This is a genomic window from Paenirhodobacter huangdaonensis, from assembly GCF_004022465.1.
In the GTDB taxonomy this organism is placed as follows: Bacteria; Pseudomonadota; Alphaproteobacteria; order Rhodobacterales; family Rhodobacteraceae; genus Rhodobacter; species Rhodobacter huangdaonensis.
Genome location: NZ_SAVA01000005.1, coordinates 1 through 222,717, shown reverse-complemented (window position 1 = coordinate 222,717; position 222,717 = coordinate 1). Strand labels below are relative to the sequence as shown.

Annotated in this window: 214 protein-coding genes, 3 tRNA genes, 1 pseudogene and 1 riboswitch (1 of these 219 only partly in view); of the genes and pseudogenes, 119 read left to right on the top strand and 99 right to left on the bottom strand. The window is 69.6% G+C overall.

Going from position 1 to position 222,717, the window contains the following annotated elements; genetic code table 11:
* Positions 1 to 515, top strand: partial view of an agmatinase gene (gene speB / locus EOW66_RS10535; RefSeq protein WP_128156323.1) — the 3' portion only. It extends 430 nt beyond the left edge of the window; only the last 515 of its 945 coding nucleotides appear in the window; its start codon lies off the left edge, out of view; the stop codon is at positions 513 to 515.
* 16 nt (positions 516 to 531) lie between these two features.
* Here the strand turns inward: speB (EOW66_RS10535) and atzF are convergent, their stop codons facing one another.
* From atzF to cyoA, 15 genes are all read right to left on the bottom strand, one after another.
* Positions 532 to 2,325 carry an allophanate hydrolase gene (atzF, locus tag EOW66_RS10530; protein ID WP_128156322.1) on the bottom strand — a complete coding sequence of 598 codons (1,794 nt, stop codon included), beginning with the start codon at positions 2,323 to 2,325 and terminating at the stop codon, positions 532 to 534.
* Positions 2,325 to 5,825: a 5-oxoprolinase/urea amidolyase family protein gene (locus EOW66_RS10525; RefSeq protein WP_128156321.1), complete on the bottom strand. Its 3,501-nt coding sequence runs from the start codon at positions 5,823 to 5,825 to the stop codon at positions 2,325 to 2,327. The genes atzF and EOW66_RS10525 overlap by 1 nt, the downstream gene beginning before the upstream one ends.
* 4 nt (positions 5,826 to 5,829) lie before the next feature.
* Positions 5,830 to 6,426 (bottom strand): urea amidolyase associated protein UAAP2, encoded by a 597-nt coding sequence (locus EOW66_RS10520; RefSeq protein ID WP_128156320.1) that lies wholly within the window; start codon positions 6,424 to 6,426, stop codon positions 5,830 to 5,832.
* A 10-nt stretch (positions 6,427 to 6,436) separates the two neighbouring features.
* Entirely contained in the window at positions 6,437 to 7,243 is an 807-nt protein-coding gene (locus EOW66_RS10515) for an urea amidolyase associated protein UAAP1 (protein WP_206363687.1), read from the bottom strand.
* Positions 7,215 to 8,072, bottom strand: a complete 858-nt coding sequence (locus EOW66_RS10510) for an ABC transporter ATP-binding protein (RefSeq protein ID WP_128156319.1) — start codon at positions 8,070 to 8,072, stop codon at positions 7,215 to 7,217. Before EOW66_RS10510 ends, EOW66_RS10515 begins: the two co-directional genes overlap by 29 nt.
* Entirely contained in the window at positions 8,069 to 8,887 is an 819-nt protein-coding gene (locus EOW66_RS10505) for an ABC transporter permease (protein ID WP_128156318.1), read from the bottom strand. The genes EOW66_RS10510 and EOW66_RS10505 overlap by 4 nt, the downstream gene beginning before the upstream one ends.
* Positions 8,888 to 8,899: 12 nt before the next feature.
* Positions 8,900 to 9,967: a putative urea ABC transporter substrate-binding protein gene (locus EOW66_RS10500; protein ID WP_128156317.1), complete on the bottom strand. Its 1,068-nt coding sequence runs from the start codon at positions 9,965 to 9,967 to the stop codon at positions 8,900 to 8,902.
* 80 nt (positions 9,968 to 10,047) lie between these two features.
* A riboswitch (guanidine-I (ykkC/yxkD leader) is annotated at positions 10,048 to 10,153 on the bottom strand.
* A 167-nt stretch (positions 10,154 to 10,320) separates the two neighbouring features.
* On the bottom strand, positions 10,321 to 13,860 hold the full coding sequence (locus EOW66_RS10495; RefSeq protein WP_239017555.1) for an error-prone DNA polymerase: 3,540 nt from the start codon (positions 13,858 to 13,860) through the stop codon (positions 10,321 to 10,323).
* Entirely contained in the window at positions 13,857 to 15,338 is a 1,482-nt protein-coding gene (locus EOW66_RS10490; RefSeq protein WP_128156316.1) for a Y-family DNA polymerase, read from the bottom strand. The genes EOW66_RS10495 and EOW66_RS10490 overlap by 4 nt, the downstream gene beginning before the upstream one ends.
* Positions 15,280 to 15,843 (bottom strand): hypothetical protein, encoded by a 564-nt coding sequence (locus EOW66_RS10485; RefSeq protein WP_128156315.1) that lies wholly within the window; start codon positions 15,841 to 15,843, stop codon positions 15,280 to 15,282. The genes EOW66_RS10490 and EOW66_RS10485 overlap by 59 nt, the downstream gene beginning before the upstream one ends.
* A 39-nt stretch (positions 15,844 to 15,882) precedes the next feature.
* Positions 15,883 to 16,605 carry an SURF1 family protein gene (locus tag EOW66_RS10480; protein ID WP_128156314.1) on the bottom strand — a complete coding sequence of 241 codons (723 nt, stop codon included), beginning with the start codon at positions 16,603 to 16,605 and terminating at the stop codon, positions 15,883 to 15,885.
* Between the two features lie 67 nt (positions 16,606 to 16,672).
* Positions 16,673 to 17,041 (bottom strand): cytochrome o ubiquinol oxidase subunit IV, encoded by a 369-nt coding sequence (gene cyoD / locus EOW66_RS10475; protein WP_128156313.1) that lies wholly within the window; start codon positions 17,039 to 17,041, stop codon positions 16,673 to 16,675.
* The gene (gene cyoC / locus EOW66_RS10470; protein WP_128156312.1) at positions 17,041 to 17,679 is read right to left on the bottom strand and encodes a cytochrome o ubiquinol oxidase subunit III; all 639 of its coding nucleotides are present in this window, start codon (positions 17,677 to 17,679) and stop codon (positions 17,041 to 17,043) included. The genes cyoD and cyoC overlap by 1 nt, the downstream gene beginning before the upstream one ends.
* Positions 17,676 to 19,670: a cytochrome o ubiquinol oxidase subunit I gene (cyoB, locus tag EOW66_RS10465; RefSeq protein ID WP_128156311.1), complete on the bottom strand. Its 1,995-nt coding sequence runs from the start codon at positions 19,668 to 19,670 to the stop codon at positions 17,676 to 17,678. Before cyoB ends, cyoC begins: the two co-directional genes overlap by 4 nt.
* Positions 19,660 to 20,733 (bottom strand): ubiquinol oxidase subunit II, encoded by a 1,074-nt coding sequence (gene cyoA, locus EOW66_RS10460; RefSeq protein WP_128156310.1) that lies wholly within the window; start codon positions 20,731 to 20,733, stop codon positions 19,660 to 19,662. Before cyoA ends, cyoB begins: the two co-directional genes overlap by 11 nt.
* Positions 20,734 to 21,115: 382 nt before the next feature.
* Between cyoA and cyoE the strand changes: the two genes are divergently transcribed.
* Positions 21,116 to 22,066, top strand: a complete 951-nt coding sequence (gene cyoE / locus EOW66_RS10455; RefSeq protein ID WP_128156404.1) for a heme o synthase — start codon at positions 21,116 to 21,118, stop codon at positions 22,064 to 22,066.
* 78 nt (positions 22,067 to 22,144) lie between these two features.
* Positions 22,145 to 22,753 carry a GntR family transcriptional regulator gene (locus EOW66_RS10450; RefSeq protein WP_128156309.1) on the top strand — a complete coding sequence of 203 codons (609 nt, stop codon included), beginning with the start codon at positions 22,145 to 22,147 and terminating at the stop codon, positions 22,751 to 22,753.
* On the opposite strand, the gene EOW66_RS10445 is transcribed toward EOW66_RS10450, so the two are convergent.
* The 6 genes from EOW66_RS10445 to bioB are packed head-to-tail and all read right to left on the bottom strand — an operon-like array spanning position 22,750 to position 28,144.
* Positions 22,750 to 23,493: a methyltransferase domain-containing protein gene (locus tag EOW66_RS10445; protein WP_128156308.1), complete on the bottom strand. Its 744-nt coding sequence runs from the start codon at positions 23,491 to 23,493 to the stop codon at positions 22,750 to 22,752. The genes EOW66_RS10450 and EOW66_RS10445 overlap by 4 nt on opposite strands.
* Entirely contained in the window at positions 23,490 to 24,104 is a 615-nt protein-coding gene (locus EOW66_RS10440) for a pimeloyl-ACP methyl esterase BioG family protein (protein ID WP_128156307.1), read from the bottom strand. The genes EOW66_RS10445 and EOW66_RS10440 overlap by 4 nt, the downstream gene beginning before the upstream one ends.
* A complete protein-coding gene (gene bioA, locus EOW66_RS10435; RefSeq protein WP_128156306.1) occupies positions 24,101 to 25,387 on the bottom strand; it encodes an adenosylmethionine--8-amino-7-oxononanoate transaminase in 1,287 nt (428 codons plus the stop codon). The genes EOW66_RS10440 and bioA overlap by 4 nt, the downstream gene beginning before the upstream one ends.
* A complete protein-coding gene (gene bioD / locus EOW66_RS10430; RefSeq protein ID WP_128156305.1) occupies positions 25,387 to 26,016 on the bottom strand; it encodes a dethiobiotin synthase in 630 nt (209 codons plus the stop codon). Before bioD ends, bioA begins: the two co-directional genes overlap by 1 nt.
* Entirely contained in the window at positions 26,013 to 27,143 is a 1,131-nt protein-coding gene (locus EOW66_RS10425; RefSeq protein WP_380710537.1) for an aminotransferase class I/II-fold pyridoxal phosphate-dependent enzyme, read from the bottom strand. The genes bioD and EOW66_RS10425 overlap by 4 nt, the downstream gene beginning before the upstream one ends.
* Positions 27,140 to 28,144, bottom strand: a complete 1,005-nt coding sequence (gene bioB, locus EOW66_RS10420; RefSeq protein WP_128156303.1) for a biotin synthase BioB — start codon at positions 28,142 to 28,144, stop codon at positions 27,140 to 27,142. The genes EOW66_RS10425 and bioB overlap by 4 nt, the downstream gene beginning before the upstream one ends.
* Before the next feature lie 315 nt (positions 28,145 to 28,459).
* Here bioB and EOW66_RS10415 point away from each other — a divergent pair, with 315 nt between their 5' ends.
* The 5 genes from EOW66_RS10415 (at position 28,460) to EOW66_RS10395 (ending at position 35,287) form a co-directional block, all read left to right on the top strand.
* Positions 28,460 to 30,244, top strand: a complete 1,785-nt coding sequence (locus EOW66_RS10415) for an ATP-binding protein (protein WP_128156302.1) — start codon at positions 28,460 to 28,462, stop codon at positions 30,242 to 30,244.
* Positions 30,241 to 31,560, top strand: coding sequence for a sigma-54-dependent transcriptional regulator (locus EOW66_RS10410; protein WP_128156301.1), 1,320 nt, complete (start codon positions 30,241 to 30,243; stop codon positions 31,558 to 31,560). The genes EOW66_RS10415 and EOW66_RS10410 overlap by 4 nt, the downstream gene beginning before the upstream one ends.
* 212 nt (positions 31,561 to 31,772) lie before the next feature.
* Entirely contained in the window at positions 31,773 to 32,723 is a 951-nt protein-coding gene (locus tag EOW66_RS10405; RefSeq protein WP_128156300.1) for a TAXI family TRAP transporter solute-binding subunit, read from the top strand.
* A gap of 93 nt (positions 32,724 to 32,816) precedes the next feature.
* The gene (locus EOW66_RS10400) at positions 32,817 to 34,919 is read left to right on the top strand and encodes a TRAP transporter permease (RefSeq protein WP_128156299.1); all 2,103 of its coding nucleotides are present in this window, start codon (positions 32,817 to 32,819) and stop codon (positions 34,917 to 34,919) included.
* The gene (locus tag EOW66_RS10395; RefSeq protein ID WP_128156298.1) at positions 34,916 to 35,287 is read left to right on the top strand and encodes a DUF1850 domain-containing protein; all 372 of its coding nucleotides are present in this window, start codon (positions 34,916 to 34,918) and stop codon (positions 35,285 to 35,287) included. The genes EOW66_RS10400 and EOW66_RS10395 overlap by 4 nt, the downstream gene beginning before the upstream one ends.
* A 3-nt stretch (positions 35,288 to 35,290) precedes the next feature.
* Here the strand turns inward: EOW66_RS10395 and EOW66_RS10390 are convergent, their stop codons facing one another.
* From EOW66_RS10390 to EOW66_RS10350, 9 genes are all read right to left on the bottom strand, one after another.
* Complete coding sequence (locus EOW66_RS10390) at positions 35,291 to 37,138, bottom strand: FUSC family protein (protein ID WP_128156297.1); 1,848 nt, start codon at positions 37,136 to 37,138, stop codon at positions 35,291 to 35,293.
* Entirely contained in the window at positions 37,135 to 37,599 is a 465-nt protein-coding gene (locus EOW66_RS10385) for a MarR family winged helix-turn-helix transcriptional regulator (protein ID WP_128156296.1), read from the bottom strand. Before EOW66_RS10385 ends, EOW66_RS10390 begins: the two co-directional genes overlap by 4 nt.
* A 132-nt stretch (positions 37,600 to 37,731) precedes the next feature.
* Positions 37,732 to 38,574, bottom strand: a complete 843-nt coding sequence (locus EOW66_RS10380) for a dipeptide ABC transporter ATP-binding protein (protein WP_128156295.1) — start codon at positions 38,572 to 38,574, stop codon at positions 37,732 to 37,734.
* Positions 38,571 to 39,410, bottom strand: coding sequence for an ABC transporter ATP-binding protein (locus EOW66_RS10375; RefSeq protein ID WP_128156294.1), 840 nt, complete (start codon positions 39,408 to 39,410; stop codon positions 38,571 to 38,573). Before EOW66_RS10375 ends, EOW66_RS10380 begins: the two co-directional genes overlap by 4 nt.
* A 7-nt stretch (positions 39,411 to 39,417) precedes the next feature.
* Positions 39,418 to 40,272 (bottom strand): ABC transporter permease subunit, encoded by an 855-nt coding sequence (locus EOW66_RS10370; RefSeq protein ID WP_380710605.1) that lies wholly within the window; start codon positions 40,270 to 40,272, stop codon positions 39,418 to 39,420.
* Between the two features lie 59 nt (positions 40,273 to 40,331).
* A complete protein-coding gene (locus tag EOW66_RS10365; RefSeq protein ID WP_128156292.1) occupies positions 40,332 to 41,339 on the bottom strand; it encodes an ABC transporter permease subunit in 1,008 nt (335 codons plus the stop codon).
* A 69-nt stretch (positions 41,340 to 41,408) separates the two neighbouring features.
* Entirely contained in the window at positions 41,409 to 43,013 is a 1,605-nt protein-coding gene (locus EOW66_RS10360; RefSeq protein ID WP_128156291.1) for an ABC transporter substrate-binding protein, read from the bottom strand.
* Positions 43,014 to 43,184: 171 nt separating this feature from the next.
* Positions 43,185 to 44,357, bottom strand: coding sequence for a M24 family metallopeptidase (locus EOW66_RS10355; RefSeq protein ID WP_128156290.1), 1,173 nt, complete (start codon positions 44,355 to 44,357; stop codon positions 43,185 to 43,187).
* Between the two features lie 115 nt (positions 44,358 to 44,472).
* Positions 44,473 to 44,937 carry an SAM-dependent methyltransferase gene (locus tag EOW66_RS10350; protein ID WP_128156289.1) on the bottom strand — a complete coding sequence of 155 codons (465 nt, stop codon included), beginning with the start codon at positions 44,935 to 44,937 and terminating at the stop codon, positions 44,473 to 44,475.
* Positions 44,938 to 45,140: 203 nt separating this feature from the next.
* On the opposite strand from EOW66_RS10350, the gene EOW66_RS10345 reads away from it, so the two are divergent.
* From EOW66_RS10345 to EOW66_RS10315, 7 genes are all read left to right on the top strand, one after another.
* On the top strand, positions 45,141 to 46,289 hold the full coding sequence (locus EOW66_RS10345) for a CaiB/BaiF CoA transferase family protein (RefSeq protein ID WP_128156403.1): 1,149 nt from the start codon (positions 45,141 to 45,143) through the stop codon (positions 46,287 to 46,289).
* A 60-nt stretch (positions 46,290 to 46,349) separates the two neighbouring features.
* Positions 46,350 to 47,477 (top strand): aminodeoxychorismate synthase component I, encoded by a 1,128-nt coding sequence (locus EOW66_RS10340; protein ID WP_239017554.1) that lies wholly within the window; start codon positions 46,350 to 46,352, stop codon positions 47,475 to 47,477.
* Positions 47,438 to 48,070, top strand: a complete 633-nt coding sequence (locus EOW66_RS10335) for an aminotransferase class IV (protein WP_338054859.1) — start codon at positions 47,438 to 47,440, stop codon at positions 48,068 to 48,070. The genes EOW66_RS10340 and EOW66_RS10335 overlap by 40 nt, the downstream gene beginning before the upstream one ends.
* 68 nt (positions 48,071 to 48,138) lie before the next feature.
* A complete protein-coding gene (locus EOW66_RS10330) occupies positions 48,139 to 49,185 on the top strand; it encodes an aldo/keto reductase (RefSeq protein ID WP_128156287.1) in 1,047 nt (348 codons plus the stop codon).
* Positions 49,163 to 49,510, top strand: a complete 348-nt coding sequence (locus EOW66_RS10325; protein WP_128156286.1) for a hypothetical protein — start codon at positions 49,163 to 49,165, stop codon at positions 49,508 to 49,510. The genes EOW66_RS10330 and EOW66_RS10325 overlap by 23 nt, the downstream gene beginning before the upstream one ends.
* Positions 49,498 to 49,998 carry a lipocalin gene (locus tag EOW66_RS10320; RefSeq protein ID WP_128156285.1) on the top strand — a complete coding sequence of 167 codons (501 nt, stop codon included), beginning with the start codon at positions 49,498 to 49,500 and terminating at the stop codon, positions 49,996 to 49,998. Before EOW66_RS10325 ends, EOW66_RS10320 begins: the two co-directional genes overlap by 13 nt.
* Positions 49,998 to 50,879, top strand: a complete 882-nt coding sequence (locus EOW66_RS10315; RefSeq protein WP_128156284.1) for a DMT family transporter — start codon at positions 49,998 to 50,000, stop codon at positions 50,877 to 50,879. The genes EOW66_RS10320 and EOW66_RS10315 overlap by 1 nt, the downstream gene beginning before the upstream one ends.
* On the opposite strand, the gene EOW66_RS10310 is transcribed toward EOW66_RS10315, so the two are convergent.
* Together EOW66_RS10310 and EOW66_RS10305 are read right to left on the bottom strand one after the other, a co-directional pair.
* Complete coding sequence (locus EOW66_RS10310; RefSeq protein WP_128156283.1) at positions 50,876 to 51,598, bottom strand: NUDIX hydrolase; 723 nt, start codon at positions 51,596 to 51,598, stop codon at positions 50,876 to 50,878. The genes EOW66_RS10315 and EOW66_RS10310 overlap by 4 nt on opposite strands.
* Entirely contained in the window at positions 51,591 to 51,989 is a 399-nt protein-coding gene (locus EOW66_RS10305) for a DUF983 domain-containing protein (RefSeq protein ID WP_128156282.1), read from the bottom strand. Before EOW66_RS10305 ends, EOW66_RS10310 begins: the two co-directional genes overlap by 8 nt.
* 190 nt (positions 51,990 to 52,179) lie before the next feature.
* On the opposite strand from EOW66_RS10305, the gene EOW66_RS10300 reads away from it, so the two are divergent.
* The 4 genes from EOW66_RS10300 to EOW66_RS10285 all read left to right on the top strand — a co-directional run bounded on the left by EOW66_RS10300 (position 52,180) and on the right by EOW66_RS10285 (position 54,594).
* A complete protein-coding gene (locus tag EOW66_RS10300) occupies positions 52,180 to 52,977 on the top strand; it encodes an EF-hand domain-containing protein (RefSeq protein WP_128156281.1) in 798 nt (265 codons plus the stop codon).
* A 93-nt stretch (positions 52,978 to 53,070) separates the two neighbouring features.
* A complete protein-coding gene (locus EOW66_RS10295; RefSeq protein WP_128156280.1) occupies positions 53,071 to 53,655 on the top strand; it encodes an RNA polymerase sigma factor in 585 nt (194 codons plus the stop codon).
* Positions 53,642 to 54,031 (top strand): dihydroorotate dehydrogenase, encoded by a 390-nt coding sequence (locus tag EOW66_RS10290; protein ID WP_128156279.1) that lies wholly within the window; start codon positions 53,642 to 53,644, stop codon positions 54,029 to 54,031. Before EOW66_RS10295 ends, EOW66_RS10290 begins: the two co-directional genes overlap by 14 nt.
* Before the next feature lie 17 nt (positions 54,032 to 54,048).
* Positions 54,049 to 54,594, top strand: coding sequence for a periplasmic heavy metal sensor (locus EOW66_RS10285; protein WP_164881093.1), 546 nt, complete (start codon positions 54,049 to 54,051; stop codon positions 54,592 to 54,594).
* A 36-nt stretch (positions 54,595 to 54,630) separates the two neighbouring features.
* Here the strand turns inward: EOW66_RS10285 and EOW66_RS10280 are convergent, their stop codons facing one another.
* Positions 54,631 to 56,043: a diguanylate cyclase gene (locus EOW66_RS10280; protein WP_128156277.1), complete on the bottom strand. Its 1,413-nt coding sequence runs from the start codon at positions 56,041 to 56,043 to the stop codon at positions 54,631 to 54,633.
* Between the two features lie 93 nt (positions 56,044 to 56,136).
* Here EOW66_RS10280 and EOW66_RS10275 point away from each other — a divergent pair, with 93 nt between their 5' ends.
* The 7 genes from EOW66_RS10275 to dacB all read left to right on the top strand — a co-directional run bounded on the left by EOW66_RS10275 (position 56,137) and on the right by dacB (position 62,785).
* The gene (locus EOW66_RS10275; protein WP_164881092.1) at positions 56,137 to 56,415 is read left to right on the top strand and encodes a DUF3572 domain-containing protein; all 279 of its coding nucleotides are present in this window, start codon (positions 56,137 to 56,139) and stop codon (positions 56,413 to 56,415) included.
* A 7-nt stretch (positions 56,416 to 56,422) separates the two neighbouring features.
* Positions 56,423 to 57,124, top strand: coding sequence for an HAD family hydrolase (locus EOW66_RS10270; protein ID WP_128156275.1), 702 nt, complete (start codon positions 56,423 to 56,425; stop codon positions 57,122 to 57,124).
* A gap of 79 nt (positions 57,125 to 57,203) precedes the next feature.
* A complete protein-coding gene (locus EOW66_RS10265; protein ID WP_164881091.1) occupies positions 57,204 to 58,928 on the top strand; it encodes a DUF4153 domain-containing protein in 1,725 nt (574 codons plus the stop codon).
* A 62-nt stretch (positions 58,929 to 58,990) separates the two neighbouring features.
* The gene (locus tag EOW66_RS10260; RefSeq protein WP_128156273.1) at positions 58,991 to 59,581 is read left to right on the top strand and encodes a heme NO-binding domain-containing protein; all 591 of its coding nucleotides are present in this window, start codon (positions 58,991 to 58,993) and stop codon (positions 59,579 to 59,581) included.
* Positions 59,578 to 60,612: a GGDEF domain-containing protein gene (locus EOW66_RS10255; RefSeq protein ID WP_239017553.1), complete on the top strand. Its 1,035-nt coding sequence runs from the start codon at positions 59,578 to 59,580 to the stop codon at positions 60,610 to 60,612. Before EOW66_RS10260 ends, EOW66_RS10255 begins: the two co-directional genes overlap by 4 nt.
* Before the next feature lie 59 nt (positions 60,613 to 60,671).
* Positions 60,672 to 61,280: a nicotinate-nucleotide adenylyltransferase gene (locus EOW66_RS10250; protein ID WP_128156272.1), complete on the top strand. Its 609-nt coding sequence runs from the start codon at positions 60,672 to 60,674 to the stop codon at positions 61,278 to 61,280.
* 89 nt (positions 61,281 to 61,369) lie between these two features.
* A complete protein-coding gene (gene dacB, locus EOW66_RS10245) occupies positions 61,370 to 62,785 on the top strand; it encodes a D-alanyl-D-alanine carboxypeptidase/D-alanyl-D-alanine endopeptidase (RefSeq protein WP_338054857.1) in 1,416 nt (471 codons plus the stop codon).
* Between the two features lie 309 nt (positions 62,786 to 63,094).
* Here the strand turns inward: dacB and EOW66_RS10240 are convergent, their stop codons facing one another.
* A complete protein-coding gene (locus EOW66_RS10240) occupies positions 63,095 to 63,517 on the bottom strand; it encodes a tellurite resistance TerB family protein (protein WP_113900678.1) in 423 nt (140 codons plus the stop codon).
* Positions 63,518 to 63,620: 103 nt separating this feature from the next.
* Between EOW66_RS10240 and EOW66_RS10235 the strand changes: the two genes are divergently transcribed.
* Positions 63,621 to 65,231 carry a lysine--tRNA ligase gene (locus tag EOW66_RS10235; protein WP_128156400.1) on the top strand — a complete coding sequence of 537 codons (1,611 nt, stop codon included), beginning with the start codon at positions 63,621 to 63,623 and terminating at the stop codon, positions 65,229 to 65,231.
* Positions 65,232 to 65,268: 37 nt separating this feature from the next.
* Here EOW66_RS10235 and EOW66_RS10230 read toward each other — a convergent pair whose 3' ends face one another.
* A complete protein-coding gene (locus EOW66_RS10230) occupies positions 65,269 to 66,180 on the bottom strand; it encodes a CHAD domain-containing protein (RefSeq protein ID WP_164881090.1) in 912 nt (303 codons plus the stop codon).
* Between the two features lie 203 nt (positions 66,181 to 66,383).
* Here EOW66_RS10230 and EOW66_RS10225 point away from each other — a divergent pair, with 203 nt between their 5' ends.
* On the top strand, positions 66,384 to 68,672 hold the full coding sequence (locus EOW66_RS10225; RefSeq protein ID WP_128156269.1) for a glycosyl hydrolase family 28-related protein: 2,289 nt from the start codon (positions 66,384 to 66,386) through the stop codon (positions 68,670 to 68,672).
* Positions 68,673 to 68,716: 44 nt separating this feature from the next.
* Here EOW66_RS10225 and EOW66_RS10220 read toward each other — a convergent pair whose 3' ends face one another.
* On the bottom strand, positions 68,717 to 69,208 hold the full coding sequence (locus EOW66_RS10220; RefSeq protein ID WP_128156268.1) for a HugZ family pyridoxamine 5'-phosphate oxidase: 492 nt from the start codon (positions 69,206 to 69,208) through the stop codon (positions 68,717 to 68,719).
* 120 nt (positions 69,209 to 69,328) lie between these two features.
* On the opposite strand from EOW66_RS10220, the gene EOW66_RS10215 reads away from it, so the two are divergent.
* The 9 genes and pseudogenes from EOW66_RS10215 to EOW66_RS10175 form a co-directional block, all read left to right on the top strand.
* Positions 69,329 to 70,924, top strand: coding sequence for a SulP family inorganic anion transporter (locus EOW66_RS10215; protein ID WP_164881089.1), 1,596 nt, complete (start codon positions 69,329 to 69,331; stop codon positions 70,922 to 70,924).
* Between the two features lie 392 nt (positions 70,925 to 71,316).
* Positions 71,317 to 73,251 carry an acetate--CoA ligase gene (acs, locus tag EOW66_RS10210; RefSeq protein WP_239017561.1) on the top strand — a complete coding sequence of 645 codons (1,935 nt, stop codon included), beginning with the start codon at positions 71,317 to 71,319 and terminating at the stop codon, positions 73,249 to 73,251.
* Between the two features lie 3 nt (positions 73,252 to 73,254).
* A complete protein-coding gene (locus EOW66_RS10205) occupies positions 73,255 to 73,947 on the top strand; it encodes an adenylate kinase (protein ID WP_128156265.1) in 693 nt (230 codons plus the stop codon).
* 69 nt (positions 73,948 to 74,016) lie between these two features.
* The gene (locus tag EOW66_RS10200) at positions 74,017 to 74,274 is read left to right on the top strand and encodes a DUF4212 domain-containing protein (protein WP_113900686.1); all 258 of its coding nucleotides are present in this window, start codon (positions 74,017 to 74,019) and stop codon (positions 74,272 to 74,274) included.
* 16 nt (positions 74,275 to 74,290) lie between these two features.
* Positions 74,291 to 76,162 carry a sodium:solute symporter family protein gene (locus EOW66_RS10195; RefSeq protein ID WP_128156264.1) on the top strand — a complete coding sequence of 624 codons (1,872 nt, stop codon included), beginning with the start codon at positions 74,291 to 74,293 and terminating at the stop codon, positions 76,160 to 76,162.
* 87 nt (positions 76,163 to 76,249) lie between these two features.
* Positions 76,250 to 78,076 carry a DUF294 nucleotidyltransferase-like domain-containing protein gene (locus tag EOW66_RS10190; protein WP_128156263.1) on the top strand — a complete coding sequence of 609 codons (1,827 nt, stop codon included), beginning with the start codon at positions 76,250 to 76,252 and terminating at the stop codon, positions 78,074 to 78,076.
* A gap of 9 nt (positions 78,077 to 78,085) precedes the next feature.
* Entirely contained in the window at positions 78,086 to 78,613 is a 528-nt protein-coding gene (locus tag EOW66_RS10185; protein ID WP_128156262.1) for a hypothetical protein, read from the top strand.
* Position 78,614: 1 nt separating this feature from the next.
* Complete coding sequence (locus EOW66_RS10180; RefSeq protein WP_113900690.1) at positions 78,615 to 79,007, top strand: response regulator transcription factor; 393 nt, start codon at positions 78,615 to 78,617, stop codon at positions 79,005 to 79,007.
* Positions 79,007 to 80,977, top strand: a pseudogene (locus EOW66_RS10175) (exonuclease domain-containing protein); the annotation flags it as partial. The gene EOW66_RS10180 and the pseudogene EOW66_RS10175, both read left to right, overlap by 1 nt.
* Before the next feature lie 258 nt (positions 80,978 to 81,235).
* Here the strand turns inward: EOW66_RS10175 and arsC are convergent.
* The 3 genes from arsC to EOW66_RS10160 are packed head-to-tail and all read right to left on the bottom strand — an operon-like array spanning position 81,236 to position 82,961.
* Positions 81,236 to 81,577: an arsenate reductase (glutaredoxin) gene (gene arsC / locus EOW66_RS10170; protein ID WP_128156260.1), complete on the bottom strand. Its 342-nt coding sequence runs from the start codon at positions 81,575 to 81,577 to the stop codon at positions 81,236 to 81,238.
* Positions 81,568 to 82,626 (bottom strand): quinone-dependent dihydroorotate dehydrogenase, encoded by a 1,059-nt coding sequence (locus tag EOW66_RS10165; RefSeq protein ID WP_128156259.1) that lies wholly within the window; start codon positions 82,624 to 82,626, stop codon positions 81,568 to 81,570. Before EOW66_RS10165 ends, arsC begins: the two co-directional genes overlap by 10 nt.
* Positions 82,623 to 82,961, bottom strand: coding sequence for a DUF952 domain-containing protein (locus EOW66_RS10160; protein ID WP_113900694.1), 339 nt, complete (start codon positions 82,959 to 82,961; stop codon positions 82,623 to 82,625). Before EOW66_RS10160 ends, EOW66_RS10165 begins: the two co-directional genes overlap by 4 nt.
* 170 nt (positions 82,962 to 83,131) lie before the next feature.
* Between EOW66_RS10160 and EOW66_RS10155 the strand changes: the two genes are divergently transcribed.
* Positions 83,132 to 84,700, top strand: coding sequence for a bifunctional metallophosphatase/5'-nucleotidase (locus EOW66_RS10155; RefSeq protein WP_128156258.1), 1,569 nt, complete (start codon positions 83,132 to 83,134; stop codon positions 84,698 to 84,700).
* A 142-nt stretch (positions 84,701 to 84,842) separates the two neighbouring features.
* Positions 84,843 to 86,105: a glycerate kinase type-2 family protein gene (locus EOW66_RS10150; RefSeq protein WP_128156257.1), complete on the top strand. Its 1,263-nt coding sequence runs from the start codon at positions 84,843 to 84,845 to the stop codon at positions 86,103 to 86,105.
* Here EOW66_RS10150 and EOW66_RS10145 read toward each other — a convergent pair whose 3' ends face one another.
* From EOW66_RS10145 to puuE, 3 genes are all read right to left on the bottom strand, one after another.
* On the bottom strand, positions 86,106 to 86,597 hold the full coding sequence (locus tag EOW66_RS10145) for an ureidoglycolate lyase (RefSeq protein WP_128156256.1): 492 nt from the start codon (positions 86,595 to 86,597) through the stop codon (positions 86,106 to 86,108).
* A 103-nt stretch (positions 86,598 to 86,700) separates the two neighbouring features.
* On the bottom strand, positions 86,701 to 87,531 hold the full coding sequence (locus EOW66_RS10140; RefSeq protein WP_128156255.1) for a bifunctional allantoicase/(S)-ureidoglycine aminohydrolase: 831 nt from the start codon (positions 87,529 to 87,531) through the stop codon (positions 86,701 to 86,703).
* Positions 87,528 to 88,943: an allantoinase PuuE gene (gene puuE, locus EOW66_RS10135; RefSeq protein WP_128156254.1), complete on the bottom strand. Its 1,416-nt coding sequence runs from the start codon at positions 88,941 to 88,943 to the stop codon at positions 87,528 to 87,530. Before puuE ends, EOW66_RS10140 begins: the two co-directional genes overlap by 4 nt.
* A gap of 114 nt (positions 88,944 to 89,057) precedes the next feature.
* Here puuE and uraH point away from each other — a divergent pair, with 114 nt between their 5' ends.
* The 7 genes from uraH to EOW66_RS10100 all read left to right on the top strand — a co-directional run bounded on the left by uraH (position 89,058) and on the right by EOW66_RS10100 (position 94,384).
* A complete protein-coding gene (gene uraH / locus EOW66_RS10130; protein ID WP_128156253.1) occupies positions 89,058 to 89,414 on the top strand; it encodes a hydroxyisourate hydrolase in 357 nt (118 codons plus the stop codon).
* Between the two features lie 137 nt (positions 89,415 to 89,551).
* Positions 89,552 to 90,784 (top strand): urate hydroxylase PuuD, encoded by a 1,233-nt coding sequence (locus tag EOW66_RS10125; RefSeq protein WP_128156252.1) that lies wholly within the window; start codon positions 89,552 to 89,554, stop codon positions 90,782 to 90,784.
* Positions 90,785 to 90,987: 203 nt separating this feature from the next.
* Positions 90,988 to 91,617 (top strand): ATP-dependent Clp protease proteolytic subunit, encoded by a 630-nt coding sequence (locus tag EOW66_RS10120; RefSeq protein ID WP_128156251.1) that lies wholly within the window; start codon positions 90,988 to 90,990, stop codon positions 91,615 to 91,617.
* 114 nt (positions 91,618 to 91,731) lie between these two features.
* Positions 91,732 to 93,000, top strand: a complete 1,269-nt coding sequence (clpX, locus tag EOW66_RS10115; RefSeq protein WP_128156250.1) for an ATP-dependent Clp protease ATP-binding subunit ClpX — start codon at positions 91,732 to 91,734, stop codon at positions 92,998 to 93,000.
* A 94-nt stretch (positions 93,001 to 93,094) separates the two neighbouring features.
* Complete coding sequence (locus tag EOW66_RS10110) at positions 93,095 to 93,475, top strand: NADH:ubiquinone oxidoreductase subunit NDUFA12 (RefSeq protein ID WP_128156249.1); 381 nt, start codon at positions 93,095 to 93,097, stop codon at positions 93,473 to 93,475.
* A 37-nt stretch (positions 93,476 to 93,512) separates the two neighbouring features.
* Positions 93,513 to 94,010, top strand: coding sequence for an outer membrane lipid asymmetry maintenance protein MlaD (gene mlaD, locus EOW66_RS10105; RefSeq protein ID WP_113900704.1), 498 nt, complete (start codon positions 93,513 to 93,515; stop codon positions 94,008 to 94,010).
* Positions 94,007 to 94,384, top strand: coding sequence for a DUF2155 domain-containing protein (locus EOW66_RS10100; protein ID WP_113900705.1), 378 nt, complete (start codon positions 94,007 to 94,009; stop codon positions 94,382 to 94,384). The genes mlaD and EOW66_RS10100 overlap by 4 nt, the downstream gene beginning before the upstream one ends.
* Here the strand turns inward: EOW66_RS10100 and aat are convergent.
* The 3 genes from aat to accB all read right to left on the bottom strand — a co-directional run bounded on the left by aat (position 94,348) and on the right by accB (position 96,942).
* Positions 94,348 to 94,986, bottom strand: coding sequence for a leucyl/phenylalanyl-tRNA--protein transferase (aat, locus tag EOW66_RS10095; RefSeq protein WP_128156248.1), 639 nt, complete (start codon positions 94,984 to 94,986; stop codon positions 94,348 to 94,350). The two genes, EOW66_RS10100 and aat, sit on opposite strands and share 37 nt — an antisense overlap.
* A gap of 116 nt (positions 94,987 to 95,102) precedes the next feature.
* Positions 95,103 to 96,449, bottom strand: a complete 1,347-nt coding sequence (gene accC, locus EOW66_RS10090; protein ID WP_128156247.1) for an acetyl-CoA carboxylase biotin carboxylase subunit — start codon at positions 96,447 to 96,449, stop codon at positions 95,103 to 95,105.
* Positions 96,450 to 96,459: 10 nt separating this feature from the next.
* Positions 96,460 to 96,942, bottom strand: coding sequence for an acetyl-CoA carboxylase biotin carboxyl carrier protein (accB, locus tag EOW66_RS10085; RefSeq protein ID WP_128156246.1), 483 nt, complete (start codon positions 96,940 to 96,942; stop codon positions 96,460 to 96,462).
* A 291-nt stretch (positions 96,943 to 97,233) separates the two neighbouring features.
* On the opposite strand from accB, the gene EOW66_RS10080 reads away from it, so the two are divergent.
* Positions 97,234 to 98,571, top strand: a complete 1,338-nt coding sequence (locus tag EOW66_RS10080) for an NAD(P)-dependent oxidoreductase (protein WP_128156245.1) — start codon at positions 97,234 to 97,236, stop codon at positions 98,569 to 98,571.
* 3 nt (positions 98,572 to 98,574) lie between these two features.
* Positions 98,575 to 99,894 (top strand): NAD-dependent dihydropyrimidine dehydrogenase subunit PreA, encoded by a 1,320-nt coding sequence (preA, locus tag EOW66_RS10075; RefSeq protein ID WP_128156244.1) that lies wholly within the window; start codon positions 98,575 to 98,577, stop codon positions 99,892 to 99,894.
* A 6-nt stretch (positions 99,895 to 99,900) separates the two neighbouring features.
* Here the strand turns inward: preA and EOW66_RS10070 are convergent, their stop codons facing one another.
* The 3 genes from EOW66_RS10070 to EOW66_RS10060 all read right to left on the bottom strand — a co-directional run bounded on the left by EOW66_RS10070 (position 99,901) and on the right by EOW66_RS10060 (position 102,017).
* Entirely contained in the window at positions 99,901 to 100,476 is a 576-nt protein-coding gene (locus EOW66_RS10070) for a hypothetical protein (RefSeq protein WP_128156243.1), read from the bottom strand.
* 106 nt (positions 100,477 to 100,582) lie between these two features.
* Entirely contained in the window at positions 100,583 to 101,194 is a 612-nt protein-coding gene (locus tag EOW66_RS10065) for a TetR family transcriptional regulator C-terminal domain-containing protein (RefSeq protein WP_113900730.1), read from the bottom strand.
* A 244-nt stretch (positions 101,195 to 101,438) separates the two neighbouring features.
* A complete protein-coding gene (locus EOW66_RS10060; RefSeq protein WP_239017560.1) occupies positions 101,439 to 102,017 on the bottom strand; it encodes a TetR/AcrR family transcriptional regulator in 579 nt (192 codons plus the stop codon).
* Positions 102,018 to 102,222: 205 nt separating this feature from the next.
* Here EOW66_RS10060 and EOW66_RS10055 point away from each other — a divergent pair, with 205 nt between their 5' ends.
* The 12 genes from EOW66_RS10055 (at position 102,223) to EOW66_RS10000 (ending at position 115,332) form a co-directional block, all read left to right on the top strand.
* Positions 102,223 to 103,473, top strand: coding sequence for a Zn-dependent hydrolase (locus EOW66_RS10055; RefSeq protein WP_128156241.1), 1,251 nt, complete (start codon positions 102,223 to 102,225; stop codon positions 103,471 to 103,473).
* 71 nt (positions 103,474 to 103,544) lie between these two features.
* Entirely contained in the window at positions 103,545 to 104,999 is a 1,455-nt protein-coding gene (gene hydA / locus EOW66_RS10050; RefSeq protein WP_128156240.1) for a dihydropyrimidinase, read from the top strand.
* Positions 104,999 to 105,787: an ABC transporter ATP-binding protein gene (locus EOW66_RS10045; RefSeq protein WP_128156239.1), complete on the top strand. Its 789-nt coding sequence runs from the start codon at positions 104,999 to 105,001 to the stop codon at positions 105,785 to 105,787. The genes hydA and EOW66_RS10045 overlap by 1 nt, the downstream gene beginning before the upstream one ends.
* A gap of 24 nt (positions 105,788 to 105,811) precedes the next feature.
* Entirely contained in the window at positions 105,812 to 106,675 is an 864-nt protein-coding gene (locus EOW66_RS10040; RefSeq protein WP_128156238.1) for an ABC transporter permease, read from the top strand.
* Positions 106,672 to 107,520 (top strand): ABC transporter permease, encoded by an 849-nt coding sequence (locus tag EOW66_RS10035; protein WP_128156237.1) that lies wholly within the window; start codon positions 106,672 to 106,674, stop codon positions 107,518 to 107,520. The genes EOW66_RS10040 and EOW66_RS10035 overlap by 4 nt, the downstream gene beginning before the upstream one ends.
* Before the next feature lie 47 nt (positions 107,521 to 107,567).
* Complete coding sequence (locus EOW66_RS10030; protein ID WP_128156236.1) at positions 107,568 to 108,548, top strand: ABC transporter substrate-binding protein; 981 nt, start codon at positions 107,568 to 107,570, stop codon at positions 108,546 to 108,548.
* 99 nt (positions 108,549 to 108,647) lie between these two features.
* Positions 108,648 to 109,085 (top strand): hypothetical protein, encoded by a 438-nt coding sequence (locus tag EOW66_RS10025; RefSeq protein WP_128156235.1) that lies wholly within the window; start codon positions 108,648 to 108,650, stop codon positions 109,083 to 109,085.
* 213 nt (positions 109,086 to 109,298) lie between these two features.
* Positions 109,299 to 110,603 (top strand): helix-turn-helix transcriptional regulator, encoded by a 1,305-nt coding sequence (locus tag EOW66_RS10020; RefSeq protein ID WP_128156234.1) that lies wholly within the window; start codon positions 109,299 to 109,301, stop codon positions 110,601 to 110,603.
* Between the two features lie 77 nt (positions 110,604 to 110,680).
* Positions 110,681 to 111,100: a response regulator transcription factor gene (locus EOW66_RS10015; protein ID WP_128156233.1), complete on the top strand. Its 420-nt coding sequence runs from the start codon at positions 110,681 to 110,683 to the stop codon at positions 111,098 to 111,100.
* The gene (locus EOW66_RS10010) at positions 111,100 to 111,405 is read left to right on the top strand and encodes a hypothetical protein (RefSeq protein WP_128156232.1); all 306 of its coding nucleotides are present in this window, start codon (positions 111,100 to 111,102) and stop codon (positions 111,403 to 111,405) included. The genes EOW66_RS10015 and EOW66_RS10010 overlap by 1 nt, the downstream gene beginning before the upstream one ends.
* 1 nt (position 111,406) lies before the next feature.
* Positions 111,407 to 114,094 carry an ATP-binding protein gene (locus EOW66_RS10005; RefSeq protein WP_128156231.1) on the top strand — a complete coding sequence of 896 codons (2,688 nt, stop codon included), beginning with the start codon at positions 111,407 to 111,409 and terminating at the stop codon, positions 114,092 to 114,094.
* Between the two features lie 137 nt (positions 114,095 to 114,231).
* Complete coding sequence (locus EOW66_RS10000) at positions 114,232 to 115,332, top strand: FliM/FliN family flagellar motor C-terminal domain-containing protein (protein ID WP_164881086.1); 1,101 nt, start codon at positions 114,232 to 114,234, stop codon at positions 115,330 to 115,332.
* A 6-nt stretch (positions 115,333 to 115,338) separates the two neighbouring features.
* Here the strand turns inward: EOW66_RS10000 and EOW66_RS09995 are convergent, their stop codons facing one another.
* From EOW66_RS09995 to EOW66_RS09940, 12 genes are all read right to left on the bottom strand, one after another.
* Positions 115,339 to 116,847 (bottom strand): aldehyde dehydrogenase family protein, encoded by a 1,509-nt coding sequence (locus EOW66_RS09995; protein ID WP_128156229.1) that lies wholly within the window; start codon positions 116,845 to 116,847, stop codon positions 115,339 to 115,341.
* A complete protein-coding gene (locus EOW66_RS09990) occupies positions 116,844 to 117,314 on the bottom strand; it encodes a (2Fe-2S)-binding protein (protein WP_128156228.1) in 471 nt (156 codons plus the stop codon). The genes EOW66_RS09995 and EOW66_RS09990 overlap by 4 nt, the downstream gene beginning before the upstream one ends.
* Positions 117,311 to 120,340 carry a molybdopterin cofactor-binding domain-containing protein gene (locus EOW66_RS09985; protein WP_128156227.1) on the bottom strand — a complete coding sequence of 1,010 codons (3,030 nt, stop codon included), beginning with the start codon at positions 120,338 to 120,340 and terminating at the stop codon, positions 117,311 to 117,313. The genes EOW66_RS09990 and EOW66_RS09985 overlap by 4 nt, the downstream gene beginning before the upstream one ends.
* Positions 120,337 to 121,188: an aromatic ring-hydroxylating oxygenase subunit alpha gene (locus tag EOW66_RS09980; protein ID WP_128156226.1), complete on the bottom strand. Its 852-nt coding sequence runs from the start codon at positions 121,186 to 121,188 to the stop codon at positions 120,337 to 120,339. The genes EOW66_RS09985 and EOW66_RS09980 overlap by 4 nt, the downstream gene beginning before the upstream one ends.
* Positions 121,189 to 121,198: 10 nt before the next feature.
* Positions 121,199 to 122,566, bottom strand: coding sequence for an amidohydrolase family protein (locus tag EOW66_RS09975; RefSeq protein ID WP_128156225.1), 1,368 nt, complete (start codon positions 122,564 to 122,566; stop codon positions 121,199 to 121,201).
* Positions 122,563 to 124,080, bottom strand: a complete 1,518-nt coding sequence (locus EOW66_RS09970; protein WP_128156224.1) for a GMC family oxidoreductase — start codon at positions 124,078 to 124,080, stop codon at positions 122,563 to 122,565. The genes EOW66_RS09975 and EOW66_RS09970 overlap by 4 nt, the downstream gene beginning before the upstream one ends.
* Before the next feature lie 30 nt (positions 124,081 to 124,110).
* Positions 124,111 to 124,719 (bottom strand): thiamine pyrophosphate-dependent enzyme, encoded by a 609-nt coding sequence (locus EOW66_RS09965; RefSeq protein WP_128156223.1) that lies wholly within the window; start codon positions 124,717 to 124,719, stop codon positions 124,111 to 124,113.
* Entirely contained in the window at positions 124,716 to 125,216 is a 501-nt protein-coding gene (locus EOW66_RS09960) for a thiamine pyrophosphate-binding protein (protein ID WP_128156222.1), read from the bottom strand. Before EOW66_RS09960 ends, EOW66_RS09965 begins: the two co-directional genes overlap by 4 nt.
* A gap of 105 nt (positions 125,217 to 125,321) precedes the next feature.
* A complete protein-coding gene (locus tag EOW66_RS09955; RefSeq protein WP_113900953.1) occupies positions 125,322 to 126,242 on the bottom strand; it encodes a LysR family transcriptional regulator in 921 nt (306 codons plus the stop codon).
* Positions 126,243 to 126,250: 8 nt separating this feature from the next.
* Positions 126,251 to 126,880, bottom strand: coding sequence for a glutathione S-transferase family protein (locus EOW66_RS09950; protein WP_128156221.1), 630 nt, complete (start codon positions 126,878 to 126,880; stop codon positions 126,251 to 126,253).
* Entirely contained in the window at positions 126,877 to 127,524 is a 648-nt protein-coding gene (locus tag EOW66_RS20810) for a Rieske (2Fe-2S) protein (protein ID WP_128156220.1), read from the bottom strand. The genes EOW66_RS09950 and EOW66_RS20810 overlap by 4 nt, the downstream gene beginning before the upstream one ends.
* Before the next feature lie 24 nt (positions 127,525 to 127,548).
* Positions 127,549 to 127,818 (bottom strand): hypothetical protein, encoded by a 270-nt coding sequence (locus tag EOW66_RS09940; RefSeq protein WP_206363686.1) that lies wholly within the window; start codon positions 127,816 to 127,818, stop codon positions 127,549 to 127,551.
* 289 nt (positions 127,819 to 128,107) lie between these two features.
* Between EOW66_RS09940 and EOW66_RS09935 the strand changes: the two genes are divergently transcribed.
* Genes EOW66_RS09935 through EOW66_RS09905 form a run of 7 tightly spaced genes read left to right on the top strand, consistent with a single transcriptional unit; the run spans position 128,108 to position 136,373 of the window.
* A complete protein-coding gene (locus tag EOW66_RS09935; protein WP_128156219.1) occupies positions 128,108 to 129,232 on the top strand; it encodes a BMP family ABC transporter substrate-binding protein in 1,125 nt (374 codons plus the stop codon).
* Positions 129,233 to 129,239: 7 nt separating this feature from the next.
* Entirely contained in the window at positions 129,240 to 130,796 is a 1,557-nt protein-coding gene (locus tag EOW66_RS09930) for an ABC transporter ATP-binding protein (protein WP_128156218.1), read from the top strand.
* Positions 130,793 to 131,842, top strand: a complete 1,050-nt coding sequence (locus EOW66_RS09925; protein ID WP_128156217.1) for an ABC transporter permease — start codon at positions 130,793 to 130,795, stop codon at positions 131,840 to 131,842. The genes EOW66_RS09930 and EOW66_RS09925 overlap by 4 nt, the downstream gene beginning before the upstream one ends.
* 1 nt (position 131,843) lies before the next feature.
* Positions 131,844 to 132,779 carry an ABC transporter permease gene (locus tag EOW66_RS09920; protein ID WP_128156216.1) on the top strand — a complete coding sequence of 312 codons (936 nt, stop codon included), beginning with the start codon at positions 131,844 to 131,846 and terminating at the stop codon, positions 132,777 to 132,779.
* Positions 132,776 to 134,182: an 8-oxoguanine deaminase gene (locus EOW66_RS09915; RefSeq protein WP_128156215.1), complete on the top strand. Its 1,407-nt coding sequence runs from the start codon at positions 132,776 to 132,778 to the stop codon at positions 134,180 to 134,182. The genes EOW66_RS09920 and EOW66_RS09915 overlap by 4 nt, the downstream gene beginning before the upstream one ends.
* A 10-nt stretch (positions 134,183 to 134,192) precedes the next feature.
* Positions 134,193 to 135,056, top strand: coding sequence for an aromatic ring-hydroxylating oxygenase subunit alpha (locus tag EOW66_RS09910; RefSeq protein ID WP_164881085.1), 864 nt, complete (start codon positions 134,193 to 134,195; stop codon positions 135,054 to 135,056).
* Between the two features lie 3 nt (positions 135,057 to 135,059).
* The gene (locus tag EOW66_RS09905; protein ID WP_128156214.1) at positions 135,060 to 136,373 is read left to right on the top strand and encodes an amidohydrolase family protein; all 1,314 of its coding nucleotides are present in this window, start codon (positions 135,060 to 135,062) and stop codon (positions 136,371 to 136,373) included.
* Between the two features lie 3 nt (positions 136,374 to 136,376).
* Here EOW66_RS09905 and EOW66_RS09900 read toward each other — a convergent pair whose 3' ends face one another.
* Positions 136,377 to 136,937, bottom strand: coding sequence for a nucleotidyltransferase family protein (locus EOW66_RS09900; RefSeq protein WP_164881084.1), 561 nt, complete (start codon positions 136,935 to 136,937; stop codon positions 136,377 to 136,379).
* Positions 136,938 to 137,027: 90 nt separating this feature from the next.
* On the opposite strand from EOW66_RS09900, the gene EOW66_RS09895 reads away from it, so the two are divergent.
* The gene (locus tag EOW66_RS09895) at positions 137,028 to 137,366 is read left to right on the top strand and encodes a TraR/DksA family transcriptional regulator (protein ID WP_128156212.1); all 339 of its coding nucleotides are present in this window, start codon (positions 137,028 to 137,030) and stop codon (positions 137,364 to 137,366) included.
* A gap of 96 nt (positions 137,367 to 137,462) precedes the next feature.
* Complete coding sequence (locus tag EOW66_RS09890; RefSeq protein WP_128156211.1) at positions 137,463 to 139,457, top strand: enoyl-CoA hydratase/isomerase family protein; 1,995 nt, start codon at positions 137,463 to 137,465, stop codon at positions 139,455 to 139,457.
* Between the two features lie 9 nt (positions 139,458 to 139,466).
* Here EOW66_RS09890 and EOW66_RS09885 read toward each other — a convergent pair whose 3' ends face one another.
* Complete coding sequence (locus EOW66_RS09885; RefSeq protein ID WP_113900966.1) at positions 139,467 to 139,682, bottom strand: hypothetical protein; 216 nt, start codon at positions 139,680 to 139,682, stop codon at positions 139,467 to 139,469.
* Between the two features lie 154 nt (positions 139,683 to 139,836).
* Between EOW66_RS09885 and EOW66_RS09880 the strand changes: the two genes are divergently transcribed.
* Positions 139,837 to 140,085 carry a DUF2312 domain-containing protein gene (locus tag EOW66_RS09880; RefSeq protein WP_113900967.1) on the top strand — a complete coding sequence of 83 codons (249 nt, stop codon included), beginning with the start codon at positions 139,837 to 139,839 and terminating at the stop codon, positions 140,083 to 140,085.
* 58 nt (positions 140,086 to 140,143) lie between these two features.
* Here EOW66_RS09880 and EOW66_RS09875 read toward each other — a convergent pair whose 3' ends face one another.
* On the bottom strand, positions 140,144 to 141,025 hold the full coding sequence (locus tag EOW66_RS09875; RefSeq protein ID WP_128156210.1) for a hypothetical protein: 882 nt from the start codon (positions 141,023 to 141,025) through the stop codon (positions 140,144 to 140,146).
* A gap of 80 nt (positions 141,026 to 141,105) precedes the next feature.
* Between EOW66_RS09875 and EOW66_RS09870 the strand changes: the two genes are divergently transcribed.
* A complete protein-coding gene (locus EOW66_RS09870; RefSeq protein WP_128156209.1) occupies positions 141,106 to 142,794 on the top strand; it encodes an ABC transporter permease in 1,689 nt (562 codons plus the stop codon).
* A 41-nt stretch (positions 142,795 to 142,835) separates the two neighbouring features.
* Positions 142,836 to 142,911, top strand: a tRNA-Thr gene (locus EOW66_RS09865).
* 171 nt (positions 142,912 to 143,082) lie between these two features.
* On the opposite strand, the gene EOW66_RS09860 is transcribed toward EOW66_RS09865, so the two are convergent.
* Positions 143,083 to 145,284 (bottom strand): hypothetical protein, encoded by a 2,202-nt coding sequence (locus tag EOW66_RS09860; protein ID WP_128156208.1) that lies wholly within the window; start codon positions 145,282 to 145,284, stop codon positions 143,083 to 143,085.
* Between the two features lie 570 nt (positions 145,285 to 145,854).
* Here EOW66_RS09860 and EOW66_RS09855 point away from each other — a divergent pair.
* Positions 145,855 to 146,340 carry a hypothetical protein gene (locus EOW66_RS09855; RefSeq protein WP_128156207.1) on the top strand — a complete coding sequence of 162 codons (486 nt, stop codon included), beginning with the start codon at positions 145,855 to 145,857 and terminating at the stop codon, positions 146,338 to 146,340.
* Between the two features lie 629 nt (positions 146,341 to 146,969).
* Here the strand turns inward: EOW66_RS09855 and EOW66_RS09850 are convergent.
* The 3 genes from EOW66_RS09850 to EOW66_RS09840 all read right to left on the bottom strand — a co-directional run bounded on the left by EOW66_RS09850 (position 146,970) and on the right by EOW66_RS09840 (position 149,111).
* On the bottom strand, positions 146,970 to 147,410 hold the full coding sequence (locus EOW66_RS09850) for a glycine zipper domain-containing protein (protein ID WP_128156206.1): 441 nt from the start codon (positions 147,408 to 147,410) through the stop codon (positions 146,970 to 146,972).
* A gap of 109 nt (positions 147,411 to 147,519) precedes the next feature.
* Positions 147,520 to 147,924: an OsmC family protein gene (locus EOW66_RS09845; RefSeq protein ID WP_128156205.1), complete on the bottom strand. Its 405-nt coding sequence runs from the start codon at positions 147,922 to 147,924 to the stop codon at positions 147,520 to 147,522.
* Positions 147,925 to 148,070: 146 nt separating this feature from the next.
* Positions 148,071 to 149,111 (bottom strand): cytochrome-c peroxidase, encoded by a 1,041-nt coding sequence (locus EOW66_RS09840; RefSeq protein WP_128156204.1) that lies wholly within the window; start codon positions 149,109 to 149,111, stop codon positions 148,071 to 148,073.
* Between the two features lie 307 nt (positions 149,112 to 149,418).
* Here EOW66_RS09840 and EOW66_RS09835 point away from each other — a divergent pair, with 307 nt between their 5' ends.
* Genes EOW66_RS09835 through EOW66_RS09825 form a run of 3 tightly spaced genes read left to right on the top strand, consistent with a single transcriptional unit; the run spans position 149,419 to position 151,762 of the window.
* Positions 149,419 to 149,733, top strand: coding sequence for a PepSY domain-containing protein (locus EOW66_RS09835; protein WP_128156203.1), 315 nt, complete (start codon positions 149,419 to 149,421; stop codon positions 149,731 to 149,733).
* Entirely contained in the window at positions 149,733 to 150,404 is a 672-nt protein-coding gene (locus EOW66_RS09830) for a response regulator transcription factor (protein ID WP_128156202.1), read from the top strand. The genes EOW66_RS09835 and EOW66_RS09830 overlap by 1 nt, the downstream gene beginning before the upstream one ends.
* Complete coding sequence (locus tag EOW66_RS09825; RefSeq protein WP_128156201.1) at positions 150,401 to 151,762, top strand: sensor histidine kinase; 1,362 nt, start codon at positions 150,401 to 150,403, stop codon at positions 151,760 to 151,762. The genes EOW66_RS09830 and EOW66_RS09825 overlap by 4 nt, the downstream gene beginning before the upstream one ends.
* Before the next feature lie 158 nt (positions 151,763 to 151,920).
* Here EOW66_RS09825 and speB (EOW66_RS09820) read toward each other — a convergent pair whose 3' ends face one another.
* Genes speB (EOW66_RS09820) through EOW66_RS09790 form a run of 7 tightly spaced genes read right to left on the bottom strand, consistent with a single transcriptional unit; the run spans position 151,921 to position 157,841 of the window.
* On the bottom strand, positions 151,921 to 152,895 hold the full coding sequence (speB, locus tag EOW66_RS09820; RefSeq protein ID WP_128156200.1) for an agmatinase: 975 nt from the start codon (positions 152,893 to 152,895) through the stop codon (positions 151,921 to 151,923).
* 11 nt (positions 152,896 to 152,906) lie between these two features.
* Positions 152,907 to 153,677 (bottom strand): creatininase, encoded by a 771-nt coding sequence (locus EOW66_RS09815; RefSeq protein ID WP_128156199.1) that lies wholly within the window; start codon positions 153,675 to 153,677, stop codon positions 152,907 to 152,909.
* A gap of 11 nt (positions 153,678 to 153,688) precedes the next feature.
* Positions 153,689 to 154,396: an SDR family NAD(P)-dependent oxidoreductase gene (locus EOW66_RS09810; RefSeq protein WP_128156198.1), complete on the bottom strand. Its 708-nt coding sequence runs from the start codon at positions 154,394 to 154,396 to the stop codon at positions 153,689 to 153,691.
* Positions 154,390 to 155,148, bottom strand: coding sequence for an SDR family NAD(P)-dependent oxidoreductase (locus EOW66_RS09805; protein ID WP_128156197.1), 759 nt, complete (start codon positions 155,146 to 155,148; stop codon positions 154,390 to 154,392). Before EOW66_RS09805 ends, EOW66_RS09810 begins: the two co-directional genes overlap by 7 nt.
* Positions 155,145 to 155,924, bottom strand: a complete 780-nt coding sequence (locus EOW66_RS09800; protein WP_239017552.1) for an ABC transporter ATP-binding protein — start codon at positions 155,922 to 155,924, stop codon at positions 155,145 to 155,147. The genes EOW66_RS09805 and EOW66_RS09800 overlap by 4 nt, the downstream gene beginning before the upstream one ends.
* Positions 155,924 to 156,739, bottom strand: coding sequence for an ABC transporter permease (locus EOW66_RS09795; RefSeq protein ID WP_128156196.1), 816 nt, complete (start codon positions 156,737 to 156,739; stop codon positions 155,924 to 155,926). The genes EOW66_RS09800 and EOW66_RS09795 overlap by 1 nt, the downstream gene beginning before the upstream one ends.
* A gap of 49 nt (positions 156,740 to 156,788) precedes the next feature.
* Positions 156,789 to 157,841: an ABC transporter substrate-binding protein gene (locus EOW66_RS09790; protein ID WP_128156195.1), complete on the bottom strand. Its 1,053-nt coding sequence runs from the start codon at positions 157,839 to 157,841 to the stop codon at positions 156,789 to 156,791.
* Between the two features lie 172 nt (positions 157,842 to 158,013).
* On the opposite strand from EOW66_RS09790, the gene EOW66_RS09785 reads away from it, so the two are divergent.
* The gene (locus tag EOW66_RS09785; protein ID WP_128156194.1) at positions 158,014 to 158,649 is read left to right on the top strand and encodes a TetR/AcrR family transcriptional regulator; all 636 of its coding nucleotides are present in this window, start codon (positions 158,014 to 158,016) and stop codon (positions 158,647 to 158,649) included.
* Positions 158,650 to 158,652: 3 nt separating this feature from the next.
* Here EOW66_RS09785 and EOW66_RS09780 read toward each other — a convergent pair whose 3' ends face one another.
* Both EOW66_RS09780 and EOW66_RS09775 read right to left on the bottom strand, forming a co-directional pair.
* On the bottom strand, positions 158,653 to 159,633 hold the full coding sequence (locus EOW66_RS09780; protein ID WP_128156193.1) for an MBL fold metallo-hydrolase: 981 nt from the start codon (positions 159,631 to 159,633) through the stop codon (positions 158,653 to 158,655).
* An 83-nt stretch (positions 159,634 to 159,716) separates the two neighbouring features.
* Positions 159,717 to 160,619 carry a LysR family transcriptional regulator gene (locus tag EOW66_RS09775; RefSeq protein WP_128156192.1) on the bottom strand — a complete coding sequence of 301 codons (903 nt, stop codon included), beginning with the start codon at positions 160,617 to 160,619 and terminating at the stop codon, positions 159,717 to 159,719.
* A gap of 136 nt (positions 160,620 to 160,755) precedes the next feature.
* On the opposite strand from EOW66_RS09775, the gene EOW66_RS09770 reads away from it, so the two are divergent.
* From EOW66_RS09770 to EOW66_RS09740, 7 genes are all read left to right on the top strand, one after another.
* Positions 160,756 to 162,264 carry an ABC transporter substrate-binding protein gene (locus EOW66_RS09770; protein ID WP_128156191.1) on the top strand — a complete coding sequence of 503 codons (1,509 nt, stop codon included), beginning with the start codon at positions 160,756 to 160,758 and terminating at the stop codon, positions 162,262 to 162,264.
* A gap of 83 nt (positions 162,265 to 162,347) precedes the next feature.
* Positions 162,348 to 163,283, top strand: a complete 936-nt coding sequence (locus EOW66_RS09765) for an ABC transporter permease (protein ID WP_128156190.1) — start codon at positions 162,348 to 162,350, stop codon at positions 163,281 to 163,283.
* Between the two features lie 4 nt (positions 163,284 to 163,287).
* Positions 163,288 to 164,109, top strand: a complete 822-nt coding sequence (locus tag EOW66_RS09760; protein WP_206363685.1) for an ABC transporter permease — start codon at positions 163,288 to 163,290, stop codon at positions 164,107 to 164,109.
* Positions 164,110 to 164,112: 3 nt separating this feature from the next.
* Positions 164,113 to 165,108 (top strand): ABC transporter ATP-binding protein, encoded by a 996-nt coding sequence (locus tag EOW66_RS09755; protein ID WP_128156189.1) that lies wholly within the window; start codon positions 164,113 to 164,115, stop codon positions 165,106 to 165,108.
* Positions 165,095 to 166,048 (top strand): ABC transporter ATP-binding protein, encoded by a 954-nt coding sequence (locus tag EOW66_RS09750; RefSeq protein ID WP_113900992.1) that lies wholly within the window; start codon positions 165,095 to 165,097, stop codon positions 166,046 to 166,048. The genes EOW66_RS09755 and EOW66_RS09750 overlap by 14 nt, the downstream gene beginning before the upstream one ends.
* Before the next feature lie 26 nt (positions 166,049 to 166,074).
* On the top strand, positions 166,075 to 166,995 hold the full coding sequence (locus EOW66_RS09745; protein WP_128156188.1) for a serine hydrolase: 921 nt from the start codon (positions 166,075 to 166,077) through the stop codon (positions 166,993 to 166,995).
* Positions 166,996 to 167,327: 332 nt separating this feature from the next.
* Entirely contained in the window at positions 167,328 to 168,533 is a 1,206-nt protein-coding gene (locus tag EOW66_RS09740; protein WP_128156187.1) for an NAD(P)/FAD-dependent oxidoreductase, read from the top strand.
* Between the two features lie 31 nt (positions 168,534 to 168,564).
* On the opposite strand, the gene EOW66_RS09735 is transcribed toward EOW66_RS09740, so the two are convergent.
* Positions 168,565 to 169,452 (bottom strand): LysR family transcriptional regulator, encoded by an 888-nt coding sequence (locus EOW66_RS09735; protein WP_206363684.1) that lies wholly within the window; start codon positions 169,450 to 169,452, stop codon positions 168,565 to 168,567.
* A 90-nt stretch (positions 169,453 to 169,542) separates the two neighbouring features.
* Between EOW66_RS09735 and EOW66_RS09730 the strand changes: the two genes are divergently transcribed.
* The gene (locus EOW66_RS09730) at positions 169,543 to 170,082 is read left to right on the top strand and encodes a GNAT family N-acetyltransferase (RefSeq protein ID WP_128156186.1); all 540 of its coding nucleotides are present in this window, start codon (positions 169,543 to 169,545) and stop codon (positions 170,080 to 170,082) included.
* 2 nt (positions 170,083 to 170,084) lie between these two features.
* Complete coding sequence (locus tag EOW66_RS09725) at positions 170,085 to 171,248, top strand: MFS transporter (protein ID WP_128156185.1); 1,164 nt, start codon at positions 170,085 to 170,087, stop codon at positions 171,246 to 171,248.
* A 36-nt stretch (positions 171,249 to 171,284) separates the two neighbouring features.
* Here EOW66_RS09725 and EOW66_RS09720 read toward each other — a convergent pair whose 3' ends face one another.
* Both EOW66_RS09720 and EOW66_RS09715 read right to left on the bottom strand, forming a co-directional pair.
* Positions 171,285 to 172,283, bottom strand: coding sequence for a 2-dehydropantoate 2-reductase (locus EOW66_RS09720; protein ID WP_128156184.1), 999 nt, complete (start codon positions 172,281 to 172,283; stop codon positions 171,285 to 171,287).
* The gene (locus EOW66_RS09715) at positions 172,280 to 173,923 is read right to left on the bottom strand and encodes an FAD-binding dehydrogenase (RefSeq protein ID WP_128156183.1); all 1,644 of its coding nucleotides are present in this window, start codon (positions 173,921 to 173,923) and stop codon (positions 172,280 to 172,282) included. The genes EOW66_RS09720 and EOW66_RS09715 overlap by 4 nt, the downstream gene beginning before the upstream one ends.
* Before the next feature lie 210 nt (positions 173,924 to 174,133).
* Here EOW66_RS09715 and EOW66_RS09710 point away from each other — a divergent pair, with 210 nt between their 5' ends.
* The 20 genes from EOW66_RS09710 to EOW66_RS09615 all read left to right on the top strand — a co-directional run bounded on the left by EOW66_RS09710 (position 174,134) and on the right by EOW66_RS09615 (position 195,437).
* The gene (locus EOW66_RS09710) at positions 174,134 to 175,444 is read left to right on the top strand and encodes a sensor histidine kinase (RefSeq protein WP_128156394.1); all 1,311 of its coding nucleotides are present in this window, start codon (positions 174,134 to 174,136) and stop codon (positions 175,442 to 175,444) included.
* Positions 175,441 to 176,439, top strand: a complete 999-nt coding sequence (locus tag EOW66_RS09705; protein WP_128156182.1) for an NADH-quinone oxidoreductase subunit B family protein — start codon at positions 175,441 to 175,443, stop codon at positions 176,437 to 176,439. The genes EOW66_RS09710 and EOW66_RS09705 overlap by 4 nt, the downstream gene beginning before the upstream one ends.
* Positions 176,436 to 177,872 (top strand): nickel-dependent hydrogenase large subunit, encoded by a 1,437-nt coding sequence (locus EOW66_RS09700; RefSeq protein WP_128156181.1) that lies wholly within the window; start codon positions 176,436 to 176,438, stop codon positions 177,870 to 177,872. The genes EOW66_RS09705 and EOW66_RS09700 overlap by 4 nt, the downstream gene beginning before the upstream one ends.
* Positions 177,873 to 177,946: 74 nt before the next feature.
* Positions 177,947 to 180,199: a carbamoyltransferase HypF gene (gene hypF / locus EOW66_RS09695; protein WP_128156180.1), complete on the top strand. Its 2,253-nt coding sequence runs from the start codon at positions 177,947 to 177,949 to the stop codon at positions 180,197 to 180,199.
* A 200-nt stretch (positions 180,200 to 180,399) separates the two neighbouring features.
* Entirely contained in the window at positions 180,400 to 181,476 is a 1,077-nt protein-coding gene (locus tag EOW66_RS09690; RefSeq protein ID WP_113901003.1) for a hydrogenase small subunit, read from the top strand.
* A 3-nt stretch (positions 181,477 to 181,479) separates the two neighbouring features.
* The gene (locus EOW66_RS09685) at positions 181,480 to 183,273 is read left to right on the top strand and encodes a nickel-dependent hydrogenase large subunit (RefSeq protein ID WP_128156179.1); all 1,794 of its coding nucleotides are present in this window, start codon (positions 181,480 to 181,482) and stop codon (positions 183,271 to 183,273) included.
* 48 nt (positions 183,274 to 183,321) lie between these two features.
* Positions 183,322 to 184,098 (top strand): Ni/Fe-hydrogenase, b-type cytochrome subunit, encoded by a 777-nt coding sequence (cybH, locus tag EOW66_RS09680; RefSeq protein WP_128156178.1) that lies wholly within the window; start codon positions 183,322 to 183,324, stop codon positions 184,096 to 184,098.
* A gap of 309 nt (positions 184,099 to 184,407) precedes the next feature.
* On the top strand, positions 184,408 to 185,040 hold the full coding sequence (locus EOW66_RS09675) for a HyaD/HybD family hydrogenase maturation endopeptidase (protein WP_128156177.1): 633 nt from the start codon (positions 184,408 to 184,410) through the stop codon (positions 185,038 to 185,040).
* The gene (locus EOW66_RS09670) at positions 185,040 to 185,360 is read left to right on the top strand and encodes a HypC/HybG/HupF family hydrogenase formation chaperone (protein WP_128156176.1); all 321 of its coding nucleotides are present in this window, start codon (positions 185,040 to 185,042) and stop codon (positions 185,358 to 185,360) included. Before EOW66_RS09675 ends, EOW66_RS09670 begins: the two co-directional genes overlap by 1 nt.
* 10 nt (positions 185,361 to 185,370) lie before the next feature.
* On the top strand, positions 185,371 to 185,784 hold the full coding sequence (locus EOW66_RS09665) for a hydrogenase accessory protein (RefSeq protein WP_128156175.1): 414 nt from the start codon (positions 185,371 to 185,373) through the stop codon (positions 185,782 to 185,784).
* Between the two features lie 4 nt (positions 185,785 to 185,788).
* Positions 185,789 to 186,616 (top strand): hydrogenase expression/formation protein, encoded by an 828-nt coding sequence (locus EOW66_RS09660; protein ID WP_128156174.1) that lies wholly within the window; start codon positions 185,789 to 185,791, stop codon positions 186,614 to 186,616.
* Positions 186,613 to 187,419 (top strand): [NiFe]-hydrogenase assembly chaperone HybE, encoded by an 807-nt coding sequence (hybE, locus tag EOW66_RS09655; RefSeq protein ID WP_128156173.1) that lies wholly within the window; start codon positions 186,613 to 186,615, stop codon positions 187,417 to 187,419. Before EOW66_RS09660 ends, hybE begins: the two co-directional genes overlap by 4 nt.
* On the top strand, positions 187,416 to 188,300 hold the full coding sequence (locus tag EOW66_RS09650) for a hydrogenase expression/formation protein HupK (RefSeq protein WP_128156172.1): 885 nt from the start codon (positions 187,416 to 187,418) through the stop codon (positions 188,298 to 188,300). Before hybE ends, EOW66_RS09650 begins: the two co-directional genes overlap by 4 nt.
* Positions 188,293 to 188,634 carry a hydrogenase maturation nickel metallochaperone HypA gene (gene hypA, locus EOW66_RS09645; protein WP_128156171.1) on the top strand — a complete coding sequence of 114 codons (342 nt, stop codon included), beginning with the start codon at positions 188,293 to 188,295 and terminating at the stop codon, positions 188,632 to 188,634. The genes EOW66_RS09650 and hypA overlap by 8 nt, the downstream gene beginning before the upstream one ends.
* Positions 188,634 to 189,533, top strand: a complete 900-nt coding sequence (gene hypB / locus EOW66_RS09640) for a hydrogenase nickel incorporation protein HypB (protein ID WP_206363683.1) — start codon at positions 188,634 to 188,636, stop codon at positions 189,531 to 189,533. The genes hypA and hypB overlap by 1 nt, the downstream gene beginning before the upstream one ends.
* Entirely contained in the window at positions 189,533 to 191,008 is a 1,476-nt protein-coding gene (locus EOW66_RS09635; protein WP_128156170.1) for a sigma-54-dependent transcriptional regulator, read from the top strand. The genes hypB and EOW66_RS09635 overlap by 1 nt, the downstream gene beginning before the upstream one ends.
* A 1-nt stretch (position 191,009) precedes the next feature.
* The gene (hypC, locus tag EOW66_RS09630) at positions 191,010 to 191,300 is read left to right on the top strand and encodes a HypC/HybG/HupF family hydrogenase formation chaperone (protein WP_113901634.1); all 291 of its coding nucleotides are present in this window, start codon (positions 191,010 to 191,012) and stop codon (positions 191,298 to 191,300) included.
* Complete coding sequence (gene hypD, locus EOW66_RS09625; RefSeq protein ID WP_128156169.1) at positions 191,297 to 192,433, top strand: hydrogenase formation protein HypD; 1,137 nt, start codon at positions 191,297 to 191,299, stop codon at positions 192,431 to 192,433. The genes hypC and hypD overlap by 4 nt, the downstream gene beginning before the upstream one ends.
* 75 nt (positions 192,434 to 192,508) lie before the next feature.
* On the top strand, positions 192,509 to 193,531 hold the full coding sequence (hypE, locus tag EOW66_RS09620; RefSeq protein WP_128156168.1) for a hydrogenase expression/formation protein HypE: 1,023 nt from the start codon (positions 192,509 to 192,511) through the stop codon (positions 193,529 to 193,531).
* A gap of 256 nt (positions 193,532 to 193,787) precedes the next feature.
* The gene (locus EOW66_RS09615) at positions 193,788 to 195,437 is read left to right on the top strand and encodes a sugar phosphorylase (RefSeq protein WP_239017551.1); all 1,650 of its coding nucleotides are present in this window, start codon (positions 193,788 to 193,790) and stop codon (positions 195,435 to 195,437) included.
* On the opposite strand, the gene EOW66_RS09610 is transcribed toward EOW66_RS09615, so the two are convergent.
* Positions 195,434 to 196,651 (bottom strand): glycosyl transferase, encoded by a 1,218-nt coding sequence (locus tag EOW66_RS09610; RefSeq protein WP_128156166.1) that lies wholly within the window; start codon positions 196,649 to 196,651, stop codon positions 195,434 to 195,436. The genes EOW66_RS09615 and EOW66_RS09610 overlap by 4 nt on opposite strands.
* Positions 196,644 to 197,426 carry an HAD-IIB family hydrolase gene (locus tag EOW66_RS09605; RefSeq protein ID WP_128156165.1) on the bottom strand — a complete coding sequence of 261 codons (783 nt, stop codon included), beginning with the start codon at positions 197,424 to 197,426 and terminating at the stop codon, positions 196,644 to 196,646. Before EOW66_RS09605 ends, EOW66_RS09610 begins: the two co-directional genes overlap by 8 nt.
* 154 nt (positions 197,427 to 197,580) lie before the next feature.
* On the opposite strand from EOW66_RS09605, the gene EOW66_RS09600 reads away from it, so the two are divergent.
* On the top strand, positions 197,581 to 198,918 hold the full coding sequence (locus EOW66_RS09600) for an NAD(P)/FAD-dependent oxidoreductase (protein WP_128156164.1): 1,338 nt from the start codon (positions 197,581 to 197,583) through the stop codon (positions 198,916 to 198,918).
* A gap of 64 nt (positions 198,919 to 198,982) precedes the next feature.
* Entirely contained in the window at positions 198,983 to 200,149 is a 1,167-nt protein-coding gene (locus EOW66_RS09595) for a M20 aminoacylase family protein (protein ID WP_128156163.1), read from the top strand.
* A gap of 125 nt (positions 200,150 to 200,274) precedes the next feature.
* Here EOW66_RS09595 and EOW66_RS09590 read toward each other — a convergent pair whose 3' ends face one another.
* The 3 genes from EOW66_RS09590 to EOW66_RS09580 all read right to left on the bottom strand — a co-directional run bounded on the left by EOW66_RS09590 (position 200,275) and on the right by EOW66_RS09580 (position 202,077).
* Entirely contained in the window at positions 200,275 to 200,625 is a 351-nt protein-coding gene (locus tag EOW66_RS09590) for a RidA family protein (protein ID WP_128156162.1), read from the bottom strand.
* Positions 200,626 to 200,891: 266 nt separating this feature from the next.
* Positions 200,892 to 200,965: transfer RNA gene (locus EOW66_RS09585), tRNA-Gly, on the bottom strand.
* Between the two features lie 266 nt (positions 200,966 to 201,231).
* On the bottom strand, positions 201,232 to 202,077 hold the full coding sequence (locus EOW66_RS09580) for an AAA family ATPase (protein ID WP_128156161.1): 846 nt from the start codon (positions 202,075 to 202,077) through the stop codon (positions 201,232 to 201,234).
* Positions 202,078 to 202,282: 205 nt separating this feature from the next.
* On the opposite strand from EOW66_RS09580, the gene dksA reads away from it, so the two are divergent.
* Positions 202,283 to 202,705, top strand: coding sequence for an RNA polymerase-binding protein DksA (gene dksA, locus EOW66_RS09575; RefSeq protein WP_113901645.1), 423 nt, complete (start codon positions 202,283 to 202,285; stop codon positions 202,703 to 202,705).
* A 103-nt stretch (positions 202,706 to 202,808) separates the two neighbouring features.
* Positions 202,809 to 203,987 (top strand): FAD-dependent monooxygenase, encoded by a 1,179-nt coding sequence (locus EOW66_RS09570; RefSeq protein ID WP_128156160.1) that lies wholly within the window; start codon positions 202,809 to 202,811, stop codon positions 203,985 to 203,987.
* A 114-nt stretch (positions 203,988 to 204,101) separates the two neighbouring features.
* Here the strand turns inward: EOW66_RS09570 and EOW66_RS09565 are convergent, their stop codons facing one another.
* The gene (locus EOW66_RS09565) at positions 204,102 to 204,509 is read right to left on the bottom strand and encodes a universal stress protein (RefSeq protein WP_128156159.1); all 408 of its coding nucleotides are present in this window, start codon (positions 204,507 to 204,509) and stop codon (positions 204,102 to 204,104) included.
* Between the two features lie 85 nt (positions 204,510 to 204,594).
* Positions 204,595 to 205,605, bottom strand: a complete 1,011-nt coding sequence (moaA, locus tag EOW66_RS09560) for a GTP 3',8-cyclase MoaA (RefSeq protein WP_113901648.1) — start codon at positions 205,603 to 205,605, stop codon at positions 204,595 to 204,597.
* A gap of 131 nt (positions 205,606 to 205,736) precedes the next feature.
* On the opposite strand from moaA, the gene EOW66_RS09555 reads away from it, so the two are divergent.
* From EOW66_RS09555 to EOW66_RS09535, 4 genes are all read left to right on the top strand, one after another.
* Entirely contained in the window at positions 205,737 to 206,246 is a 510-nt protein-coding gene (locus EOW66_RS09555; protein WP_128156158.1) for a hypothetical protein, read from the top strand.
* A gap of 14 nt (positions 206,247 to 206,260) precedes the next feature.
* Positions 206,261 to 206,737, top strand: a complete 477-nt coding sequence (locus EOW66_RS09550; protein WP_128156157.1) for a methyltransferase family protein — start codon at positions 206,261 to 206,263, stop codon at positions 206,735 to 206,737.
* Between the two features lie 284 nt (positions 206,738 to 207,021).
* Positions 207,022 to 208,599, top strand: a complete 1,578-nt coding sequence (locus tag EOW66_RS09540; protein WP_128156392.1) for a Re/Si-specific NAD(P)(+) transhydrogenase subunit alpha — start codon at positions 207,022 to 207,024, stop codon at positions 208,597 to 208,599.
* Positions 208,600 to 208,617: 18 nt separating this feature from the next.
* Positions 208,618 to 210,054 carry an NAD(P)(+) transhydrogenase (Re/Si-specific) subunit beta gene (locus tag EOW66_RS09535; RefSeq protein ID WP_128156155.1) on the top strand — a complete coding sequence of 479 codons (1,437 nt, stop codon included), beginning with the start codon at positions 208,618 to 208,620 and terminating at the stop codon, positions 210,052 to 210,054.
* Positions 210,055 to 210,102: 48 nt separating this feature from the next.
* Here the strand turns inward: EOW66_RS09535 and EOW66_RS09530 are convergent, their stop codons facing one another.
* From EOW66_RS09530 to EOW66_RS09510, 5 genes are all read right to left on the bottom strand, one after another.
* Entirely contained in the window at positions 210,103 to 210,495 is a 393-nt protein-coding gene (locus EOW66_RS09530) for a hypothetical protein (protein WP_128156154.1), read from the bottom strand.
* Positions 210,495 to 210,794: a hypothetical protein gene (locus tag EOW66_RS09525; RefSeq protein WP_128156153.1), complete on the bottom strand. Its 300-nt coding sequence runs from the start codon at positions 210,792 to 210,794 to the stop codon at positions 210,495 to 210,497. Before EOW66_RS09525 ends, EOW66_RS09530 begins: the two co-directional genes overlap by 1 nt.
* On the bottom strand, positions 210,791 to 211,360 hold the full coding sequence (locus tag EOW66_RS09520) for an RNA polymerase sigma factor (RefSeq protein ID WP_128156152.1): 570 nt from the start codon (positions 211,358 to 211,360) through the stop codon (positions 210,791 to 210,793). Before EOW66_RS09520 ends, EOW66_RS09525 begins: the two co-directional genes overlap by 4 nt.
* A 68-nt stretch (positions 211,361 to 211,428) precedes the next feature.
* On the bottom strand, positions 211,429 to 211,740 hold the full coding sequence (locus EOW66_RS09515; RefSeq protein WP_128156151.1) for a hypothetical protein: 312 nt from the start codon (positions 211,738 to 211,740) through the stop codon (positions 211,429 to 211,431).
* Between the two features lie 33 nt (positions 211,741 to 211,773).
* A complete protein-coding gene (locus EOW66_RS09510; RefSeq protein WP_164881083.1) occupies positions 211,774 to 212,193 on the bottom strand; it encodes an EF-hand domain-containing protein in 420 nt (139 codons plus the stop codon).
* Between the two features lie 215 nt (positions 212,194 to 212,408).
* Between EOW66_RS09510 and EOW66_RS09505 the strand changes: the two genes are divergently transcribed.
* Positions 212,409 to 213,698, top strand: a complete 1,290-nt coding sequence (locus EOW66_RS09505; protein WP_128156149.1) for a DUF3422 family protein — start codon at positions 212,409 to 212,411, stop codon at positions 213,696 to 213,698.
* 18 nt (positions 213,699 to 213,716) lie between these two features.
* Here EOW66_RS09505 and ybaK read toward each other — a convergent pair whose 3' ends face one another.
* Genes ybaK through EOW66_RS09485 form a run of 4 tightly spaced genes read right to left on the bottom strand, consistent with a single transcriptional unit; the run spans position 213,717 to position 216,771 of the window.
* On the bottom strand, positions 213,717 to 214,199 hold the full coding sequence (ybaK, locus tag EOW66_RS09500; protein ID WP_128156148.1) for a Cys-tRNA(Pro) deacylase: 483 nt from the start codon (positions 214,197 to 214,199) through the stop codon (positions 213,717 to 213,719).
* The gene (locus EOW66_RS09495) at positions 214,196 to 214,558 is read right to left on the bottom strand and encodes a DUF4186 domain-containing protein (protein WP_128156147.1); all 363 of its coding nucleotides are present in this window, start codon (positions 214,556 to 214,558) and stop codon (positions 214,196 to 214,198) included. The genes ybaK and EOW66_RS09495 overlap by 4 nt, the downstream gene beginning before the upstream one ends.
* A complete protein-coding gene (locus EOW66_RS09490) occupies positions 214,555 to 214,914 on the bottom strand; it encodes a YigZ family protein (RefSeq protein ID WP_121533345.1) in 360 nt (119 codons plus the stop codon). Before EOW66_RS09490 ends, EOW66_RS09495 begins: the two co-directional genes overlap by 4 nt.
* A gap of 9 nt (positions 214,915 to 214,923) precedes the next feature.
* Complete coding sequence (locus EOW66_RS09485) at positions 214,924 to 216,771, bottom strand: heavy metal translocating P-type ATPase (protein ID WP_128156146.1); 1,848 nt, start codon at positions 216,769 to 216,771, stop codon at positions 214,924 to 214,926.
* Positions 216,772 to 216,939: 168 nt separating this feature from the next.
* On the opposite strand from EOW66_RS09485, the gene EOW66_RS09480 reads away from it, so the two are divergent.
* The 4 genes from EOW66_RS09480 to EOW66_RS09465 all read left to right on the top strand — a co-directional run bounded on the left by EOW66_RS09480 (position 216,940) and on the right by EOW66_RS09465 (position 220,989).
* Positions 216,940 to 218,733 carry a PhoX family protein gene (locus tag EOW66_RS09480; RefSeq protein ID WP_206363682.1) on the top strand — a complete coding sequence of 598 codons (1,794 nt, stop codon included), beginning with the start codon at positions 216,940 to 216,942 and terminating at the stop codon, positions 218,731 to 218,733.
* Positions 218,734 to 218,820: 87 nt separating this feature from the next.
* On the top strand, positions 218,821 to 220,473 hold the full coding sequence (locus EOW66_RS09475) for a hypothetical protein (protein ID WP_128156145.1): 1,653 nt from the start codon (positions 218,821 to 218,823) through the stop codon (positions 220,471 to 220,473).
* Positions 220,474 to 220,543: 70 nt separating this feature from the next.
* A tRNA-Gly gene (locus tag EOW66_RS09470) sits at positions 220,544 to 220,617 on the top strand.
* A 102-nt stretch (positions 220,618 to 220,719) separates the two neighbouring features.
* Positions 220,720 to 220,989 carry a DksA/TraR family C4-type zinc finger protein gene (locus EOW66_RS09465; RefSeq protein ID WP_113901664.1) on the top strand — a complete coding sequence of 90 codons (270 nt, stop codon included), beginning with the start codon at positions 220,720 to 220,722 and terminating at the stop codon, positions 220,987 to 220,989.
* Between the two features lie 57 nt (positions 220,990 to 221,046).
* On the opposite strand, the gene hemP is transcribed toward EOW66_RS09465, so the two are convergent.
* The 4 genes from hemP to cydB form a co-directional block, all read right to left on the bottom strand.
* Positions 221,047 to 221,205 carry a hemin uptake protein HemP gene (gene hemP / locus EOW66_RS09460; protein WP_164881096.1) on the bottom strand — a complete coding sequence of 53 codons (159 nt, stop codon included), beginning with the start codon at positions 221,203 to 221,205 and terminating at the stop codon, positions 221,047 to 221,049.
* Between the two features lie 9 nt (positions 221,206 to 221,214).
* Positions 221,215 to 221,367: a hypothetical protein gene (locus EOW66_RS20380; RefSeq protein WP_164881082.1), complete on the bottom strand. Its 153-nt coding sequence runs from the start codon at positions 221,365 to 221,367 to the stop codon at positions 221,215 to 221,217.
* Positions 221,368 to 221,580: 213 nt separating this feature from the next.
* Complete coding sequence (gene cydX / locus EOW66_RS09455; RefSeq protein ID WP_128156143.1) at positions 221,581 to 221,703, bottom strand: cytochrome bd-I oxidase subunit CydX; 123 nt, start codon at positions 221,701 to 221,703, stop codon at positions 221,581 to 221,583.
* A 15-nt stretch (positions 221,704 to 221,718) separates the two neighbouring features.
* Positions 221,719 to 222,717, bottom strand: a 999-nt coding sequence (gene cydB / locus EOW66_RS09450) for a cytochrome d ubiquinol oxidase subunit II (RefSeq protein WP_128156142.1), incomplete at its 5' end; no start/stop codon positions are given.

Below are 222,717 nucleotides of genomic sequence, written 5' to 3'. Positions count from 1 at the left end.
CGCCGGTGCATGTGGTGCAGATCGACGCCCATCTCGATTTCGTCGACGAGCGGCATGGCGTGCGGGTGGGCCACGGCAACCCGATGCGCCGCGCGGCCGAGAAGCCCTGGGTCGAGGGGATGACGCAGATCGGCATCCGCAATGTCTCCTCGACCGCGAAGGAGGGCTACGAGGCGGCGCAGGCGATGGGCTCGGACATCCTGTCGGTGCGGATGGTGCGCCGGCTCGGCATCGCGGCGGTGCTGGAGCGGATCCCGGCCGGGCGGCGCTATTACCTGACGCTCGACATCGACGGCTTCGACCCCTCGATCGCGCCGGGCACCGGCACGCCAAGCCATGGCGGCTTCCAGTATTACGAGGTGCTCGACATCGTCGCGGGGCTGGCGAAGCGCGGCACGATCGTCGGCATCGACCTGGTCGAGGTGGCGCCGGATTACGACCGCACTGGCACCACCGCGATTCTGGCCGCGCAGATCCTGCTCAACACGCTCGGCCGGATCTTCACGGCGCGCTGAGGAGGCTGGGGCGGGCTCAGCCCGCCTTCGCCGCGCAATAGGCACGCCAGCCGCCGAAGCCGGTGATCTCCTCGGCGCCCGCGAGCGCATGGCCCTCGCACAGGAAGCCAGTCACCTGCCGGCCGTCGTCGAGCGTGACCTTGCCGATGCCGAGCGGCGCCGGGATCGCGGCGACGAAGGCGCCGAAGGCCGCGGGCGGCAGCGCCCAGAGCTCGACCGCAATGCCCGGGCCGGTAAACGCCGGGTCGAAGACCATGCCCGGTTTTGCGGGCACCGTGCCCGCCAGCGCATAGAGCCGATAGCCGGGCGCGGTGCGGGCCGCGCCAAGGCAGCGCCCGCCGGGGCCGGTCAGCTCGCGGTTCAGCGGCATGCCGCTCAGATGCGCGCCGACGACGGCGAGCGTGCACCAGCCCTCGGGCAGGCGCGGCTCGGCCGGCGTGGGCACCGGGGCGCTGCGGTCGCGCCCCATGCCACAGGCCGCGGCCGCGTGCATCGCGCCCGCGAAAGGCACCAGCGCCTCGTCCGAGAAGGCCGGCCCCACAAGCTGCACCCCCACCGGCAGGCCCGAGGCGCCAAAGCCCGCGGGCACCGCGATCGCGGCATAGCCCAGCAGGTTCGCGAAGTTGGTGTAAAGGCCGAACTGGCTGTTGCGCCCGATCGGGTCGGCGCGCATCTCGGCCACCGTCGCGCGGGTGGGCGAGGTCGGCAGCAGCAGCATGTCGACCGCCTCCCAGGTCGGCGCGACCTGCTGGCGCAGCTCGTTCAGCCGGTAAAGGCCGCGGAAGGCCTCGACCGCGCTGCGCCCCTTCGCGCCCTCGATGATCTTGCGCACCGTAGGCTCGAAGTCGTCCGCGTTGGTGGCGAGGAAGTCCTCGACCGCGGCCAGACGTTCTGCGACCCAGGGCCCGTCGTAAAGCAGCGCCGCCGCCTCGCGGAAGGGGGCATAGTCGACGGGGACGAGCGTCGCGCCAAGCGCCTCGGCGCGGGCGCAGGCGGCGTCATAGGCGGCCGCGACCTCGGCATTGCCGTAGAACTCGCGCTCGGCCGCGGTCAGCACGCCGATCCGCGGACGGGCGGGCAGGGCGACGGGCTGGGCCTCGCGCGAGAACGGATCGGCGGGGTCATGGCCCTCGATCAGCCGGCGCACCTCGGCCGCCTCGTCGACGGTGCCGGCGAAGACGGTGATGACATCGACCGAGCGGCAGGCCGGCACGCAACCGGTGTTCGGCACGAGCCCGGGGCTCGGCTTCAGCCCGACGAGGTTGTTGAACATCGCCGGCACGCGGCCCGAACCCGCGGTGTCGGAGCCGAGCGAGAAGGCACACAGCCCCGAGGCCACCGCCACCGCCGAGCCCGAGGACGAGCCGCCCGAGACATAGGCGGCATCGAACACGCAGCGCGGCGCGCCGAAGGGCGAGCGGGTGCCGTTCAGCCCGGTCGCGAACTGGTCGAGGTTGGTCTTGCCGATCACGATCGCGCCCGCCGCACGCAGCCGCGCGACGGTCGTCGCGTCGCGCGCGGGCGAGGTGCCGAAGGCCGGGCAGGCGGCCGTGGTCAGCAGCCCGGCGACGTCGATATTGTCCTTTACCGCAAAGGGAATGCCATAGAGCGGCAGGCCCTCGGGGCCGCGCTCGGCCAGACGCTTCGCCTCGGCGCGCAGGCTCTCGGCCGGGGTCTCGGAGATGAAGACGGCGCGATCGGCCAGCGCGTCGCGGCGGGCGATCACCTCCTCGATCACCTCAAGGGGCGTGGCGCCCGCGGCATAGGCCGCGCGAAGCGCCGCGATCGTCATCATGTCAGGCAGCTGCATCAGTCGGTCTCCAGAATGGCCAGCACGTCGCCGGCGTGAACGGTGCGGCCGGGCGCGGCGCGGGTCTCGCGCAGGCGGCCGGCCGTGGGGCTGTGCACGGTGATCTCCATCTTCATCGATTCGACGATGGCGACGGGATCGCCCGCGGCAAGGCGGGTGCCGGGGGCGACGAGGTATTTCCAGACATTGCCGGGCACCGGGCTTTCGACGCCGGTGCAGCCCTCGGGGATGGCGGCCTGCTCGAAGACGCCGCCCTCGTCGGCGACGAACTGGTCCAGCCCCTCGGCCTTCCAGCGCGCCCGCTCGGCCTCGAAGGCGGCCTGCTGGCGGGCCTTGAAGGCGGCGGTGCCGGCGCTGTCCTGCGCGGCCTTCTCGGCCGCCCAGTCGAAGGTGCCCTCCTCGATGCGCAGGTCGTAGCGGCCATGCGGGAAGGCCTCGCGCGCCTCGGTCAGTTCGTCGTGGCTGACCGGGAAGAAGCGGACCTGATCGAAGTGGCGCAGCAGCCAGGGCGTGTCGGCGAAGGCCGGGGTGCGCCGCCAGGTGTTCCACATCTGGATGGTGCGGCCGAAGAGCTGATAGCCCCCCGGGCCCTCCATGCCATAGATGCACATGTAGGCGCCGCCGATGCCCACCGCGTTCTCCGGCGTCCAGGTCCGGGCGGGGTTGTATTTCGTCGTCACCAGCCGGTGGCGCGGATCGACCGGCGTCGCCACCGGCGCGCCAAGGTAAACATCGCCCAGCCCCATCACCAGATAGCGCGCATCGAAGATCGTGCGCTGCACCGCGGCCTCGTCCGCAAGCCCGTTGATGCGGCGGATGAACTCGATGTTCGAGGGGCACCAGGGCGCGTTCGGCCGCACCAGCTCCTGATACTTGCGCATCGCAAGTTCCGCCTGCGGGTCGTTCCAGGAGAGCGGCAGCCAGACCGTGCGGGTCGGCACCTTCACCGTCTCGGCCGCGGGCAGCCGGGTCTCGATCGCCGCCAGTTCGCGCAGCAGGTCGGGGCGCGAGATCTTCGCGGTGTCGTAGTGCAGTTGCAGCGAGCGGATGCCGGGGGTGAGGTCGATCACCGGCAGGCGGGCCGCCTCGACCGCCTGCATCAGAAGCTGCACCCGCAGTCTGAGCCCGATGTCGAGGCTCATCGGCCCGTATTCGACGAGCAGGTTCTCGTCCCCCTGCCGGCGATAGGCGACGGGCACCGGGGCGTCGGGCAGCGCACCGACGAGCGGCGAGCCGAGCCGGGCGATTGCCGGGCCCGCGACCGGGTCGGCGGGGCGCGCGGCGGGGCGGAAGCGCACCCGGTCGCCGGGCTTCAGCTGGCCAAGCTTCCAGCGGTCGGCGGCGCTGACCACACCCGGGCAGACGAAGCCGCCAAGGCTCGGCCCGTCGGGGCCGAGGATGATCGGCATGTCGCCGGTGAAGTCGATCGCCCCGATGGCATAGGCGTTGTCGTGCAGGTTCGAGGGGTGCAACCCGGCCTCGCCGCCATCCGTGCGCGCCCAGTCGGGCGCCGGGCCGATCAGCCGCACGCCGGTGCGGTCGGAGTTGAAATGCACCTCATAGGCGGTGGCGAACAGGGTCTCGATGTCGCTGTCGCGGAAGAAATCTGGCGCGCCATGCGGGCCGTAGACCAGTTCCAGCTCCCAGTCCTCGGTCAGCTCGGCGGGCTCGGGCGCGGCCGGGGCCTCCTGTGGCACGCGGCCGACATGCAGCACGTCGCCGGTCTTCAGCGTGCCGGTCGCATGGCCGCCGAAATGGCCAAGCGCGAAGGTGGCGCGCGAGCCGAGCACCTTTGGCACCTTGAAGCCGCCCGCAACGGCGAGATAGGCGCGCTGGCCCGGCCCCGTGACCCGGCCGATCGTCAGCGTCGCGCCGGCGGGCACCTCGAGCACCGGGCCCTCGACCGCCACGCCGTCGAGGCTCAGGGCCATCCGCGCCCCGGCAATCGCCACCCGGGCGGCGCGCAGGAAGCGCAGCGTCGGGCCGGCCACCGTCATCTCGAGCGTCGTGGTGTGGGGGTTCTGGCCAAGCAGGCGGTTCGCGTTGCGATGTGCGCGCGGGTCCATCGGCCCCGAGGGCGGCACGCCCACGCCCCACAGCCCGAGCCGGCCCGGCAGCTCCTGCACCGAGCTTTGCGCACCGGGCGCCAGCACCTCAATCCCTTCGGGGGCGAAGGCAAAGCCCGCCAGCGCCGTCGTCGCCACCTTGCCCGAGGCGAAGAGATCCGATCCCGCAATCGCGCGCAGATAGGCGAGGTTGGTCTCGATCCCCGCGACATGGGTGGCGGCGAGCGCCGCGCCGAGCTTGCCGATCGCCTCGGCACGGCTGGCGCCATGCACGATGATCTTCGCCAGCATCGGGTCGTAGAAGGGCGTGACCTCGGTGCCGGTGGCGATCCAGCCGTCGATGCGGGCGTCTGCGGGGAAGGTCACTTCGGTCAGCCGCCCGGCCGAGGGGCGAAAGCCCGCATGCGGCATCTCGGCGTAAAGCCGGGCCTCGATCGCGGCGCCCTGCGGGGCGGGCAGGGGCGCCGGGATCGGGTCCTCGCCCGCCGCCTGACGCACCATCCATTCGACCAGATCAATGCCCAGCACCGCCTCGGTCACCGGGTGCTCGACCTGCAGGCGGGTGTTGACCTCGAGGAAATAGAATTCCTCGCGCGCCGGGTCATAGATGAATTCGACGGTGCCGGCCGAGGCATAGCCGACCTCGGCGCACAGCTCCTCGGCGGCGCGGTGCAGCCGGGCGCGGAGCTCGGGGCGCAGGCCCGGGGCGGGGGTTTCCTCGAGCACCTTCTGGTTGCGCCGCTGCAGCGAGCAGTCACGCTCGCCAAGCGCCACCACCCGGCCGCGGCCGTTGCCGAAGATCTGCACCTCGACATGGCGGGCGTCGGCGACGAAGCGTTCGAGATAGACGCGGGCGTCGCCGAAACTGGCCTGCGCGGTGCGCTCGACACCGGCGAAGGCCGCACGCAGCGCCGGCTCGTCGGCGCACAGGCTCATGCCGATGCCGCCGCCGCCGGCGGTCGACTTCAGCATCACCGGATAGCCGATGCGCGCGGCCTCGGTCGCGGCGGCCTCGGCATCGGGCAGAAGCCCGGTGCCCGGAAGCAGCGGCACACCGGCCCGCGCGGCGATCTCGCGCGCGGTGTGCTTCAGCCCGAAGGCCTCGATCTGCTCGGGCCGCGGGCCGATGAAGGCCACCCCCGCCGCAGCGAGCGCCGCGGCAAAGCGGGTGTTCTCGCTCAGAAACCCATAGCCCGGATGCACCGCCTCGGCGCCGGTGTCGCGGCAGGCCTGCACCACGGCCTCGATCCGCAGATAGCTTTCGGCCGCCGGCGCCGGGCCAAGCCGCACCGCCTCGTCGGCAAGGGCGACATGGGGGGCGAAGCGGTCGGCGTCGGAATAGACCGCGACCGAGGCGATCCCCATCGTCTTCAGCGTGCGGATGATGCGCACCGCGATCTCGCCGCGGTTCGCCACAAGAACCTTCTGGAACATCGGCTTACCCCCGGATCACGACGCGGATCGGCGTCGGGTCGAAGCCGTTGCAGGGGTTGTTGATCTGCGGGCAGTTCGAGATGAAGACGAGCAGGTCCATCGCCGCCTCCATCTCGATGTAATCGCCCGGGTGGCTGATGCCGTCGTCGATGGTCATCGCGCCGTTCTGGCTGATCGGCACGTTCATGAAGAAGTTCAGGTTCGGCACGATGTCGCGCTTGGTCATCCCGTATTCCGAGAATTCCAGGATGAAATTCTCGCGACAGGCATGCAGATACGAGGTCTCGTGGCCGAAGCGCACGGTGTTGCTCTCGCGCGAGCAGCAGCCGGCATTGGTGTCGTGCCGGCCCGAGGTCGCCTCGGTGATCGTCGCCATCAGGTTGCCCTCGGACGAGATCAGCTGTGTGCCCTTCTCGATATAGGCGCCGTTCTGCACCCGCATCGTGTCCTGACTCGAATAGCGCTCGGCGGGGTCGGCGGCGTTGTAAAGGAGCGTGTCGATCGCCTGCTGGCCATAGCTGTCGATGATGCGGATGGTCTGGCCCTGTTTGACGAGGCCCGACCAGGGGCGGTTCGCGGGGATGTCGTGGATCTGTTCCATGGAGGGGACCTCAGGCGCGTGCAGTGTTCTCGAAGCCGCGGACGGCTTCGGCGGTGGCGGTGCGGCACAGGTCGTCCCGGGCGATCGGACGCGCGGCAAGGCGCGTCGCGCTGACGGAGGGAACCTCCGGACCCGTCGTCGGGTCGAGCGGGTGGCGGGTGTTCGACAGCGCGATCAGCAGGTCCTGCTCGGCGCGCAGCTCGACCCAGTCGTCGCCGTTCAGGAGCGCCGGGTTCCAGAAGAACTGCCCTTTGCCATCGACGCGCACCGGCGCGAAGAAGGTCAGCAGCGCGGGCAGGTCGCGCTTGTCGAGGCCAAGCTTGGCGGTGGCGAGGATCATGTTCTCGCGCGTCGAGCGGAAGGCGGGGGTGAAGGGCGCGCGCGCCGGCATCCCGCCGCTCAGCGCATCGTTCGCGCCCGCCGAATCCTCGGTGATCGAGAACAGCACCCGCCCCATGTCGGAAAACACCACGCGGCCCTTCTTCAGGTCGGTCGTCCATTGCAGCTTGCAGGTGTCGGGCAGGTTCTGCCGTTCCGAGCTGTCGGCGGCGGACCAGGCAGCCAGGCTGACCGAGCCGCCCAGCCCGCCCGCCTCGAGCCGCAGGCTCTGGCCGCGGGCGAGCCGGCAGGTGTAATACCACCCCCCCGGCACGGTCTCGGCCCAGATCACGGCCGCAGCTTCGGGTGCGGGCGCGGGGCGCGGGCTTGGCGCCGGCAGCGCCTTCGGCGCGGCGTTCAGCCCCTTGCGCTGGTGTTCCTCATAGCGGGCGCGGTCGGCGGCGATGGCCTCAGCGGAGCGGGGGATATGCGTCAGCATCGGGTTCCTCCTTGGGCCAGGTCGTCCCGGCGATGGGCCCCGGAATGGTCGGGTCGTCCCGACTGGGCAGGAGATCTGCGTCCCAGATCGTGGTCTGGCCGGCACTGCGCGGCGGCCAGATCAGGATGTCCCTGGTGATCGTCGCGCCATAGCGCAGCCGTTCCTCGGGACGGTCGCGGGTGCGCTCGAAGGCGATGATCCGGGTGGCGAGGGTGAAGGCCTCCCTGAGGTCATGCGTCACCATCACCACGGTCATCGGCACCTCGTTCCACAGCCGCTTCATCAGCCGGTGGATGTCGGAGCGGATGCCCGGATCGAGCGCGCCGAAGGGCTCGTCCAGAAGCAGCACCTTCGGCTTCATCATCAGCGCCTGCGCAAGGGCAAGGCGCTGCTGCATGCCGCCCGAAAGCTGGGCGGGATACTTGTCCTCGCTGCCGGCGAGCCCGACCTCGGCCAGCATCGCGCGCGCCTCCTCGGCGATGGCGCGGCGGCGCGCACCGAAGGTGCGGCCGAGGAGGCGGCTTGCCCGCAGCTCGGGCCCGGCCATGACATTGCCGAGCACCGTCATGTGCGCAAAGACCGAATAGCGCTGGAACACCACGCCGCGGTCGGGGCCGGGCTCATCGGGCAGCGGCGCACCGTCGAGGGTGATCGTGCCGCGCGTTGGCGCCTCCTGTCCCAACAGCAGGCGCAGGAAGGTGGTCTTGCCGCAGCCCGAGGGACCGACGAGGGCGAGGAAGGCGCGCGGCGCAATCGTCAGATCGACGTTTTGCAGCACGACCTGATCGCCGTATTCCTTCCACAGGTTACGGATCTCGATGCCGCTCATCGGCCGCGCTCCAGCTCCGACCAGGGGAAGATCCGCCGGCGCAGGGCGGTCAGGCCAAGGTCCATCGCCACCGCGAGCAGGGTGATCCAGGCGACATAGGGAAAGATCACATCCATCGAGAGATAGCGCCGCACCAGAAAGATCCGGTAGCCCAGCCCTGCATCGGCCGAGATCGCCTCGGCCGCGATCAGGAACAGGAAGGCCGGACCGATCTGCAGCCGCAGGCTGTCAATGAGCCGCGGCAGCACCTGCGGCAGCACCACCCGGATCGCGATGAGCCAGGTCGAGGCCGAGAGTGTCTCGGCCTTGATGATCTGCTCGCGCGGCAGCGCCTGCGCCGAGAGCGCGAGGTCGCGGATCAGGATCGGCGCGACGCCGATCACGATCAGCGTGACCTTCGACACCTCGCCCAGACCCAGCACGATGAACAGGATCGGCAAGAGCGCGAGCGGCGGCACCATCGAGACGACGGCGACGAAGGGCGCGAGCACCGCGCGCACCACGGGCAGGATGCCGTTCAGCAGACCGAGCAGCAGCGCGAGCGTGGTGGCGATGCCGATGCCGGCGAGCAGCCGGCCAAGGCTTGCCGCGCTGTCCGACCACAGCAGGTACAGCCCGGTGCGGCGATCGGCGGTGAAGGCGTAGAGCTTCACCGTCTGCGCGATCGTCGACAGCGCCGGCAGCAGCTTGTCGCTCGGGTTCTCCGCCAGCCGCACCGCCGAGCCGACCAGATAGGCGAGCGCCAGCACCACGAAGGGCAGGCAGGCGAGGAGGACTGCCGTCCCCCGTCGCGGTCTGACATTGATGAGCCGCATTGCCCGGCCCGCTTACAGCTTGCCGTCCCGGGCGAGCTGCATGAACGCGTCGGTGTAGCGGAACTTGACGTTCGCGCTGTCGCCGAGCACGGCGCCGCCGGGCATCTCGATGCCGATCGCATCGGCCGAGGTCGCGCCGGTGCCGAGCAGCCCCTTGTCGAAGAGGAAGGTGCGCACATGGTCCATCGTGGTCGGCAGTTCGGCCGAGGTGACGAAGGCGACGCCATCGGCGGGCTTGTCGAAGAGGCGGGTGGCGGCGAGCTGTTCCTCGAACCCGGCCTGATCGGTGCCCGAGGCCGCGCCCATGGCGGCGCGCGCGGCGGCGCCCTCGGCGGTGTCGGCCTGCATCAGCGTCACGGTGTCATACCAGATCCCGGCAAGGGCCTTGCCGAAATCGGGGTTGTCCTTCAGCACCCCGGTGTTCGCCACCATCATGTCGATGATCTCGCCCGGGATCTTCGAGCTGTCGAAGACGACATGGGCGTCGGGCAGCTTCGCGATTTCCGACACCATCGGGTTCCAGGTGACCATCGCGGTCACGTCCGGGGTCTGGAAGGCGCCGACCATGTCCGGATCGGCGGTGTTGACGATCTTGACGTCCTTCTCGGTCATGCCGGCGCTTTCGAGCCCGCGCACCAGCAGGTATTCCGAGACCGAGAACTCGACGAGGCTGACGCTCTGGCCCTTGATGTCGCCAAGGCTGTCCTTGCCCTTCAGGATCACCGCGTCATTGCCGTTCGAGAAATCGCCGATCACCACCGCGGTGGTGTCGACGCCGCCCGCGGCCGGGATCGAGAGCCCGTCCATGTTGGTCAGCGTCACCGCGTCATAGGCGCCGGCGGTGTACTGGTTCATCGACTCGACATAGTCGTTGAACTGCGTGACCTCGATTGTCAGTCCGTATTTGTCGGCCCATTTCTTCACGATGCCATGGTCGGCGGCATAGCCCCAGGGCATCCAGCCGGCATAGATCGACCAGGCGACCTTGAAATCGGTCTTCGGAGCGGCAAAGGCGGGCGAGACGGCGAAGGCGGCCAGGGTTGCGAGCGAGCCGAGAAGGGTGGCGCGGCGGGTCGTCATGGGTCGTTCCTTTCACGTTCAAACTGCATACATGAAGGGACGAACGGACCATCGTTCCGCCAATCCCTTGGCTGGACGAGGTCTCCCGGGTTTTTATCCCGCCGTGCGCCGAACGGGGATGTCTCCCCCGCCGGTGGCAGCTCTCGGACCAGACGCATCTCTGCCGGAACCCTAGCCGCCAACTCTGGTCCCATGACGCCAAGCCGGGTGGTCGGGGTCAAGGCTTTCGCCCCCGGCGCTGCGGCGCGGCGCGGGCGATCGGCGCGGTGCCCGTCTGCGCGGCGGAATTTTCGCCGGGCGGGCAAAATTGCGGCAGCACCTGCCTGGGCGGGGCGCGACTCGGCCCCGGTCGGTCAGTGGAAGTCGCGGCTTGGGAACAGCCGTTTCGCCTGCTCGCGCGGGTGGCGGGCGCGCGGCGGCACGCGGGCGGGGCGGGGGGCGTCGTCCGCCTCGGGCCGGGTCAGCCCGACCACGGTGTCGAGCGGATGGCCAAGCGCGGAGAGCCGCGGCGACAGATCCTCGATCGTCTCGGCGATCAGGTGCACGACGCTGCCCTCGCGCTCGAGCCGGCCGCTCACCCGCAGCAGCCGCCCGCCGATCACCGCGCGGCGAAAGCGCGCATAGACGGCGCGCCAGACCACCACATTCGCGGTGCCGGTCTCGTCCTCGAGGGTGAGGAAGACCACGCCCGAGGCGGTGCCGGGCCGCTGCCGGGTGATGACGAGGCCGCACACTGAGACCCGCTGCGGCGGCGCGGTGGCGAGATCTGCCGCCGGGATCAGCCCCGCGATCCCGGGCCTCAACAGCTCCATCGGATGGGCGCGCAAGGTCAGGCGCAGCGCGACGTAATCCTCGACCACCTCCTCGCCCAGATGCATCGGCGGCAGCTCGACCGCGGGCTCGACCCCGCCCTCGCCATCGAGCGGGTCGGCAAAGAGCGGCAGCGGCGCCGGCGCCCGGATCGCCCGCACCGCCCAGAGCGCATCGCGCCGGGTCAGCCCCATGCCGGCGAAGGCGTCGGCCTCGGCCAGACGCTCGAGCGTGGGGGCGCGGGTGCCGGCGCGCAGCCACAGGCTTTCGGGGTCGGGATAGCCGTTGCCGCGGGCGGCGACGATCCAGCCCGCCTCTTCCTCGCGGAAGCCGCGGATCTGCCGGAAGCCGAGCCGCAGCGCCAGCCGGCCGTCGCCGCGCCGCTCGAGGCTGTTGTCCCAGCCCGAGCGGTTGACGCAGACCGGCCGCACCTCGACCCCGTGCTCGCGCAGATCGCGCACGATCTGGGCGGGGGCGTAAAACCCCATCGGCTGGCTGTTCAGCAGCGCGCAGGCGAAGATCGCCGGGTGGTGGCATTTCAGCCAGGCCGAGACATAGGTCAGCATCGCGAAGGCGGCGGCATGGCTTTCGGGGAAACCGTAATCGGCAAAGCCCTCGATCTGCGCGAAACAGGCCTCGGCCACCTCGCGCGAATAGCCGTTCGCCTCCATCCCGCCGACGAAGCGGGCGTGATGGGCGCCGATCGTGCCCATGCGGCGGAACGAGGCGAGCGAGCGGCGCAGCTGGTCGGCCTCCTCGGCGGTATAGCCGGCGCCGACCACCGCGATCTGCATCGCCTGTTCCTGAAACAGCGGCACGCCGAGGGTCTTTGCGGTGACCGCAGCGAGCGCCGGGCCGAAGGGCTCGGGCGCCTCGAGCCCCTGACGACGGCGGATATAGGGTTTGACCATGCCGCCCTGAATCGGGCCGGGGCGGACGATCGCCACCTCGATCACCAGATCGTAGAAGGTGGCGGGCTTCATCCGCGGCAGGAAGTTCATCTGTGCCCGGCTTTCGACCTGGAACACCCCCACGGCATCGGCGCGCGTCAGCATCCGGTAGGTGGCGCCGTCCTCCTGCGGCACGGTGGCAAGGGAAAGCGCGGGGCCGCCGCCGGTCTCGGCGAGCAGCGCGAAGGCCTTGCGCAGGCAGCTGAGCATGCCGAGGCTGAGCACGTCGACCTTCAGGATGCCAAGCGCGTCGATGTCGTCCTTGTCCCATTCGATCACCGTGCGCCCCTCCATCGCCGCGTTCTCGATCGGGCACAGCGCATCGAGCCGGTCGCGGGTGATGACGAAACCGCCGACATGCTGGCTCAGGTGGCGCGGAAAGCCGATGATCTCGGCGATCAGCGCGACGGTGCGGGCGAGGCGCCGGTCGTCGGGGTTCAGCCCGAGCTCGCGCAGCCGGGCGGGGTCGGGCCCGGCGTTCGAGCTGCCCCAGATCTGCCCCGAGAGCGCCGCCGTGACATCGGCCGAAAGCCCCATCACCTTGCCGACCTCGCGGATCGCGGCGCGGGTGCGGAAATGGATGACGGTGGCGCACAGCCCCGCGCGCTCGCGGCCATAGCGGGCATAGATCCACTGGATCACCTCCTCGCGTCGCTCGTGCTCGAAATCGACGTCGATGTCGGGCGGTTCGCCGCGGTGGCGCGAGATGAAGCGCTCGAACACCATGCCGATCATCTCGGGGCTGACATCGGTGATGCCGAGCGCCCAGCAGATGATCGAATTCGCCGCCGAGCCGCGGCCCTGACACAGGATCGCACGCGAGCGGGCGAAGGCGACGATGTCGTGGACGGTGAGGAAATAGGGCGCATAGCCGAGCTCGCCGACCAGAGCGAGTTCCTTGCGGGCAAGGGCGTGGTAGCGCTCGGGGATGCCCGCGGGGCAGCGCCGGGCCAGGCCCTCGCGGGTCAGCCGTTCGAGCCGGGCCTGCGGCGGTTCGCCGTTCTCCACCTCGTCGGGGTATTGATAGCTGAGCTCGCCCAGATCGAAGGCGCAGCGCGCCGCGATCTCGAGCGTGCGGCGCAGCGCGGCGGGGTGGCGGCGGAAGAGGCGCGCCATGTCGGGCGCGCCCTTCAGCCGGCGCTCGGCATTCGGCAGGGCGCGGGTGCCGATCGTGTCGATGGTGCAGCCCTCGCGCAGGCAGGTGAGCACATCGGCAAGCGGCCGGCGTGCGGCGCGGTGCATCAGCACATCGCCCACGGCCACCATCGGCGCCGAGGCGGCCAGCGCCAGCGCCGCGCAGGCATCGAACCAGGTCTGGTCGGAGCCGTCATAGCGCGGCGCGGCGCCGGTGAAGACCTGCCCCGGGAAGCGGCGCTGCAGCTGCGTGAGCGGGCCAAGCGCGGCGGCCGTGTCGGCGGGCGGCAGCGCGATCAGCACGAGACCCGCGCCGCGGGCGATCAGGTCATCGAGCCCGAGCGCGCAGGCGCCCTTCGGCGCGCGCCGCCGGCCGAGGGTGATCAGCTGCGTCAGCCCGCTCCAGCCGGCGCGGTCGATCGGCAGGGCAAGCCATTCGACCGGGCAATCGCTCAGCACCAGCCGCGCCCCGGCGATCAGCCGCGGCAGGGGGGCGGCGGGCGCGGCAGGGCAGGGCGTGGCGGGCGACAGCTCCTGCCGCGAGGAGGGATCAAGCTGGCGCGCCGAGCGCACCGCCGCCTGCGCCTGCTCGCGCAGCACCTTCAGCGCGGTCCAGGCCCGCACCACGCCCGCGACCGAGTTGCGGTCGGTGATCGCGATCGCGCCGAGCCCGAGCTCGGCCGCGCGCACCACCAGCTCCTCGGGGTGGGAGGCGCCGGTGAGGAAGGTGAAGTTCGAGGTGATGCAGAGCTCGGCATAGGTCGGGGGTTCGGTGCCGGGGGCGGCAGAGGGGGCGCTGCCCCCGGCGCCTGCCGGCGCCTCCCCCGAGGTCTTTGCAGCAAGGAGAAAGCCCGGGGGGGCGGCAGAGGTGCAGGATCGGGCGGCCGTCTGCGCCGGGGGGGCAGGGCAGCCGGGAACGGGCACAGCCGTGGTTTCGGCGGTTGCGGGCGGTTCGACCGGTCGGGGCGAGGGCGGCCCGGGCGGGGGCGCGGCGGTCATGCGAATTCGCCCTGCACCCACCAGCCCGGCTCCTGCGGGGTGTGAAACAGCCACAGCCGGCGGCCCTGCCGGGTCTCGATCCGCCAATAGTCGCGCAGCCCGCTGCGCCAGGCGGGATCGTCGAACCACCATTCCGGCGCAAGCCGTTCCGGCCCCTCGGCGCGGGCGGTGCTGAGCGCCATCCGGCGCCAGCGGAAGCTGCGCGGCGGGGTGCTGCCGGTGGCGGTGACGGGTTCGGGCGGGAACAGGACGAGCGGGCGCGGGCGCGGGCTGGTCCAGCCGCGGGCGGGGCGCGAGAAGGCGGCGGGGGCGGTGAGGAAGCCGCGCTCGGGCACATGGCTGTCGGCGGGCAGCAGGCGCAGGATGTTCTCGAGCCCGATCCGGGTGCCGATCCGGCTGAGCAGATCGCCAAGCCGGGCGGGATCGCCCGGGGCGGTGCGGCTGCCCTGCTGCTCGGCGGGCAGCGGCTCGACCTGCACCGCCTCGAGCCGCAGCTGGTCGATGCCGAAGCCCGCGTCGACCGTCTCGATCCCGCGGCTGAAAAGCGGCAAGATCCGCGCCGGGTCGCGCAGCGCGGCGGCAAGGCGCAGCTCGACCTCGCGCGTGTCGCGGTCGACGCGGCGCAGGGTCAGGCGCAGCACCCGCGCCCCGGCCTCCTGCGCGGCCAGCCGCTCGCACAGCGCCGCCAGCAGCCGCGCGGTGCCCGCCTGCACGTCGGCGGCAAGGCCGATCGGTTCGGGCAGGGTCAGGCGCAGCGCGAAGCGGGGGGGCTCGGCGCCCGGAGAGACGGGCTCGGGGGCGGCGCCGGTCGCAGCGTCGAGCCGGTCGAGCAGCGCGGCACCGAAGCGGCGGGCGAGGGGCGCGCGCGGGGTGCGGGCGAGGTCTCCGACGTGGCGCAGGCCAAGCCGTTGCAAGGCCGTCACCGTCTCGGGCGCGAGCCGCAGCGCCGCGACCGGCAGCCCGGCAATGGCGGTGAGGTCTGCGCCGGGCGGCGCCACGCCCTCGCCGTGATGGGCGAGCGCCCAGGCCGCGCCGCGGCTCGAGGCAAGGCCGAGGCAGGCGCTGAACCCCGCCCGCGACAGCCGCGCGCGCAGATCGGCCAGAAGCCCCGCCTCGCCCCCGAAGAGATGTGCCGCGCCGGTGATGTCGAGGGCGAGCCCGTCCTCGCCGTCAAGCCCGACCCAGGGGCTGTAGCGCGTGGCCCAGCGGCGCAGCGCCGCCAGAAGCTGTGCCTCGCGGTGCAGATCGGCCGGGTGGGTCTGCAGCGCGGCGCAGAACACCCGCGCCTCGGCGAGCGCCATGCCGCGAAACAGCCCCGCCGCCTCGGCCGCGCGGTTCAGGCAATGCAGCCGTTCGGCATTGCCCTGGCGCAGGGTCAGCGCGAAGGGGCCCTCGAGCGGGTGCGCGCGCAGCGCCCCGTCACTCGCGAGACGGGGAAACCACACGCAGACGATGCGTCGCTGCTTCCCACAGAACATCCCAGACCCCAATCGTTCCCGATTTGTTCTTTATACTTTCCCAGCGGAAGGGAGTCGAGTCCCGGGCCGGCCGCGGATCGAGGCGGGGCTCGGCGCGCCAGCGCGTCTCGGCGGCGTTGCTGCCCATGCCCTCGGGGATCAGGCACAGCCCGGTGGCGCCGCCTGCGCCCGCGGCCAGCTGCAGCCGCCGCCCCTCGCGCAGGTCGAGCGGGCGGGTGACGGCGAGCACGACGAGCGGCACGGTGCCGTCCTTCAGCGCCTCCTCGGCCACGGCGAGGCTGTCGGTCTGGCTGCGGGTCTGGGCGATCAGCAGGCGGGCGGGGTCGAGGAAGGGCAGCAGGCCCTGCGGGCTCAGCGCCTCGCGCGCGCGATCCTCGCGGATCCACAGCACCGGCCCGGTGCCCGGGGCGGCGCAGATCGCGGCGAAGGCGGTGGCGCCGGCGCCGCAGACCTCGTGGACGCGGCCCGGGCGCAGCGGGAAGCCGGGGATTTGGGTGTCGCTCATGCGGGCAGGATAGCCGCGTGCGGGGCGGCAGGGAAGGGCTCAGCCGCGGCCGCGCAGCTCGTGCCGGAGGACGAGCCCGGCGCCAAGCGCCACCACCGCAGCGAGCGCGAACCAGGTCAGCGCATAGCTGAGATGGGCATTGCGGAAGGCCACCACGGTCTGCCCGCCGCGCGGCCAGGCGGCGGGATCGCCAAGCTCGGCATCGACGAAATAGGGCGCGGCGGGGCTCAGGCCCAGCGTCGCGGTGATCGAGCCGATGTCGCGGCGATACCATTTGCGCGCCGCCGGATCGTTCTCGCGCGAAAACAGCCAGCCGTGGTTCTCGGGCATCCGCAGCAGGCCGGTCACCGTCACCGACCCCTCGGGCGTGGTGAAACCGCCGGCGCGGGCGATGTCGTCGGGCACGACGCCGCGGTTGACCATCACCACGGTGCCGTCGTCGCGCGCAAGCGGGGTCAGCACCCAGTCGGCCGGGCCGTAATCGGACGGCGTGTAGATCAGCACCGTGTCGGCGTTGAGGAACCGCCCCGAGAGGGTGACCCGGCGATATTCGGCGCTTTCGGCGCTGATCCCGGGCCAGTCGGCGAGGCCGGGGGCGGGCACCGGTTCGGCATGGACGCGGGCATCGACACGGGCGATCAGGTCGAGCTTCCAGTGCAGGCGCTCGATCTGCCACAGGCCAAGCGCCGAGAAGCCGGCGATGCCGAGGGCGGCAAGCAGGGCGGTCAGGATCAGGCGGGCAGGGCGGCGGGGGCGGGACATCGTCTTTCTCCTCATGCGAACGGGGCCGGAAGACCGGCCCCGTCGGGATGCGTCACGCAGGCGGGGCTCAGCCCTGCTGCGATTGCAGGTTCATCATGTGATCCATGTCAGGCATCGGCATCATGTTCTCGTTCATGTTGTGCATGACCCAGAGCGAGCCGGCGAGCACGATGACGAGGATGATCACCGAGAAGATCGAGGCGGCGAGCGTCCAGCCCCCTTCGGCCGAGCGGTTCACGTGCAGGAAGAACACCAGGTGCACGAGGATCTGCACCGCGGCGAGCCCCATGATGATGCCGATCATCGCGATGCGGCTGATCTGCACCTCTCCCATCACCAGCGCGAAGGGAACGATGGTCAGCAGCGCCGCAAGGGCAAAGCCCGTCATCAGCGTGCCCATGCTGCCGTGGCTGCCGTGTTGCGTATGTGCGCTCATCAGATCAGCCTCACCAGATAGACGAAGGAGAAGACCCCGATCCAGACGAGGTCGAGGAAGTGCCAGAACATGCTGAGCGTCGAGAGCCGCTGCATGTTCGCCGGCACCAGACCGCGCTGGCCCACTTGCACGAGCAGGGTGACCAGCCAGATCAGGCCCGCGGTGACGTGCAGCCCATGGGTGCCGACAAGCGCGAAGAAGGCCGACAGGAAGGCCGAGCGGTCCGGCCCCGCGCCGATATGCACGAGGTGGCGGAACTCGTAGACTTCCATGCCGATGAAACCCGCACCGAAGAGCGCGGTGACCACCAGCCAGGCCATGGTGGCGCCGCGGGCGCCCGCCTCGGCCTTCAGCATCGCGAGGCCGAAGGTGACCGAGGAGATCAGCAGCAGCGCGGTTTCCACCGCGACGAAGCCGGGCTCGAACAGGTCCTTCGGGCCGGGGCCGCCGGCATAGTTGCCGCCGAGCACCGCATAGGTCGCGAACAGGCAACCGAAGATGATGCAGTCGCTCATCAGGTAGATCCAGAACCCGATCGCGGTCGGGCTGGAATGGCCGGCGCCGTGGTCATGGTCATGGGCCTGCGCGGCGGCGAGGCCGGGGATCGCCCCGACCCGGGTGGCGTCGAACGGGGTCATGCCGTCGCTCCTTTCGCTTCGGTCGCGGCAACGGTGGTCGCCGGGATGAAGTAGTCGCGGTTGTAGTTGAAGGTGTGACCGATGCCGATGGCGAGCATCGCGAGGAAGGCAAGGCCGGCCAGCCACCAGATGTACCACACCATCGCGAAGCCGAGGACGAGGGCGAAGGCCGCCAGCAGAACGCCGGTCGCGGTGTTCTTCGGCATGTGGATCGGCGCATAGCTTTGCGCCCAGGTGAAGCCTTCCTGCTTCATCCGCCAGAACTCGTCACGGCCGCGCACATGGATTTCCTGCGGGAAATTGTAGGGCGCGGGCGGCGACTGCATCGCCCATTCAAGGGTGCGGCCGTTCCACGGGTCGGGCCCGCAGGCGAGCTTCTTGCGGTTCAGGATCGAGTAGCCGAAGTTCGCGAAGGTGCAGATGATGCCGCACAGGATCAGCAGCGCGCCGAAGGCCGCGACGATGAAATAGGGCTGCCAGGCGGCATCGGCATAGGAGTTCATCCGCCGCGTGACGCCCATCAGGCCAAGCGCATAAAGCGGCATGAAGGCGAACCAGAAGCCGATGAACCAGAACCAGAAGGTTGCCTTGCCGAGCCGGTCGTCGAGCTTGAAGCCGAAGGCCTTGGGCCACCAGTAGCTGACCGCGGCATAGACCGCGAAGACCACGCCGCCGATGATCACGTTGTGGAAGTGGGCGATCAGGAACAGCGTGTTGTGGAGCTGGAAGTCGACCGGCGGAACCGCCAGCAGAACGCCGGTCATGCCGCCGATGGTGAAGGTCACGAGGAAGCCGATCGTCCACAGCATCGGCACTTCAAGCCGGACCTGGCCCTTGTACATGGTGAACAGCCAGTTGAAGATCTTCACCCCCGTCGGCACCGAGATGATCATCGTGGTGATGCCGAAGAAGGTGTTGACGTTCGCGCCCGAGCCCATGGTGAAGAAGTGGTGCAGCCAGACGACGAAGCTCAGCACCGTGATGCAGGCGGTGGCCCAGACCATCGCCTTGTAGCCGAACAGCGGCTTGCCCGAGAAGGTGGCGACGATTTCCGAGAAGATGCCGAAGCAGGGGATGATCAGGATGTAGACTTCCGGGTGGCCCCAGATCCAGATCAGGTTGATGTACATCATCGCATTGCCACCAAAGTCATTGGTGAAGAAATGCATGCCGAGATAGCGGTCGAGGGTCAGCAGCGCGAGCGAGGCGGTCAGCACCGGGAAGGCCGCGACGATCAGCACGTTGGTGCACAGCGTCGTCCAGGTGAAGACCGACATGTCCATCAGCTTCATCCCCGGCGCGCGCATCTTCAGGATGGTGGCGATCAGGTTGATGCCGGAGAGCGTCGTGCCGATGCCGGCGATCTGCAGCGACCACAGATAGTAGTCCATGCCCGGCCCGGTCGAATAGGCCGAGCCCGAGAGCGGCGGGAAGGCCAGCCAGCCGACGCGCCCGAACTCGCCGATGAAAAGCGAGATGTTCACGAGGAGCGCGCCCGCCACCGTCATCCAGAACGAGAAGTTGTTCAGGAACGGGAAGGCCACGTCGCGCGCACCGATCTGCGCCGGCATGACATAGTTCATCACCCCGGTCACGAAGGCCATGGCGACGAAGAAGATCATGATCACGCCATGCGCGGTGAAGACCTGGTCGAAGTGGTGCGGCGGCAGATAGCCCGCCGCGCCGCCCGCGGCCATCGCCTGCTGCGCGCGCATCATCAGCGCATCGGCAAAGCCGCGCACCATCATGATGAAGCCGAGCACCATGTACATGATGCCGATCTTCTTGTGGTCGACCGAGGTGACCCAGTCGCGCCACAGCGGCATCCACAGCCGGAAATAGGTCATCAGCGCCAGAACGGCGATGCCGCCAAGCGCGACGCCCGCGAAGGTGCCGATCAGGATCGGTTCGTGATAGGGGATCCAGTCGAGGGTCAGGCGCCCGAAGATCGGGGAGATCACCTCGCCGGCGTTTGCAACTTCAGTTGACATGGATCGCAGCCTCCGTGCGGCCGGTGCCGCAGATCAGGTCGGGGTTGGTCAGGAAGGCCTCGTGGAAGGCCTTCGGCTCGGGCGCGGGCAGGTCGAGCGGATTGCCGAAACCGTCGATCGCGCGGGCGCGGTCATAGCTGTAGGCGGGCGCGTTCGCGATGCCGTTCAGCCCGCCGCCGCCCATCTTGTCCTGCATCATCATGTCGCCGACGCAGACCTTGCCGGCCTCGACGCAAAGCCCGACGATGCGGGCGAAAAGCCCGTCCTCGACCGAACCGTAATGCCGCACCGGCTCGCCGATGGTCGGCCGCTCGAGTGCCAGATAGGTGTCGCGGGTCAGCGCCTCGGGGCTGGCCTTCGCCGCCGCCACCCAGGCGTTGAAATCGTCCTCGCTCATCGCGCGGGTGTCGAAGGTCATCTGCGAGAAGCCCGGACCCGAGTAATGCGCCGAGCGGCCGGCGAAGGTGCCGGGAGCGTCGGCGATCAGGTGCAGCTGGGTCTCCATCCCGGCCATGGCATAGACCATGCCGCCAAGCGCGGGGATCGAGAGCGTGTTCATCACCGTCGAGGAGCTGAGCCGGAAGTTGACCGGCCGGCCGGCGGGAATGGCCAGCTCGTTCACCGAGGCGACGCCGAGCTCGGGATAGATGAACAGCCATTTCCAGTCGAGCGAGACGGCCTCGACCTCGACCGGGGTGCCGGCGTTCAGCGCGCTCAGGTCGCGATAGGGGTCGAGCCGGTGGGTGTAGATCCAGGTCACCGCGCCAAGCGCGAGGATGATCAGGATCGGCACGCCCCAGACCACCACCTCGAGCGTGTTCGAATGGGTGAACTCGGGGTCGTAATCGGTGCTGTCGGGACGGTCGGCGCGGTATCGCAGCGGGAAGTAGACCGCCATGAACAGCACCGGCACGATCACGATCAGCATCAGCAGGGTCGCGATGACCAGCAGGTTGCGCTCTTGTCCTGCGACCCAGCCCTGGGGCGACAGAACGTCGAACTGGCAGCCGGAAAGCGCGAATGCGCCAGCCGTCGCCAGCAGGAGTTTCGGTGATCTGAGCAAGTCTTGCCTCTTGAGCTTGTCCGGGCGCGGCTGCGGGCCGGGGAGGCGGGCAGGCCGGGCGCGTTTGCGCTATCGGGCTAGGATGCGATGCGACATTATGCGCCGCGACATTCTGTCGCACGGTCTTGAAAGCCCAATTTTGAGAAAAATTCTCGCGCATTCGTGACACGGCGTGATCCGCCGCGCGCGACGGAAACCGGGTGTTGCCCGGGTTTTGTGCGTCCAGGGCGCAAAACCCGGCTGCTCCGAGTCGGTTGGCGCAACTGCGCACGCTTGCGTGAGCAAAGCCCCGCCGATGCCCCTGCGCCTTGCCCCGATGCGGCGCCGTGTCATATCAAGCCCCGACTCCCGTCCGTTGCGGGACCAGCAGGGGCAAGTGGACATGAGGACGCAGCAGATCGCCGATCCGACCCGCGCCGAGGGGCCGCCGGGCCCGGCCCGCGCGGGCGATTACATCGTGCTGCTGAAGCCGCGGGTGATGTCGCTTGTCGTCTTCACCGCGCTCGTCGGCATGCTGGTCGCGCCGGGCCACCTCGACCCGCTGCGCGCCGCAATGGCGATTGCCTGCATTGCGGTGGGCGGCGGCGCCTCGGGCGCGCTGAACATGTGGTGGGATGCCGACATCGACGCCAAGATGAAGCGCACCGCCGGCCGGCCGATCCCGGCGGGCCGGGTGGCCGCGGGCGAGGCGCTGGCGATCGGGCTGGCGCTGTCGGTGCTGTCGGTCGGGCTGCTCGCGGTGGTGGCGAATGGCATCGCCGCGGCGCTGCTGGCCTTCACCATCTTCTTCTACGTGGTGATCTATTCGATCTGGCTGAAGCGCTCGACGCCGCAGAACATCGTGATCGGCGGTGCCGCCGGGGCCTTTCCGCCGATGATCGGCTGGGCGGTGGCGACGGGCGGCGTCTCGCTCGAGAGCCTTTTGATGTTCGCGCTGATCTTCATGTGGACGCCGCCGCATTTCTGGGCGCTCGCGCTCTTCGTCAAGTCGGACTACGGCCGCGCCGGCATCCCGATGCTGACCGAGACGCATGGCCGGCGCGTCACGCGCAATCACATCCTCGGCTATACCCTGCTGCTGATCCCGGCCTCGCTCGCGCTCGGGCTGACGGCGATCGGCGGGCCGGTCTATCTGACCGTGGCGGCGGGGCTGAACCTGCGCTTCCTCGCCGGCGCCTGGCGGGTCTTCCGCCGCCCCGAGGCCGCCGCCGAGGCCGATGGCCAGGCGGCCGAGAAGCGGCTGTTCCGGCTGTCGCTCTCCTATCTCTTCCTGCATTTCTGCGCGCTTCTGGCCGAGGCGGCGCTGCACGGCGCGGGGCTTGCCCGCTGGTAGGCGGTTGGCATCGGCGCCTGCGCCGGTCTAAATGCCCCTGACCCCCGCCGCGGGCGGGGCACAGCGCCGGGGCCGCCGATGACCGAGACACGCCAGCCGACTTCCGGCCGCATCGCCGAGGAGCTGATCTTCCGCATCATCCGTGGCGAGCTGATCGCCGGCGAGCGGCTGCGTCAGGACCATATCGCCGAGGAATTCGGCACCAGCCATGTGCCGGTGCGCGAGGCCTTCCTGCGCCTCGTCGGCAAGGGGCTGGCGGTCAGCGAACCCAATCGCGGCGTGCGCGTCGCGCCGCTCGACCCGGCCGCGCAGCGCGAGCTGCGGGCGATGCGCGGCGTGCTCGAACCGCTCGCGCTGCGTCATTCGGTGCCGCATCTGAGCCCGGTGCAGATCGCCGAGGCCGAGGCCGCGCGACGTGTCTGCGATGCGGCGCAGAACATCTTCGACTGGGAAGAGGCGAACCGCGCCTTCCACAGCGCCACCTATGCCGGCTGCGGCATGCCGCGGCTGCAGGAGGAGGTGGCGAACCTGCAACTGCTCGCCGCGCGCTATCAGCTGGTGCATTACAAGGAACGCTGGCGGCCGCGCATCGACCCCGATCATCACGCGATCATGGCGGCGATCCGGCGGCGCGACCCGAAGGCCGCGGGCGCGGTGCTGGAACGTCACCTGTCGCGGATGAGCTAAGACGCGCGGCGCGCGACCAGCCAGCTTGCGGCATAGGTCAGCGGCACGCCTTCGGGTGTGGCAAAGCGCGCCTCGTAGGCGTGCAGGAACCGCTGCAACGCGCCGCGCGAGCGGATCTGCCCCGCCCGCGCATTCACCCCGGTCGCACGCAGATGCTGCAACACCGCAAGCGCGCTCTCGAACCGCAGTGTGATCGGCCAGTCTCCCACCCCCGCGACCTGCCAGCCCGCCGGCAGAAGCGCCGCCAGCCCGGCACCGCTCAGACACGACGGCGCGCCGGCGCAGCTGCCAAGCGCGCGCAGCTCGGGGAAATGGCCGGGACCGAAGCCCGAGAGCGCCAGAAACCCGCCCGGTGCGACCCTGCCGGCCAGCCGTGCGATGCCCGCGCCCGGGTCCTCGAGCCATTGGATCATCGAGGAGGAGGCGACGAGGTCGAGCTTGGCGGGCAGCGCGATCCGCGCGATGTCGCCGGGCAGTGCCACGGCGCGGGGCAGGGCGGGCGGCGGCGTGCTCAGGTCGTTGAGCCAGAGCACGTCGGGGGCGAACGTGGCAAGGTGGCGGCTCAGATGCCCGCTGCCGCAGCCGGCCTCGAGCACGCGGGCGAACCGCTTCGGCCCCGCCGCGGCGCACAGCCTGGCAAACAGCCTTGCGGCGATCTCGCGCTGCGCCACGGCCGCATCGTGATAGCTGCCTGCGCCGCGGGCGAAGCTGTGCGCGACGCGCGGGGGGAGCCGGCTCATGCCTGCGCCTCCGTCCAGCTTTGCCAGCCGGCGAAGGGGTTATGGCCGGTCTCGGTCCAGCGCAGCCGCGAGGCCTGATCGGCCCAGGCAAGCGTCAGCGCCGCGGGGGCGAAGATCCGGTCGCGACGGGCAAGGGTGATCCGGTCGAAGGCGGGCACCGGCGCGGGCGGGCGGGCGGCGACGGCGCAAAGCTCGTCGCGCAGCGCGGCGATGTCGGGGGCGGGCACGGGCGCGCCGGCGCGGCGGGCAAAGCGGGCAAGGCTTGCCTCCGACAGCCCCTCGGCCGTGGCGCGCAGCACCCCGGGCGCGATGCCGCGGCGCGCGTCGCAGGGGAAGGGCGAGCCGCAAAAGGCGTGGAGGTGCACGGGCGGGCGGGTCAGTTGCGCGAGCACTGCGCCCGCCGCTGCGACGCCGAAGGAATAGGCGACAAGGGTGACGCGGTCATAGCCCGCCGTCACCGCGTCGTGCCAGTCGAGGGCGCGATAGTCGCTCAGCACCAGCACGTCGGCCGCGGTCTCGAGGTGCCGGAAGGGCTCGGCCCCGACTGCCCATCCGCCAAGGACGAGCAGCAACTCGCCCCGGCCCGCACGGCTCAGCCATTCCGCCCTCATGCCGCCTGCCTCGCGATGGAAAGCATCGCATCGGTGATGCGCGAGACGTCTTCGGGCCCGGTGACGAAGGGCGGCATGGTGTAGAGGAGCCGCCCGAAGGGGCGCAGCCAGACCCCGGCCGCGCGGCAAAACCCATGCACCTGCGCGCTGTCGAGGGGGGCGCGCATCTCGATCACCCCGATCGCGCCCAATGTGCGGACATCGGCCACGCCCGGCAGGTCGCGGGCGGGGGCAAGTTCGCGGGCAAGCTGCGCTCCGATCCGGGCGACGGCGCCCTGCCAGTCGGTCTCTGCCAGCAGATCGAGGCTTGCGCAGGCCGCCGCACAGGCGAGCGGGTTCGCCATGAAGGTCGGCCCGTGCATCAGCACCCCGGGATCGCCCGCCGAGATCTCGGCCGCGATCGCGCTGGACGCGACGGTGACCGCCAGGCTCATCATGCCGCCGGTCAGCGCCTTGCCCAGACACAGGATGTCGGGCGTGACCCCGGCGTGTTCCATCGCGAACATCCGCCCGGTGCGGCCAAAGCCGGTGGCGATCTCGTCGAAGATCAGGATCACCCCGTGCCGGTCGCACAGCGCGCGCAGCCCGCGCAGGAAGGCGGGGTGGTAGAACCGCATCCCGCCCGCGCCCTGCATCACGGGTTCGAGGATGAAACCGGCGATCTCGGCGCCCTTGTCCTCGAAGAGCGCCGCCACCGCGCCAAGCCCGTTTCGGGCCGGGTCCTCGGGCCAGTCGGCGCCGAAGGCGACCGGCGGCGCGGGGGCGAAATGTTGTACCGCCAGCGCCGCGCCGAAATGGCCGTGCATGCCGGTGACCGGGTCGCACAGGCTCATCGCGGACCAGGTGTCGCCGTGATAGCCGCCGCGCACCGTGGCAAAGCGGGTGCGGCCACGGGCACCGCGCGCGCGCTGCGCCTGCACCGCCATCTTCAGCGCCACCTCGACCGCGACCGAGCCGCTGTCACAGCAAAAGATCCGGTCGAGCCCCGGCGGCAGCAGCGCCACCAGCCGCCGCGCCAGCCCGATCGCCGCATCATGCGTCAGCCCGCCGAACATCACATGCGGCAGGCTGTGCAGCTGCGCCTCGAGCGCCGCGACCAGTCGCGGGTGGCGATGGCCATGCGCCACGCACCACCATGACGACATCGCGTCGATCATCCGCGTGCCGTCGTCGAGGGTGAGCCAGATCCCCTCGGCCGCGCGCACCCGGTGCACCGGCTGCGGCGCGGCGATCGAGGTGTAGGGGTGCCACAGATGGGTGCGGTCGATCGCCAGCGGGTCCATCACCACGCCTCGCGCAGCGGCGACAGGTCGAGCCCGGCGAAGGCCGCGGCGAGCGTGTCCGGCGTGAGCGGGTCAAGCCGCGGCAACCGGCCGAGCGTCGCGACGCGGCCGATCTCGCAGATCACCGACCGGGTGTCGGCGACCTCCTCGCCCAGAAACACCACGCCCGCGACCCGCACGCGCCGCGCCCGCAGCGCCTCAAGCGACAAAAGCGTGTGGTTGATCGTGCCAAGGGCGGTGCGCGCGGCGAGGATCACCGGCGCGCCCCAGCCGGCGATGACGTCGAGGAAGAGGATGCGGCGGGTCAGCGGCACCATCAGCCCGCCCGCGCCCTCGACCACCAGCGGCCCCGGCACGTCGGGCAGCGTCAGGCGGGCGGGGGCGATCTCCATCCCCTCGTGCGCGGCCGACAGATGCGGCGAGGCGGGCAGGCGCAGCCGATAGGCCTCGGGCAGCACGGGGCGGCCGGAAAGCCGCGCGACGGTGTCGCTGTCGGTCGGTCCTTCAAGCCCGGATTGCACGGGTTTCCAATAGCTTGCCTGCAGCGCGGCAGTGAGGCCCGCGCTGAACACGGTCTTGCCGATATCCGTATCGGTGCCGGTGACGACGACGGTTTCGGGGCGGCTCATGGGATGCTCCTGAGCTGGGCGAGGGTTTCGAACAGCGCGGTGATCTCGGCGGGGCCCACCGAGCCGGTGAGCGAGAGGCGCAGCCGCGCGGTGCCGCGCGGCACGGTCGGCGGGCGGATTGCGCGGACGTCGAAGCCGCGCGCCTGAAGGGCCGCGGCGCGGGCGAGGGCGCGGCTGTCCTCGCCCTCGATCACCGGCAGGATCTGGCTGGCGGCGGGGGGCAGGCCGCACAGCCGGGTGGCCTCGGCCCTGGCATGGGCAATGCGCGCCTGCGCCGCCGCCTGCAGTTCGGGATGTTCGGCCAGCCCGCGCAGCGCCGCGCGCAGGATCGCCGCAGTCAGCGGCGCCGGGGCGGTGGCGAAGATGAAGGGCCGGGCGCGGTTCACCAGCGTCTCGATCAGCACCCGCTCGGCGCAGATCAGCGCGCCCGCGGCGCCAAGCCCCTTGCCGCCGGTGTGCAGCGTCACGAGCGCAACGTCGGTCAGCCCATGCGCGAGCCCCGCGCCATGCGGGCCGAAGACCCCGGTCGCATGCGCCTCGTCGACCACCAAGACCGCGTCATCGGCGCGGGCGAGGGCGGCGAGATCGGCAAGCGGCGCCAGATCGCCCTCCATCGAATAGACGCTCTCGACCGCGATCCAGACCCGGCCGGTGCCTCCGGCGCGCCGCCATGCGGCGATCTGCGCGGCGGCATCGGTCACGTCATTATGGGCGAAGGCGCGGGTCTCGGCGCGACCAAGGCGCATCCCCTCATGCGCGCTTGCATGCACCAGCGCATCGTGCAGGACCAGATCGCCCTGCATCGGCAGCGTGGCAAAGATCGCCTGGTTCGCCTGAAAGCCGCCGCCGATGAAGAGCGCGGCCTCGGCGCCGAAGAAGGCCGCAGCCTCGGCCTCGAGCGCCTCGTGCTCGGGGTCATTGCCGCGCAACAGGCGCGAGCCGCCGGCGCCGATCGCCACGCCGCGGGCCAGCGCTGCGGCGGCCGCGTCGCGCAGGAGGGGGGAGGCCGCAAGGCCGAGATAGTCGTTCGAGGCGAAATCGAGCCCCCGCGCCGGTGCCAGCACGCGCCCCCGGCCGCGCGCGGTGAGCGCGCGCAGCGCCGCGGCGTGGCGGGGAAAGGCGCTCATGCCGCGCATCCGCCGCAGCAGCCGGTGTCGCAGCTGCCGTCGGGCGTCTCCTCGATCCCGACCTCGGGGCCGGTCTCGGCGGTCAGGCCGAGCCGGACGAACAGCGCTGCGTCGCTGTCCTCGCCGGGGTTGTCGGCGGTGAGCAGCCGCTCGCCCACGAAGATCGAATTCGCGCCGGCGAAGACGCACATCGCCTGCAGCTCGTCGCTCATCCCGCTGCGCCCGGCGGAGAGGCGGACGTAAGAGCGCGGCATCAGGATGCGGGCGGTGGCGATGGTGCGCACGAGGTCGATCGGGTCGAGGCGCGGTGCCTCGGCCAAGGGCGTGCCTTCCATCGGCATCAGCATGTTGACCGGCACCGATTGCGGCGGCTCGGGCAGATTGGCGAGCGTCTCGAGCATCGCGATCCGGTCTGCGGCGGTCTCGCCGAGCCCCAGAATGCCGCCCGAGCACACCGAGATCCCCGCCGCGCGCACCGCCGCGAGCGTGTCGAGCCGGTCCTGAAAGCTGCGGGTGGTGATGATCTCGGGGTAGAAGCGCTCCGAGGTGTCGATGTTGTGGTTGTAGTAATCAAGCCCGGCGCCGCGCAGCCGCCCCGCCTGCTCGCCCGAGAGCATGCCGAGCGTCATGCAGGTCTCGAGCCCGAGCGCCTTGACGCCGCGGATCATCGCCTCGAGTGCGGGCATGTCGCGCTCTTTCGGCGAGCGCCATGCGGCGCCCATGCAATAGCGCGTGGCGCCCGCGGCCTTCGCCCGGCGCGCCTCGGCCAGCACCCGCTCGACCTCCATCAGCTTCGAGGCCGACAGCTCCGACCCGTTGCGCGCCGATTGCGCGCAATAGGAACAATCCTCTGGACAGCCGCCGGTCTTGATCGAGACGAGCATCGAGCATTGCACCCGGTTCGGGTCGAAATGGGCGCGATGGACGGTTTGCGCCTCGAACAGGAGGTCCATCAACGGCTGGTGGTAGATCTCGGCGGCGGGGCGAGTCTCGGGGGTCATGCGCATCCTCCTTGCGGGGTTGTGGCGATGATTATTGATAACGGGACGTGATGTTCCTCTTCATTCTAAAAATTATCTATGATTTTTCGGATATGAGGCGGGACGTGCAGCGATGTAACCGCGCGGCAGCAGAGGGAATGCGCAGATTTCCTGAACGGACGTTCAGAAAAATCGGTCGAATGGATTATCTATGATTTTTCTCGTGACTCGCCCGAATGCCGGAATGCGGGCCCCGTGCCGCCGCGCGCCGGGGCCCGGCTTGCACCCCGGCCGGCAAGCGGGCAAAGCTCGGGCGAGAGCGAAGGAGCCCGCCCCGTGATCCGCAGACCGGCCGGTGAAACACAGCACGCCCTGATCGCCGCCGCGGTCGTGGTGACGCTTGCCGCTTCGGGCGGCGCCTTTGTCGCCACCCGCACGACGGCGCTTGCGGCCCTTGATCAGGAGCTGGCCGACCGGCTGACGGTGACGCGCTATGCCGTGGTGTCCGAGATCGAGCGCTATCGTTATCTGCCCTCGGTCGTCGGGCAGGATGCGCGCATCCTGCGGCTGCTCGATGGCGGCGATGCGCGGGCGGCGGACGAGGCGAATGCCTATCTGCAGACCGTGCGCGACCTGTCGCATGTCGACGAGCTGTTCCTGCTCGACGCTGCGGGGCGCACGGTCGCGACCTCGAACTGGAACACGCCGGACAGCTTTCTTGGCCAGGTCTATGCCTTCCGCCCCTATTTCCGCGAGGCGCTGTCGGCGGGCGAGGGGCGCTATTACGCGGTCGGCGTCACCACCGGCAAGCCGGGCTATTTCCTCTCGGTGCGGATCGGGCCGGCGGCGCATCCGATCGGCGTTGCGGTGGTGAAGATCGAGATGGCCTCGCTCGAGGCGACCTGGGTGCGGGCGAACGAGGCGGTGGGGCTCGCGGACGGGCTGGGCATCGTCTTTCTCGCCGGGCGGCGCGACTGGCGCTATCGGCCGCTGCATGCGCTTTCCGATGCGGCGGTGGCGCAGCTCGCGGCCGAGCGGCGTTATGAGGGGCTTGATGTGGCGACGAGTGCGCCCTTGGTTGAGGGCGGGCGGCTGGTCGCGGGCGGCGAGCGGTTGCGGCTGGCCCAGATGGGGCTCGAGCCCGACGGCTGGCAGGTGCTGGCGGCCGCGCCCGAGGCACCGGCCACCGCCACCGCCTGGCTGGTTGCGGCGATGACGGCGCTTGGCGGGGCGCTTCTGTCGGGGGCGGGCCTGTTCTGGCGTCAGCGCCGGCAGATCGTGCGGATGCGGCTTGAACAGGCCGATGTGCTCGAGCGCCGGGTGGCCGAGCGCACCGCGGACCTCGCGCGCGAGGTCGAGGAGCGTCGCCGCGCCGAGGAGGAGCTGCGCCGCACCCATGAAAGCCTTGTGCATGCGGCGAAACTGGCGGTGCTCGGGCGGATGTCCTCGACCATCGTGCATGAGGTGAGCCAGCCGCTTTCGGCGCTCGACAACACCCTTGCGGCGGCCGAGCTGCATCTGGCCGCCGGCGCGCAGGCGAAGGCCGGGAAGAGCCTCGCCTCGGCGCGCGGGCTGTTGCGGCGGATGCAGGAGATGGTGCGCAGCCTGAAGCGCTTCGGCGCCCGCGCCCGGCCCGAACCCGCCGCGCCGGTCAGCGTGGCCGCGGCGCTCGACACCGCGCTCGAGGTGCTGGCGCCGCGGCTGCGCGAGCTCGCCGTGCCGGTCGTGGCCGATCTGCCCGCCGATCTGCCGCCCGTCGCCGGCAACCCCGGCCAGTTGCAGCAGGTGCTGACCAATCTCGTGCTGAACGCGGCCGAGGCGACGGCGGGGGCGGGGGGCACGACGTCCGTCACCCTGAGCGCCGAGGTGGGGGCGGGGCGGCTGACCCTGATCCTCGCCGACCGCGGCCCCGGCATCCCCGAGGAGCTGCGCGACAAGGTGTTCGAACCCTTCTTCACCACCCGCGTCACCGGCGAGGGGCTGGGCCTTGGCCTTGCCATCGTGCGCACGATCCTCGATCACATGGGGGCGGGGTTCAGCTTTCGCGCGCGGCCGGGCGGCGGCACGCTCACCGTGCTCGAGCTGCCGCTCTTCGCGCCCCGGGACGGAGGACAGCCATGACGCGCGGCACCATCGCCTTCATCGACGACGAGCCGCGGCTGTGCGAGGCGGCGGCCGACTGGCTCGAGGCCTCGGGCTTTGCCGTCGCCACCTTCACCGACCCGCAAAAGGCGCTGGCCGCAATCGACCCGGCGGCGACCGATTGTGTGGTGACCGACCTGCGTATGCCCGGGATCGAGGGGCGCGATGTGCTGCGCCATCTGCGCGCGGCCGACCCCGACCTGCCGGTGATCCTGCTGTCCGGCCATGGCGATGTGCCGGTCGCGGTCGAGGTGATGCGCGAGGGCGCGCATGACTTCATCGAGAAACCCTATGTTGCCGAGCATCTGGTGGCGGCGATCGACCGCGCGGTCGAGCTGCGCCGGATGCGGCGCGAGGTGCGTGCGGCGCGCTGGTCCGAGATCGCCTCGGTGCGGCTTGAATCGCGGCTCGCGGGCGTGTCGCCGGCGATGGCGGCGTGTCGCGAGGCGGTGCGGGTGCTGGCCGATCTGCCGGTCGACCTGCTGATCCGCGGCGAGCCGGGGGTGGGCAAGGAAGAGATCGCGCGGGCGATGCACGACTTCGGCCGCCGCGCCCGCCGGCCCTTCGTGGTGATCGACTGCGCGCCGCGCCCCGAGCAGGCCTTCGAGGCCGAGCTCCTGGGCCACGAGCGCGGCTTCGTCGCCGGCACCACCGCGGTGCGGGTGGGCAAGCTCGAGCACGCGAACGGCGGCACCGTGTTCTTCGACGGCATCGAGCGGCTGAGCCCGGCGCTGCAGGCGCGGCTGCTGCGGGTGTTGCAGGACCGCACGATCGAGCGCATCGGCTCGAACGCGCCGCGCCCCGTCGACATCCGGGTGATTGCCGCGACCCATGCCGAGATCGGCGCCGAGATCGCCGCCGGCCGGTTCCGCGCCGACCTCTATCACCGGCTGACGGCGATCGACCTTGCGGTGCCGCCGCTGCGCGAGCGGCGCGAGGACATCGCGCTGCTGTTCACCCGCTTCGTCGAGGACGCGGCCGAGCGCTTCGGCCGGCCGGTGCCGGTGCTGCTCGATGCCGATCTGCGGCTTCTCGAGGGCCAGGACTGGCCGGGCAACGCCGCCGAGCTGAAGGCCGCGGCCGAGCGCCATGTGCTGGGCCTGCGCCTGCCGGTCGCCGCCGCGCCGCCCGAGGCCGGCACCTTGCCCGAACGTGTCGCGCGCTTCGAGGCGGAGGCGATCGCCGAGGCGCTGCGCCTGCATGACGGGCGTTCTTCGGAGGCGGCGGAAATGCTGGGCATCCCGCGCCGGACGCTGAACGAAAAGATTGCGAAATACGGATTGCGGGCAGACTGAGCCGGGCGGAATTTCGCCACAGGATTTCGCCCGGGCGGGATGTTGCCTGTTTCTGTCCCGTGGATCACATTTTCATGCCGAAAAAGTGAAACAAAATCAGATTATTGCATCATTATGACGAATTCCTTGCCGTGCCGCGAAATTTCTTTGCGCGACGGGTCCGCTCGGTCAGGCTTCTGCCCATCGAAGCCAATGCAAGGGGAGGAAATCGCATGATCGGTTTCAAGGCCAAGGTCTTTTCCGCCGCGATGACGGCAGCCGCGCTGATCGCGCCGGCGGCGCAGGCGGAATTCATCAACATCGCCACCGGCGGCACCTCGGGGGTCTATTACCCGCTTGGCGTGGCGCTGTCGGAGATCTACGGCGAGAACATCTCGGGCGCGCGCACCCAGGTGCAGGCGACCAAGGCTTCGGTCGAGAACCTGAACCTGCTCGGCGCGAAGAAGGCGGAGCTGGCCTTCGCGCTCGGCGATTCGGTGAAGGCGGGCTGGGAGGGCAACAAGGAAGCGGGCTTCCCGAAGCCGCTGACCGATCTGCGCGCGCTGGCCGCGATCTATCCGAACTACATCCAGATCGTTGCCGAGAAGGATTCGGGGATCAAGACGATCTACGACCTGAAGGGCAAGACGCTTTCGGTCGGCGCGCCGGCCTCGGGCACCGAGCTGAATGCGCGCGAGATCTTCAAGGCGGCGGGGATGAGCTATGACGACCTCGGCAAGGTCGAATACCTGCCCTATGCGGAATCGGCCGAGCTGATCAAGAACCGCCAGCTGCAGGCAACGCTGCAGTCCTCGGGCCTCGGCGTCGCCTTCATCAAGGACCTCGCCTCGACCCATGACATCACCATCGTCGCGATCCCGAAGGAAGTCGTCGAGAAGATCGGCGCCCCCTACGTGCCGGCGGTGATCCCGGCGGGCACCTATCAGGGCCAGACCGAGGACATCCCGACCGCGGCCGTGGGCAACGTGCTTGTCACCCGCGCGGGGGTCAGCGACGACACCGCCTATCAGATGACCAAGCTGCTGTTCGAGAGCCTGACGAAGCTCGAGGCGGCGCATTCGGCGGCGAAGAACATCAAGCTCGAGCATGCGCTCGACGGGCTCTCGATCCCGCTGCATCCGGGCTCCGAGCGCTATTACCGCGAAGTCGGTCTGATCAAGTAAACCGGGCAGGACCGGACCCCCGGGCGGCGCGGCCGCCCGGACCTTCGGGCGCCCTCGGCGCCCGCTTTTCCCTTGCCCAGCCGGAGACCCCTGATGTCCGCATCCCATTCCATCCATGACACCGCACACCCCGAGCACGAAGAGGCGCTCGAGGGGCTGCCGCCCGGCTTCGGCGACGGGCTGAGCGGCAAGATCGCGTTCTGGATCGCCTTCGTCTTCTCGCTGTTCCAGCTGTTCGTTGCCGCCTATGGCACCCTGCCGAGCCAGATCCTGCGGGCGCTGCACGTCGGCTTCCTCGTGCTTCTGGGCTGCGTCCTCATCTCGAACCTGGTGATGAAGACGAAGCTCGGCAAGATCTGGTACTGGATCGTCGGCCTCGCCGGCTTCGCGACCGGCCTCTACAACTGGATCTTCTACACCGACATCATCCAGCGCACCGGCTATCTGACGACGGCCGACCTCGTCACCGGCACGGTGCTGATCGTCGTCGTCTTCATCGCCTCGCGCCAGCTGATGGGCTGGCCGCTGGCGATCATCGCCTCGCTGTTCCTGGCCTATGCCGCCTTCGGCGAATATGCGCCGGGCGTGTTCCAGACCCGCGGCTATGACTTTGCCCAGCTGGTCGAGAACTTTTCCTTCGGCACCGAAGGCATCTACGGCACGCCGATCTATGTCAGCAGCTCCTACATCTTCATCTTCGTCGTCTTCGCGGCCTTCCTCGAACGGGCGGGGATGCTGAACCTGTTCAACGACTTCGCGCTTGGCCTTGTGGGCCATCTGCGCGGCGGCCCGGCGCAGGTCGCGGTGCTGTCCTCGGCGCTGATGGGCACGATCTCGGGCTCGGGCGTGGCGAATGTCGTGGCCTCGGGCCAGTTCACCATCCCGCTGATGAAGAAATTCGGCTTCCGCTCGGCCTTTGCCGGCGGCGTCGAGGCCACCGCCTCGATGGGCGGGCAGATCATGCCGCCGGTGATGGGCGCCGTCGCCTTCATCATGGCCGAGACCCTGAACGTGCCCTATGCGGAGATCGTCAAGGCGGCGATCATTCCGGCGATGCTCTATTTCGGCGTGGTGTTCTGGATGGTCTATCTGGAAGCCGGCCGGATGGGGCTGAAGGGCATGTCGAAGGCCGACCTGCCGAACCCCTGGACCGCGGTGAAAGAGCAATGGCCGCTGGTGCTGCCGCTTGCCGCGCTCGTCTATCTGCTGTTTGCGGGCTATACGCCGATCTTTGCGGGCACCATGGGCCTTGGCCTGGTGGTCGTGCTGATCCTCGGTGCGCCGCTCGCCGCGCTGATGGGGCCGATGGCCTTCCGCGTGGTGTTCTGGCTGGCGCTCGGCCTTGGCTGTGCCTCCTTCCTCGAATTCGGGGTGAAGGCGCTCTTCGTGGTGATCGGCGCGCTCGTCATCGCGACGATCCCGTTCAAGGGCGGGCGGCACACCCTTGCGATCGTGCGTGACGCGCTGGCGCAGGGGGCGCGCAACGCGCTGCCCGTCGGCATGGCCTGTGCCATCGTCGGCATCGTCATCGGCACGCTGACGCTGACCGGCATCGCCTCCACCTTCATCGGGGCGATCATCCAGATCGGGCACAACAACCTGTTCCTGTCGCTGGTGCTGACGATGCTCACCTGCCTTGTCCTTGGCATGGGTATCCCGACGATCCCGAACTACATCATCACCTCGTCGCTTGCCGGCCCCGCGCTGCTGGAACTCGGCGTGCCGCTGATCGTCAGCCACATGTTCGTGTTCTACTTCGGCATCATGGCCGACCTGACGCCGCCCGTGGCGCTGGCGTGCTTTGCCGCCGGGCCGATCGCCAAGTCCTCGGGGCTGAAGATCTCGCTGCAGGCGATCCGGATGGCGGCGGCGGGCTTCATCGTGCCGTTCATGGCGGTCTTCACCCCCTCGCTGATGCTGCAGGACGGCGGCTGGATGGCGCAGCAGTTCGGCTATCCGGTCGAGGTCGTCTATGTCGTGGCGAAGACGGTGATCGCGATCGCGCTCTGGGGCCTTGCGGTGGTGGGCTATCTGCACATGCCGCTGCGCTGGTACGAGCGGGTGCTGGCTTTCGCCGGTGGCGTGTCGCTGATCGTGGCCCTGCCGATCTCGGACGAGCTGGGTTTCGGCATCACGGCGCTGGTCGCGGTGCTGATCTGGCTGCGCGGGCGCAAGGGCGCGCCGGCCGCGGCATGACGCTGTGCATCCTCGCCGGCGGCAAGGCGCTTGCCCTTGCCGTCGGCACCTTCACCCTGAGCTGGACCCATTCGGTCCAGCACACCACTTGGTGGGAACGCTGGGAGGTCACGGGCACCGGGCTGCGCCCGGTCGAGGCCCGGGTGACGAGCGCCGGGGCGGGCATGGAAGCGCCGCCCGACGCGATCCTCGAACCCGACGGCTGGCACTACTTCCCGAAACTGCCGCTGCAGCGCGAGGTCTTCCTGGCCGCCTCGGGCGCCACGCTTGGCGGCTGGACGCTCTGCGCCGAGGGTGCCTGCCGCGAGATCGGCGCGACCGAGGGCGCGCCGATCCGGCTTTGGGTGGCACCCGGCTGCGACGGCTGAGGCTCAGCCCGCGCGGCCGGTGACGGCGGGGGCGGTGATCTGCGCGGCGGCCTCGGCGAAGAGCATGGCATCCGCCCCGCTCAGCCGCGTGCCGAGCCGCGCCAGTGCCGCGCTGCTGCGCCCCGGATCGGCCGGGTAGCGCGCGAGGCGGGCAAGCACCGCGCGCGCGGCGCGCGCCGGCGGCGCCCCCGAGGCCCCGATCTCATGCGCGCGCATCGCCGCCTGGCCAAGGCCGACGAGCGCGAGCCCGATCTCCATCGCCTCGGCGCTCGCCCGGGCCGAACGCCCTGACAGCCGCACCAGCCGCAGCAGCCGGTGATAGAGCCGCGCCCGCCACACCTGCCGGTGCGACAGCGCCTGCGGGTCGGCGGCCAGATCGCCAAGGTCGCGCCGCATCATCGCGATCAGCGTGTCCTGCCGGCGCCGCAGGCTGGTCGGATAGACGAAGCGATAGGCGACCATCGCCGCCACCGGCCCGGCGAGCACCGCCAGCCCCGCCGCAAGCGAGGCCTCAAAGCTGCCGCTCAGCGGCCAGTGCGGTTGCAGCATCAGCATCAGCACCATGTTGTAGTCGAAGCTTGCCGCCACGGTGCGGCGATGGCCGACGAAGAGCGGACCGATCAGGATGAAGGGCAGGGTCGACAGGATCATCTGCAGCTCGCTGCCGGCGAGCGGCCAGGCCAGCCAGCGGCAGGCAAGCGCGCCGATCACGCCGAGGATCTGGCCATAGAAGACGTTGCGCATCTGCGCCGAGGGGTTCTCGAAGGTGGAGAAGAGCGAGAGCATCACCGACAGCCCAAGCAGCATGTAGGCGCCGGCGCTCCAGCCGGTGAGCTGCCAGATAACGCCGAACAGCAACAGCCCGCCGAAGGCGCGCAGCCCCGCCTCGCGCGCGCCGATCCAGTCGCGGTGCAGCACCACCGGCAGGGCGGTCTCGGTCGGCGGGGTCTCCGGGCGCAGCCAGCCGTGCAGTGCCGCGGCGAGGGGGGCGAGGGTCTCGGCAAGGTCGGGCCGGCCCGCGGCGGCGCGGGTCAGCGCCTCGGCCGCGGCCTCGGGGGCATCGGCGCGCAGCAGCTGCGCGGCGCGCAGCAGCTCGGCCGCGACGGCGGCGGGCAGGGTTTCGGCCGCGCGCCGCCACAGCAGCAGCGCCATCGCCGCGATCAGCACCGAGCGCACCGCCCGCACGTCGCGCCGCGAGCGGAACGAGCCCGCGCCATGCGGGTCGAGCCCGTCCTCGATCGCCGACATCTCGGCAAGCAGCGCCGGCGCGCGCGCGTCGCTTGCGGGTGTCGCCGCGGCCTCGAGCAGGTCGGCCACCAGCGCGGCAAGGCGCGCGCGCAGCGCGCCGCGCGCCGCCGGCGGAGCGAAGACGGTGCCCACCACCATCGCGGTGACGACGCCGGTCAGCACCGTCGCGAAGCGGTCGGCGCCGAGGTGCAGCACATGCTCGGGATGGGCGGCATCGAGCAGGGACACCATCGCCGCGGTATAGCCCGCAAGCACCGTGCCATAGGCGACAAAACCGCGTTGCAGGTTGCCGATCGCGGTGCACAGCCCGACCCAGAGCGCAAGGCCGAGAACCAGAAGCGCCGGGTGGATCTGCATCGCCAGCACCAGCGCGATGCCGGCGAGCGTGCCGCTGATCGTGCCGGCGATGCGGAAGAAGCCCTTCTCCAGCAGTTGCCCGCGCGTCGGCTGTGCGGCGGCCCAGACCGCCATTGCCGACCATTGCGGATGCTCGAGCCCGAGCGCCCAGCCGGCGATGAAGGCGATGCAGGCGGCGACCGCGGTGCGCCCGGCAAAGGCGGTGCGGGCGGCATCGAAGCCATAGCGTTCGAGGGTGGCGGTCATTTCGTCTTCTCCCGGTCGAGCATGGCCTCGGTGCGGGCCTTGATCCGTTCCATCGCATCCAGCATCCGGCCGATCTCGGCCTCGTCGACATCGCTCAGAAGCTCGGTCTCGATCCGGCCAAGCTCGGCGAGGATGCGCTCGACCTCGGCGCGGCCGGCCGCGGTCAGCAGCAGCCGGCGGGCGCGGCGGTCGGCGGGGTCGATCTGACGCTCGACGAAACCGCGCTCGGCGAGCAGGTCGATCAGCCGCACGAGGCTCGAGCCGTCGAGGCCGAGCCGCGCGGCCAGCTCGGTCTGGCTGATGCCGTCGCCATGGCGGGCAAGGTTGACGAGCGGCGCCCAGGTGGCGTCGCTGAGCCCGGCCTCGGCGAGGCGATGGTCGACGACGCGCCGCCAGGCACGGCCAAGCGAGACGAAAAGGTATCCGAAGCGGAGGCGGGGGGAATCGGGCTCGATGCGCATCGGCTGCCTGTGCCTCAAAATAATTGGCATTGCAAACGATTTTGGTGGCAAGCGATGCCGCCCGGGCCGGAACGGGCAGGGGCCGGGCATCGCTGCCCGGCCCCCTTTGGGTTTCACTCCTGGCCGCCGGCCTCAGCGGGCGGCGAGCAGCGCCTTGCGGCGCTCGACGCGGGCGCGGATCGCGGCGATGTCGGTGACCGGGGTCGCGGCGAACAGCTGCTGGGTGTAGGGGTGGCGAGGGTTCGAGAAGATCTCGTCGCGCGTGCCCTGTTCCACCACATCACCCTTGTGCATCACCATCACGTCGTCGGCGATGTAGCGCACCACCGACAGGTCATGGCTGATGAACACATAGGTCAGGCCGAACTCTTCCTGCAGGTCGGCGAGCAGGTTCAGCACCTGCGCCTGCACCGACAGGTCAAGCGCCGAGACCGGCTCGTCGAGCACCAGAAGCGCGGGGTTCAGCATCAGCGCGCGGGCGATGGCGATGCGCTGGCGCTGGCCGCCCGAGAACATGTGCGGGTAGCGGTTGAAGTGCTCGGGCGCGAGGCCGACCTTGACCAGCATCGCCTCGGCACGGGCGCGCCGCTCGGCCGCGGGCAGCTTGGTGTTCAGCAGCAAGGGCTCCATCAGCACGTCGCCGATCTTCTGGCGCGGGTTGAGGCTGCCATAGGGGTTCTGGAACACCATCTGCACCTTCGAGCGCAGCGCATGGTCGGGCTTGCGCCGCGCGATGTCGACCGCCTCGCCGGCGATCTTCAGCACGCCGCCCGACTGGTGGTCGATGAGCGCGATGATCCGCGCGAGCGTCGACTTGCCCGAGCCCGACTCGCCGACGATGGCGAGGGTCTTGCCCTTTTCCACCGCGAAGGAGGCGCCCTGCACCGCGCGCAGAAGCCGCGGCTTGCCGAACATGCCGCCCGGGATCAGATAGTCCTGGGTGAGGGCCTGGCCCTCGACGACGATCTCGGTCATTGCACGCCCTCCGCACCGAAGAAGTCCGACACCGTGGGCAGCCGGTCGCCCGTGGCGTTCTCGGGCAGGGCCGAGAGCAGCGCCCGGGTATAGGCGCTTTGCGGCGCCTCGAAGAGGGTGAGCACGTCGGCCTCCTCCATCTTGCGGCCCTTGTATTGCACCACGACCCGGTCGGCGGTTTCCGCCACCACGCCCATGTCATGGGTGATGAGGATCAGCGCCATGCCGAAATCTTCCTGCAGTTTCATCAGCAGGTCGAGGATCTGCTTCTGGATCGTCACGTCGAGCGCGGTGGTCGGCTCGTCGGCGATCAGGAGCCGCGGGTTGGTGGCGATCGCCATCGCGATCATCACGCGCTGGCATTGGCCGCCCGACATCTGGTGCGGGTAGGCGTGGATCTTCACCTCGGGTTCCGGGATGCCGACGGCGCGGAAGAGTTCGAGCGCGCGCTCATGCGCCGCGTGCCGCTTCATCCCCAGATTCAGCCGCAGCACCTCCTCGATCTGGAAGCCGACGCTGAAGGAGGGGTTGAGCGACGCGATCGGCTCCTGGAAGATCATCGTGATCTCGCGGCCGATGACCTGGCGGCGCTCGGCCGGGGTCATGTGCAAGAGGTCATGGCCGTCGAAGGTCATCTCGTCGGCGGTGACGGTGGCGGTGTCGGGCAAGAGCCCCATCATCGCCAGCATCGAGACCGACTTGCCCGAGCCGGATTCGCCGACGATCGCCAGCACCTCGCGGGCATCGACGCGCACGTCGATGCCGTCGACGGCGGTGAAGCTGCCAGTCGAGGTGGCGAAGCGGACGGTGAGGTTGCGGATGGTCAAAAGTGCCATGGGGACCTCAGCTCTTCTTCAGTTTCGGGTCGAGCGCGTCGCGCAGACCGTCGCCCATCAGGTTGATCGCCAGCACCGAGATCAGGATCGCAAGACCGGGGAAGGTGACGACCCACCAGGCACGCAGGATGAACTCGCGCGCTTCGGCGAGCATCGTGCCCCATTCCGAGGCGGGCGGCTGCGCCCCCATGCCGAGGAAGCCAAGGGCTGCGGCATCGAGCACGGCGGAGGAGAAGCTCAGCGTCGCCTGCACGATCAGCGGCGCAAGGCAGTTCGGCAGGATGGTCTTGAACATCAGCCGCATGTTGCCGGCGCCGGCAACGCGCGCGGCGGTGACATATTCGCGTTCCTTCTCGCCCATCACCGCGGCGCGGGTCAGGCGGGCGAAATGCGGCTGATAGACGATCGCGATGGCGATCATCGCGTTCAAGAGCCCGGGCCCGAGGATCGCGACCAGCACGAGGGCCAGCAGCAGCGAGGGGAAGGCGAGGATCACGTCCATCACCCGCATGATGACGGTATCGACCCAGCCGCCGAAGAAGCCCGCGACCATACCGATCACGATGCCGCCGACGAGGGCGATCGAGACCACGACGATGCCGATGAAGAGCGAATATTGCGCGCCGTAGATCAGCCGCGAGAGCATGTCGCGCCCGACCGCATCGGTGCCGAGCAGGAAGTCGGCGCGGCCGCCCTCCTGCCACAGGGGCGGCACCAGAAGCGCGTCGCGGTATTGCTGCGTCGGGTCATGCGGCGCGATCACCGCGGCGAAGACCGCAGCGAGGACGAGCAGCACGAAGACGATCATCCCCGCGACCGCGCCCTTGTTCTGTTTGAAGTGGAACCAGAAATCCGCAAGCATCCGGCGCCGGATCGCGGCGTCGCTCAGCGGGACGGCCGGGGTGTTGGTGATGGTCTCGGTCATTTGTGGCGGATCCTCGGGTTGATCAGGCCATAGGTCAGGTCGACGAGCAGGTTCACCAGCATCACGATGGCGGCGATCATCAGCAGGCCCGACTGCACCACCGGGTAGTCACGTCGCGAGATCGAATCGATCATCCACTTGCCGATCCCCGGCCAGGAGAAGATCGTCTCGGTCAGGATCGCGCCGGCGAGCAGAACGCCCACCTGCAGCCCGATCGTGGTGATCACCGGGATCATCGCGTTGCGCAGCGCGTGCACCATCACGACGCGCGAATAGGGCATGCCCTTCGCCTTCGCTGTGCGCACGTAATCCTCGCCCATCACCTCGAGCATCGCCGAGCGGGTCTGCCGCGCGATCACCGCAAGCGGGATCGTGGCGAGCACCACCGAGGGCAGGATCAGGTGGCTGAGCGCGGAGACGAACGCGCCCTTCTGCCCCGACAGCAGGCTGTCGATCAGCATGAAGCCGGTGACCTGCGGGAAGAAGAACATCAGCGAGATCCGCCCCGACACCGGCGTCCATTGCAAGATGCCCGAGAACAGGATGATGAGCAGCAGACCCCACCAGAAGATCGGCATCGAGAAGCCGACGAGCGCCGCCGTCATCGACACCTGGTCGAACCACGAGCCGCGCTTGATCGCGGCCAGAACGCCCACCGGCACGCCGACGAGGGTCGCGATGATGATCGCCACGATGCCGAGCTCGACGGTGGCGGGGAAGAGGGTCAGGAACTCGCCCAGCACTGGCTTCTTCGTCACCAGGGAATTGCCGAGATCGCCGTGCAGAAGCCGCGTCAGGAAGTCGAAATACTGCGCCCAGACGGGCTTGTCGAAGCCGAGCTGATGGGCAAGTTCGGCGTGGCGTTCGGGGCTCAGCCCGCGCTCGCCGGCCATCAGCAGCACCGGGTCACCGGGCAGCACCCGGACGAAACCGAAAGCGACGATCGTGATCCCGAGGAAGGTCGGGACCAGATAGAGCAGCTTGGTGAAAAGGAAGCGTATCATGCGTTATATCCTCGACGGGCGCGCAAGGGGTGTGGCCCCTGCGCGCCCGCCTGTGGTTTCAGCCGAGGATCACTCGGTGATGTCGACGTTTTCGAAGGTGAAGTCGCCCAGCGGGCTCATCGTGAAGCCGGTCACGTCTTTGCGCATCGGCACGAACTGGGTCGAGTGCGCGAGCGTGTCCCACGGCGCCTGATCCTTGAAGATGACCTGCGCCTGCTCATAGAGCTTGGTGCGCTCGGCCACGTCCGAGGTCTTCTTGGCCTTCAGCAGCAGGTCCGAGAACTCCTCGTTGCACCAGAAGGCGCGGTTCGCGCCGCCGGTCTTGGCGCCGGCGCAGGACAGCAGCACCGACAGGAAGTTGTCCGGGTCGCCGTTGTCGCCGGTCCAGCCGAGGATGACGGCGCCGTCGCGGCCCTCTTCCATCGACTTCTTCAGGTATTCGCCCCATTCGTAGGAGACGATCTCGGCCTTGACGCCGACCTTGGCAAGGTCGGACTGCATCAGCTCGGCGGTGCGGCGCGCGTTCGGCATGTAGGGGCGCTGCACCGGCATCGCCCAGATCTTCATCGACAGATCCTTGACGCCGGCGTCCTCGAGCATCTTCTTCGCCGCTTCCGGATCGTAGACGTCGTCCTTGATCGCGTCGTTATAGGACCACATGGTCGGCGGGATCGGGTTCTTCGCTACCTGGCCGGCGCCCTGGAACACGGCGTCGATGATCGCCTGCTTGTTGATCGCCATGTTCAGCGCCTTGCGCACCTCGGGCTTGTCGAAGGGCGCGACGGTGGTGTTGTAGGCGAGATAGGCGACGTTCAGGCCCGGCAGCTCGTCAAGCTTGAGGTTCGGGTCGGCCTTGATCGTGGCGAGGTCGGCCGGCGCCGGGAACGGCATCAGCTGGCATTCGTTCGCCTTCAGCTTCTGCAGGCGCACCGAGGCGTCGGGGGTGATCGCGAAGACCAGATCGTCGATCTTCGGCGCGGTGCCCCAGTAGTCGGCGTTCTTCTGGTAGCGGATCACCGCATCCTTCTGATAGGCGACGAACTTGAACGGGCCGGTGCCGATCGGCTTGTTGTTGAAGTCTTCCTTGGTGCCGGCCTTGGCCAGCGTGTCGGCGTATTCCTGCGACACGATGCGCATGAAGGGCATCGCGAGGTTGGCGATGAACGGCGCCTCGGGGTGGGTCAGGGTGACCTTGACGGTCAGGTCATCGACCTTCTCGACCGATTTCACCAGATCGGGCATCTCCATCGAGGTGTAATACTCGTAGGTGATGCCGGGGATATATTCGTGCCACGGGTTCGCCGCGTCGCCCTGACGGACGAAGGAGAAGACGACGTCATCGGCGGTGAGCTCGCGGGTGGGGGTGAAGACGTCGTTCGACTGCCACTTCACGCCCTTGCGCAGGTGGAAGGTGTAGACGGTGCCGTCTTCCGAAACATCCCAGCTCTCGGCGAGCGCGGGCACGACCTCGGTGGTGCCGGGCTTGAACTCGACCAGGCCGTTGTAGACCGGATGCGCCGAGGCGTCGAAGGTGGTGCCGGCGGTGTAGGGCGCCGGGTCGAACCCTTCGGGCGAGGCCTCCGAGCAGTAGACGAAGGTCTTCGCCAGCGCCGGGGCCGCCGACATCAGCGCAAGCGCCGAGGCGGCCAGAAGGCTGCGGGAGAGGAGTTTCATGGGTGCTTCCTTTCACTCACTGTTGTTAGTGATTCGACGTGCCGTTGTGATCCGGCAGTTTTTTCAAGGCGTTGCGGGTGTTCTGCCGATGCTGCAAATTTGACCGCTCGTTCGAAAATCACAATATCGCGTTGCCGGTGCAATGGGCAACCTGACGTCAGTAAAGCCGATTCAGAACGGCGCGTCGAGTGTCGTCGCTGGCGGGCAGAACCAGTGCGGACCATCCTCGCCCATGTGCACGATATCCTCGAGCCGCACGCCGCACTCGCCATAGACGCACAGCATCGGCTCGATCGAGAACACCATGCCCGGGACAAGGGGCGTGGTGTTGCCGCGCACGATGAACGGGTCTTCGTGGATGTCGAGGCCAAGCCCGTGGCCGGTGCGGTGCGGCAGGCCGGGCACGGCATAGTCGGGGCCATAGCCGTCTGCGGCGAGCGCGGCGCGGGCGGCGGCATCGACCGCCTCGCAGGGCGTGCCGAGCTTGGCCGCCGCGAAGGCCGCGGCATGGGCGCGCCGCTCGGCCTCCCAGATCGCGCGCTGGCGCTCGGTCGGCGTGCCGAAGACATAGGTGCGGGTGATGTCCGAGCGATAGCCGTTCAGGATGCCGCCGAGGTCGACCAGAACCATGTCGCCCGCCTTCAGCACCTGCGGATAGGGCACGCCATGCGGATAGGCCGTCGCCTCGCCGAACTGCACCGCGACGAAAAGCGGGGCGAGCCCCATCCGGCGATGCGCCTCATCGACGAAATCGCACAGCTCGGTGGTGGTGAGCCCCGGGCGCAGCAGGTCATGCACGGTCTTCTGCAGCCGCCAGCTCGCGTCCATCGCGGTCTGGATGATCGCGATCTCGGCCGCCGATTTCACCTGCCGCTGCGCCGCGATCATCGCCTCGGCCGGCACCACCGCCCCCGCCATCGCCGCGCTCAGCCGGCCGGCGAAGCGGAACGGCGTCGCCGGATCGAGCGCCAGCCCCGCGCCGGGGGCGGCGAGCTCGGCCAGCCGGGTGCCGATCATCGCGCAGGGGTCTTCGTGCTCTTCCCAGGGCAGGATCTCGCCGCCGATGCGCAGCATCGTCTCGAGCTTCGGCACCTCGAACTGCGGGCTGACATAGATCGGCGCGCCCGTGGCCGGGATCAGCGCGCCGTGCACGCGTTCCGACAGCCCGATCGACAGCCCGGTATAGTAGCGCAGCGAGGACGAGGCATCGAGCCAGGCGGCCTTCACCCCCTCGGCGCGCAGCCGCGCCTGCAGCCCCGCCAGCCGCGTCGCCAGCTCGTCATCGCCGATCGGCGGCGCGCTGACCTTCTCGAAACCGTCGAGAGCCTTGTCGAAATCATCCATCATCCACGTCCTTCTTCCGGCCGCGGCAGGTGTCCTGACCCGCCCGCGGCTTACGCGCGCGAGGATGGGCCTTCGCCGGGCGTTGGTCCAGCCCCGGCGGAAACCGGCCGCGGGATCAGGCGGATGGGCGGTCGCGGAAGACGGGCTTGATGTCGAGAAGCGGCGTGCCGTCGCGACAGTCGAGCCCGCGCACGCTCAGCACCGGCCCGTCAAGTGCCAGCAGCACGACGTCGGAGGAGGCGATCGGGTTCGGCCGCACCGGCGAGCGCAGCGCGAAGGTGCCGCGCAGCCCGTCGGTGCGGTGCGCGCGCTGCGTCACCAGGTCGCGCCGGCTCTCGTCGAGCCAGTAGAGGATCTGCAACCGCTGCCCGGGCTCGAGCCCGGCGAGCGCCGGCTGCCAGCGCGGATCGAGCGCGATCCGGCAGACGGGTCCCGCCTCGGCATCGCCGCGGTGCGGGCAGTCGGCGCGGGTGGGCCAGGGGGTGTGAATGCGGCCGATGAAGTAAAGCCCGGCGTCGAAGCCCGCGGGCAGCGTGGTCTTTTCCTCGCCCGGGCGGATGCCCGGCTCCGTCTGCGTCATGTCCGCCTCCGCGACTCGATCCGGTCCCGTGCGAGGATCGCGCCGGGCGCTGCCGCGGGCAAGGCGGGGCGTTGCGGCGCCGATCCATGCGTTTTATGCATGATGTGCCGCGGAAAGAGCGGTCGAACCCCGGACCCGGCGGCGCTAGGTAGGGGCGGGATGCCGCGACGGCATCGCGACGCAGACGGGAGAGCGGAATGGAGATGCGGGCAGAGGCGCCGTTGCGGGGCCTCAAGGTGGTGGAGCTGGCGCGGATCCTGGCGGGGCCGTGGATCGGGCAGGTGCTGTCGGACCTCGGCGCCGAGGTGATCAAGGTCGAGGCGCCCGAGGGCGACGACACCCGCCGCTGGGGCCCGCCCTTCGTCGAGCGCCCGCGCCCCGATGGCACGACCGAGACGGTGGCGGCCTATTACCATGCGGCGAACCGCGGCAAGCGTTCGGTCACCTGCGACTTCTCGAACCCGGAAGACTTGAAGAAGGTCAAGGGCTTGATCGCCGAAGCTGATGTTCTGCTCGAAAACTTCAAAGTGGGCGGGCTGGCGAAATTCGGCCTCGATTACGCCAGTTGCGCGGCGCTGAACCCGCGCCTCATCTATGCCTCTGTCACCGGCTTTGGCCAGACCGGGCCGCGGGCGAAACAGCCGGGCTATGACTTCCTCGTGCAGGGCATGTGCGGGATCATGGACCTGACCGGCGCGAAGGGCGGCGAGCCGCAGAAGGTCGGCGTCGCCTGGATCGACATCTTCACCGGGCTTTACGGGGTGATCGGCGTGCAGGCGGCGCTGGCCGAGCGCGAACGCTCGGGCAAGGGGCAGCATGTCGACCTGTCGCTCCTCGATGTCGGCGTTGGCGTGCTGGCGAACCAGGCGATGAACTATCTGCTCGGCGGCGTGGTGCCGCACCGGCTCGGCAATGCCCATCCCTCGATCGTGCCCTATTCGGTCTTCCCCTCGGCAGACGGGCATTTCATCATCGCCTGCGGCAATGACCGGCAGTTCCGTGCGCTGTGCGGCATTCTGGGGATGAGCGACTGCGACGATCCCGATTTCGCCACCAACCCGGCCCGGGTGGTGCACCGTGACGAGATCTGCGCCCGCATCGCCGCGCGCACCGCGCTGCGCCCGAAGGCCGAGCTGATCGCGGCGATGGAGGCGGCGGGCGTGCCCGGCGGGCCGATCAACGACGTCTCCGAGGCGCTGGCCGAGCCGCAGGTGACGGCGCGGGCCATGCAGATCGCGCCCGAGGGCATCGCCGGTCTGCGCACGCCGATCGTCTTCTCGCGCTCGCCGCTGGCACTCGATCATGCAAGCCCCGCGCTCGGTGACGGGGAATGGCACTTTTCCGTCGGTTGAGGCGTTGCACTTGCGGCCCGGCCCCCGCATATCTCGCGCGACCAAGCGCGTGAGGGGCCGGTGGCCGGGGAACTGAGTTTCGAATTCGATCGGGGGCCGGGCGGGGCGGGCGCGCGCTTTGCCGCGCCGCGCCGGGTGATCCGGGCCGAGACGCCCGAGGAGCTTGCCGCGGCCTTCGAGGCGATCGAGCGGGCGCGGGCGGACGGGCTGTGGCTGGCGGGCGTGTTCAGCTATGAGCTGGGCTATTGCCTGACCGGGCGGCTCGCGCCGCTGCTGCCCGCGAACCGCACGCTGCCGCTTTTGCTGGTCGGGGCCTATGACGCGCCCGGGCGCCCGCGCCCGGCGGTCGAGCCGGCGGCCGAGGTGCCGGCCTTCACCCCGGCGATCACGCCCGCGGCCTATGCGGCGGCCTTCGACCGGGTGCAGGCGTATATCTCGGCGGGCGATGTCTATCAGATCAACCTGACCTTCCCGTTGCACGCGCCCTGCGCCACCGATCCGCGCGCGCTTTATGCCCGGTTGCAGGCCACACAGCCGGTGGGCCATGGCTGTCTGGTCGAGGCGGAAGATTTCGCGCTGCTGTCGCGCTCGCCCGAGCTCTTCTTCGCCGTCGATGCGCGGGGCCGGGCCGAGGTGCGGCCGATGAAGGGCACGGTGGCGCGCGGCGCGACGCCCGAGGCCGACCGGGCCGCGGCGGAGTGGCTGCGCGGCTCGGAGAAGAACCGGGCCGAGAACCTGATGATCGTCGATCTGCTGCGCAACGACCTGAGCCGGATCGCGCATCCGGGCACGGTAAAGGTGCCGCGGCTGTTCGAGATCGAAAGCTATGCGACGGTGCATCAGATGACCTCGACCGTCACCGCGGATCTGGTCGAAAATCTCGACTTTGCAAGGATTTGCGCGGCACTCTTCCCATGCGGGTCGGTGACCGGCGCGCCGAAAATCCGGGCGATGGAGATCATCCGCGAGCTCGAGACCGGCCCGCGCGGCGCCTATTGCGGGGCGATCGGCTGGATCGCGCCCTCGGGGGCGATGGCGTTCAACGTGGCGATCCGCACCCTGACGCTGCGGGATGGGCAGGCGGTGCTGAATGTCGGCGGCGGCGTGGTGCATGACAGCCGCGGCCCCGAGGAATGGGAGGAAGCGCTGTGCAAGGCGGCCTTCGTGAACGCGCCCCTGCCGGGCTGAGGCTGATCGAGACGCTTCGCTGGGAGCCCGCGACCGGCGCCGCGCGCCGCGCGCGCCATCTGGCGCGGCTCGATGCCGGCTGTGCGGCGCTTGGCATCGCGCGGCTGCCGGGCGAGGCCGAGGCGCTGCTCGATGCCGTGACCGGGCCGGCGGCCCTGCGGCTGCGGCTGACGGTGGGGCTCGATGGCCGGGCAGAGCTGACGCAGGCGCCCTTGCCGCCGGCGAAACCGCTCTGGCGCGCGGCGATTGCGCCGGCGCGGGTCGACAGCGCCTCGCCCTGGCTGCGGCTGAAGACGACCGAGCGGGCGCTTTATGACACCGCCCGCGCGGCGCTGCCCGAGGGAGTGGACGAGCTGATCTTCCTCAACGAGCGGGGCGAGCTGGCCGAGGGCACGATCACCAATCTCTTCGTCGCGCGCGGCGATGGGCTGCTGACCCCGCCCTTGGCCGCGGGCTGTCTGCCCGGCGTGCTGCGCGCCGAGCTGCTGGCCGAGGGCCGCGCGCGCGAGGCGACGCTGCATCCCGAAGACCTGAGCGAGGGGCTTTTTCTCGGCAATGCGTTGCGTGGGCTGATCCCGGCCACGCTTGCGTGAGGCCCTTTTCTCTGCAGGCGCACTGTGGCACGGTCGCGCCCGCGAACGAGGGCAAGCAGGAGAACAAGATGCGCAAGCTGGAACTGGGCCGGACCGGGGTGATGGTGTCGGAAATCTGCCTTGGCTCGATGACCTGGGGCACGCAGAACACCGAGGCCGAGGGCCACGCCCAGATCGACCGCGCGCTCGACCGCGGCGTCACCTTCATCGACACCGCCGAGATGTATCCGGTCAACCCGGTCAGCGCCGAGACCGTCGGCCGCACCGAGGAAATCATCGGCAGCTGGTTCGCGAAGACCGGCCGGCGCGATGAAGTGGTGCTGGCGAGCAAGGTCTCGGGCATCGGGCTGAAGGCGGTGCGCGACGGCGACCCGATCACCCCCGCCTCGATCCGCACCGCGATCGAGGGCAGCCTGCGCCGCCTGCAGACCGAGTATATCGACGTCTACCAGTTCCACTGGCCGAACCGCGGCAGCTATCACTTCCGCCAGAACTGGGGCTTCAACGCCGCCAGACAGCCGTCGAAAGCGGCGATCGAGGCCGACATGATCGCCTGTCTCGAAACGCTTCAGGCGCTGGTGGCGGAAGGCAAGATCCGCCATTTCGGCCTGTCGAACGAAAGCGCCTGGGGCACCGCGGAATGGCTGCGGCTGGCGGGCGAGGGCCACGGGCCGCGCGTTGCCACGATCCAGAACGAATATTCGCTGATGTGCCGGCTTTACGACCTCGACATGGCCGAGGTCGGCGTGCACGAGGCGGTGACGCTGCTCGCCTATTCGCCGCTCGCGGTGGGGATGCTGAGCGGCAAATACTCGGGCGGCGCCGTGCCGGCGGGCTCGCGCCGGTCGATCGTGCGCGAGCTCGGCGGGCGCTCGAATGCGCGTGCCTTCGAGATTGCCGATCTCTACGTCGACATCGCGCGCGAGGCGGGGCTTGATCCGGTGACGATGGCGATCGCCTGGGTGATGGGCCGGCCCTTCCCGGTGGTGCCGATCATCGGCGCGACCTCGGTCGAACAGCTCGACAAGTCGCTTGATGCCGCCGGGACGGTGCTGCCGGCCGAGGTGCTGACAGCGATCGAAAGGGTGCATCATGCGCATCCGATGCCGTTCTGAGCTGGCGGCGCTGGCGCTTCTTCTGCTTGCCGCCTGCAAACCCGGGGGCGAGCGCGCCGCAGCGCCGCTGCCGCCGGTGGGCGAGGCGAAGGTCGCGCTGGAACGGGCGGCCTGCGTCAAGCGCGGCGGCGACTGGATCAGCCGTGGCGATGCGCAGCTCTGCGCGACCCGCACCCGCGACAACGGCAAGGCCTGCCGCACCGCCTCCGACTGCCAGGGGGCGTGCCTTGCGCGCTCCCAGACCTGTGCGCCGGTGACCCCGCTCACCGGCTGCAATGATATCATCACCTCCGTGGGATTGCGTGTGACCGAATGCGTCAACTGATCTGGGCCGCGCTGCTGGCCCTTGCCGCCTGTGCGGCGAAACCTGCCCCCGAACCCGTGTCGCTGCGCGATCCGAAGGGCTGGATCTCTTCCGCCGTGATCTTCGATCCGGCGCGCTTCGGCGGCACCTGGCATGTCGCGCAAAGCGGCGTTCCGGGCTGCGCCGGGGCAAGGCAGGACTGGGCCTGGACCGGCACCGGCTATGCGCTGTCGGGCGTGGACTGCTCGGGCACCAAGCCGCGCCGGCTCGAGGGGCGGCTTGCGATGACCGGGCCCGGCGCGCGGTTCACCCCGACCGAGGCCTTCGGCAAGGAGCCGGTCTGGCTGCTCTGGGTCGATCAGGATTACCGTATCGCGGTGCTGGGCACGCCGTCCGGTCACTTCGGCCAGGTGCTGGTGCGCGAGATGCCGGGGCGGGGCGATCTGATGACCGCGGCGCATGAGGTTCTCGACTTCAACAGCTACGACACCCGGCGGATCGGCCGCTGATGCTCTGGATCTGGGTGACGCTTGCCGCGGCGGCGGTGCAGACGGCGCGCTTCATGCTGCAAAAGCGGCTGGCGGGCGGGGGGCTTTCGACCGGCGGCGCGACCTTCTCGCGCTTCCTCTTCGGCGCGCCGATCGCGGTCGTTGCGGCGGTGCTGACGCTCGCGCTGAGCGGGCCGGTGCCGCTGCCGGGCGGCCGCTTTGCCGCCTTCGTCGCGCTTGGCGGCGCGGCGCAGGTGGCGGGCACCTTCCTCACCGTGGCGCTGTTCCAGCTGCGCAACTTTGCCGTCGGCGTCGCCTTCACCAAGACCGAGACGGTGCAGGTCGCGCTGTTCTCGGCGCTGATCCTCGGCGAGGGGGTGAGCGGGCCCGGCTGGCTTGCGATCGCCATCGGGCTGTGCGGCGTGCTGCTTTTGTCGCGCGCGCCGAAGGGCGGGTTCTCGCCGCGCGCCACGGTCTATGGCGTCCTTGCGGGCGGGCTCTTTGGCCTCAGCTCGATCTTCTACCGCGGCGCCACGCTCGAGCTGATGCCGGCGGCGGCCTTTGCTCGCGCCGTCGTCACGCTCGCCTGCGTCACCACGGTGCAGGCGCTTGGCATGGCGCTCTATCTGCGGCTGCGCGAACCCGGAGAGCTGGGCCGGGTGGTCGGCGCCTGGCACCGCACCGTCTGGGTCGGGGTGACGGGGGTGGCGGGCTCGGCCGGCTGGTTCACCGCCTTCGCGCTGCAAAACGCCGCCTATGTCCGCGCCTTCGGCCAGGTCGAGATCGTCTTCACCCTGCTCGTCTCGGCGCTGGTCTTCCGCGAGCGGCTGAGCGCGCGCGAGGGCGCGGGGATCGCCCTCGTCATCGGCTCGCTGCTGCTTCTGGTGCTGACGGGCCGCTAGTCGAGGCGCGCAAAGACCGAGCGCGGCCCGCGGTTGTCAAAGAACGGCACCGCGAGCGGCGCCCGCCCGCCCGCGGTCTCGGCCAGATGCGCCTGCACCTCGGCCAGAACGACCTCGGTGATGAACGGCAGGTTCAGCTGCCGCGCCTCGGCCATCGGCACCCAGTGCAGGTGGCTCAGCTCGTCGCAGGCGCGCGAGAAATCGTCGGGGTCCGAGGCGATCTGCGCTGCATCGACGAGGAAGAAGCGTGCGTCGAAGCGGCGCGGCCGGCCGGGTGGGGTGATCGCGCGGAAGACGAAGCTGAGTGCCGCGGCCGAGGGCAGGTGGCCGGTCTCGGCAAAGCCCTGCCAGTCGGTGGGCACATCGCCGCTCCAGCGCCCCGGCGTGCCGAGGACGAGGCCGGTCTCTTCCCACAGCTCGCGGATCGCGGCGACGGCGAGGGCCGGGCCGATGCCCGCGGGGGCATTCAGCGTCAGCCGGCGCGCCGAGGCCTCGGGCAGCGGCGCGGCAAGCGCGATGGTGGCATCGCCGCGGTCGAGGGCGCCGCCCGGGAAGACGTATTTCGACGGCATGAAGGCCGCCCCCGCGCCGCGCATCCCCATCAGCACCGCGGGCCCGCCGGGCGCGTCGCGGCGCACGACGAGCACTGTTGCCGCATCGCGCAGGGCGGTCTTGTCGACGGGCTGTTCGGCGGGCTGTTCGGCGGCGGTCTCAGTCATGGTTGGGCTCTTCCTCTCCGAATCCGTGCATCCGCCGCGACCACTGGATCGCGACCATCATTCCCTTCATCCGCGGCAAGAGCGCCAGCGACAGCGCCACGCAGCCGGTGGCGAAGATCGCGATCATCACCAGTGGCGGCGGCCGGAAGGCGATGAAGACCCACAGGATCATCGGCGCCATCAGATGCCCGACGATCAGGATCGTCAGATAGGCCGGTCCGTCATCGGCGCGCTGCGCGGTGAAATCCTCGCCGCAGGCGGGGCAGGCGGGACGCACCGTCAGATAGCCCGTGAGCAGCCGGCCCTGCCCGCAGGCCGGGCAACGGCACAGCAGCCCCCGCGCGATCGCACGGCCGAGCGGCCGGTCGTCTTCCTCGATAAAGGTCTCCATCGCGCGTCCTCCCCTCCGCGTTTTCTCCGTTATCGGCTGAAAGCGGCGTGCGGGGAAGCGCGAATGTCGGCGCCCCGTCGGGGCGGGCGTGGTCACGGATGCGCGAGCGGCGACGGAACCGCGGGGCTGCGGCGTTTGTCTGGTATCGGCGGCCGGGAGAGAGGGTCGCGTGCGAAAGCAGGAGAGAGAGATGAAACCGATGTTCAAGACGACGATCCTGGCCGGGCTTCTCGCCGGTGTGGCGCTTGGTGCCGCGGTGCCGGTCATGGCGCAGCAATCGCCCACGCCGCAGGCCCGGGTGCAGGACGGCACCGGCCCGGTCGGGCAGGGTCCGATGGGGCCGGGCAACGGCAATGGCCCGATGATGGGCAATGGCGGCCCCGGTCAGGGCCCGATGATGGGGCAGGGCTATGGTCCGGGCGGGCAGGGCGGGCCGATGATGGCCGATGACGCGCCGCTGGGCGGGGCCTGGCCGCGCATCGACCTGAAGCGGTTCGACGCGAACGGCGACGGCAAGATCAGCCTCGACGAGATCCAGGCGGGCCGCAAGGCCGAGGCCGCGGCGCTCGATGCGAACGGCGACGGCAAGCTCAGCGCCGACGAGCTGGTGGCGGGCGAGATGCGCCGGATCCAGACCCGCGTCGAGGCCCGGGTGAAGGCGCGGATCGAGGCGCTCGACACCGATGGCGATGGCATGCTCTCGGCCGCGGAACTGGCGATGCCGCCGGCACCCAGCCGGATGTTCGAGCGTTTCGATGCCAATAACGACGGCGTGCTGAGCGACGACGAGCTTGCGGCGGCGCGGCCGATGATGCAGCCGGGGCAGGGCCGGATCGGGCTGCGGGGCGAGCGCATGGGCCGCGGCGGCTATGATTGCGACCTGCGCGGCGGTCGCGGCGACTGGGGTGGCCGGGGCGGCATGATGGGCGGGCAGAACGGCCCGCGCGACGGCAGCGGCCCGCGCTGGATGCCGCAGCAGGACAACTGAGCGGCACGAAATCCCCGGCCCCGGGGCTGACCCGGGGCCGGAGGCCTGACGGAAATTGCGCAGGTCATGGTTTCACGCTAGGCGTGGGGAAGCATGAACATGGCACTCGACGCGCTGGATGATGTCTCGGACGAGACCTTGCTGGTCCTCTATGGCAATGGGGACCGGGCGGCTGCGCGCCTGTTGACGTTGCGGATGGGCCCGCTGGCCTTCCGGGTCGCGCAGCGGATGCTGGGCGACCGGGCCGAGGCCGAGGATCTGGCGCAGGAAGCCCTGCTGCGGCTTTGGAAGATTGCCCCCGAGTGGCGGACGGGCGAGGCGAAGGTTACGACCTGGCTTTACCGGGTGGTGACGAATCTGGCGACCGACCGGCTGCGCCGGCGCAGGGGCATCGGCCTCGACGAGGCGCCCGAGCTGCCCGACTGCGCCGCTTCGGCGGTCGAGCAGATGATCGACGGGGATCGCGCGGCGGCGCTCGAGGCGGCGCTGGCGCAGCTGCCGGCGCGACAGCGCCAGGCGGTGGTGCTGCGCCATCTCGAAGGGCTGTCGAATCCCGAGATCTCGGCAGCGATGGAAATCGGCGTGGAGGCCGTAGAAAGCTTGACGGCCCGTGGAAAGCGGGCGCTGGCGGCGATCCTGGCCGGCCGGCGAGAGGAACTGGGGTATGGCCATGACTGAGATGCGCAAGGACGATGACACGGCGCTGGATCTCTTCTTCGCCGAGGCGCGGCAGAGCGCGCCCGAGCCGTCGGCGGTGTTCCTGGGCCGGATTCTCGCACAGGCCGAGGGGGTGCAGGCGGGCTTTTGCGCCGCACCGGTGCAGCCCGCGGTGCGGCGTGGCGTGCGGCCCGGCGGGCTGGGCATGCTGCTTGCGCTGCTCGGGGGCTGGGGCGGGATCGGCGGCATGGCGACGGCGGCGGTGGCAGGCGTCTGGATCGGCTTTGCGGGCTCGGACACGGTCGCCCAGGTCGCGGGCTATGCGACGACGACCGAGACCGCGACGGCGAGCGCGCTGCTTGCCGATGGCGATATCCTTGCCCTGGCGGCGGAATGAAGGGCGAGGAGGGCACGATGACGGAAGCGAATACCTCTGTGGGCGGCCAGAAGCCGGCGATGAAGGGCTGGGTCAAGGCGGTCTTCATCCTCTCGGTCACGCTGAACCTGCTGGTGGCCGGGGTTGTCGTCGGCGGCTTTCTGGCCACCGAGCGGCACCCGCCGCGGCCGCCGGTGGGCGACGTCACCCTCGGCCCGCTGGGCGATGCCTTCTCGCGCGAGGATCGTGACGCGATGCGCCGCGCGGCCGAGCGTTCGGGGACCGATTTCGGCTCCATGCGCAAGGCCTTTCGCGCCGACATGGACCGGCTGATTGCGGCGCTGAGTGCCGATCCCTGGGACGAGGCGGCGGTGCGCGACGCGCTTGCCGGGATGCGGGCGCGCACGCTGCGGCGGATGGAGCTCGGCGAGCAGGTGATGCTCGACCGGCTCGAGACAATGACGCCCGCGGACCGTCGCGCCTATGCCGAACGGCTGCGCGAGCGCACCGAGCGGATGGATCGCCGCATCGGCCCGCCGGGGGACGGCCGGCAGATGCCGCCGCCGCCGCCTCCGGAGGAGTGAGCGCGGCGGCCGGGCAGCGGCCGCGGTCCGGGCCTCTCAGGCCGCAGCATCGTGGCGGAAGACGCGCACCTGGTTGCGCCCGCCGGCCTTCGAGCCGAGCAGCGCCCGGTCGGCGCGGGCGATCAGCGCCTCGACGGGCGCGCTGTCGGCAAGCGGATCGCACAGCGCCAGGCCGATCGAGGCGGTGATCTGGATCGCGCGCGGCTCGGTCTCGCCCTCGGGCAGCTCGATCGGCGCCTCGGAAATCGCCTGGCACAGCCGTTCGGCCGAAGCCTGTGCCGCCTCCGGCCCGGTTTCGGGCAGCGCCACCAGAAATTCCTCGCCGCCGATGCGGGCGAGCAGGTCGACCTGGCGCAGCTGGGCGCGCAGCCGCTGCGCCACCTCGACCAGAACCGCATCCCCCGCCGCATGGCCCCAGGTGTCGTTCACCGACTTGAAGCGGTCGAGGTCGAGCGCCATCACCGCGAAGGGCCGGCCGGTGCTGCGCGCCCGTTCGGCCAGCCGCGCCAGCTGCGACATCGCGTAGCGGCGGTTGTGCAGCCCGGTCAGCGGATCGGTCATCGCCAGCCGCAGCCCGTCGGTCAGGTGGTCGCGCAGCCGTTCGTGCCGGTGCTTGCGGGCAAGCGCGCGGTCCAGCCGCAGGGCCGCCTCCTGCGCGGCGAAGGGGGCCCCCATCACTTCGGGCAGAAGGTCCGCGGCGCCAAGGTCGAGCGCCATTGCTGCGCTGTCGCTGGCGCCTTCGGGCAGCGCGATGCAGATCACCGCATCGCGCGAGCGGGCGCGGGAGCGCAACTCCGACATCAGTCGCAGCCCGTCGCCCGGGCGACCGAGATCGGCCGAGATCACATAGGCGTCATAGCCCTGTGCCACGGCGCCATTGCCGAGCGCATCTTCGCGCGCCACCACCACGGCGCTGGCGGTGCCCAGATGATGCGCAAGACAGCGCTTCCAGTTGCGCGCCTCGTCCCGGGTGCAGCCGATCAGGGCGATGCGGGAGCGGGTCTCGAAGAGGGCGGGACCCTCGGCGAAGCCGAGATCGCGGAAGGTGCGCTCGCGCAGCGTCAGTTCCTGCTCGGTCTCGCGCAGGCGCAGCAGGCTGCGCAGCCGGGCGAGCAGGAGCTGCTCGTCGAGCGGTTTCATCAGGTGGTCGGCGGCGCCGGCCCGCAGCGCCTCGAGGCGGGTGCGCGGGTCGGGGAAGGCGGTGATCATCAGCACCGGGATCGCGGCGGTGGCCGGGTCGGCCTTCAGCCGCCTCAGCACCTCGAGCCCGCTCATGTCCGGCAGCTGCACGTCGAGCAAGATCAGATCGGGCGCGTATTGACCGACAAGGCGCAAAGCCTCGGCGCCCGAACCGGCCTGCATCGTCTCGTAGCGCGCTGCGGAGAGCTTCACCTTGAGAACGATCCGGTTGGTCGCTACATCGTCCACGATCAGGATGCGTCCTGCCATGGCCCCGTGCGCTCCTTCAGCTATGCTCGACTGTCTGCCTGATTTCGGACAAAAAGGTTAACAAACCCTTTTCAAGGGATGGATCGATTCATCATGCAGCACGACGCAGCACAGGTCACGGGGATTCGGTCGCTCGGCTGGCTCGCCGCCCAGGACGAACTTTTCGACGCTTTTCTCGCATCTTCCGGGGCGGATGTGGCGCAGGTGCGCGCCGCCGCCGCCGATCCGGCCTTCCTGTGTGCGGTGCTTGACTTCCTGTCGCAACGTGACGACTGGGTGCTCGACTGCGCCGCGGCGCTGGGCGTGGCGCCGCAGGAGATCGGCCTGGCACGCGCGGTGCTGGGCGGGCGCGGCGGGATGCACTGGACCTGAGGGCATGATGGGCACGATCACCGGACTGCTGTTCGACAAGGACGGAACCCTCTTCGATTTCGAGGCGACCTGGGGCGCCTGGGCGCAGGGCGTGGCCTTCGAGCTGGCCGAGGGCGATCCGGCGCTTGCCGGCCGGCTTGCCGCGGCGATCGGCTTCGACCTGCGGGCCGCGCGGTTCGAGCGCGCCTCGCCGGTGATCGCGGGCACCGTGGCCGAGGTGGCCGAGCTGATGCTGCCGCTGTTGCCGCGCCACGATCTGCAAAGTCTTGTCGCCACGCTCGACCTTGGCGCGCAGCGCGCGCCGCAGGTGCCGGCGGCGGATCTGCCGCTTTGTCTGGGTGGGCTGAAGGCCCGCGGGATGCGGCTTGGGGTGGCGACGAACGATGCCGAGGCCTCGGCGCGGGTGCATCTGCAAAAGGCCGGGGTCGGCGCGTTCTTCGACTATGTCGCGGGCTATGACAGCGGTCATGGCGCCAAGCCCGGGGCGGGGCCGCTCCTTGCCTTTGCCACGGCCTTCGCGCTTGCCCCGGCGAGTGTGGCGATGGTGGGCGACAGCCTGCACGACATGGCCGCGGCGCGGGCGGCGGGAATGCGCGCGGTGGCGGTGCTGAGCGGGCCGGCGACGCGCGCCGATCTGGCCGGGGCGGCCGATGTCGTGCTGGACAGCATTGCCGAGCTGCCCGACTGGCTCGACGCCGGCGCGCCCTGAGACCCGCCACTCTGGCCTTCGGCCGCGGGCGGGGCTAGTCTCCGCCGGATGCCGCGGGCGCGGCGACAGGGAGGACTTCATGGTCAGGCGCGTGCACTTCATCCTTCTCGGAACGCTGGCGGGGCTGGCCTTCTGGCTGCTCTCCGACCTGCCGCTCGAGCTGCGCCAGAGCCGCGCGTTCCTGGCTGTCGCGGTGCTCTCGCTGAGCTTCTTCGGTGGCGCGCTTGCCATGCTGGGCGAGCTCGGCCTGCGCCGCGCCCTGTTGTCGGCGGCGGTGATCGCGGTGCCGCTTGCCGGGCTTTCGGCGCTGAAATCGCTGGGCTTCACCGATGTCGGGCAGATGCTCGACAGCAGCCATGTGCCGGTCGCGCTGGCGGTGGCCGGGCTCCTGCCGGTGCCCTTCGCAATCGCCATCGGCCTTGGCGGGCGCGCCGGCTGGTCAAATTACCGGGTGCTGTTCCTCGAAAGCTGGAACATCGTCGTGCGCTATGCCGGGGCCTGGCTTTTCGTCGCCGTGGTCTGGCTGGTGCTGTGGCTGCTTGCGGCCCTTCTCGATCTTGTCGGCATCGACGCGCTCTCGGTGCTTCTGGGCCGCGCGCCGGTGGTGTGGATCCTGTCGGGCGCGGTGCTGGGGCTGGCGCTGGCCGTGGTCACCGAGATGTCGGACATGGTCTCGCCCTATCTGCTGCTGCGCCTGCTGCGGCTGCTGTTGCCGCTGGTGCTGCTGGTCGAGATCGTCTTCGTCGCGGTGCTGCCGCTGCGCGGGCTTGCCCATCTCTTCGGGCAGTTCTCGGTGGTGGGGATCCTGATCTCGACCGCGCTCGCCTCGATCTCGCTCGTCACCATCGCCGTCGATCAGGATGACGAGGAGGCGGTGCACGGCCCGCTGCTGGCCTGGGCCGGGCGCGGGCTCGCGCTGTTGCTTTCGGTGCTTGCGGTGCTGGTGATCTGGGGGCTGGTGCTGCGCGTTCGGGAATACGGCTGGACGCCGGTGCGGGTGACCGGCGCGGCGCTTGCCGCGGTGATCGCGGGCTATGCGCTGTGCTATGCGGGGGCGGTGCTGAGCGGGCGCGGCTGGATGCGCCGGATCCGGCGCGCCAATGTCGCGATGGCACTGGCCACGCTGGCGCTTGCCGTGCTGTGGCTGACGCCGCTGATCTCGCCCGAGGCAATCTCGGCGCGGGCGCAGCTCGGCCGTTTTGCCGAGGGCAAGATTGCGGTCGAGCAGTTGCCGCTGTGGGAGATGTCGCATGATTGGGGCCTGCCCGGGCAGCGCGCGCTCGCAAGCCTGCGCGCGCAGGCGGCCGAGCCGGGGCAGGAGCTGCTGGCCGACTGGCTTGCACAGCTCGACCGGGCGGAGAATCGCTGGGACTTCGAGCGCTATGCCCGGCCCGACGTCGCCGGCCGTGCGGTGGCGCTGCGCGACGCGATCACCGTGCTGCCCGCGGGCGAGACGATGCCGACCGCGCTGCTGAACGAGATCGCCCGCCTTGGTGCCGATGACTGGGCGGCGGGCTGCGCCACGCGCACGCCCGCCGGGCATCCGGGGTGCGTGCTGGTGATCGACGATTTCGTGCCGGCCCGGCCCGGGCGCGAGGCGCTTTTGCTGCGTCTCGACGGGGTTCTGGCACTGCACGAGACGGGCGAAAGCTGGAGATCCGCGCGCGCGGTCTGGCTCGGCGACGGGGTGCCTCCAGACGGGGCGGCGATGATCGATTCGCTTTACGCTGCGGGCGGGGCGCCGGTTGCCACCGAATTGCGGGCGCTGCCGCTTGGCAGCCAGCAGCTGACGGTCCTGCCCTAGGCCGCGCCGATTGGGATTTTGTTAAGGCTGCCGGGCTATGGTTCCTCCCGAACGGAGGGATCATGTACGGTCTGATCAACAAAGCCTTGCAGGCGTTCCTGGTGGAAAACTACGGACCCGCGCTGTGGTCGCGGGTGGCGCATGCCCTCGGGGTCGGACCCGAGGGCTTCGAGGCGATGTTGCGCTATGAGGACCGCCTCACCGAAGAGCTGATCGACATCGCCGCGCGCACGCTCGACAAGCCGCGCGCGGCGCTGCTCGAGGATGTCGGCGCCTTTCTGACCACGGTCGAGCCGTTGCGCCGGCTGCTGCGTTTCGGCGGCTCGGACTACTGGGAGTTCCTGTTCTCGCTCGACGAGTTGCAGGGGCGCGGGCTGATGGCGCTGCCCGACCTCGAACTGCCCGAGCTGTCGCTGCGTTCGGAAAGCGGGGGGCGCTTCGTGATCGAGGTGCGGGGCCCGATCGCCGGCTGGGGCGCGGTGATGGCGGGGCTCTTGCGCGCGATGGCGGATGATTACGGCGCGCTGGTGCTGATCGAGGCGGTGCCGCCCTGCGGCCGGCTCGAACGGGTGCAGGTGATGCTGCTCGAGGCGGCCTATGCCAGCGGCCGCCGTTTCGATCTGGCGCTGCCCTCGGCCGAGGCGGTGGCATGAACAGCAGTCTTTCCCCCTGCAAGGCCGTGTTGCAGGGCGGGCTGAGCCCGGCGGCGCTTGGCGAGCTGATGCCGATGTTCCTGTGGCTCGACCGGCACGGGGTGATCTGCGCGGCCGGCCCCACGCTGATGAAGATTCTCGGCCCCGGCCCGGTGGTCGGCACCGCCTTCGAGACGCATTTCCATCTGCGCCGGGCGCGGGCGCGGCGGCACGAGCAGGACGAGGCGCATCCGGGCGGGCGCAAGCTGATCCTGATGCTGCTCTCCCATCCCGAGATCGGCCTGCGCGGCACCGCGGTCGAGGTCGGGCCGGAAGGGGCAGAGGGGATGCTCCTGAACCTCACCTTCGGCATCCATCTGGCCGATGCAGTGCGCGAATTCGGCCTGACCGAGGGCGATTTCGCCACCTCTGACCTAGCGATCGAACTGCTCTATCTGCGCGAGGCGAAGGCCGCGGTGATGGATGAGCTGCGGGCGCTGAACGGCCGGCTCGAGGAGGCGCGGCGCGCCGCCGAACGGCAGGCGCTGACCGACCCGCTCACCGGGCTGGCGAACCGGCGCGCCTTCGATGCGGCACTGCAGAAGGCGGTGCGGGCGCAGGCGCATGGCGGTGCGCCCTTCGCCCTGGTGCTGGTCGATCTCGACCATTTCAAGCAGGTCAACGACCACATGGGCCATGCCGCGGGCGATCAGGTGCTGAACTGGGCCTCGGCGATCCTGGCCCAGGAGGTGCGGCGCGGCGATGTGGTGGCGCGTGCCGGCGGCGACGAATTCGTGCTGCTGCTGCGCGGCGCGATCGACCGCGCCGGGCTGCAGACCCTCGGCCGGCGGATGATCGCGCGGCTCGAGGAACCCTGTCTCGTCGACGGCACGCCCTGCCGGATCTCGGCCTCGATCGGCATCGCCTTCTCGCGCGACTACCCGGAGCCCGAGGTGGACCGGATGCTCGCCGATGCCGACGCGGCGCTCTACGAGGCGAAACGCAGCGGGCGGGGGCGCTGCGCGATCCATGCCGCGGGGGCGGTGGCCTGAGCCATCCAACTGTCACATTCCGCTTCCCATTGCAGGCCGCGATCGGGTAGGGGGGCTGCATGAGACAGGGCTTTCCCATTGCGTCACCGGGGATGCGAATCGGCATCCTGGGCGGATCCTTCGATCCGGCCCACGAAGGCCATGCGCATATCACCCGCGAGGCACTGCGCCGCTTCGGCCTCGACCGGGTGTGGTGGCTGGTCAGCCCCGGCAACCCGCTGAAGGCCCGCGGGCCGGCCCCGATCGCGCAGCGGATGGCCAAGGCGCGGCGGGTGATGCCCGACCCGCGCGTCGACATCACCGATCTCGAGGCCCGGCTCGGCACCCGCTACACCGCACAGACCCTGCGCCGGGTTACGGCGCTGTATCCGGGCGTGCATTTCGTCTGGCTGATGGGGGCGGACAACCTGCTGCAGTTCGACCGCTGGGACAACTGGCGCGCCATCCTCGGGCTGATGCCGGTGGGCGTGCTGGCGCGGCCCGGCGCGCGGTTCGTGGTGCGCCATGCCCGCGCCGCCCGCCTGTATGCGCCGATGCGGCTGCCCGAGGCCGAGGCCCGGCTGCTGCCCTTCGCCGCGCCGCCCGCCTGGTGCTTCCTGCAGATGCCGATGTCGGATCTGTCGTCCTCGGCGATCCGCGCGCAGGGGGCGTGGCGCGGGCGGGACTGAGCCTTGCAGCCGCGCGCCGCGGGGGGCAGTATGCCGCCGACAGTCCCGATCACGGCGGGTGCAGGATGAAGATTTCACGACGGGAAGCGATGACGGGCCTGGCGGCGCTTGGCCTGTGTGGCGGGCCGGCGTTTGGCCAGGGCACAGCGCTGCGCCCGGGCTCGGCCGAAGATCTGATCGCGGCGGCGCAGCTCGGCGGCGAGGTCAGCTATGTCGTTGTCGATGCGCGCAGCGGGCTGGTGCTGGAACAGCGCGGCGCCGATCGCGGCATGCCGCCTGCCTCGACCGCGAAGACGATCACCTCGCTTTATGCGCTCGAGACGCTCGGGCCGGACTACCGCTTCCGCACCCGGCTGATCGCGACCGGGCCGATTGCCGGCGGCAAGATCCAGGGCGATCTGGTGCTGGCCGGCGGTGGCGATCCGACGCTCGAGACCGATGCGCTGGCCGAGATGGCGGCGCGGCTTGCGGCGGCCGGGGTGCGCGGTGTCACCGGGCGCTTTCTCGTCTGGGGCGGCGCGATCCCTTCTGCCGAGCAGATCGCCGACGACCAGCCGGTGCAGGTGGGCTACAACCCCGGGATTTCCGGGCTGATCCTGAATTACAACCGGGTCTATTTCGAATGGAAGCGGGCCGCGGGCGGCTATGCGCTGACGATGGATGCGCGCGGCGCGCGCAACGTGCCGCGGGTCTACAGTGCCGATGTCGGGCTCTCGAGCCGGGCGGCGCCGCTCTTCACCTATGCGCGGCAGGGCGGCAAGGAACACTGGACGGTGGCCACGGGCAGCCTTGGCAAGGCGGGCAGCCGCTGGCTGCCGGTGCGCGACCCGGTGGCCTATGCGGGCGACGTGTTCCAGACGCTCGCCCGCGCCCAGGGCGTGCCGCTGCCGGCGCCGAAGCCGGTCGCGATGCTGCCGGGCGGCACGGTGCTGGTCGAGCAGGCCTCGGACCCGCTGCCGGTGATCTTGCGCGCGATGATGAAGCATTCGACCAACGTCACCGCCGAGGCGGTGGGGATGACGACGAGTGTCGCGCGCGGCGCGCCGGCCGGCCGCGGCGCCTCGGGCGCGGCGATGAGCGAGTGGCTGCATGCCCGGCTGGGCGGCGGACGGGCGCGCTTTGTCGATCATTCCGGGCTTGGCGCCGACACAAGGATCTCGGCGATGGAGATGGTGCGGGCGGTGACGCTCCTGGGCCCGAAGGCGGGGCTGCGCGGGCTGATGAAGCCCTTCGCGCTGCGTGACGCGGGGGGCAAGGTGCAGCAGGGGCAGGCGCTGCGGGTCGATGCGAAGACCGGCACGCTGAACTTCGTCTCGACGCTGACCGGCTACATGACCGCGCCGGACGGCACCGAGCTTGCCTTTGCGATCTTCACCGGCGATGTGGCGCGGCGCGCCCGCGCCGGGGCAAGCGAACAGCCGCAGGGCGGGCGGGCCTGGATCAGCCGCTCGAAGGTGCTGCAAAGCGCGCTTCTGGAACGCTGGGGCGCGCTTTACGGCAGCTGATCTGCGGTTCACGTCGAACCACATCACATCCTCGGGCTGCGGCAGCGGCCCCTCGCCATCGCGGGTGAGGTCCTCGAGCGCGTGGGCCAGCCGGCCGCGCCTGTCCAGACGGGCCTCCCGCACCGTCTCATGGGCGGTCTCGCCAGCACCAGCATGGCGGCGATCAGGGCAAGGGCCGCGATGCGGCGGGGGACGGGGATCTGCGCCATGGGGCTCTCCGGCTGTCCGTTTTCGATGCGGATAGCCGGAGAGCGCAAGCGAGCCGTGAGCGGCCGCCCGTGCCGGGACGAAAGATCCCGGCTGTCCGGATCAGAGCGTCAGGTGGCGCACCCGCGCGCCCCATTCGATCGCCACCGCATGCAGCCGGTCAATCGACAGCTCGCCGCGGATCTCCTCGAGCATGCGCAGCTCGGGCTGGCGCAGCACGCCATCGGCCGCGGCAACATCGCAGGCAAGCGCATAGGCGGTTTCGAAGAGTTTCTCGGGCAGGCCCGCACGGACGAGGCCGAAGAGCGCCTCGATTCCCTCTTCCTCCTCGAAGAGCGAATAGACCGTCTGCGCCACCGGGCGGATGCGGTCGATGTCGTAATCGGCGAAGATCGGCATGTGGTTCACCATGCGCTCGATCGCGATCAGTTCGACGGTGCGGATCGTCTCGTCCGAGGCCGAAACGGCGACCATCACGGCGATCAGCGCATCCTGCGGGGAAAGCGAGGGGAGGGTGTCGGTCACGGTCTGTCCTTTCATGGGTTCCGCCATGAATTATTGACGATGGCGCGCCCGTTCAATAGGTGAAGCGCGGATGGGCGCACGGGGCGCCCCGATGAGGATGACGATGACCAACCTGCGCGACGCTGCGATGAACTCCAAAGCCTGGCCTTTCGAGGAAGCGCGCCGGGTGCTCAAACGCTACGAGAAGGCGCCGCCCGAGAAGGGCTATGTGCTGTTCGAGACCGGCTATGGCCCCTCGGGCCTGCCGCATATCGGCACCTTCGGCGAGGTCGCGCGCACCACGATGATCCGCCGCGCCTTCGAGATCATCTCGGACATCCCGACGAAACTCCTGTGCTTCTCGGATGACATGGACGGCATGCGCAAGGTGCCCGAGAACGTGCCGAACCAGGATCTGCTGAAGGCGAACATCCAAAAGCCGCTGACCGCGGTGCCCGACCCGTTCGGCGAGTTCGACAGCTTCGGCGACCATAACAACGCCATGCTGCGCCGCTTCCTCGACACCTTCGGCTTCGAATACGAATTCGCCTCGGCCACGCAATATTACAAGACCGGCAAGTTCGACGACATGCTGCTGCGCTGCGCCGAGAAATACGATGACATCATGGCGATCATGCTGAAGTCGCTGCGCGAGGAACGCGCCTCGACCTATTCGTGCTTCCTGCCGATCCACCCGGAAACCGGCCGTGTGCTCTACGTGCCGATGAAGAATGTCGATGCCAAGGCCGGCACCGTGACCTTCGACGACGAGACCGGGCGGGAATGGACGCTGCCGGTGACCGGCGGCCACGTCAAGCTGCAGTGGAAGCCCGATTTCGGCATGCGCTGGGCAGCGCTTGGCGTCGACTTCGAGATGTACGGCAAGGACCACGCCACCAACACGCCGATCTATGACAACATCTGCAAGGTGCTGGGCGGCCGCGCGCCCGAGCATTTCACCTACGAGCTGTTCCTCGACGCGAATGGCGAGAAGATCTCGAAGTCGAAGGGCAACGGGCTGACGATCGACGAATGGCTTACCTATGCCTCGACCGAGAGCCTGAGCTATTTCATGTACCAAAAGCCGAAGACCGCGAAGCGGCTGTGGTGGGACGTGATCCCGAAGGCGGTGGACGAGTATCACCAGCAGCTGCGCGCCTTCCCGGAGCAGCCGCTCGAGAAGCAGATCGACAACCCGGTGTGGCACATCCACGGCGGCAAGCCGCCGGTCTCGACGCTGGTCGTGCCCTTCGCCATGCTGCTCAACCTCGCCTCGGTCTCGGGCGCGCATGACAAGGAAACGCTGTGGGGCTTCATCCGCCGCTATGCCCCCGAGGCGACGCCGGAAAGCCACCCCGACCTCGACGCGGCGGCGGGCTTTGCCGTGCGCTACTTCCAGGACTTCGTCGCGCCGACGCGCGCGTTCCGCCTGCCCTCCGATAAGGAGCGCGCGGCGATGGAGGATCTGATCGGCCGGCTGAAGGCGCTGCCGGCGCAGGAGCTGCACGAGATCTTCCCGGACGAGGACCCGGCCGAGGGGCTGCAGACCATCGTCTTCGCCGTCGGCAAGGAGCACGGTTTCGAGCCGCTGCGCGACTGGTTCACCGCGCTTTACGAGGTGCTTCTGGGCCAGAGCCAGGGCCCGCGCTTCGGTGGCTTCATCGCGCTTTACGGTGTGAAAGAGACCATCGCCCGCATGGAAACCGCGCTCGCGGGCGGGCTCGCGAAGGGCTGATCCGGGGCGCGCGGGGGGCGGACCGGCCGCGGGCCGGTCAGTCCTCCGCCTCCTCGACCTCGGGCAGGGCCGGATCGCAGGCGTGATCCTCCTGCCGCCAGAGCGCATACCACGCCCCCCAGCGGGCGACGAGCGCCTCGGGCGCCTCGGCGAAAAGCCGTTCCCCCAGAAAGAAGCTGAGCGTTTCCAGGCGCGTCTTCTCGTCCTCGATGCGGGTCGAGAGCGCCACTGCGGCTTCGGGCGCGAGGTGGTCGGGCATCGCGCGGGCCAGAACCGCAAGGTCGTGATGCTGGCCGAGCGCCTCGCCCAGCCGGTCGGCGATATCGGCATGCGCGGTCATCATCTCGGGCCAGATCGGCAGCAGCAGCCGCGCCTGATACCAGTGATGCTTCACCCGCGAGCGCCAGGCGTGGAAATGCTCGTCATCGCCGTCGTGTGCGGCGCGGGTCATGCGCCGGCGCGCGTCGTGGAAGGTGGCGGCGAGCCCCGGGGCCAGCGCGCCCCAGCCCTTCTTCTCGAACGTCCAATGCGCGGCGCGGTCATGCACCTCGGCAATGCGCGCGCCGAAGGCCGAAAGGGCCGCTGCGGGCGGGGTGGCGGGCGCGGGCGCCACTGCGGCCAGCATCTGCCGCGCCGCCGCCCCGGCCGCATCCTCGGCCGCGCCGAGCCGGGTGAGGGAGAGCCGCATCACCTCGGCATCGCGCAGCTCGGAAATGGCTGCGGCGGCATCGCGCAGCACGGCGTTCTCGCGGTGGAATTCGGGGAACACCGGCGCGACCAGGCGCAGCAGCCCGCGGGTCTTCTTGATGTGCTTGCGCAGCCCGTGCAACAGCGACCCTTCACCCGGGCTGGTGGCGAGCTTGTCGAGAGCGCCGCGCAGCTCGTCGCGGGCGATGTGGCGCACCGTCTTCGCGATGCGGGGCTCTTTCGGGTCGAACTGGAACGGCATCTGGGCCTCCTTGCAGCGACTCCGGCCTAGCATGGGGCCATGGCCGTTCGGTGACAAGATGCTGCAATGCGGCAACGCGGCGGAAAGGGCGCGGCGCGCGCAGCACTCGGGCTTCGTCAACCCTTTCCAACTAGCTCTGGTCGCGCCCGCTGCGAGGGCCGCTGCAGCCCCGGCGGGCGGGCCGGAACAAGGAGGATGCGCAGATGAACATGGCGATTACCGACGGGCTGGCGCTGATGCCGCCGGCTTTCGCGCAGGGGCTCGATCTCTGGTCGAGCGAGAACGGCACGGCAGGCTCCGACACCTACGAGGGGGCGGTGAACGCGGCGCTGGTGGCGGCGGACGCGGATTTCGGCACCTGCCTCGAGCTGAGCAAGCTGTTTTCCGTGCAGAAGCTGCGGTCGATGGCGCAGACGCCGATCGTGCCGGGCGCCTATCTGCGGATCCGCGCGCGGGTGAAGGCGGTCGCCGGCAACCTGCCCTCGGTGCGGATCGCGGGCTATGCGATGAGCGCCGCGGGCCATGTCGCGGGGCGGATCGAGACCGGACCGGAGCTGGCGCTGACGACCTATGGCAAGGTCGTCACCGTCGAGGCGATCGTCGGCACCGGCGCGCGCGGCGGGGTCGACATGCCCTGGGGACTGGCGCCGGGCTATGGCCATTTCGGGCTCGACCTGACCGGGCTCAACGGCGGTGTGGTGCGGATCGAGGACATGGTGATCGAGGATATCACCGAGGCCTTCCTGCGCGAGATGATGGACTGGGTGGACGTGCGCGACTATGGCGCCGCGGGCGACGGGGTGACGAACGACAAGGCGGCCTTCGAGGCGGCCGATGCGGCGGCCGCGGGGCGCTCGATCCTGGTGCCGGCGGGGCGCTATTACATCGGCGGATCGGTCACGATCACCGCGCCGATCCGCTTCGTCGGCACCCTCATCACCCCGACCGAGGCGCGCATTGCCCTGCGCGGCAGCTTCGACTTTCCGACCTATGCCGCGGCTTTCGGCGACGAGATGGCAGGGTTCAGAAAGGCACTGCAGGCGCTTTTCGGCTATACCGACCACAACGCGCTCGATCTGTGCGGGCGGCGGATCGAGGTGACCGAGCCGATCGACGTCAAGGCGCTGTCGCCCGACATCAGCTCGTTCTCGAACCGGCGGGTGCTGCGCAACGGCCAGTTCAACGTGATCGAGGGGCCGGCCTGGGACGACACCACCGCCACCTCGCAGGCGACCTATGCGACGGCGACGCCGCTGGTGCTGACCAATGTCGCCAACATCGCCAACATTCCGGTCGGCGCGCGGGTCAGCGGCGCGGGCGTCGGCCGCGAGGTCTATGTCCGGGCGGTGAATGTGGCGGCGGGCTCGCTGACCCTGTCGCAGCCTTTCTACGGCGGCTCGGGCACGCGCAGCTACACCTTCACCCGCCACAAGTATATCCTTGATTTCTCGGGGCTTGCCAAACTCGACCGGTTCAACATCGACGACGTCGAGTTCCTGTGCAACGGCAAGGCAAGCTGCATCCTGCTCGCTCCGGCGGGCGAGATGTTCCAGATCCGCGACAGCTATGTGGTGAAGCCGAAGGACCGCGCCATCACCTCGATCGGGCATGGCTGTCAGGACCTGCTGGTCGACCGCTGCCAGTTCCTGTCGAACGAGGGCTCGATGGCAGCGACCGAGCGCAGCTCGATCGCGCTCAACGTCAATGCCAATGACACGAAGATCCGCGAGAGCCGCTTCGTGCGGTTCCGCCACACCCTGATCCTGAACGGCTCGGGGCATCTGATCGTCGGCAACCACTGGTTTCAGGGCGACGACCTCGATGCGGCGCCGCGCCTGCCGGGGCTGATCTTCTGCCAGCCGAACGTGCAATCGGCGGTGACCGGCAATTACATCGACAATTCGACGATCGAATGGACGAACGAATATTCGGCCAACCCCGATTTCGGCACCGAATATTCCTTCGGCGGGCTCACCGTCAGCGGCAACACCTTCGTCAGCATCGACGCCGCGCCCTGGTTCACCTGGTTCTCGGTCAAGCCCTATGGCAGCGGCCATTTCATCCAGGGGCTGAGCGTTTCGAACAATGTGTTCAAGGCGATCGACGGCGCGCTCGAGCGCATCGAGACGGTGGACACCACCTTCGCCGCGCTCGACAATAGCCGGATGCGCAATGTCGTCTTCGAGGCGAACACCTTCAACGGCGTCACCCAGATGACGGTGAACCCGGTAAGCCTGCAGGCCGACCAGGCGAGCGCGCAGGCGGTCTGGACGGTGGCGGCGGCGGGCTATCTGCCGTTCGGGGGCTGGGCGCGCAACGTGAGCGCGATCGTCGCCGAGGGGCCGATCACCAATGCCGCGGGCGGGCGGATCAACGGCGTGCCCTATGTCACGGTCGAGCAGGGGGCGGGCAAGCAGGCCGTCACGCTGACCTGGCAGGAGGCGGTGAAGGGGCGGGTGCATGTCCGGCTGCGGATGGACAACCCGAACTGACGCGGCCCCTTCGGGGGGATGCGGGCGCCCTCGGGCGCCCGTTTTCAGGCGAGGTCTTCGGCGGTCAGCCGGAAGGCGCGGCCAAAGCCGCCGTTCAGCGCGCCGCCGATCAGGCGGAACTCGACGAAGAAGAAATCGCCAAGGTCGATGTAGAGCTTCGCCTTCGGATGATCGGCGAGCCAGCGCGCCCGTGCCGCGGCCCGGCGCGGATCGTTGGCGGCGAGCGGCAGCGCCTCGGCCTGCAGGCTCAGCCGCGGATGGGTGAGCGGATCGCCCTTCGCCCCGGGCTCGCCCAGCAGCACCGACACCCGCGGATCGGCGCGCAGCGCCCGGGCATGGGCGGAAAGCCCCGAAACAAGCGTCCAGAGCCCGCCCTCGGGTCCCGACCCAAGCGCGATGCGGGTCACTGCGGGAAAGCCCGTTTCCGGGTCGATCACCCCGAGTGCGCCGAAGCGTGCGCCCGAAATCAGGTCGCGGGCAAGGGCGCGGGCCGCGTCGTCGGTGGGGCGGATCGGATCGGCGGGGGTATCGGTCATCTGGCTTTCTCTTGACAATCGGTTGTGGCGGACGTCTGCTCGCGCCACATCAAGCGGTATGAAACGATGACAACCAACGCAAGCCTTACGGCGCGAGCGGGGGGAGACCCCCTGATTCCAATGTCCATCACCGCGCTGCGCGAGGGCTATGGCCCGGCGACGCTGCGCGCCGATGCGGTTGCCGGGCTGACAGTGGCGATTGTCGCGCTGCCACTCTCGATGGCGATCGCCATCGCCTCGGGCGTCGGGCCCGAGCGCGGCCTCTTCACCGCCATCGTCGGCGGCTTCCTGGTGTCGCTCTTCGGCGGCTCGCGCTTCCAGATCGGCGGGCCGGCGGGCGCCTTCATCGTGCTGGTCAACGCCTGCGTGATGCAGACCGGTGTCGAGGGGCTGATGCTGGCCACCTTCCTGTCGGGCATCATGCTTGCGGTGCTCGGGCTCCTGCGGCTCGGCTCGACCATCCGGTTCATGCCCTACCCGGTGACGGTGGGCTTCACCTCGGGCATCGGCGTCATCATCTTTGCCAGCCAGGTCAAGGATATGATCGGGCTGCGCCTGGACGGGCCCGAGCCCGGGCCGATCGTGCCGAAGGTCGAGGCGCTCTGGGCTGCACGCGCGACGCTCAGCCCCGCCGCGGTCGGCGTGGCGCTGGCGACGGTGGGCGTGATCCTGGCGATCCAGCGCTTCCGCCCGCGCTGGCCGAGCCTGCTGCTGGGGATCGCGCTGGTCACGGCCGCCTCGGCACTCATCGGCCTGCCGGTCGAGACCATCGCCTCGAAATTCGGTGGTCTGCCGCGGCTGCTGCCGGCGCCGCACCTGCCCGCGCTCGGCGCCGAGGCGGTGACGGCGGCGCTGCCCTGGGCCGCCTCCTTCACCTTGCTCGGTGCGATCGAGTCGCTGCTCTCGGCGATGGTGGCCGATGGCATGTCGGGCACGCTGCACCGCTCGAACATGGAGCTGGTGGCGCAGGGCATCGCCAACATGGGCGCGGCGATCTTCGGCGGTTTCTGCGTCACCGGCACCATCGCCCGCACCGCGACCAACGTGCGCTCGGGCGGGCGCACGCCGATGGCGGGGATGCTGCATGCGCTGTTCGTGCTGGGCTTCATGCTGATCGCGGCGCCGCTCGCGGGCTATATCCCGCTGGCCGCTCTGGCCGGGCTGCTGGGCATCGTCGCCTGGAACATGATCGAGCGGCACGAATTCGTCGCACTGACCCGGGTGTCGAAGGGCGATGCGCTGGTTTTGTGGGTGACCTTCCTCGTCGTCGTGTTCCGCGACCTCGCCGAGGGGATCGTGCTCGGCTTCGCGCTTGGCGGGCTCGTCTTCATCCGCCGGATGTCGGAGATGACGGGGCTGCGCGAGGGCGAGCCGGCGGTGCACGACGCCGACACCCAGAGTGCCGACCTTGTCACCTATCACCTGCACGGGGCGGTGTTCTTCGGTTCGGTTGCGCGGCTTGGCACCGTGCTCGACCGCATCGCGCAGCGGCCGCGGGCGGTGCTGCTCGACGTTTCCGAGGTGACCTTCGTCGATTCGACCGGCGCGCGGATGATCCTGCAGCTTGCCCAGAAGCTCTCGTCGCGCGGCGGCGGGCTGGTGATCGTCGGCGCCCGCCCGGCGGTCGAGACGGCGCTGAAGGCGCAGGGGCTGACCGAGCCCGCGCTGCGCTACGCCGCTGATGCCGCGGCGGCAGGGGCGCTGGTCGCGCCCTGAGTCGCAACCGGCGAATCACCATGACACGGGGCGCGGCACAAACCTGCCGCGCCCTTTCTTTTTCTGCGCCGCAGCGTGATGACGCTGCGGCGCGGCTTTTCAGACGTGGCGTCAGATCGCGCATCCGTGAACAGGCAAGCGCTTGAAACAAAATGTCTATTTTTGGTCACTTTTCGTCACATTTACAAACTTACCGTATACGCTGTGAAGTAATTTACAGAAAAATTCAATTATCATGAGGGCTTAACGGAAAGGGGCGTTCTGGTTTACAGTGTCCGCGGGTAGAACGCCCGCGACCGCTGTCGCGGGCAGAGGGTGCGGCCGCAGGGCCGCTCGATTTCCAGGGAGGATTGGCTATGGCCGCTCAGGAACAGGCTGTCGTTGCGCCGGAAATGCGGGAGATTCCGCCGGGCTTTGAGAACGCTCACGCGAACACGCAGAAATACCGCGAGATGTATCGCGAATCGGTCGAGAACCCCGACGCCTTCTGGGGCCGCGAGGGCAAACGCCTTGACTGGATGACCCCCTATACCAAGGTCAAGAACACCGATTTCACCTTCGGCAAGGTCTCGATCAAGTGGTTCGAGGACGGCGTGCTGAACGCCTCGGTGAACTGCATCGACCGCCACCTGAAGGACCGCGCGCTGCAGACCGCGATCATCTTCGAACCCGATGATCCGGACGAACCGGCCGAGCACATCACCTACAAGGAGCTGTCCGAGAAGGTGAACCGGATGGCGAACGTGCTGCTGTCGCAGGGCATCATGCGCGGCGACCGCGTGGTGATCTACCTGCCGATGATCCCGGAAGCGGCCTATGCGATGCTCGCCTGCGCCCGCATCGGCGCGATCCATTCGATCGTCTTCGCCGGCTTCTCGCCCGACGCGCTGGCGAACCGCATCAACGACTGCGGGGCAAAGCTGGTCATCACCGCCGATACCGCCCCGCGCGGCGGCCGCAAGACGCCGCTCAAGGCCAATACCGATGCGGCGCTGCTGCACTGCTCGGACAAGGTGCGCTGCCTCGTCGTCAAGCGCACCGGCGACCAGATCAGCTGGGTGCAGGGCCGCGACGTCGACCTGCTCTATCTGATGGATCACGTCTCGCCGGACTGCCCGCCGCGGCCGATGAACGCGGAGGATCCGCTCTTCATCCTCTACACCTCGGGCTCGACCGGCAAACCGAAGGGCGTGGTGCATACCACCGGCGGCTATCTCGTCTATGCCTCGATGACGCATCAGTACACCTTCGACTACCATGACGGCGACGTGTTCTGGTGCACCGCGGATGTGGGCTGGGTCACCGGCCACAGCTACATCGTCTATGGTCCGCTGGCGAATGGCGCGACGACGGTGATGTTCGAGGGCGTGCCGACCTATCCCGACGCCGGCCGGTTCTGGGCGGTGTGCGAGAAGCACAAGGTCAACCAGTTCTACACCGCGCCGACGGCGATCCGCTCGCTGATGGGGCAGGGCACCGAATGGGTCGACAAATACGACCTCAGCTCGATCAAGGTTCTGGGCTCGGTCGGCGAGCCGATCAACCCCGAGGCCTGGGTCTGGTACGACCAGCACATCGGCAAGGGCCGCTGCCCGATCGTCGACACCTTCTGGCAGACCGAGACCGGCGGCCACATGCTGACCCCGCTGCCGGGCGCGACGCCGACGAAGCCGGGCTCGGCCACCAACCCGTTCTTCGGGGTGAAGCCGGTGGTGCTCGATCCGCAGACCGCGGTGCGCATCGGCGAGACCGAATGCGAGGGCGTGCTGTGCATCTCGGACAGCTGGCCGGGCCAGATGCGCACCCTCTGGGGCGATCACGAGCGCTTCCAGGAGGCCTATTTCGCCCAGTATCGCGGCTATTACTTCACCGGCGACGGCTGCCGGCGCGACAAGGACGGCTATTACTGGATCACCGGCCGCGTCGATGACGTGATCAACGTCTCGGGCCACCGCATGGGCACGGCCGAAGTCGAATCCGCGCTTGTCGCCCATCCGGCGGTGGCCGAGGCCGCGGTTGTGGGCTACCCGCACGAGCTCAAGGGCCAGGGCATCTACGCCTATGTCACCCTGATGAACGATCAGGAGCCGTCGGACGCGCTGCGCAAGGAGCTCGAGAAATGGGTGCGCACCGAGATCGGCCCGATCGCCAAGCCCGACCTGATCCAATGGGCGCCCGGCCTGCCGAAGACCCGCTCGGGCAAGATCATGCGCCGCATCCTGCGCAAGATCGCCGAGAACGATTATGGCAGCCTCGGCGACATCTCGACGCTGGCCGATCCTTCGGTGGTGCAGGAGCTGATCGACAACCGCATGAACCGGGGCTGAGGCATGGCAGAGACCGAAAACACCGTCGAAACCACCCCCGCGGTGCTGATCCTGCTGGGCCCGCCCGGTGCCGGCAAGGGCACGCAGGCACGGATGCTGGAAGAGCGCTTCGGCCTTGTCCAGCTGTCGACCGGCGATCTGTTGCGCGCCGCCGTCGCCCAGGGCACGCCCGCGGGCCTTGCCGCGAAGGCGGTGATGGAAGCGGGCGGGCTGGTCTCGGACGAGATCGTGCTCGCCATCCTCAAGGACCGCATGGCCGGGCCCGACGTGGCCAGGGGCGTGATCCTTGACGGCTTTCCCCGCACCGCGGGGCAGGCCGCGGCGCTCGACACGCTTCTGGCCGATGCCGGCCAGAAGGTCACCGCGGCGGTCAGCCTCGAGGTCGATGACGAGGCGATGATCGCCCGCGTCGCCGGCCGCTACACCTGCGGCAAATGCGGCGAGGGCTATCACGACACCTTCAAGCAGCCGGCGGTGGCCGGGGTCTGCGACAAATGCGGCGGCACGGAGTTCAAGCGCCGGGCCGACGACACTGCCGAAACGGCGCGTGCACGGCTCGAGGCCTATCACGCGCAGACTGCGCCGCTGATCGCCCATTACCGGGCGCTTGGCGTTCTCAAGGAGATCGACGCGATGGGGACCATCGAGGAGATCGCCGCGGGGCTCGGGTCGATCGTCGAGCGCGTCTCGACCTGACACCAAAAAAAGGGGGGGTGGGCCCCGGGGAGGGGGCCCGTCCGGAGGTTTCAACAGGGAGTGACGCTCATGGCGGACAAGTCTTCGTCCAATGCCTACTGGAAAGCGAACATCCGCACGATCCAGCTTTTTCTCGTGATCTGGTTCGTCTGTTCGTTCGGCTTTGGCATCCTGCTGCGCCCGATGCTCTCGGGCATCGGTGTCGGCGGCACCGATCTCGGGTTCTGGTTTGCCCAGCAGGGATCGATCCTCGTGTTCCTCGTGCTCATCTTCGCCTACGTGGCGCGGATGAACCGGCTGGACCGCGAACACGGCGTGGAAGAGTAAGGGAGCGCGGGGACAAATGGATCAATTTACCCTCAACCTGATCGTGGTGGGCGCGACCTTCGCCCTCTACTTCGGGATCGCGATCTGGGCCCGTGCGGGCTCGACCGCGGAATTCTATGCGGCGGGCGGTGGCGTCCACCCGATCGCGAACGGCATGGCCACCGGCGCCGACTGGATGTCGGCCGCCTCGTTCATCTCGATGGCCGGCATCATCGCCTTCGGCGGCTACGACACCTCGGCCTATCTGATGGGCTGGACCGGCGGCTATGTGCTGCTCGCGATGCTGCTTGCGCCCTATCTGCGCAAGTTCGGCAAGTTCACCGTGCCGGAATTCATCGGCGACCGGTTCTATTCGGGCACGGCGCGCATCATCGGCGTGATCTGCCTGCTCATCATCTCGATCACCTACGTGATCGGCCAGATGTCGGGTGTGGGCGTCGCCTTCTCGCGCTTCCTCGAAGTGTCGAACGACACCGGCCTCTACATCGGTGCCGCGGTGGTCTTCGCCTATGCCGTGCTCGGCGGGATGAAGGGCATCACCTATACCCAGGTCGCCCAGTATGTCGTGCTGATCATCGCCTATACCATCCCGGCGATCTTCATCTCGCTCAACCTGACCGGCAACCCGGTGCCGCCGCTCGGCCTGTTCTCGGATGCCACCTCCAGCGGCGAGCCGCTGCTGACCACGCTGAATGGCCTGCTCGCGGATCTGGGCTTCAAGTCCTACACCGCGCAGTCGGACAACACGCTGAACCTGTTCCTGTTCACGATGTCGCTGATGATCGGCACCGCGGGTCTGCCCCACGTGATCGTGCGCTTCTTCACCGTGCCGAAGGTGGCCGATGCGCGCTCCTCGGCCGGCTGGGCGCTGGTTTTCATCGCGCTGCTGTACCTCACCGCCCCGGCGGTTGCGGCGATGGCGCGGGTGAACCTGATCCACACCTTCTTCCCGAACGGGCCGATGAACGCCGCGGTGTCGCAGGCCGACACGCCGCAGTGGGTCGACAACTGGGTGAAGACCGGGCTGCTCAAGGTCTCCGACCTGAACGGCGACGGCATGATCCAGTACTACAACGACGGCGCCACGGCGCAGGCGACGGCACTTGCCGAAGCCAAGAAGTCGGGCAACGAGGCGGCGATCGCCAGCGCGCAGGCCGCCTATGACGCCGCTGCCGCGGCCGGCACCGCCAAGCTTGCCGAGAAGAACCCGCAGGCCGCGACCTGGAAGGGCAACGAGCTCACCGTGAACAACGACATCATGGTGCTCGCCAACCCGGAAATCGCGCAGCTGCCGGGCTGGGTCATCGCCCTCGTCGCCGCCGGTGGTCTTGCCGCCGCGCTGTCGACGGCGGCGGGCCTGCTGATGGCGATCTCGTCGGCGGTGTCGCATGACCTGATCAAGGGCCAGCTCAACCCCGGCATCTCGGAAAAGGGCGAGCTGCTCGCGGCCCGGATCTCGATGGCGGTGGCGATCGCCCTGGCCACCTGGCTGGGCCTCAACCCGCCGGGCTTCGCGGCGCAGACCGTGGCGCTGGCCTTCGGTGTCGCCGCCGCGACGATCTTCCCGGCGCTGATGATGGGCATTTTCACCAAGTCCATCAACTCGCAGGGCGCGATCTGGGGCATGCTGGCCGGCCTGATCACCACCGTGGGCTATATCTTCCTGCACAAGGGCTGGTTCTTCGTGGCCTCGACCGCCTCCTACTCCGACTCGGCGCCGATGCTCTTCGGCATCAAGTCGACCGCCTTCGGCACGGTGGGGGCGCTGATCAACTTCGCGGTGGCCTATGTCGTCTCGATGTCGACCAAGCCGACCCCGGAATCGGTGCAGGAACTGGTCGAGTCGATCCGCATCCCGAAGGGGGCGGGCACCGCGACCCATCACTGATCCCGACCCCGGGCGGGGCCTGTCCCGCCCGGCACGCGATCCGGCCTGTCCCCCGAGGGGGCGGGCCACCCCGGGGGAGGAAAGATCATGGACGCCGATATCCAGGCCATCACCGCGTTTCTCGAAAGCGTCCACCCCTACGATACCCTGCCGCGTGACGAGCTGGCGTCGGTCGCCGGTTCCTTCCGCCGCATGGTCTTTCGGGCGAATGCGCTCATCTATGTCTACGACGCGCCGATCGGCGGGCTCTACCTGATCAAGCAGGGCGGGGTCGAGATCACCGACGGCAACGGCGGGCTGGTCTCGCTGCTCGGGCCGCGCAACTCGTTTGGCGAGCGGGGGCTGATGCGTGGCGGCATCGCCGTGACCCAGGCCCGCGCCACCGAGGATGCGATCATCCTGGTGCTGCCCGGCACCACCTTCACCCGGCTGATCCAGACCTACCCGGCCTTCGAGCGCTTCTTCAACCGCCGCCGCGGCGAGCGGGCGGGGGCCGAGCTTGCCACGCAGAAGGTCGCCGACCTGATCGCCCGCCGCCCGCTTGCCTGCGGCCCCGAGGCCAGCGTGACCGAGGCCGCGCAGATGATGCGCGACGCGCATGTCTCCTCGCTTGGCGTCACCGGCGCGGACGCGCGGCTGCTCGGCATCGTCACCGTGCGCGACCTGTCGAACAAGGTGCTGGCCGAGGGGCGCGATCCGGCGACCCCGGTGCGCGAGGTGATGACGGCGGACCCGGTCTCGCTGCCGCCGACGGCGCTTGGCTCGGACATCCTGCACATCATGCTCGAGCGTCGCATCGGCCACCTGCCGATCACCGAGGACGGGCGTTTCGTCGGGATGATCACCCAGACCGACCTGACCCGCTTCCAGGCGGTCAGCTCGGCGGTGCTGATCCGCGACGTGGTGTCCTCGACCACGGTCGAGGAGATGGCGGCGGTGACCGCGCGCATCCCGCAACTGCTGGTGCAACTGGTCGGCAGTCACCTCAGCCACGAGGTGGTGACGCGCCTCATCACCGACATCGCCGATGCCGTCACCCGCCGGCTGCTGGTGATGGCCGAGGCCGAGCTTGGCCGCCCGCCGGTGCCCTATCTGTGGCTCGCCTGCGGCAGCCAGGGCCGGCAGGAGCAGACCGGCGTCAGCGATCAGGACAATTGCCTGATCTATGACGACAGCGCGACCGGGGACGACCGCGCCTATTTCGGCGCGCTCGCGAAGATCGTCTCGGACGGGCTGAACGCCTGCGGCTATGTCTATTGCCCGGGCGAGATGATGGCCACGACGCCGCGCTGGTGTCAGCCGGCGCGCGTCTGGCGCGACTATTTCCTGGGCTGGATCGACGTCCCGAATCCCGAGGCGCAGATGCTCGCCTCGGTGATGTTCGACCTGCGCCCGATCGGCGGCACGGCGACGGGGCTGTTCCGCGCGCTGCAGGCCGAGACACTGGAGGTCGCGGCGAAGAACTCGATCTTCGTCGCCCATATGATCGCCAATTCGCTCAAGCACACGCCGCCGCTCGGTCTGTTGCGCGGCTTCGCCACGATCCGCTCGGGCGAGCATCGCAATCACATCGACCTCAAGCACAACGGCGTGGTGCCGGTGGCCGACCTCGCCCGTGTCTATGCGCTGCAGGGCCGGATCACCGAGGTCAACACCCGGGCCCGGCTGCTCGGCGCCGAGGCGGCGGGGGTGATCTCGGCCTCGGGCGCGCGCGACATGATCGAGGCCTATGACCTGATCGCGATGACGCGGCTGGAAAACCAGTCGCATCTGATCAGGGCCGGGCGTAAACCCGACAATTACCTTGCCCCGTCGGACCTGAGCGATTTCGAGCGCTCGCATCTGCGCGACGCCTTCGTGGTGGTGCGCACGATGCAGTCGGCGGTGGCGCACAACAAGGCCGTGGTCAGCTGAGGATAAAGAATGATCAATGATTTCATCACCATGATGGCGGCGGGCGTGTTCGCGCTGATCGTTGTCTTTGCCGCGCGCCACGCGCTGAAGAAGGCGACCGGCCGGGTGCTGCCGAAATGGGTGATGCCGGTCTGTGCCGGGCTTGCGATGCTGGCGACCGCGGTGCGGGCGGAATACCGCTGGTTTCCCGATTTCCGCGCGCAGATGCCGGCAAGCGTGGTGGTGGTGCAGCAGGGGGCGGAAAGCGCCCTGTGGCGGCCCTGGACCTATCTTGCGCCGATCGTCACCCGCTTCGTCGCGCTCGACCGCGCCCAGATCACCCATCCCGCCCCGGGCATCGCCCAGACCGATCTGCTGCTGATCGCGCGCTGGCAGCCGCTGCAGGTGGTGCCGGTCGCCTATGATTGCGCAAAGGGCGCGCGCACCGATCTTTTCGGCGGCGCCACGGTGAACCCCGACGGCACGACGAGCGGCCCCGCCTGGCTGCCGCTCGCGGCAGACGACGCGGGGCTGAAGGCCGCCTGCAACGGAGGATGAGATGGCTGACGGGGGCAGGAGACAGCGCGTCCTGATCATCGAGGACGAGGATAACATCGCACTCGCGCTCGACTTCCTGATGAGCCGCGAGGGCTACGAGCACGACCGCCTCGCCACCGGCGCCGGCGCGCTCGACCGGATCCGGCGCGAACATCCCGACCTTGTGCTGCTCGACGTGATGCTGCCCGATGTCTCGGGCTACGAAATCTGCCAGGAGGTGCGGGCGGACGCCGGCCTCTCGGACGTCAAGATCCTCCTGATGACGGCGCGCGGCTCAGCGATGGAACGGCGCAAGGGGCTTGCGCTCGGTGCCGATGGGTTCATCTCGAAACCATTTGAACTCAAGGAGTTGCGAGGCGAAGTTCACAGGTTGCTCGAGGCGGGGGGGGCGTGATGGACTTCGCCCGGCTCAGCCTTCGGCTGCGGGTCTTCCTGTTCTTCGCGGCGCTGGCGGGTGGCAATCTGGCCGCGCTGGCGGCCGGCCTTGTCTTCGGCTTTCGTAAGCTCGGCGATCCGGGGGCGCTCGATGGTTTCGTGATCGGCGGCACGGTGGCGGGCTTCGTCATCCTCGGCCTGATCGCCGGCGTCTGGCTGCTTTTCGATGAGAATGTCGCAAAGCCGATCGAGCGGCTCGCCGGCGGCATGCGCGCCCGCACCCATGCCGAGGTGGAGGCGGCCCTCGACCAGAGTGCCGGGCGCTACCTCGGCGATCTCGCCCCCGCCGCGGCGGCCGTCACCGCGCATCTGGCCGAGACCCGCTCGGCGCTGACCGAGGCGGTGCAGCGCGAGACGACGCGGCTCGCGCAGGAAAAGGACCGGCTCGAGGCGCTTTTGTCCGACGTGCCGGTCGGGGTGCTTCTGTGCACCGCCGATCACCAGCTCGTCTTCTACAACGGCCAGGCGGTCGACCTGCTGGGCGGGGCCCATGCGCCGGGGCTCGACCGCCGCGTCTTCGACTATCTCGACGGTGCGCCGCTCGCTCATGCCCGCGAGCGGCTGCTGGCGACCGAGGACCCGGATGCGGCCTCGGATCTGCTCTGCGCGACGGTCGCCGACGGGCGGGTGCTCGCGGCGCGGATGCGGCTTCTCGCCGATGCGTCGGATCCCGGCCGCGCGGGCTATGTGCTGACCCTGCGCGACGTTTCGGCCGATCTTGCGGCGCACGCCCGGCGCGAGCAGCTGATCGACGAGCTCTTCGACCGCGTCCGCCGCCCGGCAGCCGCACTGCAATCGCTGATCGGCCTGCTCGCCGAGGCCGCCGGCCCGACCGGGGCCGAGCGTGACCGGGTGCGGCAGGCGGCGCTCGACGCGGCGGGCACGCTCGGCCGGGCGATCCACGCGCTTTCGGCCCGCCACGAGGCCAGCCGCGCCGACTGGTGGCCGCTCGCGCTCGTGCGTGCCTCGGACCTGGGCGAGGCGGTGCGGGTGCGGGTGACCGCCGCGGGGGGCACGCTGCTGCCGGTCGCCGCGCCGCTTCTGCTGCGCTGCGAGGGCTTCGAGATGGTGGCGCTGCTCTCGGATCTTGCCGCCCATCTTGCCGACCGCGGTGCGCTGCGGCTCGAGATCACCGAGGAGGGGGCGGGCGCGCTCGTCGCGCTCGAATGGTCGGGCGCGCCGGTCGCGGTGAACGCGCTCGAGGCCTGGCTCGACGCCCCGCTTCAGGGCGTGGCCGAGGTCACCGGGCGGCGGGTGCTGGCGACGCATGCGAGCGAGCTCTGGCCCGAACGCTTGCCCGATGGCCGGGCGCGGCTGTGCCTGCCGCTGCGCGAGGCGCGCCGCGCGCTGGCCCGCCCGGCGCCGGTGCCGCGCAAGGTGGTCTATGATTTCGACCTCCTTACCCGCGCGCGCGAGGCGGAGGTGGCGCAGACGCCGCTCGAGCGGCTGACCTGCGTCGTTTTCGACACCGAGACGACCGGGCTTCTGCCGTCGGAGGGCGACGAGATCGTGCAGATCGCCGCGGTGCGGATCGTCAACGGCCGCCGGGTCGAGGGCGAGGTCTTCGACACGCTGGTGAACCCGGGCCGGCCGATCCCCGCCGCCTCGACCGCGGTGCATGGCATCACCGAGGCGATGGTGGCCGCGGCGCCGCCGGTCACCGAGGTGCTGCGCCGCTTCCACCGCTTTGCCGAGGGCGCTGTTCTCGTCGCCCATAACGCGCCCTTCGACATGGAATTCCTGCGCCGCAAGGAGGCGGCGACGGGGCTGCGCTTCGACCACCCGGTGCTCGACACGGTGCTTCTGTCGGCGGTGGTCTTCGGGCAAAGCGAGAGCCACAGTCTCGATGCGCTGACGCATCGGCTGGGCATCACCATCCCCGAGGAGGCGCGCCACACCGCGCTTGGCGACACGGTGGCGACGGCCGATGCCTTTCTCAAGCTCTTGCCGGCGCTGAAGGCGCGCGGCCTTGTCACCTTCGGCGAGGTGGTGGCCGAGGTGCGCAAGCACGGCCGGCTGCTGCGCGATCTGAACGGCTGAGGGGCGCTGCCCCTCTTTCCCTGCGGGAAATTCACCCCGAGGTATTTCGGGCAAGGAGAAAGCAGGGGCCCTGGCTCCTTGCGTTTTTTCCTGGCGCAAATACTCCGGGGGAGGCCGCGAGGCCGGGGGGCAGCGCCCCCCGCGCGCTCAGAGGATCTCGAGCACCGCTTCCGGCGGGCGCCCGATCCGTGCGGCGCGGTCGGTGAGCACGAGCGGGCGTTCGATCAGCCGCGGATGGGCGGCGAGCGCGTCGAGGATCGCGGCCTCGGGCGCGGTCCTGGTCAGCCCGGCGGGCACATCTGCCTCTTTCCAGCGCACGAGATCCGCCGCCGGGCGGCCGAGCTTCGCCAGCGCGTCGGCAAGCTCGGCGCGGGTGGGGGCGTCGTCGAGATAGAGCCGCACCGCAGGCGTCAGGCCGCGGGCCTGCAGCAGCGCCAGCGTCTCGCGCGATTTCGTGCAGCGCGGGTTGTGCCAGATCGTCAGAGCCATGCGCCCCTCCCGGTGCCGACCGCCTCGGCGACCGAGGTGAAGCCGTCGCGGGCGAGCAGCGCGTCAAGACCGCGGGCGATCTCGGGCACCAGCGACAGCCCGGCATAGACCATCGCCGAATAGACCTGCACCGCACTCGCGCCGGCGCGGATCTTCTCGTAGGCCTGCTCGGCCGAGCCGATGCCGCCGACGCCGACGAGCGGCAGCCGGCCCTGGGTCAGCTGCGACAGGCGGGCGAGCACGCGGGTCGATTTCTCGAAGAGCGGCGCGCCCGACAGTCCGCCCGGGGCATCGGCATGCGGGCTTTTCAGCCCCTCGCGCGAGAGCGTCGTGTTCGTCGCGATGATGCCGTCGATACCGGAGCTGAGCGCCACCTCGGCGATTTCCTCAAGCTCGGCGGGGGACAGGTCCGGCGCGATCTTCAGGAACACCGGGATCCGGCGCGCAAGCTCGCCGCGTGCCGCGACGACGCCCTTCAGCAGCGCGGCCAGCGCCTCCTTGCCCTGCAGCTCGCGCAGTTTTTCGGTATTGGGCGAGCTCACGTTCACCGTGGCGAAGTCGAGATGCGGCCCCGCGGTGCGCAGCACGGTGGCGAAATCGGCGGCGCGGTCGGCACTGTCCTTGTTCGCGCCGAGGTTGAGCCCCACCGGAATCCCCGCCGGGCGGGCGGCGAGACGGGCGGTGATCGCCTCCATCCCCTCGTTGTTGAAGCCGAAGCGGTTGATCACCGCGCGGTCCTCGCTCAGCCGCCACAGCCGGGGCTTGGGGTTGCCGGGCTGCGGGCGCGGGGTGGCGGCGCCGACCTCGAGAAAGCCGAAGCCCGCGCGCATCAGCTGCGGCAGGGCGACGGCGTTCTTGTCGAAGCCCGCGGCGAGGCCCACCGGGTTCGGCAGCTTCAGCCCGGCCAGATCGGTCTCAAGCCGCGCGCAACGCACCGGGCCCGGCAGCGGGGCGAGCCCCGCACGCAGCGCGATCAGCGACAGCCCGTGCGCGGTTTCCGGATCGAGGCGATGCATCAGCGCGAGACCCGTGCGTTCGACGAAATTCACAGCAGCACCTCGGGGAAGATATGGCCGGAGAGGCCGAGCGGCAGGGAGGTGTCCCAGGCGACATCGGCGAGGGTGAGCGGGCGATAGAGATGGGGGAAGAGCGCGTTGCCGCGCGAGGGCTCCCATCTCAGCGCCGTGCCGAGCGGCTCGGCCGCGACCGCGACGAGGACGAGGTCGCTTTCCGTGGCGAAATGCTTCGCGGCGGTCTCGACGACCTGGGCCGCGGTGGAAAAGTGGATGAAGCCGTCGGCGAGGTCGACGGGGGCGCCGGCGGTTTCGCCCGCGGCGCGGAAGGCATCCCATTCGGGGCGGCGGAAGATCTTGTAAATCAGCATGTCCTCTCATGCCCTCAGCCCGGCGGCCGGTCAATCCCGCGCAGCGCCGCAGGCGGGGCTGTCACGCGGCTGTCAGCGGGCCAAACCAGGCTGAGCGCCGTCATCGGCTTTGACACGCGGGCCGGTGTGACGCCACAGTAACGCCGATGTGACATTGTCCGGAGGTTTTCATGAACGCCCGTCTTTTCGCCACGGTTGCCGCACTTGCGCTGAGCGCCGGCACCGCGCAGGCCGATTACACGCTGCACATCCTGCACACCAACGACCTGCACAGCCGCATCGAATCGATCAACAAGTTTGATTCCACCTGTGGCGCCGAGGAGGAGGCCGGGGGCAAGTGCTTTGGCGGCATCGCGCGGGTGGCGGCGAAAGTGGCCGAGATGCGCACCGAGCTTGCCGGGCAGAACGTGCTGCTGCTCGATGCGGGCGACCAGTTCCAGGGCTCGCTGTTCTACACCACCTACAAGGGCAAGGACACGGCCGCCTTCATGAATGCGATCGGCTATGAGGCGATGGCGGTCGGCAACCACGAATTCGACGATGGTCCGGCGCAGCTTGCGGCCTTCACCGGCAGCATCGGTTTTCCGATGGTGTCGGGCAATCTCGATCTCAGCCGCTCGGCGGAGCTGAAGGGCAAGATCCACAAGACGCTGGTGCTCGATGTCGGCGGCGAGAAGGTTGGGATCGTCTCGGCGCTCGCCGTGGACACACCCGAGACCTCCTCGCCCGGGCCGAACGTGATCTTTCAGGACGAGGCCGAAAGCCTGAAGGCCAGTGTCGCCGCGCTCGAGGCCGAGGGGGTGACGAAGATCGTCGCGCTCACCCACACAGGCTTCGTCAAGGACAAGGCGCTGGCGGCCGCGGTGCCGGGCATCGACGCGATCGTCGGCGGCCACAGCCACACCCTCTTCGGCCCGGGCGGCGAGGCCTATCCGACGATGGTCGGCAATGTGCCGGTGGTCTCGGCCTATGCCTATTCGAAATATCTGGGCCATCTGGTGCTGACCTTCGACGACGCGGGCAACCTGACCGCCGCCTCGGGCGAGCCGATCCTGCTCGATGCCTCGGTGGTGCCCGATCCGAAGATCGCGGCCGAGGTGGCCGAGATGGCGAAGCCGCTTGAAGCGGTGCGGGCGCGGGTGGTGGCCGAGGCCGCGGCCGCGATCGACGGTGGCCGCGACAGCTGCCGGGTGAAGGAATGCGAGATGGGCGACCTGATCGCCGAGGCGATGCTCGACCGGGTGAAGGATCAGGGCGTGACGATCGCGATCCAGAACGGCGGCGGCGTGCGCGCCTCGATCGACGCCGGGCCGGTGACGATGGGCGAGGTGCTGACCGTGCTGCCGTTCCAGAACACGCTGTCGACCTTCGAGGCGAAGGGATCGACGATCCGCGCCGCGCTCGAGAACGGGCTGAGCCGGGTCGAGGAGGGGGCGGGCCGCTTCCCGCAGGTCGCCGGGCTGAAATACCGCTGGAGTGCCGAGAAGCCCGCGGGCAGCCGGCTGCTGGCGGTCGAGGTCGCACAGGACGGGGGCTGGGTGCCGCTTGAGCCCGAGAAGGTCTATGGCGTGGTGACGAACAACTATGTCCGCAATGGCGGCGACGGTTTCAAGATGTTCGCGGCCGAGGGCATGAAGGCCTATGACTTCGGCCCCGATCTGGCCGATGTGACGGCGGAATATCTTGCAAAAGTCGGGCCTTACACGCCGAAGCTCGACGGGCGCATCACGCAGGAATGAGCCGGAGGATGGCGGGAAACGGGGGTCTCGGCCCCCGTTTTTTCTTGCGCGGCGGCGGCGTGCGGGCAAACCTGTGGCTCTGGAGGGATGCGATGACACGAGCGAAGACCTGCCTTGCCACATCATGCCGGAAGGCGCGCGCATGGACGCGCTGACCCCGCCCGCGCTGCTGCGCGCGATGTTCGATGCGGCTGTCGCCGCGGCCGATCCGATGCGGGTGATCCCCGCCGCGCTGCCGCCGCGCCCGGGTGGGCGGGTGGTGGTGGTCGGTGCCGGCAAGGCCTCGGCGCGGATGGCCGAGGCGGTCGAGGCCGTCTGGGGCCCCTGCGAGGGGTTGGTCATCACCCGCTATGGCTATGGCCGGCCCTGCCGCGGCATCGAGATTGTCGAGGCGGCGCATCCGGTGCCCGACGCGGCGGGCGTCGCGGCGACGCGGCGGATGCTCGATCTGCTTGCGTCTCTGGGCGAGGGGGATTTCGTGCTGGCGCTGATCTCGGGCGGCGGCTCGGCGCTGCTGTGCGCGCCGGTGCCGGGGCTGACGCTGACCGAGAAGCAGGCGGTGACGGCAGCGCTGCTGGCCTCGGGCGCGCCGATCGACCGCATCAATACCCTGCGCAAGCATCTGAGTGCGGTGAAGGGCGGGCAGCTGGCCGCCGCCGCCTGGCCGGCGCGGATGCTGTCGCTCGTCATTTCCGACGTGCCGGGCGATGACCTTGCCTTCATCGCCTCGGGGCCGACGGTGGGGGATGGCTCGACCGTCGAAGAGGCGCGGGCGGTGCTGATGCGCTATGGCATCGCGGTGCCCGAGGTGGTGCGCGCGGTGCTCTCGAAGGGCACGGGCGTTCTGGCGCCGGGGGATGCGCGGCTTGCCCGCAGCGACACGCGAATCGTCGCGGCGCCGTCACAGTCGCTTGCCGCCGCGGCCGAGGTCGCGCGGGCGGCGGGCTGCGAGGTGCGGATGCTCGGCGATGCGATCGAGGGCGAGGCGGCGGTGCAGGGCGCGGCGCAGGCGGCGCTGGCGTGCCAGATCGCGGCGGCGCGACGGCCCGGCGAGCCGCCGGTGGTGCTGCTTTCGGGCGGCGAATGCACGGTGACGCTGCGGGGCGCGGATGGCCGCGGCGGGCCGAATGCGGAATTCGCGCTGGCGGCGCTGCTGGCGCTGGAGGGGGCGCCGGGGATCTGGGCGATCGCCTGCGACACCGATGGCGTCGATGGCGCGGACGAGGTGGCGGGTGCGCTGATCGGGCCGGCGACGTTGGCCGCGGCGGCGGCGCACGGGCTTGACGCGCACGCGGCCCTTGTCCGCCACGATGCGCATGGCTTCTTTGGGGCGGCGGGGGCGCAGGTGGTGACCGGGCCGACGCTGACCAATGTCAACGATTTCCGCGCCGTGCTGATCGCCTGATCAGGGGGCGGTGACGGTCACCGGGGGGGCGAGGATCACTTCCTCGAGGTTCGCCGTGGTGCCGATCCGGTCGATCACCGCGAAGAGCCCGGGTTCGGCGAGCGGCGTCAGCACCCCGTGCCAGGTGCCGCGGCGGAAGTTGATCGCCTGCGCGCCCGAGGTGACGAAGGCGCGCGGCTGGCCCGGTCGGCCGCCCACATCGGGGGCGACGATGACGAGGAACGGGTCCGCGGTCATCGGCACGAAGGCCTGACTGCCCTCGGGGTGGCGCTCGAGCAGATCGAAGCTGTAGGGCAGGGCGCGCGGGATCGCTTTGAAGATCGAGATCCCCGGGCGGCCGCCGGTCTCGGTGCCGAAATCGAGCGTCGCGCGGTCGTGGAAGCGGCCGCACATGCCGGCGTTGATGATCCGGTCGGGGGCGCCTGCGGCCTCCAGCACCTCGCCGAAGGGGGCGAAGGCGGCGGCGGTGAGGGGTTCGGTCGTGATCTGCATGTCGGGCTCCGGTCCGGGCCGCCGGGGGCGTCGCGCCCCCGGCCCCCCGCGAGGTATTTGGGCCAAGAAGAAGGAGGGACGGGGCCCGTGGGCCCCGGCCCGGTCAGCGCTGGAACGGGCCGCGCAGCCGCGCGTGGCGGTTCACGTCCTTGTAGAGCAGGTAGCGGAACGGGCCAGGCCCCGCGGCATAGCAGGCCTGCGGGCAATAGGCGCGCAGCCACATGAAATCGCCCGCCTCGACCTCGACCCAGTCCTGGTTCAGCTTGTAGACCGCCTTGCCCTCGAGCACGTAGAGCCCGTGCTCCATCACATGGGTTTCCTCGAAGGGAATGAGCCCGCCGGGCTGGAAGGTGACGACATTGACGTGCATGTCGTGGCGCAGGTCGGTCGGGTCGACGAAGCGGGTGGTGGCCCAGCGGCCCTGGGTGTCGGGCATCGCCACCGGGGCGATCTCGCGCTCGTTCGTCACGAAGGCCTCGGGCGCGGGCAGGCCGGGCGCGCGCTCGTAGAGCTTGCGGACCCAGTGGAAGCGCAGCGGGTGGTCGGCGCCGTTCTTCACCCGCCACTCGGTGCCGGGCGGGATATAGGCATAGCCGCCCGCGGCCAGTTCATATTCCTGCCCGTCGAGCGAGAGCCACATCTCGCCCTCGGTGATGAAGAGCACATGCTCGGCGCCGGGGTCGGCATCGGGGGCGTCCGAACCGCCATCGGCGCCGACCTCCATCACATATTGGCTGAAGGTCTCGGAAAAGCCCGACATCGGCCGGGCGATGAGCCACAGCCGGGTGTCGGTCCAACCCGGCAGGAAGCTGGTGACGATATCGGAGAAGCAGCCTTTCGGGATCACCGCATAGGCCTCGGTGAAGATTGCGCGGCCGGTCATCAGCGCGCTTTGCGGCGGCAGGCCGCCTTTCGGGGCGTAATATCCGGTCACGGCAGCAGCTCCTTCAGGCGCAGGGTGGCGATGCGTTCGACCTGACGGCAGGCCTCGGTGAATTCGGTCTCGGCATCATGGGCGAGGCGGGTCTCGAAGGCGGCGAGGATGCCGTCCTTCGTATGGTCGCGCACCGCGATGATGAAGGGGAAGCCGAATTTCGCGGTATAGGCGGTGTTCAGCGCCTCGAAGCGGGCGCGCTCGGCGTCGGTCAGCGCGTCGAGCCCGGCCGAGGCCTGCTCGGCGGTGCTTTCGGCGGTGAGCCGCTTTGCCGTCGCGAGCCTGCCGGCAAGGTCCGGGTGGGCCTGCAGCACGCCGAGACGCTCGGCGGGGGTGGCGGTGCGGAACACCCGGGCCAGCGCATTCGCGAGCCCCACTGCGCTGTCATGCGCCGGGCCGAGCTCGAGGTCATAGGCGCGCTCGGCGATCCAGGGGCTGTGTTCGAAGATGCCGCCCCAGGCTGCGACGAAGCGGGCGCGGTTCATCTGCGAGGGGCGCTCGATGCGGTGATGCGGATGCACCGTTGCCCAGTGCCGGGCGATGTCGCCACGGCGGGCGAACCACACGCCCTCATGCGCCCTGGCGTAATCGAGGAAGCGCTTCAGCCCGGCGATCTTGCCCGGGCGCCCGATCAGCCGGTTGTGCAGCCCGATCGAGAACATCTTGGCGCGGCCCTCGAGCCCTTCGGCATAGAGCGTGTCGAAGCTGTCCTTCAGATACTGGAAGAACATCTCGCCCTCGATCCAGCCCGGCGAGGTGGCGAAACGCATGTCGTTCGCCTCGAGCGTGTAGGGAATCACCAGCTGGTCGCGGTCGCCCACTTCGAGCCAATAGGGCAGGTCGTCGTCATAGGTGTCGGAGATCCAGTCGAAGCCGCCTTCCTCGGCGGTCAGGCGCACGGTGTTGACCGAGCAGCGCCCGGTGTACCAGCCGCGCGGCCGCTCGCCGACCACCTCGGTGTGGAGCCGGATCGCCTCGGCGATCTGCCGGCGCTCCTCGGCCTCGGGCATGTCCTTGTGCTCGACCCATTTCAGCCCGTGCGAGGCAATCTCCCAGCCCGCCTCCTGCATCGCGGCAAGCTGCTCGGGGTTGCGCGCAAGCGCGGTGGCGACGCCGTAGATGGTGACCGGGATCTGCATCGCGGTGAACAGCCGGTGCAGCCGCCAGAACCCGGCGCGGGCGCCGTATTCGTAGATCGATTCCATGTTCCAGTGGCGCTGGCCGGGCCACATCGCGGCGCCGGCGACGTCGGAGAGGAATGCTTCCGAGGCGGCATCGCCGTGCAGGATGCAGTTCTCGCCGCCTTCTTCGTAGTTCAGCACCAGCGAAATCGCGACGCGCGCGCCGCCGGGCCAGTGTGCGTCGGGTGGATTGGGGCCGTAGCCGCGCATGTCGCGGGGATAGCGGATCATCTGAGCCTCCGGGAATTTTTCGGGCGCGATCAAAGGACGATTGCCGGGCGGGCGCAAGGGGGTGCTTGCCGGCGTCCGGGCGGCGCGCCATAGTCGGCGCAAAGGAGAGCCGCGATGACCGGATATCTGACCACCCATGTTCTCGACACCGCGCGTGGCTGCCCGGCCGAGGGGATCCGCATCGCGCTGTTCCGCATCGAGGAGGGTGCGCGCGAACAGATCGCCGAGGCGATGACCAATGCGGACGGGCGCACCGAGGCGCCGATCCTGCCGGTGCAGGCCTTCGCGACCGGGATTTACGAGCTGGTCTTCGAGGTCGGCGACTATCTGCGCGCAACCGGGCAGGCGGGGGCGGCGCCGCTCTTTCTCGATCATGTGCCGATCCGCTTCGGCATCTCCGAGCCGGCGGCGCATTACCATGTGCCGCTGCTGCTCTCGCCCTTTGGCTATTCGACCTATCGCGGCAGCTGATCTGACATCTGCCTGATTTTCCGGCGCCGGCGCCCGATTCCGGGGCGCGCGTCCGAGGGGGGCGGGCTCAGGCCCGCCGAGGCTTGCGTGGGTGGGGGCGCAGGCCGATGCTGTCGGAAAAAGAACACGGGGACATGATGTTCGACTATACCTTCCTGCTCGAGTGGGCGCAGTTCGCGGTGCGCTGGCTGCATGTCGTCACCGCCATCGCCTGGATCGGGTCGTCCTTCTACTTCATCGCGCTCGACCTTGGCCTGCGGCCCGAACCGGGCGCGCCGAAGGGGGTGACCGGCGCCGCCTGGCAGGTGCATGGCGGCGGCTTCTACCACATCCAGAAATACATGGTGGCGCCCGAGCGGATGCCCGACGAGCTGACCTGGTTCAAATGGGAAAGCTACATGACCTGGGTGTCGGGCTTTGCCATGCTGATGCTGCTCTACTGGGCGCAGTCGCAGTTCTACCTGATCGACCCGCGGGTGCTGGATCTGCCGACCTGGGGCGCGATCGCGATCTCGGCGGGCTCGCTGACGATCGGCTGGATCCTCTATGACCTGCTGTGCAAGTCGAAGCTTGGCGAGAACAGCACCACGCTGATGGTGCTGCTTTATGTTATTCTGGTGGCGATGGCCTGGGGCTATACGCAGGTGTTCTCGGGCCGCGCGGCGCTTTTGCACCTTGGCGCCTTCACCGCGACGATCATGACCGCGAACGTGTTCCTGATCATCATGCCGAACCAGCGCATCGTGGTGGCCGATCTGAAGGCCGGCCGCACCCCCGATCCGAAATACGGCAAGATCGCCAAGCAGCGTTCGACGCACAACAACTACCTGACGTTGCCGGTGGTGTTCCTGATGCTGTCGAACCATTATCCGCTCGCCTTCGCGAGCGAGTTCAACTGGCTGATCGCCTCGCTGGTGTTCCTGATGGGGGTGACGATCCGGCACTTCTTCAACACCCATCACGCGCACAAGGGCACGCCGTGGTGGACCTGGGGGGTGACCGTGGTGCTGTTTGTGATCTGCGTCTGGCTCTCGAGCTTCACCGGCACCGGCGCGGGGGATGACACGGAAGCGGCGCTGAGCCCGGTCGAGGCGCGCTTCGCGCAGGCGGCGGGCTTCGAGCAGGTGACCGATATCGTGCTCGGCCGCTGTTCGATGTGCCATGCGACCGAACCGGGCGGCTTTGACGGCATCACCCGGGCGCCGAAGGGCGTGCATCTGGAAACCCCGGCCCAGATCGCGCGGGCCGCGCATCAGATCTATGTGCAGGCGGGGCTGACCCATGCCATGCCGCCGGGCAATCTGAGCTTCATGGAGGCCGCCGAGCGCAAGGCGATCCGCGACTGGTACGAGGCCGCGACCCGCGGCTGAACGCCCGCGCCCGTCCTGCACGGCCGGCAGCTGCGCCCGCCCCCGCCCGGGGCGGGCGTTCCCATGCCCGGCACCGGGCCCGCTTTGCCGCACTTGCGGCATCAACTGTTGCCGGCTGCCCTTGCAGCGTCCTGCCCGCGCCACTAAGACTCGGGTAAAGTTCCGCGTCCATCGTGACGCAAGACCGCAGGGAAGGCTGAGGAATGAAGGATCCGATCGACCTCTACATGAACACGCTGGTGCCGATGGTGGTCGAACAGACCTCGCGTGGCGAGCGTGCCTATGACATCTACTCGCGCCTGCTGAAGGAGCGGATCATCTTCCTCGCGGGGCCGGTGCATGACGGCATGTCGACGCTGATCTGCGCGCAGCTGCTGTTCCTCGAGGCGGAGAACCCGACCAAGGAAATCGCGATGTACATCAACAGCCCGGGCGGCGTGGTGACCTCGGGTCTGTCGATCTACGACACGATGCAGTACATCCGGCCGAAGGTCTCGACGCTCGTCATCGGCCAGGCGGCCTCGATGGGCTCGCTGCTGCTGCAGGCCGGCGAGAAGGGCATGCGCTTCTCGCTGCCGAACTCGCGCGTGATGGTGCACCAGCCTTCGGGCGGCTATCAGGGCCAGGCCACCGACATCATGATCCACGCCCAGGAGACGCAGAAGCTGAAGCGCCGCCTGAACGAGATCTACGTCAAGCACACCGGCAACGATTACGAGACCGTCGAGGCGGCGCTCGAGCGCGACAACTTCATGTCGGCCGAGGATGCGAAGGCCTGGGGCCTGATCGACGACATCCTCGACAGCCGCGGCAAGGCCGAGGCGGAGAAGTGATCCTTCCCCGGGACGGGGCAGGATTTTTGACATTGTGATGACCATGGGGCTGCCCTAAACTTCAGGGGCGGCCCACCCAGGGACCCGCGTTCCGGGCCAGAGCAGAGGAAGACGATGGCGAACAATTCCGGCTCCGACAGCAAGAACACGCTCTACTGCTCGTTCTGCGGCAAGAGCCAGCATGAGGTGCGCAAGCTGATTGCGGGCCCGACCGTGTTCATCTGCGACGAATGCGTCGAGCTGTGCATGGACATCATCCGCGAGGAGACGAAGAGCTCGGGGCTCAAGTCGACCGACGGGGTGCCCACGCCGCGCGACATCTGCAAGGTGCTCGACGATTACGTGATCGGTCAGATGCATGCGAAGCGCGTGCTCTCGGTCGCGGTGCACAACCATTACAAACGGCTGAACAACAGCGCGAAGTCCGACATCGAGCTGTCGAAGTCGAACATCCTGCTGATCGGGCCGACCGGCTGCGGCAAGACGCTGCTGGCGCAGACGCTGGCGCGCATCCTTGATGTGCCCTTCACCATGGCCGATGCGACGACGCTGACCGAAGCCGGCTATGTCGGCGAGGATGTCGAGAACATCATCCTGAAGCTGTTGCAGGCGAGCGAATACAACGTCGAGCGGGCGCAGCGCGGCATCGTCTACATCGACGAGGTCGACAAGATCACCCGCAAGTCGGACAACCCCTCGATCACCCGCGACGTCTCGGGCGAGGGCGTGCAGCAGGCGCTGCTGAAGATCATGGAGGGCACCGTTGCCTCCGTGCCGCCGCAGGGCGGGCGCAAGCATCCGCAGCAGGAATTCCTGCAGGTCGACACCACGAACATCCTGTTCATCTGCGGCGGCGCCTTTGCCGGCCTCGACCGGATCATCGCGCAGCGCGGCAAGGGCTCGGCGATGGGCTTCGGCGCGGTGGTGAAAGGGCCCGACGAGCGGTCGGCGGGCGAGCTGTTCAAGGAGCTCGAGCCGGAAGACCTGCTGAAATTCGGCCTGATCCCCGAGTTCGTCGGCCGTCTGCCGGTGATCGCCACGCTCGAGGATCTCGACGAGGACGCGCTGGTCACCATCCTGACCGAGCCGAAGAACGCGCTGGTGAAGCAGTATCAGCGTCTCTTCGACATCGAGGGCGTGAAGCTGAGCTTCACCCCCGATGCGCTGAGCGCCATCGCCAAACGCGCGATCAAGCGCAAGACCGGCGCGCGCGGCCTGCGCTCGATCATGGAAGACATCCTGCTCGACACCATGTTCGAGCTGCCCGGCATGACCGGCGTGCAGGAGGTCGTGGTGAACGAGGAGGCGGTCGAGACCGCCGAGGCGAAACCGCTGCTGATCTACGCGGAAAACGCGAAGAAAGAGCCGAAAAGCGCCAGCTGAGCGCGGGGCGGGCGCAGGCCCGCCCTTTTCGCAAGCGGCTCTGGACCTTGCCGCGCAACAGGCTATAAACGGGCAAAAGCCCGCGGAGGATGGCATGAACTTTCTGCTTCGCATTTTTACCTGGTGGAACCAGTCCCAGACCTCGGGGATCCGGATGTTCACGGCCCGCAAGGGCGTGAAGGTGGGCGAGGATGCGGAAGGCAACGTCTATTACCAGACCAAGGACGGCAAGCGTCGCTGGGTGATCTACAACGGCGAGATCGAGGCGAGCCGCATTCCGCCGGAATGGCACGGCTGGATCCACTTCACCTGGGACGAGCCGCCGACCAAGGTCGCCGTTGCGCATAAATCGTGGGAGCTGCCGCATCTGGCGAACCGCACCGGCACCGACGCGGCCTATGTGCCGGCCGGCTCGATTCGGCGTGACGCGCCGGTCGAACGGCGCGACTACGAGGCCTGGCAGCCGGCCGAATGAGGCCGGGGCCCTGCCGGGTCCCTGCGCAGGAGAGATCATGAGCGAGAATCGCGTTGAAGTGCTGACCGGGGCGGTCGTTCTGGCTGTCGCCGCCGGCTTCCTGTTCTGGGCCGGCAAGGGGCACAGCTTCGGCACCGCTGCGGGCAGCTATCCGTTGCATGCCTCGTTCCGCTCGGTCGAGGGGGTGACGCCGGGCACCGACGTGCGCATGGCGGGGGTCAAGATCGGCACCGTCACCGACATCCGGCTCGATACCAAGACCTTCTTCGCCGACACCTCGGTCGCAATCAACAAGGGCGTCGAGTTGCCCGACGATTCGCAGATCATCGTCGCCTCCGAGGGGCTGATGGGCGGCTCGTTCATCGAGATCCTGCCGGGCGGCAGCGTCGACAACTTTGCTCCGGGCGACGAGATCCTCGACACCCAGGGCGCGGTCTCGACGCTCGGGCTGCTGATGAAATTCGTCGGCGGCGGCGCGGACAAGCCGAAGGATGCGACCGGCACCGATGCCGGCGCCACCGGGGCGCCGCAATGATCGCGGCCCTGCGCGCCGCGGCGCTGGCGCTCGCAGTCGGGGCGACGGCGGCTGTCGCGCAGGATGGCGGCGACGGGCTGGCCGAGGCATCCGGCGCGGTGCTGCGCGGTCTCGACAAGGTGTCGGCGACCGCATCCGACATCGTGCTGGCGGTGGGCCAGACCGTTGAATTCGGTCATCTCCAGGTGACGCTGAAGGAATGCCGCTATCCGGCGGATGACCCCTCGTCGAACGCCTATGCCTATCTCATCATCACCGATCCGAACGTCGCGCAGCCGGTGTTCGAGGGCTGGATGATCGCCGACAGCCCGGCGCTCTCGGCGCTCGACCATCAGCGCTATGACGTCTGGGTCATGCGCTGCAAGACCGACTGAGCATCGGGCACCGGGGCCGCGGTGAAATCGGCGGCCAGGGGCAGCGCCGCAGCGAGCCGGCGGCGATACTCGAGCCGCGGGATCTCGACCCCTCCAAGGCTTGCCAGATGCGGCGTCAGGTATTGCGTGTCGAACAGCACAAACCCGGTCTGCTGCAGCCGGTCGACGGTGTAGGTCAGCGCCACCTTCGAGGCATCGGGCACGCGCGAGAACATGCTCTCGCCGAAGAAGGCGCCGCCCAGCGTCACGCCGAACACCCCGCCGACCAGCGCGCCCCCTTGCCAGACCTCGAGCGAATGGGCGTGCCCGATCGCGAAGAGCGCGTCATAGAGGGTGAAGAGCGGGCCGTTGATCCAGGTTTCCTCGCGCGCGGCGCAGGCCTCGACCACGGCACGGAAGGCGGTGTCGATGCGGATCTCGAAGCCGCCGCGGCGGATCGTGCGGGCAAGCGAGCGCGAGACATGGAAGCCCCTGAGCGGCACGATGCCGCGGGCGTGCGGCTCGAACCACAGAAGTTCAGGATCGTCGCGGCTTTGCGCCATCGGGAAGATGCCGTGGGCATAGCCCGAAAGCAGCATCTCTGCGGTCAGTCCCTGCACCATCGGCCCCCCTTTGCTGCACTGGCACAATGGGCCGGAATCGGGGCGGGTTCAAACGGGTTTGTGCAAAGAAAAACGCCCCCTTGCGGGGGCGTTTCTGTATCCGGGGGCCGGGCGGTTCAGCCGTAGGTCTTCTTCAGCCACTTCTCGAGCCAGTGGATCGAGTAGTCGCCCTTCAGGATGTCGGGCTCCTGCAGCAGCGCGGTGAACAGCGGCACCGTGGTGTCGACGCCATCGACGATCAGCTCGCTCAGCGCCCGGCTGAGACGCGCCAGCGCCTCCTGCCGGTCACGCCCGTGCACGATCAGCTTGCCGATCAGGCTGTCGTAATAGGGCGGGATCTTGTAGCCGTCGTACAGCGCCGAATCGACGCGCACACCGAGCCCGCCCGGGGCGTGGTACTGGGTGATGCGGCCGGGGCAGGGGGAGAAGTTCGGCAACCGCTCGGCGTTGATCCGCACTTCGATCGCGGCGCCGCGGATCTTCAGGTCTTCCTGGCGGAATTCCATCGCCTCACCGGCCGCGACGCGGATCTGCTCGCGCACCAGATCGACGCCGAAGATCGCCTCGGTCACCGGGTGTTCCACCTGCAGCCGGGTGTTCATCTCGATGAAATAGAACTCGCCGTCCTCGAACAGGAACTCGATCGTGCCGGCGCCCGAATAGCCGAGCTTGGCCATCGCGTCGGCACAGATCTTGCCGATCCGCGTGCGCTGTTCGGGGGTGATGCAGGGGCCGGGGGCCTCTTCCAGCACCTTCTGGTGGCGGCGCTGCAGCGAGCAGTCGCGCTCGCCCAGATGCACGGCGCGGCCCTTGCCATCGCCGAAGACCTGGATCTCGATGTGACGCGGCTTCTGGAGATATTTCTCCATGTAGACCTCGTCATTGCCGAAGGCGGCCTTCGCCTCCGAGCGCGCGGTGCGGAAGGCGATCTCGAGTTCGGCCTCGGTCTCGGCGACCTTCATGCCGCGCCCGCCGCCGCCGGCGGTGGCCTTGATGATCACCGGATAGCCGATCTCGGCCGCGGTGCGCTTCGCCTCGTCGACGTCATGCACGCCACCGGCCGAGCCCGGCACCACCGGAATGCCGAGGCTCTTCGCGGTTTCCTTGGCGGTGATCTTGTCGCCCATGATGCGGATATGCTCCGCCGAGGGGCCGATGAAGGTGATGCCGTGATCCTCGAGCACCTGCACGAAGTTCGCGTTTTCCGAAAGGAAGCCATAGCCCGGGTGGATCGCCTGGGCGCCGGTGATCTCGCAGGCGGCGACGATCGCGGGGATCGAGAGATAGCTCTCGGACGACGGCGGCGGGCCGATGCAGACGCTCTCGTCGGCCATGCGCACATGCATGGCGTCGGTGTCGGCGGTCGAGTGCACCGCGACCGAGGCGATCCCCATCTCGCGGCAGGCGCGGATCACCCGCAGGGCGATCTCGCCCCGGTTGGCGATCAGGATCTTGTCGAACATGGGCATGCCCTCACTCGACGATCATCAGCGCCGAGCCGTATTCGACCGGCGTGCCGTCGTCGACGAGGATGCGCTTGACCGTGCCCGAATGCGGCGCCGGGATGTGGTTCATCGTCTTCATCGCCTCGACGATCAGCAGGGTCTGGCCCTCCTTCACCGTGTCGCCGACCTTGACGAAGGCATTGGCGCCCGGTTCCGGCGCCAGATAGGCGGTGCCGACCATCGGCGAGGTCACGGCGCCGGGCAGCGAGGCCGGGTCGGCATCGACCGCGGCGGCGGGAGCGGCGGCCGCAACCGGCGCAGCGGCGGGGGCCGCATAGACGGGGGCGGGGGCCGCGGCGATCACCGTCGCCTGCTTCACCACGCGCACTTCGAGGCTGTCATCCTCGCCGTATTCCCGCACAACCGAGATTTCGGTGAGGTCGTTGCTGTTCAGAAGCTCGGCGAGCGCCTGAATGAAAGCCACGTCGTTTTCATGGGATTGTTTGGTCATGCCGTCCTCAAAGGATGCTGTCAGGTTCTGGTCGGCCCGGTCGTTTGGTGCCGGGCGCCCCGGTATCAGGACCGCCTTATACGCCAGCCGGGCCGGGGAGGAAAGCGCGAACGACTGACGCCGCGGCAGGGCGAAGGCCGGCGATTTCGCCCAATTTTTCGGCAAGACCGCGCGGGATGCCGCGGTTGCGGGCAAATCCCCCCGGATGCGGCGGCGCGGCGTATTTTACCACTTGATAAAATTTTGGCCCGTGCAAGCGTGGGGACAATAACAAAGCCAGGGAGGTCCAAGGTGACCAACAGCCAGTTCACGCCCGGGGTCGCGCCCGGGCGGCTTTCGCCCGAGCTCTATGCGGCGAATTTCCAGGATGTCGCGCCGCCGCTCACCGCCCATGCGGCCGCGGTGGCGGCGGATCGGTGCTATTTCTGCCATGACGCGCCCTGCGCCACGGCCTGCCCGACGACGATCGACATTCCGCTCTTCATCCGGCAGATCGCCACCGGCACGCCCGAGGCGGCGGCGAAGACGATCTTCTCGCAGAACATCCTCGGCGGCATGTGCGCCCGCGTCTGCCCGACCGAGAACCTGTGCGAGGGCGCCTGCGTGCGGATGGAGGCCGAGGGCAAGCCGGTCGAGATCGGCCTGCTGCAACGCTTCGCCACCGACACGGTGCTTGAAAAGCAGGGCCACCCCTTCACCGCCGGCGCGCCCACCGGGCACTCGGTCGCGGTGGTGGGCGGCGGGCCCGCGGGGCTTGCCTGTGCGCACAGGCTTGCGCTCAAGGGCCACAAGGTGACGCTCTACGAGGCGAAGCCGAAGCTTGGCGGGCTCGATGAATACGGCATCGCCGCCTACAAGGCGCCTGATGATTTCGCCGCGCGCGAGGTGGCTTGGCTGTTGCAGGTGGGCGGCATCGAGGTGGTGACGAACTGGGCGCTTGGCCGGGCGGGCGACGGCACGCTCGCGGATCTGCTCGGCCGGCACGACGCCGTCTTCCTCGGCATCGGGCTGTCCGGGGTGAACGCGCTGAACCTGCCGGGGGGCGAGCTTGCGACCCCCGCGACCGCGTTCATCGCGGCGCTGCGGCAGGCCGACGACCTCGCCACCCTGCCGGTCGGGCGCAAGGTGGTGGTGATCGGCGGCGGCATGACGGCGGTCGATGCGGCGGTGCAGGCAAAGCTGCTCGGCGCCGAGACCTCGACCATCGTCTATCGCCGCGCGCAGGCCGAGATGCCGGCCTCGGGTCACGAGCAGGAGCACGCCGCGACGCATGGCGTGCGGATCATCTGCAACGCCGCGCCGGTGGCGATCCATGCCGTCGCGGGCGGGCTCGAGGTCGAGTTCGCGCGCACCGAGACCGGCGGCGCCGGGCTGCGGATGCTCGACGACACCTTCCGGCTGAAGGCGGATCAGGTGCTCTCGGCGATCGGCCAGACGCTTGGCGCGCTGCCCGAGGGGGTGAAGACGGCCGGGCCGAAGATCGGCACCGACGGGGCGGGGCGGACAAGCCTTGCGCGGGTCTGGGCGGGCGGCGACTGCGCGCCCGCGGGCGAGGACCTGACGGTGACCGCCGTCGCGCAGGGGCGCGATGCGGCCGAAGACATCCACTCTTTCCTGATGGGGGCCTGACACATGGCGGACCTGCGCAGCAACTTCATCGGCATCAAGTCGCCGAACCCGTTCTGGCTCGCCTCGGCGCCGCCGACCGACAAGGAATACAACGTCCGCCGCGCCTATGAGGCGGGCTGGGGCGGCGTCGTGTGGAAGACCCTCGGCGCCGAGGGGCCGCCCGTCGTCAACGTCTCGGGGCCGCGCTACGGCGTGATCTATGGCGGCGACCGGCGGGTGATGGGGATCAACAACATCGAGCTGATCACCGACCGCCCGCTCGAGGTCAACCTGCGCGAGATCAAGTCGGTCAAGCGCGACTATCCCGACCGGGCGCTTGTCGTGTCGCTGATGGTGCCCTGCGAGGAGGACAGCTGGAAGGCGATCCTCGCCCATGTCGAGGATACCGGCGCCGACGGCGTCGAGCTGAACTTCGGCTGCCCGCATGGCATGGCCGAACGCGGCATGGGCTCGGCGGTGGGGCAGGTGCCCGAATACATCGAGATGGTGACCCGCTGGGTGAAGCAATATTCGCGCATGCCCTGCATCGTGAAGCTGACGCCCAATGTCACCTCGATCCTGCCGCCGGCGCTTGCCGCGAAGCGCGGCGGGGCGGATGCGGTCAGCCTGATCAACACGATCAAATCGGTGACCTCGGTCAATCTCGACGACTTCTGCCCCGAGCCGATGATCGACGGCAAGGGCACGCATGGCGGCTATTGCGGCCCGGCGGTGAAGCCGATCGCGCTGAACATGGTGGGCGAGATCGCGCGTTACGCCGAGACCCGCGGCCTGCCGATCTCGGGCATCGGCGGCGTCACCACCTGGCGCGACGCGGCCGAGTTCCTGGCGATGGGGGCGGGCAATGTGCAGGTCTGCACCGCGGCGATGACCTATGGCTTCAAGGTGGTGCAGGAGATGATCTCGGGCCTGTCGGACTATATGGACAGGAAGGGCTTCACCTCGGTCGAGGAGATCGTCGGGCGCGCGGTGCCGAATTTCTCGGAATGGCAGCACCTGAACCTGAACCACGTCACCAAGGCGGTGATCGACCAGGAGGATTGCATCAAGTGCGGGCGCTGCTATGCCGCCTGCGAGGACACCTCGCACCAGGCGATCGCGATGAGCGAGGACCGCACCTTCACCGTGAAGGACGAGGAATGCGTCGCCTGCAACCTCTGCGTCGATGTCTGCCCGGTCGATTGCATCAGCATGAAGACCCTGCCGCTTGGCACGGTGGACCCGCGCACCGGGCGCAAGGTTGCGCCCTATGCGAACTGGACGACGCATCCGAACAACCCGGGCTCGTCGAACTACACCGGCGGCATCGCCGCGGCAGAGTGATCCCGCTCAGCGCGTCACGTCGAGGCTTGGCCCCGGCGGGACCGCGCCCCTGACCTCGGCCCCGAGCGGCCAGGCGCCCCGCGGCAAGGTCGCGGGGCGTTCGTCTGACGCGGGGGCGGTGGCGCTGGCTTGCGCCGGCGCGACGGCGGGTCGCATCGGAACGACCTGCGCCGCGACCGTGGCCGCAAGGTCTTCGCCGGCGGGCGCGCGAAGAGAAGACATCTCGTGCAGCGGGCGCGGGCGCAGGGCGGCGACATGCGCCTCGAGCGGCGTCACCTCGAAGGCCGGGGGCGGCCCGGTCGGCGCATCGGGGTCCGGCGCAGCCTCGATCCGCGGCACGATGGCCCTGGCGGCGTCCGGCCCGGCCGGATCGGCTCCGGTGCCGTCCTGTCGCAACAGGCTGCGGATCCGGGCCACGAAATCGGTGCCGCTGCCGGTGTCGACATCCGCCCCCATCCCGCCGGCGGTGTCGGCGCTGCTGCGGACCGGCTCGACGGTGGTGGCAGGGGCGGCCTTCGGTGCAGCCGGAACCAGCTGCGGCGACCAGCCGATCTGGGGCAGCACTCCGGAAATCCGGTCCATTCCCAACCTCCTCGCCCGGTTCCTCCACGGGTTCACTCTGTGCCCTCGGGGTTATCCGCGGGTAAATCCGGGAGGGTTTATTTCAGGGAGTGGTTAATGCAGCCGCTCAGGGGGCGAGCAGCCGCTCGAACAGCGTGTCGAGGAACTGCCCGGCCTCGTCGAGCGGGTCGCGCCCGGGGCCGAGCACGGCGCGCACCTGCACGTCGAAATCGGCGTAGTGCTGGGTCAGCGCCCAGATCGAGAAAATCAGGTGATGGGGATCGACCGGGGCGATGCGGCCGGCCTCGGACCAGGCGCGGATCACCGCCGCCTTCTCGTCCACAAGCTCCTTCAGCTCGCTGCCCAGAAGCGCGCTCATCCGCGGCGCGCCTTGCAAGATCTCGTTGGCAAAGAGGCGGCTCTCGCGCGGCATCTCGCGGCTCATCTCGAGCTTGCGGTGCATGTAGGCCATGATTTCGGCCTTGGGCTCGCCCGCCGGGTCCATCGCGCGCAGCGGCGCCAGCCAGTCGTCGAGCAGCCCGCTCAGCAGCTCGACGTGGATCGCCTCCTTCGAGGGGAAGTAGTAGAGCAGGTTCGGCTTCGACAGCCCCGCCGCCTGGGCGATCTGGTCGAGCGTCGCACCGCGGAAGCCCTGCGCCGAGAACACCTCGAGCGCGGCCTCGAGGATGGTCCCGATGTTGCGGCGCTGGATGCGGGTGCGCGGACGCTGGGGCGTGATCTCGGCCAAATTCTCTCCTCCGGATCCTCGCGGTATACTTCAGGTTTCCGGGGGGTTCAACGGATCGGGGCCGGTTCTGCGCCGGCAGGGGCCGGAGGCCGCGAGGCCCCGGTCCCGCGGTGGACGGGCGGGGGCGGACTGCAGGCGCGGGCCGGCGGGCGACCGGGCGCCGCCGCCGAAGGCCACGATCCATGCCAGCCCTGTGCGGCGGTGCCCGGAAGTCGTTGATTTTCCCTGATCCGGATCAGGATTTCGGCGCGGCGCCGATGCCGCGCAGGATGATCTCCTTGACCGAGGCCTTGGCCGCGGCCCAGTCTTCCTCGCTCAGCGGGCCGCCGTTCAGCACCTCGATCTGATGGCCGAAATCGGCGTAATGCTGGGTCGCGGCCCAGAGCATGTAGAGCAGGTGCTCGGGGTTCACCTCGGCCATCTTGCCCTCGGCGATCCAGCGCCGGATCACCGCCGCGCGCCCCGCCGTCCAGTCGCGCAGCGTGGTCTCCAGATAATCCTGGATCACCGGCGCGCCATGCATCACCTCCGACGCCCAGACCTTCGAGCCATTCGCATGCCGGCGCGAGATCTCGAGCTTGGCGTCGATATAGGCGCCGATGCCCTCGGCCGGGCCGGCGGCATCGTCCATCACATTCGCCGCGGCCAGCCAGATCCGGAAGATGCGCTCGACCACGGCGCGATAGAGCGCCTCCTTGGTGGCGAAATAGTAATGCAGATTGGCTTTCGGCAGGCCCGCCATGTCGGCGATCAATTGCATTGTCGCGCCGCCGAAACCGGCCTCGGCAAAGACGGTTTCGGCCGCCTTGAGGATCGTTTCCTCGTTCGCCTTGCGGTTTGCGGTGCGGCGCCCATTTTTTGGGCGTCCTGCTGCGGTGGTTTCGTTCACGGCGCCCCCTGCGGTGGAAAACTTGTTGACCGGATGGTCAGGACGTGGCTCCCTCAACCTGACCATACGGTCAGAAAAAGATTCGTCGCAAGAGGGCAAGACGCCCCGCAGTCGACAGGGAGTTCGCAAGATGTCTGCACCCGGAGAAAACCTCCGCATCAATTCCGCACGCCTGTGGGACAGCCTGATGGAGATGGCGAAGATCGGCCCCGGCGTGGCCGGCGGCAACAACCGCCAGACCCTGACCGATGCCGACGCCGAGGGCCGCGCGCTGTTCCAGAGCTGGTGCGAGGCCGCGGGCCTGACGATGGGCGTCGACCAGATGGGCACGATGTTCATGCGCCGCGAGGGCACCGAGCCCGACGCGCTGCCGGTCTATATCGGCTCGCATCTCGACACCCAGCCGACGGGCGGCAAATATGATGGCGTGCTGGGCGTTCTGGCCGGGCTCGAGACGCTGCGCACGATGAACGATCTGGGGATCAGGACAAAGCATCCGATCGTGCTGACGAACTGGGCGAACGAGGAGGGGGCGCGCTTTGCCCCGGCGATGCTCGCCTCGGGCGTCTTCGCGGGCGTGCATACGCTCGACTACGCCTATGGCCGCAAGGACCTCGAGGGCAAGACCTATGGCGCCGAGCTCGAGCGGATCGGCTGGAAGGGCAGCGAAGCGGTCGGCGCGCGCAAGATGCACGCCTATTTCGAATATCACATCGAACAGGGGCCGATCCTCGAGGCCGAGGAGAAGACGATCGGCGTCGTCACCCATTGCCAGGGGCTGTGGTGGCTCGAGTTCACCCTGACCGGCAAGGAGGCGCATACCGGCTCGACGCCGATGGCGATGCGGGTGAACGCGGGCCTCGCGATGGCACGGATCTTCGAGATGGTGCAGGAGGTGACGATGGCCGCCCAGCCGAACGCCGTGGGCGGCGTCGGGCAGGTGACCTTCTCGCCCAATTCGCGCAACGTGCTGCCCGGCACGGTGGTCTTCACCGTCGACATCCGCACCGTCGATCAGGAAAAGCTCGACGCGATGCGCGCCGCGATCGAGACCCGCGCCGCGGCGATCTGTGCCGAGCTCGGCGTCGGCTGTGCGGTCGAGGCGGTGGGCCATTTCGACCCGGTGACCTTCACGCCGGAACTCGTGGGCCGGGTCCGCGCGGCGGCCGAAAAGCTGGGCTACAGCCACATGGACATCGTCTCGGGCGCCGGCCACGATGCCTGCTGGGCCGCCAAGGTGGCGCCGACCACGATGATCATGTGCCCCTGCGTCGGCGGTCTGAGCCACAACGAGGCCGAGGAGATCAGCCCCGACTGGGCCGCGGCCGGCGCGGATGTGCTGCTGCATGCGGTGCTCGAGACGGCGGAAGTCGTCGCCTGAGGCACGGCCGGGGGCGCTGCCCCCGGACCCCCGGAGTATTTCGGCCAGGAAAAAGGCCAAGGGAGTTATCCATGACCACCACAGTCATCAAGAACGGAACCATCGTCACCGCCGATCTGACCTACAAGGCGGACGTGCTGATCGAGGGCGGCAAGATCATCGAAATCGGGCCGGATCTGGCGGGCGACGCGGTGCTCGAGGCCGAGGGCTGCTATGTCATGCCCGGCGGCATCGACCCGCACACCCATCTCGAGTTTCCCTTCATGGGGACCTTCTCGGCCGATGATTTCGACTATGGCACGCGCGCGGCGCTGGCGGGCGGCACGACGATGGTCGTCGATTTCGCGGTGCCGGCGCCGGGGCAGAGCCTGCTCGACGCCTACAAGGCCTGGCACAACAAGTCGGCGCGGGCGCGCTGCGACTATTCCTTCCACATGGCGGTGACCTGGTGGGGCGAGCAGGTCTTCGAGGAGATGAAGGAGGTCGTCGGCCTCGGCATCACCACCTTCAAGCATTTCATGGCCTACAAGGGCTCGCTGATGGTGAATGACGATGAGCTGTTCGCCTCGTTCAAGCGCTGTGCGGAACTCGGCGCGATCCCGCTCGTCCATGCCGAGAACGGCGATATCGTTGCCGAGATGTCGGCAAAGCTCTTGGCCGAGGGCAACACCGGGCCCGAGGCGCATGCCTATTCGCGCCCCTCGCAGGTCGAGGGCGAGGCCACCAACCGCGCGATCATGATCGCCGACATGGCGGGGGTGCCGCTTTACGTCGTGCACACCTCCTGCGAGGAGGCGCACGAGGCGATCCGCCGCGCCAAGATGAACGGCAAGCGGGTCTGGGGCGAGCCGCTGATCCAGCATCTGACGCTTGACGAGAGCGAATATGCGAACCCCGACTGGGATCACGCCGCGGGCCGGGTGATGTCGCCGCCCTTCCGCAACAAGAAGCATCAGGACAGCCTCTGGGCCGGGCTCGCCTCGGGCACGCTGAGCTGTGTCGCCACCGACCATTGCGCCTTCACCGTCGAGCAGAAGCGCTATGGCGTCGGCGATTTCACCAAGATCCCGAATGGCACCGGGGGCCTTGAGGACCGGATGCCGGTGCTGTGGGAGAAGGGCGTGAACACCGGTCGGATCACGATGAACGAATTCGTCGCCGTGACCTCGACGAATATCGCGAAGATCCTGAACTGCTATCCGAAGAAGGGTGCGGTGCTGGTCGGCTCGGACGCCGATCTGGTGGTCTGGGACCCGGAAGTGTCGAAGGTGATTTCCGCCAAGACCCAGCAATCGGCGATCGAATACAACGTCTTCGAGGGCATCGAGGTGCACGGCCTGCCGCGCTACACGCTGTCGCGGGGGATGCTCGCCTATGCCGATGGCAAGGTGCTGGCGCCCGAGGGCCATGGCGAATTCGTGGCGCGCGCGCCGAACGGCACGGTCAACCGCGCGCTCTCGACCTGGAAGGAGCTCACCGCGCCGCGTCCGGTCGCGCGTGCCGGCATTCCGGCCTCGGGGGTGTGATGGCAGCGATCCCGATCATCGAGGCGCGGGGCGTCGATCTGGTCTTTCAGACCAACGACGGCCCCGTGCAGGCGCTGCGCGATGTAAACCTCGAGGTCGCGAAGGGGGAGTTCGTCTCCTTCATCGGGCCCTCGGGCTGCGGCAAGACCACCTTCCTGCGCTGCATTGCGGCGCTCGAAACCCCCACCGGCGGCACGCTGAAGGTGCGCGGCATGAGCGCCGACGACGCCCGCCGCGAACGCAGCTATGGCTATGTGTTCCAGGCGGCGGGGCTCTACCCCTGGCGCACCATCGCCGGCAACATCCGCCTGCCGCTCGAGATCATGGGCTATCCGAAAGCCGATCAGGAGGCGCGGGTCGAGAAGGTGCTCGAGCTGGTCGACCTCAAGGGCTTTGGCAAGAAGTTCCCCTGGCAGCTCTCGGGTGGCATGCAGCAGCGCGCCTCGATCGCGCGCGCGCTCGCTTTTGACGCCGAGATCCTGCTGATGGACGAACCCTTCGGCGCGCTTGACGAAATCGTGCGCGACCGGCTGAACGAGGAGCTTTTGAAGCTCTGGTCGCGCACCGGCAAGACCATCGGCTTCGTCACCCATTCGATCCCCGAGGCGGTGTATCTGTCGACGAAGATCGTGGTGATGAGCCCGCGGCCGGGCCGGATCACCGACGTCATCGACAGCCCGTTGCCGCGCGGCGAGCGGCCGCTTGAAATCCGCGACAGCCGCGAATTCCTCGAGATCGCGCACCGGGTGCGCGAGGGGCTGCGGGCGGGGCATGCCTATGAGGTCTGAGCGCGGCGCAGGGGGAGAGATGCCATGAACCGGATCCTGCCGGTGCTGACCGTTGTCGCCGCGATTGTCGTGCTGTGGTACGGCGCGGCGGTCTGGCTGAATTCGAAATGGGTCTATGACCAGGCCGCGCGGGCGGGCACCGAGGTGACGACGGCGCAGCTCCTCTCGGAAACCATGGCGCAGGAGCGCCCGGTTCTGCCCGCGCCGCATCAGGTGCTGAAAGGGCTGTGGGACGGCGTTGCGGGGCAGAAGATCACCTCGAAACGCTCGCTCGTCTATCACGGCTGGGTCACGCTCTCGGCGACGCTCGCGGGCTTCGTGCTGGGCACCGCGGCGGGGCTGATCCTTGCCGTGGGCATCGTGCACAGCCGCGCCATGGACATGTCGGTGATGCCCTGGGCGATCGCCAGCCAGACCATCCCGATCCTGGCGATCGCGCCGATGGTGATCGTGGTGCTTGCCTCGCTCGGCATCAAGGGGCTGGTGCCGAAGGCGATCATCGCGGCCTATCTCAGCTTCTTCCCGATCCTCGTCGGCATGGTGAAGGGGCTGCGCGCGCCCGACGGGATGCAGCTTGACCTGCTGCGCACCTACAGCGCACCGCGCGCCGCGGTGCTGTGGAAGCTGCGGCTGCCGTCCTCGATGCCCTATCTCTTCGCCTCGCTGAAGGTCGGTGTCGCGGCGGCGCTGGTCGGCACGATCGTCGCCGAGCTGCCGGCGGGGGCGACTGCGGGTCTGGGCGCGCGGCTGCTCTCGGGCAGCTATTACGGCCAGACGATCCAGATCTGGGCCGCGCTCTTTGCCGCGGCGCTGCTGGCGGCGGCGCTGGTGGCCGTGGTCGGCGCGGTCGAGGCGGTGACACTCAAGCGCATGGGGATGGCACGATGAGCTGGCAGGGCTGGGCGGCACTCGCCTTCTGGATCGCGGCCTCGGCGCTGAACGTCGCCATCGCCAACCGCTGGGGCGGGCATCGCTGGGCGCGCCTGCTGGTGCCGGTGCTGTTCGGCATCACCTTGCTGGTGCTGTGGCAGGGGATGGTGATCGGGCTGGCGGTCAGCCCGGTGATCCTGCCGCCGCCTTCGATGATCGCGGCGCGCTTTGCCGAAAGCACTGCGCTGCTCTGGGGTGATTTCGCCCAGACCATCCTGAAGGGCGCGCTGGCGGGCTATGTCATCGGCTGCGGCGCGGCGGTGCTGGTGGCGATCGCCGTCGACCGCTCGCCCTTCCTGCAGCGCGGCCTGCTGCCGGTGGGCAATTTCGTCGCCGCCCTGCCGATCGTCGGCATCGCGCCGATCCTGGTGATGTGGTTCGGCTTCGACTGGCAGTCGAAGGCGGCGGTCGTCGTGGTGATGGTGTTCTTCCCGGTGCTGGTGAACATGGTCGCGGGGCTTGCCGCCACCGACGCGCTGCAGCGCGACCTGATGCAGACCTATTCCGCCACCTACCGGCAAAGCCTTCTGAAGATGCGCCTGCCGGCGGCGATGCCCTTCCTGTTCAACGGGCTGAAGATCGCCACCACGCTGGCGCTGATCGGCGCGATCGTTGCCGAATTTTTCGGCAGTCCGACGCGCGGCATGGGCTTCCGCATTTCGACCGCGGTGGGGCAGCTTGATATGCCGCTCGTCTGGTCGGAAATTGCGGTGGCGGCCCTCGCCGGCTCGGGCTTTTTCGGGATGATGGTGCTGATCGAGAAGGCGGTGACCTTCTGGCACCCCTCGCAGCGCGCGAAATGAGTTTTTCAACACCGGGGAGACACCCGGGGTCAACTGTGGAGACGACGATGAAGAAATTTCTGATCGGTGCGGCGGCGCTGGCCCTGATGGCGGGGGGCGTGTCGGCCGAAGAGGTCAAGCTGCAGCTGAAATGGGTCACCCAGGCTCAGTTCGCAGGCTATTACGTGGCCAAGGACAAGGGCTTCTACAAGGAAGAGGGGCTCGACGTCGACATCATGCCGGGCGGCCCGGACATCTCGCCCACGCAGGTGATGGCCGGCGGCGGCGCCGATGTCACCGTCGACTGGATGCCCTCGGCGCTTGCCGCGCGCGAGAAGGGGCTGGCGCTTGTCAATATCGCCCAGCCCTTCAAGCATTCGGGCATGATGCTGACCTGCCTGAAGGAAACCGGGATCAAGGGGCCCGAGGACTTCAAGGGCAAGACGCTCGGCGTCTGGTTCGGCGGCAACGAATACCCGTTCCTGAGCTGGATGGCGACGCTTGGCATCCCGACCGACGGCTCGGCCGATGGCGTGAAGGTGCTGAAGCAGGGCTTCAACGTCGATCCGCTGTTGCAGAAACAGGCCGCCTGCATCTCGACGATGACCTATAACGAATACTGGCAGGTGATCGATGCGGGCATCGCGCCCGAGGATCTCGTCACCTTCAAGTACGAGGACGAGGGCGTCGCCACGCTCGAGGACGGGCTTTATGTCATGGAAGACAAGCTCAAGGACCCGGCCTTCAAGGAGAAGATGGTCAAGTTCGTCCGCGCCTCGATGAAGGGCTGGAAATACGCCGAGGCGAACCCCGACGAGGCGGCCGAGATCGTGCTCGAGAACGACGAGTCGGGCGCGCAGACCGAGAAGCACCAGAAGCGGATGATGGGCGAGATCGCCAAGCTCACCATGGGCTCGAACGGCGCGCTCGATCCGGCCGATTACGAGCGCACGGTGAAGATCCTGCTGGCCGGCGGCTCGGACCCGGTCATCTCGAAGGCGCCGGAAGGGGCCTATACGCTCGAGATCACCGACGCGGCGCTGAAGTAAGCACGGCCCGCGCGGATCTGGGGCGCCCTGCGGGGCGCCCTTTTTTCATGCGCGATTCCTTAATCCCTCTGTGCTGATCTCGGCGGCGGAGGACTGCCCATGACCCGCACCTATGTGACCGACGAGGACCTGCCCGCGCCGCTGCTCTGGACCGGCGGCGGGCTGCTTGTCGTCGTCGTGGCGGGGCTGTTCTGGGCGGTGTGGAAAAGCCAGTTCGCCGCGCCGCCGGGCTATCTTTTCGACACCCCGACCGAGGCGGTCGAGGCGGGCTATTGTCTGGCCGTTGCGCAGGAATACCTGCCCGCGGGCGCCCCGGTCGGCTCGTTGCAGGACGAGGCGGCGCAGTTCTGGATCGGCCGCTTGCGCCGGCTCGATGTCTCGGGCATGGGGCCGGCGATCGCCGCCGGGCGGGGGACGCTCGGCGCCGACCTGAGGGCGTCGCACGGGCGCGAGCGGGCCTGGTTCGACTTCGCCCTCGACCGCTGCACCCGCCGCGCGATGAATTATGGCGCGCACTTCGGCAGTCTCGAAAACTAGCTCCGCGTCTTCGGCAAGGGGCGGGCGCGGGGCGGTGCTGACGGTGATTTCCTCGCAGGTGCGGGGCAGGGCGGAGAGCGGGGCGGCGCCCCCCCCGGGAGCGGACGGTTTTCCCCGCCGCGGGCCTGAAAACACCGGCTGCTTTGCGTAAAATGCTTTTTCTGCCAGTCTATTGCCTGTAAATTCTGGGAATGGACACGAAGGGAGGTGACCGTGGCCCGTTCCGCCCTCACCGGCACGCGGATCCGCGAGCGGCGCACGGCGCTGCAGGTGAAGCAGGCCGATCTCGCGCGCGGCGTCGGCATTTCCGCGGCCTATCTGAACCTGATCGAGCACAACCGCCGCCGCGTCGGCGACGATCTGCTCGAGGCCTTGGCACGCGCGCTCGGGGTCGAGCCGGTGGCGCTCTCCGAAGGGGCCGAGGCGGGGCTTTTCGACGGGCTGCGCGAGGCCGCCGCAGGGACGGAGAAGGCCGGGCCAGAGCTCGAGCGGATCGAGGAATTCGTCGGCCGCTTCCCGGGCTGGGCCGCGGTTCTGGCCGATCGTCAGGCCCGCGTCGGCGCGCTCGAGCGGGTGGTCGAGGCCTATGCCGAGCGCATGGCGCAGGACCCGTTCCTGCTCGACAACCTGCACGAGGTGCTCTCGGCGGTGACCTCGTTGCGCTCGACCGCGGCGATCCTGGCCGAGACCGAGGATATCGAGCCCGAATGGCGCAGCCGTTTCCTGCGCACCATGGCGGAAGAAAGCCTGCGGCTGTCGGGCACGGCGGAATCGCTGGTGGGCTATCTTGATGAAATGGAGACCGCCGAGACCGGTCTTGCCGCACCGCTCGAGCAGCTCGAGACCTGGCTTGCCGGGCGCGACTGGCATCTGGCCGAGCTGGAAACCGACGCCCCGCCCGCGCCCGAGGTGCTGATCGAGGGGGTGCCCGAGCTTGCCTCGGCCGCGGCGCGCGAGCTGGCGCTCGCCCATGTCGCGCGGGCGGCGGCCGAGGCGCGGGCGCTGCCGCTGGCGGCGTTCTCCGACGCGCTGACCGAGCTCGGGCCCGAACCGGGGCTTCTTGCCGCGCGCTTCGGCGCGCCGGTCGAGATGGTCTTTCGCCGCCTCGCCACGCTGCCGCCGGGCCTGCCCGGCCGGGTGCCGGCGGGGCTTGTCGCCTGCGACGGCTCGGGCACGCTGACCCTGCGCCGGCCGGTGCCGGGCTTCGCCCCGCCGCGCTTTGGCGCCGCCTGTCCGCTCTGGCCGCTCTACGAGGCGCTGGCGCGGCCCTCGCAGCCGGTGCGCGCGGTGATCGACGTGGCCGGGCGGCTGCCGGCGCGCTTCCTTGCCTATGCCTGGTGCGCCCAGCACCCGGTCGGCGGCTTCGACGGGCCGGTGCTGCGCGAGGCGATGATGCTGCTTCTGCCCGCCCCGCCCGGGCGCACGGAGAGAGCGCGCGCGGTCGGCAGTTCGTGCCGGATCTGTCCGCGTGCGGGCTGCCCGGGGCGGCGCGAGCCCTCGATCCTGCCCGAACGTTGAGGCCCCCGATACCGCGCGCCGTTTGACAGCACGGCCCCGGCCCGCGATAGTCGGCCGAGGGGGAGAGGAGGCACAGGATGGCGCAACGTCAGGTGCTGCTGATCGAGGACGAGCCGCATATCGCCGAGGCGATCCGGTTCATCCTCGGACGTGCGGGATGGCAGGTCATGCTCGAGGCGAACGGGGCGCAGGCGCTCGCGCGCATTGCCGAGTTGCGACCCGAGGCGGTCATCCTCGATCTGATGCTGCCCGGCCGGTCGGGGCTCGAGATCCTGACTGACCTGCGCGCCGATCCGCGCCTTGCCGCAACGCCGGTGCTGATGCTGACCGCCCGCGGCCAGGCGCGTGACCGCGAGGCGGCCGAGCAGGCCGGCGCCACCGCCTTCCTTGCGAAACCCTTCGCCAATGCCGATGTCGTCGCCGCGCTCGAGGCGATCGCCGGGACCGGCACCCCGGGCGGGGCCGCAGCCGCGGTCGCCGGGCCGGGGCAGCGCTGATGCCGCGCGGCGCCGGCCAGCCGCTGTTCCTTGCCCGCCGGTCCTACCGCCGCCGGCGGATGATGGACGGCGGTCGCGTGCTGCCGCTCCTCGGGGCGGTGCTGTTGCTGCTGCCCGGGCTGTGGCATTCGGACGGCAGCGACTGGCCCGGCACCGGCGCCGGCGGGATCTATCTCTTCCTCGTCTGGTGCGGGCTGATCCTTGCGGCCTTTGGTCTGGCCCGCGGCCTTGGCCCGGCGCTCGAGGCCGAGGAGGAGGCGGTGGGCGGGCCGCCGCCGGGCACCGGGCCGGGCGAGGACGGCTGACATGCCCTTCGACAGTCTCGTCGCGGTCAGCCTCGGTTACGTCATCCTCCTCTTTACCGTGGCCTTCGTCGCCGAGCGGCGGGCGCGCCTTGGCCGGCTGCGGTTCCTGCGCAGCCCCTGGGTCTACACCCTGTCGCTGTCGATCTATTGCACCGCCTGGACCTTCTATGGCGCGGTGGGCTATGCGGCGCGTTCGGGGCTCGAATTCGCCACCATCTACCTTGGCCCGACGCTGGTCTTCGTCGGCTGGTGGGCGCTGCTGCGCAAGCTGGTGCGGATCGGCCGGGTGCAGCGGGTGACCTCGATCGCTGACCTGATCTCCAGCCGCTATGGCAAGTCGAACCTTCTCGGTATCATCGTCACGCTGATGTCGGTGGCCGCCGCCACCCCCTATATCGCGCTGCAGCTGCAGTCGGTGACGCTGAGCTTCGGGGTCTTTGCCGCCGAGACGCCCGAGGGCTGGGCGCTGCCCGATCAGGGCTCGACCGCGCTCTGGATCGCGGGGGGGCTGGCGCTCTTCACCATTCTCTTCGGCACCCGCAACCTCGATGCGAACGAGCGCCACCACGGCGTGGTGATGGCGATCGCACTCGAGGCGGTGGTGAAGCTGCTGGCCCTCCTCGCGGTCGGCATCTTCGTCGTCTGGGGCATCGCCGACGGGCCGGCCGATGTGCTCGCCCGCATCGACGCCTCGCCGATTGCCGGCTGGGACCTGCGCCCGGGCCGCTTTGCCGGGCTGACCTTCGTCTCGGCCGCCGCCGTGCTGACCCTGCCGCGGATGTTCCAGGTGCTGGTCGTCGAGAATGTCGAGGAACGTCACCTCGCCACCGCGAGCTGGGCTTTCCCGGCCTATCTGATGCTGATGAGCCTGTTCGTCGTGCCGATTGCCGTGCTCGGGCTCGAGCGGCTGCCGGCGGGAGCGAACCCCGACCTCTTCGTGCTGACGCTGCCGCTGGCCGAGGGGCAGGGGCGGCTCGCGCTCCTCGCCTTCCTCGGCGGGTTCTCCTCGGCCACCTCGATGGTGATCGTGGCGGCGATCGCGCTTGCGACGATGGTGTCGAACCACATCGTCACGCCGCTGTGGCTGGCGTTGCGTTCGGGCCGGGCGCAACAGGGCGACGTGCGCGGCCTCGTGCTGACCAGCCGGCGGCTGTCGATCGCCGCGGTTCTGGCGATGGGATATCTCTATTATCACCTGTCGGGCGGGGCCGAGGCGCTCGCCGCGATCGGGCTCATTGCCTTTGTCGGCACCGCGCAGGTGCTGCCGGCGCTGATCGGCGGGTTGTTCTGGCGCGGGGCGACCCATGTCGGCGCCACGGTGGGGCTGGTGAGCGGTTTCGCGATCTGGCTTTATGCGCTGTTCCTGCCCTCCTTCGGCGGCGGCGGGCTGATGTCGGCGGGGCTGTTGGCAGAGGGGCCCTTCGGCATTTCCTGGCTGCGGCCGCAGGCGCTCTTCGGGCTCGAGGGGCTCGACCCGCTGCTGCATGCGCTGTTCTGGTCGCTGCTGGTCAACACGCTCGCCTTCCTCGTCTTCTCGATGACCAGCTTCCCGGGGCCGATGGAGCGGCTGCAGGGCGTGGCCTTCGTCAATGTCTTCGATCAGGGCCAGGGCGCGCGCAGCTGGTCGCGCGGTCAGGCCGAGGCCGAGGATCTGCTCAGCATGGCGCAGCGCATCCTCGGCGCCGAGGAGGCGCAGCAGTTCTTCCAGACCCAGGCGGCAGCGCAGGGCAAGGCGGGCTTCCTGCCCGACCCGACGCCCGAGTTTCTGGCAAGGCTCGAGCGCCAGCTGGCGGGCTCGGTCGGCGCGGCGACGGCACATGCGATGATCGCGCAGCTCATTGGCGGCGCCTCGGTCAGCGTGCAGGATCTGATTGCCGTTGCCGGTGAGGCCGCCGACATCAAGGAATATTCGGCCCGCCTCGAGGCGAAGTCCGAAGAGCTTGCCCGCACCGCCCGCGCGCTGCGCGAGGCGAACGAGAAACTGACCTCGCTGTCGGTGCAGAAGGACGCCTTCCTCGGTCAGATCAGCCACGAGCTGCGCACGCCGATGACCTCGATCCGCGCCTTTTCCGAGATCCTGATGGAGCCGGATCTGCCCGAGGCGCTGCGCGCGCAATATGCCGAGATCATCCACGAGGAGGCGCGGCGCCTGACCCGGCTGCTCGACGATCTGCTCGACCTTTCCGTGCTCGAGCATGGCAAGGCGCAGCTCACCGTCTCGGTCGCCAACCTGCACGACCTGATCGACCGCGCCGTCGCCGCCGCCTCGAACACCCGCCCCGAGCGTGACCTCCGCCTCGAGCGCGACTTCCCGGCCGAGCACGTGCCGATCTTCACCGACACCGACCGGCTGGTGCAGGTGTTCATCAACCTCGTCTCGAACGCCCACAAGTATTGCGATGCCGAGCGCGCGGTGCTGCGCATCGAGGTGAAGCGGCGCGGCCAGAAGGTGCAGATCGACTTCATCGACAATGGCTCGGGCATCCCGAAGGCAAGCCAGGCGCTGATCTTCGAGAAGTTCTCGCGCCTCACCGACACCTCGAAGGCCGGCGGCGCGGGGCTGGGGCTGGCGATCTGCCGCGAGATCATGGCCAATCTCGGCGGCAGCATCGACTATCTGCCGGGGCAGGGCGGGGCCGCCTTCCGCGTCACCCTGCCGCTGCGCCGGCGCGAGGGCGATGCCGCCTGAGGTGGCGAAATCCCCCCGCGTCTCAATGATCTGTAAACCCTGAGCGGCGCATTCTGGCCGGCGAAAGCGCCCGTGCGGCGCGGGCAGGAGCGGGGCGGATCGGGCGGATGGCGGCGCAGGCGCAGGACAGGTCGGTGTTGGCGCGCAAGGCAGAGGCCGGGCGGTGCGACCCCGGCGTGCCGCCGATGACGGCCGGGCGGGCGATCTCGCAGGCGCTGTCGCGCGCGGCCGGCGAGATGTTCGATCTGCCGCTCGCCGTGCAGGCGATCCGCGAGCGGCGGATGACGCTTGCCGACCTGCCCGAACTTCTCGAAGACCTGTCGCTGCTTGCGCTGATCGAGGGGCCGGAGGAGGGGCTCGGCCTGCTGGCCCTGCCGCCGGCGACGCTGTCGACGCTGATCGAGGTGCAGATGACCGGCCGGGTCGGGCGCGCCGTGGCACCGCCGCGCCGGCCGACCCGGGTCGATGCGGCGATGGCCGCGGCATTCGTCGATACCTTCCTCGAAGGGGTCGAGGAGGGGCTCATGGGGATGGAGGATCAGGTCTGGGCGGGGGGCTATCGCTATGCCTCGCATCTCGACGACCCGCGCCCGCTTGGCTTGTTGCTCGAGGATCTGGGCTATCGGGTGTGGCAGCTCGATCTGCTGCTCGGCCCGCCCCCGGGGCGATCGGCGGGGCTTTTGTGGGCGGTGCCGGCGCAGGGCCGGTTCCGGCAGCAGCCGGTGCAGTGCGCGGCCGAAGCGGCGACGCATGTCGCCCCCGCGCCGGACAGCGATGCGGCCGGGGCGGCCGACTGGGCGCGGCGGATGGAGGGCACGGTGATGGGCACGCAGGCGGTGCTCGAGGCGGTGCTGCACCGCGTCACCCTGCCGCTTGCCGCGGTGATGGCCTTCGCTCCCGGCACGCAGATCCCGTTGCCCGAGGAGGCGCTCGAACGGCTGTCGCTCGAGGGCGCGGGGGGGCGGCGGCTCGCCCCGGCGCGCCTTGGCCAGCACCGCGGTTTCCGCGCGCTGCGGCTCGCCTCGGACGAGGACGAGGCGGCGCTGCCGCAGGCCGTGAAACCGCTGAAGATGACTTCCGCGCCGCCGTTCGAGCCGGGGGCGAGCCCCTTTGCCGCCCGCTCCGCCGCCCCGCCCGCAACCGCCGGCACGGGGGCGCTCGGTCTTGCCATGGACTGGGACGGCGAGGCCGGGGAGGCGCCGGCCAAACCGCCGGCGCGGCGCGGCTCCTCGGCCTGAGGCGGCTCAGACCACCATGCAGACGGTCTTCGTCTCGAGGTAGTTCTCAAGCCCGTTCGGCCCGTTCTCCACCCCCCAGCCCGAGGTCTTCATCCCGCCCTTCGGCAGCTCGGGCGAGAAATAGCTGTGGCAATTCACCCAGACCGTGCCGGCCCGCACCGCCGCCGCCATCCGGTGCGCGGCACTCAGGCTTTCGGTCCAGACCGAGGCGGCAAGGCCGTAGTCGGTGTCATTCGCGAGGGCGAGCGCCTCTTCGGGCTCGTCGAAGGGGGTGATCGCGGTGACCGGGCCGAAGATCTCCTCGCGCATCAGCGCCATGTCTGGGGTGACGCCGGCAACGACCGTCGGCGCGAAGAAGGCCGGCGCCTCGGTGAACCCGGTGCCGCCCGCCAGCACCTCGGCCCCCGCCGCGCGCCCGCCCGCGACATAGGCCGCGACGCGCGCCGCCTGCTCGGGGCTGACCAGCGGGCCAAGATCGGAAGCCGGGTCGAGCCCGTGGCCAAGCCGCAGCCGCCCCGCCGCGCGCGCCAGCCCCTCGGCCATCGCCTCGTAGACCTTGCGCTGCACATAGACGCGCGAGCCCGCAACGCAGACCTGCCCGGAATTGGCGAAGATCCCACGCGCGACGCCGGGAATGGCGCGCGACAGGTCCGCATCGGCCATCACGATCGCCGGCGACTTGCCGCCCAGTTCCAGCGTCAGCTTCTTCAGGTTGCCGCGCGCCGAGCCGAGCAGGATCCGCCCGACCTCGGTCGAGCCGGTGAAGGCGACCTTGGCGACGCCGGGGTGACGGGCGAGCGCATCGCCCACCTCGGCGCCGAAGCCGGTCAGCAGGTTGACGACGCCGGCGGGCAGCCCGGCCCCGAGCATCAGCTCGCACAGCCGGATCGCGGTGAGCGAGGTTTCCTCGGCCGGTTTCAGCACCACGGTGCAGCCCGCGCAAAGCGCCGGGGCAAGCTTCATCGCCGCCATCAGCAAGGGCGAGTTCCACGGCGTGATCGCCGCCACCACGCCGACCGGCTCGCGCCGGGTGTAGGCCATCACCTGCTTGCCGGCGGGCGCATAGCCGATCGAGGGGGTGATCGCGGTGCCGAGGATTTTGCTCGCATAGCCCGCATAATAGCGGAACTGCGCGATCGCACCGGGGATCTCGCCGAAGCGGGCGGTGGCGAAGGTCTTGCCCTGATCGAGGCTTTCGAGTTCGGCCAGTTCGTCGGCGTGCGCCTCGATCGCATCGGCGATCTTCCACAGCAGCGCGCCGCGCGCCATCGGCAGCATCTCGGCCCAGCCGGGGCGGGCAAGTGCCGCCTGCGCGGCGGCGACGGCGGCCTCGGCCTCGGCCGCGCCGGCGCGGGCAAGTGTGGCAAGCGGCGCGCCGGTCGCCGGATCGGTGGTCTCGAAGGTCGCGGCGGTGGCGATCCATTCGCCGCCGATCAGGATCTTCTTCGCGCCGCCCTGCAGAAAGGCGCGCGCGCCTGCGGTCTTCGGGGCATGGGGGGTCAGGCTCAGGGTCATGGCTGGTCTTTCAGGCGGTCGCGGGCGGTTCTCGCGCCGCGCAGGATCGAATGGTAGCCGGTGCAGCGGCACAGATTGCCTTCAAGCGCCTCGGCAATGCGGGCGTCGTCGGGCAGCGGGCGGGCGGAGAGCAGCCCCGCCAGCGTCATCATCATGCCGGGCGCGCAATAGCCGCATTGGAAGGCGTTTTCCTCTTCCATCGCGGCGGCCAGCGTCTCGCCCACCGGCAGGGCGGCGAGCGCCGCGATGGTGGTGACCGCGCGGCCCGCGACCTGCCAGCCCGAGAGCAGGCAGGCGTTCACCGCGGCGCCGTCCAGAAGCACCGTGCAGGCGCCGCAGCGACCGATGGCGCAGCCCGCCTTGACCTCGGTCGCGCCAAGCCGCTCGCGCAGTGCGTCGAGCAGGGTTTCCTCGGCGCCGATCGTCGCCGGGGCGCCGTTCAGGGTGAAGGCGAGGGGCGGGCTCATCGGGCGGCCTCCAGCATCGCAAGCAGGGTTTCGGGCGGGAAGGGCGCGGTCGCGGGCCAGGCGCCAAGCGCATCGGCGACGGCATTCGCGATCGCCGGCGTCACCGCGCCGATGCCAAGCTCGCCCACCCCGCGCGGGCCGAAGGGGTCGGCGGGGTCGAGCGGTTCGTGCGCCGTCGCCCGCATCCGCTCGGGCACGTCGCGCACCGTGGGCATCAGATAGCTGTCGAAGTTGCGCGCAAGCGGCCTCCCGCCCGTCATCTGCATGTCCTCGGTCAGGGTGAAGCCAAGGCCCTGCACCAGCCCGCCCTCCATCTGGCCAAGATACGAGGCCATGTCGATCACCTTGCCCGCGGCGGTGTGGATCTCGAGGTCGAGCACCCGCACCGCGCCGCTCACCCGGCTGATCGCGACACGGGCGAGGGTAACGCCATAAGCGAAGATGAAGCGCGCATTGCCGGCGCGGTAGTCGCTTTTCGGGAAGGCGAAGAAGGTCTCGGCGCGCTCCGGCGCCAGTTCAGAAAAGGCGAGGGTGGGGCTGTGGTTGCCGCCCTCGGCCTGGACCCCGCCCAGCACGATGCGCAGCCGGTCCGCGGGCAGGCCAAGCCGCAGGGAGGCCTGCGCGAGGATCTTTGCGGCCAGCGCCGGCGCTGTCTCCTCGACGCCGCGCCACACGACATAGCCGCCGCGCGAGGCGGTGGTCGAGCCGCTGTCGGGCGCGGTGCCGGTGTCGCCGAAGATCACCTCGATGTCGGTGCGCGCGCAGTGCAGCCGTTCGGCCATCGCGGCATGGACCGAGGCGACCATGCCCTGACCGATCTCGTCGAGCCCGGTGAAGACGCGGATCTTGCCGCCTTCGAGCCGCACTTCGAACCGCGCCTCGTCGGTCGGGATGGTGCCAAGCCCGTTGCCCTGATAGTTCAGCGCGATGCCGGTGCCGGTGACCTCGTCGGGGCGCGCGGCGGCGGGCGCCCACAGGTCCGAGGCCGCGGCGACATCGAGCATCTCGGACAGCTTCTCGGTCGGCGCGACGGCTTGGCCGAGGAAGCCCGGCTCGCCCGCCCGGCGCAGGTTGCGCCGGCGGATCTCGACCGGATCGAGCCCGCACAGTGCGGCAAGCCGGTCGATCTGGCATTCGATCGCATAGCTCATCTGGTTCGCACCGAAACCGCGGAAGGCACCGCCGGTGCCGTTGTTGGTATAGGCAAGCCGGCCGCGGGTGCGGATATTCTCGACCCGATAGGGGCCAGCGGCGTGCTCCATCGCGGTTTCCAGCACGCCGGGCGAGAGCGAGGCATAGGCGCCGCTGTCGGCAATCGCCTCGACCTCCTGCGCCACAAGCCGCCCCGCGGCGTCGCAGCCGGTGCGCATGCGGATCACGAACGGGTTGCGCTTGGTGCCGGCAAGCACGCTTTCGGCGCGGCTCAGATGCAGGCGGACCGGGGCGCGCGCCTTCAGCGCGAGCAGCGCGAGTGCGGGCTGCACCGTCAGCTCGTCCTTGCCGCCGAAGGCGCCGCCGGTCGGAGAGGTGACGACGCGGATCCGGTCCTCGGGCAGGGCGAGGATGCGGGCAAGCTGCATCCGGTCGCGCGCGCCATGCTGACCGCCCGCGCAGACGATCACGCCCTCGCCCTCGGGGGCGGCCCAGCCCCCCTCGGTCTCCATGAAACCGTGCATCTGCCGCGGCGTGACATAGGTGTCCTCGACCACATGCACGGCAGCGGCAAAGCCCGCGGCCAGATCGCCGCGGCTCAGCCCGACCTCGGTCACAAGATTGCCCGCGGCATGGACGGGCTGGGCACCGGGGGCAAGCGCCGCCGCCATGTCCTCGACCAGCGGCAGCGGACGATAGTCGACGCGGATGAGCGACAGCGCGCGTTCGGCGGTTTCGGCGTCGATGGCCGCCACCGCGGCGACCGCATCGCCGATATAGCGCACCCGGTCGGAACACAGCGCCGGCTGGTCCTGGAACAGGATGCCGAAGGCATTCAGCCCCGGCACGTCGCGATGGGTGACGACGGCGCGCACGCCGGGCAGGGCCTCGGCCGCCGCGGTGTCGATCGCCAGGATCTCGGCATGCGGATGGGCGGCGCGCAGGATGCGGCCGACCAGCATCCCCTCGGCCCGCACATCGGTCATGTAGGCGAGCGTGCCGCGCACCTTGGCGGGCATGTCCTCGCGCATGTGCCAGCGCTCGCCACCGGCGGCGCGGCTCAGTTCCGTCAGCTCGGGCAGCGGCGCGGGGGCAGGGCGCGGACGCGCGGGGCGGGGAAGCGGCGCCAGCCCGACCAGCCCCGCGACCAGCGCATTCGCGGCGACGCGCCGGCGGTAGCGGGCGCTGCGGAAGGCGCAGTCGGGGGCGGCGATCTCGGCCTCGATCCGGGCGCCGAGCGCCGCGCGGTCGAGCGTGGCGAGCGGCCGGCCGAGCAGCCAGCCCTCGGTCTCGGGCAGGCGCGCGGGGGCGACCGCGCCGCCGCCGACCGCGAGCCGCACCGCGGCGATGCGGTCGTCCTTGAGGCTGAACGCGCCCGCCGCGGCGATGATCGCGGGGCAGAAGCCCGCGCGCAGCCCGGTCTTGCGCCAGATCTGGTGTGCGAGCGGCGAGACGGTGACCGACAGCACCAGCCCTTCGGGGCGGGCGAGCCAGTCGGCGAGCGGACGGGGGCCGTGAGTGGTCCCGACCTGCGCATCAAGCGCAAGAAGGGCAGGAAGAAGGCACCCCGCCCGCCAGCCGATGGTGCCACCGAGCGTCGCCAGACGGCGGATGTTCGGAGCGGCGACATCGGCCGCCGCCGCGCTCAGAAGCGGCACTGCTCCCCAACGCAGGGTTTCGAGATCGGTTCCCGCACCGATCCGGTTTTCTGTGATCCCTTTCGCCAGAAGGGCGCCGATGGCGACCAGATCCGCCGGCACCGGCCTGCCGGCCGCGGCGTCCAGGCGAAAGGCGGTGCCGCCCGCGACCGGGCGTGCCCCCGCGGCGATGCGGGCCAGCGCCTCGTCGAGCGTTCGGGGGCAGGTGATGCTCATTCAGCGGCCATCGCGGCGGGCTCGGCGGTGGTGCCGAAGGTCAGGCCCTTCTCCTTCAGCCAGCGCCGATAGGCGATCGAGGAGCTGTCGGCGCGGGTCGGGGTCTCGGCCCGCGGCTCGAGCGGCAACAGCAGCGGACGCTGATTCTCGACGATGATCCGGTCTTGCAGGAAGATCACCTGCTCGAAGCGCAGAAGCTGGGTCCGCGTCGCCTCCTGGTCGAGCAGATACATCACCGGCTGTGCCCGGCACAGCCCGGCCTCGATCGGGTGGATGAAAAGCGCGATCGCATCCTCGCGCTCGGGGGCGGAGGGGCAGACGCGATAGAGCATGACGACGAAGGGATCGGGCACGCGATAGGTCAGGCGGGCGAATTCGCCCTCGGGCCGGGTGCTGGTCATCTGCGGCTGGAAGAAGGTGCAGTTCGTCGCCCAGACCTCATCGACCTCGCGGCGGATCTCGGACTTGTAGCCGGGCACTTCGGTGTGCGGCTCGGAGCCGAGGATGTCGGTGTGCACGAAGGGAAAATGCGCCATGTCGAGAAAGTTCTCGACCACCCTCAGCCCCGAGGCCCGCAGGGTCACCCAGCCGCAGGGGACGAAGCGGCGGTCGGGTTCCCCGGCTTCGGCGATGTCGAAGATCTCGCGCCCGGGGGTGCCGAGCGTGGTCCACAGACAGCCGAATTTCTCGCGCACCGGCAGGGCGCGCGCGTCTGATGTCACCTGCCGGCCCGGCCCGATGGTGATCGGGTGGCCCAGCAGTTTCGTCTCCTCGACCCGGTAGAGGTCGGCAAGCGTGGCGACCGCATACCAGGCGTTCAGGGCGACGGGATCTTGCGTGGCGCTCATCGTGGCCTCCTCAGGCATCGGTCCATTGTTTCGAGGCGTTCTCGGCCAGCCACGCCTTGCGCCGGGTGAAGAGGCCGGGGGCAAGGCGGTCGATGCGGGCGATGATCTCGCCCATGTCGCCGGTCTTCAGCTCGCCGTCCTCGACCACGATCGCGCCGTTGACCATGGTCATCGCCACGTCCGAGCCGCGCACCGCATGCACGAGGTTGTGCTGCAGGTTGAACCACTCGCCATCGGGCAGGAAGGGCGTCATCCGCGGCGTGTCGGCGCGCACCGCGATGATGTCGGCCTTCTTGCCGGGTTCGAGCGCGCCGGTGACATCGCCCAGCCCCACCGCCTTCGCGCCAAGCGAGGTGCCCATGCGCAGCGCCGTCCAGCTGTCCATCGCCGCGGCGTCGCGGTGCCGCAGCTTGCCCAGAAGCGAGGCGGTCTTCAGCTCCTCGAACATGTCGAAGTTGTTGTTTTCCTTCTCGCCGTCGGTGCCAAGCCCGACCGGCACGCCCAGCTCCAGCAGCTCGGCCACCGGCGCGATGCCGGAGGCGAGCTTCATGTTCGACACCGGGTTGTGCGCGACCGAGACGTTATGGCCCGCGATCAGCTCGATCTCGTCGCGGTCGAGCCAGACGGCATGGGCGAACATCGTGTGGCGGGTCTCGAAGAAGCCCAGATCGCGGAACACCTCCATCGGCCGGCGGCCATAGCGGCGGAGGAACTCGGCGACCTCGATCTCGGCCTCCGAGCAATGGGTGTGGAACGGCACGTCGTATTTCTTCGCCATGTCGATGGCACGCTGCTGCCCGGCCTCGTCGGCATAGAAGAGATGCTCGAGCCCGACCCAGACCGAGACCCGGCCGTCTGCGCCGCCGTTCCAGCGCTGGATCAGCGCCTCGTTCATCTCGAGCCGGTCGAAATAGTCGTAATCGGGGTGCTCGCCGACATAGGGCACGGCGATCAGCCGGTTGCCCATCACCTCGGCGGCCTTGGCCGAGCCCTCCATGAAGCGCCACATGTCGACGACGGTGGTGGTGCCGGAAAGCAGGCTTTCGGCATAGCACAGATAGCTCGCCGCCTCGGCCTCCTCGGGGCGCAACATCCGGTGCATCGGGTTGATGTGCAGCGTCAGCCAGTCCCAGACCGGCAGGTGCTCGGCGGTGCCGCGCAAAAAGCCCGAATGGGCATGGGCGTTGATCAGCCCGGGCATCAGCACGGCGCGGCCCATCGACTTGACCTTGGCGCCCGGGTGGGCGGCGAGGATCTCGTCGGCGGGGCCGACGGCGGCGATGGTGTCGCCGCGCACCACGACCGCGCCCTTGGCGATCACCCGCAGCGCGGCATCCATCGTCACCACGGCATCGGCGGTCAGGATCAGGTCGGTCATGCGTCCTCCAGAATGAATGTCGCCGCGCGTTCGCCGATCAGGGTCACGGGGGCGTGGGTATGGCAGGCGGGGATCACCGGGATCACCGAGGCATCCGCCACCCACAGCCCGCGCGTGCCCTTGACGGCAAGGCGCGGGGTGACCGGGGCGTCCTCGGCGGTGCCCATCCGCGCCGTGCCGCAGCAGTGAAAGAAGGTCGAGCAGCCGCGCCGCACGAAGGTGTCGAGTGCTTCGCCCGCAAGCCGCCCCTCGGGCGCGGCAAAGCCCGCGAAGAGCCCGGCAAAGGCCGGACCCGTCACCATGTCGAGCAGCGCCTCGACGCCGCGCTTCATCGCCGCCAAATCGCGCGGATCGGTGAGCAGGCCGGGGCGGATGTCGAGCGGGTCGTCGGGCCCGGTGCCGGTCAGCCGCAGCCGCCCGCGCGACCACGACCGCATCACGCCAAGGCCGATGGCGAAGAGCGGCCCCTGATCGGGCAGGCGGTAGTGCTCGATCAGCGCGGGCACGCCCGAGCGGCCCTGGATCGGGAAGGCGAGCAGGTCCGCCTCGGGCAGGCTGGCGTCGGATTTCCAGATCGTCAGCGTGCCGCCGCCGTTCCCCTGCATCGGGCCGAAGGGCTCGGTCAGGCGGAAATTCAGCGCGCGCAGCAGCGGGTGGTCCTGCAGGTTCTGCCCCACGCCTTCGGCCCGCACCCGGCAGCCAAGGCCGAGGCGGGCGAGCTCGGCCTCGGGGCCGATGCCGGCAAGGGTCAGCAGCCGCGGCGTCTCGAAGGCACCGGCGGCAAGGATCACGCCGCGGCGCGCGGTGACGCGGCCGGTCGCGGTCTCGACCCCGGTCGCGCGGTCGCCGGTGAAGATCAAGTCGAGCGCCCGGGTCTCGGGGCGCAGCGTCACGCCGCGGCCCAGCATCGGCCGCAGATAGCCGTCGGCCGAGGTCCAGCGCCGCCCGTCCTTCAGGTTGAAATTGCCAAGCGCAACGCCGAAGGGCTCGGGCCCGTTCGGATCGGCCAGTTCCGGCAACCGCATCGCGCGGCCGCCCGCCAGCATCGCGCGGGTCAGCGGATGGCCGGTGCTCGAGCGCTCGATCGAGAGCGGCCCGCCCGCGCCGCGCAGGTGGGTGGCGCCGCCCGCCCAGTCCTCGGCGCGGCGGATGAAGGGCAGGCAGTCGTCGAAGGACCAGCCCGGCGCCTCGGCGTCCCATCGCGCGTAATCGGCGGGGGTACCGCGATACCACATCATCGCGTTGATGGCGGAGGAGCCGCCCACCGCCTTGCCGCGCGGAATGGCGATGGTGCGGCCCAGCACCTCGGGGGCGGGGGCGTAGTCATGCGCCCAGTCCCAGATGCTGCGCTGCAACCCGAACCAGCACGACGGATCCTCGATCTCGCGCACGCCCTTCGGGTCGCGCCCGGCCTCGAGGACCAGCACCTCGGCGCCCGCCTCGGCCAGACGCCGCGCCACCGGCGCGCCGCCCGAGCCCGAGCCGATGACGATGAAATCGAAGCTGTCCTGCATGGCCCTGCGCCTTCTGCCCCGCGTGCCGTCTCAGTTGTGTTCCGAGGGGCCCATGATGGTGATCCCCTCGCTCGCCTCGACATGGCGCACGAAGATGTACTTGTCCTCGCGCCCGTCCGAATGCTTGCGGCGGATGTCGGGCTGCACCGTGCCCGCGACCTTGGCCACCACGATATAGGGCTCGGCCGCGGCAAGGCCCTTGCGGCAATGGTCCTCGAACTCCTCGAGGGTGCGGGCGGTATAGGCATGGGGCACGCCCGCGCCGCGCGCGATCGCCGCGATGTCGACCCGGCCGAAGGCGGTGTGGGTCGGCGGGCCGCCGATCGACTGATAGCACTCGTTGTCCCAGACCACGACGAACAGGTTCTTCGGCTGCTCGTTGCCCAGCGTGGCGAGAATGCCGAGGTTGAACATCATGCCGCCGTCGGTGTCGAGCGAGACGATGCGGCGATGCGGCAGCCCGGCCGCCAGACCGAAGGCCTGCGGCGTGACGCAGCCCAACTGCTGCTGGAACAGGCTTGCCGCGCGCATGTGCGGGGCGGCGTTGTACCATTCGTCGACCGAGGCGCCGAGCGACAGGATCACCAGCTCGTCCGACAGCATCGCCGCCAGTTTCGTCATGCAGTCAAAGCGTTTCATCGCACGATGCTCCCCGACAGCGCCACCGCGGTGTGGTAATAGCTGGCATAGGCCAGCTCGTAGGCGTCGACGATCGCCTGCTCGATCCGCGCTTCCTCGCGCTCGACCACATAGGGGATGCGCAGCGCCTGCAGCACCGGCTCCATCGTCACCCCGTGCGGCACCGCCCACCAGTTGTTCTCGCCCATGTCGCCGCGATAGCTCATCAGCATCACCACCGGGATGCCGGCGCCGAGTCCCATCCGGGCGAGCGGCTCGACCGAGGCGCGCAGGCCCGAGTTCTCCATCACCAGCGCCGCGCGCTGGCCCGACAGGAACACGCCGCCGCAGATCGCCGCGCCCTCGCCCTCGTTGGTGACGCGGATGGTGCGGATGTCGGGATCGGCATCAAGCGCCGGATACAGCTCCTTGAAGAGCGAATCCGGCAGGTAGCAGACGATCGAGACGCCTGCGCGCTTGAGCCCGCGGATCACGGCGTCGACGGCGCTTTGCTGCATGGGAGTGTCTTTCCTGCGTTGTCTTCCCACGCAGCCAACCAGCTTTCCGGTGTTCCGCAAAGACGATGATTTCCGAACCTGTCGTTGCCTCTGGCGCAACATCCGTCAGGTCAGTCGCTCGAGCGCGAGGCCAAGCGAGGAGCCAAGCGCCTCGGCCGCCTCCGAGGCCTCGCCCTTCGGCCGCGCAATGAGCGACAGGCGCCGCGCGCTGAGGCGCGAATCGGAGAGCGGGATGAACACCAGCTCGCCGCGCGCGATCTCGGCCTGCACGCCGAGCTGGGTCTGCAACACCGTGCCGAGGCCGCGCTTGGCAAGGTCGATCATCAGCCCGATCGAATTCGTCCGCGCCCGGCGCGAGAACTCGACGAAGCTGCCCGAAAGCACCTGCTCGATCGAGCTGTCGAGGGTGAGCGAATGATCGGACAGGATCACCCGCTCGCCGGCGAGGTCATAGGAACGCAACGGCCCCTTCTGCTGCGTCAGCCGGGTGCCGGGGGCGACCATCACCCCGAGCGGCAGTTGCACCGCGGTGATCCGGCGCGCGCCGCGCGGCAGGCGCATGTCGAAGGCGATGGCGATGTCGGCCTCGCCCTGCGTCACCAGATCCACCGCCTCCTGCGAGCCGCAGACATGCACGTCGACCGAGATCTCGGGATGGCGGATCCAGAACGCGGCGAGCACGTCGGGCACCAGGGCGCGGGCCGCGCTTTCGATCACCGCAAGCGTCACGGTGCCGCGCCGCAGCCCCTGAAGATCGCCGATCTCGGTCACCGCGCGGGTCAGCTCGCGGTCGGACTGGCGCAGGTGGTAATGCAGCAGCTCGCCCGCCGAAGTCAGCTTCAGCCGCTGCTTCTGCCGCTCGAACAGCGGCGTGCCGATGTCCTCTTCCAGCTGCTTGATGGTGCGGCTGACCGAGGAGGGGGCGACGTTCATCGCCAGCGCCGCCTGCCGGACCGAGCCGAGCCGCGCCACCAGCATGAAGTGATGCGTGCGCGAGGAGATCAGCCCGAGCCGGTGCAGGTCCATCTGTGCCCTCAGTGATAGTCCGGGATGCCCGGCATGGTGATGAAGCCCGGCGTGCGCCGCACCCGCCGCGCCCAGAGCCGCAGCGCCGGGAAGGCGTCGTGGTCGAGCCCGTGGTCGCGGCTGAGCGCGAAGGCCGGGAACAGCGCAAGGTCGGCGAGCGTCAGCTCGGGGCCGGCGAAGAAGTCAAGACCGCGGATCGTCTGATGCGTCATGTGGTCTTCCATCCGCCGCAGCATCCGCGCCGTCTGCGCCGAGAGCGCGGCAAGGTCGCCGGGGGTTGCCATCAGCGCAACCTCGCGCGCGGCCTTCGCCACGGCGAGATGCTGCGCCCAGAAGGCGAGCCAGTCATCGAGGCGCGCGGCGATCACCTCGTCCTCGGGCAGCAACCGCCGCTCGGGGTCGCGCGCGGCCAGCCGGCGCAGGATCGCCTCGGGCTGGGTCAGCACCAGCGCGTCGTCCTGAAGGATCGGCAAGGTGCCAAGCGGGTTCAGTCGCAGATAGGCATCCGAGCGGTGTTCGGCGCCCGGGAACATGTCGACGTTGCGCAGTTCGAGCGCGACGCCGGTGCAGGCGGCGACCAGCCGGGCGCGATAGCAATCCTCGTCGAGGTCGTAATTGTGCAAAACCGGCGCGCTCATGCGGCGATCTCCTTCTCGACGGTGCGGCGCAGCGTCTCGGCCCAGTCACAGATCGCAAGCAGGGTCTCGGCCGAGGCGCCGGGGCGGGTGGTGATGTGCAGCACGACGGCACCGGGGCGGATCGGCTGCACGCCGATGGCCAGCGGGCCGTGCCGGCTGTCGAGCGTGGCGAGCGCCCCCTCGATCACCGCGTTCTCCTCGTTCAGCAGCATGTTGGCCACCGAGATCAGCCCGGCCTCGATGGTGATCGAGCGCACCGGCACCGCATCGGGCAGGGCCGGCAGCTCGCCGGTCTCGGCGCCGAGCGGCAGCGCCGCCCAGATCATCGCCCCGGTCTCGGTGCAGCCATAGCGCGGCACGCAGATCGAGCCCGGCACCTCGAGCTCGGGGTGGGCCGGGATCTTGCGGCAGGTGCCGCCCGTGTCGAATTCCCAGCCATGGTAGAGGCAGGCGATGTGGTCGCCGCGCACGAAGCCGAAGCTCATCTTCATGCCGCGATGCGGGCAGCGGTCCTCCCAGGCATGGGCGCGGCCGTCGGCGTCGCGCCAGACCACGATCTCCGCGCCCTCCGCCGTGGTTCCCGCCGAGGTGCCCGGCGCGATGTCGCGGGCAAGCGCAAGCGGCAGCCATTGCGTCCCAGTCATTCTTCGATCCTCGCTGTTGCTCGTTCAGTCGTTGTCATTGTCGTTGTCATTGCGCTCCACCTCGCGCACCAGGCAATCGGCCGGGCCGAGGCTCATCGCCATCTCGAAGGCGTCGAGCAGGTCCGGGGCGCCGGCAACGCGCAGCCGCGCCGCCGTTGCGTCAAGCGCAACCGTGTCGAGCGCGACCGACAGCCGCGCCGCGCGGTGGGCGGCGAATTCGGCGAAGCTGTTCGGCCGGATCTGCCCGGAGAAGGTGAAGGTCGCGCGCGACGCGGGGCGCCGGGATGCAGGCATGGCGGGCCTTTCTGGCGATGGGAACGGGGCGATCCGGGCGCCGGAGCGGGGGAATCCGCCGCTCCGGAACCGGTGCCGGGTCAGTAAGACGAGCCCCGGCGGGCCCGTCAAGTGTTGCGTTCAGAGCAACATCAAGGTCTCTGATTTGGCGCTATTCAGAACGGCGGGAATCGGGGCACGCTGCAGATGCAAACGGTGTGCGGCCTGCCCGCGCCCCGCATGACAGAACCGATGAAACGGACCTCCGCCGGCAAGAGCGGATCTGCCGACCGACACTGGGAGCCTCCTCATGATCTCTATCAAGTCTCTTTCCCGCCGCGGCTTTCTGAACATGGGCGCGGCCGCGGGTGCGGGCCTGCTGCTGCCGAAGACCGGGCTCGTGCGCCCCGCCTTTGCGCAGGCGCCGCTCGCCCCCGTCGACGTCAAGGATGCGATGATCGCCTTCGGCCACACCGGCCCGGTCTCGGATGAGGGCTGGACCTGGGCGCATGACCAAGGGATGAAGGCGGTCGAGGCGGCCTTCCCCGGCATCCGCACCTCCTTCGTCGAGTCGGTCCCCTATTCGGCCGATGCCACGCGGATCTTCCGCCAGTTCGTCGCCGATGGCGCGAACATGGTCTTCGCCACCTCGAACTATGGCGATTTTCTCTATGACGTCGCCAAGCGCGCCCCCGAGGTCGCCTTCTATGAATGCGACGGCCGCACCCACATGGATAACCTCGGCACCTATTACGTGCAGCACTGGTATCCGTCCTATGTCGCGGGCATCGCCGCGGGTGCGATGTCGAAAACCGGCAAGCTCGGCTATGTCGCCTCCTTCCCGGTGCCCTCGGTCTATTCCGGCACCAACGCCTTCCTGATGGGGGCGCGCACGGTGAACCCGGCCGCGACCGTGCAATGCATCGTCATCAACTCGTGGTTCGACCCGCAGGCGGCGACCCAGGCCGGCACTGCGCTGCTCGACAACGGCTGCGACGTGCTTTTCGGGATCATGGACGAGGCCGGCTATCTGCAGGTCGCCGAGGCGCGGGGCGCGAAGGCGGTGATGTGGAACACCGACCTGCGCCGCTATGGGCCGAAGGCCTACATCACCTCGATCATGGTCGATTTCAAACCCTTCTACGTCGAGCAGGTGCGCCGCCGCCTTGCCGGCGAATGGACGCCGACCTACGGGCTGCTGCCGATGGGGCAGGGGGTCGACCGCGACGCCTGGGGCGAGACGGTGCCGCCCGAGGTCGCCGCCAAGGCCGATGCCGCGCGCACGAAGATGATGCAGGAGGGCTGGAGCCCCTTCGTCGGCGAGATCAAGGACTCGAAAGGCACCATCAAGGTCGCCGCCGGCCAGAAGATGACCGAGGAAGAGCTCTATCACTGGGACTGGTCGATCGAGGGCGTCTCGGGCCTCGACGCCTGAGGCGGCGATGGCAGAGCCTTCGATCCAGTCGCGTCTCGGCCTGGCGCCCGGAACGCCGCCGCTTGTCTCGCTGCGCAAGGTGGGCAAGGTCTTTCCGGGCGTGATCGCCAATGCCGATGTCGATCTCGACGTCTTCCCGGGCGAGATCCACGCGCTTTTGGGCGAGAACGGCGCCGGCAAGTCGACGCTGATGAACATCCTGACCGGGATCTATCAGCCCGACGAGGGCGAGATCATCGTCGCTGGCCGCGCGGTCAGCTTCGCCTCGCCGGTCGATGCGATCGCCGCGGGCATCGGCATGGTGCACCAGCACTTCAAGCTGGTGCGCGCCTTCACCGTGGCCGAGAACATCCATCTGGGCTGGAGCGAGACGCCAAGGCGGATCTCGCGTGCGGCGCTCGAGGCGCGCACGGCCGAGCTGTCGGCGCGGCTCGGTCTCGCCGTCGATCCGGCGGCGCGGGTGGCCGAGCTGTCGACCGGCGAGCAGCAGCGCGTCGAGATCCTGCGGGTGCTTGCCCGCAAGGCGCGGGTGCTGATCCTTGACGAGCCGACGGCGGTGCTGACGCCCGCCGAGGCGCGCGAGCTGTTTGCCGCGCTGCGCGCCTTCGTGGCCGGGGGCAATGCGGTGATCTTCATCAGCCACAAGCTCGACGAGGTGCTGGAGATCGCGCATCGCGTCACCATCCTGCGGCAGGGCCGCAAGGTGGCGACCGACTGGACCGATGCCTGCACCGAGAAGAGCCTCGCGCAGATGATGGTCGGCCGCGAGATCGTGCTGAGCGACATGCGCGGCACCGACCGGGGCCGCATCGGCGCGCCGGTGCTGACGCTCGAGGGCGTCAGCCTCCGGTCCGAGGGGGTGACGCTGCTGAAGAACGTCTCGCTTGCGCTGCGTGCGGGTGAGATCCTCGGCATCGCCGGGGTCGCGGGTAATGGCCAGCGCGAGCTGACGCAGGTGATGACCGGGCTCGCGGTGCCGACGACCGGCCGGGTGTGGCTCAAGGGCGCCGATGTCACCCGCGCCGGTGCCCGCAAGATCGCGGCGCAGGGGGTGGGCCATATCCCCGAGGACCGGCTGCACGCCGGCATGGCGCCGGCGCTGTCGATCACCGACAACGCGGTGCTGCGCGAATACGCGAAGCCGCCGCTGTCGGCCGGGCCGTTCTACCGGCCGTGGCGGGCGACGCGGCTTGCACGCGAGATCGCCGCCGCTGCCGAGGTCATGGTGCCGAGCTTCGAGATGCCGGCGCGCAACCTGTCGGGCGGCAACCAGCAACGCCTCGTGGCGCGGCGCGAGATGCGCATCGCCTCGAAGGTGCTGGTCGCGGCCTATCCCTCGCGCGGGCTCGACGTCGGCGCGATCAACACGATGATGCGCTATTTCACCGAGCTGCGCGACGCCGGCGTCGCCGTGGTTCTGGTGTCCGAGGAACTGGAGGAGCTGTTGACCCTCGCTGACCGGATCGCCGTGATGTTCCATGGCGAGATCATGGGTGTCGTGCCCGCCGAGGGCGCCGATATCGAGGCGATCGGCCTGATGATGGGCGGGAGGCGCGCGGCATGAGCTATCGTCTGCAACGCCTGCCTGTCGCGAAACCCTCGGTCGCCTTCGCGGCGCGCATCGCCTCGGTGGTGCTGGCGCTGCTGACCGCGGGGCTGCTGCTGAAGCTGGTCGGCATGGAGCCTCTGGCGCTCGCTGGCCGGGTGCTGAAATCGACCTTCGGCTCGAGCTTCGGGCTCGAGGATCTGGCGCTTTTGTTCACGCCGCTCCTTTATTGCGGGCTGGCGGTGGCGGTGGCGCTGCGGATCGGGGCGTGGAACATCGGCGCCGAGGGGCAGTTCAATCTCGGTGCCTTTGCCGCGACCGGGATTGCCCTTTTCGTGCCGGGGCCGGACTGGGCGCTGCTGCCGGCGATGGCGGTTGCCGGGGCGCTGGCGGGCGCCGCCTGGATTCTGGTGCCGACGCTCGCGCGTGCCTATGCCGGCGTGTCCGAGCTGATAACCACGCTGCTGCTGAACTTCGTCGCGCTGCTGCTCGTCTATTGGGTCTCGACCGGGCCCTGGCTCGACCCGTCGGGGCACGCGCTGGCCACTACCGCGCGGCTGCCGGTTGCGGTGCCCGAGGTCTGGGGCATCGTGCACTGGGGGCTGCCGGTCGCGATGATCCTCGCCGTCGGGCTGGCCGGCGTCTTTGCCTTCACCCGCTGGGGCTACGAGGTGCGGATCGGCGGCTCGAACCCGGGGGCGGCGCGCTATGCGGGCATGCCGGTGCGCCGCCACCTGATCGCGGTGATGCTGCTTTCGGGCGCGATCGCCGGGCTGGGCGGGATGATGGAGGTCGCGGGCACCGTCGGCCGGCTGCAGGGCGGGATCTCGAACAATTACGGCTATCTCGGCATCATGGTCGCGGTGCTGGCCCGGGCTGCGCCGCTTGGCACCATCGCCACCGCCTTCCTGATGGCCACGATCCTGAACGGCGGCATCATCTTGCAGACCCAGGGGCTGACCACCCACACCGTGCTCGCGCTGACCGGGCTGATCCTGCTTTATGCGGCGATCGGCGACGAGGCCGCGAAATACCGCATCGTCAAACTCGCGAAGGGAGCATGAGATGGACATTCTCGCAGGGCTGATCCAGACCGCCTTCCTTGCCGGCGGGGTGCTGGCGCTCGCCGCACTGGGCGAGGTGCTGGCCGAGCGCGTGGGCGTCGTCAACCTCGGCGTCGAGGGGCTGATGGCGCTCGGCGCGATGACCGCGATCACCACCGTCGTCGCCTCGCCCCATCCCTGGCTCGGCTTTGGCGCGGCGCTGCTCGTCGGGCTGGTCGTCGGCATGGTCTATGCCTTTGCCACCGTGGTGATCCGCGCCAATCAGGTGCTGAGCGGGCTCGCACTGACCTATATCGGCACCGGCATGGCGGCGACGCTGGGCAAGCCCGTCTCGGGCAGCCCGTCGCCCGCCACCTTCCGCCCGCTCGACCTCGGGTTTCTCTCGGACCTGCCCTTCTTCGGGCGCGCCTTCTTCAGCCACAACATCCTCGTCTACATCATCTTTCTGGTGTTGCCGGTGCTGCTGCACTGGCTGATGTTCCACACCCGCCACGGGCTGAACATGCGCGCGGTGGGCGAGAACCCGGCCGCCGCCGATGCAGCGGGCATCCCGGTGATGCGGTTCCGCTTCTGCTATACCGCGCTTGGCGCGGCGCTCGCGGCAGGGGCAGGGGCCTATCTGACGCTCGCCTTCGTGCCGAGCTGGTCCGAGGGCGTGGTCTCGGGCCGCGGCTGGATCGCCGTCGCGCTGGTGATCTTTGCGGGCTTCCGCCCGGTGAATGCGGTGCTTGCGGCGCTGCTTTTCGGCTTCGTCACCGCGCTTGGCTTTGTCGGGCAGGCGCGGAACTGGCCGGTCGCCGCCTCGATCCTGTCGATGCTGCCTTACCTTGGCACGATCGCGCTGATGATCGTGCCGGTGCTCGCCTGGCAGCGGATGCGCCGGCTGATGGCGGCGCCCGAAGGCCTGACCGAACCCTATTTCCGGGATGTGCGATGAAGATCCTTTTGAAGAACATCTCGGTCCTTGCGACCTTCGACGACGCGGGCGGCCCGGCCGGGCGCGAGCTGACCGATGCGGGGCTGTTGATCGACGGCAGCCGCATCGCGGCGGTCGGGCCGATGGCCGAGTTCGAGGGCGTCGCGGCCGACCGGGTGATCGACCTGAGCGATCACGTGGTGATGCCGGGGATGGTGAACACGCATCACCACTTCTACCAGAACCTGACCCGGGTGATGGTGCAGGACGATCCGCTCTTCGACTGGCTGAAGACGCTCTATCCGATCTGGGCGCGGATCGACGACCGGGCGATGGAGGTCGCCGCGCGCATGGCGATGGCCGAGCTGATCACCTCGGGCTGCACCACCTCGTCGGACCACCAGTATATCATGCCGAACGACTGCACCCTCGACACGCCGATCCGCGTGGCCGCGGAAATGGGGATGCGCTTTCACGCGGCGCGGGGCGCGATGTCGCGCGGCGAAAGCAAGGGCGGGCTGCCGCCCGACAGCTGCGTCGAGGCGGAAGAGGACATCCTGCGCGACGCCGAGCGGCTGATCCACCGCTATCACGACATGAGCGAGGGGGCGATGACACGCATCGTTCTGGCGCCCTGTTCGGCCTTCTCGGTGACCCCCGGGCTGATGCGCGAGGCGGCCGAGCTGGCGCGGTCGCACAAGGGCGTGCACCTGCATTCGCACATCGCCGAGGTGCTCGACGAAGAGGTCTATTGCCATGAGATCTATGGCATGCGGTCCGTGGGCTATGCCGAAAGCGTCGGCTGGCTCGGCCCCGATGTCTGGTTTGCGCACGCGATCTTCCTTGATGATGCCGAGATCCGGCTGTTCGCCGAAACCGGCACCGGCGCCACCTTCTGCCCCTCGGCCCACATGCGTTGCGGTCTTGGCATCATGCGGGCGCGCGAGATGCTCGATGCCGGGGTGACGGTGGGGCTCGGCGTCGACGGTTCGGCCTCGAATGACACCTCGAACATGTTCCAGGAGGCGCGCATGGCGCAGTATCTGCAGCGCGTCGCCCCGGCGCGATACCTGTCGGCCAAGCCCGGCGGGCGCGGCGGCTTCGGCGGCACGCCGGCGGCGCTGTCGGCGCGCGAGGCGTTGTGGATGGCGACGCGGGGCGGGGCGAAGCTTCTGGGCCGCGACGACATCGGCCAGCTCGCGCCGGGCAAGGCCGCCGACGTGATCGCGGTGCGGCGCGACCAGCTCGGTCTTGCCGGCACGCAGCGCGATCCGCTCGCCGCCCTCGTCATGTGCGGCCCCTTCGCGGTCGATTATTCCTTCATCAACGGCGTGCCGGTGATCGAGCGGCGGGGCTTCACCCGGCTCGACATCGACGCCGCCCTTGCCGAGCATGGGCGGACCATGGCGCGGATCTATGCCTGAGGAGAGGATGATGAATGCCCTCGTTCCCGACGTGACGGATGGCAGCAACGACCAGTGGTTCTGCCTTGGCTGCCTTCAGGACATGCCGCAGGGCCGCCACGGCACCCGGCTGCTCGGCCGCGATCTGGTGGTGACGAAATACGGTGACGCGCTCTCGGTGCGGATGGACGAGACCGAGCTGCCGGTGCGCCTGCGCTATGGCTATCTGTGGACCACGACCGGCACCCCCGCGGGCGGGGTGCCCGAGATCGCCGAGGCCGACGAGCCCGACCGCCGTTATGTGCCCTGCGGCGCGATCCCGGTGCGCGCCTCGGCGCCGCGGGTGATCGAGAATTTCCTCGACATGGCGCATTTCCCCTTCGTGCACACCGACATCCTCGGCTCGGAACCGCTGACCGAGGTCGAGAAATACCGCTGCGAGATCCGCCGCGACGTGGACGAGGTCTGGGCGACGGATTGCGTCTTCACCCAGCCGAAGGCGGCGCTGGCCGCGACCGGCGCGATCCGCACCGATTACATCTATCGCGTCACCACGCCCTTCACCGTGCTGCTCTACAAGACCTGCCCGAATTCGGCGACGCGGTGGGACGTGATCTGCCTTTTCGTGCAGCCGGTCGAGCCCGGCGTCTCGATCGCGCATCCGGTGATGTTCCTGCTTGATGACGAGGGCACGACGCAGGACCTGATTGCCTTCCAGCAGGTGATCTTCCTGCAAGACAAGATCATCCTCGAGAACCAGCGCCCGGTGCTGCTGCCGCTCGAGCCGCGGGCCGAGACCCCGACCCGCGCCGATGCCTCCTCGATCGCCTACCGGCGCTGGCTGAAGGAGAAGAACTGCCTTTACGGCACCAGCCTCGGCCCGAAGGCGGCCTGAGCGATGCGGCTGCGCCGGCTGATCGCCGATGCCTTCCACGCCCCCCGCGCGGGCGAGGTCGAGGAACTGAAGGACGCGCTCTTCACCCTCGATGCGGACGGCACCATCCTGTCGGTCGAGCCGGGCGGGCGCGCGGAGGAGGCCGAGCGCCTGCCCGCGGGGCAGGTGCTGTTGCCGGGCTTTGTCGATCTGCATGTGCATGCGCCGCAATATGCGCAGCTCGGCACGGCGCTCGATCTGCCGCTCGAGGACTGGCTGAACGCCTACACCTTCCCGCTCGAGGCGCGCTTTGCCGATTGCGACTTCGCCGAGACGGTCTATCGCGCGCTGATCGCCGACATGCTGGCGCTTGGCACCACCTCGGCGCTGCATTTCGCCACGATCCATGTGCCGGCGACGAACCGGCTCGCCGAGATCTGCCTTGAACTCGGCCAGCGCGCGGTGATCGGCAAGGTGGCGATGGATCACCCCGAGACCTGTCCCGCCTTCTACCGCGATGCCTCGGCCGAGGCGGCGGTCGAAGGCAGCCGCGCGGTGATCGCCCATGTCGCGGCGCTGCCCGGCAATGCCGGGCTGGTCGCCGCCGCGATCACCCCGCGCTTCGTGCCCGCCTGCACCGATGCCTGCCTCGAGGGGCTTGGCCGGCTCGCTGCGGAAACCGGGGTGCGGGTGCAGTCGCATGTGTCGGAAAGCGATTGGGAACATGGCTTCGTGCGCGCCCGCATGGGCCGCTCGGACGCCGAGACGCTGGCCCATTTCGGCCTGATGCCGGCGCATTCGGTCTTTGCCCATGCGACGCATCTGTCGCCGTCGGACATGGATCTGCTGCGCGACCATGGCGCGGGGGTCGCGCATTGCCCGCTCTCGAACGCCTATTTCGCCAATGCCGTCTTCCCGCTGCGCAGGGCGCTCGCGCGCGGGCTGCGGGTCGGGCTCGGCACCGACATCTCGGGCGGGCCCGCGCCCTCGGTCTTCGAGGCGGCGCGGATGGCGGTGGCCGTGTCGCGGATGCGCGAGGGGGGCGTCGATGCCGATCTGCCGGCCGCGGAGCGGGGCGCCGGACCGGCCCGCATCGACATGCGCCTGGCCTTCCACCTTGCCACCCGCGGCGGGGCCGAGGCGCTTGGCCTGCCGGTGGGCGCCTTCGTGCCGGGGCTGAAGTTCGACGCGATGGCGGTCGATACAGCGGCGCCCGACGGCACCATCCGGGTCTTCGGACAGACGGGCGAGCGGCTGCTGGAGAAGATCCTGCACGGGGCAAGCCGGCCGAACATCGCGCGGGTCTGGACCGACGGGGTCGAGCGCCACCGCCGCTAGCGCCTATTGCAGGCGGGCGAGGTCCTCGGGCGTGTCGATGTCGGCCAGCAGATGCGGCATGCAGGGCACCCGCACCACCTCGGGCGCGCCGCGCAGCAGGCTGCCCGCGCCACGGTCGCCGTCAAGCGCGCGCAGCTCGTCGAACATCGAGGCCGGCAGGCAGACCGGCGGCGCGCCATGGTTGCCGGCCCAGGCCGAGGCCGGGCGGTCGGCCGCGGCATGTTCCAGCACCTGACGCATCAGCGACGGCGGCACCCGCGGCATGTCGGCGAGCACGATCAGCAGCAGCTCGGCCCCGACCGCCTCGGCATGGTCGATCGCGGCGCGCAGGCTGTCCGACTGCTGGCACCCTGGTGCGACCTCGACGATTTCGTAATCCGCCAGCAGCGGGCGCAGCGCCGGCGAGGAGATCACCGCCACCCGTTCGTCAACCGGCACCGCGAGCAGGGCGTGGGCGGCATGGGTGGCAAGCGGTCGGCCGCGAAAGGGGGCAAGCAGCTTGTCTTCGGCTCCGAAGCGGCGCGAGATCCCCGCCGCCAGCAAGGCACCGATCGTGCGCGTCATCTTCATCCCTTCCAGCCGACAGGATTGACCTGCATCAAGGCCACTTTTTACACTTCCGGCCACAATACACCGGAAACAGAGGAGAAAGCCATGAAATCCCTCGATACCCGGCGGGCGGAACTCGAAGCTCGCAAGGCGCTCCTTCTGGCGCGCGTCGACCAGATTTCCGACGACCTCGAGGAGAGCGAGGGCGAGAAAGACTGGGCCGAACAGGCGACCGGGCACGAGACCGACGAGGTGCTGCGGGGCTTGGGCGTCTCGGCGCAGGACGAGATGCGGATGATCGAGGCGGCCGAGCGGCGGATGGCCGAGGGCGAATACGGCTATTGCACCGTCTGTGGCGAGAAGATCTCGGAAGAACGGCTCGATCTGTTGCCGGCAACCCCCTTCTGTCGCAACCACGCGCCGAAGCACAAAACCGCCGCCTGAGCCGGAACTCGCGTCAAGTCTCTGGAAAAGGACGGTTTTTCCTTGCAGGCGCAGGGCTTGTCCGTAAACTCTGCGAAACGGCGGAGCGGAAGGGCGATGACGAGACGGGCAAGGCTGCAGCGGCGCGAGGGCGTGGCGCTCATCACTCTGGCGGGGGCGGCCGAGGCGCCGGCGGGTGCGGGCTTCGACGCGGGGCTGCGTGCGGCCCTGGCCGGGGCGCTGGCCGCCTGCGATCAGGACCCGGAGCTGCGCGCGATCGTCTTGCGCGCCGGGGATGGCGGCTGGCCGGTGGCGGCCGAGGCTGCGGAGGATTATGCCGAAACCGCGGGCGTGCCGACGCTGGGCGTGCTGGCCAACCGGATCGCCACGGCGCGGGTGCCGGTGGTCGCGGTGCTGACCGGCACGATTGCCGGCGGCGGGCTGGCGCTTGCCCAGGCCTCCGGGCTGCGCATGGCGCTGTCGGGAACCCGTTTTGCCGCGCCCGAGGCCGGGATCGGGCTGATTCCCGCGGCCGGCGGACTGGTGCGTCTCGCGCGGCGGGCCGGGGCGGCGGCGGCGCTTGATTTCGTGACTGCCGGGCGGGGGCTTGATGCGCAGGCGGCGATGCGGGCCGGGCTGTGCGATGCCGTGGCCTCGGAGGGGGCGGTCGAATCCGCCGCGCTGACCGAGGCATTGCGGGTGGCCGACAGCGGCGCCGCGCCGCTGCCGCCGCGCGAGGGCTCGGTCGAGGACCCGGTGCGCTATCTCGACGGGCTCGAGGCGGCGCGGGCGCGGCTGCCCGAGGGGCCGCTGGCTGCCGTCTTCGCCCGCGCCGCCGAGGTGATCGAGGCGGCAGCGCTCCTGCCGCTCTCCGAGGCGCTCGAATTCGAGGCGGTGGCCTATGCCGACCTCGCCGGTGCCGAGCTTTCGGCGGCGCTGCGCCATGTCGCCGCGGCGCGGCGGGCGGCGGCGCAGATCGCCGGCGCGCCGGTCGTGGGCGAGGTTGCGCGGGTCGGCTCGGTCGCGCTCTGGAACCAGCCCGACCGGCTGGCGCTCGCCCTGCTCGGGCGCGGGCTCAGGGTGCAGCTCGGCGCCACCGATCCGGCACGGATCGAGGCCTCGGTGCGGCTGATCGCCGAGGCGCAGGAGGCGGCGCTGCAGGCCGGCCGGGTCAATGCCGCCAAGCGTGACGCCGATTGGGACCGGCTCGAGCCGGTGGCCGCGCCCGAAGCCTTTGGCCCCGCCGACGTGATGCTCGCGGCCCCGGGTGCGGGCGAGCTTGCGCGGCTGCGCGCGGCGCTGCCGGCCGGGACGCTGGTGGCGCTCGAGGGCGGCGGGGCGGGGGCGGAGCTGTCCTTCGTCCGCTGGCCGGGCCTGACCGAGATCTGGGCCGCGGCGCCCGAGCCGGGGGCGGCGCTGCACCGGCTTGCGGCGGTGCTGCGTGCCGAGGGCGGTGCGGTGGTTCATGCGCGCGGGCTCGGCGGGCAGCTCGAGGCGGCGTTTCTGGCGGCGGCCGAGCGCGCGGTGATGGCCGGCGCGGCACCGGCCGCGGTCGATGCGGCGCTGACCGGCTGGGGCTTTGCCGAGGGGCCCTTCGCCCGGCTCGACCGGATCGGGCTTGTGGCGGGGCAGGGGCTTCTGGCCGCGGCCGGGCGCAGCGGCGGCGCCTATCTCGCCTGGCTCGGGCTCGAGGGGCGCACCGGCCGCGCCGCGGGGCGCGGCGTCTGGCTTTACGAGGCGGGCAAGCCGCCCGCGCCCTGGCCGGACGAGGCGCCCGTGCTCGAGGCCTTGCGGGTCGAGGCCGGGGTGGCCGTGCGCCGGCTTGGCGCGGCCGAGATCGTGGCGCGGGTGCTGGCCGAGATCGCCGGTGCGGGGGCGGCGGCATTGCAGGCCGGCGCGGCGCATCGCGCGGGCGATGTCGACCTTGCGGCGATCGCCGCGACGGGCTTTCCGCGCCACCGCGGCGGGCCGCTGTTCCAGGCGGACCGGACGGGGCTGCTCGCGCTGCGCAAGCGGTTGCGCGCGCTCGTGGACGAAGGCGCGCCCGAACCGGTCACGCTGCTCGATGTGCTGATCCGCAACGGCCGGCGCTTTGGCGAGCTTGACGGCTGAGCCCGCGCCTCAGCGCAGGATCACGCCCACCACCACCATCATCAGCCCGAGCGCCGAGATCAGCAGCGCACCGATGTTCAGAAGCACCGCATGTTGCAGCCTCTCCCGCAGCGCGGCGTCACTGAGCCCCGCGCGGCGGGCGCGGCCGACGGTCAGCACGCTCCAGACGATGCCGGCAAGGCCCGCCAGGACGATGATTGCGCCCGGCCAGATCAGATAGTCCATCGCTTCCTCCCGCGCTTTCCCTCTCCGGCCTAGCCCGGCAGGCCGTGCTTGGCAAGCGGAGCGCAGCCGGTATGGCCCAGCGGGCGCTTGAAGCGCGGGGGCCGGCGGGCTAGTCAGGGCGCACCGACCGAGCAGGACGAGCAGGAGCAGAGCCATGAATGATGCCGCCTACAACGTGACCGCCGACGAACTGCGCCAGTTCATCGAGCAATTCGAGCATCTCGAAGCCGAGAAGAAGGATATCGCCGAACAGCAGAAGGACGTGATGTCCGAGGCGAAGGCGCGCGGCTACGACACCAAGGTGATGAAGAAGATCATCGCGATGCGCAAACGCGACCGCGACGATCTGGCCGAAGAGGAAGCGATCCTCGACATCTACAAGGCAGCGCTCGGCATGGCCTGACCGGGGCACGGATGCGGGCCGGCCCTTCCCGCGCGGGAGGGGCCGCCCGGTGCCGGGCTCAGGGGGCGATGAAGGTCACGCCTTCCATCGCCGCGATCTCGGCCACGTCGGCCTCGTAGGCGCGGGTGATCTGCGCCACCAGATCCCCGGTCCAGCCCGGCAGCGACAGCTCGATCTCGAGCGTTTCGGGGAGGACGAACTTGTCGAGGAAGGCGCTGACCACCTTGCGCCGCTGTGCCACCGACTGCGGCGGGTGCTGCGCGAGATAGCCGCGCAGCCGCGTCATCCCCTCATGCGTCATGATCTCCTCGAGCAGGCTGTCCTCACCCACCAGCGGCACGCCGGCGGGGATGCCGCCGAGGCTGCGCAGCACCTCGGGGAAGATCAGCGGCTGGTCCTCGTTGCACCACACCACAAAGCGCAGCCCGCGCGCGGCGGCGACCATCTCGCGCACCACCGGCGCCCAGCGGAGGGTCGCGGGCGCCTGTCCGGCCATGAACTCCTCATAGTTGCGTTCGGGGGCGCGGGCGACCAGTGCCGCGACCAGCGTCGCGGGATTGATCAGGCCGAGGTGGAACTCGGCCTGCGCATCGGGAAAGAGATTCGCCAGCGGCTCGAGCTTGGCCGGGGCCGAGGCGTAGAACCCCGCCTCGGTCACCGCCCGGTCGTAAAGGCCGAGAAAGTTCGGGTGGCTGAAGATCAGCCGGCTGCCCTCGGGGGCGGCATCGCCCAGACAGGTGGCGAGCAGGCTCGCCTGGGTCTCGGGGTCGGCGGGCTGGCCCTTCAGCGCGATCAGCGCGTCGCGCAGCGCGCCGCGATAGGCGCGCGGTGCCGGCACCACCGCGCCGACCCGGGCCAGGGCATCGTGGTTTGCCGCCAATGTGGTGATCAGCCGGTCCTCGTCGGTGGAATGCGCGCCGAGGTGAAAGACGACCTGCATGGAATTGTCCTTTGCTGCTCGGCGGCGAGAATAGCTGCGGATTTCTGGACAGGCAAACCGCTTCTGGGATAAGGAAGCGCATGGAATCTGATAAGAACACTCGGAATTGCGCGGCAGGGCCCGCGGCGGCGGGCGCGCTGCGCCAGGCGGGCTCGGGCCTGTGGTCGGCGGGGGCGCTGGCGATTGCGGCGCTGATTGCGGCACCGCTCGTCGCGGTGATCTGGATCGCGCTCAATCCGACCGAGAACATCTGGCCGCACATGCTGGCCTCGACTCTGCCGCGCTACCTGACCAACACCGCGGTGCTGGCGGGCGGGGTGGCGGCGCTTTCGGCCGCGGCGGGGACCGGGGCGGCCTGGCTGGTCGTGATGTATCGCTTCCCGGGCAGCCGGCTGCTCGAGTGGCTGCTGTTGCTGCCGCTTGCAGTGCCGGCCTATGTCGGCGCCTATGCGCTGGTCGATTTCCTCGACTATTCCGGGCCGGTGCAGGCCGGGCTGCGCGCCGCCATGGGCTGGACCACGGCGCGCGACTACTGGTTTCCCGAGGTCCGCTCGCGCGGCGCGGCGACGCTGGTTCTGGCGGCAGCCCTTTACCCCTATACCTACCTGCTGACCCGCTCGGCCTTCCGCGAGCAGTCGGGGGCAAGCTACGAGGTGGCGCGGGCGCTTGGCGCGGGGCCTTGGGCGCTCTTCTGGCGGGTCGGGCTGCCGCTTGCCCGCCCGGCGATCGCCGCCGGTGCGGCGATCGCGATGATGGAGACGGTCGCCGATTTCGGCGTTGTCGACTACTTCGGCGTGCAGACCCTGACCACCGGCATCTTCACCACCTGGCTCGAGGCCGGCAATGCGGGCGGTGCGGCGCAGATTGCCTGCGTGATTCTCGGCGTCGTGCTGCTGCTCGTCGCGCTCGAGGCGGCGGGGCGGCGGCGGGCGCGGCATTACCAGTCGGCGCGTGGCGCCCGCCCGGTGATCGCGACGCGGCTGCCGGGGCTTGCGGGGCTCGCCGCGACCGTGGCCTGCACAATCCCCTTCGCCGCGGGCTTCGTGCTGCCGGTGGCGGTGCTTGGCGCGCAGGCCGTCGCCCATCCCGAGGCTTGGGGCGGACGCGGCCTTGCCCGTGCCTTCTGGCACACGCTGGCGACGGGGGGCGTGGCGGCGGTTCTGACCGTCGCGGCGGCACTGTTCCTCGTCTATGGCGTGCGGCTCTCGGGGCGGCGGCTGCCGCGGCTGGTGCTGCCGGTCACGGTGCTTGGCTATGCCGCGCCCGGCGCGGTGCTGGCGGTGGGCATCCTGCTGCCGCTCGCCGCGCTTGACCACCGCATCGCCGATGCGGTCGCGGCGCTCACCGGCCACGACCCGGGGCTGATCCTCACCGGCTCGGCCACGGCGATCGTGCTGGCCTATGTCGTGCGCTTCTTCGCGCTCGCCGAGGGCTCGGCCGAGACCGCCTTCGGCCGGATCCCGCCCTCGCTGCCGATGGCGGCGCGCTCGCTTGGCCGCAGCGCGGGCGGTGTGCTGCGCGCGATCTACCTGCCGCTGATGAAGGGCTCGATCGGCTCGGCGCTGCTGCTCGTCTTCGTCGATTGCGTGAAAGAGCTGCCGGCGACGATGCTGTTGCGGCCGTTCAACTACGAGACGCTGGCGACGCGGGTGCACGAGAAGGCGAGCCTCGAGAACCTCGGCGACGCGGCGCCGCCGGCGCTGCTGGTCAGCGCCGTGGGCCTTGCCGCCGTGGTGGTGCTGGCGCGGGCGAACCTGCGCCGGCGCTGAGGCTTGCGCGATCGGGCCGGGCCCTGTATCGAGGGCCGCGTGCCGGCGTAGCTCAGTTGGTAGAGCGGCGATCTTGTAAGTCGAGGGTCGGGGGTTCAAGTCCCTCCGTCGGCACCAGTTTCCCAATTCAGTGTATTGATATTGTCTTTGATGTGCGGGGCGGGCCGGCCCCACGCTCATAGTGTGCCGGAAGGCGTCTTCCCATCGGCGTTCACCCGGCTGCCGCGCTGCCGGTGAAGGAGGATCGCGCCGCGCACCGCAGACGTGACGGACGCCGAGGAGGCGCGGTCACGCCGGCCGAGGCAGGGTGTAACGGTGCAAAAATCTCTGCGAATAGACAGATCTCGGCGCGGTGACGGCCCTCCAGGCCGCAAGAAATTCCGGCGGCATCGCCAGATCCGTGGCCGCCCGCAGATGCGGATAGAGCGCGAAAGCCTGCGCCTCGGAATCCGCGGCGACATTCGAAAGATAGCGCTCGGCATTGCCGGTATAAATGACATCCGGGCGGATCAGCGTCACCATCTCCGGATGCAGAAAGCGGGTGCGCAGGCAGATCACGCGGGTGAAGACCATGCTCAGGTGCTGCAACATCATCCGGAAGAATGAATCGCCGAAGAGCAGGACGATCCGGTCATGCGCGGCCTCGGGGCTGATCAGGATATCCACCAGCCCGTCGTTGAAACCGCCGGGGCTGCGGAAGGCGGTCACCGGCCAGTCGGGATCGAGGACGACACCATCCTGAAACAGCCGGGGGGTGAACTTGACGCCGAGATCCCCCGGCCAGCGCCGAGGCTTCACAATCCGCCGTTCCACGCGCGTCAGACTCTCGTCGGCCTCGATCCCGGTGGCCGAAAGCATCATCCGCAGCACCGCCAGAGACCCATGATCGGTCATATGCGTGTCGAGCGGCAGGAAGGGCGGTCGCTGCTCGTCCCGCAACCTGTCCGCCGGATACAGCACATAGGGCCGCAATTCGGCATCGAGGGGCGCGAGATAGGCATCCCCAAGCCGGTGAACAGGCCTGATCGGAAAGGCTTCCGTCATCACCGATTGCTTGTCCGGAAAGATCACATGGAGATAGGGGATCCCCTGGCCATGCGCGATGCTTGCCCGCTCGGCAAGATTGCCGGCAAAGGTCGCGAGCGAGGTGGGAGTGGGCGCCAGCTTGCCTGTCACATATTGCAAGACCGAATGATTTCCGCCGACGAGGAACGCGACGTTATCCTTGGTGAGCAACGCGTCGCCTTCGATGCGGTAGGCCTGCGACGCCGCATCTGGTTGCGGGGCCGTTGTGGCGACATCCAGATTTTTCGCGGCAATGGCCTGGGCATAGCGTCCTGTCGTGTCTGCCGCCAGGATCTTCGCGCCGTTCCGCATGTGGAATTTCAAGATCTGGTCTGGCGGAAGACGATTTCCGTTGATTGCCGACATCAGGATTTCAAAACTTAGACCTGCAATGTTCCCGGTGGTGAGGCGCTGCTCGATCAGCCGGATCAACTCAACGGAGTTGTTGGAGAGCAAGGCGAGTTGAAGCAACTGTTGCGAAAAATCTCCCGCGACGAGCGGGGTGTCGCGCAGCTTGGCGAGCAGAGCGGCGGCCTCTTCTACTTTACGTGCCCGAACGAGATTTGCGGTGTGGATATGAAGCGTCAGTGTGGCTGTTGCGACGTCGAGTTTCTGCCCCGCATGCCACTGCGCCTCCAAGAGCGCTACCGATTTGCCTGATAATGCCGCGGCGCGTTGATGGCTTCCTCTGCTGGAAAGGATTCTTGCTGCCCCTGTGAGAGCAACCGAGGAAGCACTTCGATGCGAGCGGACCGACCGCAAAAACGCATCCCGGTCAAACTTCCCCGCCAGAACACTTCGAATGGTGTCACTGAGCATGCCGCATTCCAGTAGCATGCGCATTGAGGAGTGACTACAAAACAGCACGGGGACGCGGTGGATGTCGGCAGCGGTGGCGGCGATCATGCGCGCGTGCTGATCGTCTTCGGCATGTGTCGGATCGTAGAACAGCCAGGTCGGGGTGCTCAGCCCGGTGTCCAGCCAACGATCGTCGAACGTCTTGATCCGGCGTCGGTCCGCCATCCAACGCGGCTCGAAATCGGCGCGGGAAAGATCGACGCTGGCTTGGGGACTCATCGCAATCGCGCCCGCGGCATCGAGCCGGTCGGCGAACATCAGCGCCCCCGCACCCCCCATGCTGGCGCCATAGGTCCAGAGCGCGCGCGTGCCCCGCCTGTCCCTGATCGCCTGCAGGACCTCCTCCATTTCGTCCAACTGCCACCAGTGGTTCCATTTCGCGACGACATGGAACACGGAGATGCCCGATTTGCGGAAGAACTCCTGGCCAAAGCCTGCATTCGGATGAGCCGGCCCGGGCCGCGGTGCGCCGAGACGCGGCGAGAAGGTCACCACCACCTGTTCGGACTGGTCGAGCGGAACAGAGTGCAAGGAAAGGTTGTCATTCTCGAACAGGATGGTGGTCATTGCGCGGCCCCTCCGGTCCCCATGCCAAGGCGCCGGGCGAGGCTCCCGGCGCGCGGCCGATCCTCCCGGCCGGGGAGCGGGCGCAACGGTCGCGCAGAGATCGGGCCACGGGCGCGGGATGGGGGCCCGGTGCGGCGCTGGACCGGGCCGGCAGGTGCCAGACCGTCCATGGCGCCGCGGCGGGGGAAGGGGGCGATTGCGATCGCGCCCGCCTTTGCCAAAGGCGCAAGGCACCGCGACCGGACCCGGGAAAATACCGCCAGTTCCTTGAAATGATCGAGAATATCCAAGATGAACCCTCCTGCAATCGGGGCAAGGATGGCCTGTTTTCTGCGGCTTGGCCATGGTCTTCGCGGCGATATGTTGGTCTTTGGCGAATTTCCGGATCGCCGGGCTCAGGCTTTCGGTGGCGGCGGTCCCCGGGGCTCCGGGCGGTGCTGACGATCCCCCTTGCGGTCGGGCGGCGGGATCTGGCCGTCCCCCGGGAGAGAGGATGACGCCCACCTGTTTTCCGCTCCGGTTTCGTGGCATTGCTTTTCTCGAACTGACACATGTCGCCGGGAAATCTCGATGCGCACCTCCCTTCTTCTTCTTGCCGCCTTCGGTGCGCTCGCCGCGCCAGCCCTGCCTGCGGCGGCGCAATTTGCCACGCTGCCGTCCTCCGACGCTCCAATGAGCTTTTCGCCGGCGCAATGCAGCGCGCTGCGGGAAATCGAGGGCGGGGTGGCGACCCGGCCGGCGGCCGAAATCGAGCGGATCGGCGCCGTCCTGGAGGCGAACCAGAACGCGGATCCCGTCGAGGCGGCGCGGGTTTCGGGACTGTCCGTGCCGACGGTTGCGACGATGGGGGCGCTGACCCCGCAGCAGGGCATGGCCTTCTCCCTGGTGTTCGGCTCCATGCTGCGCCAGTATCATCCTGACCTGCTGCTCAAGGTGCTGCGCGAGCGTGGCCCGCTTGGTCAGGTGCCGGACGTCTCCGACAGCCCGCTCGGGATGACCCTTCTGGACGGCATGCTGGACACCGCCCAGCAGAACTACCTGATGCAGTGTTCCTGAAGCGGGCAGGGGCGTTCTGGCTTCGAAGCGGTTCCGCCTGCCCCGGGGATCGGCCCGGCTTAGCCGGAGCGCGGGTGCCCGGGCGGGCCGCCGGTCGGCACCGGGGGGCGCGGTCAGGGCGCCGAGCGCGATGGACAGGGCCTCGGGGGTGCCGACCGGGCCGGGGCCGAATGTCCGCCGGCCGATCGGATCGCCGGTCCAGCTGTCCGTCTGCCCGAGGTCGCGCAGCTGGAAACTCGAGGCGGGTGTGATCGTCACCAGATCGCAGTCGAAGCGGGCCTGAAAGGCGCAGGTCGCGTCGGCGAGCCGCTCTTCGTGCTGATCCGCAACGGGATGGTGCTGCCAGAACGCGACCGGAACCGCTGCCCCGGGCTTGCCCTGCCTGGCCTGTTCGGCCTGCTCCAGACAGCGCTGTTTCGCCAACATCGTTCAGCGATCCCTGTCAGCGGCCGGTGCGAAAAACGGTCTGCACCGGCGGAACTGCGACCGGGTGAAACTTGCGCAGGGGGGCCGCGTGCACAACCGCCGCCTGTGCGCTGCAGGGGCCGTCGGAAAAGGTCGCGCCGCGCTGGCGGAACGGCAAAAGCCCGCCACGAGGGACGGGCTTTCGGGGCGGGCAGGGCGCGCGATCAGCCGCGGCCGAAATCGGTCAGCAGCGTGTAGCCGCGTCCGGCCATGCAGCGGTCGACGACGCGGCGCGGGCCGTAGGTGACCAGATCGTGGTCATAGTCGCCCGCTCCGGCCCCGGCGGCGGCCCCGACTGCGGCGCCGGTCAGGATGTAGTCGTTGCGGTAGCCGGTGTGGGTGCCGGCCGCCGCCCCCACCAGCGCGCCGACAATGAGGCCCGCGGCAAGGTTCTTGCCCATCTCCTTCTGCTGGCGCGCCTTGTAATCCGCCTCGACCTGCAGGGCGACGGTGCGGCAGGCCTCGAGATCCTTCTCGTAGCGCGCCTGATTGGTCTTGCCGGGGTCGACGGCGGGGCGGTATTCGGCGAGCGGCTGCACCGGCTCGCAGGCCGCAAGCAAGAGGAACGCGCCGGTGCAAAGCAGCGCTGCGGGTTTTCTGAACATGATGTTTCCAAATTGACGGTCGTTTACCTGCGGAAGATCACAGGACCGTGAACGAATTTGCAAGCCGATAATGCCGGCGCGACGCCGCGTCCGGTCGGCGTGCCGCGGTCTAGCCCTTCCGCCGCAGATGCCCCTCAAGCGGCACCGCGGCCGAGAGGGTGTTCGAGATCGTGCCGTATTTCAGGATGTTGCGGTGCAGCAGGTCCAGCCGCTGCTCGGTCTCGGCGCTGTCCACCACGATCTCGTAGCGGATTGCCACCAGTTTCGGCGGCGCATCCTGGCGCAGCGCCTCGAGCGTGACCTCGACCCCGTCGATCTGGAACTGCAGCATCGGCGTGACCCGCTCGATCCCCTTCAGCATGCAGGCGGCAAGTGCGGAGAGCAGCAGCTCGACCGGGTTCATCGCATCCTGCCGCCCGGCAAGATCGGTATCCAGAACCACCTCGGCCGCCTTCGCCCGGGCGAGACTGCCATGCGCGTCGATGCGCCGGGCGTGAACGCGATAGTCCATCATCTGTTGATCCAGTTCCGTCAGCGGGGCGGGCGGCGTCGCGGCCGTCGCGGTGACGAAATTCGAGCGGATCCTGCGGCCCGGGTCAAGCGCGAAGACGGTCGTCCCTGCCGGCGTCAGGGCCGGCAGGGCGGTTCGGGGCGTGCGGATCAGGGCATCGGGTGCGGCGTTCCGGCGACGCTGGCCGGAAGCACGGGATACACGATCTGCGGCATGTCGCCGGTCAGGCTGCCGAGGAAGGCCACGATCTGCCCGAGCTGCTGGTCATCAAGCTGTGCGCCGAGCTGCGCGTCGGCCATCACCTTCACCGCCTCCTTGAGGTCCCAGACCGCGCCGGAGTGGAAATAGGGCGCCGTCAGGGCGATGTTGCGCAGCGTCGGCACCTTGTAGGCGTATTTGTCGGCCTCGTCCTTGGTGACGGCATAGCGCCCCATGTCCTCGGGCGGCCGGACCGACGGGGCGGGCTGGGCGACGACGCCGAACACCTGATAGCTGTTGCCGCCGATGTTCATGCCGTTGTGGCAGCTGCTGCAGCCGGCCGACATGAAGAGCGACAACCCCTGCTTCTGCTCCTCGGTCATCGCCGCATCGTCGCCCTGCAGCCAGCGGTCGAAGGGCGCGTTCGGGGTGATCAGCGTGTCCTCGAAGGCGGCAATCGCTGCGGTCGCATTCTCGAAGGTGACCGGGTCGGTTGTCTCGGGGAAGGCGGTGGCGAAGATCGGCGTATAGCCGGGGATCGCCTTCAGCATCTCGACGACATGGTTCGGGTTCGAGGCCATCTCGACCGGGTTCTGCATCGGCCCGCCCGCCTGTTCGATCAGGTTCGCGGCCCGCCCGTCCCAGAACTGGGCGAAGTTGTAGGTCGAGTTCAGCACCGTCGGCGAGTTGCGCCCGCCTTTCTGCCAGCGATGCCCGAGCGAGACACTGGACAGGTCGACGCCGCCGGTCGAGAGGTTGTGGCAGGTGTTACAGCTGATGTTATGCGCCTCGGACAGACGGGGTTCGAAGAACAGCATCTTGCCAAGCTCGGCCTGGGCCGGGGCGGGCGCCGGATCGGGGGCCTGCGGGATCGGCTCGAAGACGCCCTGGGCATCGCTGCGCAGCGCGGCGTCGTCGATGGCAGGATTGGCCGCGACGGCGACACCGGCTTGCGCGCCGATCAGGGTCAGGGCTGCGAGTACTGGTTTCATGGCAGATACCTCATGGCAAGAATGGCCGACCGTTGCCGGACGACCCCGGGGGGGCGGGAAGGGTGCGACCGACGACGGCGGCAAAGCGGCCCGGGCGGGGAAATCCCGGATCTCGAAAGCAAGTCGGGTCTCTGGCCGCCGCGGGGAAACGTGATCGCACCGATCTTCGTGCCAGATCTAGCAACCTCGCGCTGACAGAAGCCTGACAGCACACGCCAGACGTGTTGCGGCAACATCGGGGCGGGGTTGCACCCGGCGCAAGCCGTCCGTCAGGATCACGTCAGGTTGTGCGGTCTATAGCTCGACGATGAGACCGCCGCTCCTTCTCCTGTCGATGCTTCTGGGGGCCGTCGCCGGCCTGCCCGCCGCGGCGGATCCCGAGCATGACCACAACCGCGCCCAGAGGGCATTGGAGCGTGGCGAGATCCGCCCGCTGCATGCGCTTCTGGCGCCGGTCGAACAGAGGTTCGGGGCCCGGTTGCTCGAGGTCGAGCTGCGGCAAGAGCGCGGCCGGCTGGTCTACGGGATCAAGCTGATCACGCCCGACGGCCGGATCTTCGAGGTCGGGGTCGATGCCGCCACGGGGGGGATGCTGCCGTCCGATCCGGGAGGCGGGCACTGATGCGGGTGCTGGCCGTCGAGGATGATCCGAGGATCGCGGCCGATCTCGGCGCCGCACTGGGCGCTGCCGGGCTGCGGGTCGAGTTCTGCACCGACGGCGACACCGCGTGGTTTCTCGGCGATACCGAGGAGTACGACCTCGTGGTGCTGGATCTCGGCCTGCCGCGGCTCGACGGGCTGACGGTGCTGAAGCGCTGGCGCGCCAACGGCCGGGAGATGCCGGTGCTGGTGCTGACCGCGCGCGGCACCTGGACCGAGCGGGTCGAGGGGATCGACGCCGGCGCGGACGATTATCTGCCGAAGCCGTTCCGCATGGAGGAGCTGGTGGCGCGCGCGCGGGCGCTGATCCGGCGCTCGGCCGGCCGCGGCAGCGCCGTGCTGCGCGCCGGCAGTCTGGCGCTCGATACCAACCGGATGTCGGTGATGCGGCAGAACCGGCCGGTGCAGACGACGGCGCTGGAATACCGGCTGCTGGTCTATCTGCTGCTCAACCGCGACCGGGTGGTGCCGCCGACCGAGCTGCTCGACCATCTTTACGGCGACAATGAACTGCGCGAGGTCAATGCGCTCGAGGCGGTGGTCGCCCGGTTGCGGCGCAAGCTGGGGCCAGGGGTGATCGGCACCCGGCGCGGCTTTGGCTATTTCCTCGAAACAGCGGGGGATGCGCTGTGAGGCGGCTTTCGCTGCGGGTGCGGCTGGCCTGTGCCGGGGCGGTCACGGTGGCGGTGGCGATCACGCTCTCGTCTCTTGGGCTGGCCGCGCTCTTCGATGCGCATGTGAAGCGCCGCGCCCTGGTCGAGCTGTCGGTGCAGCTTGACCAAGTGCTGGCCGGTGTCGAACGCGCCCCCTCGGGCGCGCTGGAACAGACCGCCACCCCCGCCGATCCGCGGTTCCAGCGCCCCTATGGCGGGCTTTACTGGCAGATCGCGGCCGAGGGCGGGATGCTGCGCTCGCGCTCGCTGTGGGATTACGAGATTCCGCTGCCGCGCGACGAGCTGCGGGACGGGGCGGAACATGTGCACGAATTGTCGGGGCCGGCGGGGCAGCCGTTGCTGGCGATCGAGCGCAGCGTCGTGCTGCCGCGCCGGCTCGGCGGGGCGGGGATGCGGGCCACCGTGGCGATGGACCGGACCGAGCTCGCCGCAGCGCGCAACGGCTTCATCTCCGACCTCGCGCCCTATTCGGTGGTGCTGACCGTGGCGCTGATCCTCGCCGGATGGGTGCAGATCGCCGTCGGCCTGCGTCCGCTCCGGGTGATCCGGCAGCGCGTGGCCGACGTGCGCTCGGGGCGGGCGCGGCGGCTCGGGGCCGATTTCCCGGTCGAGGTGCTGCCGCTGGTGCGCGAGGTCGACGCGCTGCTTGCGGCGCGGGGCGAGGAGGTGGCACGGGCCCGCACCCGCGCCGGCGATCTGGCGCATGGGCTGAAGACGCCGCTGCAGGCGCTTCTGGGCGAGGCGGGCCGGCTGCGGGCCGAGGGCCGGGCCGGCGTCGCGGCTGACATCGAGGCGATTGCCGGGGCGATGCGCCGCCATGTCGACCGCGAGCTGGCGCGCACCCGCGTCGCCATGCGCGGGCACGAGGCGCGCGCCGAGATCGCCCCCGCCCTTGCCGGCGTGCTGCGGGTCGTGCGGCGCACCGGGGCGGGGGCGGGGCGCGATTGGCAGCTCGAGGTGCCGGCCGGGCTGGCGGTTGCCGCCGATCCCGATGACCTGACCGAGGCCCTTGGCGCGCTGATCGAGAATGCGGCGCGCCATGCCCGCCGGAGGGTCCGGATCACCGCGGTTGCCGCCGAGGGCGCGGTCACGATCTCGGTTTGCGATGATGGCCCGGGCATTCCCGCCGACCGGATCGGGGCGCTGATGGCGCGTGGGGCCCGTGCCGACACGCAAGGTCAGGGCAGCGGGCTCGGGCTCGCCATCGCCCGCGACATCGCCGAGGCGCTGGAGGGCGAGCTGACGCTGCATCCGGCGACGCCGGGGCTCGAGGCGCGGCTGCGGCTGCCCGGGGTGTGCGGCCCGCCGCGCCAATGAGGTCCGGCGAAAGCGCGCGCGCGTTTTCGGCAAACCAGCCGTCGAACCAGCGCGGTGCCCCCGGTCCGTGCCCGCCGCGGGAGGCGGCCCGGCATCCGCAGCGGGCTTTGCGTGCCCGGGCGGGGGGCGAAGCCGCTCGCCCGGGCCGCCGCGGTTTTTCAGCCGTTGCGGCGCTGATCGACCTGCGTCGCCATCACGCACATCAGCTCGAACATCACCGTCGCGCCGGCGAGCGCGGTCATGCCGCCGACGTCGAAGGGCGGCGCCACCTCGACCACATCGGCGCCGGCGATGTTGACCGGGCCAAGCAGGCGCAGCATCTGCTGCGCCTCGCGGGTGGTGAAGCCGCCAATTTCGGGCGTGCCGGTGCCGGGCGCCATCGACGGGTCGATCGAGTCGATGTCGAAGGTGATGTAGGTGGGCTCCTGCCCGACGATCTCGAGCGCCTCGGCGATCACCGCCGCGGGGCCGCGGGCCACGAATTCTTCCATGTAGATGATGCGGATGCCCTGCGCCTTCGCCCAGTCATGCTCGCCCGGCTCATAGACCGAGCCACGGATGCCGATCTGCACCACGCGCTTCGGGTCGAGCACGCCTTCCTCGATCGCGCGGCGGAAGGGGGTGCCGTGGGTGAAGCGGTTGCCGCCGAAATAGGTGTCGTTGGTGTCGGAATGCGCATCGAAATGGAGCATGCCCAGCGGCTTGCCGCCACCCCGCGGGCCGCGCGCGACGGCGCGCAGCGAGGGCAGGGTGGTCAGGTGATCGCCTCCGACGGCAAGCGGCAGCGCGCCGGTCGCGACGATCGCCGCCATGCCGGCCTCGATCCGTGCGATGCCGTCCATCACGTCGATCGGGTTCACCGACAGATCGCCGACATCGGCGATATTGGCGATCTCGAAAGGCGCCACGCCCGAGGCATGGTGCGCGCTGCGCATCAGGCTCGACATGTTGCGCACCTCGCGGGGCCCGTGGCGGGCGCCGGCGCGGTTCGTCGTGCCGCCATCCCACGGAATGCCGACGAGCGCGATGTCGAGCCCCGCGGCCGTGGCCACGGCGGGCAGGCGCATGAAGGTCGAAAGCCCGGCAAAGCGCGGCACTTCGGCGGCGTCGATGGGCTGGTGGAACTTGGTCATTTTCAGCGTCCTCAGTTGAATTCGCGGGCGACGGCGGCCACGATGCCCGCCGTGCAATCGGCCAGCAGCCATTCGCCCTTTTCCGCCGAAGACCCTTCGGTCAGCGACAGCACGCCCGAGGGCGGCACCTCGGCGCAGGGCTTGGGGTAGCGGTCATAGGGCAGGAAGGCGGCGGGGCCGTCATGGGCGGCCTTCGTCAGATCGACAAGCTCGGGGCGCAGCGCCATCATCATCGAGGTCTCGATCACCGAGGCATGCTCGAGTTCGATCCCCGGATAGCCGTCGGGGAAGATCCGCTCGAGCGTCGCGCCCTGCACCATGTCCCAGTGATCGACGCGCAGGATCACGAGGCCATCGCTGCGGTCGCGCCCGATCGCGTCGAGGGCAAGCTCGATCCCCTCGATCGTCGGGCCGATATTCTCGTAATGCCCGTTCACGGTGACGATCTTGCGTACCTTCTGGCGGAAGAGATCGCAAATCACGTCACGCAGGATCAGTGCGAAGGTCTGTGCGCTCAGGTTGATCGTGCCCGGAAAGCCCGGTCCGCCGCCGGTTTTCGGCTGCGAGCGATTGCCATAGGCGAGCGTCGGCAGCACCAGCCCGCCGACCGCGGCCGCCGCGCGCGCGGCAATCGCGGTGGGCAGCACCACATCCACGTTCAGCGCCATGTGCCGGCCATGCTGCTCGGTCGCGCCGAGCGGCAGGAACACCGGCGCCCCGGCGGCGATCCGGGCCTCGACCTCGGGCCAGGGCAGTTCGGCATAGAAAACGGTTTCGGTCATCGTCTGGTCCATCACATCATCACCGCGCCGCCATTGGCGCCAAGGCATTGTCCGATAAAGAGCGTGGCGCCGGGGCCGGCGAGGAAGACGACGGCGGCCGCGACTTCCTCGGGGCGGCCGATGCGGCCGATCGGGTAGGCGGTTTCCTCGGCCTGCGCCCGGGCGTCGAGCCTCTCGAAGCCCAGCAGCGGCGTGTCGGTCGGCCCGGGGGCGACGGCGTTCACCAGCACCCGCGGCGCAAGTTCGCGCGCCCAGGAGCGGGTCGCGCCCAGCATCGCCGCCTTGGTCGCGGCATAGACCGAGGCATTGGCGCGGCCGAGATAGGCGAGTTCCGAGACGGTGTTGATGATCCGCCCGCCGTCCGGCAGATGCGGCAGCACCTCACGCGCGACCAGCATCGCGCCGCGCACGTTCACTGCGAACATCCGGTCGATATGGGCGGCGCTCAGCGCACCAAGCGGCGCTTCCTCGAGGATGCCGGCGTTGTTCACCAGAATGTCGATCCCGCCCATCCGCGCCGCCGCGCCGGCGACCGCGGCGACGATCTGCGCCTCGTCGGCAAGATCGCAGGCCAGGATCTGGAATGGGGCCTCGGCGGCGCGCAGATCAAGGCCGGTGACCTCGGCGCCCGCCTCCTGCAATGCCAGCGCCGTCGCGCGGCCGATGCCGCTCGCCGCGCCGGTGACAAGGGCACGCTTGCCCGCAAGCGGTTTCACCATGGGACTTCTCCTCGGTCGACGCCCAGCGACTGGCCGGTGATGTTCGCGGCAAGGTCGGAGGCCAGAAACAGATAGGTGGGGGCCATGTCGGGCGGCTCCATCAGCCCCGGCAGGGCCTGCCCGGCGACGATCTCGGTGAGCAGATCCTCCTCGGCGCGGCCCGCCCCGGCGGCGATCCGGCCGAGCGAGCGCATCGAGGCCTCGGTCCGCACCCAGCCCGGGCAGACCGCGTTCACCCGGATGCCGCGGGGGCCCAGCTCGCGCGCCCAGGTCTTCGTCAACCCGATGATCGCGTGTTTCGAGGCGACATAGGCGCCGAAACCGGGCTCGGCGACGCGGCCCCAGATCGAGGCGGTGTTGACGATCGCGCCCCCCGTGCCCATCCGGCCGAGCGCCGTGGCGGTGACCAGTGCGGTGCCGGTGACGTTGATGTCGATCACCCGGCGGAAAGCGTCGGTCGTTGCGTCATCCGCCCCGGTGATCGGCGTCATCAGCTCAAGGCCTGCGTTGTTGATCAGCACGTCGATGCGGGCAAGCGGGGCGAGGGCGCGGAGCACCTCGGATTTCACCGAGATATCCGCCTCGGCCGCGGTCGCGCCGAGATCCGCGGCGCGGGCATGCACCGCGGCGTCATTCGCGATCAGGTGCAGCGTCGCGCCGGCGCGGGCGAAGCCTTCGGCCACGCCCAGCCCGATGCCCCGGCTCGATCCGGTGATGACGACCGTGCGGCCGGAAAAGTCGATGCCGGTCATTTGTGCCCCTCCTCGCGCATCATGCGCATGATCTTGCGCTCCATCTCGGCGTAGCCCGGCAGCGAGATCACATCTTCCTTGTTGCGCAGCCGGCCGGGCTTGAAATCGGGAAGGATCTCCTCCTTCAGCCGGCCCGGGTGGCTCGACAGGAAGACGATCTTGTCGGCAAGGAAGATCGCCTCCTCGATGTCGTGGGTGACGATGATCATCGTGGTGCCCGAAGCCTCGGCCACCTCGATCATCAGCTCCTGCATCTGCCAGCGGGTCTCGGCATCGAGCGCGCCGAAGGGCTCGTCCATCAAGAGCACCTCGGGGGCGTTCGCCAGCGTGCGGGCGATTGCCACGCGCTGCCGCATGCCCCCCGAAAGCCGCGAGGGATAGGCGTCGATGAATTTCGACAGCCCGACGAGGCCGATGAAGCGTTCGGCCCGCGCGCGCCGCTCGGCCGCGGGCACGCCATTGATCTTCATGCCAAATTCGACATTCTTGCCGACCGACATCCAGTCGAACGAGCTGTAGGCCTGAAACACCATGCCGCGCTCGCGCCCGGGCCCGTCGATCGGGGTGTCGTTGAGCAGCACGGCGCCCGAGGTCTGGGTTTCAAGCCCCGCGATCATCCGCAAAAGCGTGGACTTGCCACTGCCCGAGGGGCCGAGCAGCACGCAGATCGAGCCCTTCTCGACGGCGAAGGAGACATCGTCGACCGCGGTGAGCGCCTGCCCGCCGGGAAGATCGAAGGTCTTGGAAACGTTCTGGATCTTGAGCAGGGCGGACATCAGCGCTTGTCCTCCAGATAGGGGAAGAGGCGGCGGTGCAGAAGGGCGAAGGCCATGTCGCAGGCCATGCCGAGCGCGCCGATCACGATGATGCCGGCGAGGATCTCGTCGGTCTTGAGAAACCGGCGCGCGCGCATCATCATCGCGCCGATGCCGGTGGTGGAGGCGACGATCTCGGCGATCACCAGATAGGTCCAGACGACGGCGAGCATCTGCCGCATCGCGACGAGGATATTGGGCAGCACCGCGGGCAGCATCACCTGAAACACGGTGACCCGGCGATTGGCGCCCAGCGTCAGCGCGGTCTCGATCAGCTCCTTGCGGACCTCGCGGGTGTGATCGGCGATCAGGGTGACGAGGAAGAAGATCACGCCCAGGAAAAGGAGCGCGAGCTTCGGCGTCTCGCCGGTGCCGAACCACATCAGCAGGATCGGGATGAAGGAGGGCGCCGGCAGGTAGCGCCAGGCCGAGACGAAGGGCGCAAGCACCGCGTCGATCGCCGGGAAGGCGCCCATCGCGACGCCGAGCGGCACCGCGACGAGGCTGGCGAGTGCGAAGGCGATCAGCACCCGCCCGATGGAGATCAGCACATCGGCGCCGAAGCCCTGCTCGGCGAAGAGCCGGATGATGGTGGCAAAGACCTTGCCGGGCGGCGGCACCAGGATCGGGTTCACCCAGCCAAGCCCCGAGGCGAGGATCCAGATCCCGAAGAACAGGGCCCAGATGCCGAGGGCGGAGATCAGCGCCTGCCGCCCCGAAACCGGGACGCGGATTTGCAGCAGCCGGGGCCTGCGCCCCCTGGAAGCGGTCGACATGGGGTCCTCCGTTGCTCCCCGCGGCCGGAACCGCGGGGCGATATCGGGATCAGTTTGCGCCGAAGGACTGACGATAGCCCTGCGCCACAAGATCGCCCATCAGCGAGCAGTCGATGCCCTTGGCGGGGTCGATCTTGCCCTTCATCAGGCCAAGCTTGACCCACCAGTCGTTGGTCAGCGCGACCGAACCGGGCATCGAGCCATTGGGCAGCCCGAAGGGCGGATCGCCGGCGAGCACGCCGCAGGTACGGGCGGATTCGTCGAAGTCGAAGACATAGATGCCGCCGTCGAGGCTCTTGCCGTTGGTGCCGATCACCGCGTTGATGTCCTCGACCGGCCATTGCAGATAATCGGCCATCAGCGCATTCACCTCCCCGACATGGTCATGCCAGTAGCCGCGGGCGTCCCATTCGGCCTTGAGCACTGCAAGCGCCGCATCGCGCTTCTTCGCGATGAAATCCTTGTTCATGTAGAGCGAGTCCATGAAGATGCCGGTCTTCAGCATGTCGGGGTCGGTGGTGTTGACCACCGATTTCGCGCCGGGCGCGGCCTCGAGCACCTTCGAGATCCAGGGCTCGTACATATAGGCGGCGGCCAGATCGCCCGAGAGCATCGGCCCCACCGCCTCGTCGGCATTGAGGTTCACCCAGGTCACGTCGCCGGGCGCGATCCCCTGCCGGTCAAGCCAGAGCCCCATCAGGAGTTGCCCGATATAGGCCTGCGGCGCGGCGACCTTCTTGCCCTTCAGCGCGCCGGGCTCCACGCCCGCGGCGAGGATCACGTGATCGACGCCATAGGAGGGGTTCAGATAGGCGACGTTGACCTCGTTCAGCCCGGCCTCGACCGCGACCGGCACGTAATCGGCGGTGCAGCCGTAGACGTCGATCTGCCCCGCGGCAAGCGCCGCATGGCCGCCGAGCGGGTCCTCGAAATTGGTGATGTTGAGGTCGTAATCGGGCAGCAGGTTCTTCTGCTTGGCCACGTCGAGCATGGCATAGCCGGGCCAGGACACGCACATGCCGACGTTGATGGTGTCCTTGGCCGAGGCGGTTCCGGCACTCAAGGCGGCAATGGCAGCAAAGGCGATGGTCAGCGTCTTCATGATGGGGCTCCCTGACGGTCGTCGTTTTTCTTGGTGATGTCGCGAGTGGTGGTCGTGTGAGTGGTGGTGGTCTTGAGAAAATTCATACGGAGCAAAATTCTTTAGTCAATAAAAAATTTGAGACCGTAAATTGTTGATTGCAATTCCCGCCCCGAGACGAAATGATGCCGCCATGACGGAACAACAGCCCACCAGCCTGCGCGAGCGGCAGAAGGAAGACCGCAAGGCGCGCATCATCGCCGCCGCCAAGAGCCTGTTTCTCGAGGCCGGTCTCGAAAAGATCACCATGGAGGCGATCGCCGAGATCGCCGGCGTCTCCAGTGTCACCGTGCACAATTACTATGGCACGAAATCGGGGGTTCTGCTGGCGCTCGTGGCGGAAAGCGACCGCGAGCTGCTGGCAACGCTCGAGCGCGGCCTGCGCGGCCGCACGGCGACCCTTGCGGAGCTGGTCCTCGGCTTTTTCGAGATCGTCTGCCGCCACACCCAGACCCATCTCGACAAGGCGATCTGGCGGCAGGTGATCGCGGCCTCGGTCTCGGGCACCGAGCCGCGCTTCGGCAAGCTCTATCACGAGCTCGACAACCGCCTTGCCTCGGTGCTGATCCGCGAGATCGAGCGGATGGTCGGGGCGGGGCTGCTGCCGGAAACGGTCGATCCGGCGCATCTGGGCTGGGCGCTGTTCAACCTGCAAAACGCCCGCTTCATCGAGTTCATCGCAGCCGAGGGCAGCAGTTGCGAGGCCGGACTTCAGCACCTGCGCAACGACCTGAGCGCGCTGATGCCGGGCGGGTTTCCGGGGCGCTGAGGCTCAGCTTTCGGTAAAGACCTCGCCCGGGCGGAAGGCGCGGAAACGCTCGGGCGCGATGCCGGCGGTGGCAAGGGCCGCGGCCAGAAGCTCGGCCGGTTCCTCGCGCGGCTCGTCGGTCAGCTGGAACGTGCCCCAGTGAAAGCCAAGCGCCGCGCGCGCGCCGATGTCGCGAAAGACCTGCACCGCCTCGTCGGGCGCGATGTGTTGCGCGGCCATGAACCAGCGCGGCGCATAGGCGCCGATCGGGATCAGCGCGAGGTCGGGGGCGCCGTGCCGGGCGCGGATGGCGCGGAAAAGGGCGCCGTCGCCATAGCCGGTGTCGCCCGCGAACCACAGCCGCGCCGCGGGGCTGTCGATCCAGAAGCCGCACCACAGGGCCCGCCGCCGGTCGCCCAGCCCGCGCGCCGACCAGTGGTTCGCCGGCGTCAGCGTTGCGCTGACCCCGGCGGCGAGGGGCACCTCCTCGTGCCAGTCGGCGGTGATGATCCGCGCCCCCTGCACCGCGCGCCGCACCGTCGCATCGGTGCCGAGCGGCATCACCATCAGCGGCCGGTGCCGCGCCTGCAGCCGGCGCAGCGTGGCGATGTCGAGGTGGTCATAGTGGTTGTGGCTGAGCAGCACCGCGTCGATCGGCGGCAGGTCGTCGAAGGCGATCCCCGGTGCGGTGACGCGGCGTGGCCCGATCAGCCGCGAGGGGCTCGCGCGTTCGGACCAGACCGGATCGGTGAGCAGGTTCACCCCGGCCAGCTGGATCAGCATCGTCGCATGGCCGACCATGGTGACGCGCGCGGGGCCCGAGCGGGCGGGCGGCACGGCGGGCGTCACCGCAACCTGTTTCGGCCAGGGCGCGCGGGCGCCCTCGCGCTGCCAGCGCAGGATCTCGCGCAGGCTGCGGTCGGGCGAGGGCTGGCCCGGCGCGTAGAAGCGCGTGCCGTCGAAATGGTCGCTGACGGGGCCGGCATAGGGGCGGGAGCGGAGCATGGTGATCGTCCTCCGGGCGGGCTGCCCCTTGCAGATGGGCCGGGCGGGCGGTGTTGTCCAGTGCCGCGGCCCGCGGCGGGCCGTCAGCCCCCGGCCCGTGCCTTGCGCCCGGCGGCGCTGCCGGCATGTGTCAGATGCGACAGGAAATCCCGCACCGGCGCGCTCAGCGGTTCGTTGCGGCGATGGAAGGCAAGGATCGTCACCGGCGGCATGTCGACGATGCGCCGTGCGGTCAGCCCCTGCATCGCATATTCATGCGCCGTCATCGCATCGACGATGCCGACGCCGCCGCAGGCACGCACCATGTCGCAGACATTGGCGCAATAGGGCACGATGCAGGCCGGGTCATAGCTCAGCCCCTGCGCCTCGAAGGCGGCGCGGATCGTCGCGCCCATCGGCGACCAGTCGGCGTTGTAGCACACCAGCGGATATTTCTGCATCGCGGCGCAGAAGAGCTCGGATCGCTGGGCAAGCGGGTGATCGTCGCGCAGCACCGCGACGAGCGTGCTGGTGCCGATCTCGTGCGACTGGAATTCGGCCTTGGGCGGAAAGGCCATCTGCAAGCCGATGTCTGCCACCCCCTCGCGCAGGTCCTCCTCGGGCGAGTTCACTCTCAGGATCAGCCGCTTGCGCCAGTTCTGATAGCCCGCGCGAATCAGGATCGGGCCGAGGAATCCCTCGACCAGCGCCGGCGTCGCCGAGATCGCCACCGGCCGTGCCGCGGCGTTGCGCAGCGCCGGCAGCCGGGCACGGACCTGCGCATAGGTGCTGAAAATTGGGGCGGAAAGGGCAAAGAGCTCGTTCGCCTCGCGCGTCGCCTCGAGCCGGTTGCCGGTGCGGTGGAACAGCGAAATCCCGAGATTCGCCTCGAGCCGCTTCAGTTGCGCACTGACGCTCGGCTGCGAAATGCCAAGGAGTTTCGCCGTTTCCGTTGTCGTCCCGACCCGCATCAGGGTGCCGAACAGTTCCATCTCGCGCAGGTTCATTATCAGCATCCTGATAGTTGGGCCAATATTTATCATTATTCACCGATCTGCCGCTTGTCTAACATTGCCTCAGAACAAGCGACCGACCGCGTGCGGAACGGCGCATCGCACCAACAGGCGAGGAAGGACCAAGCCGATGAAGACGAGACTGAATTTCCGGGCCCTGCTGCTGGCATCGACGCTGTCGCTGGCGGCGCTGTCGGCCGAGGCGGAGACGCTGCGCGTGGCGATGGGCTACGATCCGGTCAGCCTTGACCCGATCGCGACGAGCGACAACGGCTCGATCTGGACGCAGCTGCTGATCTACGACACCCTGGTGCGCCCCGATGCGACCGGCACCAAGCTGGAACCGGGGCTGGCCGAAAGCTGGACCGTGTCCGACGACGGGCTGACCATCCGCTTCAAGCTGCGCGACGCGAAGTTCTCCGACGGCACGCCGGTGACCGCCGAGGATGTTCAGTTCTCGATCGAGCGTGCGGCCTCGGAGGAATCGGGCTGGGGCCGGTTCTATCGCCCGATCACGCGGTTCGAGATCCCGAACCCGCGGGAGATCGTGATGCATCTGAGCGAGCCCTTCACCCCGGCCTTCAACAACCTCGCGCTGTTCGCCGCCGCGATCCTGCCGAAGGCCGCGCTCGAGGCGAAGGGCGCCGCCTTCTTCGATGCGCCGGTGGGCTCGGGCCCCTTCGTGCTGAAGAAATGGACGCGCGGCGCCTCGCTCGAACTGGTGAAGAACCCCTATTACTGGCAGGCCGGCAAGCCCGCCGTCGACGAGGCGGTGCTCGAGGTGGTGACCGAGCCTTCGGCGCGGGTGATCAAGCTCGAGGCGGGCGAGGTCGATGTGGCGCTTGACCCGCCGCTGAACCAGCTTGCCGCACTGAAGGCGGAACCGGGGATCACCACGGGCTCCGTCACCCCCTACCGCGCCGATTTCGTGCAGCTCAACACCCGCTATGCGCCGCTTGGCAACGAGAAGGTGCGTCAGGCGCTGAACTATGCCATCGACAAGACCGCGCTGATCAAGGGCGTGCTCTATGGCGAGGGCACGCCTGCGGCCTCGGCGATGCCGGTGATGGCCTATGCCGATCCGGCGCTGACGCCCTATCCCTACGACCCGGCAAAGGCGAAGGCGCTTTTGGCCGAGGCGGGCTATCCCGAGGGCTTCGAGGCCGAGATGCTGGTCGATTCCGGCATCGCGACGCAGCGCAACACCGCGATCGCGCTGCAGGCGATGCTCGCCCAGGTTGGCGTCAAGGTGAAGATCCAGATGCTCGAGAGCGGCACCCAGTGGGAGACGACGAAGGCGGGCGGCTATCAGATGTCGCTCAGCTACACGACCTCGGACACGATCGACCCGGACCAGATCATCGGCTTCGTCGCGGTCAATCCCGAGCGCGCCAACGCCTATCACACCGAGTGGAAGAACGAGCGCCTGAACGCGCTTTATGCGCAGGAGCGCAAGACCGTGAACGGGCCCGAGCGCGGCGCCATGTTCCGCGAGATGATCCAGATCCTGCATGACGGGGCGCCCTTCCTCTTCCTCTATCACCCGGCGACGGTCTGGGCCGAGAAGGACTACGTGAAGGGCTTCTCGGTGCTGCCGACCTCGAACTTCCGGCTCGAGGACGTGACGATCGCGAAATGATCCCCTGCCGGCGCGGCCTGTGTCGCGCCGGTCCTGGCCCGCCTCCGACCGGGGGCGGGCATTTTCCAGCCAGCGGACGGACGATGTTCCAGGTCATTCTCAAACGGCTCGTGATGCTGATCCCGGTGTTGATCGGCATCACGCTGCTCGGCTTCCTGCTGTTGCAGGTGATGCCGGGCGATCCGGCCTCGCGCGCCATGGGCACCCGGGCGAGCCCCGAGGAGCTTGCCGCGATGCGCAAGCTCTGGGGCCTCGATCAGCCGCTCTGGGTGCAATACCTCTATTTCCTGCGCGACTGCCTGACCGGCAGCTTCGGCGTGTCGATCTTCCACAAGATGCCGGTGATCGGGCTGGTGGCCGAGCGGCTGCCCTATACCCTCGCGATCGTCGCCTATTCGACGCTGATCGCGCTGGCCGTGGCGCTGCCCTTCGCCATTCTCGCGGCGCTCAGACGCGGCACGGTGGTCGACGGCGCGATCCGGCACGTCTTCGTCGCGCTGATCGCGATGCCGCCGTTCTGGCTGTGCTATGTGCTGATCTTGTGGCTCGCGCTCGGGCTTGGCTGGTTCCCGACCGGCGGTGTCGGGCAGGGGGTGGGGGAAAACCTCTACCGGCTGTTCCTGCCCTCGCTCGTCGTCGGGCTGTCGACCGCGGCGCTGATCCAGCAAAGCCTGCGCGCCGCGCTGATCGACACGCTGAAGGCCGATTACGTCGATACCGCCCGCGCCAAGGGGCTGAGCGGAGCGCAGGTGTTCACCCGCCACGTGCTGCCCAACAGCCTGATCTCGACGATCTCGATCATCGGGGTGCGGGTCAGCTGGATCATCGGCGGCACCGTGGTGGTCGAGAAGATCTTCTCGGTGCCCGGTCTCGGCAGCCTGCTGATCGACGCGATCGTGTCGCGCGACCTGCCGGTGATCCGCGGCCTCACCGTGTTCTTCGCGATCATGGTGGTGATCGTGAACCTCGTCACCGACATCTGTTACGCGCTGGCCGATCCGCGCGTGCGACTGGAGTAGGCCCTTGCGCATCCTGACCCATCTTCTGCGCAGCCCGGCGGGCGCGGCCGGCCTCGCGATGCTGGCGCTGACGCTTGCGACGACGGCGCTGACGCCCTGGTTCTCGCCCTGGGATCCCTATGCGCTCGATTTCGGCGCGGCGATGCAGGCGCCGTCCGCAAGCCACTGGTTCGGCACCGACAATTTCGGTCGCGACATCTTCACCCGGGTCCTTGCCGGGGCGGTGTTCGACCTGCGCATCGCGGTCGTCTGCGTCTTCGTGCCGATGCTGGCAGGCACCATGGTCGGCCTTGTCGCGGGCTTCTTCGGCGGCTGGGTCGATGCTGCGCTGATGCGGCTGACCGATGTCGTCTGGGCCTTTCCGTTCTACGTGCTGGTGCTGGCCATCGTCGGCGTGCTCGGGGCGAGCGAGGCGAACCTCTACATCGCCTTCTTCGTGGTGAACTGGATCGGCTATGCCCGCATCGTGCGCGGCGAGACCATCCTCATCGCCCGGCTCGAATACATCGAGGCGACGCGGGTGCTGCGCTTCGGCAAGCTGCGGGTGCTCTTGCGCCATGTCCTGCCGAATGCGGTCACCCCGGCGCTGGTCTACGCGATGTCGGACGTGGTGCTGACGGTGCAGGCGGTGGCGGCGCTGTCCTTCTTCGGCCTCGGGGTCCAGCCGCCGGCGCCGGAATGGGGCATCCTGATCGTCGAGAGCATCGACTACATGCGCGAGGCGCCCTGGATGACCGTGTTTCCGGGCTTCGCCATCGTCTGGATCGGCATCGCCTTCTCGCTTGTGGGCGAGGGGCTGTCGGTCGCGCTGAAGCCGAAGGGATAAGCCATGAGCCTTCTCAGCATCCGCAACCTCAGGACCGAGTTCAGCGGCCCGGCGGGGATCGTGCGCGCGGTCGACGGGGTCAGCCTCGACGTCGCCCCGGGCGAGATCTTCGGCATCGTCGGCGAGTCGGGCTGCGGCAAGTCGGCCACCTGCCGGTCCATCCTGCGCCTGTTCGGCGGCGCGCCGGCGCGCGTCGCGGGCGGGCAGATCCTGCTCGACGGGGTGGGCGACCTTGCCGCCATGCCCGAGCGCGCGCTGGCACAGGTGCGCGGCCGCGAGGTCGCCTTCATCTTCCAGGATCCGCTCACCGCGCTGAACCCGACGATGCGGATCGGCCGGCAGATCGCCGAGGTGATCTTGCGCCACCGCAAGGTCAGCCGGGCCGAGGCGCGGGAGGCGGCGCTCGGGCTGCTGCGCGACGTGCATGTGACCTCGCCCGAACGCCGCCTTGACGCCTATCCGCACGAGCTCTCGGGCGGGCTGCGTCAGCGCGTGGTGATCGCGATGGCACTGGCGCTGCGGCCGCGGCTGATTATCGCCGACGAGCCGACGACCGCGCTCGACGTCACGGTGCAGGACCAGATCCTGCGGCTGCTGCGCGAGCGGCGCGACAGCACCGGCACCGCGATCATCCTGATCACCCACGATCTGGGCGTGGTGTCGCAGGTCTGCGACCGGATGGCGGTGATGTATGCCGGCCGCATCGTCGAGACCGGCGCGGTGCGCGAGGTGCTTGACCACCCGTCCCATCCCTACACCCGCGCCCTGCTGGCGGCGCTGCCCGGACAGGCAAGCCGCGGCCGGGATCTGGTGCCGATCGAGGGCAGCCCGCCCGGCCTGATCGCGCCCCCGCCCGGCTGTCGCTTTGCGCCGCGCTGCCGCCTCGCCCGCGAGGATTGTGGCAGCGGAGCCGCGCCCGGGCTGCTGCCGCGGCCGGGCACCGCCCCGGGCCATCTCGATGCCTGCATCCTGTCGGAGGTGCCCGATGTCGCTTCTTGAGTTCCGTGGCGTGGCACGCCGTTTCCCGGTGCGGCATGGGCTGCTTGACAGGCTGGCCCGCCGCGACAGGGTCTGGCTGCACGCGGTGCGCGGCGTCGATCTGTCGGTCGCGCGCGGCGAGATCCTCGGCATTGTCGGGGAATCGGGCTGCGGCAAGAGCACGCTTGCGCGCATCGGCGTCGGGCTGCAGCCGGCGAATGCGGGCAGTGTCCGCTTCCACGGTGCGGCCCTCGACGGGCCGGACCCGGCGGGCCGCATCCAGATGGTGTTTCAGGATCCCTATTCCTCGCTCGATCCGCGGATGACGATCGGCGCCCAGCTTGACGAGGTGATCGCACGCTACCGGGCCGGGCTTGGCCGGGCCGGGCGGCGGGCGCTGGTGGCGCAGATGCTCGACGAGGTCGGCCTGCCGCAGGAGGTGGCGGCGAAATTTCCGCATGCGCTCTCGGGCGGGCAGCGGCAGCGCGTCTCGATCGCACGGGCGCTGTGCTCGGGCCCCGAGGTGCTGGTGGCCGACGAGCCGGTCTCGGCGCTGGATGCCTCGGTGCAGGCGCAGATCATCAACCTGCTGCGCCGGCTGAACCGCGACAAGGGGCTGACGATCGTCTTCATCAGCCATGACATGAATGTGGTGCGCTATCTGTGTGACCGGGTGGCGGTGATGTATCTGGGCGAGATCGTCGAGCTTGACGACAGCGCCCGCCTTTTCGCCGCGCCGCGCCATCCCTACACCCGCGCCCTGATCGAGGCAGTGCCCGACCTGCATGCGCCCCACGAGGCCGCCGCCGCGATCCGCGGCGAGATCCCCGATCCCTTCGCCGTCGTCGAGGGCTGCCGCTTTGCGCCGCGTTGCCCGCTGGCCGAGGCCGGCTGTGCCCGCCCCCAGGCCCTGCGCCCGCTGCCGCCCTCGGGCGCGGTGCGCTGCGACAAGGCCTGCTGAGATTTCCCGAACCTGAAAGCAAGACCATGGACTTCAAAACTGATACCGAGTGGACGCAGCGCTGCGAGACCCTGACCGCCGAGCTGATCGAACGGTTCGCCGGGCAGGGGCTGCGGCCCGACAATTTCGGCTTCGTCGCGCTGCGCGAGGGGCCGGCGCCGGCCGGCTTTGCCTATCGCGGCGACTGGCGCTGCTACCCGTGCAGCCTGGTGAAGGCCTTTCACCTCGTCCATGTGCTGAACCGGATCGAGGCCGGGGCGGTGGCCGAACACGACGACCTCGACCGCGCGATGCATGACATGATCGCCTGGTCCTCGAACACCGCGACGAATTACATCATCGACCTCGTCACCGGCACCACCGGCGACACCCGGCTCGAGGGGGCGGAATTCGCGCAGTGGCGGGCGCGGCGCGAGGGGCTGAACCGCTTCTTCCTGGCGCTCGGCTGGTCCGAGTTCGCCGGCTGCAACATCACGCAAAAGCTGATGGACGACACCCGCTATGGCCGCGAGGCGCAATATGCCGGGCCCGAGGGCGATTACCTGAACGCGCTGACCCCGGCCGCGGCGGCGCGGCTGTTTGCCGAGCTGTTCGCGGGCGAGGTGCCGCTGGGGGCGGCGGCTCGCCACCGCGCACAGGACATCTTGCTGCGTGATCGCACCAGCGAGAAGGCCGCCTCGCCGCATTTCCAGGTGTCGGAATATCTGGGCGGCGGGATGCCCGACGAGGCGACGCTGTGGAGCAAGGCCGGGCGCAATTCCTGGACCGGCGATCCGCGCGCGTCCTATTACAAGCACGACCTGATCCGCGTCGCGCTGCCCGGGCAGGCGCCGCTGATCCTGTGCCTGATGACCCAGGGCAAGGAAATCTGCGAGGACCGGCCCGAGGTCTTCCCGCAGATCGGGGCGCTTTTCGCCAGCCGGCTGCTCGAGGCTGCCCCGCTCTGAGCGGTTTTCCGTTCCGCTGACCACGCGGCCGGCCCGGCAGGGCCGGCCGTTTTGCATCGGCGCGCGCCCCTGCGCCGCCGCATCCGAAAAATCATTCCGTTCCGGAATGAGGTCGGGTCCAATCCGAATTGGCGTTTCGCGGTGCCGCGCGGCAGTCTTGGCGCATCGGGCGACGGCGCCCGACCTCGGGCCTCGTCCCGGTTCCCCCGTTCCGGATGTGTTGCCGGTCAGGTCGCGGCCAGCTGTCCGCGGGCCCGGGAGAACTGGTGCGCCGGCCTTGCCCGCGCCCGGCGGTTCCGGGCCCGAACGGATTGTCGAGGACGAGACCGAAGATGCGTGAACAGTATGATGTCGTGATCGTGGGCGGGGCCGTGATGGGCGCCTGCACCGCCTACTGGCTGGCGTCGAACCCGGATTTCGACGGCACGGTGCTGGTGGTCGAGCGTGACCCGAGCTATGCCACCGCCTCGACCGCGCTCTCGGCCTCGGGCATCCGGGTGCAGTTCTCGAACCGCGCCAATGTCGAGATCGGCCTTTTCGGCCATGACTTCATCCGCGACTTCCCCGATCTGATGGAGGTCGAGGGCGACCGGCCCAGCCTTGGCTATCATCCGGGCGGCTACCTCTTCATCGCCAATACCGACGATCAGGTCCGCATCCTGCGCGAGAACCACGCGGTGCAGCGGGCCGCCGGCGCCGAGGTCGAGCTGTGGGATGCCGACCAGCTGAAATGGGCCTTCCCGCATCTGAACACCGGGGACGTTCTGCTGGCCTCCTACGGGCTGAGCGGCGAGGGCTGGTTCGACAACACCGGGATCATGGCGGGGGCCCGGCGCAAGGCGCGCGCGCTCGGCGTCGATTTCGTCGCCGACGAGGTGGTGGCGATTGCGCGTGCGGGCAACCGGGTGACCGGCGTCACGCTGAAATCGGGGGCCACGGTCGGCGCCGGCACGATCGTCAACGCCGCCGGGCCGCGCGGCGGGCGCGTGGCGCGCATGGCCGGGCTCGAGCTGCCGGTCGAGCCGCGCAAGCGCACGCTCTTCGTCTTCGATGCCGCCGGCACGCCCGAGGGCACGGCGCGGGTGAACGATGGCCGGCTGCCGCTGATGGTCGATCCGACCGGGGTCTGGTGTCGGCCCGAGGGGCGTTTCTTCATCGCCGGCGGCGTGCCCGAGACCGACCTGCCGCCCGATTACGACGATTTCGAGCCCGACCACCCGGAATGGGAAGAGCAGATCTGGCCGGCGCTGGCCGAACGCTCGCCGAATTTCGAGGCGCTGAAGCTTGTGCGCTTCTGGGCCGGGCATTACGATTACAATACCTTCGACCAGAATGGCATCGTCGGCCGCCACCCCGAGGTGACGAATTTCATCTTCCAGAACGGGTTTTCCGGGCACGGGCTGCAGCAGGGCCCGGCGGTCGGCCGCGCGGTGATGGAGCTCATCACCTATGGCGGCTATCGCAGCATCGACCTGAGCGACATGCGCTTCGAGCGCATCGCCGAGGGCCGGCCCTTCCTCGAACAGGCGATCGTCTGAGCGGACGCGGCGGGGTGGGGTGGGGCGGCGGTCAGCCGCGCAGCCCCGCCCGAAGCGCCGCGATCACCTCGCGCAGCCCCGCGGTCAGCCGCTTGTCGCGGCGCAGCACCAGCCCGAGGCTGCGGCCGAGCCGCGGCTCGAGCGGCACCGCGCCGAGCCCGCCCGCCTTGCCCGGCCGCACCGAGGCGGCGGGCAGCACCGACCAGCCGAGCCCGGCGCCGACGATCTCCTTGATCGCCTCGACGCTGCCAAGCTCCATCACCGGCTTCGGCTGCAGCCCGGCCGCGGCGAACCAGCCGTCGATCAGCAGCCGGGTGTGGCCCGCGTCCTCGTAAAGCACCAGCGGCCGGGCGGCGAGGGCCGCCGCGGTCATCGGCCCCGCAGGCGCCTCGGCCGCGGGAAAGACTGCGACCAGATCCTCGTCGAAGATCGGCGTGACCTCGAGCGAGCGGCCCGGTGCGGGCAGGGTGACAAGGCCGAGGTCGAGGGCGTTTTCCTCGACCAGACGGCGGATCTCGGGGCTGTTGCCGGTGCGCACGGTGCATTCGAGCCCGGGCATGCGCCGCTTCAGCGCGCCAAGGATCGGCGGCAGCAGATAGATGCAGGCGGTGGCGCCGGTGCCGATCCGCACCCGCCCGGCGCGGCCGGCGCGGAAGGGCTGCACCGCCTCCTGCATCGCCTCGACCTCGTCGCGGATCCGGCCCGCACCGGCGAGCACCACCCGCCCGGCCTCGGTCGGCCGCATGTGCCGGCCGCTGCGCTCGATCAGGCGCAGGCCGAAGAAGGTCTCGAGCGCGCGGATCTGCTGGCTCACCGCGGGCTGCGAGAGCGCTTCCTTCTCGGCCGCGGCCGAGAAGCTGCCAAGCTCGGCCACATCGGCAAGCAGGTCGAGATGGCGCAGGGTCAGGATGTTCTTCAAGGTTTTCCTTATCGGTTGCATAAGAGGCATAGCATTTCCTTTTGCCAGCCGGAATGCCATCGTGCCCGCAACATCCTTGCGGAGCAGAGCATGAGCGGCGCCTTTCCCCTGACCTTGCGGCCTTGCCGGGCCGATGACCTTCCCGCCATCCAGGCGATCTATGCGGAGGCGGTGCGCGCGGGCACTGCAAGCTTCGAGCTTGATCCCCCGGATCTCGCCGAGATGCAGGCGCGCTGGCAGAAGGTGGTCACGGCGGGCTATCCCTATCTCGTCGCGCTGCGGCAGGGCGAGGTTGTCGGCTATGCCTATGCCGGCGCCTACCGGCCGCGCCCGGCCTATCGCGGCACGGTCGAGAATTCGGTCTATGTCGCGCCGCCGGCGCAGGGGCTTGGCGTCGGCCGCGCGCTGATGCAGGCGCTGATTGCCGAGTGCACCGCGGCGGGGTTCCGGCAGATGGTCGCGGTGATCGGCGATAGCGCCAATGCCGCCTCGATCGGGCTGCACCGCGCGATGGGGTTCGAGCCGGTCGGCACGCTGCGCTCGGTCGGCTGGAAGCACGGGCGCTGGCTCGATTCCGTGCTGATGCAGCGCCCGCTTGGTCCGGGTGACGGCGCGCCTTTCGAGGGCTAGCCATGCTGGCGCGCCGCACCGTCGCCGCGATCGGGCTGACCCAGCTGGTGAACTGGGGCCTGTCCTATTACGCGCTCGGCGTCTTCGGCCCGGCGATTGCGGCCGAGCCGGGCTTCGGCCCGGCGCTCACCTATGGCGGCTTCTCGCTGGCGCTTGCGGTGATGGGGCTCAGCTCGGCCGCGCTTGGCCGCGGGCTCGACCGCCATGGCGGGCGGGCGGTGATGAGCGCGGGCTCGCTGCTGCTGGCGCTTGGCTGCGCGATGCTGGCCGTGGCGCCGGGGGCGGGGCTTTATCTCGCCGGCTGGGGCGTTCTCGGGCTCGGCATGCGGATGTGCCTTTACGAGGCGGCCTTTGCCGCGCTCGTTCAGGCGGGCGGCAGCGCCGCGCGGCCGGCGCTGTCGCAGATCACCTTGCTCGGCGGTCTCGCCTCGAGCCTGTTCTGGCCGCTCGGCCACCTGCTCGAGGGCGCGCTTGGCTGGCGCGGGGCGCTGCTGGTCTATGCGGCGATCGCGCTTTCCATGCTGCCGCTCTACCGGCTGTTGCCGGCCGCGGGGCAGGGCGGGGGCGGCACTGCCGCGCCACGCCACGCGATGATCCCGGTCGAGGCCCGCACGGCCGCCCGCCTGTTCGCTGCCATCGTCGCGGCGACGGCCTTTCTCAGTTCGGGCCTTTCGGCGCATCTGATCGCGCTTCTGACCGGGCGGTGGATCGGCACTGAGACCGTCGTCGCCCTTGCCGCGGCACCGGGCATCGCGCAATCGACGGCGCGACTGCTCGAGATCGTGCTCGGTCGCCGGCTCGATCCGCGGGCGCTGGCGCTGGTTGCGGCCGGCATTCTCACCCTCGGCATGGCGGCGGGGCCGGCGATTGCCGGGGCAGGGCCGGGCGCGGCGGTTTTCGTGCTGGGCTATGGCGCGGGCAACGGGCTGTTGACCATCGCGCGCGGCAGTCTGCCGCTCGTGCTGTTCCCGGTTGCCGATTACGCGGTGATTGCCGGGCGGCTGATCGCCCCGTCCTTCTATGCCGCCGCCGCCGCGCCGCTTCTCTATGCCATGCTGATCGCGCGGGCAGGGCCCGCCGCCGCGCTGTGGCTGAGCCTCGCCCTCGCCCTGGTCATCGCCGCCGCCGCCGCGGCGCTGTTCCTGCGCCGTCGCACGGCATTTTGAGCCGGGTCCGGGACAGGGGGGGCGCCGGCGGCTTCCTCAGGGGCGCGCGGCTGCCGCGTTGCGCAGCTCTGCCAGCAGTGCGGCAGCCGCGATCGGGCGGTGTCCGGCACGGATCAGTGCGCACAGCCGCGCATTCACCGGCGCCTGCCGGTCCAGCCGGCCGGCCAGCGCCACCACCTCGCCGTTGATCCAGTCGATCTCGGACGCCCGGCCGGCATCGAGATCGTCGGCCATCGACGAGCGCGCCGTCGGGTCGATGCGCAGCATCGCCCCGGCGAGGCGGCGAAACAGCGGGTCGGGCAGTGCCAGCAGCCGCGGCAGCAATCCGGGCGGCAGCGGCGTCAGCTGCGCCGGGCGCACCCGCCCTTCGGCGCGCAGCAGCGCAAGCGCCTCGGTCTGGGCGAGCGCCAGCGCCCGGCGGTAGTCGCGCTGCGCGAGTTCGGCGCGCAACGGCAGGCCGGACAGCGCGTTGACCGCATTGTTGAGGTTGAGCAAAAGCTTGCCCCAGAGCACCGCCTCCATGTCGGTGCGCAGATCGAGCGGCAGCCCGGCCCGGGCGAAGACCGGGGCGAAGCGCGCGGCGCGGATGTCGGCGGCGATCCGGCCCGAGGTGGCGCGGTGGTGGCGCCCGTCCGGGCCGGTGACGAGGTTGAAGGGCACCATGCCCGCAAGCACCTCGACCCGGGGCAGGGTCCAGGCCAGCCGGGCGGCATTGCGCAGCCCGTTTTGCAGGCTCAGCACCGTGCTGCCCGGCGCCAGCACCGGCGCGAGGGTGCGGGAGGCCTCGCCGGTCGCGGCGGATTTCACCGCCACCAGGATCAGCGTGCAGCCGGCCAGCGCCCGCGGATCATCGCTTGCGACAAAGGCGCGGGTGCGGCTGTCGCGGCCGTCGAGGTCGGTCAGCCACAGCCCGTCGCGGCGCAGCGCCGCCATCCGCGGCGCGCGGCCGACAAGCACCACCTCGGCGCCGGAGGCCGCAAGACAGCCACCGACATAGCCGCCCACCGCCCCCGCGCCGAAGACGCCGATCCTCATGCCGCCCGCCCCGCGGCGCGGCCCGAGAACAGGCAGCCGCCCAGAAACGTGCCCTCGAGCGCGTTATAGCCGTGATAGCCGCCGCCGCCGAACCCCGCCGCCTCGCCGCAGGCGAAAAGGCCCGGGATCGGCTGTCCGTCCGCGCCAAGCGCCTGCCCGGTCAGGTCGGTCTCGATGCCCCCCAGCGTCTTGCGGGTCAGAACGTGCAGCCGCACCGCGATCAGCGGTCCGGCCTTCGGGTCGAGGATCCGGTGCGGCCGCGCCGTGCGCATCAGCCGGTCGCCGAGATAGGCCCGCGCGCCGCGCAGGGCGGTGATCTGCACGTCCTTGGCGAAGGGGTTTGCCAGCTCGCGGTCGCGCGCCTCGATCTGCGCGCGCAGATGATCGGCCGCGATCGGCCGCGCGCCGATCCGGTTCATCCCGGCCACCAGTTCCTCAAGCCCGCGGGCAACGACGAAATCCTCGCCGTGCCGCATGAACGCCTCGAGCGGCGGCGCCGCGGCCCGGCCAAGCCGGCTGCGCAGCAGAAGCGCGATGTCCTTGCCCGTCAGGTCGGGGTTCTGCTCCGACCCCGAGAGCGCGAATTCCTTCTTCGCGATCGCCTGGGTGGTGACGAACCACGAATGCGGCTGGCCGGTGCGGCACAGATGGGCGAGCGTGCCGAGGCTGTCGAAGCCCGGCAGGCAGGGCGCGGGCAGGCGGTTGCCCTCGGCGTCGAACCACAGCGAGGAGGGGCCGGGCAGAATCCGGATGCCGTGGTTCGGCCAGATCGGATCCCAGTTCCGGATGCCCTCGGTGTAATGCCACATCCGGTCGTTGTTGATGACCCGGGCGCCGGCGCGCTCGGCATGGCCGATCATCAGCCCGTCGACATGGGCGGGCACGCCGCAGACCATGCTTTCGGGCGGCGGGCCGAGCCGCTCGACCGGCCAGTTCTGCCGCACCAGGTCGGCGTTGCCGCCGATGCCGCCGCTCGCCACGATCACCGCCTCGGCGGCGATCTCGAAATGGCCGGTGATCTGCCGCGTGCTTTCCATGCCGCGCCCCGCGGCATCTTCGGCAAGGATCTCGCCCTCGACCCCGGTGATGCCCGCGGGGCCGCCGCAAAGCGCGGTGACGCGGTGGCGAAAGCGCAGCCTGAGCCGCCCTTCGGCCTCGGCCGCGCGGACGCGGGCGACGAAGGGGGCCAGCACCCCGGGCCCGGTGCCCCAGGTGACGTGGAAGCGCGGCACCGAATTGCCATGCCCGTCCGCCAGCCCGCCGCCGCGCTCGGCCCAGCCCACGACCGGGAACCAGCGCATCCCGAGCCCATGCAGCCAGGCCCGCATCTCGCCCGCGGCGAAGGCGAGATAGGCCTCGGCCCAGCGGCGCGGCCAGGCATCCTCGGTGCGGTCGAAGCCCGCCGAGCCGAGCCAGTCGGAGAGCGCCAGCTCGGCGCTGTCGCGGATCCGCATCCGGCGCTGCTCGGGTGTGTCGACCATGAACAGCCCGCCGAGCGACCAGAACGCCTGCCCGCCGAGGCTTGCCCGCGGCTCCTGCTCGAGGATCGTCACGCGCCGGCCGCGGTCGAGCAGCTCGCAGGCTGCAACCAGGCCCGCAAGGCCGGCGCCGACGACGATCACCTCGGGTGTCTCCTGCATTGTCTCCTCCCCAGACAAGGCCTCCCGGCCCGATGCTGGGGCAGGACCGGGCGCGGCGTCCATAACGACGCAGCGTCAGCGCCGGGGCTTGCGCGCGAGGTGCATGCGGATATGCTCGCGGCCATGGCACATCGCGCGCAGATAGGGGCCCCCGGGCCCGCCGAGCCGACCCTGCCCCGCGGGGTTCCGGGCGCGCCCGGCCTTGACGAGATGGCGCGGGCGGCGGGCGACGAGGTCTGGATGGACGTGCTCTCCGCCGTCGATCGCACCTATGCCGATCTCGTCGACTATCAGGAGCGGCTCGAGCGGCAGAACCACGCGCTCGAGGACATGCGCTCGTTCCTCGGCTCGATCCTCGCCAGCGTGTCGGATGCGCTGATCGTCGTCTCGCGCGCGGGCGAGGTGGTGGAGACCTCGGCCTCGGTCGGCACGCTGACCGGGCGCGGGGCCGCCGACTGGCACGGGCGGCCGCTTGCCGAGATGGTCGAGCCGGAGACGATGGCGGCGCTTGATGCGGCGCTGGCCGAGGCCGCAAACAGCCGCCGGCCGGTGACGCTCGAGGGTGCGCTGCGCGGTCCGACGGGCCCGGCGCCGCTGGAACTGTCGGTCAGCCCGCGGCTTGACGAGCGGCAGCGGGTGGTGGGCTATGTGCTGACCGGCCGGCCGCTGGGCGAGCTGCGGCAGGCCTATTCGGCGCTCGCGCGCGGCCACGAGGAGCTGAAGGCGGCGCAGGCGCAGCTTGTGCGCAACGAAAAGCTCGCCTCGCTCGGCCGGCTGCTGGCGGGGGTGGCACACGAGCTGAACAACCCGATCTCCTTCGTCTACGCCAATGCCCATGCGCTCGAACGCTATGCCGGCAAGTTCGAGGCCTATTTCGAGCAGGTGGCGCAGGGCGCGAGCCGCGAGCGGCTGATGGCGCTGCGCGAGGAGCTGAAGCTTGACCGCGAGGTGCGCAACCTGCGCGACGCGGTGCGCGGCGCGCGCGACGGCGCCGAGCGGGTGCGCGACATCGTCGAGGATCTGCGCCGGCTCTCGGCCGAGGGCTCGGGCGAGATGGTCGAGTTCGATCTGGTCGAGACCGCACGGATCGCCGCCACCTGGGTGCGGCGCGGCTCGAAGACCATGGCCGAGGTGCGCTTCACCGGCCTGCCCGTGCTGAAGGTGAAGGGCCGGCCCGGGCATATCCAGCAGGTGGCGATGAACCTTGTGCAAAACGCGATCGACGCGCTCGAGGGCCGAACCGAGGGCGCGATCGAGATCTCGGCGCGCGTCGCGGGCGATCGCGGCGTGCTCTCGGTCGCCGACAGCGGCCCGGGCGTGCCCGAGGATCTGGCGCAGGCGGTGTTCGACCCGTTCTTCACCACGAAGCCGGTCGGCCGCGGCACCGGGCTTGGCCTGTCGATCAGCAACAAGATCGTCGAGGAGCACGGCGGCCGGCTGCGGCTGTGCCCGAGCGGCAGCGCGCTTGGCGGCGCCTGCTTCAGCTTCGATCTGCCGCTTGCGACGGGGGAGAGCGTATGAACATCCTGTGGTTGCAGGCGGCCGGCTGCGGCGGCTGCACGATGTCGCTTCTGTGCGCAGAAGATCCGAACCTCTTCGACACGCTCTCGGGGGCGGGGCTGCGCTTCCTGTGGCACCCGGGGCTGAGCCTCGAGACCGGGGCCGAGGCGCGCGCGATCCTTGCGGCCGCCGAAGCGGGCGAGGTGGCGCTTGATATCCTCGCCGTCGAGGGGGCGATTGCGCGCGGGCCGCGCGGCACCGGGCGGTTCCAGATGCTGTCGGGCACCGGGCGCTCGCTGCTTGACTGGCTGCGCAGCCTGGCGCCGATGGCGGAAAACGTCGTCGCCGTCGGCACCTGCGCGGCCTATGGCGGGGTGACGACGGCGGGCGGCAACCCCTCCGATGCGGTTGGCGTGCACTATGACGGCGCCCATCCGGGCGGCGCGCTGCCGGCCGGGTTCCGTGCCCGCTCGGGCCTGCCCGTCATCAATGTCGCGGGCTGCCCGACCCATCCGGGCTGGGTGACCGAGACGCTGCTGATGCTGGCGGCGGGAACGCTCGGGCCCGACGATCTCGATGCCTTCGGCCGGCCGCTCTTCTATGCCCAGCACCTCGTGCATCACGGCTGCCCGAAGAACGAGTTCTATGAATACAAGGCCTCGGCGATCGTGCCCGGAGAGATGGGCTGCATGATGGAGAACCTCGGCTGCATCGGCACCCAGGCGGTGGGCGATTGCAACATCCGGCCCTGGAACGGCGAGGGCAGCTGCACGCGCGGCAATTACCCCTGCATCAGCTGCACCGCGCCCGAGTTCGAGGAGCCGCGCCACGCCTTCGGCGAGACGCCGAAGATCGCGGGCATTCCGGTCGGGCTGCCGACCGACATGCCGAAGGCCTGGTTCATGGCGCTCGCCTCGCTCAGCAAGGCCGCGACGCCGGCGCGGATCGCCACCAACGCCACCGCCGACCGGATCGAGACCCCGCCCACGCTGCGCAAGCCGAAGGGCCGGCGATGAGCGGGCCGACGCGGCTGGTCGTCGGACCGTTCAACCGGGTCGAGGGCGATCTCGAGGTGCATCTCGACATCGCCGAGGGCGCCGTGGCCGCGGCCGAGGTGAATGCACCGCTTTATCGCGGTTTCGAGCGGATGCTCGACGGCAAGGACCCGCGCGACGCGCTGACCATCGCGCCGCGGATCTGCGGCATCTGCTCGATCAGCCAGTCGGCGGCGGCGGCGCGGGCGCTTGGCGCGGCGATGGGGCTGGTGCCGACGCCGCAGGGCGCAGCGATGGCGGCGCTGATCCATGCGGTCGAGAACGTCTCGGACCACCTGCTGCATTTCAACCTGTTCTTCATGCCCGATTTCACCCGCCCGGCCTATGCCGGCCGGGGCTGGTTCCCGCGCGCGGTGGCGCGGTTCACCGCGATCGAGGGCGGCGCGCAGCGCGCGGCGATCGAGGCGCGGGCGAGCCTCATGCATATCCTCGGGCTGATGGCGGGGAAATGGCCGCATACGCTGGCGATCCAGCCCGGCGGTGTCACCCGGGCGCCCGGCCCGCGCGAGAAGCTGCGCATCGAGATCACCCTGCGCGCCTTTCGCCGTTACCTCGAGGAGGTGGTCTTCGGCGGCCCGCTCGAGGATTTTGTGGCGCTTCAGACGGTCGAGGCCCTGCTCGGCTGGGGCCGCGGCGACGTCGGACTGTTTTTGCAGATCGCCGCCGACACCGGCCTTGCCGGGCTTGGCCGCGGCGCCGGACGTTACCTGAGCTTTGGCGCCTATCCGCTTGAAGACAGGCGGATCTATGCCCCCGGCCTGTGGCAGGACGGGGCCGTGCAGCCGGTGGCGGAGGCGGCGATTGCCGAGGATCTGAGCCACGCCTGGATGCTTGGCGAGACCGCGCATCCCTTCGCCGCCGAGACCCGGCCCGACGAGGCGATGCGCCCGGGCGCCTACAGCTGGTGCAAGGCGCCGCGGCTGGCGGGGGCGCCGGCCGAGGTCGGTGCGCTCGCCCGGCAGGTGGTCGATGGCCACCCGCTTGCGCGCGCGCTGGCGGCCGGCGGCGGTGGGGTGCTGGCGCGGGTGGCGGCGCGGCTTCTGGAGCTTGCGCGCACGCAGCTGGTGATGGAGGATCTGGCCCGCGGCATCGACCCCGGGGCGCGTTTCATCACGCAAGGGAAGATCTCCGAGGTCGGGCAGGGCGCCGGGCTGGTCGAGGCAGCACGCGGCGCGCTTGGCCATTGGCTGCGGATCGAGGGCGGGCGGATCGCGTCTTACCAGATCATCGCGCCGACGACCTGGAACTTTTCGCCCCGCGACGGGGCTGGCGTGCCGGGGCCTCTGGAGGCCGCACTTGTCGGGGCGCCGGTGGCGGCGGGCGAGGACACCCCGGTTGCGGTGCAGCATGTGGTGCGATCGTTCGATCCGTGCATGGTCTGCACGGTGCATTGAGGCGCGGCGAGGGAGCCCCGGGGGCGCTGCCCCCGGACCCCCGGAGTATTTTTCCCAAGAAAAAGGGAAGCGGGATGGATGGCGTTCAGATCCGGGTGCGCGGCCAGGTGCAGGGGGTGGGGTTTCGCCCCTTCATCTGGCAGCTCGCCCATGCGCGGGGGCTTTGCGGCCATGTGCTGAACGATCCCGAGGGGGTGCTGGTGCGGGTGGCGGGCGAGATCGGCGATCTCGCCGCGGCGATCCGGGCCGGGGCGCCCCCCTTGGCGCGGGTCGATGCGGTCGAGGTCTCGGCCTATACCTTTGACGCTCCGCCCGAGGGGTTCGAGATCACCGCGTCGCGAGGCGCGGGGGCCGAGACCCGGGTGACGCCCGACGCCGCGACCTGTCCGGCCTGCCTCGAGGAGATCCGTGGGCACGGGCGACGGCGCGGCTATGCCTTCACCAATTGCACCCATTGCGGGCCGCGCTTCACCATCCTGAAGGGGCTGCCCTATGACCGGGCGCGCACGACGATGGCGCCTTTCGCGATGTGCCCGGACTGTGGCGCGGAGTATCGCAACCCGGCCGATCGCCGCTTTCACGCCCAGCCGATCGCCTGCCCCAACTGCGGGCCGCGGCTGTGGTATGAGGAGGGCGGCGGCGAGGTTGCGGGCGATGCGATTGCCTTGGCTGTGGCGCGGCTGAAGGCCGGGGGCATCGTCGCGGTGAAGGGGCTCGGGGGCTTTCACCTCGCCTGCGATGCGACCAATGCCGGGGCGGTGGCGGCCCTGCGTGCGCGCAAGCACCGGCCGGGAAAACCCTTCGCGCTGATGGCGCGGGAGGCGGATCTGGCGGCGATCGTCGAGGTTTCGGACGCCGCGGTGGCGGCGCTGCGCGACGCCGCGGCCCCGGTCGTGCTGATGCCCGCGCGCGGCACGCTCCCCGAGGTCGTGGCGCCGGGGATCGACAGTCTGGGCGTGATGCTGCCCTATACGCCGCTGCATCACCTTCTGCTCGATGCCTTCGGCGGCGTGCTGGTGATGACCTCGGGCAATCTCTCGGGCGAGCCGCAGGTGATCGGCAACGCCGAGGCGCGCGAGAAGCTTGCGGCCTTTGCCGACGGCTTCCTGATGCATGACCGCGAGATCGCGCGGCGGCTGGATGACAGCGTGGTGCGGGCCGATCCGCCGATGGTGCTGCGCCGCGCGCGGGGGCATGTGCCGGGCACGCTGCAGCTGCCGCCGGGCTTCGCGGACGCGCCGCCGGTCGTCGCCTATGGCGGGCAGATGAAGGCGGCGATCTGTCTGATCAAGAACGGGCAGGCGCTGCTTGGCCATCATCTGGGCGAGCTGGACGAGGCGCTGACCTGGGAGGCGTTCCAGCAGGCTGACGCCGATTATGCCGTGCTCTTCGATCATCACCCGGCCGTGGTGGCGACCGATCTGCACCCCGATTTCCGCGCGACACGCCACGGGCAGGCGCGGGCCGCGGCCGAGGGGCTGCGGCTTGTCGCGGTGCAGCACCATCATGCGCATCTGGCCGCGTGCCTGGGCGAGAACCTCTGGCCGCGCGAGGGCGGGCCTGTGGCGGGGATCGTGCTCGACGGGCTCGGCCTCGGGCCCGATGGCACGGTCTGGGGCGGCGAGATCCTGCTTGGCGATTACGCGGGGGTTGAGCGGCGGGTCTGGCTGGAACCCGCACCGCTGATCGGCGGCGACCGCGCGCAGATCGAGCCCTGGCGCAATGCGCTGGTGCGGCTTGATGCGGCGGGGCTTTCGGACTGGGCCGATGCGCTCTTTCCGGACGCCCCACGCGATCTCGCCCGGCAGGCGGCGGCGAAGGGGATCAACGCGCCGCTCTCGTCAAGCGCGGGGCGGCTTTTCGATGCGGTCGCGGCTTGTCTCGGGATCTGCCCGATGCGGCAAAGCTACGAAGGCGAGGCGGCGATGCGGCTGGAAGTGCTGGCACGACGGGCCGGGCGGGCGGGGGCGCCGAAGCCCCGCTTCGGCGCCCCCGCCCCGCGGGGCGGCGCGCTCGCGCCCCCAGCTTTGCTGCGGGAGCTGAGGGCGGCGCAACTGGGCGGTGCCGATCCGGGCGCTCTCGCGCTTGCCTTCCACCACTGGGTTGCCGAGGCCTTTGCTACCCCGGCGCGGGCACTGGTCGAGGCCGGAGGGGCGCGGGCGGTGGCGCTGTCGGGCGGGGTGTTCCAGAACGCGCTGCTGCACGAGCTGACCTGCGCCGCGCTGGCCGGATTGCCTGTGCTGACCCACCGGCGGGTGCCGGCGAATGACGGCGGGCTGGCACTTGGTCAGGCCCTCGTCGCTGCAGCGCAGTCGGAAAGCCCCTGACCAGTCGCGCGGCGCAAGCGGTCACGCGCTTGCCGCCCGGCGCGGAAGAGATCGCACCAATCCATTGATTTTACGATAAAAACACATGGTATGCCAGAGGGTGAAATCCCTTTGGCAGAGCCCGTCATCCCCCTGCATACCAAGGAATACAGCGCGCAGGCCCCCGGGCCCCGCGCCTCGAACGGGCCAGGGAGGGACCAGTGTCGACAATCGAAACCTTCTATGACGTGATGCGGCGTCAGGGGATCACCCGCCGCAGCTTCATGAAATATTGCTCGCTCACCGCGGCGGCGCTTGGCCTTGGCCCGGCTTACGTGCCGAAGATCGCCGAGGCGATGGAGACGAAGCCGCGCACGCCCGTCATCTGGGTGCATGGGCTCGAGTGCACCTGCTGTTCGGAAAGCTTCATCCGCTCGGCCCATCCGCTGGCGAAGGACGTCGTGCTGAGCATGATCTCGCTCGATTACGACGACACGCTGATGGCGGCGGCGGGCACGGCGGCGGAGGCGGCGCTTCAGGACACGATCGAGAAATACAAGGGCAACTACATCCTCGCGGTCGAGGGCAACCCGCCGCTCAACGAGGACGGCATGTTCTGCATCGTCGGCGGCAAGCCCTTCGTCGAGCAGCTGAAACACGCCGCCGAACATGCGAAGGCGATCATCAGCTGGGGCGCCTGTGCGTCCTACGGTTGCGTGCAGGCGGCGGCGCCGAACCCGACGCGGGCGACGCCGGTGCACAAGGTCATCACCGACAAGCCGATCATCAAGGTGCCGGGCTGCCCGCCCATCGCCGAGGTGATGACCGGCGTCATCACCTACATGCTGACCTTCGACCGGCTGCCGGAACTCGACCGTCAGGGCCGCCCGGCGATGTTCTACAGCCAGCGCATCCATGACAAATGCTATCGCCGGCCGCATTTCGACGCCGGCCAGTTCGTCGAGCACTGGGACGACGAATATGCGCGCAAGGGCTATTGCCTCTACAAGATGGGCTGCAAGGGGCCGACGACCTACAACGCCTGCTCGACGGTGCGCTGGAACGACGGCGTGTCCTTCCCGATCCAGTCGGGGCACGGCTGCATCGGCTGCTCGGAAGACGGGTTCTGGGATCAGGGCTCGTTCTATGACCGGCTGACCAACATCAAGCAATTCGGCATCGAGGCGAACGCCGACAAGGTCGGCGGCACCGCGGCCGCCGTCGTCGGCGGCGCCGTGGCGGTGCATGCCGCCGTCTCCGCGCTGAAGCGCGCGCAGAAGAAGAACGAGGAGGCGTAAGCCATGACCACCCAGACCCCGAACGGCTTCACCCTCGACACTACCGGCAAGCGCATCGTCGTCGACCCGGTCACCCGCATCGAAGGCCACATGCGCTGCGAGGTGAACGTCGACGAGAACGGCATCATCCGCAACGCGGTCTCGACCGGCACGATGTGGCGCGGGCTCGAGGTCATCCTGAAGGGCCGCGATCCGCGCGACGCCTGGGCCTTCACCGAGCGGATCTGCGGCGTCTGCACCGGCACCCATGCGCTGACCTCGGTGCGCGCGGTCGAGGATGCGCTTGGCATCCAGATCCCGGACAACGCGAACTCGATCCGCAACATGATGCAGCTGGCGCTGCAGATCCACGACCACATCGTCCATTTCTATCACCTGCATGCGCTCGATTGGGTGAACCCGGTGAATGCGCTCCGCGCCGATCCGAAGGCCACCTCCGAGCTGCAGCAGGCGGTGAGCCCGAGCCACCCGCTGTCCTCCCCCGGCTACTTCCGCGACGTGCAGAACCGTCTGAAGAAGTTCGTCGAAAGCGGGCAGCTCGGGCTTTTCAAGAACGGCTACTGGGACAACCCCGCCTATCTGCTGCCGCCCGAGGCGGATCTGATGGCGACGACCCATTACCTCGAGGCGCTTGATCTGCAGAAGGAGATCGTCAAGGTCCACACCATCTTCGGCGGCAAGAACCCGCATCCGAACTGGCTGGTGGGCGGGGTGCCGTGCCCGATCAACATCGACGGCGTCGGCTCGGTCGGCGCGATCAACATGGAGCGGCTGAACCTCGTCTCCTCGATCATCGACAAGTCGGCCGAGTTCAACCGCAATGTCTACATCCCCGACGTGATCGCGATCGGCGGTTTCTATCGCAACTGGCTCTATGGCGGCGGGCTCTCCTCGCAGGCCTGCCTCGCCTATGGCGACATCCCGGAAAACCCGAACGATTTCAGCCCCGAACAACTCCACCTGCCGCGCGGCGCGATCATCAACGGCAACCTCAGCGAGGTCCACGACGTCGATCCGCGCGACCCCGAGCAGGTGCAGGAATTCGTCGATCATTCCTGGTACACCTATGGCGAGCCGGGCAAGGGGCTGCACCCCTGGGACGGCGAGACCACCCCGCATTACGAGCTTGGCCCGAACGCCAAGGGCACCCGCACCAATATCGTCGAACTCGACGAGTCGGCGAAATACTCCTGGATCAAGGCGCCGCGCTGGCGGGGCCACGCGATGGAGGTGGGGCCGCTTGCCCGCTATGTCGTGGGCTATGCCAAGGGCCACGAGGACATCAAGAGCCAGGTCGACGGCCTTCTGCGCACCATGGATCTGCCGTTCAATGCCCTCTTCTCGACGCTCGGCCGCACTGCGGCGCGGGCGCTTGAAAGCGAGTATTGCTCGCGCCTGCAGCGGCACTTCTTCGACAAGATGATCGCCAACATCCGGAACGGCGACCAGTCGACGGCGAATGTCGAGAAATGGGATCCCTCGACCTGGCCGAAGGAGGCCAAGGGCGTCGGCATGACCGAGGCGCCGCGCGGCGCGCTTGGCCACTGGATCAAGATCAAGGACGGTCGCATCGAGAACTATCAATGCGTCGTGCCGACCACCTGGAACGGCTCGCCGCGCGACACCCAGGGCAATATCGGCGCCTTCGAGGCCTCGCTGATGAACACCAAGATGGAGCGCCCCGAGGAGCCGGTCGAGATCCTGCGCACGCTGCACAGCTTCGATCCGTGCCTGGCCTGCTCGACCCATGTGATGTCGCCCGACGGTCAGGAACTGACCCGGGTCAAGGTGCGCTGAGGGAGGAAGCGATGCAGATCAAGGCAAGAGCCAGGGGAGGGCCGGGCCATGAGTGACAAGATCTTTCACCCCGCCCGCGAGGCGCACGAGATCTTCGAGGCCGCGCGCCTGACCGGGGATGCGACGCTCGAGGATCTGGAATCGATCCGCCACAGCACCTCGGTCTATGTCTATCAGGCGCCGGTGCGGATCTGGCACTGGGTCAATGCGCTTGCCATCACCGTGCTGTGCGTCACCGGCTATCTGATCGGCCGGCCGCTGCCGACGATGCAGATCGCCGAGGCCTACGACCAGTTCGTGATGGGGTACATCCGCTTTGCCCATTTCGCCGCGGCGATGATCCTGACGGTCGGCTTCTTCGGCCGCATCTACTGGGCCTTCGTCGGAAATTCCCACGCCCGGCAAATGTTTTACGTGCCGATCTTCAACAGGAGGTTCTGGCGCGAACTGCTGTGGGAGCTGCGCTGGTACATGTTCCTCGAGAAGCACCCGAAGAAATATGTGGGGCATAACCCGCTCGCGCATGTGGCGATGTTCTGCTTCATGACGCTCGGGCTGACCTTCATGATCGGCACCGGCTGGGCGCTTTATGCCGAGGGCGCGGGACAGGGCAGCCTGCCTGATACCGCGATGGGCTGGCTTCTGGGCCTCGTGCAGAACAGTCAGCGGCTGCACACGCTGCACCACCTCGGCATGTGGGCGATCGTGATCTTCATGATCATCCACATCTATGCCGCGATCCGCGAGGACATCATGTCGCGCCAGTCGATGGTGTCGACGATGATTTCCGGCCACCGCATGTTCAAGGACGACCGGATCGACTGAACCGGAATGGGTAACGAGTGATCCGCTCGGCCGGACGGACAGGCGCGGGAGCCTCCCGCGCCTGTTTGCGTTCAGGGCTGCCATGCGGAAAATGAATTGCCGGATTTCGCGACCGGGTGGTAAGCTCCTTACCGGAATTCCTCTCTCGCCGGGCAGGGTTTCGGTCGGATTTCGGTGTCATTTCAAGGCGATGAGGCACAATGCCCGGGGCTTGAATTTTTCGGCGGCGACACGCGGCGGAAAGATTACTTTCGGAATCAATCGGGGGCGAAAAGCCTCTTGCCAGCAGACGGTCAAGGGGAGGGACCTATGCCAGCTGAACGACCTGAACGGGTGCTTGTCCTCGGCATCGGCAATGTGCTTTGGGCGGATGAGGGCTTCGGCGTGCGCTGCGTCGAGGAGATGGCCGAGCGGTGTGCGCTGCCTGAACGGGTGCGGCTGCTCGACGGCGGCACCCAGGGGCTCTATCTGCTGCCCTTCCTCGAAGAGGCCGACGCGCTTCTCGTCTTCGATGCCATCGACTTCGGGCTTCCGCCCGGCACGCTGCGGGTGCTGCGCGACGCGGACGTGCCGGCCTTCATGGGCGCGAAGAAGATGTCGCTGCACCAGACCGGGTTTCAGGACGTGCTGGCGACGGCGCAATTCACCGGCGGCTGCCCGGCGCGGCTGACGCTGATCGGCTGCCAGCCGGTCGAGCTCGAGGATTATGGCGGCGGCCTGCGGCCGGCGGTGGCGGCGCAGATCGGTCCGGCGATTGCCGAGGCGGTGGCCGAGCTTTGCCGCTGGGGCGTGCCGGTGGGTGCAGGCCGCACCGAGACCGGCGATCTCGCCGATGCCGCGATCCGGCGCGGCGCCTACGAGACCGGCCGCCCCTCGGCCGCGGCGGCCTGCCGCACCGGCGACGATCGTTTCTTCCCCGCGACAGCCAAGGAGACTGCGTGATGTGTGTGGGCATTCCGGTGCAGCTGACGGCGGTCGAGGGCATCCGCGGCGAGGCAATCGAGGAGGGGCGGGCGGTCATCGTCGACCTCTCGCTCACCCCCGAGGCGGTGGTGGGGGACTGGGTTCTCTCTTTCCTCGGTGCCGCGCGCGCGGTGCTTGCGGCCGAGGAGGCGGCGAAGATCACGGCCGCGCTTGGCGGGCTGCGGGCGCTGATGGCGGGCGAGGGGCTGGGCGACGCCTTCGCCGATCTCGAGGCGCGCGCGCCGCAATTGCCGCCCCATCTGCAGGCCGCGCTCGACGCCGGCAAGACCAGCGCCTGAGGAGGGCCCGATGCACGATCTCGTTCTTCCCGATGCTGCCCCCTCGGGCGTGATGCACCCGCTCGTGGCGCGGCTGATCGCCGAGCTGGGCTGGCCGCTGCTGGGCAACCGCTCGGATCTGGCCGAGTTCACCACCCGGCCCGGCGCGCATTGCCTGCTGGTGCCGGGCAACGCGAAGCGCAACCTCGAGACGCCCGACGCCGCCGTGGTGCTGCCCGAGCTGCGCATGGCCTTCCAGCACGCCTTCGACTGCGCCGTGGTCGGCGACGCGATCGAGGCGCAGCTGCGCGAGGAGACCCGCGCGCTGCGCACGCCGGCGTTCCTGTTCTACCGCGACGGCGTGTTCCTCGGCGCGATCGAGAAGATCCGCGACTGGGACGATTACATCGCCCGCACCACCCATATCCTGACCGCGAAAGGCTGAACCGATGGTTTCCAATTTCCACCTGCCGCCCGTCGGGTTCGGTCCGGGCTCGCAGCCCGAAGAGGGCGAGGAGCTGCATTACATGCAGCTGCCCGACGGCATGCGCACCTATTCGACGCATCTGCCCGAGGTCGAGGATGCCACTGACCTCGGCCCGGCGCTGGCCCTTCTGGCCGAGATCGCCGATGCCGCCGCGGTCTGCGCCGCGGGCGGCATGGCAAGGTTCGACCTTGCGCCCCTCGATGCGCCGAACCGGGCGCTCATTGCCGAGACCATGGGGCAGGGCGAGGTGGCGATGAAGATCCGCGGCATCCCGGCGCTTGCGGTGCAGGAAAGCGTCTTCGCGGGCGTCTGGAGCGTGATCGGCGCCGGCATCGACCACATCGAGGTGGGCGCGGTGCCCGCCGCCGCGATCTCGCGCGCCTTCGAGCCCTTCCGCGCCGCGCGCGGCGCGCGCCATCCGCGCCCCGCGGGCGTGGTGAACGCCCCCGCGCTGATGGCCGAGCTCGAGGACCACTCGGCGCGCTTCGCGGGCGGGCTGCCGCATGTCATCAACCTGACGCTGCTGCCGCATACCGAGGAAGATCTTCTCTGGCTTGACGCCGCGCTTGGCGAGGGCGCGGTGACCATTCTCTCGCGCGGCTATGGCAATTGCCGGATCACCGCGACCGGGCTCACGCATGTCTGGCGCGTGCAGTTCTTCAACTCGATGGACACGCTTATTCTCGACACTTTCGAGGTGACGGCGATGCCCGAGGTGGCGATGGCGGCGCGCGAGGATCTCGAGGACAGCGGCGGGCGCATCCGCGAGGTTCTGGAGGCGATCCGATGACCGGCTTCGAGGGCTCGTATCTTGGCGCGAACGACCGGATTTCGGCGCGCGCGGTGATGGAATGCAAGATCTGCTGGACGCCCTATGACCCGGCCGAGGGCGACGACAGCCGGCAGATCCTGCCCGGCACGCCCTTTGCCGCGCTGCCCGAGGACTGGCATTGCCCGACCTGCGACGCGCCGAAGGCGCAGTTCATGGTGCGCGAGGACCCGGGCGCGCCGGCGCTGCTTGCGGCGCAGCGGGTGGCGGCACAGGCCGAGCGTCTGGCGGCCGATTTCCGCGAGATCTGGAACGCCAAGATGCGCGACGTGCCCTTGGTGAACAAGGCGCTCTCGGTCGAGGCGGTGGGCTTTGTCGCCCATGAGGGCCGGGCGCTCGGGGTGCTGGTCAGCCCGTGGTTCATGAACCTGATCCTGCTGCCCGCCGAGGGCGAGGACTGGTCCACCCTGACCCCGGGCGCGAAGGAGGCGATTGACTTCCCCTCGGGCCGTTACGAGTTCATCCACAACGTGCGCGAGATGGGCGGCGGCTACAAGGCGTGCTCGCTGTTCTCGCCGATGGGCGATTTCCAGACCCAGATGCAGGCGCGCGACGTCGCCCGGGCGATCATGGTCGAACTTTTCAAGACCGGGAACCGGGCCGAGACCGATCGCGCCGCCGAGATCCGCGCGGGGCGGGAGGCCGAGCTTGCAGCGGCCGAGGCGCCCGAGGCCGAGGACATGGCCGAGGCGGTGGCGCCGACGCGGCGGCGGCTGATCTCGGCGGGGCTCGCCGACGACCCGGCGCCCGAGGGGGCCGCATGAGCACGGCGCTCGCCATCACCCTGCGCCCGGCGGGCGCGGCGCTTGCGGTGCAGATCGTGCCGCCCGCGCCGCTGCCGGTCGCGGCGCTGATGCGCGGGCGCCCGGCCGGGGAGGTGGCTCAGCTGCTGCCGCGGCTCTTCAACCTGTGCGGCGCAGCGCAGGGGCTGGCGGCGCGGCTGGCGCTCGGCCTGCCGGCCGATGCCGCCGACACCCGGCGCGAGATCCTGCGCGACCATCTGGCGAAGCTGTGCCTGAGCGGACCGCGGCTGCTGGGCCTTGACTCGCGGCCTTTGCCCACGGGCTGGGCGGAGGGTGGCGCGGGGCTGAGCGTGGCGCTCTGGGGCGGTGACAAGCCCGCGGATCTGGCGGGCTGGCTTGCCACGGGCCGCGGCATGGCGCCGCTTCTGGCCGAGATTGCGGCGCGTTTCGCGCCCGGCGAGGCGACCGCCGACCTGCCGCCGCTGACCGAGCCGATGGCGCTCACCGCACAGGAGAACTCGCCCGCCGGGCGGGTCGCCGAGGACCCGCTGATGCGCGCCGCCGAGGCCGCTTTCGGGCGCGGGCCGCTCTGGCGCGCCCTTGGCCGGCTTGTCGATCTCGATGCCTTCTGCGCCGCGCCGCGCCCGGCGCGGCTGACCGACGACGGCACCGCCCTGGTCGCCGCGGCACGCGGCACCTATGCCTTGCGCGCCGAGACCGAGGCCGGGCGGGTGACGGCGCTCGCCCGCGTCACGCCCACCGATCACCTGCTGGCCCCGGGCGGGGCGCTTGAACGCGCGCTTGCCACGCTGCCCGCGGCGAAGGCAGGGCTTGCGGCGCTGGTCGTCGATCTTCTCGACCCCTGCGTGGCGGTCGATCTGCGGGAGCTGACCGATGCATGAGATGTCGATTGCCGAGGGCATCCGCGAGGTGATCGAGGACGCGGCGCGCGCGAACGAGTTTTCGCGCGTCACCCGGGTGCGGCTGGAGATCGGCCGCTTTGCCGGCGTCGAGACCGAGGCGCTCGACTTCGCCTTCGACGTGGTGATGCGTGGCTCGGTCGCCGAGGGCGCAGCGCTCGAGGTGATCGAGCTGCCCGGCAAGGCGCTGTGCTATGACTGCGGGGCGGCGGTGGAGATCCGCCACCGTCTCGATCCCTGCCCGGAGTGCGGCGGCGGCAAGCTGCTCGTGCAGGGCGGCGAAGAGATGCGGATCAAGGATTTGGAGGTGCTCTGATGTGCACGGTTTGCGGTTGCGGCGGACACAGCGTGGAGGACGCGTTCCGCGCCCATCTGGAAAAGACCGGGCAGGCGGGGGCAGCGCTTGCGCCCCATCCCGCGCCCCATCCCGCACCGCTGCAAAGCGTGGCGATCCCGGCTCTTGGCGGGGCGCTGCATGACCACGGCCACGCGCAGGGGGGCCATGACATCCACCTTGGCCACGGCCCTGCGGGCACCGAGGTTCCGGGCATGAGCCAGGAGCGGCTGATCGAGATCGAGACCGACATCCTGTCGAAGAACGACGCCTTCGCTGCCCGCAACCGCGCTGCGATCACCGCGCGCCATGCCTTTGCGACGAACCTCGTGTCCTCGCCCGGCTCGGGCAAGACCACGCTTTTGTGCCGCACCATCGAGATGCTGGGCGAGGTGCCGCTGGCGGTGATCGAGGGCGACCAGCAGACCACGAACGACGCCGACCGGATCCGCGCCACCGGTGCCGCGGCGATCCAGGTGAACACCGGCAAGGGCTGTCACCTCGATGGCCGGATGGTCGAGGCGGCGCTTGCGCGCCTTGGCCTGCCCGAGGGCGCGTTTCTCTTCATCGAGAATGTCGGCAACCTCGTCTGCCCGGCGGCCTTTGACCTCGGCGAGGACGCCAAGGTTGCCATCCTCAGCGTCACCGAGGGCGAGGACAAGCCGCTGAAATACCCCGACATGTTCGCGGCGGCGGGGCTTGCGATCCTGAACAAGGTCGATCTTGCGCCCTATTGCGACGTCGATCTCGACCTTTACGAGGCGAACGTGAAGCGGGTGAACCCGGCGATCGAGGTGCTGCGCGTCTCGGCCCGCACCGGCGAGGGGATGCAGGCCTGGCTCGACTGGCTGCGCGCGGGCCTGGCGCGGAAGGGCGCGTGATGGCGGCCTCCACCCCGGCGATCCTGCTTGTCGATGACGAGCCGCACTCGGCCCTCGCCATGAAGATGGCGCTCGAGGACGAGTTCGAGATTCTGACCGCGCTCTCGGCCGACGAGGCGATCGCGGTGCTCGAGGATCAGTGGGTGCAGGTGATCTTCTGCGACCAGCGCATGCCCGGGCGCTCGGGTGTCGACTTCCTGACCGAGGTGCGCGAGCGCTGGCCCGAGACGGTGCGCATCGTCATCACCGGCTATACCGACAGCAACTCGATGGTGGCGGCGATCAACGAGGCGGGGGTGCATCAGTTCATCGCCAAGCCCTGGCACCCCGAACAGCTTCTGGCGGCGGCGCGCAACGCGGCGAAGATGTTCGCGCTCGCCCGCGAGAACGAGCGGCTGTCGCTCGAGATGCGCTTTCTGAACACCACGACCGAGACCCGGGTCGAGAAGCGCCGCCGCGCGCTGCGCGAGGGGATGGGGTTCGAGACCATCCTGCGCAGCCCGAACTCGGCGATGAACGCGGCGGTCAAGCTCGCGCGGCAATACGCGACCTTCGACGTGCCGGTGCTGCTGACCGGCGAGCCGGGCACCGGCAAGGGGCAGATGGCGCGGGCGATGCACTATGGTTCGCTGCGCTCGGACAAGCCGTTCTATGAACTCTCGATCGCCGGCATGCCCGAGGAACTCGCGATGATCGAACTCTTCGGGGCAAAGCGCGGCGTGCTGCCGGGCGGCATGGCGCGGATCGGGCTGGCGCAGAAGGCCGACCGCGGCACGCTCTATCTGGCGGGGCTCGAGGCGGCGAGCCCGGCGCTGCAGCTCGCGCTGCTGCGGATGCTGGCCGAGGGCACGATCACCCCGGTCGGCGGGCAGGAGAGCGTCAGCACCAACCTGCGGCTGATCGCGGGCGCGGCCTGCGATCTGCGCAGCGCGGTCGCCGAGGGCCGCTTTCGCGCCGATCTCTATTATGCCATCGCGCTTGGCGAGATCACGCTCTTGCCGCTGCGCGCGCGGCGCGGCGATGTCGCGATGCTCGCTCAGGCGATCCTGTCGGACGCCGCCGGGGCACATGGCAAGCCGATCCTCGGCTTCGAGGCGGCGGCGCTCGAGTTTCTGGAAAACTACGACTGGCCCGGCAATCTGCGCGAGCTGACGAACGAGGTCACGCGGATGCTGATCTTCGCGCAGGAAAATGTGCTGGGCGCCGAGCTGATCTCGCGCCATATCCTGCAGGCGGCGCCCTCGGACGAGGGGGCGGACCGGGCCGCGGAAGAGGTGATGACCGCCGAGGGCTCGCTCAAGGACCGCATCGAGCTGATCGAGATGCGGATCCTGCGCGAGACCCTGACGCGGCAGCGCTGGAACAAGAGCCGGGCGGCGGCCGAGCTTGGTCTGTCGCGGGTTGGGCTGCGGGCGAAACTGGACCGTTACGGGATCATCGATCCCTCGGCGGCGAGCGAGGAGGAGGAGGTCTGAGATGTGCTTGGGGATTCCGGGACAGATCGTGGCGATCACCGACGCGGGGCGGCTGATGGCGATGGCCGAGGTGTCGGGGGTGCGGCGCGAGGTGAACGTGGCCTGCGTCGCCGAGGGGCCGCTCGAGGCGCTGCTCGGCCGCTGGGTGCTCATTCATGTGGGTTTCGCGATGAGCCTGATCGACGAGGAGGAGGCGGCAAAGACCCTTGCCGCGCTCCACGATCTGGGCGAGGCGCAGGAGGCGCTGGCGCAGATGGCCGAGGGTGACGCGGCGCTGGAGGGACGGGGATGAAATTCGCCTCCGAATTCCGCGACCCGAAGGCCGCGAAGGCACTGCTGGCCGAGATCGCGCAGCTCGCCGACACGATCGGCGCGACCCGCGACACGCCCGTCGCGATCATGGAGATCTGTGGCGGCCACACCCATTCGATCTTCCGCTACGGGCTCGACAAGCTGGTGCACGAGGGGGTCGAGTTCGTGCATGGCCCGGGCTGCCCGGTCTGCGTGCTGCCGCGCGCGCGCGTCGACGAGTGCATCGAGATCGCCGGGAAGCCCGGGGTGATCTTCACCACCTTCGGCGACGCGATGCGGGTGCCGGGCTCGAAACGCTCGCTGCTGCAGGCGAAGGCCGCGGGGGCCGATATCCGCATGGTCTATTCGCCGCTCGATGCGCTCGAACTTGCCCGCCGCAACCCCGATCGCGAGGTCGTCTTCTTCGGGCTTGGTTTCGAGACGACGACGCCCTCGACCGCGCTGGCGATCCAGCAGGCGGCACGCGAGGGGCTGGCGAATTTCTCGGTCTTCTGCAACCACATCACCGTGCCCGAGCCGATCAGGGCGCTGCTCGATGACCCCGACATGCGGCTTGACGGCTTCATCGGGCCGGGTCACGTCAGCATGGTGATCGGCATCCACCCCTATGATTTCATCGCGCGCGACTATCACAAGCCGATTGTGGTGGCGGGGTTCGAGCCCACCGACCTGCTGCAATCGGTGATGATGGTGCTGCGCCAGATCGCCGAGGGGCGGGCCGAGGTCGAGAACCAGTATGCGCGCGTCGTGCCCGAGCATGGCAATGCCGTGAGCCTTGCCGCGATCGCCGATGTCTATGAGAAGCGGCCCTCCTTCGAGTGGCGGGGGCTGGGCGAGATCGACGCCTCGGGGCTGCGGATCCGGCCCGCCTACAGGGCTTTTGACGCCGAGGAGAAATTCGGCGTGGGCTATGCCGGCGTGCGCACGGAACTTGCCGACCCCGAGGGCTGCGCCTGCGGGGCGGTGATGACCGGGCGGATGAAGCCGGTGCACTGCCCGCAATTCGGCCGCGGCTGCACCCCCGAGATGCCCTTGGGGGCGCTGATGGTGTCGAGCGAGGGCGCCTGTGCGGCCTATTGGCAATATGGCGGGGCGCGGGCCGCGGCGGAATGAGTTCGGGGGCGTGACGCCCCCGACCCGCCCGGGGGCGCTGCCCCCGGACCCCCGAGGTATTTGGAGCAAGATGAAATGGCATTGCGGGACGAACGGGTGACGCTGGCCCATGGTGGCGGCGGCACGGCGATGCGCGATCTGATCGAGGAGGTGTTCACCGCCGTCTTCGAGCCGCCGGGGATGGAGGACGCGGCGCAGCTGAGCGCCGCGGCGCTCGCCGAACCCGGGGCGCGGCTGGCCTTCACCACCGACGGTTTCGTGGTGACGCCGCTCGAGTTTCCGGGCGGCGACATCGGCAAGCTCGCCGTCTGCGGCACGGTGAATGATCTGGCGGTGAGCGGCGCGCGGCCGCTGTGGCTCTCGGCCGCCTTCGTGATCGAGGAGGGGACCGAGATCGCGCTGCTTCGCCGCATCGTCGCCACCATGGCGCGCGAGGCCGAGGCCGCCGGCGTGCGGATCGTCACCGGCGACACCAAGGTCGTCGGGCGCGGTGCCTGCGATACCGTCTTTGTCACCACCGCCGGGGTCGGCGTGGTGCCGCCCGGGCGCGAGATGGGCGCGGCCCGGGTGCGGCCGGGCGATGTCGCGCTGGTGAACGGGGTGCTCGGCGATCACGGCGCGACGATCCTTGCCGCGCGCGGCGATCTGGCGCTTTCGACCGCGCTCGAGAGCGATTGCGCGGCGCTTGGCCATCTGATGGAGGCGGTGCTGGCGGCGGCGCCCGGGGCGCGGGCGGCGCGGGATCTGACCCGCGGCGGGCTCGCCTCGGCGCTGAACGAGATCGCGGCGGCGGCGGGCTGCGGTATCGAGATTTCGGAAGAGGCGCTGCCGCTGCGCGCCGAGGTCTCGGGCATGTGCGAGATCCTCGGGCTCGATCCGCTGTATCTTGCGAACGAGGGGCGGCTGGTCGTCTTCGTGCCCGGGGACGAGGCCGAGGCGGCGCTCTCTGCGATGCGGGCGCGGCCCGAGGGGCAGGGCGCCTGCATCATCGGCGCCGCGGTTGCGGCGCACCCGGGGCAGGTGCGGATGCGCACGGCCTTTGGCGGGGCGCGGATCGTCGACATGCTGGTGGGCGAGCAGCTGCCGCGCATCTGCTGAGCGCGCGGCGCGAAAAGTGGCAGTCCTGCCCGGCGCTTGCCGCCCGGGCGGGCAGGGGCGGGGCGGGCGGCGCCAGCGGCGCATCGGGTCTTTACCTTGGTGCCGGGGCGGGGTCTGATGGGGCACACGCCGCCCGCGCCACAGGAGGACCCGAGCGATCGACAGGCCCGCCGGACATGCCATTCTGCAGACCCATCTCCGGGGACTTCTGCAGCAGATCTATCCCGCCCGCGATGCCGGGGACCTTGCCCGCGCGGTGCTTGCCGCCTTCTGGCCCGAGGGGCGCACGCGCCGGCAGCGGCCGCGCCGGCCCTCGAACAACCTGTGGTCGGAACGCGACGCGATCGTCATCACCTATGGCAACTCGATCGAGGACGGCGCGCACAAGCCGCTTGATCTGCTGCACGACTTCCTGCGGCGCGAGATGACCGGGGTGGTCGACGGCGTTCATGTGCTGCCCTTCTTCCCGTCAAGCTCGGACGACGGCTTCGCGGTGATGGATTACCGCGAGGTCGACCCCGCGCTTGGGGACTGGTCCGACATCCGCCGCATCGGCGCGGCCTTCAGCCTGATGTCGGACATGGTGCTGAACCATGTCTCGTCGCAGGGCGCCTGGTTCACCGCCTATCTCCAGGGTCAGCCGCCCTATGACCGCTTCTTCATGGAGGCCTCGCCCGAGGACGATCTGAGCGCGGTGGTGCGGCCGCGCACCTCGCCGCTTCTGCGCGCGGTGACGACGGCGATGGGGCCGCGCCATGTCTGGTGCACCTTCAGCCACGATCAGGTCGATCTCGATTTCCGCAACCCCGAGGTGCTGCTCGAGATCCTGCGCGTCCTGCGGCTGCATATCGACGAAGGCGTGCGGATCATCCGGCTCGATGCGGTGGCCTTCCTGTGGAAGGCGCCGGGCACGCCCTCGATCCACATGCCGCAGACCCATGCGATCGTGAAGCTGATGCGGCTGCTTGCGGATTACGCGACCGAGCCGGTGATCCTGCTGACCGAGACGAACGTGCCCAAGGCCGAGAACCTGAGCTATTTCGGCCGGCGTGACGAGGCGCATATGGTCTATCAGTTCCCGCTGCCGCCGCTCGTGCTGCATGCGATGCTGTCGGGCAATGTGCGCTACCTGCGGCGCTGGCTGCGGGCAATGCCGCCGGCGCCGCTGGGCTGCGCCTATTTCAACTTCACCGCGAGCCATGATGGCATCGGCATGCGCCCGGTCGAGGGCATCCTGCCGCCCGAGGAGATCGCGGCGATGATCGATTGCGTGCGCGACAACGGCGGGCTGGTGTCGATGCGGGCGCTGCCGGGCGGCGGCGAGGCGCCCTACGAGCTCAACTGCAGCTATTTCGACGCGATGCGCCGCACCTTCGCGGGCGAGGAGGGCGACCGGATCGCGCGCTTCCTGTGCTCGCAGACGATCGTGATGTCGCTCGAGGGGATTCCGGCCTTCTACATCCATTCCTTCACCGCGACCGAAAACGACCACACGGCGGTGGCGCAGCGCGGCATGAACCGGGCGATCAACCGCCACCGCTGGAGCTATCCCGCGCTGTGCGCGCGGCTTGACGATCCGGCGACGGCCGCCGCGCAGGTGATGGCCGAGATGAAGCGGCGGCTGCGCATCCGCGCCCGCCAGCCCGGCTTTCACCCGAATGCGACGCAGCTGACGCTGGCCCCCGACGACCGGCTGCTGTGCGTCTGGCGGCAGTCGCTCGACCGCGGCCAGTCGATCTTCGCGCTGCACAACGTCTCGGCCGAGACGGTGGTGATCGACGCCTTTTCGCTGAACCTGATTGCCGACGAGGACTGGCGCGACCTGCTCTCGGGCGAGGCGATCGACCCCGACGGCACGATCGCCTTCGCCCCCTATCAGTGCCGCTGGATCGCGAACACCGGCTAGGCCCCGGCCTGATCGGCGGCGACGGCGACGCGGAAATCGGCCATCAGCTCGGGGTCGGCGGCATGGACGAGGTTCCAGTTCGGGATGAAGGGCTGTTCCTGCGGCGTGTCGAGGAAGACCTGCCCGGCATTGGTGATGTTCTCGGCGAAAAGCGCGATCGACTTCTCCTCGGCGTGGCGGTCGAAGGCGAGCCCGTTCATCATCGCGTCATGCGAATAGACCTCGAGCATGTCGAGCGCGCGGCGGTAATAGGTGGCCTTCAGCGTGCGGAAGATGTTCGAGGAGAATACCGTGCCATCGGCGGCGAGCTTGCGGAAGATCGCCTTGCAGATGTCCATCGACATCCGGTTGAGCCCGGTCTGCGCGTCTTCGTGCGACAGCTCCTGATGCTTGTGGTCATAGCTGTCGGCGATTTCCACCTGACACACGGCGCGCGGGCCGAGGTTGCGCCAGGCCTCCGACAGCACCCCGATCTCGAGCCCCCAGTCCGACGGCAGCCGCAGGTCCGGCAGCGAGGCGGTGCGCATCGCGACCTCGCCCGAGAGCGGATAGCGGAAGGCGCGCAGGTAGTCGATGTAGTCGCGGTCGCCCACCACCTTCTTCAGCGAGATCAGCAGCGGGCTGACCAGGTTGCGCGTCACCCGCCCGCCCAGCCGGCCATTGCCGATGCGCGGGTAAAACCCTTTCGACAGGTGATAGGGCAGCTGCGGATGCAGCACCGGATAGACGAGGCGCGACAGCATTCCGCGGTCGTAGGTGGTGATGTCGCAATCGTGGATCGCCATCACCGCGCTGTCGGCGCAGGCGATCAGATAGCCGATGCAGCCCCAGACATTGCGGCCCTTGCCCGGCTCGATCGGGCCGATGCCCTGCGCTGCCAGCCGCTCCATCACCGCGCGCACCCGCGGCCCGTCGTTCCAGATCACCACATGGTTTTGCGGCAGCCGCGCGAAGAAGCGCTTCGCCTCGGCGAATTGCGCGGCATCGGCGCGGTCGAGGCCGATGATGATGCGATGCAGGTATTTCACCTTCGAGAGCTCGTCGAGGATCTTCGCCAGCGCCGCCCCCTCCAGCTCGGAAAAGAGCGAGGGCAGGATCAGGCTGATCTTGCGGGTCTGGGCGAAGGTCTCGAGCCGGTATTCGAGTTCCTCGAGCGGCCGGGTGCGCAGGTCATGGAACTGCGCGATATTGCCGTTTTGGTGAAAGTCAGCCATGGGCCTCTCCTGTTGTGGCGATCCCGGTCTGGCGCAGGATCCGTGTCAGCCCCTCGACCCAGCCCTCGGGCCCGGAGCGGGTGGTGCGCAGGATGCGGCCGCTGTCCTCGCCCGCGAGGCGGGGCAGGGGCGTGCCGGCATCGTTGCGCACGATGACGCCGCGGTCGGCGGCCGCGATCATCTCGGTGTCGTTCGGCGCATCGCCAAGCGCGATGGTCAGCTCGGGCCGGAAGCGGGCGATCAGCTCGGCCATCCGCCCGGCCTTGGTGCCGCCCTGCGACAACGTCAGGAACCGCCCGCCGCGACGCGCCGAAAGGCCGTGGGGCGCGAGGGCGGCCAGGAAGGCCTCGGCCTCCGCCTCGGTTCCCGACCATAGTCCGGGCTCGGAATGGGCGCGCTGCTTCGCGAGCGCCGCTTCCCCGGGCGGCAGCCCGGTCACTTCCGCCACCTCGGCCACGCTCATGTCGCCAAAGCCGCGAAAGTGCGCGCGCAACGGCGCGGGCAGGGTGGTGAGCGCCGCGCGGATCGCGCGATAGCCCGTGTCGTCGGGCGCGCCCTCGAGCAGCGCCGCGCCGTTCTCGACGATCGCCGGCCAGCGGCCAAGCCCCATCCGCGCCTGCCAGCCGGCAATCTCCGCCCCGGTCTTCGAGGAGGCGAGCACCACCGGCACGTTCTGTGCGGCAAGCCAGGCGAGCATCGGCCGCGCCGGGGCGAAATCATAGCTGGCGTGATCGAGCAGGGTGCCGTCGAGGTCACTGAAGATCAGGAGGTTCACCGGGATCCTTTCGTCTGCGGAAAGCCTAACGCCCCGGTCCGCGCCTGCCAACCCGCCGTGGACCGCGGGAGACAGATTGTGCCGCACTGCGGCATCGGGCTTGACGCGGGCCCGCCGCGGCGCGAGCTTCGGGGCGGCACAGCAGGGGGCACAGATGGCATTCGTGATTTCCGAGGCGGAGCGCGTCGTTTACCCGGGCCCGCCGCCGGCGCAGGCCGACGTGGTGGTGATCGGCGGCGGCATCGCCGGGGTGATGACGGCCTATTATCTCGCGCAGGCGGGCCAGCGCGTCGTGCTGTGCGAGAAGGGCCGGATCGCGGGCGAACAGTCGAGCCGCAACTGGGGCTGGATCCGCGCCCAGGGCCGCGACCCGGCCGAGCTGCCGCTGATGCTCGAGGCGCTCGCGCTGTGGCAGGGATTTGCCGCCGAGATCGGCCCCGAGCTCGGCTTTCGTCGCGCCGGCGTCGCCTATCTCTCGCATGACCCCGCCGCCGTCGCGGGCTATGAGGCCTGGGTGCGGCTGGCGGCCGAGCACGGGCTTGAAAGCCGGCTGATGTCGCGCGCCGAGCTCTCGGCGCTGTCCTCGACGGCGGGGTGGGCGGCGGGGCTGATCACGCCGTCCGACGCGCGCGCCGAGCCCTGGGTGGCGGTGCCGCTCCTTGCCCGCCTCGCCGTCGCCGCGGGCGTGGAGATCGTCGAGAATTGCGCCGTGCGCGCGCTGGACCGCGCCGGCGGGCGGGTGATCGGCGTGGTGACGGAACTGGGCCGGATCGCCGCGCCGCAGGTGCTTTTGGCGGGCGGCGCCTGGTCGTCGCTTTTCGCCGCGCGCGAGGGGGTGCGGCTGCCGCAGCTTGCGGTGCGCTCGACCGTCGCACAGACCGAGCCGCTGCCCGAGGTGGCGCAGGTCGCGGCCACCGACGAGATCTTCGCCTGGCGGCGCCGGCTCGACGGCGGCTACACCCTCGCCTCGGGCACCTGGCACGATTTCTACATCGGCCCCGACGCGTTTCGGAACCTGCTGCGCTATCTGCCGCAGATCCGCCGCGACGGCGCCAAGACCCGGCTGCGCCCTTGGGCGCCCGGGCGTGGCTGGCCCGATGGCTGGACCACGCCGCGGCACTGGAGCGAGGAAGAGGAAAGCCCGTTCGAGCGGCGGCGCGTCCTCGACCCCGCGCCGAATCTGGCGCGGCTGAAGGAGGTGCAGGCGGGCTTTGCCCGGGCCTTCCCGGCGCTTGGCGTGCCGCGGCTGATCCGCTCCTGGGCCGGGATGATCGACGTGATGCCCGACACCGTGCCGGTGCTTGACGAAAGCCCGGTGCCCGGCCTCTTCATCGCCACCGGGCTCTCGGGGCATGGCTTCGGCATCGGCCCAGCGATCGGGCGGGTGATGGCGGCGCGGATGCTGGGCCGCGACCCGGGCCACGACCTGCGCCGGTTCCGCCTTACCCGCTTTTCGGACGGCACGAAGATGGATCTCGGCCCGACCTTCTGACGGCGTGTCAGGGGCTTGCCGGCGCGCCGCTTCTGCCGCAGGCTGGCGCGTCTGGAGGTGCCCGATGCCCGTGAAGAACCGCTTCGCCGAACTGCTGCCCGAGATCATCGCCTGGCGGCGCGATTTCCACGCCCACCCCGAGCTGATGTTCGACCTGCCGCGCACCGCGGGCCGGGTGGCGGAACTGCTGCGCAGCTTCGGCGCCGATGAGGTGGTCGAGGGGATCGGCCGCTCCGGTGTCGTCGCGGTGATCCGCGGCCGCACCGACAGCCGGGGCCGGGCGATCGGGCTGCGCGCCGACATGGATGCGCTGCCGATCGAGGAGGAGACGGGGCTGCCCCATGCCTCGACCGCGCCCGGCAAGATGCACGCCTGCGGCCATGACGGCCACATGGCGATGCTGCTCGGCGCGGCGAAATACCTGGCCGAGACCCGCGCCTTCGACGGCACCGCGGTGCTGGTCTTCCAGCCCGCCGAGGAGGGCGGCGGCGGCGGCGACGAAATGGTGCGCGACGGGCTGATGGAGCGCTTCGGCATCGACGAGATCTATGGTATGCACAACTGGCCCGGCGTGCCGCTTGGCACCTTCGCGATCCGCGACGGCGCGGTGATGGCGGCCTGCGACCAGTTCCGCATCACCGTGACCGGCCGCGGCGGCCATGCCGCGAAACCGCATCAGGCGATCGACCCGGTGCTGGTCGCAAGCCAGATCGTCGTTGCGCTGCAGACGGTGGCCTCGCGGCTGACCGACCCGCTTGCACCCGTCGTGCTGTCGGTCTGCACGCTGCGGGCGGGGACGGGGGCCTATAACGTGATCCCGCAGACGGCCGAGCTGCGCGGCACGCTGCGCACGCTCGACCCCGATCTGCGCCCGGCGGCCGAGGCGCAGCTGCGCCGCATCGCCACGCTGACTGCCGAGGCCGCGGGGGCAAGCGCCGCGCTTGACTGGATGCCGGGCTACCCCGCCACGGTGAACGCGCCCGAGCCCACCCGCGCCGCCATCGCCGTTGCGCAATCGGTCGCGGGCAGCGTTGATACCGGCTTTCCGCCGCAGATGGCGGCCGAGGATTTCAGCTACATGCTGAACGCGCGGCCGGGCGCCTATATCTTCTGCGGCAATGGTGACAGCGCCATCCTTCACCACCCCGGCTACGAGTTCAACGACGAGGCGATCCCCTTCGGGGCAAGCTGGTACGCGGGGATGATCGAGGCGCGGATGCCGCTGGACTGAGGGCGCAAGGGCAGGGGGCGCTGCCCCCTCGCCCTGCGGGCTCACCCCCGGGATATTTGCGGCAATTGGAAGCGAGGGAAGGCGCGCCGCATCCCCTCGCCGGCATTCGCCCCGGGGCGCGCGGTTCAGGCCTGGGCCGCGGTGACGATCACCTCGACGCGGTAGTCGGGGGCGGCGAGCTTCGCCTCGCCGGTCGCGCGCGCGGGCGTCGCGCCCTGCGGCACCCAGGCGTCCCAGACCGCGTTCATCTCGGCGAAATCGGCGATGTCGGCAAGCCAGATCTGCGCGCTGAGGATGCGCGTCTTGTCCGAGCCGGCCAGTGCCAGCAGCCGGTCGACCTCGGCGAGCGCGGCCTGCGTCTGCTCGGCGACGCTGGCGCCCGGGGTGCCGACCTGGCCTGCCAGCCAGACAAGCCCGTTGTAGACGACGGCGCCGCTCATCCGTGCGCCGCATTCGATGCGTTCGATCCCGGCCATCGGGCCCTCCTGTGGTTGTGTCTCCGCCTGATAGCGGCGGATGCGGCCAAGGGGAAGGGTGCACGGCACGCTCCGGCATGTCAGACTGCCCCGAAACGGAAGGCGCGATGCGGTGGCGATGGATCATCGGAATGCTGCCGTCGGCCGGCGCGGCCGGCGTGTGCGCGACATCACAGTCGACGGCGCAGGCCATGTCAGGATCATCAGCGACGCCGAGGAGGGGGCGCTTTGCCGTCTGCTTCCGGTTTCGGACTGAAGGGAGATGCTGGAGCGGGTAGCGGGAATCGAACCCGCGCGTTCAGCTTGGGAAGCTGACAGGCTACCATTACATCATACCCGCATGGTGCAGGCGCAGACCTAAGCCAAGTGCCGGGCGTCGTCAAGCGGCGACGAACGGGATTTTCATGCCGAGAGCGACGCCGCAGGCAGGGGGCGCTGCCCCCTCTTTTCCTGCGGAAAATTCACCCCCGGGATATTTGACGCGATTGGAAGCACGGGACGGCTCTCGTCTTCCAATCGCGTCAAATATCCCGGGGGGGGAGGCCGCAGGCCGAGGGGGGGCAGCGCCCCCCTTGCGGCGGTCCGGGCGGAACCGGCGCGTCGCCTTCAGCGCCCGGGCTGACGGCGCGCGATGAAGGCGAGGCGCTCGAACAGATGCACGTCCTGCTCGTTCTTCAAAAGCGCGCCGTGCAGCTTCGGCAGCAGCGTCGCGCCCTCCTTCTTCAGGTCCTCGGGCGCCAGATCCTCGGCGAGCAGCAGCTTCAGCCAATCGAGCACCTCGGAGGTCGAGGGTTTCTTCTTCAGCCCGGGCGTCTCGCGGATCTCGTAGAACTGCGTCAGCGCGGCGGTCAGCAGCGCTTCCTTGATGCCGGGGAAATGCACCTTCACGATCGCCTTCAGCGTCTCGGCCTCGGGGAACTTGATGTAGTGGAAGAAGCAGCGGCGCAGGAAGGCGTCGGGCAGCTCCTTCTCGTTGTTCGAGGTGATGATCACCACCGGGCGATGGCGCGCCCGCACCGTCTCGCCGGTCTCGTAGACATGGAACTCCATCTTGTCGAGTTCCTGCAACAGGTCGTTCGGGAACTCGATATCGGCCTTGTCGATCTCGTCGATCAGCAGCACGACCTTGCCCTCGGCCTCGAAGGCCTGCCACAGCTTGCCCTTGCGGATGTAGTTGCGCACATCGGCGACCCGCGCCTCGCCGAGCTGGCTGTCGCGCAGCCGGCTGACGGCGTCATATTCATAAAGCCCCTGCTGCGCGCGCGTCGTCGACTTGATGTTCCACTCGAGCATCGGCAGGCGCAGGCTTTGCGCCACCTGCTTTGCCAGCTCGGTCTTGCCGGTGCCGGGCTCGCCCTTCACCAGCAGGGGCCGTTCGAGCGCCACGGCGGCATTGACCGCGACGATCAGGTCTTCGGGGGCGACGTAGCTGTCGGTCGACTGGAAACGCACGGGCGAACTCCGCTGGCTGTGGCACGGGGGCGAAGCCTAGCGGCGCGGGCCGCGGGCCGCAACCGCCCCGGCGTCCGCCCGGCCGCCGCGCCGCGGGGTGAAAACGGGGGCGTGACATCCCACCGGCGTTGCGGTATGAGCGCGCCATGAATTTTGGGCAGGGAATCTGCCGGACTTGCGGTACGGCAGAAGAGTGAGGGCAGAAATGAAGGCCGAAATCTTTCTACCGGATGACTATCGCCCCGCCGAGGACGAACCGTTCATGAACGAACGGCAGCTCGAGTATTTCCGCCGCAAGCTGCTGGCCTGGAAACACGAGCTCCTCGAACAATCCGCGGAAACGCTTGAAGGTCTGGCGGAATCGGCGCGCAATGTGCCCGACATCGCCGATCGCGCCAGCGAGGAGACCGACCGCGCGCTCGAGCTGCGCACCCGCGACCGGCAGCGCAAGCTGGTGACGAAGATCGACGCGGCACTGCGGCGCATCGACAGCGGCGAATACGGCTATTGCGAGATGACCGGCGAGCCGATCAGCCTGAAGCGGCTCGACGCGCGCCCGATCGCGACGATGACGCTCGAGGCGCAGGAACGCCACGAGCGGCGCGAGCGCGTGCATCGCGACGATTGATCGCGGCGGTTCCGGCGGCGGGGTGCCCCGGGGTTTGATTTCGCGCAAGGACAGGTCGCACCGGCACCCCGATGGTGCCGGTGCAGTCGTTTCTGGAGGAACCATGCTGATCGGACGCAGGATCACCGTGCTCGGTGCCGGTGTGGCGGGGCTCACCGTGGCGCGCGCCCTCGCGCTGCGCGGCGCCGAGGTCACCGTTCTGGAACAGGCCGAAGCGATCCGCGAGGTGGGGGCGGGGCTGCAGGTCTCGCCGAACGGGGCGCGCGTGCTGCGCGCGCTCGGCCTTGGCGAGGCCTTCGAGGCGGCGGGCCCGCGCGCCGAGGCGGTCGAGCTGATCGACGGCGAGACGGCCTCGCGGGTGGCGCGGCTCGACCTCGCACGGCTGCGGCCCGGCGCCGAATACCGCTTCCTGCACCGCGCCCGGCTGATCGAGCTTCTGGCCGAAGGCGCGCGCGCGGCGGGCGTGCAGATCCGCCTGCTGCAAAAGATCGAGACCGTCGAGCTCGCCCCCGGGCGCGCGCCGCGGCTGACCACCGCGCAGGGCACCGAGATCGAGACCGACCTGCTGATCGGCGCCGACGGGCTGCATTCGAAGGTGCGGGCGGCGCTGAATGGCGCGGTCGCCCCCTTCTTCACCCATCAGGTCGCCTGGCGCGCGCTCATCCCCTGCGACGACGCCGCGCCGAAGGTGGCGCAGGTGTTCATGGGCGCGGGCAAGCACCTGGTCAGCTATCCGCTCGGCCGTGGCCTGCGCAACATCGTCGCGGTCGAGGAGCGCCGCCGCTGGGTCGAGGAAAGCTGGAGCCTCACCGACGATCCGCTGACGCTGCGCGCGGCCTTCGAGGAGTTCTGCCCGCAGGTGCAGGACTGGCTGTCGCAGGTCGAGGCGCCGGGGCTGTGGGGGCTCTTCCGCCACCCGGTCGCCGGGCGCTGGTGGGGCGATGGCGCGGTGCTGCTGGGCGATGCCGCGCATCCGACGCTGCCCTTCCTTGCGCAGGGCGCGGTGATGGCGATGGAAGATGCCTGGGTTCTGGCCGAGACGCTTGCGCAGCACACCGAGGACAGCGCGGCGCTTGCCGCCTATCAGGCCGCCCGCGCCCCGCGCTGCACCCGCATCGTCGAGGCCGCGAACCGCAACGCGCGCAATTACCACCTGTCGGGGCTGCCCCGGACGGTGGGACATCTGGGCATCCGCACGCTTTCGGCGCTGGTGCCGGGCAAGCTGCTTGGCCGCTTCGACTGGGTCTATGGTTACGATGTGACGGGCGGTGCGGGCGCCTGAACCTGCCGCCCGGCCACCTGTGCCGGCCGCATGGTTCCAATCGCCCGAAATATCCCGGGGGTGAATTTTGCCGTCAGGCAAAAGAGGGGGCAGCGCCCCCTCCCTCCGTCCGCCTCAGCGCAGCACCATCACCGAGCAGGGCGCATGGCGCACCACGCGCGCCGCGGTCGAGCCGATCAGGTAATCGCCAAAGCCCGGGCGGTGCGAGGCGATGACGATGCAGTCGGCCTGGATCTCCTCGGCGAGATCGAGGATCTCGTTCGCCGCATTGCCCTGCCGGATCACCCCGGCGCCCGCCTCGAAATCGGCGGCAAGCCCATCCAGCTGCTGCTGCAGGGTCTGGCGCAGTTCGGTGGCATAGCCCTCGGGCATGTAGGAGATCGCATAGCCCGGCACATCGGCCATGACATGCACGAGCGTGATCCGCGCGCCGTCCGAGGCGAGCGCGCGCGCCACGTTCAGCGCGGTGTCGGGGTTGTGGTCCTCGTCGAAGGCGAGGGGGACGATGATGTTGGAATACATCGAGAATTCTCCTTTGGTCCGGCGCGAAGACTGGAGCCTTCCTTGTCCGCGCGCCTTGATCTGGGTCAGGACGCCACGCCGCGGCTCAACCGCCGGTGTGACTCATGTGACGGCTCATCTGACCCGAAACATGGGCGCGTGAATAGTCGAAATCGTGCCCCTTCGGCTTGCGCGCGATCGCGGCGCGGATCGCCGCGATCAGGGCCGCGTCATCGTCCGGGCGGGCGCGCAGCGGCGCGCGCAGATCGGCGCTGTCCTCCTGGCCGAGGCACATGAACAGTTCGCCCGTGCAGGTCACCCGCACCCGGTTGCAGCTTTCGCAGAAATTGTGGCTCAGCGGTGTGATGAAGCCGAGGCGCTGGCCGGTCTCGGTCAGCCGCACATAGCGCGCCGGCCCGCCCGAGCGTTCTCCGGTCTCGGTGACGGTGAAGCGCTCGGCCAGCCGCGCGCGCAGGTCGGTCAGCGGCCAGTATTGCTCGAGCCGCTGTTCCTCGCCCATCTCGCCCATCGGCATCACCTCGATGAAGGTCAGGTCATGCCCCTCGGCGCCGCACCAGTCGACGAGGGCGAACAGCTCGTCCTCGTTGAAGCCCTTCAGCGCCACGGTGTTGATCTTCACCCGCAGCCCCGCCCGGGTTGCGGCGCGGATCCCCTCGAGCACCGGCTCGAGGCGGCCCCAGCGGGTGATCTCGGCGAATTTCGTCGCATCGAGCGTGTCGAGCGAGACATTCACCCGCCGCACCCCGAGCGCGGCAAGATCGTCGGCGAAACGGGCGAGCTGCGAGCCGTTCGTGGTCAGCGTCAGCTCGTCGAGCGCGCCGGTCTCGAGGTGCCGCGCCATCGCGGTGAAAAAGCTCAGGATCCCGCGCCGCACCAGCGGTTCGCCCCCGGTCACCCGCAGCTTGCGCACGCCGAGCCCGATGAAGCCGGTGCACAGCCGGTCGAGCTCCTCGAGGGTGAGCAGCTCCTTCTTCGGCAGGAACTGCATGTGCTCGGCCATGCAGTAGCTGCAGCGAAAGTCGCAACGGTCGGTGACCGACACCCGCAGATAGGTGATCGGTCGTGCGAAAGGGTCGATGAGGGGCGCGGTTTCCATGCGCGCCCAGATAGGGCGCGCGGCCCCGCCCGGCAAGCGCACGCGCACATCCGCGTGCGCGACGCCGCGGCGCTGTTGCAGAGCGCCCCGCCGCCCCCTAGTCTGCGCCGGACTTGGGTTCGGAGGCAGGAATGAAGCGGACGGGTGTGGCGATCACGGTTCTGGCGATCGCGCTGGCGGGATGTGGCGGGGGCAAGGACGAGCGCAAGCCGGCCGACACCGCCGCAGCCGCGACCGGGGCGCTGCCCGATCCGGGCACGGTCGATGTCGCGCCGCTGCCGCAGGCCGGGCCGATGCCGGGCTCGATGCCGCAATCGGGCGTGCCCGAATCGGCGACCACGACCTCGGCCGCGCATATCGCCGCAAATGGCGTCGTGGCGATCCCGGGCGAGATGCGGCTTGGCACCACGGTGGCGGGCCTCGGCGATCCGACGGCGACCGGCTTCTGGATCCGCACGCCGCTGGTCGAGGCCCCGGGCAAGGGCCGGATCGAGGACCCGAAGACCGGCGCCTCGGTGCAGGTCGATCTGCTGCCGCTGGTCGGCGACCGCAACGCCGGCTCGCAGATCTCGCTTGCGGCGCTGCGGCTTCTGGGGTTTGCGCCCTCCGATCTCGCGCAGATCGTCGTCTGGCGCAGCTGAGCGGGCCGGGGGGCATGGCGCGCCGCCGATCGCCTGCTGAGCTGCTGCGCGAGGCGGATATCCCGCCGCTGTGGCTGGCGCTTTTCGCGCTGGCAAGCTGGGCGATCGGCCGTCTCCTGCCACTCCCCTTGCCATCCTTGCCATTCGCGCGCGCGGCCGGGGCGGTTCTGATCGGCGCGGCGATGGGGCTGATGGCGCTTGCCGCCCTGCAGATGGCGCTGCACCGCACCACGATGATCCCGCGCCGGCAGCCCGCGGCGCTGGTCACCGGCGGCGTCTTCGCGCTCTCGCGCAACCCGATCTATCTGGCCGACGCGATCGTGCTTGCCGGGCTCGACCTGTGGTGGGGCGCAAGCCTCGCGCTGCCGCTGGTGCCGGTCTTCATGGCCTTCATCGCGCACCGCTTCATCCGCGCCGAGGAGGCCTGGATCGGTGCGGCCTTCGGCGCTGACTACAAGGCCTATTGCGCCCGCACCCGCCGCTGGCTGTGACCCCGCCGCAACGTCACGCCGCGACCCTCCGGGCCGGTGCTTGCGTCCGGGCCCCGGGGCATGTGTAGATGCATGGGACAATTCATTGATCGGGAATGAAAAAAATCCAGGTCAAACGGTATTCAAAGGTATACTGTTTGGTCGTGCCGCAGGTGCGACCTTTTTCCAAGGATTTCTCCGTCTCCGCGGCTTGTGAAACTTTATTGCGCGGTGCTAAGGAGATTTTGCCACGTTTGTGTCCCCCGGCTGAAATTGGTCCGGGGGCAATCATGGGAGAGAAACACGTGAAGATCGGCGCTCCGAGAGAGACGTTCGAGGGGGAATCGCGCGTCGCGATGACCCCCGATTCCGCGCTGCAGCTGCAAAAACTGGGGCATTCCTGTTTCATCGAGGCCGGGGCGGGCGACGCCGCCGGCTTCTCGGACGAGGCCTACCGCAAGGCCGGGGTCACCGTGATCCCGACCGTGGCAGAGCTTTTCGCCGAGGTCGATTTCATCGTCAAGGTGCGCCCGCTGGTCACCGACGAGGAACACGGCTGGCTGCGCAAGGGGCAGACCGTCATCTCGTTCTTCTACCCCGGCCAGCACCCCGATCGCCTTGAACTGGCGAAGAAAACCGGCGCGAACTTCATCGCGATGGACATGGTGCCGCGGATCTCGCGGGCGCAGAAGATGGACGCGCTGAGCTCGATGGCGAACATCGCGGGCTATCGCGCCGTGATGGAGGCCGCGAACAACTTCGGCCGCTTCTTCACCGGTCAGGTGACGGCGGCGGGCAAGGTGCCGCCGGCCAAGGTGCTGATCGTCGGCGCCGGCGTCGCGGGTCTGGCCGCGATCGGCACGACCACCGCGCTTGGCGCGATCACCTATGCCTTCGACGTGCGTCCCGAAGTGGCCGAGCAGATCGAATCGATGGGCGCCGAATTCGTCTATCTCGATTTCGAGGAAAAGACCCAGGACGGCGCCTCGGCGGGTGGCTACGCCGCGCCCTCGAGCCCCGAGTTCCGCGAAGCGCAGCTGAAGAAGTTCCGCGAGCTTGCGCCCGAGATGGACATCGTCATCACCACGGCGCTGATCCCGGGCCGCGACGCGCCGAAGCTGTGGCTTGCCGACATGGTCGCCGCGATGAAGCGTGGCTCGGTCGTCGTCGACCTTGCGGCGGAACGTGGCGGCAACTGTGAGCTGACCGTGCCGGGCGAGAAGATCGTCTCGGAGAACGGCGTCACGATCATCGGCTACAACGACTTCCCGTCGCGGATGGCGACGCAGGCCTCGCAGCTTTACGCGACCAACATCCGGCACATGATCACCGATCTCACGCCCGGCAAGGATGGCGTCATCGTCCACAACATGGAGGACGACGTGATCCGCGGCGCCACCGTGGCCTTCGAGGGCGCGGTGACCTTCCCGCCGCCGCCGCCGAAGATCAAGGCGATCGCCGCGCACAAGCCGAAGGAGAAGGCCAAGGAGCCGACCCCCGAGGAGCGCAAGGCGGCCGAGAAGGCGGCCTTCCGCAAGGCGACCCGCCAGCAGGTCGCGCTTCTTGCCGTGGGCACGGTGCTGCTGTTGCTCGTGGGCACGGTTGCGCCGGCCTCGTTCATGTCGCACTTCGTGGTCTTCGCGCTGAGCTGCTTCGTCGGCTTCCAGGTGATCTGGAACGTCAGCCATGCGCTGCACACGCCGCTGATGGCGGTGACGAACGCGATCTCGGGTATCGTCATCCTCGGCGCGCTGCTGCAGATCGGCTCGGGCAGCTGGCTCGTCGTCATCCTCGCCGCGCTGTCGGTGCTGATCGCCACGGTCAACATCGTCGGCGGCTTCCTCGTCACCCGGCGGATGCTCGCCATGTTCCAGAAATCGTGATCGGGGGGAGGGACTGAGATGTTTTCCATCGGTATCGTTCAGGCTGCCTATATCGCTGCAGCCGTTCTCTTCATCCTCTCGCTCGGTGGCCTCTCGGGGCAGGAGAGCGCGAAACGCGCGGTGTGGTACGGCATCACCGGCATGGCGCTCGCCGTCATCGCCACGGTCTTCGGCCCGGGCATGGGCCATGGCTGGGTGATCGCGCTGATGCTCGCGGGCGGTGCGGTGCTGGGCTGGTATGTGGCAAAGACGGTCGAGATGACCGAGATGCCGCAGCTCGTCGCGGCGCTGCACAGCTTCGTCGGTCTTGCCGCCGTGTTCATCGGCTATAACGCCTATCTCGAGATGGCGCGCGTCGGCGCCATGGACGCGGCCGCGCGCGAGGCGCTCACCGGCTTTGCCGCGCTTGTCGCGCACAAGTCGGCGGTCGAGCTGAACATCCTGCGCGTCGAGCTGTTCCTCGGCGTCTTCATCGGCGCCGTCACCTTCACCGGCTCGGTCGTCGCCTTCGGCAAGCTTGCCGGCAAGGTCGACGGCAAGGCGAAGAAGCTGCCGGGCGGTCACCTGCTGAACGCGGGGGCGGCGCTGCTGTCGCTCGCCATGCTCATCGCCTTCATGAACGGGGCCGGGGTCTGGGCGCTGATCGTGATGACGCTGCTCGCCTTCTTCATCGGCTATCACCTGATCATGGGCATCGGCGGCGCCGACATGCCGGTCGTGGTGTCGATGCTGAACAGCTATTCGGGCTGGGCCGCGGCGGCGATCGGCTTCTCGCTCGGCAACGATCTGCTGATCGTGACCGGCGCCCTCGTCGGCTCCTCGGGCGCGATCCTGTCCTACATCATGTGCAAGGCGATGAACCGCTCGTTCATCTCGGTGATCCTCGGCGGCTTCGGCGGCGCGACGGGCCCGGCGATGGAAGTCACCGGCGAGCAGGTGGCGATCGACGCGCAGGGCGTGGCCGATGCGCTGAGCGACGCCGACAGCGTGATCATCGTTCCGGGCTATGGCATGGCCGTGGCGCAGGCACAGGTGGCGGTGTCGGAGCTGACCTCGATCCTGCGCAGCAAGGGCAAGAATGTCCGCTTCGCGATCCACCCGGTCGCCGGCCGTCTGCCCGGGCACATGAACGTGCTTCTGGCCGAGGCGAAGGTGCCCTACGACATCGTCATGGAAATGGACGAGATCAACGACGACTTCCCGGAAACCGACGTGGCGATCGTGATCGGCTCGAACGACATCGTGAACCCGGCGGCGCAGGAAGATCCGAACTCGCCGATCGCCGGCATGCCGGTGCTGGAAGTGTGGAAGGCGAAGCAGGTCTTCGTGTCGAAGCGCGGCCAGGGCACGGGCTATTCCGGCATCGAGAACCCGCTGTTCTACAAGGAGAACACGCGGATGTTCTACGGCGACGCGAAGAAGTCGATCGAAGAGCTGCTGCATCTGCTGCGCTGAGCGGCAGCGGCACCGTGACGAAAGGCCCCGCTTCGGCGGGGCCTTTTGCTATTCGCCCTTCGCGCGGGCTTCGAGCCGGTCGCCGACCACCTGCTGCACCGCGCCCAGCGTGGTGTCGAGCTGGGCGCGCATCGCGACCATCGCGGCGTCGAGCGCGGCCCGGTCGAAGGGGCGCGCTGCGCCCGCGGCAACGACCGCGGCGCGGTCCTCGGCCAGCCGGTGCAGGGCCGGGCGCAGGGTCTCGGCATTCTCGCGCAGCGCCGCGCGCAGATCCCGCCGCACCGCGCGCGGGAAAAGCGCCTGTTCCGCCGCGGGGCCGAGCAGCTCGGTCTGCAGCGCGCGAAAGCGCAGCACCGCGCCGGCCGCCAGCGCATTGCCCAGAAGCGAGACTGCCAGCACCGCAATGAGCACGATCCGCCCGGTGTCGCGTTTGAGTGTCATCAGAACCCTCCCGTCACGCCCAGAACCTCGCCGAAGAGGCCGAGCGTGGCCCAGTCCTCGCCGCCGATCAGAGGCAGCAGCAGATAGCCAAGCACCATCGCCGCGGCCATCATCCCGCCGAACAGGCCAAGCGCCGGGCCGGGCAGGGCCAGCACCTCGGCAAGCCCCGCGTCGCCCGCGGGCGCAGGCATCGCCAGCCGGGTCAGCACCCGGCGCGAGAGCGCCACGGCATCGGCGGGCTCCCCGGCCAGAACCGAGGTGAGCTTCCGGTCGAAATCATCGTCATCCATCTGCGTCATCCTTTCTCCTCCGCCGCCGATCCCGGGGCGAGGCGCGCGCGCAACCCCGCGCGGCCCCGCACCAGAAGCTGTTCCGCCGCCCCCGCGCTGACCCCGAGCGCGGCCGCGATCTCGGCCGTCGCCAGCCCGCCGGTCGCACGCAGCAAAAGCGCCGCGCGTTGCCGCTCGGGCAGGCGGGCCAGCGCCGCGCGGGTCTGCGCCAGCCGCTGGCGGCCGTCGAGCACCGCCTCGGCCCCCGGCGCCTCATCCGCAGGCTCGGGCGCCGCCTCGAGACCAAGGAAGCGCCGCCAGCCCATGCGCCGGCGCCGGTCGGTGCAGAGGTTCAGCGCGATGCGCCAGATCCAGCTGCTGACCGCGCCCCGTGCCGGGTCATAGCGGGCGGCCTGCGCCCAGACCCGCAGGAACACCTCCTGCGCGATATCCTCGGCCTCGCTGCGCGATCCGAGCTGGGCCGAGGCAAAGCGCTGCACCCCGGGCCCGTAAAGGGCGATCAGCCGCGCAAGCGCCGCGCGCTCGCCGCGCGCGAGCGCTGCCATCAGCGCCTGTGCCTCTTCGCTTCGTTCCATCGCCGCCTGCGCGCCCCTTGCGCCCCGCCTGCCGCAGCCTAGCCGCGGGGCGGGGCGGGCGCATCCCCTCAGCGCGTCACGGTGATCAGCCGCGAGCGCTGCATGGTGCTGCCCTGCGGCCCGGTGCCGGTGACCGTGGTGCCCGAGCTGCCGGCAGTGGTGGTGCGCACCCGCTCGCGCGTCGCGCTCTGCCCGTTCGCGCCGGTCGCGGTGCCGCTGACGGTGCAGCGCGCGGTGCCCGAGGACCGGCTGCAGTCGCGGTCGCGCTGGATCGTGCCGCCATTCGATCCGGTCACGGTGACGCTGTGGGCCTGTGCGACCGGGGCGGTGGCGGGCAGCGCGAGGGCAAGGGCGAGAAGGGCGGTGGCAAGACGTTTCATGATCTGTCCTTTCGAAGGAGATGAGGGGCGGCGTCAGCGCGGCAACTGGCCGAGGATGCGCGCGACGCGCTCGAACTCGGCCGGGCTCAGCACCCCGTCGCGGTTGCGGTCGGCCATGTCGAAGCCGCGGGTCCGGGCGGTGTATTCGGCGAGCGTCAGCTTGCCGTCGTGGTTCGCATCCTGCGCCCAGATCCGGTCTTCGCCGCCACCGCGCTTGCCTTGCGGCAGTTTCGCGCGCGCGGCCTCGATCTCGGCGCGGGTGATCGTGCCCGAATTGTCGGTGTCGATGCGCGCGAACATCGCCTTGCGCAGCTCGAGGAATTCGGCGCGGCTGATCGCGCCGTTGCCGTCGCGGTCGAGCGCGGCAAAGCCCGGGCTGGTGGCGCCTGCGGCGCAGGCCAGCGCCGGGCCAAGCGCCGCGGCCAGCGCGATCAGGGGCAGGGCAGGTTTCATCTCGGGTCTCCCTTTCGGTGTCGTGCAAGGGGATACGTGCCGCGCCGCCATCCCCTACGCTCGCCGCGCGATTTTTCCGCGCCGCGGCGCCGCGGGCCATGGCCTGCATACCGTTGTATGCCGATAAACATCTGGTATCGCGGCATTTTTTCTTTGCGCGCGGGGGGATTCGCGGTAAGGGGGAAAGCCTCGGCCCTGACCGCACCGGAGGCAGCATGACCCCGATCGACGACCATCCGCTGCGCTATGCGCTGGTGAACGAGCTGCACGCGCGCCCCTTTCCGCGCGTCTCGGCGCCGGCCCATGTGGTCTATGCCGCGGTGAAGGAGCCGCGCGATGCCGCCAACCGCGACCGCACGCGCGATCATGCGCATCTGTGCGCGCTGCTTGCGCGCAACGGCGCGCCGCTGCCGCCCGCCGATGTCACCCACCACACCGGCGAGATCGGCCGCTACACCCTGAAATGGGAAAGCCACACCGAGTTCGTCACCTATCTCGCCCATGCGCCGGGTGTCGCCGCGCGGCCCTTCGACCCGAACGACACCGAGGTCTTCCCGGCCGACTGGCTGGCGCAGGCGCCGGGCAAGCGCATCGCCGCGGTGATGATCCGCATCGAGTTCCTGCCCGAGGACCCCGAGGCGATCATGCCGGCACTCGACGCGTGGTTCGTGCATGAAAGCATGGTCTGTGCCTGGGTGCTCGACGGGGCGGCGGCGGTGGCGACCGACTTCCGCATCGACGCGAACGGGCAGATGCGCTTTGCCGTCTTCGTGCGGCCGGGCACCGGGCCCGGGCGGATCGGCCGCGTCGTGCAGCGGATCTGCGAGCTCGAGACCTATCGCGCGATGTCGATGCTGGGCCTTGGCCGGGCGCGCAGCCTGACGCAGCGGCTCAACGCGCTCGACCCCGAGCTCGAGGCGCTGGTCGAGGGGATGAGCGACGACAGCCACCCCGCCGAGGAGCAGCTCGACCGGCTGTTGGCGATCTCGGCCGAGCTCGAGGGGCTCGCTGTCGCCCATTCCTTCCGCTTCGGCGCGACGGGGGCCTATGAGGCGATCGTCAAGGAGCGCGTCGCGGTGCTGCGCGAGAGCCGCTTCGAGGGCCGGCAGAAATTCTCGGAATTCATGCTGCGCCGCTATGATCCGGCGATGCGCACGGTGAAATCGGCCGAGGCGCGGCTGAATGCGATGATCGAGCGCGCCGAGCGTGCGGGCGAGCTGTTGCGCACCCGCGTCGAGGTCGAGCGCCAGGGGCAGAACCAGAAGCTGCTCGCCAGCATGGACCGGCGCGCCGATGTGCAGTTGCAGTTGCAGCACACCGTCGAGGGGCTGTCGGTGGTGGCGATCAGCTATTACGCGGTCAGCCTTGCGGGCTATCTGAGCTATCCGCTCGCCAAGCATTACGGCGTGTCGAAGGAGATGGCCGTGGCCGGTCTGACGCCGCTGGTCATCATCGCCGTGTGGCTGATGGTGCGCCGCATCCGCAAGGGCTTTGGCGGGCACTAGGCCCGCCGGCTGCGCCGCTCAGTCGGCGATCAGCGGCTGTGCCGTGGCGCCCGCGGCGGTCAGCGCGTCGGCGGGGGCAAGGATCACCATCATGCCGCGCTTGCCGCCGTTGATCACCACCGTCGGGAAGTCCATCACCGCCGCCTCGATCGCCACCGGCACCCGCTTGCGCTGGCCGAAGGGGCTGATGCCGCCGGTGTGAAAGCCGGTCAGGCGCTCGGCCTTCGCTGCGTCCATCATCTGCGCTGCCTTGCCGCCGAAAGCCGCGGCCACCCGCTTCATCGACAGCGTCCGGTCCGAGGGGATCACCGCGCAGGCGGGCTTGCCGTCGACCTCGACCATCAGCGTCTTCAGCACCCGCGCCGGGTCCGCGCCGATCGCCTCGGCCGCCTGCAGCGCGATGCGCTCGTGGCCGTGGTCGTGCGGATAGTCATATTCGCGGATGTCGAAATCGACGCCCGCGCGCTTCAGTGCCTGTGTCGAGGGGGTCTGTGTGCTCATTGTCCGTGGTCCATCTCGCGGTCGATCCAGGCAAGGATCAGGCGCAGGATCCGGTCCTGCTCGGCCGCCGTCAAGGCGGTGCCGGCCGGGATGCCGTGCCATTTCGCCAGACAGCCGCGGCAACAGGTGGCGGTGGCGTGCTGGGCGACGAAGACCGGATGGCCGCGCATCGGGGTCTGCCTGCCGTCGTGCGGCGGCGCTTCCGGGGCAAGGCGCGTCGCGATGAAATCGGCGCCATGCGAGGCGATCACCGCGCGGCCCTTCGCCTCGGCATAGGCGCGCTCGCGCGGGCCGAGGTGAAAGCGGGCGCGGAAGCTCGAGCGCGCGAGGCGGGCGAGGATCTCGGTTTCGGCGCTCATGCCCCGGCACGCAGCGCGTCGATGTAGATCCGCACCGCCTCCTGCACATGGCGGAAGCGGTCGCCGCCCAGATGCTTGCCGCCGAACCAGCGGGTGACGACGACGATCTCGTCCGTCACCCCTTCGCGCTCCAGCATGCGCAGGATCACCATGCCGGCGCCGGCCTCGCCGTCGTCATTCTTCACCGGCCCCTCGGCGCCGATCAGGCCCCAGCTGTTATGCGTGGCCTTGGCGAATTTCTTGTTGCGCTTCAGCGCGGTGAGGAAGGCGCGCGCCTCCGCCTCGGTGCGGCAGGGGCCACCCGAGACGGCATAGCGCGAGCCGCGGTCGGTGAGGATGTTCTCGAGGATGCGCATGGTCCCCGCTTAGGCCGCTTCGGTGGCGGGGGCAATGCCGCGCGGCCGGATCGCCAGGGCGCGCAGCGCGTTCAGGATCACCGCGACGTCGATCGCCTCCTGCGCGATCGCGCCCTCGACCGGCGAGATCAGCCCGAAGGCCGCGGCGATCATGCCAAGCACGCTGAGGCCAAGCCCCACCGCGACGCTTTGCCAGGCGATGGCGATCGAGCGCTGTGCCACCTCGATCCCGGGCAGCAGCCGGTCGAGCCGGTCGACGAGCAGCACCACCTGCGCCGCCTCGGCCGAGGCCGCGGCGCCGCGCGCGCCCATGGCGACGCCGACATCGGCTGCGGCGAGCGCCGGGGCGTCGTTCACCCCGTCGCCCACCATCATCACCGGCCCCTCGGCGCGCTCGCGCAGCACGATCGCGACCTTCTGCGCGGGAACCAGCCCCGCCTCGACCAGATCAAGGCCAAGCGGTGCGGCGATCCGTTCGGCGATCTCGGGCCGGTCGCCGGTCGCGAGGATGATGCGGCGGATGCCGAGCCGGCGCGCGGCGGCGAGGAAGCCGGGGGTGTCCTCGCGCAGCCGGTCGGCGAGGGTCAGATGGGCGACGATCCGGCCGTCGACGCCAAGCGTCACCCGCAGCGCGCCGGGCTCGGCGGGCGGCAGCTCGGGGGCGGGCAGGCCAAGCGCCGCCGCGACGAAGCCCGGCCCGCCGACCGCGACCGTGTGCCCCTCGATCCGGCCGGTCAGGCCCTCGCCCGGCGCCTCGCACATTGCCTCGGGCACCGGCAGGGTCAGGCCGCGGCCCTGCGCCTCGGCCACCAGCGCCTGCGCGACCGGATGGCCCGAGGCCTGTTCGAGCGCCGCAGCCAGACGCAGCGCCTCGGTCTCGTCGATGCCCTCGGTCCGGATCGCGGTGAGTTTCGGCATGCCGTCGGTGAGCGTGCCGGTCTTGTCGAGGATCAGCACCCGCACCCGCGACAGCGCCTCGAGCGCCTGCGCGCCCTTGATCAGCACGCCAAAGCGCGCCGCCCGGCTGAGCCCCGCGACCAGCGCCACCGGCACCGCGAGGATCAGCGGGCAGGGGGTGGCGATCACCAGCACCGCCACCGCGCGGATCGGATCGCCGGTCAGCCCCCAGGCGGCGCCGGCGATCGCGAGGGTGACGGCGAGAAAGCCGAGCGAGGCGCGATCGGCCATCCGCGCCATCGGCGCACGCGCGCGCGCTGCCGCCTCGACCAGCCGCACGATCCCGGCATAGGTGCTTTCCGCGGCGCGGCGCGTGGCAATCATGTCGAAGGCCTCGCCCGCATTCGCCGCCCCGCTCATCACCGAGGCGCCGGGGCCGATCCGCACCGGCAGCGATTCGCCGGTCAGCGCCGAGGTGTCGAGCAGCGCCGTCGCCGCGGCGAGCGTGCCGTCGACCGGCGTCACCTCGCCGCGCCGCACGAGGATGCGGTCACCGGGGACGAGCGCCTCGAGCGCCACCTCCTCGAGCCCGTCGCCGCGGTGCCGATGCGCGACGCGCGGCACGCGGGCCAGCAGCGCCGACATGTCGGCCCGGGCCCGCCCCTCGGCATAGGCCTCGAGGAAGGTGCCGCCCGCATACATCACCGCCACCACCTGCGCGGCCAGCGTTTCCCCGAAAAGGAGCGCCGCACTCATCGACAGCGCCGCGACGATGTCGAGCCCGACCTCGCCACGCGCCAGCGCGCGCACGATCTCGATCAGCAGGGCGGCAAGGACGGGCAGGGTGCCAAGCGTCCAGAAAATTTGCGCCGCAGGCCCATGCCCCGCGAAATGCAGCCCGAGACCCAGAACGAGCCCCGCGATCGCGAGCGCGAGAAGCGCGGTGCTGGTTCTGCTCATGGCTGCCTCCGAGGTTGCCGGGGCCAGACTATCCCGCGCCGCGGCGCCGTCAACGGGGCGCACCGTCGCCCCTGTCGCGCGGTTGCCGTAAGGGAAGGAAGTCTTGTCACATTCCTGTTGGGCGGGAGGGCTAGGGCAGGCGCATCACTCATCCGACTGGAGAATCCCATGTCCCTGCGCAGCCATCTTCTGACAGCCACCGCGCTCATTGCCCTGCCCGTGCTTGCCCATGCGGGCGATCTGTCCTTCGCCCCGGTGCCCTTCGCGGCCGATGATGCGGCCAAGCGCGCCGTGGTGGCGACCGACAAGGTGACGATCGACGGCAAGGACTTCCCGATCGCCTATCACCTGCTGGCGCGCTCGGGCGACAAGATCGGCGACGGCACCTTCGCGCTGCTCACCGACGCGAAGGGCAACCCGGTGAAATCCGCCGACGGTTCCGAGCATATCTCGGTCGACGCCGACTTCACCTCGCTGATCCGCAAGGGCGACAAGCTCTATTCGATCACCCATTTCGAATCGCGCCCGGGCTCGATGTATATCTCGGAACTCTCGCGCGACGCCGACGGCAACCTGACGCCGGTCTCGACCAAGCCGGTGAACTTCTCGGCCTTCGGTGGGCTCTGGGTGCCCTGCGCGGGTTCGGTGACGCCGTGGGAAACCCACCTCGGTTCCGAGGAATACCCGGCCGATGCGCGCGAGATCGAGGCGGCGACCGCGCTTGATCAGATCGACGATTACGATTTCCCGATGGTGCGCTATCAGGGCCTCGACCCGGCGAAGATGACGCTCGACGAGTTCCGCGCCGCCTATAACCCCTATCGCTACGGCTTCCCGACCGAGATCACCGTTTCGGATGCGGGCGACGCCACCGCGGCCAAGCACTTCTCGATGGGCCGCGTCGCGGTCGAGCTGGCCAACGTGATGCCCGACAAGAAGACCGCCTATATCTCGGATGACGGCACCAACGTGGGCCTGTTCCGCTTTGTCGCCGACAAGGAAGGCGATCTGTCGGCTGGCACGCTCTACGCCGCGAAATGGGTGCAGACCTCGGACGCGGGCGTGGGCGCCGCGACTCTCGAATGGATCGACCTTGGCCATGCCGATGACGCGACCATCCAGGCCGCGATCGAGAAGGGCGTGAAGTTCTCCGATCTCTTCGAGACCGCCGATCTGAATGAAGATGGCAGCTGTGCCGAAGGCTTTGCCTCGTCGAATGCCGAGGGCCGCGCCGAATGCCTGAAGGTGAAACCGGGCATGGAGATGCTGGCCTCGCGTCTGGAAACCCGCCGCTATGCCTCGATGATGGGCGCGACGACCGAGTTCCGGAAGATGGAAGGCTCGACCTACGACGCCGACAAGCACGCGCTCTATCTGTCGATGTCGGAAGTGTCGAAGGGCATGGAAGACGGCAGCAAGCAGGACAAGGGCGGCCGCAACGACATCCGTGTGGCGAAGAACGCCTGCGGCGCGGTCTATCAGCTGAGCCTCGACGATACCTTCACCGCGACCTCGATGAAGGGTCTTGTCGCCGGCATCCCGATGTCGAAGGAACAGGAAGAGAAGGCGGCCGATCCGAGCTGCGATCCGGCGCACAACATGTGCGGCGACGCGGCCAAGGTGAACACCTGTGACATCAACGGCATCGCGAACCCGGACAACATCACCTACATGCCGGGCTACAATACGCTGATCATCGGCGAGGACACCGGCGAGGGCCACCAGAACGACGCGATCTGGGCGCTGAACACCGACTCGGGCAAGCTGACCCGGATCCTGTCGACCCCCTATGGCTCGGAAACCACCTCGGCCTACTGGTATCCGAACATCGATGGCCACGGCTATCTGATGGCGGTCGTGCAGCACCCCTATGGCGAAAGCGACGAGGACAAGCTCGCCGATCCGGCCGATGCGCGCGCCTATGTGGGCTACATCGGGCCGTTCCCGGCGATGGACAAGTGATCTGAGACCAGACCACGGGCGGGGCGCGGGTCTTCCCCGCGCCCCGTCTGCTTTCGAGACTTCCTGCTTTTCCGAAAGGACCGACCGATGCGGCGCCTGACCCTGCTTGCCCTTCTTGCCACCGCCGCGCCGGCCCATGCGCTCGACCTGACGGCGACGGCGCTGACCAACAAGACCGCCTATATCCCGCCGCAGTGCTATACGAAGACCGAGGACGCGCAGGGCGCCGTGCACAACCCCTGCCAGACCTGTCACACCCTGCCGCGCGCGCCGAATTTCGTCTCCGACCCGGACCTGCAGCAGGACTATGCGATGCCGGGGCCGGCGCTCGAGAACCCGTGGACGAACCTCTTCGTCGATCGCCGTGCCGCGGTGGCCGCGACCGGGGCCGACGAGATCCGGGCCTGGGTCGGCACCGACAACTATCTGGGCGCCGACGGGCGGCCGGTGCTGGCCGCGAAGCTCGCGCAGCTGCCGCCCGAGTGGGACGCAAACGGCGACGGGGCCTGGGCGGGCTATCGCCCCGATGCCTATTTCGCTTTTGACGACGAGGGGTTCGACCATGCCCCCGACGGCCGGCGCACGGGCTGGCGCGCCTTCGCCTATGTGCCGCTGCCGGGCACCTTCTGGCCGACCAACGGCTCGACCGACGATGTGCTGATCCGTCTGCCCGAGGCCTATCGCCAGACCGCCGACGGCCGCGAGAGCCTTGCCGTCTACAAGGCCAATCTCGCGATCACCGAGGCGCTGATCAATCGCGCCGATGTCGCGATCGCGCCTGTGGACGAAGTGGAGCTTGGCGTCGATCTCGACCGCGACGGCCGGCTTGCCACCGCGACCCGTGTCGCCTTTGCCTTCGCCCCGCTTGACGGCGTGACGATGCATTGGGCGGGGCGCGCGGGCAGCCTTGGCCCGAAAGCGGCACCGCTTGCCGCCGGGCTCTATCCGCTCGGCACCGAGTTCCTGCATTCCGTGCGCTACCTCGACCCGCGCCCCGAGGGCGTGACGATGGCGCCGCGGATGAAGGAGCTGCGCTATATGAAGAAGACCTCCTGGCAGAGCTATGCCGATCTCGAGGAGGGGGCGCTCGCCGAGAAGAAGGAGGACGCCGACTTCCCCGACCGGCCGAAGCAGTTCTTCGGCTCGGCCGAGGCGGGGATCCCGAACGGCATGGGCTGGCGGCTGCAGGGCTTCATCGAGGACGCGGCGGGCGATCTGCGGCCGCAAAGCTTCGAGGAAACGGTGTTCTGCATGGGCTGCCACGGCTCGATCGGCACCACCGACGATTCGACCTTCGCCTTCCCGCGCAAGCTTTCGGGCCCCGGCGCCTTCCGCGACGGCTGGTATCACTGGACCCAGAAGGGGCTTTCCGGCACGCCCGATCTCGTGCGCGCGGACGGGCAGGGCGATTATGCCCATTACCTGCGCACCAACCACGCGGGCGACGAGTTCCGCTCGAACGCCGAGGTGATTTCGGCCTGGCTTGCGCAGGGCGATCTGACGCCCGACAAGGCCGCGGCGCTGCAGGCCGACATCGCGCCGCTCATCATGCCCTCGGCCGGGCGGGCGATCGCGCTCGATGCCGCCTATCGGATGATCGTGCGCGAGCAGAGCTTCGTGAAGGGGCGCGACGCGACGATCGCGCCGCAGGATGCGACGGTCTGGCGCCGGGTCGAGCAGGATGCGCCGACCGGCATCGAAGACCCGGCCGATCCGTGGTTCTACCGGCTCAAGCGCTGAGCCCGACACGCGGCGCTTGCGCGACGCGCCCGGTGCCTGTATCAGGTCCGGGCGCGGACAGTGCACCGGCGCGGGCGTTGTGTAATGGTAAGACCTTAGCCTTCCAAGCTAATGACGCGGGTTCGATTCCCGCCGCCCGCTCCAGAAAATTTCCTCCCGGATCAAAATTTGCCCCGGATCGCCGCCGCCCCTTTGACGGGCGGCGTTTTGCTGCCTAGCTTTACGGTCTGGCAGGAGGGATGCGGCATGGCCGGTGGCTGGGCGCGCGACGGCGCGGTGAACGAACAGATCGACGCCTCGATCGAGGATGAGCTCAAGCGCCTGCAGGCGCGGCGCGGCCCCATGGGCGAAAGCGCGGAATTCTGTGTCGAATGCGACGAGCCGATCCCCGAGGCGCGGCGCGTCGCGATCCCCGGCGTCAAGCTCTGCATCGAGTGTCAGAAGGCGCGCGATGCCCGGCCGCAGCTGCGCGGCGGCATCAACCGGCGCGGCTCGAAGGACAGCCAGCTGAAATGAAAAGGGGGCCGGCAGGCCGGCCCCAGTCGCGACGAAGGAAGGGATCTCTGACCGGGACTACTTCGTCAGGATCAGCTTGCCTGCCTTGGTGATCCGCAGCGTATAGACCTGACCGTCGAGCAGGATGCTCGCGAGCGCGCCGCCTCCGGTCAGTGCGCGCGCGTCATGCAGCGGAAGCGCGGGGAGGTAATCCTGCGCGGTGAAACTTTGCGACATCGTCATCCCTCACCTCCTCTCGATGCGGTCGAGCATCATCTCGATGCCCTGCGCGGGAGTGACGCCGGTGCAGATTGCCTCGACGAGGTCGCGCAGGCTGAAGGGCGGGTCAGAGCGGCGGGCGCCCCGCGCGTCGGGGCCGGGATGGAGGGAGCGTTTCATGTCCGGGTGTCCTGTTCGCTTCGGTTCCTGGTGGGAATAACCTGAGTGAAAAGATCGGATTTGTAAAGACTGATTCTTTTACTCGGATTAGTTCCGCCGAACCGTCCCTGCGCCCCGGAAAAAGGCGGGGCCGCCCCGGCGGCTGGACACCGGGACGGCCCCTGGTCGGCCCCCAAACTGGACAAAGGGGGCCGGTCTCGGGATGGGTCGGCCTCAGGGCTCCGGGTCGTGCTCCCCGGCGATCATCCGGTCGTTGAGCATTTCGAGCCACATCGCGTTTGCGACGGCGATGAGGGCGGCGAGGGGGAGGCCGAGGATCCAGGCGAAGTACCACATGGGATGCGTCCTTTCTCAGTAGGCGTTCTTGTTTTCAGTGATCTCGGCGACGGTGACCTTGCCCCAGAGCACCTTGTAGACCCAGGCGGTGTAGGCAAGGATGATCGGCACGAAGATCACCGAGACGACGAGCATCACGAACAGCGTCAGGTGCGAGGAAGAGGCATCCCAGACGGTGAGCGAGGCGTCGGGCTGGATCGAGGAGGGCAGGATGAACGGAAACATCGTCAGCCCGACCGAGGCGATCACGCCGAAGATCGCCAGCCCCGAGAAGATCAGCGCCGCCCCGTTTCCCTTGCGCATCGCAAGGATCGCCAGCGCCATGCCGGCGATGCCCAGAACCGGCGCGATCGCGATCCAGGGCCGCAGCGCATAGGCCGCAAGCCACGAGCCCTGATGCGCGACGGTGCTGAGCAGCGGGTTCGACGGCCCGTTCGCCGCGACCTCGGAGGTCAGCGCATAGCCCGGGATGCCGTAGGCCAGCCAGACGCCGGCGAGCACATAGGCCGCGATCGCCACGAGCCCCGCGACCGAACCGATCGCGATTGCGCGGCGCTGCACCGCGGCCTCGGTCTTCAGCGTCAGCCAGCCCGCGCCATGCAGCAGCAGCATGCTCAGCGAGACCACGCCCGCAAGCAGCGCGAAGGGGTTCAGCAGACCGAGGAACTTCGCATAGAAGGCGCCCGGGTAGAGCGGCATCAGATCCTCGGTGATCTGGAACGGCACGCCCTGCAGCACATTGCCGACGGCGACGCCGAAGATCAGCGCCGGCACCGCGCCGCCGACGAAGAGCGCCCAGTCCCAGCCGTTGCGCCAGGCATGGCCCTCGCGCTTCGAGCGGTACTTGAAGCCGACGGGCCGCAGGATCAGCGCCGCGAGCACGGCGAACATGGCAAGGTAGAAGCCCGAGAAGCTGACCGCGTAAAGCGGCGGCCAGGCGGCGAAGATCGCGCCGCCGCCGAGGATGAACCACACCTGGTTGCCTTCCCAGACCGGGCCGACGGTGTTGATCAC

Coding starts and splice junctions, on each gene's coding strand:
- atzF (WP_128156322.1), bottom strand. CDS start 2,325: ATGCAGCTGCCTGACATGATGACGATCGCGGCGCTTCGCGCGGCCTAT.
- EOW66_RS10525 (WP_128156321.1), bottom strand. CDS start 5,825: ATGTTCCAGAAGGTTCTTGTGGCGAACCGCGGCGAGATCGCGGTGCGC.
- EOW66_RS10520 (WP_128156320.1), bottom strand. CDS start 6,426: ATGGAACAGATCCACGACATCCCCGCGAACCGCCCCTGGTCGGGCCTC.
- EOW66_RS10515 (WP_206363687.1), bottom strand. CDS start 7,243: ATGCTGACGCATATCCCCCGCTCCGCTGAGGCCATCGCCGCCGACCGC.
- EOW66_RS10510 (WP_128156319.1), bottom strand. CDS start 8,072: ATGAGCGGCATCGAGATCCGTAACCTGTGGAAGGAATACGGCGATCAG.
- EOW66_RS10505 (WP_128156318.1), bottom strand. CDS start 8,887: ATGCGGCTCATCAATGTCAGACCGCGACGGGGGACGGCAGTCCTCCTC.
- EOW66_RS10500 (WP_128156317.1), bottom strand. CDS start 9,967: ATGACGACCCGCCGCGCCACCCTTCTCGGCTCGCTCGCAACCCTGGCC.
- EOW66_RS10495 (WP_239017555.1), bottom strand. CDS start 13,860: ATGACCGCCGCGCCCCCGCCCGGGCCGCCCTCGCCCCGACCGGTCGAA.
- EOW66_RS10490 (WP_128156316.1), bottom strand. CDS start 15,338: ATGTTCTGTGGGAAGCAGCGACGCATCGTCTGCGTGTGGTTTCCCCGT.
- EOW66_RS10485 (WP_128156315.1), bottom strand. CDS start 15,843: ATGAGCGACACCCAAATCCCCGGCTTCCCGCTGCGCCCGGGCCGCGTC.
- EOW66_RS10480 (WP_128156314.1), bottom strand. CDS start 16,605: ATGTCCCGCCCCCGCCGCCCTGCCCGCCTGATCCTGACCGCCCTGCTT.
- cyoD (WP_128156313.1), bottom strand. CDS start 17,041: ATGAGCGCACATACGCAACACGGCAGCCACGGCAGCATGGGCACGCTG.
- cyoC (WP_128156312.1), bottom strand. CDS start 17,679: ATGACCCCGTTCGACGCCACCCGGGTCGGGGCGATCCCCGGCCTCGCC.
- cyoB (WP_128156311.1), bottom strand. CDS start 19,670: ATGTCAACTGAAGTTGCAAACGCCGGCGAGGTGATCTCCCCGATCTTC.
- cyoE (WP_128156404.1), top strand. CDS start 21,116: ATGAGGACGCAGCAGATCGCCGATCCGACCCGCGCCGAGGGGCCGCCG.
- EOW66_RS10450 (WP_128156309.1), top strand. CDS start 22,145: ATGACCGAGACACGCCAGCCGACTTCCGGCCGCATCGCCGAGGAGCTG.
- EOW66_RS10445 (WP_128156308.1), bottom strand. CDS start 23,493: ATGAGCCGGCTCCCCCCGCGCGTCGCGCACAGCTTCGCCCGCGGCGCA.
- EOW66_RS10440 (WP_128156307.1), bottom strand. CDS start 24,104: ATGAGGGCGGAATGGCTGAGCCGTGCGGGCCGGGGCGAGTTGCTGCTC.
- bioA (WP_128156306.1), bottom strand. CDS start 25,387: ATGGACCCGCTGGCGATCGACCGCACCCATCTGTGGCACCCCTACACC.
- bioD (WP_128156305.1), bottom strand. CDS start 26,016: ATGAGCCGCCCCGAAACCGTCGTCGTCACCGGCACCGATACGGATATC.
- EOW66_RS10425 (WP_380710537.1), bottom strand. CDS start 27,143: ATGAGCGCCTTTCCCCGCCACGCCGCGGCGCTGCGCGCGCTCACCGCG.
- bioB (WP_128156303.1), bottom strand. CDS start 28,144: ATGACCCCCGAGACTCGCCCCGCCGCCGAGATCTACCACCAGCCGTTG.
- EOW66_RS10410 (WP_128156301.1), top strand. CDS start 30,241: ATGACGCGCGGCACCATCGCCTTCATCGACGACGAGCCGCGGCTGTGC.
- EOW66_RS10405 (WP_128156300.1), top strand. CDS start 31,773: ATGATCGGTTTCAAGGCCAAGGTCTTTTCCGCCGCGATGACGGCAGCC.
- EOW66_RS10400 (WP_128156299.1), top strand. CDS start 32,817: ATGTCCGCATCCCATTCCATCCATGACACCGCACACCCCGAGCACGAA.
- EOW66_RS10395 (WP_128156298.1), top strand. CDS start 34,916: ATGACGCTGTGCATCCTCGCCGGCGGCAAGGCGCTTGCCCTTGCCGTC.
- EOW66_RS10390 (WP_128156297.1), bottom strand. CDS start 37,138: ATGACCGCCACCCTCGAACGCTATGGCTTCGATGCCGCCCGCACCGCC.
- EOW66_RS10385 (WP_128156296.1), bottom strand. CDS start 37,599: ATGCGCATCGAGCCCGATTCCCCCCGCCTCCGCTTCGGATACCTTTTC.
- EOW66_RS10380 (WP_128156295.1), bottom strand. CDS start 38,574: ATGACCGAGATCGTCGTCGAGGGCCAGGCCCTCACCCAGGACTATCTG.
- EOW66_RS10375 (WP_128156294.1), bottom strand. CDS start 39,410: ATGGCACTTTTGACCATCCGCAACCTCACCGTCCGCTTCGCCACCTCG.
- EOW66_RS10370 (WP_380710605.1), bottom strand. CDS start 40,272: ATGCTTGCGGATTTCTGGTTCCACTTCAAACAGAACAAGGGCGCGGTC.
- EOW66_RS10365 (WP_128156292.1), bottom strand. CDS start 41,339: ATGATACGCTTCCTTTTCACCAAGCTGCTCTATCTGGTCCCGACCTTC.
- EOW66_RS10360 (WP_128156291.1), bottom strand. CDS start 43,013: ATGAAACTCCTCTCCCGCAGCCTTCTGGCCGCCTCGGCGCTTGCGCTG.
- EOW66_RS10355 (WP_128156290.1), bottom strand. CDS start 44,357: ATGGATGATTTCGACAAGGCTCTCGACGGTTTCGAGAAGGTCAGCGCG.
- EOW66_RS10350 (WP_128156289.1), bottom strand. CDS start 44,937: ATGACGCAGACGGAGCCGGGCATCCGCCCGGGCGAGGAAAAGACCACG.
- EOW66_RS10345 (WP_128156403.1), top strand. CDS start 45,141: ATGCGGGCAGAGGCGCCGTTGCGGGGCCTCAAGGTGGTGGAGCTGGCG.
- EOW66_RS10330 (WP_128156287.1), top strand. CDS start 48,139: ATGCGCAAGCTGGAACTGGGCCGGACCGGGGTGATGGTGTCGGAAATC.
- EOW66_RS10325 (WP_128156286.1), top strand. CDS start 49,163: ATGCGCATCCGATGCCGTTCTGAGCTGGCGGCGCTGGCGCTTCTTCTG.
- EOW66_RS10320 (WP_128156285.1), top strand. CDS start 49,498: ATGCGTCAACTGATCTGGGCCGCGCTGCTGGCCCTTGCCGCCTGTGCG.
- EOW66_RS10315 (WP_128156284.1), top strand. CDS start 49,998: ATGCTCTGGATCTGGGTGACGCTTGCCGCGGCGGCGGTGCAGACGGCG.
- EOW66_RS10310 (WP_128156283.1), bottom strand. CDS start 51,598: ATGACTGAGACCGCCGCCGAACAGCCCGCCGAACAGCCCGTCGACAAG.
- EOW66_RS10305 (WP_128156282.1), bottom strand. CDS start 51,989: ATGGAGACCTTTATCGAGGAAGACGACCGGCCGCTCGGCCGTGCGATC.
- EOW66_RS10300 (WP_128156281.1), top strand. CDS start 52,180: ATGAAACCGATGTTCAAGACGACGATCCTGGCCGGGCTTCTCGCCGGT.
- EOW66_RS10295 (WP_128156280.1), top strand. CDS start 53,071: ATGAACATGGCACTCGACGCGCTGGATGATGTCTCGGACGAGACCTTG.
- EOW66_RS10290 (WP_128156279.1), top strand. CDS start 53,642: ATGGCCATGACTGAGATGCGCAAGGACGATGACACGGCGCTGGATCTC.
- EOW66_RS10285 (WP_164881093.1), top strand. CDS start 54,049: ATGACGGAAGCGAATACCTCTGTGGGCGGCCAGAAGCCGGCGATGAAG.
- EOW66_RS10280 (WP_128156277.1), bottom strand. CDS start 56,043: ATGGCAGGACGCATCCTGATCGTGGACGATGTAGCGACCAACCGGATC.
- EOW66_RS10275 (WP_164881092.1), top strand. CDS start 56,137: ATGCAGCACGACGCAGCACAGGTCACGGGGATTCGGTCGCTCGGCTGG.
- EOW66_RS10270 (WP_128156275.1), top strand. CDS start 56,423: ATGGGCACGATCACCGGACTGCTGTTCGACAAGGACGGAACCCTCTTC.
- EOW66_RS10265 (WP_164881091.1), top strand. CDS start 57,204: ATGGTCAGGCGCGTGCACTTCATCCTTCTCGGAACGCTGGCGGGGCTG.
- EOW66_RS10260 (WP_128156273.1), top strand. CDS start 58,991: ATGTACGGTCTGATCAACAAAGCCTTGCAGGCGTTCCTGGTGGAAAAC.
- EOW66_RS10255 (WP_239017553.1), top strand. CDS start 59,578: ATGAACAGCAGTCTTTCCCCCTGCAAGGCCGTGTTGCAGGGCGGGCTG.
- EOW66_RS10250 (WP_128156272.1), top strand. CDS start 60,672: ATGAGACAGGGCTTTCCCATTGCGTCACCGGGGATGCGAATCGGCATC.
- dacB (WP_338054857.1), top strand. CDS start 61,370: ATGACGGGCCTGGCGGCGCTTGGCCTGTGTGGCGGGCCGGCGTTTGGC.
- EOW66_RS10235 (WP_128156400.1), top strand. CDS start 63,621: ATGACCAACCTGCGCGACGCTGCGATGAACTCCAAAGCCTGGCCTTTC.
- EOW66_RS10230 (WP_164881090.1), bottom strand. CDS start 66,180: ATGCCGTTCCAGTTCGACCCGAAAGAGCCCCGCATCGCGAAGACGGTG.
- EOW66_RS10225 (WP_128156269.1), top strand. CDS start 66,384: ATGAACATGGCGATTACCGACGGGCTGGCGCTGATGCCGCCGGCTTTC.
- EOW66_RS10220 (WP_128156268.1), bottom strand. CDS start 69,208: ATGACCGATACCCCCGCCGATCCGATCCGCCCCACCGACGACGCGGCC.
- EOW66_RS10215 (WP_164881089.1), top strand. CDS start 69,329: ATGTCCATCACCGCGCTGCGCGAGGGCTATGGCCCGGCGACGCTGCGC.
- acs (WP_239017561.1), top strand. CDS start 71,317: ATGCGGGAGATTCCGCCGGGCTTTGAGAACGCTCACGCGAACACGCAG.
- EOW66_RS10205 (WP_128156265.1), top strand. CDS start 73,255: ATGGCAGAGACCGAAAACACCGTCGAAACCACCCCCGCGGTGCTGATC.
- EOW66_RS10200 (WP_113900686.1), top strand. CDS start 74,017: ATGGCGGACAAGTCTTCGTCCAATGCCTACTGGAAAGCGAACATCCGC.
- EOW66_RS10195 (WP_128156264.1), top strand. CDS start 74,291: ATGGATCAATTTACCCTCAACCTGATCGTGGTGGGCGCGACCTTCGCC.
- EOW66_RS10190 (WP_128156263.1), top strand. CDS start 76,250: ATGGACGCCGATATCCAGGCCATCACCGCGTTTCTCGAAAGCGTCCAC.
- EOW66_RS10185 (WP_128156262.1), top strand. CDS start 78,086: ATGATCAATGATTTCATCACCATGATGGCGGCGGGCGTGTTCGCGCTG.
- EOW66_RS10180 (WP_113900690.1), top strand. CDS start 78,615: ATGGCTGACGGGGGCAGGAGACAGCGCGTCCTGATCATCGAGGACGAG.
- arsC (WP_128156260.1), bottom strand. CDS start 81,577: ATGGCTCTGACGATCTGGCACAACCCGCGCTGCACGAAATCGCGCGAG.
- EOW66_RS10160 (WP_113900694.1), bottom strand. CDS start 82,961: ATGCTGATTTACAAGATCTTCCGCCGCCCCGAATGGGATGCCTTCCGC.
- EOW66_RS10155 (WP_128156258.1), top strand. CDS start 83,132: ATGAACGCCCGTCTTTTCGCCACGGTTGCCGCACTTGCGCTGAGCGCC.
- EOW66_RS10150 (WP_128156257.1), top strand. CDS start 84,843: ATGGACGCGCTGACCCCGCCCGCGCTGCTGCGCGCGATGTTCGATGCG.
- EOW66_RS10145 (WP_128156256.1), bottom strand. CDS start 86,597: ATGCAGATCACGACCGAACCCCTCACCGCCGCCGCCTTCGCCCCCTTC.
- puuE (WP_128156254.1), bottom strand. CDS start 88,943: ATGATCCGCTATCCCCGCGACATGCGCGGCTACGGCCCCAATCCACCC.
- uraH (WP_128156253.1), top strand. CDS start 89,058: ATGACCGGATATCTGACCACCCATGTTCTCGACACCGCGCGTGGCTGC.
- EOW66_RS10125 (WP_128156252.1), top strand. CDS start 89,552: ATGTTCGACTATACCTTCCTGCTCGAGTGGGCGCAGTTCGCGGTGCGC.
- EOW66_RS10120 (WP_128156251.1), top strand. CDS start 90,988: ATGAAGGATCCGATCGACCTCTACATGAACACGCTGGTGCCGATGGTG.
- clpX (WP_128156250.1), top strand. CDS start 91,732: ATGGCGAACAATTCCGGCTCCGACAGCAAGAACACGCTCTACTGCTCG.
- EOW66_RS10110 (WP_128156249.1), top strand. CDS start 93,095: ATGAACTTTCTGCTTCGCATTTTTACCTGGTGGAACCAGTCCCAGACC.
- mlaD (WP_113900704.1), top strand. CDS start 93,513: ATGAGCGAGAATCGCGTTGAAGTGCTGACCGGGGCGGTCGTTCTGGCT.
- EOW66_RS10100 (WP_113900705.1), top strand. CDS start 94,007: ATGATCGCGGCCCTGCGCGCCGCGGCGCTGGCGCTCGCAGTCGGGGCG.
- aat (WP_128156248.1), bottom strand. CDS start 94,986: ATGGTGCAGGGACTGACCGCAGAGATGCTGCTTTCGGGCTATGCCCAC.
- accC (WP_128156247.1), bottom strand. CDS start 96,449: ATGTTCGACAAGATCCTGATCGCCAACCGGGGCGAGATCGCCCTGCGG.
- accB (WP_128156246.1), bottom strand. CDS start 96,942: ATGACCAAACAATCCCATGAAAACGACGTGGCTTTCATTCAGGCGCTC.
- preA (WP_128156244.1), top strand. CDS start 98,575: ATGGCGGACCTGCGCAGCAACTTCATCGGCATCAAGTCGCCGAACCCG.
- EOW66_RS10070 (WP_128156243.1), bottom strand. CDS start 100,476: ATGGACCGGATTTCCGGAGTGCTGCCCCAGATCGGCTGGTCGCCGCAG.
- EOW66_RS10055 (WP_128156241.1), top strand. CDS start 102,223: ATGTCTGCACCCGGAGAAAACCTCCGCATCAATTCCGCACGCCTGTGG.
- hydA (WP_128156240.1), top strand. CDS start 103,545: ATGACCACCACAGTCATCAAGAACGGAACCATCGTCACCGCCGATCTG.
- EOW66_RS10045 (WP_128156239.1), top strand. CDS start 104,999: ATGGCAGCGATCCCGATCATCGAGGCGCGGGGCGTCGATCTGGTCTTT.
- EOW66_RS10040 (WP_128156238.1), top strand. CDS start 105,812: ATGAACCGGATCCTGCCGGTGCTGACCGTTGTCGCCGCGATTGTCGTG.
- EOW66_RS10035 (WP_128156237.1), top strand. CDS start 106,672: ATGAGCTGGCAGGGCTGGGCGGCACTCGCCTTCTGGATCGCGGCCTCG.
- EOW66_RS10030 (WP_128156236.1), top strand. CDS start 107,568: ATGAAGAAATTTCTGATCGGTGCGGCGGCGCTGGCCCTGATGGCGGGG.
- EOW66_RS10025 (WP_128156235.1), top strand. CDS start 108,648: ATGACCCGCACCTATGTGACCGACGAGGACCTGCCCGCGCCGCTGCTC.
- EOW66_RS10015 (WP_128156233.1), top strand. CDS start 110,681: ATGGCGCAACGTCAGGTGCTGCTGATCGAGGACGAGCCGCATATCGCC.
- EOW66_RS10010 (WP_128156232.1), top strand. CDS start 111,100: ATGCCGCGCGGCGCCGGCCAGCCGCTGTTCCTTGCCCGCCGGTCCTAC.
- EOW66_RS10005 (WP_128156231.1), top strand. CDS start 111,407: ATGCCCTTCGACAGTCTCGTCGCGGTCAGCCTCGGTTACGTCATCCTC.
- EOW66_RS09995 (WP_128156229.1), bottom strand. CDS start 116,847: ATGACCCTGAGCCTGACCCCCCATGCCCCGAAGACCGCAGGCGCGCGC.
- EOW66_RS09990 (WP_128156228.1), bottom strand. CDS start 117,314: ATGAGCCCGCCCCTCGCCTTCACCCTGAACGGCGCCCCGGCGACGATC.
- EOW66_RS09985 (WP_128156227.1), bottom strand. CDS start 120,340: ATGAGCATCACCTGCCCCCGAACGCTCGACGAGGCGCTGGCCCGCATC.
- EOW66_RS09980 (WP_128156226.1), bottom strand. CDS start 121,188: ATGAGCGCCACGCAAGATCCCGTCGCCCTGAACGCCTGGTATGCGGTC.
- EOW66_RS09975 (WP_128156225.1), bottom strand. CDS start 122,566: ATGACCGACCTGATCCTGACCGCCGATGCCGTGGTGACGATGGATGCC.
- EOW66_RS09970 (WP_128156224.1), bottom strand. CDS start 124,080: ATGCAGGACAGCTTCGATTTCATCGTCATCGGCTCGGGCTCGGGCGGC.
- EOW66_RS09965 (WP_128156223.1), bottom strand. CDS start 124,719: ATGAAACGCTTTGACTGCATGACGAAACTGGCGGCGATGCTGTCGGAC.
- EOW66_RS09960 (WP_128156222.1), bottom strand. CDS start 125,216: ATGCAGCAAAGCGCCGTCGACGCCGTGATCCGCGGGCTCAAGCGCGCA.
- EOW66_RS09955 (WP_113900953.1), bottom strand. CDS start 126,242: ATGGACCTGCACCGGCTCGGGCTGATCTCCTCGCGCACGCATCACTTC.
- EOW66_RS09950 (WP_128156221.1), bottom strand. CDS start 126,880: ATGAGCGCGCCGGTTTTGCACAATTACGACCTCGACGAGGATTGCTAT.
- EOW66_RS20810 (WP_128156220.1), bottom strand. CDS start 127,524: ATGACTGGGACGCAATGGCTGCCGCTTGCGCTTGCCCGCGACATCGCG.
- EOW66_RS09940 (WP_206363686.1), bottom strand. CDS start 127,818: ATGCCTGCATCCCGGCGCCCCGCGTCGCGCGCGACCTTCACCTTCTCC.
- EOW66_RS09935 (WP_128156219.1), top strand. CDS start 128,108: ATGATCTCTATCAAGTCTCTTTCCCGCCGCGGCTTTCTGAACATGGGC.
- EOW66_RS09930 (WP_128156218.1), top strand. CDS start 129,240: ATGGCAGAGCCTTCGATCCAGTCGCGTCTCGGCCTGGCGCCCGGAACG.
- EOW66_RS09925 (WP_128156217.1), top strand. CDS start 130,793: ATGAGCTATCGTCTGCAACGCCTGCCTGTCGCGAAACCCTCGGTCGCC.
- EOW66_RS09920 (WP_128156216.1), top strand. CDS start 131,844: ATGGACATTCTCGCAGGGCTGATCCAGACCGCCTTCCTTGCCGGCGGG.
- EOW66_RS09915 (WP_128156215.1), top strand. CDS start 132,776: ATGAAGATCCTTTTGAAGAACATCTCGGTCCTTGCGACCTTCGACGAC.
- EOW66_RS09910 (WP_164881085.1), top strand. CDS start 134,193: ATGAATGCCCTCGTTCCCGACGTGACGGATGGCAGCAACGACCAGTGG.
- EOW66_RS09905 (WP_128156214.1), top strand. CDS start 135,060: ATGCGGCTGCGCCGGCTGATCGCCGATGCCTTCCACGCCCCCCGCGCG.
- EOW66_RS09900 (WP_164881084.1), bottom strand. CDS start 136,937: ATGACGCGCACGATCGGTGCCTTGCTGGCGGCGGGGATCTCGCGCCGC.
- EOW66_RS09895 (WP_128156212.1), top strand. CDS start 137,028: ATGAAATCCCTCGATACCCGGCGGGCGGAACTCGAAGCTCGCAAGGCG.
- EOW66_RS09890 (WP_128156211.1), top strand. CDS start 137,463: ATGACGAGACGGGCAAGGCTGCAGCGGCGCGAGGGCGTGGCGCTCATC.
- EOW66_RS09885 (WP_113900966.1), bottom strand. CDS start 139,682: ATGGACTATCTGATCTGGCCGGGCGCAATCATCGTCCTGGCGGGCCTT.
- EOW66_RS09880 (WP_113900967.1), top strand. CDS start 139,837: ATGAATGATGCCGCCTACAACGTGACCGCCGACGAACTGCGCCAGTTC.
- EOW66_RS09875 (WP_128156210.1), bottom strand. CDS start 141,025: ATGCAGGTCGTCTTTCACCTCGGCGCGCATTCCACCGACGAGGACCGG.
- EOW66_RS09870 (WP_128156209.1), top strand. CDS start 141,106: ATGGAATCTGATAAGAACACTCGGAATTGCGCGGCAGGGCCCGCGGCG.
- EOW66_RS09860 (WP_128156208.1), bottom strand. CDS start 145,284: ATGACCACCATCCTGTTCGAGAATGACAACCTTTCCTTGCACTCTGTT.
- EOW66_RS09855 (WP_128156207.1), top strand. CDS start 145,855: ATGCGCACCTCCCTTCTTCTTCTTGCCGCCTTCGGTGCGCTCGCCGCG.
- EOW66_RS09850 (WP_128156206.1), bottom strand. CDS start 147,410: ATGTTCAGAAAACCCGCAGCGCTGCTTTGCACCGGCGCGTTCCTCTTG.
- EOW66_RS09845 (WP_128156205.1), bottom strand. CDS start 147,924: ATGATGGACTATCGCGTTCACGCCCGGCGCATCGACGCGCATGGCAGT.
- EOW66_RS09840 (WP_128156204.1), bottom strand. CDS start 149,111: ATGAAACCAGTACTCGCAGCCCTGACCCTGATCGGCGCGCAAGCCGGT.
- EOW66_RS09835 (WP_128156203.1), top strand. CDS start 149,419: ATGAGACCGCCGCTCCTTCTCCTGTCGATGCTTCTGGGGGCCGTCGCC.
- EOW66_RS09830 (WP_128156202.1), top strand. CDS start 149,733: ATGCGGGTGCTGGCCGTCGAGGATGATCCGAGGATCGCGGCCGATCTC.
- speB (WP_128156200.1), bottom strand. CDS start 152,895: ATGACCAAGTTCCACCAGCCCATCGACGCCGCCGAAGTGCCGCGCTTT.
- EOW66_RS09815 (WP_128156199.1), bottom strand. CDS start 153,677: ATGACCGAAACCGTTTTCTATGCCGAACTGCCCTGGCCCGAGGTCGAG.
- EOW66_RS09810 (WP_128156198.1), bottom strand. CDS start 154,396: ATGGTGAAACCGCTTGCGGGCAAGCGTGCCCTTGTCACCGGCGCGGCG.
- EOW66_RS09805 (WP_128156197.1), bottom strand. CDS start 155,148: ATGACCGGCATCGACTTTTCCGGCCGCACGGTCGTCATCACCGGATCG.
- EOW66_RS09800 (WP_239017552.1), bottom strand. CDS start 155,924: ATGTCCGCCCTGCTCAAGATCCAGAACGTTTCCAAGACCTTCGATCTT.
- EOW66_RS09795 (WP_128156196.1), bottom strand. CDS start 156,739: ATGTCGACCGCTTCCAGGGGGCGCAGGCCCCGGCTGCTGCAAATCCGC.
- EOW66_RS09790 (WP_128156195.1), bottom strand. CDS start 157,841: ATGAAGACGCTGACCATCGCCTTTGCTGCCATTGCCGCCTTGAGTGCC.
- EOW66_RS09785 (WP_128156194.1), top strand. CDS start 158,014: ATGACGGAACAACAGCCCACCAGCCTGCGCGAGCGGCAGAAGGAAGAC.
- EOW66_RS09780 (WP_128156193.1), bottom strand. CDS start 159,633: ATGCTCCGCTCCCGCCCCTATGCCGGCCCCGTCAGCGACCATTTCGAC.
- EOW66_RS09775 (WP_128156192.1), bottom strand. CDS start 160,619: ATGAACCTGCGCGAGATGGAACTGTTCGGCACCCTGATGCGGGTCGGG.
- EOW66_RS09770 (WP_128156191.1), top strand. CDS start 160,756: ATGAAGACGAGACTGAATTTCCGGGCCCTGCTGCTGGCATCGACGCTG.
- EOW66_RS09765 (WP_128156190.1), top strand. CDS start 162,348: ATGTTCCAGGTCATTCTCAAACGGCTCGTGATGCTGATCCCGGTGTTG.
- EOW66_RS09755 (WP_128156189.1), top strand. CDS start 164,113: ATGAGCCTTCTCAGCATCCGCAACCTCAGGACCGAGTTCAGCGGCCCG.
- EOW66_RS09750 (WP_113900992.1), top strand. CDS start 165,095: ATGTCGCTTCTTGAGTTCCGTGGCGTGGCACGCCGTTTCCCGGTGCGG.
- EOW66_RS09745 (WP_128156188.1), top strand. CDS start 166,075: ATGGACTTCAAAACTGATACCGAGTGGACGCAGCGCTGCGAGACCCTG.
- EOW66_RS09740 (WP_128156187.1), top strand. CDS start 167,328: ATGCGTGAACAGTATGATGTCGTGATCGTGGGCGGGGCCGTGATGGGC.
- EOW66_RS09730 (WP_128156186.1), top strand. CDS start 169,543: ATGAGCGGCGCCTTTCCCCTGACCTTGCGGCCTTGCCGGGCCGATGAC.
- EOW66_RS09725 (WP_128156185.1), top strand. CDS start 170,085: ATGCTGGCGCGCCGCACCGTCGCCGCGATCGGGCTGACCCAGCTGGTG.
- EOW66_RS09720 (WP_128156184.1), bottom strand. CDS start 172,283: ATGAGGATCGGCGTCTTCGGCGCGGGGGCGGTGGGCGGCTATGTCGGT.
- EOW66_RS09715 (WP_128156183.1), bottom strand. CDS start 173,923: ATGCAGGAGACACCCGAGGTGATCGTCGTCGGCGCCGGCCTTGCGGGC.
- EOW66_RS09710 (WP_128156394.1), top strand. CDS start 174,134: ATGGCGCGGGCGGCGGGCGACGAGGTCTGGATGGACGTGCTCTCCGCC.
- EOW66_RS09705 (WP_128156182.1), top strand. CDS start 175,441: ATGAACATCCTGTGGTTGCAGGCGGCCGGCTGCGGCGGCTGCACGATG.
- EOW66_RS09700 (WP_128156181.1), top strand. CDS start 176,436: ATGAGCGGGCCGACGCGGCTGGTCGTCGGACCGTTCAACCGGGTCGAG.
- hypF (WP_128156180.1), top strand. CDS start 177,947: ATGGATGGCGTTCAGATCCGGGTGCGCGGCCAGGTGCAGGGGGTGGGG.
- EOW66_RS09685 (WP_128156179.1), top strand. CDS start 181,480: ATGACCACCCAGACCCCGAACGGCTTCACCCTCGACACTACCGGCAAG.
- cybH (WP_128156178.1), top strand. CDS start 183,322: ATGAGTGACAAGATCTTTCACCCCGCCCGCGAGGCGCACGAGATCTTC.
- EOW66_RS09675 (WP_128156177.1), top strand. CDS start 184,408: ATGCCAGCTGAACGACCTGAACGGGTGCTTGTCCTCGGCATCGGCAAT.
- EOW66_RS09670 (WP_128156176.1), top strand. CDS start 185,040: ATGTGTGTGGGCATTCCGGTGCAGCTGACGGCGGTCGAGGGCATCCGC.
- EOW66_RS09665 (WP_128156175.1), top strand. CDS start 185,371: ATGCACGATCTCGTTCTTCCCGATGCTGCCCCCTCGGGCGTGATGCAC.
- EOW66_RS09660 (WP_128156174.1), top strand. CDS start 185,789: ATGGTTTCCAATTTCCACCTGCCGCCCGTCGGGTTCGGTCCGGGCTCG.
- hybE (WP_128156173.1), top strand. CDS start 186,613: ATGACCGGCTTCGAGGGCTCGTATCTTGGCGCGAACGACCGGATTTCG.
- EOW66_RS09650 (WP_128156172.1), top strand. CDS start 187,416: ATGAGCACGGCGCTCGCCATCACCCTGCGCCCGGCGGGCGCGGCGCTT.
- hypA (WP_128156171.1), top strand. CDS start 188,293: ATGCATGAGATGTCGATTGCCGAGGGCATCCGCGAGGTGATCGAGGAC.
- hypB (WP_206363683.1), top strand. CDS start 188,634: ATGTGCACGGTTTGCGGTTGCGGCGGACACAGCGTGGAGGACGCGTTC.
- EOW66_RS09635 (WP_128156170.1), top strand. CDS start 189,533: ATGGCGGCCTCCACCCCGGCGATCCTGCTTGTCGATGACGAGCCGCAC.
- hypC (WP_113901634.1), top strand. CDS start 191,010: ATGTGCTTGGGGATTCCGGGACAGATCGTGGCGATCACCGACGCGGGG.
- hypD (WP_128156169.1), top strand. CDS start 191,297: ATGAAATTCGCCTCCGAATTCCGCGACCCGAAGGCCGCGAAGGCACTG.
- hypE (WP_128156168.1), top strand. CDS start 192,509: ATGGCATTGCGGGACGAACGGGTGACGCTGGCCCATGGTGGCGGCGGC.
- EOW66_RS09610 (WP_128156166.1), bottom strand. CDS start 196,651: ATGGCTGACTTTCACCAAAACGGCAATATCGCGCAGTTCCATGACCTG.
- EOW66_RS09600 (WP_128156164.1), top strand. CDS start 197,581: ATGGCATTCGTGATTTCCGAGGCGGAGCGCGTCGTTTACCCGGGCCCG.
- EOW66_RS09595 (WP_128156163.1), top strand. CDS start 198,983: ATGCCCGTGAAGAACCGCTTCGCCGAACTGCTGCCCGAGATCATCGCC.
- EOW66_RS09590 (WP_128156162.1), bottom strand. CDS start 200,625: ATGGCCGGGATCGAACGCATCGAATGCGGCGCACGGATGAGCGGCGCC.
- dksA (WP_113901645.1), top strand. CDS start 202,283: ATGAAGGCCGAAATCTTTCTACCGGATGACTATCGCCCCGCCGAGGAC.
- EOW66_RS09570 (WP_128156160.1), top strand. CDS start 202,809: ATGCTGATCGGACGCAGGATCACCGTGCTCGGTGCCGGTGTGGCGGGG.
- EOW66_RS09565 (WP_128156159.1), bottom strand. CDS start 204,509: ATGTATTCCAACATCATCGTCCCCCTCGCCTTCGACGAGGACCACAAC.
- moaA (WP_113901648.1), bottom strand. CDS start 205,605: ATGGAAACCGCGCCCCTCATCGACCCTTTCGCACGACCGATCACCTAT.
- EOW66_RS09555 (WP_128156158.1), top strand. CDS start 205,737: ATGAAGCGGACGGGTGTGGCGATCACGGTTCTGGCGATCGCGCTGGCG.
- EOW66_RS09550 (WP_128156157.1), top strand. CDS start 206,261: ATGGCGCGCCGCCGATCGCCTGCTGAGCTGCTGCGCGAGGCGGATATC.
- EOW66_RS09535 (WP_128156155.1), top strand. CDS start 208,618: ATGTTTTCCATCGGTATCGTTCAGGCTGCCTATATCGCTGCAGCCGTT.
- EOW66_RS09530 (WP_128156154.1), bottom strand. CDS start 210,495: ATGACACTCAAACGCGACACCGGGCGGATCGTGCTCATTGCGGTGCTG.
- EOW66_RS09525 (WP_128156153.1), bottom strand. CDS start 210,794: ATGACGCAGATGGATGACGATGATTTCGACCGGAAGCTCACCTCGGTT.
- EOW66_RS09520 (WP_128156152.1), bottom strand. CDS start 211,360: ATGGAACGAAGCGAAGAGGCACAGGCGCTGATGGCAGCGCTCGCGCGC.
- EOW66_RS09515 (WP_128156151.1), bottom strand. CDS start 211,740: ATGAAACGTCTTGCCACCGCCCTTCTCGCCCTTGCCCTCGCGCTGCCC.
- EOW66_RS09510 (WP_164881083.1), bottom strand. CDS start 212,193: ATGAAACCTGCCCTGCCCCTGATCGCGCTGGCCGCGGCGCTTGGCCCG.
- EOW66_RS09505 (WP_128156149.1), top strand. CDS start 212,409: ATGACCCCGATCGACGACCATCCGCTGCGCTATGCGCTGGTGAACGAG.
- ybaK (WP_128156148.1), bottom strand. CDS start 214,199: ATGAGCACACAGACCCCCTCGACACAGGCACTGAAGCGCGCGGGCGTC.
- EOW66_RS09495 (WP_128156147.1), bottom strand. CDS start 214,558: ATGAGCGCCGAAACCGAGATCCTCGCCCGCCTCGCGCGCTCGAGCTTC.
- EOW66_RS09490 (WP_121533345.1), bottom strand. CDS start 214,914: ATGCGCATCCTCGAGAACATCCTCACCGACCGCGGCTCGCGCTATGCC.
- EOW66_RS09485 (WP_128156146.1), bottom strand. CDS start 216,771: ATGAGCAGAACCAGCACCGCGCTTCTCGCGCTCGCGATCGCGGGGCTC.
- EOW66_RS09480 (WP_206363682.1), top strand. CDS start 216,940: ATGTCCCTGCGCAGCCATCTTCTGACAGCCACCGCGCTCATTGCCCTG.
- EOW66_RS09475 (WP_128156145.1), top strand. CDS start 218,821: ATGCGGCGCCTGACCCTGCTTGCCCTTCTTGCCACCGCCGCGCCGGCC.
- EOW66_RS09465 (WP_113901664.1), top strand. CDS start 220,720: ATGGCCGGTGGCTGGGCGCGCGACGGCGCGGTGAACGAACAGATCGAC.
- hemP (WP_164881096.1), bottom strand. CDS start 221,205: ATGTCGCAAAGTTTCACCGCGCAGGATTACCTCCCCGCGCTTCCGCTG.
- EOW66_RS20380 (WP_164881082.1), bottom strand. CDS start 221,367: ATGAAACGCTCCCTCCATCCCGGCCCCGACGCGCGGGGCGCCCGCCGC.
- cydX (WP_128156143.1), bottom strand. CDS start 221,703: ATGTGGTACTTCGCCTGGATCCTCGGCCTCCCCCTCGCCGCCCTCATC.